Below are 225,230 nucleotides of genomic sequence, written 5' to 3' on the forward strand. Positions count from 1 at the left end.
CACTGGCGGTGGTCCAGGCCCGCGCCGCGGCAGCCACCACCGCCCCGCCCGGCGCGGCAGGCACCCCCGACGCATGGGCGGACCCGGCAAGGGTGGCGCAGGCGCGCCGTCCGTCCCCGGGCCCCACGAGCTGGGCGCGCACGTACTGGCCTGCCTAGTCCGCAGGTGGGGGTGCGCCTGAGTACGCGTACTCAGGCGCACCGCGCAGCGGGGCAGCAGTATCGAATCCATGCTGTGGTCAGACCCCGAGAACGAGCCCCCCGAGGAGCTGCGCGAAACCCAGGCGATGCTCCGCCGGGCGGGCTTCGTGCTCGCGGTGGCGATGGTCATTGCGATGCTGGTTCTGGGAATCGTGTAGTCGCCCCGGACCGAGCACGCCCACCTGCCCACATGTGGAACCCTGACCGCATGAGTGATCCCCACGTGAGCACCCCCGTGAGCACCCGCCGTCTCGTCCTCGCCTCCCAGTCCCCGGCCAGGCTGGCCCTGCTGCGCCAGGCGGGCCTGGCCCCCGAGGTGCTGGTCAGCGGGGTCGACGAGGACGCCGTGTCCGCCCCCACCCCGGCCGAACTGGCCCTGGCGCTTGCGGAGGCGAAGGCGTCCGTGGTCGCGGCGAAGCCTGAGGTCCACGGCGCGCTGGTGATCGGCTGCGACTCGGTCCTGGACATCGACGGCCAGGCGCTCGGCAAGCCCGCGGACGCCGAGGAGGCCACGGCGCGCTGGAAGTCGATGCGGGGCCGCGCGGGCACCCTGCAGACGGGCCACTGCGTGTACGACACGGCGACGGGCCGCTACGTGTCGGCGGTGGCCTCGACGGTGGTCCGGTTCGGCGAGCCGAGCGACGCGGAGATCGCCGCGTACGTGGCCTCGGGCGAGCCGCTCCACGTGGCGGGCGCGTTCACGCTGGACGGCCGCTCGGCCCCGTTCATCGACGGCATCGACGGCGACCACGGGAACGTGATCGGCCTGTCGATGCCGCTGCTGCGCCGCCTGCTGGCCCAACTGGGCGTGAACATCACGGACTTGTGGGCGGACTGACCGCCCACGCCCACCCGGTTCAGACGGGCTGAGGTGCCCCGCCCCCATCGGCCGGACCCGCAGGGGCGTCGCCCGCGCCCGCACCCGCTCCCGCGCCCTCCCCCTGCTCCTTGCGGTCATAAGCGACCAGCGTGAGCACGATGAGCCCGAGCACGACCATCATGAAGACGAACGCGAGCCAGCCGACCAGGCCGATGCTGAACGCCCCGAGCAGCCCGTGCACGACAGCCGCGCTGATCAGCAGGATGCGGCCGAAGCCGGCCGGCCCGCGGTCGCGCACGGCGATGCGTACGAGGACGACCGCGCACAGCGCGAGATAGAGCCCGAAGAGCGCGCCGGCTATCCAGGCGGAGACGGACATGGCGCGGGGGTCGAGCCCGGCCAGGGACATGTCCTGGCGGTCGACGACCAGCCCCAGGAACCAGTTGAGCAGGGCGATGCCGATCGCCTCCGCGAAGAGCACGATCGCGGCCACCCATGCCACCGGTCTGCGTGCCACCGGAACCCCACCCACTTTCGACTGCTGTTACCCCTAGTACGTTCGAGACAACGCGAACGCTACTAACGGGTAAAGCGCGGGACAAGGGGTCTGCCCAAGGCAAAGAATCATTGGGCCATTCGTAGGGACTCCACAAAGAATCCTGGAGTGCCGCAGCGCCGTCTCACAGAGACCTAGCCCACTCTGGCGGGCTAGGGTTCGAAGAGGGAAGGCTGCGTACCCGGGCGCAACAAGGGGTTTCACCACTTGAGCGCGCCTCGAATAGCACTCCGTGTGGGCAAGCTCACTCATGGGGACGGGTCGAAAGCCCGTGTCGGCAGTCCCTAAACTCGGCTTGTTTCAAGGAGGGAGCCATCGTGCGCAAGGTGCTCATCGCCAACCGTGGCGAAATCGCTGTCCGCGTGGCCCGGGCGTGCCGGGATGCCGGTATCGCGAGCGTTGCCGTTTACGCGGAACCGGACCGGGACGCTTCGCATGTCCGGGCCGCGGACGAGGCGTTCGCGTTGGGCGGTGACACCCCGGCCACCAGCTATCTCGACATGGCGAAGGTGCTGCAGGCCGCCAAGGACTCCGGCGCGGACGCCATCCACCCCGGCTACGGATTCCTGTCGGAGAACGCGGAGTTCGCCCAGGCCGTCCTGGACGCCGGACTGATCTGGATCGGCCCGCCCCCGCAGGCCATCCGCGACCTCGGCGACAAGGTCGCCGCCCGGCACATCGCCCAGCGCGCCGGCGCCCCCCTGGTCGCCGGCACCCCGGACCCCGTATCCGGCTCCGACGAGGTCGTCGCGTTCGCCCGCGAACACGGCCTGCCCATCGCCATCAAGGCCGCCTTCGGCGGCGGCGGCCGCGGCCTCAAGGTCGCCCGCACCCTCGAAGAGGTCCCCGAGCTCTACGACTCCGCCGTACGCGAAGCCGTCGCAGCCTTCGGCCGCGGCGAATGCTTCGTCGAGCGCTACCTCGACAAGCCCCGCCACGTCGAAACGCAGTGCCTCGCCGACCAGCACGGCAACGTGGTCGTCGTGTCCACCCGTGACTGCTCGCTGCAGCGCCGCCACCAAAAACTCGTCGAGGAAGCCCCCGCCCCCTTCCTGACACCGGCGCAGAACGAACAGCTCTACACCGCCTCCAAGGCCATCCTCAAGGAAGCCGGCTACGTCGGCGCCGGCACCGTCGAATTCCTCGTCGGCATGGACGGCACCATCTCCTTCCTCGAGGTCAACACCCGCCTCCAGGTCGAACACCCCGTCACCGAAGAAGTCGCCGGCATCGACCTCGTACGCGAGATGTTCCGCATCGCCGACGGCGAAGAACTCGGCTACGACGACCCCGCCCTGCGCGGCCACTCCTTCGAGTTCCGCATCAACGGCGAAGACCCCGGCCGCGGCTTCCTCCCCGCCCCCGGCACCGTCACCCGCTTCGCACCCCCCACCGGCCCCGGCATCCGCCTCGACGCCGGCGTCGAGACCGGCAGCGTCATCGGCCCCGCCTGGGACTCCCTCCTCGCCAAACTCATCGTCACCGGCGCCACCCGCGAACAAGCCCTGCAACGCGCCGCCCGCGCCCTGGCCGAGTTCGAGGTCGAAGGCATGGCCACCGCCATCCCCTTCCACCGCGCCGTCGTCACCGACCCCGCCTTCACCAGCGACCCCTTCACCATCCACACCCGCTGGATCGAGACCGAGTTCGTCAACGAGATCAAGCCCTTCGCCGCCACCCCCGACACGGACAGCGACGAGGAAACCGGCCGCGAGACCGTCGTCGTCGAGGTCGGCGGCAAACGCCTCGAGGTCTCCCTGCCCTCCTCACTCGGCATGTCACTGGCCCGCACCGGCCTCGCCGCCGGCGCCAAGCCCAAACGCCGCGCCGCGAAGAAGTCCGGCCCCGCCGCCTCCGGCGACACCCTCGCCTCCCCCATGCAGGGCACCATCGTCAAGGTCGCCGTCGAAGAGGGCCAGGAAGTCAAGGAAGGCGACCTCGTCGTCGTCCTGGAAGCCATGAAAATGGAACAACCCCTCAACGCCCACCGCACCGGCACCATCAAGGGCCTCAGCGCCGAGATCGGCGCCTCCATCACCTCCGGCGCCACCATCTGCGAGATCAAGGACTGAGCGCCGCCCCTGCCCCGACGACCCGAACCCGAGAGCCCGGGAGGACGACATCCTGGGCTCTCGGGCTGCTCCTGGCCTGCGTGGCCACTCCTGGGCTTCCGCGCTGTCAGTCGTAGGTGCTCAGGCCGGATTCTCGAACATCGGAGTGATCACGGCCCGCGCCACGGCGTGGGTGAAGAGCTGGAAGCCCAGCCAGGCCGGGGAAGCCGCCGCCGGCACATCCAGCTCGGGCGTGTCCACCGCATGGACGGCGTACATGTAACGGTGGGGGCCGTGCCCGGGAGGAGGCACCGCGCCGAGGAAGCTGTGCCCGCCCGCGTCGTTGGCCAGCATCTTCGCGCCGATGGGCAGGTACTTCCCGCCCGGCGCCCCGGCACCGGCCTCCAGTTCGTGCACCGACGCGGGGATGTCGTACACCGCCCAGTGCCAGAAGCCACTCGCCGTCGGCGCGTCCGGGTCGAAGCAGGTCACCGCGAAGCTCTGCGTGTCGGCGGGGAAGCCCTCCCAGGACAGCTGTGGTGAGCGATCCTCGCCCGGGCCTCCGAAGAGACTGCTGCACTGTGCGACATCGAGGGGCTTCCCGTCCGCGATGTCCGTGCTGTGCAAGCCGAACTCCGGCACTGAGGGCAGGACGCTGTACGGATCGAAGGAGTGGGGCATGTGCTTCTCCTCTGGTCAGGCGGTCAGGTGTGCGCGGAAGCGGTCGGTGACCGACCCGCCCTGATCGACCACACCCCCGACACTCGCACGACACCCACAGGCGCCGCACGCCGCAAATGGGCGACTTCTGTCCGGACGACGTCCGTCCATGTCGATATACGTCCCTCAAAAGCGCGGCCACCAGACACACGGCACCCCGGCCACGCGGTATTGATTCATGCTACAAGCAGATGCATAATGCGCTTATGGATAAGCGGGTTATGGAAGTCGATCCCCGGGCCGAAGGCCTGATGATCGCCGTGGAGCAGATGGTCCGCTACGTGCGACAGAGCGCCGTCGCCGGCGGCCTGAGCACGGCGGCCTCGTCCGCGATCGGCCGGCTGGGCCGCGAAGGTCCGTATCGACTGAGCGAGCTGGCCAGGGCCGAAGGTGTCTCCCAGCCGAACATGACCCAGCTCGTCACCCGCATGGAACGTGCGGGCCTGGTACGCCGAGTGGCTGACCACAACGACGGCCGGGCCGTCCTCGTAGAAGCCACCGAGAGCGGCCTCGAGGTGTTCCGGCAGCGGCGCGCCGAGCGGACCCAGGCCCTCGATCTGCTCATCGGGGAGCTGACCGAGCCGGAGCAGCAGGCGGTGCGGACCGCGTTGCCCGCCCTGGCCCGCGCCATCCAGGACCGCCAGACCCGTACGGCCCACGACTGACTCATCCCGCCGCAGCCTGTCCGCTCCCCCGCACCCCCTCCACCCCACCCCTCTTCTCGACACTTTGGAGAGAACCGCGCATGAGTGCACCGCATGGAAAGGCCGCCAGTCCCTTCAAGCAGCCGAAAGCCGTCTGGGCCGTGGCGTTCGCCTGCGTGATCTCGTTCATGGGCATCGGCCTGGTCGACCCGATCCTCCCCGCCCTGGCCGAGAACCTGCACGCCTCACCGAGCCAGGTCTCCCTGCTCTTCAGCAGCTACCTGATCGTGACCGCGGTCGCCATGCTCTTCGTCGGCTGGATATCCAGCCGTATCGGCGCCAAGCGCACCCTGGTCGTGGGCCTGGTCGTCATCGTCGTCTTCGCCGCACTCGCCGGCACGGCCGGTTCCGTCAACGGCATCGTCGGCATGCGCGCCGGCTGGGGCCTGGGCAACGCGATGTTCATCGCCACCTCCCTCGCCGTCATCGTCGCCTCCGCGAGCGGCGGTTTCGGCGGCGCGATCATCCTGTACGAGGCCGCGCTCGGCCTCGGGATCGCCGTCGGCCCGCTGCTGGGCGGGGAGTTGGGCGGCATCAGCTGGCGCGGCCCGTTCTTCGGCGTCGCCGTGCTGATGGCCATCGCACTGGTCGCGACCCTCGCCTTCGTGCCCTCGCTGCCCAAGCCCAAGCGCCCCACCTCGCCGATCGCGCCGCTCAAGGCGCTGCGCCACCGCGGTCTGCTGACCATGGGCATCATGGCCCTGCTGTACAACTGGGGCTTCTTCACGATGCTCGGCTACGCCCCGTACCCGATGAAGCTGAGCGCGCACGAGCTCGGTCTGGTCTTCACGGGCTGGGGACTGCTGGTGGCCGCCTTCAGCGTCTTCTTCGCCCCGCGTCTTCAGGCCCGCTTCGGCACGGCTCCCGTCCTGTACGCCAACCTGCTCGGCCTCGGCATCGTGATGGCGCTCATCGCCGCCGGCGTCGACAACCCCACGGTCGTCATCGTGGCCGTCATCGTCAGCGGCGCCTTCATCGGCATCAACAACACCCTGACCACCCAGGCCGTCATGCTCGTCTCCCCCGTCGAGCGCCCCGTGGCCTCATCCGCCTACGGGTTCCTGCGCTTCATCGGCGGTGGCCTCGCCCCCTTCGTCGCGGGCAAGCTCGCCGACGCCACGGACCTGAGTGTGCCCTTCTATCTGGGCGCCGCCACCTTCCTCCTGGCCATCCCCGTACTGGCCAGCGGCCATGGTCTGCTGCGCAAGGCCGAGGCGGACCCGGTCGAGAGTGAACCCGTCAGTCCGTCGCTCACGCCTGTCGGCAAGACAGCCGCCTCGGCCGACGCGCCGCCCGTCATCGTCGCCGTGGGCGCCCACGACAAGGCCGCCTGCATCGTCGACGCCGCGGCGCGGCTCGCTCGCGACACGGGCAGTCCGCTGGAGGTCGTCCACGTCCAGCAGACCGCGGTCGTCGAGGAACAGGCCGTCGACACCGAGACGGACGAACAGGCCCGCGCCGCCGTGACCGCCCACCTCGACCGCCTCAGCGCCGACGGCATCGCCGCCACCGGCCAGATCCTGACGAGCGTCGGCGACCACGCCGCCGCAGGCCGCGCCCTCGCCCACCACGCGGCGGACGTACACGCCCGCGCCGTGGCCATCGGACACTCACCGCGCGGCCCCCTCGCCCAGTTCGCCGACGGCAGTCTCACCACCGCGCTCACCCACTCCGCCACGTGCACGGTCGTCCTCGTCGACACCGACAGCACGCCCCGGCACCTGACCAAGGACAGCCTCGCGGAGCTGCGCGACAGCGTGGCCTGAGCGATTCCCCTCCGGGCTGTGGTGCCTTTCTGCACCGCAGCCCGGAGCCGTCTCCACGCACGGAGGCCGCACAGACGTCATCAGGCGCGTCTGAACGTGCGGTTCGCGAGCATCACCTGCGCGGCACTCGCGGCCGGCGTCGTTCATCTGGGATCAGGCGGCCGCCACCACATCCCCCGCCGAAGGCGCCCGCTCAGTCCATGACGCAGGACCGACCGACACCAATTTCGGACCTGGTGTATCAAGCGGCGAGCGATATCGGCAGACTTCATGCATTGCACTCCACCATCACGAGGAATTCACATGATCACGCTCACCAAGGAAGACGGACCGGCAGATCTCGACGGTGTGACCCACCTGTCGATAGGCGTGTCCTGGGACCCCACCGCCGGAAGCAGCGGCGGGCTGATGGGCAAGCTCCGCCGGAACGTCGGCACGGACCTCGACCTCATCGCCGTCGCACTGCAAGGCGCGGACCCGGTACGGCTCGCAGGCCTCGACTCCCTGGACCCGCTGGGCAACGGCTCCTTGGTGCACAGCGGCGACAACCAGACGGGGCGCGGCGACGGGGACGACGAGACAGTGACCGTCGAGTTCGGCCGCGTCCCCGCCAACATCACGTCGATCGTCTTCGTGGCCGCCGCCTACAAGAAGTCCAGCTCCTTCACGAAGGCGCGGAACATCAGCTTCAAGGTGTACGACGCAACCGGCGGCACCTCCCAGCAGGTCGCCGACATCTGGCCGAGCCTGCTCACCAACGACAACGGCTGCCGTGTCGCCAAGGCGATCCGGGTCAACGGCAGTTGGAAGCTCGAGGTGCTGAACGAGACGGGGAAGATCAAGCAGGGCGACGAGCGGGCGCTGATGCGTTTCGCGGTGAGCAACCGGTAGGCCCTCCGGCGCCCGGCCCCGAACCGGTCAGTGATGTGGCTCCCGGCGCGCCGACGTTGAAGGGTCGCTGCCTGCCGTCAGGTGCGTGGTGAACCACGACCTCGCGAGGGCGGCGGCCCGGTCGAGCGCTCCGGGTTCCTCGAAGAGATGCGTCGCTCCGGGCACGATCTCCAGCCGGTTCTCGCAACGGAGTTGAGCCTGGGCGGCACGGTTGAGGTCGAGCACCATCGTGTCGGCCCCGCCGACGATGAGCAGGGTCGGCGCTCGTACGTCGCCGAGGCGGGGTCCGGCCAGGTCCGGCCGTCCGCCGCGGGACACCACCGCGCCGATGTCCGGGTCGTCGGCGGCCGCCCGGAGCGCCGCCGCGGCCCCGGTGCTGGCACCGAAGTATCCGATCGGCGCCGACTCGCGGTCGCGCAGCCAGCGGGTGGCTCCGGCCAGCCTGCCGGCAAGCGTGCCGATGTCGAAGACGTTGTCCCGGTCGGCTTCCTCGGCGGGCGTGAGCAGGTCGAACAGCAGCGTGCCGAGGCCCGCTTCCTGCAACACCTCCGCCACCGCACGATTACGCGGGCTGTGCCGGCTGCTGCCGGAGCCATGGGCGAACATCACCAGCCCCGCGGCACCTTCCGGCCGTGCGAGGTCTCCGGCCAGCCGGACTCCGGCGGCCTCCACCTCCACGCCGGCCGTGACCGGTGCCTGCCGGACGCGTGCGGGGTCCGCCAAGGCCCGTGCCAGACACCCGGCCACTTCCTCGTCCGTGGTCTGCGTGAAGTCGCCGTACCACTCACCGACGGAACCGAACAGGGGCTGTACGGAGAGGCACACCACGTCGTCGGCCACCACGCTCAGTCTGCGCACCGCGTCCGGCGGCGCGACCGGCACGGCGAGGACCACGCGGGCCGCGCCCTGCGCCCGTACGACCTGGCACGCCGCCGCCGCCGTGGCGCCGGTGGCAATCCCGTCGTCCACGACGATCACGGTGCGGGCCTCGCCGGTCCTCGTGCGGGCCTCCTCGGTTGCCGGAGGCCGCCCGCCGCGGTACCTCCGTGCCCGCCGTTCCAGCTCCTGTCGCTCCGCGCGCTCGACGGCCGCGATGCGGTCCGGTTCGATCCCGCAGTGGCGCACGACGTCGTCGTTGAGGACCCGTACGCCGCCCTCGCCGATCGCGCCGAACGCCAGTTCCGGCTGGTAGGGGACGCCGAGCTTGCGGACCACGATCACATCGAGCGGGGCGCCGAGCGCACGCGCCACTTCGAAAGCCACCGGAACCCCGCCACGGGGCAGCCCGAGGACGACCGGCTCCTCGTCACGCAGGTGTTGGACCGCTGCGGCCAGCCGCCGCCCGGCATCAGTACGATCCGTGAACCGCACAGCGCTCGCCCCTCTCGGAGGCCCTCGCAGGTGACGGCAGGCACCTCCTGCCCTTACCTCTGGGCTAACCCCGTTCGCGGCGCCGCGCAACTCGGGGCGCGCGCACCGCGCGACCCGGGCCGCTCTCCGGCGCGACAATGGTGGTGCGGATGATGCGCTCCTTCGCGGAAGGGCGGCACCCCCTATGCCGTACATATCGGTCACCGCGCTGAGCCACCCCGGACTCAGGCGCGAGCACAACGAGGACAGCCTGGTCGTCGGCCCATGGACGCTGTGCGGATCGGTGACGGAGAATCCGCAGACGATGGCGTTTCCGCTCGGCCATCCACTCGTGGTCGCTGTCGCCGACGGCATCGGCGGGCAGCCGGCCGGCGAGGTCGCCAGCAGCCTCGTCGTCCGCCGGCTCGCCTTGTTCGGGCCGGCGCTGGACGGCGAGGAAGCGGTTCGTGACGCGCTGGGGATGTGCAATCACGCCGTGTACGCGGCGGCCGACCGCGCCCCGGAGCTGTCCACGATGGGGACGACCGTCGCAGGTGTCGTGATCCTCGAACAGGAACTGCTCGTATTCAACGTCGGCGACAGCAGGGTGATCGAAGTGGGCCCGGCTGGGGACGGCATCGAGACGAGTGCCGACGGCGGCCTCACCGGTGACCGGGCCGCCACGGACGACACCCTCCACCAGGTGAGCGTGGACGACAGCCCGCCGCTCGCGCACGGCCGGCGCACCACGTCGATCGTCACGCAGGCGCTCGGTGGCGCACCGACGTTCAGCGCGATCACGCCGCATGTCAGCACGTCCACGCTCACCCCAGGTACGCGCATGCTGGTGTGCAGTGACGGCTTGACCGATCCCGTACTCGAGAGCGAGATCGACGATGTGCTTCGGGAGCACGACGGCGGACGGGCCGTCTTCGAGCTGTGGAAAGCCGCCATGGCCGCGGGCGGTCCCGACAACGTCACGATCGCGCTGGTCTCCCTGGCCGGCTGACCCGGCAACGGCCGATCAGCCGACCGCTCCCGGCCATCGGCGGCCGCCTTGCCCGTCAGGCCGGGACATAGCGCAGCAGCACGATCCCGCTCCGGAAGGACTTCGAGTCCACGAGCCGCAGTCGCGGTACCTCGTACCCACCGGGGAAGAGGCGCCTGCCGCGGCCCTGGACGACGGGGTACACGAAGAGGCGGTACTCGTCGACGAGGCCCGCCTCGATCAACGTGTGGGCCAAGCTGATACTGCCGGTGAGCACGATGTCCTTGCCGCCCTCCAGCGCCTTCAGGGCAGTGACCTCCTTGACCGCGTCGCCGGACAGAACGATCGAGTTCTCCCACTGCGGGTCCTCGATCGAGCCGGACACGACGTACTTCCGCACCTGGTTGAGGTAGTCGGAGATGCCCGTGGTGTCGTCGGTCAGCCCGGGCCAGTAGCCGCGGAAGTCCTCGAAGGTTCGCCGGCCCACGAGCAGCGCATCTGCCTCGCTGTCCTGACGGTGGCCCTCCGCCAGCACATCGGCCATGTCCGCGTTGCCCTGGGCCTGTGGTTCGAACCAGTCGGTGAGCATCTCGACGCAACCGTCGACGGTGATGTTCTGAGTGATCGCCAGAGTGCGCATCCCGCGCCTCCTCCTGAGCCGTGGCTGGTCCACCCTTCATGACCGCGCCCGCCCCGGAAAATCATCGGCGGCCCTCATCTGGCCTGCGCCGTTATGAGGTCGGGGTGCTGGAGGGCGGAGGCGGTGGGCCCGGCGGTCGGGATGGTGGGGGCGGAAACAGCGGTGGGGGTGGTGGGGGCGCCGGGAGAGGGCGGCTGCGCTGCCGGGGCGGGGCTTGTGAGGGGGCCGGGGGCGGCGGAGTGGGTGGCGGGGGCGGGGGCGGCTCGATCGCCGGCAGCAGGGGGCCGCCCTCGCGCAGCCGGGCGATGGTCAGCTCGGCGCGGCGGCGCGCCTGGGGGCCGTCGTCGCGTCCGTAGACGAGCCGGAGCCCCGCGCGGCCGAGGTTCTCGATGGAGTGCTGCTGGTAGCCGAGCGCGTGGGCGATCTCTTCGATCCGTCCCAGCCTGGCGGTTGTGGGGCGTCCGGGGATCAGCTCCACGCGGCCTCGGCCGTCGAAGCGCGCACGTACTTCGTCGTCCTTCACCTGACTCCACTCCCGGGAAGGGCGGCAGCCACCTGGCTGCGCCACGCCACGATCCGTCTCTCCCCGACCGTAGAGCACCTGGGGTGCCGACAGCGTCACAAGTCGGCACCCGGGGCATGGCGTGACCGGTCCAACACCGGTGTCGTCCTCAGGTGTTGAGGGTCTCGAGCAGTGCGGCGAGGCCGTCCGCGTAGATGCCGTGGAAGAGCTCCTCAACGTCGGCCTCGCTGACGCCGACGGGCGTGAACGAGCCCGTCCATTCCACCTGCGACGTTCCGGGTGCGCCGGGTATGTCGCGCACCGTCAGCGTGGAGAGGTAGTCGGTGACAGGGAAGGGCGCCTGCTCGATGGCGTAGGAGTAGGTGCGCTTGTCGTGGTCGAAGGCCTTGAGGCGTTCGACGATGACGCCGCCGTCCTGGTTGGTCAGGCGACGCACGCGGCCGCCTTCGCTCAGCTCGCTCTTGGGGATGTACGGGAGCCAGTCGGGCAGGGAGTCGAAGCCGCCGATGAGCTGCCAGACGTCTTCGGCGGATCGGGGGAGGTCGATGGTGGCGGTGGCGGTGGTGGCCATGTGCTGCTCCTTGCGTGTGCCGTGGAGTCGGGGTCAGGCAGTGGGGGTGGGGGCGTCGGCGGCGATGAGGTGCTCGTCGCGAAGGGCGGTCCAGAAGGCGGCCGGGACGTTCTCGTTGAGGGCGGCGACGTCTTCGGCGATGCGGCTGGGCCGGGTCGCGCCGGGGACGACGGCGGCCGTCGCCGGGTGCGCCAGGGCGAACTGCAGGGCGGCGGCCTTGATGCTGACACCGTGCGCGGCGGCGAGCGCCTTGATCCGCTCGACCTTGGCGATGATGTCGGCCGGCGCCTTCTGGTACTCGAAGTGCTGGCCGCCGGCGAGGATGCCGGAGCTGTAGGGTCCGCCGACGACCATGTCGACGTTCTGCTCGGTGGCGGCGGGCAGGAGGCGCTGCAGGGACCGGTTGTGGTCGAGCAGGGTGTAGCGGCCGGCCAGGAGGAACGCGTCGGGCTTGGGCTCGTCCAGGTCGAGGGTGAGCTCGATCGGCTCCACGCGGTTGACGCCCAGGCCCCAGGCCTTGATGACGCCCTCGTCGCGGAGGTTCTGCAGGACGCGGAAAGCACCGGTGCGCGCCGTCTCGTAGACGGCGAGCCAGTCGTCGCCGTGGAAGTCCTGGGCGACGTCGTGCACCCAGACGATGTCGAGACGGTCCGTCTTCAGGCGCTCGAGGCTGTCCTCGATGGAGCGCAGGGTGGCGTCCGCGGTGTAGAGGTCGACCATCTTGTTCGCGCGGCCGTGCTCGAACAGGCCGCCCTTCTCGCCCAGGTCGCGGTCGGCGGGGTCCTCCAGCTCGTCGAGGATGACGCGGCCGACTTTGGTGCTGAGCACGTACTCGTCGCGCGGCCGGCCTGCCAGCACCTCGCCCAGGCGCAGCTCGGACAGGCCCGCGCCGTAGAAGGGCGCGGTGTCGAAGTAGCGAATGCCCTGGTCCCAGGCGGCTTCGACGGTGGCCGCGGCTTCCTCGTCCGGGATGCTGCGGAACATGTTGCCGAGCGGGGCGGTACCGAAGCCGAGGGATCCCGGCAGGAGGGACTTGATACCCATGGTGGGAAACTTTCTGTTCGCGGCGTAATGCGGGGATCAGGATGCTTTTATCCTGCTCCGCGGCTCTTGCTCTGTCGAGGTTAGGATCGAGGAGTCAGACTGTCCAAGACTTGCTTGGACACACTTGAGTCCCCCGAGGTCTTACATGCTTGACCTGCGACAACTTCGCTATTTCGTGGCCGTGGCCGAGGAGGAACACGTCGGCCGCGCCGCCGATCGCCTGCACATTTCCCAGTCACCGCTGAGCCGGCAGATCGCCCAGCTGGAGAAGAACCTGGGCCTGACCCTGTTCGAGCGCAGCCAGCAGCGCCTCCGCCTCACCTCCGACGGCCGCGTCTTCCTCACGGAGGCCACGGCCCTGCTGCGGCACGCGGACCGGCTCGAGAATCTCGGCCGCCGCCTGGGCCGCGGCGAGGAAGGCGGCCTGTGCGTGGGATACGTCGGCGATGCCATGCACACCGGGATCCTGCCCCAGGCGCTGCGCGCCCTGCACGACGAGCGCCCGGGCATCCACGTCGCCCTCTACGACCTCACCGCGGCCCAGCAGTTCGAGGGCCTGCGCCAACGCAGTCTGGACATCGCCCTCGTGCCGGAGGCACCCCCCGAGACGGACCCCGACCTGCGCAGCGCCCTCCTCCTCGAAGACCCCCTGCTCCTGGCCATGCCGAGCAGCCACGCACTTGCGGGGCGGGCGGAAATCCTGCCCGAAGACCTCGACGATCAGCCGTGGATCGCCATCGAGAACAGCCAACAGCCCGCCTGGCGCGACGACTTCGTCGCCTCCTGCGCGGCGGCCGGGTTCACGCCCGACATCCGGCTCGAAGCCCCCGAGCCTCTCACCGCTCTCGGCCTGGCCGCGTCCGGCCTCGGCATGACGCTCGTCCAGGAGAGCATGCTGCGAGGCGACACCCCAGGGGTCACCGTCCGTGAACTCCCCTGGTTCCAAAGGTCAGTACGCCTCTGGGCAGCATGGCACCAGATCGATCTGCGCCCGGTCGTCACGTCCTTCCGCGCGACCGTGCTCACCACCAAGGACACCGCGGACGACCCCGTCAGGTGAGGCTGGCGGCGGCCTGCTCCCCCGTGCTCCGGGGCGCCTTCTCGCGGCGCGGGAGCAGCAGCGGGGTGGCCAGGAGCACGACTCCGGCGAGCGCGATCGCGATGCGCGGGCCGGTGATGGCGGCGACGACACCCCACACGGCGGTCAGAGCCGCGATCGAGAGGCTGCTGCTGACCGACCACGCGGACAGCGTGCGGGCGACCCGGTCGGGGTCGGCGTGTTCGAGCCGGTAGGTGGCAAGCACCGGATTGAACAGGCCGCAGCAGGTCACCAGGCCGAGCTGGACGGCGACGACGAGCACGATTCCGGGGACTCCGGGCTGGACGAACGCCAGTCCGATGGGCCAGCACGCACGCAGCGCCCCGACGACGAGCATCACCTTGTGCTGCCCGAACCGTGCCACGAGCGGGTGCGCGACGCGTGAGCCGATGAGTCCACCGATACATGGGGCCGCGAACGCGAGACCGTACTGCCAGGGTGCGAAGCCGAGTCGGCTCAGCATGAGCACGGCGATCAGCGGCTCGGAGGCCATGATGAGGCCGTTGACAACGATCGAGTTGAGGAACAGCGGGCGCAGCGTGCGGTGGCTGAGGATGTAGCGCCAGCCTTCGAGCAGATCACCGGCGCGCAGCCGCGGTGCGGCGGCCCGCGCGGGGCGCGTTTCCGTCCCTCCGATGGCGCGGATGCCGAGCGCCGAGAGCAGGTAACTGACCGCGTCGGCGACCACGGTCGTCACGGGGCCGAACATCCCGATCGCGGCCCCGCCGAGCGGCGGCCCGACCACGATCGAGGTCCATGTCGTGGACTCGAACCGGCCGTTCGCTACGAGCAGGTCCTCCGGCGCCACGAGCGATTTCAGATACGCGCCGCCGGCCGCCCGGAAGGCGATGTCGGCCGCGGCGACGACGACGGAGACGACGAGGAGCTGGGCGAAGCTGAGCCGGCCGAACGCGAACGCGGCGGGGACACTCATCAGTGCCGCGAACCGGATCAGGTCCATCGCGATCATGACGGGCCGCTTACGCCGGAACTCCATCCACGGCCCGAGCGGCACCGCGACCACGGCCCCCACGGCCCGCCCCGCGGCGGCCAGCGCCGCCACCTGGGTCGGTCCGGAGTGCAGCACGAGGATCGCGATCAAGGGGAACGCGCCGAACCCGAACCCGGTGCCGTACGAGCTGACCGCGAACGCAGCCCACAACCACCCGAACCGCCGCCCCAGCGCCCTCCTGCCCTTCACGCCCACCGCACCTCTCGCCGCCCCGAACAACCACACGCTGACCACCGACATCAAAGCGAGGAGCAGACGACGAGATCAAACAACCGACCCGCCATGAGAACACAACCCATCGTTGTACCGAGACGCCGGTCGGCGTGGACGTCCCTGATCCGGGCCTCAGGCCTGCGCGATTCCCGGTTCGTCGCTATGCACGATGGCGCCCAGGACGTCGTTGAACGCCTCGGTGGAGCTGGGGTGGGTGTAGATCGCGTCGCGCAGATCGGTGGCGGTGATGCCGTGCCGCATGGCCAGCGCGACGGTGTTGATCAGTTCCTGCGCGTCGACGCTGAGGAGTGCGGCGCCCAGGATCCGGTCGCTCTCCGCGTCGATGACGAACTTCATCAGGCCGCGGGTCTCCTCCACGGCGTAGGCCCGGGGCATGGCGACGATCTCTGCGACGGGCTGGCGTGTGATCTTGACCCGGTGTCCGGCGGCGCGGGCCTGCTTCTCGGTCAGGCCGACGGTTGCCAGCGGCGGGGTCATGAAGAGGGTGTGGGGTACGGCGACGCGGTCCGTGGTGGTGCGCTTGCCGCTCCCGACGAGCTGGTCCAGGACGATGCGGCTGTCGTCCAGGGAGACGTACGTGAACTGCGGCCCGCCGTTGACATCGCCCAGGGCGAAGATGTGCGGCTGGCTGGTACGCAGATACTCGTCCACCGCCACCGCTCCCCGCTCGGTGGTGAGCACTCCCGCGGCTGCCAGCCCCAACCCCTTCGTGACGGGAGCGCGCCCGGCGGCGGCCAGCACGGCGTCCACCTCGATGCTCGCGCCGACTCCGTCGCGTTCGTAGACCACGGTCGCAGCCGACCCGCCGTCGCGGATCTCCGTGACGCTGGAGCCGGACAGGACCTGGACGCCCTCGTCGACCAGAATCGCCTCGGCCGCCGCGGCGACGTCGTCGTCCTCCCGCCCGAAGATCTTCGGCGCCGCCTCGAAGACGGTGACCTGGGAGCCGAACCGACGATAGATCGCGGCGAACTCGATCCCGAGATAGCCGCCACCGATGATCGCCAGCCGCTCCGGCAGCCAGGTCTGTTCGATGAGCTGGGTGCTCGTCACAGTGCGCGAGTTGTCCCGCAGCCCGGGGATGTCCGGGATGACCGGTTCTGAGCCGGTGTTGATCAGGATGATGTCTCCGGTGACGGTGATCCGGTCCGCGCCCTCCCCGACGACCACGGTGTGCGCGTCGGTGAACGACGCCCGTCCGGTGATCACCGTGACCGTGTCCGCCCCGTTCAGTGCCTCGTAGTTCCCGGCTCGGAACAGGGCCGTCAGCTCCTGAACCTGGTTGACCGCGTGTGCGTAGAACTCCTGAGGCGGGTCGTCCGGCCGGCGCTTGCCCGAGTGGTGCACCAGTGCCTTCGTCGGCACGCACCCGACGTTCGGGCAGGTCCCGCCGTACATCCGGTCGGACGCCTCGATCATCACAACTCGCTTGCCCAGTGCGCCCATCCGCCCGGCGACCGTCTTACCGCCCTTCCCGAATCCGATCACCACGAGATCGGCGTGCATCGTCTTCTCCCCGTCCGAGTCCGTGTCCGGGTACGTGTCCATGTCCCTGTACGTGTCCTTGGTCATGTCGATCCCACTGTCCGATTCCGTTCTTCCGTGTCGGTGGCGGTGTGTGAGGGGTCTAGAACCCCGGGAACAGTGAGCGCAGGTCCGCCGGAGTCACCGAGCCGGTCACGCTGACGTCGTCCTGGTCACGGTTGCGCCCGTATACGAGCCGAAGCACGGCCTCGGCCGTCCCGGACACCTCTCCGACCGGGTCGGCCGGCTCGCAGGGGTACAGGTGCAACTCGGCGCCCAGGTCCAGAAGCAGCGTCCTGGCCGTATCGGTCAGAGTGACCGTGAGCTGCCGGGTCCCGAGGCGGGCGAGGGTGGCGGCGTCCCGGAAGCGCGTGGCGACCAGGTCCAGCCGCTCCCACAGCAGATGGACCTCCGGCATCGGGATCTCGGCCAGGGGGTCCAGGGCCGCCTCGATGTCCCAGGCATGCACCGACTGCTCCGACAGCCGGTATCCGGCGTAGGCGGTGACGTCCAGCAGCCCGGCGAAGTACGGCACCCGCACCGAGTCGCGCTGTTCGGCGTCGAGCGAGTCGAGGAGCTGGAGGTGGCGAGCGTCAGCGGCCTTCCACTCCTCGCGCTGCGCGGGGCCGGAAAGGGCGTCCCAACGTTGCCATACCGGCGTGACTGCCTCCCTCCGCGGTCCGGTGTCGTCTCCCGCGATGCCGCGTCCGAGCAGGCCGGTCGAGATCTCCGCGGCGCCGCCCAGATGGGACAGGACCTGCGCGATGCTCCATCCGTCGGCCATGGACGGCCGGTCCATTTCCTTCCGCGACAACCCGTCCACCACGTCGGCGAGGCGCCGTGAACTGGTGTGGAGGGCCGAGTGCCAACGGTCATCGCTCTCCGTGGCGTCGGGTGTGCGTGTCTGCGTGGTGGTCATCGAGAGCTCCTCAGCTGGCGTGGGCTACGCGACCGCCCTCTCGCCCTACACAACCTCAACTGCCTTACAAGGCCTACCCGCTGGCCAGACGGCTGGCCGTGAGCCGCCATAACCGATTCGAATGGCGTAGTCGTCGCCCCGGCGACGTGGTGGGCCGGCCGGACGCGGGCGGTCGCTCGGGGCCGAGACCGACACATGCCGGACCCGTTGACATCGTGGCCGGCGACCGTGGTCCGATGGGCGCATGGAGATCAGGACCATGCGCGCGTTCGTGACGGTCGTCGAAGAGGGCGGGCTGTCCGCCGCTGCGCGCAGGCTGCACATCAGCCAGCCCGCGCTGTCCCAGACGATGAACGCGCTGGAACGCGAACTCGGCGTCCAGCTGCTGGTCCGCAGCACCACCGGCGTCGAGGCCACGGACGCCGGGATGACCTTGCTCGGCGAGGCCCGCGGCGTACTGGCCCGCCATGACCAGGCTCTGGCCGCCATGGCTGTTCACACCGCCCCCGGTGCCGCGCCCCTGCGGCTCGGCATCCCCTTGGAGCTGCCGTCCGACCTGCTGTCCCAGGCACTGGCCGACCTCGCCGAGGCCTATCCGGCCACCCGGGTCCAGGCCCGGCATCTGTCGACCTCGGCCCAGCTGGCGGAGCTGAAAAGCCATGATCTTGATCTCGGGCTCCTGCGCGAGCGCCCGATCGGACAGGACCTCGACGCGATGCTGGTCGTCGAGGAACGCCTGGGGGTGCTGCTCGCGGCCGAACGGGCTGCGGGCCTCGTCGGCCCTCAGGGAATTCGCCTTGACGCTCTGGCCGGTCTGGAATGGATCGGTTTCCCGCGCTCGGGAAGCCCCGCGTGGTACGACGAACTCACCGCCACCCTGCGCAGTCACGGGATTGCCGTGGGCCCGACTCCACCGGACGGCCAGACCTTGATCGCCGAGGTCAAACTCGCCGCCGTCAGCGCCGGACGCGCCTTCACGCTGGCGCCCCCCGGCTGGTCCCAGCCACTGCCGGACACGGTCACGTGGCTCCCCTTGGTGGGCCACCCGCTGGTGCGGCGCACGTGGGCGGTGTGGGACGCCGGCTCCCACCGCCGCGACCTGGGACACCTCCTCGCGGCGCTGGACTTCCGCCGACCGAACTGATTCGGGAGCCAGGACGCCACTACTGGCTTGGTCGCTTCCCCCACACCAAGGAGCGAGGGAAGCGACCTGACCTGTTGTGAGGAGGGCTCAGCGCTTGAGCGTGAAGGTGAAGTCGCCGGAGAGCTTGCCGCTCAGCCGGACTGCCGAGACGAGCTTCCCCTCCTCGATCAGTCTCTCGACCTCGGTCCGCGACAGACCGCAGCCGTCAGCGATCAGTCGCACCGGCCGGACAGGGATGCGCGCCGCAAAGCGGACCAGGACGTCGATCACCTCGCGGTCCAGGTGATCCGATCCGCCGGTGTCGAGGCGCCAGGCGTCGTCCCAGTCGAGGGCGATGCGATTGCGGCGCCGCACGACCGGATCCTGGAGCAACTCAGCTGCCAGGCCAAGGTCGTTGTCATGCATCCGGTCCAGCAGCTCGGGCCGTACGGAGCGCACATTCATCCGCTCCAGGACCGTGAGCTTCGTGGTTTCCCCGCAAGCGGTACAGAGAGCGAGGAGCCAGGCGTCGATGAGCTTGTGGTTGGCGTTGACGCGGAATTTACCGTTTGCCCGGAAGCGGTGGGACGCGCACGCGTGGCAACGGCGGAGGACGAGCGGCAGGCAGGTGGGCATGACCAACCAGCTATTGAGCACAGAAGTACACCGGTTTCAGTGAGAAGTCCGCAGCAAAAAGGAGCGCGGCGCGTATGCGCGACGCGCGACAAATCAGCGCTCGGGAGGTCTCACAGGGTGTACAACGGCACGTCCTTGCCTGGGCGACTTGGTTCGGCAGCACGGTAATGGCCCGCAGCGGCGCCGTTCCACTGGTTTTCGGATCCTGTCCGGCGCACTCTGGTCCGCCGGACAGGCCCTGGATCCCTAGACGGCCGTACGGCCGCCGTCCACAGGCACGACGGCACCGTGCATGAAGCTGGCACTGTCGGTGGCGAGGAAGACGATGGCGGAGGCGATCTCCTCGGCCGTGCCGGGGCGGCCCGCGGGACCGGCCGCGGCCAGAGCGTTGAGGTCATCCTCCGCACCCGGAGTGCCCGAGGTGCCCTCGGTGCGGGTCGGGCCGGGGCTGACCGCGTTGACCCGCACGCCGCGCGGCCCGTACTCGGCGGCCCAGGCCTTCGTGAGCAGGGTCAGCGCGGCCTTGCTGGAGCCGTACAGACTCATGCCGGCGGCCCCGAGTTCGGCGGCCATGGTGGTGACGTTGATGATCGCGCCACGGCCTCGCGCGGCCATGTCCGGCGCGAGTTCGGCCACCAGGAAGTAGGGCGCCTTGACGTTGAGGGAGTAGACCGCCTCGAACTCTTCCTCACTGGTCTCCTCCGTGGGCCCGAAAGGGAAGATGCCTGCGTTGTTCACCAGTACATCCACTTGGCCGGCCTCCTGCTTGGCGCGGCGGGCGAGGGCACGTGCGGAGGCCGCGTCCTTCAGTTCGCCGGCCAGGAACAGCGCCTGGCCACCGGCCGCACGGATCTCTTTCACGACCCGCTCGCCCCGGGTCTCGTCACGCCCCGAGACCAGGACGTTCGCGCCGAGACGGGCCAGCGCGATCGCCGTGGCACGGCCGATGCCGCTGGTCGCACCGGTCACCAGTGCCGTGGTGCCGGACAGTTCTGAAGTCATGTTGGCTCACCGTTCCGCTGTGTCGATATCCGATCGGCCGACGCATCAGCCCGAAGGCCCGCCGGCCGCAGATGTAAGCCACGCCGACCGGTTGACGCTTCCTGACCGCCGCATGGCTTCGCCTATGGCCGCCATAAGTAGCGCATTCATCCCCGCTGACCGCGCATTTCCTGCCGCATCTGTGTGCCCGCCCGTTGGGCGAGGAGTGATGATGTGGCCATGGCGTTCTCGACGGCGTTCACAGAGATGTTCGACGTGCGGTACCCGATCGCGCTGGCGCCGATGGGTGGGTCGGCCGGCGGCGCGCTGGCCGCGGCAGTCTCGCGCGGCGGTGGATTCGGGATCCTGGGCGGCGCGTTCGGGGACCCGGAGTGGCTAGCACGCGAGGTGCCGATCGTCGCGGGCACCGACAGTCCGTGGGGCGTCGGATTCCTGACCTGGGCAATCGACGTCGCCGCCGTGGAGCGGGCTCTGGAGTACGGGCCGAGGGCCGTGATGCTGTCGTTCGGCGACCCCGGCCCTTACGCGGAGCGTGTCCGCCGAGCAGGGGCGCTGTTGATCCTCCAGGTCACGGATCTGGAGGAGGCCGAGCAGGCCGCGGACCTGGGCGCCGACGTGATCGTGGCCCAGGGAACCGAGAGCGGCGGTCACGGAGCCCGGCACGGGCGCTCCACCTTGCCGTTCGTGCCGGCGGTCGTGGATCTCGTGGACCCGGTGCCCGTACTGGCGGCCGGCGGGATCGCCGACGGCCGCGGCGTGGCGGCCGCACTCGTGCTGGGCGCTGCCGGAGCGCTCATCGGCACCCGCTTCCAGGCCACCACAGAGGCCCTGGTGGACCCCTCGATCACCAAGGCGATCGTCGAAGGGCGCGGCCGGGACACCGAGCGCAGCTCGGTACTGGACATTGCCCGCGGCTCCCGATGGCCGGCGAAGTACCCCGCCCGCACCCTCGGCCACCCCTACCTCGACCAATGGCGCGGCCGCGAGGCGGAACTCGCCGCCGACCCCCAGGCCCGTCAGAACTACCAGGACGACGTGGCGCGCGGCGCGGTGCCCCCACTGCCGGTCTGGGCCGGCGAAGCCGTCGACCTCATCACCGACCTCCCCTCGGCAGCCGATCTCGTCCCCACCCTGGCCGCCCAGACGGAGGAAGCACTGAACCGCGCGGGCCGCCGCTGAGACGCCAACTGCCCACGCGACCAGAGCTCATAGGCCGCGCGCCCACGGCTTGGCCGGCCCGCATCTACAGCGAGGGGCTACTTCCACGCGCCTTGAGCCACTCCTCCAGCAGGGGGATCACGACTCGGATGTCCTCACCATCCACACAGACTCCGGCTGTCTCACGTGCCTGCTGGTCGGCATTGAACGCGATGCTCAGTCCCGCCTCCCTGAAGAGCGGCAGGTCTGAGCGGCTGTCGCCGATGGCAGCGCAGTCTTGAGGGGAAAGGCCGAGCGACCCGGCGTAGCGGACGGCGAAGTCACGCTTGCCGCACTCGTCGAGCTCTGCCAGGACGCGGCCGGTGAATCGTCCTTCCGCCGTCTCCAACTCGGGTCCGCAGTACGCGTCGAACCCGAACCGCTGACAGAGGTGTTTGCCTATGGACTGCCAGGCGAGCGTGGCCAGAACGGGGATGAGCCCCTGTCCTCGGCACCACGCGACGGTCTCCTCGATACCGTCCACGAGTGGAACGCCCGCCAGCCAGTCGTCGATCTCCCGCTCCGTGTAGCCGGACCAGGTTTTCGCGTCGGCAGCGGCAACCTGAGGGTTGGTCAGCCTTCCGGCCGCATAGTCGGCCTCGGCTTCGGCCATGGCCGCCTCCGTCCCCAAGTAGCGGGCGACGTGGACGGCCGAGCCCGGAGCCGGCACGAGCGTGCCGTCTATGTCGATGAAGACGACACCTGACGCATCCGAAGGCCTCGAGATCAGCAGCACGGTATTTTCCCCTACCTCTTCCGCCCGACCCCACCGAACATCGCCACTTCATCGGGCACCGCGGCGGTGGCACCCTCGGGACGCCAGCGCGAGCAGGAGACGACGCCGGGGTCCAGCAGTTCCAGGCCGTCGAAGAACCGGGCGACCTGCTCCGGTGTGCGCTGGTTCAGCTTCGGCGTGCCGTGTTCGTTCCAGAACGCCACGGCCGCGTCCACGTCCGGCATGGCCGGGCTGGTGATGGTGTGGGACAGGACGAGATGGCTACCGGAGGGCAGGGCGTCGAGCAGGCGCCGGACGATGCCGTACGGGTCCTCGTCATCGCCTACGAAGGCGACCACGCCCAGCAGCATGAGTGTCACGGGCCGGGTGAGGTCGAGGGTCTTGGCGGCGGACTCCAGGATCTGCTCGACGTTGCGCAGGTCGGCGTCGAGGTAGTCGGTTCTGCCCTCCGGCGTGCTGGTGAGGAGGGTCTGGGCGTGGCTCAGGACGAGAGGGTCGTTGTCGACGTAGACGATCTCCGCGTCCGGGGCTGTGCGCTGGGCGACCTCATGGGTGCCATGCGCGATCCGCGTCAAGAGGTCGCCTTGAGTTCCTTGGCGCGCTCTTTCATCGCGCCTCGCTCCTCCTCGGTGAACCCGTCGTACGTCTTGTCGACCGTGACGGTGCCGGTGGTGCTCTTCACGCTCTTCGTGGTGCTCTTCGCGGTCCTCTGCGTGTTCGTCATGGCAGGTTCCTCTCGGGCAACGCGTGGTCAGAGCGAGCGGGACGGGGGTGGCTTCGGGTCAGGCCGCGGAAGCGACCGTGGTGGCCTGCCAGGCGAAGTCGTCCGGGTCGGTGAAGGTCCCGGCGTCGCCGCCGAGTACGAGCCGGTGCGATCCGCTGCCGTCGACGGGGACGCCGACATCCTTGGCCAGCGCGCGGCGCCCGTAGAGAGCCAGCTTGACCGGGCTCGATGGTGTTTCGAACTCGACGTACTTGCGGCCGAAGCTCTTCGCCACGGTGAGACCGCGGTCGACGTAGAACTGCCTGCTCGCGGCCACGTCCGCCACTCCCAGCAGGAGCACGATGCTGTCGATCTGCCGGGTCGCCGGGCCCTTGTCCTTCCGCGCGGACGTGGCGACCTTCCAGATCGTCCCGTCCGGTGCCTGGACGACGCCGCCGTATCCCCACAGGGACTTCGTGACGGGCTTGAGCGGTGTGGCGCCGGCGTCGAGGGCCGTGCCGATGAGCGCCTTGACGTCGGCCGGCTGGGACACCGTGAGCGACAGCGAGAAGCCGCGGAAGCCGGTCGTCGGCGCCTCCGAGGCGCTCAGTCCGACCTGAGTGTCCAGGCCGAAGGCGGCGGTGTAGAAGCGCTGGGCGGCCGTGGGGTCGGCCACCTCGAGGGTGATGGACTCGATGGAGGTCATGGACATCACGCTAGTTGTGGCTCGGTGAGGAATGCTTCTCCATTCCTGACCGGTATCGGCGGCGTCCTTGTCGCGGCCGCCACCACCCCGCACCGGTATGCGCCGGGCGTCACGCCGGCCAGCTCGGTGAAGCGCGAACGGAAGACGCCTTGCGACGCGTAACCGACCAGGAAGCCGACCTCGGTGACCGTGAGATCGCCACCGCGCAGCAACGCCTTCGCCCGCTCGACACGGCGCGTCATCAAGAAGGCGTACGGTGACAGGCCGTACGCGAGCCGGAACTGCCGGCTGAGATGCCCGGCCGGCCAGTCGACTCCGCGGGCGAGCGCCTCCACGTTCAGCGGCTGCGCGTACGCCCGGTCGATCCGGTCACGAACACGGCGCAGTCGCACCAGGTCCTTCAGCCGTTGATCCTGGGCGAGCGCGCGCCCCCAGGCCGGATGACACATACGACACCTGCCTTCATGGGTATCCGCGCGCGCCAGGGGACCCCGGGGCCACCTGGCGCTGCGGAGCTCAGCGAAGCTCCTGGATGCGGACCATGTTGCCCGCGGGGTCACGGAAGGCGCAGTCGCGGATGCCGTACGGCTGCTCGGTCGGCTCCTGGACGACCTCGGCGTCGGCCGCCTGCACCTTCTCGAACGTGCCGTCCAGGTCCCGGGTGGCCAGCAGGATCCAGCCGTAGGTGCCCTTGGCCATCATTTCGGCGATGGTGCGGCGCTCGTCCTCGCTGATGCTGGGGTCCGCGGCCGGCGGCGCGAGGAGGATGGACGTGCCGGGCTGGCCGACGGGGCCGACCGTGATCCAGCGCATCTTGCCCTGGCCCACGTCACTGCGGACCTCGAAACCGAGGACGTCGCGGTAGAAGGCCAGGGAGGCGTCCGGGTCGTCGTGCGGGAGCGCGGTGGTGTGAATGGTGATGTCCATGGCACCACGTTAGTAGCGGCCCGGCGGACTGCGCTTCTCCAATCCTGACCGGCCGGGCCGGATCTCACCCCAGTGGGGTGAAGGGGGGCATTCCCACGACTCGGTGCGGCTACCGGGATTCAGCAGTGCATCGGGCTTCAGCCCGGCGGTGAAGCGAATCTTCAACTGCGGCGCGGAGCGTCGCTGTGTCTTGCCGTGTGGAGAGGGGTGGTGCTGTTTTCAGGGCTGGTGACGCGGAGCGTTACGGTGGCGTGACGGTTCAGGTCGGCCGGTTTTGTTGCTCAATGTATTGCTTGACGATGGTCAGGGGTTCGCCGCCCACGGTGGCGGCGAAGTAGGACCCGGACCAGAGCGTGTTGGCCAGCCAGTAGTGCCGGACGAGATCAGGGAATTCCTGGCGCAGGCGTTGGGAGGAGCCGGCCTTGAGGGAGTTGACGAGTCTGGTCACAGCCACTGCGGTGGGAAGTTCACCAGGAGGTGGACGTGGTTGTCCTCTCCGTTGAACTCCACCAGCTCGCATTCCAAGTCCGCGCACACCACCCGCACTTCCTCCATGCGTCACAGATGCTCATCACTGAACACCTTGTGCCGGAATTTGGTCACGAAGACCAAGTGGACACCCGTGGCGAAGGCACAGTGGCAGCCTGTACGAATGTTCGACGTCTCGCTCATAACCCACGTATGAGACAGACGGACTGGAGCGGGGTTAGAGTCCGATCATGCAGCTTCGGTACAGCTTTCGCCTGTATCCGGAGCCCGGTCAACAGCAGGCATTGGCACGGGCGTTCGGATGCGCCCGAGTCGTGTTCAACGACACGGTGCGCGCCCGCCGTGACGCCCAAGCCGCCAACAAGCCCTACCCCACATCAAGGATTCTTTCGGCATCGCTGATCACCGGGGCGAAGCAGCGCCCGGAGCGGTCCTTCCGGGGCGAGGTGTCCGCGGTCGTCCTCCAACAGGCGCTGCGGGACGCGGATACGGCCTACGCAAACTTTTTCGCCTCTCTCAAAGGAGAGCGCAAGGGACCGAAGATGGGTGAGCCGTCCTTTCGGTCCCGTAAGGATGCCCGACAGTCGATCCGGTTCACCGCGAACGCCCGCTGAAAGATCACCAAAGGTGGGCGGCTGTCCCTGCCGAAGATCGGCGGCCTGAAGGTCAAGTGGTCCCGCTCTCTGCCCTGTATGCCGTCCTCGGTCACCGTCATCAAAGATGCCGCAGGCCGGTACTTCGCCAGTTTCGTCATCGACACCGACCCGGCCGCCGATGCTGCCGCGATGCCCGACCCCGACCCCGACAGCTGCGTCGGCATCGACCTCGGCCTGACCCATTTCGCGGTGCTCGACAACGGAACGAAGATCGACTCTCCGCGGTTTTTGCGCCGTGCGGAGAAGAAGCTGAAGAAGGCCCAGCGGGAGCTGTCCCGCAAACAGAAGGGATCGAAGAACCGTGAAAAAGCCCGGCTGAGAGTCGCCCGCGCCCACGCTCAAGTCGCCGACGCACGCAAGGAGTTTGGCCACCAGCTCTCCACCCGGATCATCCGTGAGAACCAAACGGTGGTCGTGGAGAACCTGGCAGTCTCCGGACTCGCGCGCACCAGGCTGGCCAAGAGCGTGAACGATGCAGGCTGGTCCCAGTTCGTCGACATGCTCGAGTACAAGGCCAAACGGTACGGCCGCGTGTTCGTACAGATCGGCCGGTTCACCCCGACCACCCGTACCCGCTCCGCCTGCGGACATGTCGACGGACCCAAACCCCTCCATGTGCGGGAGTGGACCTGCCCCGCCTGCAACACCCTGCACGACCGCGATGTGAACGCCGCGAAGAACGTCAAAGCCGCCGGACAAGGCGGTTCGAGCCTGCGGAGCGTCGGTAAGACCAAACCCCCAGCAGCATCGGGGGCGCGGCACGACGTGAAGAATCAGGAAGCCACGTAATCCCGTACCGGAAGCCGTGCCGCATAGCTGCACCGCGACCAGCACGGGACGGCCAGAATCCTCGGGCATCAGCCCGAGGAGCATGTCAATGCTCCAGACCCTTCACGTTGTCGCCGAACGTCCACCCCTTCGACCCGTCCCAGTTGATCGACCAGGTCATCAGCCCTTTGAGGCCGTCGCCGTACGTGTTCCATGCCTGCGAAACCAGACTCGGAGCCATATAGCCCCCGCCCGCGCCGGGCTGGGCCGGCAGGCCGGGGACCTGCTTGTCGTAGGGGACCTTGATCGTGGTTCCCTGGACGACGAGGCCCTTGTTCAGGCAGTCGGTCTGGGCGGTGAAGCCCTGGACGGTGCCGGCCTCGTAGGAGTCGCCGGAGCAGCCGTACATGCTGCCGTTGTAGTACTGCATGTTGAGCCACCACAGGCTGCCGTTGTCGGCGTACTTCTTGATGATGGGGAGGTACGCGCCCCAGATCGAGCCGTACGTGACGCTGCCGCCGGTGACGTACGCCGTCTCGGGGGCCATCGTCAGGCCGAACCCGGCGGGCATCTGGGCAAGGATGCCGTCGATGATGCGGATCAAGTTGGCCTGGGACGTGGAGAGTTGGCTGATGTTGCCGCTTCCGGTGAGGCCCGTCTCGATGTCGATGTCGATGCCGTCGAAGTTGTACTTCTTCAGGATCGGGACGATCGTCTCGACGAAGTGGTCCGCGACGGCCGTCGAGTTGAGGTCGATGCCCGCTGCCGCGCCGCCGATGGACATCAGGACGGTCTGACCCGAGGCCTTGGCCTGACACATCTCGGCCGGGGTCGCGACCTTCACGTTCGTGTCCATGCCGTCCTCCCACAGTGCGGTGCCGTCGGAGCGGATCACCGGGAAGGCCGCGTTGATGACGTTGTAGCCGTGCTGCGCCATCTCGGGGTTGGTGATGGGGGTCCAGCCGAACGGCGGGTGCACGCCGTTGGACGCACCGTCCCAGTTCTCCCAGTAGCCCTGGAGGACCTTGCCGGCCGGTCGCGGTTTGGTCGCGCAGGTGTCGGCGGCGGGGGCGTCGGGTGCCGCGACCAGGACGGTGGAGAGGGACGCGGCAGCCGCGAGGGCTGCGCCGAGGAGACGGGAGGTACGACTGCGACGGGACATGGGGGGCCTCCGCAGGATCGCCGGGCGAGTGGGGGTTGGCGTGAGCACGACGCACGGTAGAGAGGTCCAGACCTTTCGTCAATGGGTATGGACCAATGGGGAGTTGGGGTCGAGTCGCGATCGGGGCTAGTACGTCGCGCGTCGCCGCTGCGGCCGGGCCGCGCTCCCGTCGGCGGTCTCGGGGCGGTCGTCCGGCGCCGAGCGCTCGGCCTGCGCACGCAGCGCGGCGAGCCCCGCGACGACCTCACTGCGGTTGGCGGCCGAGGTCATCCAGCCGGGCAGCCTCGGGATCATCGCCAGAGACGACGACGGACTCCCCCGCTCCCTCAGACGCGCACCGATGTACGCCGCGAGCGCGTCGACGTGCGCGATGTCGTACGCCCACAGCAGCCGGCCCGCGCAGCGCGTCTGCAGCCACAGCGGCCTGCCGAAGAACGGCTCGGCCGGACCGCCGAGCGTCGCGCCGATCCGGGCGCCGCCGCGCCGCTCCGGCTCCCACTCGGCCGTGACCCCGCAGCGCGCGCACGCCAGCCGCCTGGACAGGAACAACAGGTCTACGGAGTAACGGAGTTCGGGCCCTCCAGGTCGGGGTACAACCACGGCGCGCCCGGAACAGCGGGGGCACACCACGAGGATGCGGGCCGCGAAGCGGGCCAGCATGGCGCCCTTGTCGGCGTGCCGGTGCCCGGCGCCCATGGGGCCTCCCCTGCGTACCTCGACACTCGAATCCGCTTACCTCGACGCGCCGAATCGTACGCAACGACCGACCACGCCGCGCGGTCCGCGCCAGGTCACCGACCACCCTCCATACCGGTCAGCGCATCGAGATCGAGCACAGCGCCCAACGCCCCCTTCAATGCACCGACGCACATCCCGTGCAGTTCGGCGCGGGTGAACGACTCATTGGTCAGCCGGTCCACGCAGAGCACGCGGACGAAGACCGGCCAGCTCGTGAGCGCGGCCGACACGAGGTGCGTCGGCCCGTCGCCGAGCACCGTCGCCTCCAGCAACCGCCGCCGCAGCTCCGCCAGTTCGCCCGTGATGATCGCCTGGATGACCGGGTCGCCGGCGAGCACCCGGTTCGCAGCGCTCGCAATGGCGATGGGCATCGCCTGCGTGGCGATCGGCCTCTACCACCTCGTCCTCGGCATCGCCTCCGTACCCGGCGAGGGCTCGACGGGAGCGACTGTCGACAGCCGGGAGCGGTTCTACAACGCGATCATCTTCGGATACGGGCTCGCGTGGATCTGGGCCGCACCCCAGTCTCCGATCCCCTCAACGGCGGTACGGTGGCTCTCCGGCGTCTTCCTGCTCAGAGGCGTCGGGCGCGTGCTGTCCCTCGCCGTCCACGGCTGGCCGCACTGGCTCCAAGTGCCGCTCAGCGCCCTCGAACTCGCCCTTCCCCCGCTCTCGCCTGGACGGCGAGCATGGTCACCCGATGGGTGTGCACATGGTCCGGATGCCCGGTCAGCCCGCCGTAGGCGTCATGGGTGACCACGATCTGCGGGCGGCACTCCCTGAGTTGCGCCACGAGTCGGCCCACGGCTTCGTCGATCGGCGCGTCGCAGCATCGCGTCGCGCCGGGAGCCGACTGCGGCGCACGAGCGTCGGCGTAGCCGAGCAGCCGTGGCGCGCCAGCGCCGACGATCCGTAGCGCCTCGGCCAACTCCTCGGCGCGTGGCGTGTCTTCGGCCCACAGAGACTCGTCGTCCGGGTGGGCGAAGACCGCGAGCAGGCTCGGCACAGTCATGCGGAATCACCCTCCAGCGCAGGGAATTCGCATCCTAGGCCGCCGGGATCCGTCAGGCGTCGCGTCAAAGCGGTATGCGTGTGCCACGCCCAACTGCCGGGGCCGGGCCGCGTTCGCCGATCAAGGCCGGTTCCAGCCGTAGCACGTCGACAATCACGGGACCGGTCTTGCTGCCTCACGCGGCCTGTGTCTCAATGGGCGACGATTTCAGCACGTCACTCCCGCAACTGCACCCGCACCTGCACCGGGACCCGCACCTGCACTTTCCCCCCACTCACATAGTGAAGGCAGGCTCCCCCATGAGGTATGGCAGAAGGCTCGGTATCGGTTCGGCACTGGGTGTCGGTGTGGTCGCCGTGAGCGCGCTCGCGCTCGCACCCGTGGCGACCGCGGTGACCCCCGACACCGCCACCATCTCGTTCGACTGCGGAATCTACGGGTCTGGCACGGCGACCCTCACGGCCACCCAGGACGGGACCGCCGCGACGATCAGTGTGTCCACCTCAGCCATCTCGGCACCCATCGACGTCGCGGCGGGCTCGGTCAACTCGACGCTGACGCTCACCGACAACGGCACCGGGACGTCCACGTTCACCGGCAACTCCAACCCGGCGATCCCCGCCGGCGGCCCCGTGTCCACCGGGCCGCTGAACGGGACCGTCGCCGCCGGGGACAGCCTGGAGGCCAAGTCCCTGAAGGTCGTGGTCATGGGCATCACCGTGACCTGTAACGCCACATCCGCGCAGACACCTGGTCCGTTCGTCTTCTGACGCACAGGGCGGGCTTCGCCGGGCGGTGCCACTCCCCTTCTGGGGGCGGTGCCGCCCGGCTCCCCACGAGGTGGCTCCGGCGCGTCGCCGACGCCGGCGGTGTGCCGCGGTCCGCCAGAATCTGCGCATGCTGAGAATCGGATCGGTTGTGCTGGGTGTCTCGGATGTGCCGCGTGCGGCCGCGTTCTGGACGGAGGCCCTGGGATACGTCCCGCGCGAGGCGATGGAGGACGACTGGGTGGTGTTGGTGCCGGCAAAAGGCGCCGGGGTCCAGCTGTCGCTCGGCCTTAGCGAGACGCCGGTCCAGGAGCGTCCGCGGATCCATCTGGATCTGTATGCCCGGGACGCGCCCGACCAGGCTGCCGAGGTCGAGCGGTTGGTGTCCCTGGGCGCACAGCGGGTCGACTGGGACCTCTATCCGGACGACGCCGACTTCATCGTGCTCGCCGATCCGGACGGCAACCGCTTCTGCGTCATCGACACCCGGCACAACTGACGGGAGTCGTGTGGACGTCGTAGCGCTGTCGTCGGCGAACGGCAGCGGACAAGGCCATGAGCGGCTCCCCCGCAGCTCTTCCGCTGTCACCGGGAGGAGCCGCCTGGCCTGCACGTTCTATGCGTCTACAGGAAGACGCATCTCCGTGCCCGTGGCTACTTCCTGACCGGGCACATCCCCTCGGAGAGTGTGTTGTACGTGGGAGAGGTCTGCGTCGTCGCGGCGGTGCCGCCGAGCTGGATGAGGATCTCGTCGGACAGCAGGTCCTCCTTGCCCTTCAGCGCGTCGGCGACCTTCGTGTCCTTCGGGAACACCATCTCCGCGGCGATGTTGTCCTGCACGATCCGGGCGAGATTGTCGAGCGCGGTGAAGATCGGGTCCTTCGGCGTCTCGAGGCCGGGCAGGTCGATCAGGTGGGTGGCGACCTTCGCCGCGTTCATGCAGTCCTTGATGATGATGGTGTTCTGGTTGAGCACGCTGGTGGTCCACTGCGAGAGCACCACGCAGTACAGGTCCGCCCATGCGGCCTCGCCGACCTTCGCGCGCCAGGTCTTCATGGTGTCCTGCACACCCTTGATCTGGGCCTGCGCGGCGTGCTCCATGTTGACGCGGATGTCGGGGTAGACGCTGCCGGAGAAGTCCTCGAACGACTTCATGTCGAACACCTTCGCCGTGACCGAGGCGTTGATGAACTTCAGGGCGGCGTCGAGGATGTTGCCGCACGACGTGGTCAGCGCGGCCGGCAGACCGGCGGCGGGAAGGTTCTTGCGCGCCGTGGTGAGGGTGACGGCGTAGGCCTGAAGGGGTTCGATCCACGCGGTGGACTTGTCGTCGTTGAACGCCACCAGCAGGAGGTCATGCGGGTCGATGCGGTTGGCGTTCGGCAGGTTCGGGATCTTGTCCGCGAGGTACGAGGCGATCACGGAGAAGCAGCCGAGCGGAACGTGAGCGATGGACTTCGCCAGCTCGAACGTCTCCGCCACGGGGTTGACGGACTCCTGGCCGTTCGCCGTAACGAGGGTGAACCTGCCGCCCTTCGCGTCGTTCTGCACCACGATCACCGGGGAGAGGTGCTTGACCAACTCCGCCTTGAGAGTGGCGTAGTTGGAGCGCATACCGGCGTTGACAGCGAAGATCGAGTCTTTCGCCTGCTGCTGGGTCACGGCCGACGTTGCGAGCGTGCCCGTCGAGTTGGTCAGTGGAGTGTCCGCGGCACTCGGGGACGCCGAGTAGCCCAACAGCGCCGCGGTGCTGATACCGGAAGCGCTGCCTATAAATCCTCTGCGCGTAGCCATCTTCGTTGTCTCCGTAGCGGTTCGGTGCACGAATGTTGAGTGAGTGGGGGGACCATCTGCATGTGGGACATGGGGGGAAGTCCATCGGTTGGGTGAGTCATTTGTGGGGGGCCTTACGTGGGGGGTTCTTCTTCTTTGGGGGATCAGAGGGGGCGGAGGGGGAAGGAATGCGCATGCCTTCCCCCTCCGAATGCGGCGAGTACCGGACGACTACCTGACCAGTACTGGCTACTTGAGCGAGCTCTGCTTGGGGACCACGACTCCGTAGAGGTCCTGGACCGTGGCGAGCGCGGCCTCGTGAACCTGCTTCGCGGGGATGCCGTTCGGATTGCCCTTCAGCGGCAACGGCCGGGTCGCGGAGGCGTCGCCGACCACGGTCGGGTTGTTGCCGTTGAGGAACGCGCCCTGCGTCGTGAACAGGGTGCACATGTTGGTCATGAATCCGGCGATGATGACGTTCTTGTGCCCGGCCTTCTTGACCTGTTCGGCGAGATCGGTGCGGTAGAAGCCGTTGGGGACGGTCTTCTCGACGACGGGCTCGCCCTTCGCCGGCTTCAGTGCCGGAATGATCTGACCCGCCTTCGACTTCAGGTCGTAGCCCTTGTCGACGATGTGGATGACCGGCGTGCCCGCCTCACGGGCGCGCTTCAGCAGAGCTTCGGCGTTGTTCACCGCGGAGTGCCAGCCGTCGAGTTCCATCACACCCTGGGTGTAGGTGTTCTGGTAGTCGACGAGGATCAGTGTCGCGTCGGAGAGCTTCGCCGGGGTCTCGTCGAGCTTGTTGAGCTGCCGCAGCGTCGTCGTGTCCTTCGCGACGTTCTTCTCCCCGGCGTTCCCCCCGGCGTTCTTCTCCGCGGCGGGCGACGGCTTGCGGTCGGTGCGTGCGGCGGCTTCGGAGCTTCCGCCGCACGCCGTCGCGGTGGCCGCGAGAACGGTGGCGAGACTCAGCGCGGCGGCTGAACGCAGCAGCTTCATCAGACGATCTCCTTCTGGGTCGGTACGACGACGCCGTACAGGTCGGCGATGGTGGCGAGGGCGCTGTAGTGCACCTGGCAGGCGTCGAGGTCGGTGCCGGCGACCGGCAGCGAGCGGGTGGCGGTGGCGTCGGCGACGACCGTGGGGCGGTTGCCGCGCAGGAACGCGCCCTGCGCGGTGAACGCCACGCACATGTGCGTCATCCAGCCGGCGATGATGACGTCCTGCCCGTCCGGGACGTGTGTGCCCAGGTCGGTGTCGACGAACGCGTTCGGGACCTGCTTGACGACGACGGCCTCACCGTCGACCGGCGCGACACGGGGGTGGATCCGACCGATCTCGGCCCGGATGTCGTACGGGGTGCCCTCGCCGCCGTCGTTGATGACGTGCACGATCTTCGTGCCCTCCTGGCGGGCCCGTGCCAGCAGCTGCGCGGCGGCGTCGAGCGAGGCCTCCCACCCGTCGAGTTCCATCACGCCCTGGGTGTAGGTGTTCTGGAAGTCGATCAGGATCAGCGTCGATTCGGCCAGCTTCGCGGGCGTCTCGTCGAAGCCGTTGAGCTCGCGCAGCGTAGTTCTGGACATGGGTGTACCGCCTTCGGTCTTCGCGTGAGGTTGGCAGCCCGAGCGATGCGGTGGGCTGCGACTAGAACGCTATGACCCAGCAGGCGTGTCGACAATGACGTCTAACATGCAGATACCGACATGCCACTCGCGCACCATCGATGGCACGGCAGACCGACCAGGGGGACTCATGCAGGACATCGCCAGACGGCTCATCGTCATCGTCCTCTTCGAAGGCGTCGACCTGCTCGACGTCACCGGGCCACCGGAAGTGTTCTCCCTGGCCCGGCGCGAGACCGAGGACGCGGCGGGCTATCACGTCGTCCTCGCCGCCGAGAGCATGGACCCGGTGACCACCTCCGCCGGAGTCCGCATCCTCCCCGACATCACCTTCCGGGAGGCCGCCGAGGGAAGCATCGACACCCTGATCGTGCCCGGCTCGGTGGAGGTCGACAGCGAGCGCCGGGTACGCGCGCTCGTCGACCCCGAGCTGGTCAGCTGGGTGAAGACCCTCGCCGACCGCACCCACCGGGTCACGTCCGTATGCGTCGGAGCGCACCTCCTCGCCGCGGCCGGCCTCCTCGACGGCAAGCGGGCGACCACGCACTGGTCGACGGCGCCCCAACTGGCCGCGGATCACCCGGCCGTGGAGGTCGACGCCGACCCGATCTTCATCCGCGAGGGGAATGTGTGGACCGGGGCAGGCATCAGCGCCTGCCTCGATCTGTCGCTCGCCCTGATCGCCGATGACCTGGGCGAAGCCATCGCGCTGCGCGTCGCCCGGCAGCTCGTCATGTACTTGAAGCGGCCAAGCGGACAGAGCCAGTTCAGCGTTCCTCTGGAGCAGCTCTCCACAACACGACGCATCGAGGATCTCCGCCACCACATCATGCGCAACATCAGCCGGCCGCTGACCGTCGTGGACCTCGCCGAGTACGCGCACGTCAGCGACCGGCACCTCACCCGGCTCTTCAAGACCGAACTGGGCATGACCCCGCACGCCTACATCGAGTCCGTCCGCGTCGAGAAGGCACGCCACGACCTCGAATCCTCCGACGCCACCCTCGAACGCATCGCGTCCGCCTGCGGATTCGGCACGACGGACACCCTGGTCCGGGCGTTCCGACGACGGCTGAACACAACACCGACGGAGTACCGCCGCAGATTCCGGGTGCCCCAGACCCGCTGATGCCAGAGACCCGCCACCCCTCTCTCACCGAATAGACACTGTCTACGCCTCAATGGTAGACAGTGTCTATGAACGATGAGAACTCTCTTCGCGAGCGGCTGATCGACGTCGGTGTGGACCTGGTCCTCACCGAGGGTTCCGCGTCGGTGGGGCTGCGGGAGATCGCCCGGCGGGCCGGGGTCTCGCACGGGGCCCCGCGCAGGTACTTCGCCACGCACCACGCCCTGCTCGCGGCCATTGCCCAGCGCGGCTTCGAGGACCTCGCGGCCCGGTTCGAAGGCGCCGACGACCGCGAGGCACCACCACGCGTTCAACTGGAGCGAATTGCCGGGGCGTACGTCGGGTACGCGCTGGAGCGCCGCGGCATGTTCGAGCTGATGTTCCGTCACGACCTGCTCGACGGGGCACAACAGGAGGCAGGCCGGCCTCAGTTGCGCACCTCCACGCTTCCGCTGTTCATGCGGATGGTCGAGCTGGTCGGCCTGTGCAGGAAGGATCCGGACGCCGTACATCGGCCCGACTCGCCCGGCAGTTCGGCCGTATCACCCGCGGTGACCGCCGCCGCCCTGTGGTCCGGGCTGCACGGCATCGCCCAATTGTGGACCTGGGGAAGCCTGCAACTGGCCCTCGGCACTCCCCCGCCGGGTGATCAGGAGCGCGACCGGCTCGTCACGGCAGTCCTGGACGCCCACCTGGCGCCGGTGACGGCATGAGCACTGCCGCGAGGCGGCCCTTCGCTCTCCTGGCCTCCGCGTCCGGAGCGATGATCGTCGCACTGGACGGGACCATCCTGCTCGTGGCGCAGCCAAGCCTGCGGCATGATCTCGACGCGAGCGTGGCTCAGGTCCAATGGACGAGCACCGGCTACCTGATCGCCGTCGCCACGCTCCTCGTCGTCGCCGGCCGCCTCGGCGACCGGTACGGACACACGCGGCTGCTCCTGGTGGGCGTCCTCGGGTTCGGGGCCGCATCGACCGGCATCGCGCTCGCACCCTCCATCGGCTGGGTGATCGCGCTGCGCGTCGCTCAGGGCGTTTTCGGTGCGCTGCTCCAGCCTGCGACGCTCGCCTTGCTGCGGCTGGCGTATCCGCCGGACCGGCTCGGCACGCCCATCGCCATCCGTACCAGCGCGATCGCGGTGGCGGCCGGGATCGGTCCGGTCCTCGGCGGGATTCTGGTGCAACATTTCGGATGGCGTGCGGTGTTCTGGGTCAACGCACCCGTCGCGCTCGTGATCGCCGCGCTCACCCTCGCTGTCCGTACGCCGATGCCTGAACGCGCAGGTTCGCAACGGCTGGACCTCACCGGCACGGCCCTGCTCACGGCGGCACTTGCGATCCTCGTCCACGCTCTGACCGACGTGCCGGGGAGCGGGTGGACCGCTGGATCGACTCTGCTTGAACTCGCCGGCGGCCTGACCTTGTCGGCGGTACTCGTTCTGCACGAGCGCCGTGCCGCACACCCGATCGTGCCGCATGCCGTGGCCCGGTCCGTCCCGGTGACCGCGGCCATGGCGCTCCTCCTGGTCATGAGCGCAGGTCTGTTCGGCGCCCTGTTCAAAGCCACGTTCTACCTCCAGGACGCCTTGCGGCTCGCCCCGCTCGCCACAGGACTGCGCGTCCTGCCACTGACCGCGCTGATGGTCCTGGGCGCGCCCGTTGCCGGCGCCGCACTGCGACGGTACGGCCCACGCCACACCGCCGTCGCAGGCACGGTTCTCGTCGTGGCCGGCATCGCGCAGCTGTCCTCGCTCGGTCCGACCAGCCCGTGGCCGTCCATGACAGCCGCCTTCGCCGCACTCGGAGCCGGGTTCGCGACGGTGATGGTCACCGCCACCGGCACAGTCGTCGGCGACGCGCCACCGGGCTACGCCGGAGTCGTCGGGGGGCTCAAACAGACGGCGATGAACATCGGTCCGTCGCTCGGCATCGCCGTCGCAGCCGGCGCGACCAGCGCCTCCGCCGCACCGATGAGCCGCAGCCTGGTACCCCTGGCCTTCCTCGCCCTCCTCGGCCTGATTCCCGCCTTCCTGCTGCCTCGGCACGCGGACGGCGACGCCGATGCCACTCCCGCACCACGACAGCTGGCCCCGAGCAAAAGGCCTGTTGCAGATGTCGGCGAACGCCCGTAGCACCACGAAGCGCCGCACGCGCCCCCACCCCCAGGGGTCACGTGCGGCGCGTATTCGGGAGTGGTCAGAGTTTCAGACGGTGCACGCCTCCCTGAACCGTGCCGACGTACAGCCAGCCGCCGTTGGCCGCGAGAGTGGTCGCGTCGAGGTTCTGGAGGCCGGTGGAGATGTTCTGCCAGGTCCGGCCGCCGTCCGTGGAGCGCAGGACTCCGCGGCCGCCGCGCGGCAGGGCCGTCTCCCAGTAGCTGGTGGTCGCCGCGTACAGCGTGCCGCCCACCTGGAGCAGATCGCTGACCCGCGCCGGCAGCTTGCCGGTGTCGCCGGTGCGGAAGGTCTCCCCGCCGTCCGTCGAGACCTTGATGGCGTCGCCGCCGGTCAGCATCCGCGAGCCGGTGAACTCGATGGTGTCGACGCGTCCGTCGGCGACCCTGGTGATGTCGTCACCGCCGTTGTCCGAGCGGTAGAGGCCGTCGGGGGCGCCGAGCCACAGCCGGTCCGGGTTCTTCGGGTCACCCGCGACCGCGGTGAAGTACGTCTGCTCGTTGAGCACGTTCTTCCAGGTGGCCCCGCCGTCCTCGGTGGAGAACAGGCCCATGCCCTGCAGATTGCCGTACGAGACATAGACGCGCTCGGGGTCGGCGGGGTGGACGGCGAGGGCGAACACGGTGCCGTTGCTGGCGCCCTTCTCCTCCCAGGTGGCGCCGGAGTCTCCGCTGCGCTCCAGGTGGAAGCCGCCGAACGCGTCATTGCGCACCCGCCAGACGATCCGTGAGTCCTTGGCGGAGGTCTGGAGCAGCCGGGTCGAGAGGCCGATGGTGCCCTCGCCGCCGGTGGTGCCCCACTCGGATCCCGACACCGGGAGCTGTGCGCGGTGCGTGCCCTGGTCACCGGCCGCGAGGAGCTGGTTGCCGCTCACCGCAAGGGAGTTGACGGTGCCGCCCTGGACGCCGAGGCGGTGGTAGTCCTTGCCTTCGGCCGTGCCCCGGTAGACGCCGGCAGAGCTTGCGGAGACGGTCAGCGAGCCGTCGGCCCAGCGGTCGAAGTCCGAGGCCACTGAGGAGTCGTTGACGCTCGGGATGGTGCTCCACTGCCGGCCGTGGTCGCGGCCGACACGGATGTCGCCGCCGTAGCTGACGTACACGTCGCCGCCGGTGAGGGTCATCCCCGTACCGCCGACGCCATGGTCGTCCAGCGTCGACCAGGTCTTCCCGCCGTCGAAGGAGCCGACGACGCCCGAGCCGATCTCGTAGATCGCCACGACCTGGCTGTCCGCGGCGACGGTGACGGAGACCTTCCCGTCCGTCGATTCATGGACCTTGGTGGCCGGGCCGAGATTGCCGGTGGAGAGACCGTCACGCTTCCAGAGGGAGTTGCCCGCCGTGAAGTAGAGGCTGTCGCCGCCGATCGCCACGTCGTAGACCTCGTCGACGGGGATGCCGATGGGTTCCTTCGCCCAGGTGTCGCCGCCGTCCTTGCTGATCAGGAGGTCGGTGGGGGTGACGGCGACGAGGATCTTCGCCGCCTCGTCGGAGAGGAACTTGGTGAGGGGGACGTCGGGCGTGTCCAGGGTCTTCCAGGTGCGGCCGCCGTCCTCGGTGCGCAGGATCGAGCTCGTACGGGGGATGCCGGACGCGGAGTTGGAGGCGTACCACCAGCGCTTCGCGTTCTTCGGGTCGACGACGGTGAAGGCCTGGCCGCTCACGTCGCCGATCGGCAGCCTGGGGTGCTGCTTCCAGGTCTCGCCCTTGTCGTCGGTCGACCAGGGGCCGAGCTTGTTGTACTGGGTGAGGAGGGCGGCCCCGGAGTCGCTCTTCGCAGTGGTGATGTTGCCACTCTCCGAGTTCGGTCCGACCGGCTGCCAGCGGGAGTCGCGGCTGTCCTCGGGGGTGACCTCGAAGCCGTCCCGGTTGCTCGTCAGGGTCTTGCCGTCGGTCGTCCGTCCGGTCACCGAGACCAGATGGGCGCCGATGCCGCGGCCGGTGATCTCCGCCTGGTAGACGTTCCCGGAGCGGAGTCCGGTGGTGACCGTGTAGGGCCTGCCGTGCGGCGGTGTCACGGTGAGCACCGGCGGCTTCGCCAGCGGGGCCGGTGTGAAGACGACCGCGGTGGACTTGCCGTCGCTCGGGTCGGGACCCGCCTGGACGAACAGCTGCCGTACGACCAGGAGGTACGGGATGCGCAGGGCCGCGCCGTGCTCGGGGGTGACCGTGACCGTGCCGCTGATCTCGGCCTCGCCCTCGGGGCGGTCGGCGCTGAGGGCGACGGTCGCGGTGGCGCTGCCGCCGGCCGGGATGCGCAGGATGCGAGGGCTGACCCGGGCCTCGCCGCTCACCTTCAGCCGGACGGTGCGGGTCCGTGTGCCGGAGTTGTTGACCCTGAGCTTCTTGCTGCCGCCCACGGTGTGCCGGGAGAGGTCGGCGAGCCCGTACGAGAGGGTGGCCGGCGTCGTGGTGACGGCGGCGTCCGCCCGGTCCGCGGCCGCGGCGACGTCGAGCCGTCCGGAACCGGTGGTCGTCGTCCCGTAGTCCTTCAACTCCTTTGCACTGCCCACGAGTTCGGAGGTGACCTGCGCCGGGGTCTCACCGGGACGGAGCTGGCGCAGCAGGGCCGCGGCGCCCGCGACGTGCGGTCCCGCCATCGACGTACCCGACATGCGGTAATAGCCGGGCGCGTAAAGGGACTTGGGGACCGTCGAGCGGATGTCGTAACCCGGTGCGACGAGGTCCGGCTTGAGGTTCCGGTTCAGGTCGGGGCCGCGCGAGGAGAAGGACGCGATCTTGTCGGTGACGTCCGTGCCGCTGATCGTCACCTCGACCTTGCCGTCCGCCAGGCGGCGGCCGAGCTCGGCGAACTGAGTGGCGTCGACACCCAGCATGACCATGGAGTCCATGCGCAGCGAGTCGCCCGACTCCTTGACGGACGTCGCCGGGCCGAGCGGCACGGTCCCGTCCGCGCCGGGCGGCGGCTGACCCGAGCCACGCGCCTGACCCGAGCCGCCCGGCTGACCGGCCGTGTCCGGCCCCCCGGCGAGCACCGGTCCGCCGCCCGAGTTCTGCCCGCCGATGACGGCGAGCGCACCGCGGCGCTCCGCCTCGCGAGCCGTCTCGATCTCCGAGGCGTACAGGTCGTCACGGACGGCCGCGACCGTCATTTCGACGCGGACGACCTTGCCCTTGACGTCTCCGGCCCGCTCCCAGTCCTCCGGGGTGCCCTGGCCGAGGTCGACGAGTTCGGTGGTGACGGGCTTGGCGGGCGGGTTCGCCGAGATCATGCCGCGGTACGTCTGGATCTTCTTGCCGCCCTTGTAGGCGGCGCCGGGTATGCGCAGCCCGCTGATCGAGGCCCCGACCGCGATGACGCCGTCGGCGGCGGCCGGGGAGCCGACGGTGCCGCTGTCCGGGCCCTCGTTGCCGGCCGAGGCGACGACGACAACTCCCGCCTTGGTGGCGGCGGTTGCGGCCAGGCCGAGCGGATCGTGCCCGTCTCCGTAGCCGCCGATGCTCATGTTGATGACATCGGCGCGGTGCGGATCGGCCGGGTCGATCGCGGCCTCGATGCCGGCGACGATGTCGGAGGTGTAGCCCTCCCCCGCGGCGTCCATGACCTTGTACGCGAGGAGGTCCGCGCCCGGCGCCACACCGGTGACGCCGCCCTTCTCGGCCGCCTTGCCCGCGATGATTCCGGCGACATGGGTGCCGTGGCCGTTGTCGTCCATCGGGTCGGCGTCGCCGTTGACGAAGTCGTAACCGCCGACGACCTTGTGGCCCTTGCCGAAGGCGCCGCCCAGGTCCGGGTGGCTGTAGTCGACGCCGCTGTCGAGGATGGCGACGGTGACGCCCTTGCCGTCGGCGCCGTTGCCCGCCGGGTCCTTGCGCTGCCAGACCTGCGGCGCGTTGATCAGCGGCACGCTGTCGTCGGTGAGGATGTGCACCTTGCTGTCGGGGACGACGGAGACCACCCCGGGCAGCTGCTTCAGCTCGGCAACCTCGGAGGCCTTCACGGTCACGGCGACCGCGTCGAGCAGCAGGTTCAGACGGCGCGGGGCACCGGTGCTCAGCCCGGCGTCCTTCGCGTCACCGAGGAACTTCTTCTGCCGGGCGGCGAGGGAGGCGCGGTCGGCGCCGATCTCCTTGGCGTCGGCGGACCGCAGCGTGCCCTTGCCCGTCGCGGCGGCATCCCCGGACAGCGTGACGATGACACGCCGCTCGGGGTCCTGGTGTGGGTCCGCACCGGCGGACTGGGGCACCGCGGACAGCAGGCCGCTGATGACGGCGGCCGTGAGCCCGGGAGTGAAGGTTCTTCGAGGGGTCATGCCAGACGAATTAATCGGACGCGAGTGGTCCAGACAACGATTTGGCCTGGCCCATTGCTGCCGCTGGCACACACAGGCCAAGATCCGCCCATGCCTCAGCTGACCGCCGCGGGAATCGAAGCCTTCGACGAGAGCGTCTACCGGGCGATCCTCGTCCGGCACACCGCCGCGCCCGCCGACCTCGCGGGTGATCTGTCCTGCTCCACCGAGCGAGTGGCCCGCGCCCTCGACCGACTGCGCGAGAACGGCCTGGTCGGACGGCTCGCCGGAACCCGCCGCCGGTACGCGGCCATTGAGCCGGGCGCGGCCCTGGAGTCGCTGGTCCGTTCCCGAACCGCCGATCTCGACGGCGTCCGGGCGGCGGCCGGCGAGCTGTCGCGGCTGTTCGCCGCGGCCCGGCAGGGCGGCTCCGAACAGGTCGAAGTCATCACCGGCGGCGAGGCGTTGGGCCGCTGGTTCGTGCAGCTTCAGCAGGAAGCACGCGACGAGGTCATCACCCTGGACCGCCCCCCGTACGCGCTGACCACCTCCAACCCGGTCGAGGCGACAGCCCTCACCCGGGGTGTCCGCTATCGCGCCGTCTACGCACCAGAGGCGCTGGAGTGGCCCGGCGTCCTGGGCGACATCCGTGAGCTGGTGGCGCACGGCGAGCAGGCCCGCGTACTGCCGGGCCTGCGCATCAAGCTGGCGATCTCCGACCGCCGCCTCGCCCTGATGCCGCTCTCCCTGGACTTCACCACCGAGGTGCGCGCCGCCGTCATCCGCCCGTCAGCCCTGCTCGACGGCCTGATCGACTACTGGGAACTGTGCTGGCGCACCGCGACCCCACTGGGTGCCCCCGCCGAGGAAGACCCCCTCGGCGAGGAGGACCGCCAGATGCTGACCCTCCTCGTCGGCGGCCTCAAGGACGAGGCGATAGCCCGCCAGTTGGGCTGGTCGGTACGGACGATGCGGCGCCGGATCAGCCGCCTCCACGAGGAGCTGGGCGCCGCGAACCGCTTCCAGGCGGGGGTGATCGCAGCGCGCCGGGGGTGGATCTGAATTCCCGTCAGCCGTAAGCGGGGTGAGCGACTAGCTCCCGGCGGCTTCCAGGTCGTCGGAGCGTCCGGCGTCCAGGCAGGGCCACTGGGCGGTGGGGCGTCCGTCGGTGCGCATGTAGTTACCGCCGATCTGCGGCCAGCCGGCGGGCGAGTCCTCCCACGGCTCCTGCCGCCCGTACGCCGTCCGGTCCAGCAGGCTGTACGTCTGATCCATGGCCTCGACGCCGCGGCCTGTGGTCCAGTACGTCTCGAACACGCGGTCTCCCTGGCGCAGATAACACGCCAGCATGAACGGACCACGCCCCGCCATCAGCGTGTCGATCGACTCCTCGGCCGAGTACCAGGGCACGTCCCAGCCCATGAAGTCGCGGTAGCGGACGCTCACCTCGTACGGGCCCTGGCACAGCGTCGCGTAAGTGACGTCACGGGAGTGCAGGTAGGACAGCTCGCGGACCTGACTGTTGAAGAACGTGCAGCCCTCGCACTGGTCGGCGGCGGGGTGGTCGGCGTGCCACATCTGGAAGTACGCGATGAGCTGCGTGCGGCCCTCGAACGCGTCCAGCAGCGTGACCTGACCGGAGGGGCCGGTCAGCGGGGCGCCGGCGTCCACTTCCACCATGGGCAGCCCGCGGCGGGCCGCCGCGATCGCGTCGCCTTCACGGGTATGCGCCTTCTCCCGGATCCGCAGCGCGTCCAGTTCCGCCTGGTAGGCGGCTCGGTCTGCGGCCTTGGGTGCGGGTGCGCTCGTTTCGGTGCTCATGAGAACTCATTCCCTTCATGTCCTTGTCCGGAGGGCCTTCTCTGCCTCGCTCCAGAGCGACTGTCACCCCACCGACGAAGACGAACCCCCCGGATCGACACCGGGCAGCGAAAAAGTTCGCCGGATGTGCACGACGTCCGTCACAGCTCGTCGTTTCCGCTGGTCAGATCCCGGATCCGGCTTGTCAGATAGCGGCGCTCGGCCTCCGTCGGCGCCAGTTTCACCGCTTCCTCGTACGCGTGCCTGGCCTCGGCCCTCCGGCCGGAACGGCGAAGCAGGTCGGCCCGGGTCGCGGGCAGCAGGTGGTAGCCGTCGAGCCGCCCTGACGCGGCCAGCTCGTCGACCAGCGCCAGGCCGGCCGGGATGCCGTCCGCCATCGCGACCGCCACCGCCCGGTTCAGCTCGACCACCGGGGACGGGGCCAACCGGGCCAGCTCCGCGTACAGGACCGCGATCTGCGGCCAGTCCGTGCTCTCCGCGTCGGGCGCGGTGGCATGACAGGCGGCGATCGCGGCCTGCACCTGGTACGGCCCAGTGCGCCTCGTGGCCAGCGCCTCGTCAAGGGTCTCCACCCCCTCGGCGATCAGCCCCTGATCCCACCGGCGCCGGTCCTGCTTCTCCAGTGTGACGAGCACGCCGTCGGACGTACGGGTCATGCGCCGCGCCTCGTGCAGCAGCATCAGGGCGAGCAGCCCGCGTGGCTCGGGTTCGCCGGGCATCAGCCGGATCAGGACCCGGGACAGCCGGATCGCTTCGGCGGTCAGCGCCCGCCGGTCGTCCGCGCCCTCGTCGTCGTACCCCTCGTTGAAGATCAGGTAGAGCACCGCGAGGACGGCGGCGAGTCGCTGCGGGAGCAGGTCGGCGGGTGGCACGCGGTACGGGATGCCGGCCTCGGCGATCTTGCGTTTGGCGCGGACCAGGCGCTGCGCCATCGTCGGCTCGGCCGTCAGGAAGGCGCGGGCGATCTCGGCGGTGCTCAGCCCGGCCAGCGTGCGGAGGGTGAGCGCGACCCGGGCGGGGAAGGCCAGCGCCGGATGGCAGCAGGTGAAGATCAGCCGCAACCGCTCGTCCGGGATGTCCTCCACCGGCGGTTCGTCCGGGTCGCGGGTGATCACGGCGAGCTGGCGCAGCTTGGCCGCGCCGGCGGCGTCGCGCCGCAGCCGGTCGGTGGCGCGGTTGCGGGCGGTGGTGGTGAGCCATGCGCCGGGGCGGCGCGGCACGCCGTCGCGCGCCCAGGTCGTCAGCGCTGCGGCGAACGCGTCCTGCGCGCAGTCCTCGGCCAGGTCCCAGTCGCCCGTCGTCCCGATCAGGGTCGCGACCACCTGGCCCCACTCGTCCCGGAACGCCTCGTCGACGGCCGTCCGGACCCGGTCGTCCGGCGCGGTCATTCCCAGACCGGGCGGATCTCGACGCCACCCCAGCGCGCGTACGGATGGCCCTCGGCGATCGCGATCGCCTCGTCCAGGTCCGCGCACTCGACGATGACGAAGCCGCCGACGAAGTCCTTGGTCTCCGCGAACGGGCCGTCCGACACCAGGGTTTCGCCGTCCCGGACCCGGACCGTGGTCGCGTCCACCACCGGACGCAGCCGCGCGCCGACGAGCATGCCGCCCCGCCGGTCGAGATCCGCGAGCCAGGCCCGGTGTACGGGATCCGCCTCGAGTTCCTCGTTGCTGGGCGAAACCTTCTCGTCGTCGCAGATGAGCAGCACGTACTTCACCCTGTTCATTCTGCCCCCGATGCGGCCGGCGTGAGAGCCGCGCAGCGCGGCGGACGTACGGAGAATCAGCCTGGGCGCAGGGCGTCTGCACAGTCGGAACGGCGGGAGATGCAGTGGATGTCGACCTGCGCAAGCTGCGTTATTTCGTGGTCGTGGCCGAAGAGGCACCCGTCGTGCTCACCGGCGTCGTGCACCACGGTGATACCGGGGTGCTGCGGCATGGCGAGGGTGGACGCCTCCCGCTGGAAGCGCCGTACAGCGCCCGAGCCCATCAGGGGCGGCAGCACCTTCACCGCCACATCGCGCCGCAGCAACGAGGAGTCGCGCCCCAGCCACACCTCTCCCATGCCGCCGCGGCCGAGCAGTTCCTTCAGCTCATAGCGCCCGGCGAACGTCACACCGGAAAGCTCCATCCGCACCCCCGTCCGGACCGGTCACGCGGCCTTCGCGGCGTCCGTCCGAAGTACTGAACCTACGCCAGGAGCACACCGCGTGAGGGGCTGTGAGTTTGATCGGAGACACGTCAGTGAGGGCAGCCGACGCCGGCCCGGGCACCGGCAGTTCCCGGGCCGGCGAAGGGGACGTCAGTCCTGGTGGACGACGTTCGTGCCGGGTCCGCCCGAGAGGGTGTCCGTGCCGGCTCCCCCGTACAGCTTGTCGTTACCGCTGTTCCCGTAGATCGTGTCGTCGCCGGCTTCGCCGTACAGAACGTCGTCGCCCTTGCCGCCGTACAGGTAGTCGCTCCCGTCGCCGCCGCGGATCGTGTCGTTGTCGTCGCCGCCGGACAGGCTCTGCCTGTCCGCACCCCCGTAGATCAAGTCGCGGCCGGCACCGCCGTCGACGGCGCTGTCCTCGCCCCTGGAGTGGATGGTGTCGTTGCCGATGCCGCCCTGCGCGACGGTCCCGTCGGCGGCGTCGATCGTGTCGTTGCCGTCACCGCCGAGCACCACCGTGACCGGACCCACGGAGAGGTTGTCGTCGCCCGCTCCACCAGTGACGCCATTGCCCTGGACGCCGCCGGTCTCGGTCAGGGTGTCCTTGCCGTCGCCCATGTCGATCGAGGCGAAGTTGTACGTCTCGTCGGTCTGGTTGTCGTAGGTGAGGACATCGTTGCCATCACCGAGGGACAACTCGAGGGAGGCGTACGGGTCCTGGCTGTCCACCGTGGTGATCGTGCAGGTGATCTGGGTCTGGTCCGTGCTGCTCGGGTACGAGCAGCCGTCGCCCGCGCCGATCGTGACCACGTCGTCGATGACGTACGTGATGTCAGCTCCGTCCTTCGACGCTGTGACGGTCACGTCGTTGGTCTGACCGGGGGCGGCGGTGTAGGCGACCGCACGGCCGTCGATCGCGGCGGTGGCCGGCGACGTCGCGGCACCGGCCGTACCGGCCAGCAGGACGGGACCGGTGAGCCCCGCACCGACAACCAACATCACCGCCGACGCGGCGCGCAGCGTACGGCGGCTTATGGGACGAGAGTGCATTGCATTGCCTCCATGAGGAGTATGTGCCTCTAACAGCTACATGTGACTCCCGTGCTATTCGCTTGGTTGCGTTGCCGGTTGGCAGGAAATGCGCCTCACAGGTTCATCAAAGACGTCGGAGACGGCCATGAACTGCGGCTACCAGTAAGGCGATCAATAATTGGCCAATTCTTTCTTCAGTGGCGGTCCAACTCGGGTTCACTCATTGGCCTCATCATGTCTCTGAGCCGTCATACTTCAGCGCGACGTCTGCAGTTCCGGACGACGGACCTCCGTAAGGCTCCTCGCTCCGACGATTGTTGGGGGTGCGCGGCGTGCGGTAGGCGCGGAGGGAGGCGTTGGTCGCTGCCACCGTCGCGACCGCCAGCGTGGCGGACAGGCCACCGGCGACCAGGGCGAAGGGGGCGGAGGTCGCCGACGCCATCAACCCGCCCCGGAAATTGCCGAGTTCGGGGCCCGCGACACCGATGACGTGTTCCACGGAGGAGACTCTCCCCCGGTACGCGTCCGGGGTCTCCAACTGAACCAGCGCACTGCGGGTGACCACGGAGACGGTGTCGGCGGCACCCGCCACGGCCAGGCAGCCGAGGGCCGGCCACAGCGGCCCGGAGAGGCCGAAGCCGGCCAGCGCCAGGCCCCAGACGGCAGCCGCACCCAGCTGGACCAGGCCGCCGCGGCGCCAGCGTGTCACCGTGCCGGAGAGGAGGCCGGCCGTGATCCCGCCTACCGCGATGGCCGAGAGGAACAGGCCGAGGGTCTGCGGGTTGCCGCCGAAGCGGATCTCGTTCACCAGCGGGAACAGCGCGATCGGCATGGCGAGGAGCGTCGCGGACAGGTCGGTGACCATCGAGCCCCACAGTGTCGGGCGACGCAGGACGATCCGCCGACCGCCGCGCTCCGGGCGCCGCTTGGCGACAGCCGCATCCACACTCTCGGGCCTCATGGCCGGAAGGCTGATCACGGCGAGGATCGAGACCACCGTGGCCACCGCCTGGGCGGCGTACGCGGCAGGGAGGTCCCAGCGGGCGATGATCAGCCCGGCCAGCAGCGCGGGCCCGGCCAGCATCGCCACCTGGAAGGAGATGTTGGTCAGCGCGAGACCGGCCGCGACCTGGTCGGCCGGCAGCAGCCGGACCGGGAACGTGCGCCGGGCCGGGGCGCCGAGCGCGCCGCAGGCGGTCCCGGCGGCGACCAGGGCGAGCAGCAGGAACACGTTCCGGTTGCCCGCCAGGGCCTGAGCCGACAGCCCTGCGGCGACCAGCAGTTGGCCTGCCGTAGTGGCCCGCACCAGCGCCCGGCGGTCGACACTGTCGGCCAGCGTGCCGCCGATCAGCCCGAACAGCACCATCGGCAGGCCGGTGGCGAGCCCGATGGCGCCGGTGCCCACTGTGCTGCCGGTCAGCTCCCAGACCTGGGCGAGCACCGCCACGGTCGTTATCTGGCCGCCGAGTTGGGAGGCTGAGGTGCCGATGCACAGGTGCCGGAACGGTCGGCTGCCACGCAGCGGGCGGGTGTCGAGGAACCGCGCCCGCGCTTTCACTGCGGCGGCTCGGCCAGGTGGTGGCGGATGCGCTCGCGCATCGACCGTTGCTCCAGCGCCCGCCGCACCTCCTCGACGACAGCGGTCATCGCGTGCGGGGTCTCACCGTCCAGTTCGGCGACCGTCGCGTGCGTGGCCCGCCACTCGGCCTCCAGGAACGGCACCAGCGACCGTCCGCGCTCGGTCAGGTTGATCCGCCGGGTGCGGGCGTCGGGCCCCGGTTCGGAGGTGACCAGATCCTCCTTGCGCATGGCGGCGATCGTCTGGCTGATCGCGGAGTGCGAGCGGTTCAGGGACTCCGCGAGCTCGCGGATGGTGAGCGGTCCGGTGTGGGCGAGCCGGATCAGCGGGTACGCGAACCGCGGCCGCACCCCCTTGATGCCGCGCTCGACGTAGACCTGCTCGATCTCGGCATCCATAGCGGCCAGCAGCTCGTGCAGCGAGTGCCAGGGGTCGGGCAGCGCAGTGGGGTCGGAAAATGTCACAGCGCTAATATAACAGCGCTGATGCAACAACGCGGAACACGGCGGAACTCGCCGCCTCGGGCGCTTCGACTTGATAGGCAAGCGAGGAGTTGCCTACCATTCGGCCATGGCCGACGATCTCTTCAAAGCCTTGGCCGACCCCACCCGCCGCACCATCCTCGACGAGCTCACGGAGAAGTCCGGACAGACACTGTTCGAGATCTGCGGGCGGCTGAGCATGAAGCACCAGCTCGGTATCTCGCGCCAGGGGGTCTCCCAGCACCTTGCCGTGCTGGAGGCAGCCGGGCTCGTCGAGACCAGGCGTGAAGGCCGCTACAAGTTCCACGAGCTGAACACGGAGCCACTGCGGCACATCGCCGAGCGATGGCCCGTGCCCGCGCCCCACACATCCGGACCGGAGGAGAGCACCCCATGAAGATCCACCTGACCAGCGTCCTCGTCGACGACCAGGCCAAGGCCGAGCGCTTCTACACCGAGATCCTCGGCTTCGTGAAGAAGCACGACGTCCCGGTGGGCGAGAAGCACCGGTGGCTGACCGTCGTCTCACCGGACGAGCTCGGCGGCACCGAACTCCTCCTGGAGCCCGCCGGCCACCCGGCCGTCAAGCCCTTCCGCGACGCGCTCGTCGCGGACGGCATCCCGCTCGCCCAGTTCGCGGTCGACGACGTGCAGGCGGAGTACGAGCGCCTGAGCAACCTCGGCGTCACCTTCACCCAGGACCCGCTGGAGATGGGCCCCGTCACCACCGCTGTCTTCGACGACACCTGCGGCAACCTGATCCAGATCGCGACGGAGCCGCAGTAGACGCCCGACCCGCCGTGTGCGGGGCCACAAGATGGGGCTACGTCTCGTCGGGCTCCGCGGTCGGTGCATGGAAACCTGCGAGCAGACCAAGCACCTCGCCGAGTCGCCCGCGCGCCGCCGGGTCCGTGATCACTCCGTCCGTGCCGATCATCCGGCGCTCCACCGGGATCCTCGAGCAGGCCGATTCCACGATGTCGGCGCCGGTGTAGCCGAGCACCGTGCGCAGCGTCGCCGCCGCGCCCTCGCCCCGGCCGGGGGCGGCCGCGTTCACGAAGGCCACGGGCTTGTCGCAGATCTCGGTGCCACCCACTGTCCAGTCCAGCAGGTTCTTGAACGAACCCGGCAGCGTGCCCGCGTACTCCGGCGTGCAGATCAAGATCGCGGTCGCCTCCGCGATCGCCGCGCGCAAGCCGGCCACGGGAGTCGGCAACGGATCCGCGTCGTCATCCGGGTTGAAGTGCGGAAGGGCCGCCAACCCGTCGTACATCACCGTGCGCACCGGCGGGGTGGCCAGGACCTGCACGGTGCGTAGCACAGCCTCGTTGGAGGAGTCGGTCCGCAGGCTTCCGGACAGCAAAAGGATCGATCGCGGCTCAGACATCAGCCCAACCTATCGGCCCGTTCACCAACCCCGTCGAAGGTACTGCCTAGTTCGGCCGCGAAGGCATCTGGCCGACCAGCTCGACGAGAACCGCCCTGCCCGCCCGGGTTGACCCGGACCGTTCGACGCGGCCGGCCGGCGCTGCCCGACGGTCACATGACTCTCGAGCGCGGGCTCACGACCGAGTCCGGATCTCCCGAAGTCCATACCGTGTCGCAGGAAGTGCAGGCGAATCTGTTGGAGAGGCCGTCGGTGTGGCAGCCGCAGCTCGGGCACTGTTCCGTCGTGAAGTATGCGTTCACGACATACGAGCGTAGTCGCGCACGCCCTTGATGCTGACGGCAGTTCGTCCGTTTCGTGGCGTCCGACGTCTCCGTCGCCGGGCGGATGAGAGTCCGCGGCGGGGCACTTGACGGGCTCGGTCAGTCGAAGGTGAACGGGTCCTTCGCCGGTGGCCGCGTGAGGTGATCGAACACCCCGTCCGGCACCGGGTCGATCGGCAGCGGCTCGTCCATCTGGTGGCCTTGTGCGCACGGGGCGAACGGCCCCGTGACCGGGTCCAGCAGGGCGCTCAGATGCGGATCGACGTGATGGACCCACCAGTTCGACATGCCGAGGGCACCGTCGCAGCGCAGCGTCTCTCAGGCCCGCCACAGGGAGTCCAGCCGGGGCAGCACCTGCGGCCACCGCGGCGCTCCGGGTCCAGACGCAGGATCACGCGCTGGGCGGACCGAGTCGACCGCTCCTGGCGGCCGTTGGCCTCCACGACGGGTGGACGCCGATCCGCCCTGCCGGCGAACCGGCTTCTCCTGCCCTGCTCCTCAGGAGTCCGATTCCTCCCGGGCCTGAAGGCCGGGGCATCCTCGGAGGAATCCGGTGATCCTGGGCCACTCCCACCGCTACGATCCGTCATCGCGCACGAAACGCAGATACCGATCCGCGGAGCGCCGGACCGCGGCCGCCCCGTCGCTGCTGACCACACGGCCCCAGAACGCCCCGTAGATACGCTCGAAAGCGAAAGGTTCGACCAGCGCGAGCGCGCGGCGGATCGTACTCGGGCGCTCCGGAATGAAGTTGGGGATGCTGTACATGAAGCTGACCCAGCGCCGGTCCATCACGACCATGAAGATGTCACCGCTGAACAGCGCGCCGTCGCCCTCCGGATCGTCGGCCCAGTGCAGCACCGTGCCTCCGGCGAAGTGTGTGCCCGCATTGACCAGCGTCATGCCGGGCGCGATTTCGTGGGTGTCGCCGGTCCAGTACTCGATCACCGGATCGGGCCGCCCCACCCACTCACGGTCCGCGGCATGGACGTACACCGGCGCGTCGAAGACCTTTCCCCACTCGGTCATCACACCGTAGAAGTGCGGATGGCTGACGGCGATCGCGTTGACCCCGCCCAAATCCTCGATCTTGGCGGCGAGTTCGTCGTCGAGGTAGCCCACGCAGTCCCACAACACGTTCCCGTGCGGCGATCGGATCAGCAGGGCACGCTGGCCGACAGCCACCGACGGCTCCGCGCCCACTCCGATGACACCGGGCCCTTCCTCAACGAGCCGCCCGCGTCGGCCACCGGCGCGCAACTCACCGAGTGATGTCCACCGCTGGCCCTCCCAGCCCACGTACTGCCGCTCGTCCAGACAGACCGGGCAGTCAGCGCGCTGTGCCCCGTACTGCACACCGCACGTGCAACAGATCGGGAGGCGCAGTCCCGAAACCGCCGCGACCTTCTTCGACGAGGACACCACAACTCCCCTCTCCGCACGGGCCATTGGAGCGATACGAGCTAGACGATTTGGACGAGGTCAAGAACCGCCCGCAGTGCGTTCGGGCGTCGGTCGACGGGCAGGTGGTCGACCAGATGGACCGGGCATCCGAGCGCGGCGGCCCCGGCGTCCGCGACGCGATCGTCGCCGACCATGAGGACCTCGCCGGGCGGCAGTCCGAGCTTGTCGCAGGCCGCTTGGAAAAGCCCCGGATCCGGCTTCTGCACACCGTGCTCGAAGGAGAGGACGTACGCGTCGACGAGGCTGTCGACACCGTGGTCGCGGAAGACGGGCCGCAGGTCCCAGCCGATATTGCTCACCACGGCGACCGAAACGCCCCGCCCCCGCAGAGCACGAAGTGTCGCCTCGGTGTCGGGATAGGGGCGCCATGCGGCCGAGGTGCGATGCCGGTCATACAGCGCCTCGGCCAGCTCCGCCGACGGGAGGGACGCCTCGCGGGCAAGAGCGGTGTACGCAGCACGGTGTTGCTCGGCACTGAGGTCCCGTGCCCGCCACAGCCCATCGAGATGCGACGGCAGCGCGCGAGGTGGAGCTCCGCCGGGCAGAGCCCCCGCCTCGGTCAACCGGCCGGTACACGCGGCGAGTTCGTCCTCACCGATATCGAGTCCGGCTTCGGCGACAACCGCTCCCAGCCATTCCGAAACCGACTCGATACGGAAGAGGGTCCCGGAAAAGTCGAACATCACACCTTTGATCATGCCGGCGATCCTCGCCTCCCCTGTCACCGGTACGCAAGCCCGGCAGTGGGCCAGGAAACGGACGACACCGTTGGCCCCGTCGTCAGGACTTCCGGTACGTCACCAGTGGCGTGGCGTCACCGAGGTTCCTGAGCTCCATCGGCCCGTCTGCAGTCGCCACCACGTACTCGGAACTGAACTCCTCGGGTGGGCAGTACGTGGTTTTCTCGCCCTCCAGGACCTTGGCTCCCCTCGGCTGTACCCGGTCCTCCCAGATGTTGATCAGGTCCATGCGGACCCTGCACGTGGGGCCCTTGAGCATCTCGACGGTGGCCGACGCCGGCACGTTGAGCTTGCTCTGCCGGAAGGTCACTTGGTGGCTGCCGTCCTCGGAGCGCCAGATGCCGAGGAACCGTTCGCCGAGCTTCTTGTACGTGGTCGTGGCCTCGCCGAAGCCCTTGCCCGCTCGCCAGTCGAGCGTCGTCGTGCTGGCCCACGACTTGGAGGAGAACGTCGCCGACTTCCCGTTCCGGGCGATGTCGACCCGGTCCCAGCCGTCCCAGTCCTTGGCGATGTGGGTGTCCCACTTCCCCAGTCCACCGGTGCCGACGGCGGCGACGCTCTCCGTCGGAGGCTCGCCGTCCCGGCAGTACTGTCCGAAGTTGGCGCGCACGGTGACGGTGGCACGGTATGCCTTCAGGTCGATGCCCCGGCAGGGGCCGGTCTTGGTGGCGTAGACGGTCTTCGACGTGGACCAGGGCTTGCCGACCGCGCTCCGGTGCCGTTCGAGCAGGCCCGTACCGGCCTGGTAGCGCAGGGAGACCCGGCGTCCGTCGGACAGTTCGATGACCGCCTCGTCATCGGTGTCCTTGACGACCCGCGCCGCGCCGGACGGCGCGGCCGAGGCGTCGCCCTGGCAGGCGGTGATGCCGGCTGTGGCCACCAGCACGGCCCCGGCGATCCCGAAGACACATTCGCGTTGCATTTACGTCCCTCGAGTATCGAAGTGAACTCTCGGATAACTGACGCACGGCGGGCCGGAATCGTTGCACGGCTCGCTCATCTTCCGCCCTTATGGCGGGGTGACGGCCGTCATCACCGCCTGCCGCCGAACTGCCAGTCGTGGACCTCGATCTCGGCGTAGAGACCCACGGTCAGAACGGCACATGCCGTGTCCGGGTCCGGCGCCCGGACCAGCGCCGCCGTGCCCAGCCAGGTGGCGCCGTCGTCGGACAGCAGAGGCCCGTACGCGATCAAGTCGTCCTGATCGGAGGGCACGTCGAGGTCGGCAGTGTGCCCCGCGCCGAGGCCGAGCACCAGGTATCGGTTCCCTTCGGCGGCGCCACCGGGGTACTCCCACATGGTGCGCCCGAGCTTGTTGTGCCAACGGCGCAGCATCACGTCCCGGTACACGCCGGCCTGATAGCCGGGTTCGTCGAACGCGAACGCGCGTGCCGCGGCGGTGTCCGGCAGGTCGACGATGTGCACACTCCCCGTCGGCTCCTCACCGTCGCTGCTGAACGTCGGGCCGCGAGCGATCAGCTCTTTGCCGTACTGGTCCATGTAGGACCAGTGGTCCTCCAGCAACTCATGGCGCAGCGCCAGAGAGTCGAGACGATCGCGGTGGTAGCAGAAGAACTCCATGCGCACACTCTCTACCACCCTGTCCTGCGTCATCTCGCAGATGTCCTCATTCGGCCTGCGAGCATGGCCATCTGAACGGACAGGTCAGCCGTGGCCCGGCGGTGCCGTCCGGACGGCACCGCCGGGCCAGGCACAGCTCATCGTCCGTCCGGTACGAGTTATCCGAACTGGCCGGGCTGGTAGTCGCCGGCCGGCGTCTGGATGATGACGTTCCCGCGGTTGAACGCGTTGATGAGTGCGATCTGTGAGACCAGGGCCGCGAGCTGATCCTCGTCGTAGTACTTGGCGGCATTCGCCCAGACCTCGTCCGAGACACCACCGGCCGCGTCGGCAAGACGGGTACCCTGCTCCGTCAGCTCCAGCGCCGCGCGCTCGGCCTCGGTGTAGACCGTGGCCTCCCTCCACGCCGCGACGAGGTTGAGGCGCGTAGAGGTCTCACCGGCGGCAGCGGCGTCCTTGGTGTGCATGTCGAGGCAGCCGCCGCACCCGTTGATCTGGCTGGCGCGGATCTTCACCAGCTCCAGCGTCGCGTGCGGCACCGACGACTCGGCGAGCACCTGGTTCGCCGCGATGATGTGCTTCCAGACCTTCATGGCCGTCGGGTTGCCGAACATGTTCAAGCGGGCGTTCATCGTGAACTCCTCCGTCGTTGCCGATGCCTACACACCTATGACGAAACGGCTCGGCGCGCTGTGACATGGCCCCATGTGACGTGCGTCTCCACGTCCGGCATTGCGGGAGCGGTCACCGACGACGAGGTTTCACGGGATGAGCGTCGCGATACCGGCGCAGACGAGGTCCAGGCTGCGGATGAACTTCTCGTCCGGGTGGTGGGCGGCCGCGGCGGCAAACGTCCGGGGAAAGCGCTGGGTGAGGGCAGCGATGTCCTCACTGGTGACCGGCATCGCGGGCGGCTCGCTCTGCTCCTGGAGCACGTAGCCGGTGACATGGCTGAGCACGGCGTCGGCAGCGGTTCCGCGGTCCTCGCCAGGGACGCCGGCCTCGGCGAGGGTGTCGAGCAGCCGCTCCATCAGGGACAGCGCTCCGGGGCTGAGCGTCTTGGGGCTGCCGGCGAGCATGATCGCCCCGCCGGGTTGCTGCTGGATGCTCTGCCGTACGGCGACGGCTTGCGCGGTGACCCGCCTCTGCCAGCTTGCCTGCCCCGGCAGTTGGGCCAGGGCCGCGGTGCCTGTGTCGTACGCCTGCCGGGCCACGCGGTCGGCCATCAGCTGGAGCAGCGCGGCCTTGTTCGGCACGTGGTAGTAGAGGCTGCCGGCGTGCACATGGAGCCGTTCCGCGACCTGCCGGATGGAGAAGCCGTGGTAGCCGGTCTCGGCGAATACGGTCATCCCCGCGTCGATGATTCGGTCTGCGGTCAGCTTCACGGCCGCAGTCTAGCGAGCACGAGCAGCTTTTCAAACACTGTTTGAAAATGGCCGCCGCCGCGCTACAGTCACGATCGATCAGCAAATCGGCGGGGGACGAAGGGGAGGTGGTGACAATGGGCAGCGTGCTGTTCAACGTGACCACGGCGGCACCGATGGTGCTCATGTTCAAAGGTGGTCTGGCTCTGGTCGGTGAGACCACACTGGGCGGGCGGCGGATTCCCTGGGCGGCATTGGGCCTGACCGGGATAGCGCTCGCCGGGGTCGTCCTCCAGCTCTGCTGGTCGGGGGCGATGGGGGCGCTCGACGCGGACCCGGCGAAGTCCGGCTGGTGGCGCGTGGTCACCTCGGTCTTCATGCAGAACGGGGGCTTCGGCGGGGCGGCATGGAACATCGCGACCCTCGCCGCCGTCGCGGGCTTCGCCGAGTGGTTCTGGGGAGCGCCACTGACGCTCTGCCTGTTCGCCGCGGGCATCCTGCTGCCCGAGCGGATCGACGCGCTGTGGGGCCAGACCTCCCACAGCACCGATCCGCGCAATTTCGCGGGCAGTTCGGGCGCGACCTACTTTCTGGGGGCGACCCTGGCCGCGGCGCTGCTTCTGCACGGCAGGGCTGGTCAGGCGCCCGACAAGGATTCCCGAGGCGTGGCCTCCGACGGCGCCGAGGCCTCAGCCGACGAGAGCTCACCCAGTGACACCGTCCGCAGGAACCGCCTGCTCGCGCTCGCGGTACCCGTACTCGGCCTGGCGATGTGGTTCACCCAGGAGAACGGCCACGGGCTCGTCGCCTGCTACGGGTTCGTCCTCGGAGCACTCGCCTGGGTCGCGTTCCGCACGGTCCTGCGCCCGGACCGCGACCTGCGGCAGCCGCCGCGCACGACGATGTCCTCGCTGACCGGGCCAGTCGGTCGCCGGCCCCGAAGCGCCGCGTAGCAGGAGTTCCCGATTCCCCGCGCAGCGGGAAGGTCCCGACTCGCCGCCTCAGCGCCGGCCCGTGACAAGCTCGGCCAGGTGGTGCAGCGAGTTGGCGAGGTGCTCAGGGCCGAACGGCGGGAACTGGATGTACTCCCGGATGGACTGTGGCACCGCCGACCAGTCGTAGGTGAGCGTGACCTCGGTCGCGGACGGACCGAGCGGCGCCAGGTCGTAACGCCAGATCCAGCCGCCGAACTCCAGTTGACCGTCGTCCTTGCGATACCCCGTCAGCCAGCCGATGGCTAGCGGCGGGTCCAGCACCTGGACCCTGTTGACCACCTGGTAGTCACCGTCGCCAGGCCACAGCCTCGGACACGGCGTCATATCCGGGCTCCGCCCGCAGCGGTCAGTACCCTGCACGCATGATTAACGGCGCTCACGTCATCATCTACAGCCACGACGCGGAGGCGGATCGCGCCTTCTTCAGGGACGTTCTGAAGTATCCGCACATCGATGCCGGCGACGGCTGGCTCATCTTCAAGCTTCCTCCGGCCGAGGTAGCGGTCCACCCCGCCGCCGCACCGTCACACGAGTTGTACCTGATGTGCGACGACGTCGACGCGACGGTCGACGAACTCTCGGCGAAGGGGGTCGAGTGCGCCCCTGTCACGAACGCCGGGTGGGGTCTCAAGACCGGGATCCGGCTGCCGGGCGGTGGCGAGCTGGGGCTCTACCAACCACGCCACGAAACGGCGCACAACCTCTGACAGCCTCCTCAGGCGCCGGGTGCCCAGCTCTCAGGCCTGCGGAATCGCGCGTCCTGTGGGCCGGTACTCGATCATCAGCACCCTGTTGTCCAGATCGTGATGGGCGACCAGCTCCAGTTCTGTCGAGTCGACACCGGCGAAGAACGGCTCGCGGCCCGACTCCCCCACGAGCAGCGGAAAGGTCATCAGCCTGAGCCGGTCCACGAGGCCCGCGTCGAGGAGCTGCCGGGCCAGGGACAGACTGCCCATGGTCCGCAGCGGCACATGACCTTCGCTCTTGAGCCGGGTGACCTCGGCGATCAGGTCCTCCTGGCACACGCGCGTGTTCTGCCAGGCGACCGTCTTCAGCGTCGACGAGAAGACGACCTTGTCCACACCCGGCATCGGGTCCGCACCGGGGCCACCCGACTCCCGGGGGAGACCCGCGAGGGCCTCGTAGGTGCGCCGCCCCACGAGCACCAGCTGCGGCCCTGCCATCTCCTCGTGGATCCACTCCTCGATCATGGGGCCGAAGTAGCCGAAGTAGGCGGGCGATGTCGCGCTGCCGGCATACCCGTCAACCGAGACGAACACATCGACGGTGAGTGTCTGCATGGCAATTCCTCCGAATGTCTCGCACCTGCCCAGCCAGGTCCGCTCCCATGGGACATGGCGCCTTCCAGTAGAGACGTCGAAGCGGCATCGCGTGAATCGACACCCTCAACCAACCATCGCGTCAGCCCCTCGGCCGGTCGCTCCTCGGCCGGTCGCTACGAGCCGCTGTCCGCGGGCCGGCGTGCGATCCAGAGCTGGCGCGTGGAGCGGACCGCCAGGTCGTCACGGTGGCGTACGTCCGCCGGGCCGCCGTTCACGAGCGTGTCGAGCGCTTCCAGGTCGGCCGGGTCGATGCGGCCGACCAGGGCGCCGCGGATGCGGCTGAGCGTGCCGTGCGCGTAGAGCCCGGCGCTGCCGCCCGCCGGCGGGCGCAATTCGAGATTCTCTGTGCGTTCATCCTCAAGGGTGAAGCCGGCCGATGCCAGCAGCGCGCCCCAGTCGGCGCCCATGTGGGGCACCTCTTCGGCGTGCAGTGTCGTGAGTGCCTCGCGGAAGCGGCCTTCCAGCCCGGGGCGCTCCGGCACCGCGTCCTCGGCGAGGAATCGTGGCATCCCGTCCAGTTCGGCGACGGCCAGGAGCCCGCCCGGGCGCAGGGCCTTGAAGATGATGTCGAGGGTCGCGGCGGGGTCGTCCATGTGGTGCATGGAGGCCGAGGCCCAGACGAGGTCCGCGTCAGTGACGCCCGGCAGACCCGTACCGGCGTCCGCTTCCAGCAGGTGGACGCGCGCGTCCAGGTTCTTGGCGGCAGCGGTCCGGTTCAGCTGCTCCAGCATGTGAGAGGAGCTGTCCACGGCCGTCACCTGCGCGGAGGGGAACTGCTTGAGCAGGGCGAACGTTCCGGTGCCGCTTCCGGCACCAAGGTCCACGATCCGCTCGACGTCGCCCCCGGCCAGCTCCGCGATGGAACGCATCGCGGCGGCGAGTTGGGGCGCGAACAGGTGGGCATCGAGGTCGAGCAGCTCCGCCAGGCCGTCCTGCTCATGCGTATGTGTGCCGTGGCTGTGGGCGCCGTGGCGGGCATCATGGGACCCGTGTCCGTGCAGCTGGGAGTGTGCGGGAGAACCGTGCGGTGCAGGCGTCTGGTGCGTGGGGTGCGTCATGACATGGACCGTACGTGCCATTTCGTTCAGCGCATAAGCTCTTGCCTATGACGCAAGAAGATCCCTCACTCCACGGCCTCGTGCGCAAGGGACCACGGCCTCGCGCACCGCGCACGCCGGGTCACCCGACGACCTGGCCTCCCCCAGCCACCTGACACACCGCACCGCACGACACCCCAGGCTCAGACCTGGTACCGATCCGTCGCGAACAGCGCGATGTTCTCGGCCACCCACTGCGACGTCCGCTTCAGCCCGTCCTCCAGGGACACCTCAGGCTGCCACCCCGCCCACTCCCTTGCCCGCGCGTTGTCGGACAGGAGCCGCTCCACCTCGCTGCCGGACGGCCGCAGGCGTGCCGGGTCCACGACCACCTTCGCGTCCCGGCCCGACGCGGCGATCAGCGCGGTCGCCAGGTCCCCGACGGAGATCTCCCGCCCGGTGCCGAGGTTGACCGACTCGCCGAGCGCCCGGTCGCAGTCCGCGAGTGCCAGGAAGCCGGCCGCGGTGTCGGTGACGTAGGTGAAGTCGCGGGTCGGGGTGAGCGATCCGAGCCTGATCTCCGTTGCACCCGCGTGCAGTTGGGACAGGATCGTCGGTATCACGGCGCGCGCGGACTGCCGCGGACCGTAGGTGTTGAACGGCCGCACCACCGTCACCGGCAGTTCGAACGCGTGCCAGTGCGACAGCGCCATCATGTCCGCGCCGATCTTCGAGGCGGAGTACGGGGACTGCGGCTGGAGCGGGTGCGTCTCACTGATGGGGGCGGTCAGCGCGGTCCCGTACACCTCGCTGGTGGAGGTGTGCAGCAGGCGGCGTACGGAGTGGCGGCGGCAGGCCTCGGCGATGTTCTCGGTACCGACGACGTTCGTCTGGACGTAGGCGCCGGGCGAGTCGTAGCTGTACGGGATGCCGATGAGCGCGGCCAGGTGGAACACGGTGTCACAGCCGGCCACGGCGTCCATCACGCGACCCGCGTCACGCACGTCGCCGGCGATCATCTCGACGGGGCTGTGCGAGTCGCTCAGGTAGCGCGCCAGATAGCCCTTCTCCGCGTACGGCTTGTAGTGCACCATCGCGCGCACCTTCGCCCCTCGCTCCACGAGCATGTCGACGAGTGTCGAGCCGATGAAGCCCTCGGCGCCCGTGACGAGGACGGTGCGGTCGGTCCAGTTGCTGTGATCGGTCATGAGGTGAACTCCATTTCGTGGACAGGTGAGTTGGGGGTCCTGGCGAGACTGATCACCTTCGCGGCGAGCAGGTCCGCCGCGCGGGCGTGGTCTCCGGGGTTCGCGGCGCGGCTCATCGCCGCGAGCCGGGACGGGTCGGCGAGCAGCGGCTCGACGAGGGTGGCGAGCCGCTCGGCGGTCGTTTCGCCGTCGGGTACGAGGTGGGCGGCGCCCGCGTCGGACAGCACGCGGGCGTTGTGCGTCTGGTGATCGCCGGGGGCGTGCGGATACGGCACGAGGACGGCGGGCACGCCGGTGGTGGCGAGTTCGGCGACCGTCGCCGAGCCGGCCCGGCAGACGACGAGGTCGGCGACGGCGTACGCCAGGTCCATCCGGTCGAGGTACGGCACGGCCTGAGCGAGCGGGGAGTCCCCGAGCCGCCGCCGCGTCTCGTCGAGCGCGGCGGGCCCGGTCTTGATCAGCAGATGGACGTCGGGGCGATGCCGCCAGCGCGCGGCGAGCCCGACGGCCGCCTCGGTGAGCCGAGCCGCGCCGAGACTGCCCCCGTTGAAGAGCACGACGCGCGCGCCGTCGGATATGCCGAAGGCGCGCCGCGCCTCGGCTCGCAGGGCGGTCCGGTCGAGGGCGGCGAGCTGTGGGGCGATCGGCATGCCGACGGTGTCGGCGTCCTTGCCGCCGGACAGGTGCGCGCGGCTGCGGTCGAAGGCGACCGTGATGTGCGGGGTGAGCCGCGCGGCGAACTGGTTGGCGCGGCCCGGCACCGCGTTGGACTCGTGGATCACGCTCGGCAGCCCGGCCATGCGTGCGCCAACGATGACGGGGGCGCTCGGATAGCCGCCCATGCCGACGGCGACCTGAGCACCTTGAGCCCGCAGAATGCTGCGGCATTGGGCACCGGACCTGATCAGCGCCGCGGGCAGCAGGTAGCGCTTGGCGCCGAGGGCCGGGTCGAAGGGGATCATGTCGACGGTGTGCAGGCGGAATCCGGCGCCCGGGATCAGCCTGGTCTCCAGGCCACGCTCGGTGCCGACGAAGGAGATCACCGCGTCCGGGGCGGCCCGGCGCAGCGCTTCGGCGAGCGCGAGCCCTGGGTAGATGTGGCCGCCGGTGCCGCCCGCACCGATCACGACGGAGAGTGGTGTGCGCATGGCGGCCACACTCGTGGAGCGGTTTAAGAGGGTTCTAAGAGTCCCGTTTGGCACTCTTTACGGCATGACCAAGATCCTCGTAGTCGATGACGAGCCGGAAGTGCGGGCGGCCGTCGAGGACGGACTGACCGTCGAGGGATACGAGGTGCGCGGCGCGCGCGACGGCCTCGAAGCGCTCTCGGCAGTGTCGTCCTGGCAGCCCGACGCGCTCGTCCTCGACGTGATGATGCCGGTGCTTGACGGGCTCGGGGTGTGCCGTCAGCTGCGGGCGATGGGCGACCGTACGCCCGTACTCGTCCTCACGGCGCTCGACTCGGTGAGCGAGCGCGTCGACGGCCTGGACGCGGGCGCCGACGACTATCTGGTGAAACCGTTCGCGCTCGACGAACTGGTGGCGCGTGTACGGGCGCTGCTGCGGCGGGCCGCGCCGACCCCTACCGAGGGCGGGCTGGCGTACGCGGATCTGGTCCTCGACCCTGATACCCGTACGGGGCGGCGAGGCGGGCGCCCGCTGGAGTTCAGCCGCACCGAGTCCGCGCTTCTCGAACTGCTGATGCGGCACCCGGGACAGGTCCTGCCGCGCGAGCTGATCCTGGAGCTCGTATGGGGCCGCGACTTCGGTCCTGACTCCAACTCCCTTGCGGTATACGTTGGTTATCTCCGTCGGAAGCTGGAGGCGGGCGGCGAGACGCGCCTCGTGCACACGGTCCACGGCATCGGCTACCGGCTGGACGTGGCATGAGCGGAGTCCGCAGGCTCGGGCGCCGCTGGCGACGGCAGCGGCCGCTGCGCACCCGACTCGCCGTGGCCGCCTCGGCGGCGGTGGCGCTGGTCGCCGTCGGCGTGTGCACGGCGGCGTTCTTCGTGATCCGGTACGAGATGTTCCACCAGCTCGACCTGAATCTGACGCAGTCGGCGACACGGGTGATCCAGGAGAACCGCGACGCCGGACCGCAGGTCGTGGCAGGCGAGTGCCGATACCTGTCGGCGCCGGCGTGCGCGCAGATCGTGCCGGCCCTCCCGGCCGAGGACCCTCCCCATACCTATCTCCTGCCCGTCTCGGCGCCGGTGCGCGAAGTGGCCACCGGCGATCGCGCCCCCTACTTCAGCAACATCACGCTCTCCGGCAATCCCATGCGGATGCTGACGACCCGCCTCGGAGATGACAAGGCCCTTCAGGTCGCGCTCCGTTCGGACAGCGTCGAGAAGGGGGTGCGTCAGGCCGCCGGGCTGCTGACCGTGATCGGCGCTGCGGGCGTTCTGCTGGCGGCCGGGCTCGGCTACTGGGTGTCCAGGACCGGTCTCGCGCCGGTGGCCCGGCTGACCGCGACCGCGGAACGCATCGCGTCGACCCGCGACCCGCGCCACCGCATCGAACTGCCGCCGGGCCCGCCGGGGCGTGAGGACGAGGTGACCCGGCTCGCCGCGAGCTTCAACACGATGCTGGGCGAGCTGGAGCAGTCTGTGACGGCACAACGCCGCCTCGTCGCGGACGCGTCGCACGAGCTGCGCACACCGCTCACCGCGCTGCGCACGAACGCGGAACTCCTGGCCCGCGCCGACCGGTTGACCGATGCCCAGCGCGACCGGGCGGCGGGGGCGCTGGCACGGCAGCTGCGCGAAGTGACGGGCCTGGTGAACGACTTGATCGAACTGGCCAGGGACGAGGAACCCACGCCGCTGCTCGAAGACGTACGGATCGCGGCGCTTGCCGAACACGCGGTGGGTGCGGCCCGCGCACACTGGCCCGCCACCCCCTTCACCCTGCACATCGCCCCGGATGCTGCCGAGACCGTACGGCCGGGGGTTCCTGCCCGGCTGACCCGGCTGCTGACGAACTTGCTGGACAACGCGGCGAAGTTCAGCCCGGAGGGGCTGCCGGTGGAGGTGGAACTCAGCTCGTCCCGGCGGTCGGGGTCGGGGTCGGGTGAGCGTCTCGAACTGACGGTCCGCGACCACGGTCCCGGCATCACGGCCGCGGACCTGCCGTACGTCTTCGACCGCTTCTACCGCGCGGAAACGGCCCGCGCCCTGCCCGGCTCAGGCCTCGGCCTGGCCATGGCCCGCCAGATCGCCCGGGCCCACGGCGCGGAACTCACGGCGGAGCAGGCGCAGGGGGGCGGGGCGGTGTTCCGGCTGACGTTCGGGTGAAGACGGTGGCCGCTGCGGCCCTGTGCGGCGTGGCGACGGTGGCAACGGGGGAGACTGGCCGCCGAACACCGAACCGTGCAGTACGGATAACAGGGGACATCATGGCCGCGACTGAATCGGCACGGAGGCTGCTGCCAGGGCATTCGCAGCGTCGGCGGGCAGCGGGCATCGTGCTCGCCGCGCTGGTCACGTTGACGATGGGTGGCTGCGGCAGCACCGACAAAGCCGAACAGGAGTCTTCACCCAGTCGTCAGACCTCGAAAGCCCCTTCCTCGAAAGCTCCGTCCTCGAAAGCTCCGTCCTCGAAAGCCCCATCCCCGCGGCCCTCGTCCGCGCAGCCGTCCGTGTCGGCGGCGGACGGGCGTGATGTCGGCGCCTGTGCGGACGGCAACTGCGAGATCGCGGTGACCGGGCCGGTGACCTTCCGCTTCAAGGGCCCGACCGGTCCGGCAACCCTGTCCGTCACCGAGGTCGGCCCGAACAAGGTGGAGTACACGATCAAGTCGGGCAACAGCCAGTCCCAGGGCGGAGCGAGCGGTCCGGGCCAAAGTTGCATCACGGTCCTCCGCAGCAACGGCAGCGGCAACTCCTGCGGTGGTCAGGGTGACGCCGCCCGGCCGAGCCCTCAGCCCGATGCGGTGCTGATCCAGGCGGTCACCAATGAGAACGGCACGGCAATCCTCCGCATCGTGTCCGACTGACGGCACGAAGTCGACGTACTGGGCGTCGAGGAACCGGCGACAAGTGGCGCCGGTGTACCTCTTGCACAGACTCACACCGGCGCCGCCGTACTGGCTGTTGACGACCCAGTGGTCGCCCGCTCATCGCCACGACGACAACCGCCGCGGTCACGAGCGCGGCGGCACCACATCCCGGCTCCCCGCCACCCCCGTGGGCGGGGAGCCGGACACGACTCCGGCGGCGCCCCCGCCCCGGTCGGACCGCCAAGCCCCATGACGTACGGCACAGCACGGCACGCTTCGCGCGCCCGCTCTTCCCCTGCCGTACGCCCCTCTGCCTCCAGGCTCTCCTACGGGTCATGTAGCGACCTTGATATTTTCTTGCAATCGCAAGGGGAGCAGCACCGCATCCCGAGTCGGCGGTCCGACACCGGTCGGCAAGGGGGCATGGCACAAGGGGACCTTATGAGCATTGGCTTCGAGCTCTTGGGCGACGTGGTCATCCGCTCCGGCAAATGTGAGATCGTCCCCGGCTCCCCTCGGCAAAGGTGTGTCCTCGCTCTCTTGCTCGTCGATGTCAACCGGCCCCTGCCCATGGACACGCTCATCGAGCGGGTCTGGGGGGCCAGGCCCCCGCGTCAGGCCTCCGCCGCGCTGTACAGCTACATCTCCCGGCTACGCGCACTGCGGGTGACGCCCACCGAGCAGGAGGCATGGGACATCGTCCGCAGCCCGGCCGGATATCTGCTGCGGACGGCGACACAAACGTGGACCTTGTCCGGTTCAGGTCCGAGGTCGACCAGGCGCGAACCGGGACGCCCGAGGAGGCGAAGGGGCGGTACGAGCAGGCTCTGGCGCTGTGGCGGGGCCGGCCGTTCGCCGGGCTCAAGTTCGACTGGCTGGACGGATACCGCCTCGCCCTGTACGCCGAAGGCGAGGATCACTGCCTTCAAGCCCTGCCCCTGCTGCAACACCACGGTGACGGTGAGGGCCAGGCCGCCACCTGGGACACCCTGGGCCACATCGCTCGGCACACCGGAAGGACCGAACGCGCCCTCCACTCCTACGGTGAGTCCCTCACGCACTTCCAGTCCATCGGCAACGCCAATCGAGAAGCCGACACCTGGTCCAAACTCGGAGACATCCACGCCGAGCGCGGCGAAGATGCTCGTGCCCGCGAGGCCTGGACCGCGGCACTGGCCCTCTACCGCGAGCAAGGCCGTTCCGCCGCGGCGCACCGCATGACGACGAACCTCGCAACCGGCGGTCCCGGCTGACTCCCGACCGACTCGCTGACGGCGCTATGGGCCAACACCTCACGAAGGCAGGGCAGATGACCACGCAGACCGATCACGTCGACCACGAACTCGTCGAGGCCGCGGCCCATGTCGCGCGCACCCGCTGCCGGGGCGACAACCACACCATGGCGGCCGCGGCCCGCGACCGGGACGGCCGGATCGTCACCGCGGTGAACGCCTACCACTTCACCGGAGGGCCCTGTGCCGAGCTGGTCGTCATCGGCACGGCAGCCGGCCAGGGCGCCTACGAGCTGGTCACGATCGTCGCCGTGGGCGACGGCGACCGCGGAGTCGTCCCCCCGTGCGGCCGGTGCCGCCAGGTCCTCCTCGACTACTTCCCGGACCTCAAGGTCATCGTCGGTGCGGGCGACCGCCTCCGGACCGTCCCCGTCGCCGACCTGCTGCCCGAAACCTACGTGTGGGCCGACCACCAGCTCGATACGGAAGGCTAGTAGAACTGGGACAGGCAGAACTCGTGCCCCTCGGGGTCGGCCATCACGACGACCACGCCCTCGTCGTAGTCGTGCCGCTCGCCGGTGAACCGGCCGCCAAGGCCCATGACTTGGGCGATGCCCTGATCGATGTCGTCTACCGAGACGTCCAGGTGCAGGCGCACCTTTCCGGCCCTCGGCTCGGCCACGGGCTGGAAGACCAGGCGCGGCTGCGGGTCGTCGCGATGGCCGAGATAGACCCAGCCGGGCTCGGACGGTCCCCGTGGGCGGTCCAGCAGCACGCTCCAGAACGCTGACACCCGCTCGACGTCGATGCAGTCCACGGTCACTCCGACCCAACGGTTCGTCATGTAGTGAGCATGCCTCCGTCGTGGGTCCTGCGTCCGGTGGGCCGAAAAATTCCCCCGGCCACCGCGCCACTCGGCCTCGAACGCGTCCTACGAGCGAGTCACCTCGTATTCGGGGACAGCGGCGGCAGGGGCGGCCAGGGGTGCCGCCCGCATGCTTCTGGCCCGTGGACTTGGGGATCCGCCTCCGGGACCAACATCCCGACGAGGGCCTTCAGTTCGGCCCAGTCGCCGAGTGGCCCACACCCCCAAGGACTCAGCCGCCCATACGGATGACACCATCACCCGTGCACCGAGCCCCTTGACCTTGTCGCAACGTCAACGTTTCTACTGGTGCCATGCGAATCGGAGAGCTCGCCGGCATGGCCGGCATCACCACCCGTGCCGTGCGGCACTACCACCGCATCGGGCTCCTGCCCGAGCCTCCCCGGCAGCCCAACGGGTACCGCGAGTACTCCCTGCGCGACGCCGTGGAGCTGGCGCGTATCCGTCGGCTGACCGAGCTGGGCCTGAGCCTCGACGAGGTCAAGGACGTGCTGGCGGACGATGTGGGCAAGGATCTCGTCGAGATCCTGACCGAGCTGGACGCCGACCTGGCCCGCCAGGAGGAGGCCATCCGCCAACGCCGCGCCCGTCTGCGGCTGCTGCTCGGACAGGCCGAGCACACCGGGGAGCTACCCGCCGAGGCCCCCGTATCGCCCGAACTGGCCGCGCTCTTCGCCGACATGGCCCGCGCCTCGGCACGGCTGCCCGGCCCCGAGCCCGCGATGGCCGCCAAGGAACGGGAACTGCTCGCCCTGCTGGAGACCGGTTCGCCGGGCGGCGACCGCGGCTGGCTCGATGCGCTGATGCACACCCTCAACGCCGACTCGGACGCCATGCGACGCGCCTACGACGTCTACGCCCAGCTGGACGAGCTGGCCGAGGCCACCGAGGACGACGTGCGCGTGGAGGCGGCGGCCCGCGCCATCGTCGACAGCATCCCGGAGGCGGCTGCTCGGGCGATGAACATCCCTGCCGACGGCGATGTGGGTGAGGACGGCGGTTTCGCGGACGCCCTCTTCTCGGACTTCGCCCCCGCCCAGGCCGCGGCGGTGCGTCGCGCCATCGCACTGCTTCAGGAGCGTGCCCGGTGAAGGCAATGAGAAGAGCCGTGCGCTGGTCCTTCGCCGCACTCGTACCCGGCGAGCTCGCGCTCGTCCTGTGCCTGGCAAGCGGGGTGCGGCCGCCTCCAGCCGCCCGATCGGCAGTGGAGCTTGCTGCGCTCGCACTCATGACAGCGTCGGCCGTCCTCCTCGGCCTCGACCACCGCCGGCACCACCGCACCGGTCTCGATCACCGCGGTGCCTTCCTCGCCGCGGTCGCCGACACCGTACCGGCGCCCGTGCGCAAGCTGACCGCGCACGAGATCTCCCTCTCCACCAGCTTCGTGCGCTGGGTCGCCCGCCGCGGCCCGCACGGCGTGGGCGACGGCGACGTGCCCGTCCCCTACGCCTCGGGGCAGACGTCCTTCATGTACGGCTTCTTCTTCGTCAGTGTCGTCGAGACCGTCGCCCTCGCATTCCTCATCCCCTGGCCGCTGGTGCATGCCGTCACGCTCGTACTCGACGTCTGGGGCTGCTACTTCGTCATCGCCCTGCACGCCTCGTGCGCCGTGCGCCCGCACGTGATCGGATCCGACGGCTCCCTGCACCTGCGCTACGGCGCGCTGTTGGGCATCCGCATCCCGGCCGACCGCATAGCCTCCGTCCGCCAGGACCGTAAGTTCCCTACGAGCAGGCTGGCCGCCGTGGACGAGAACGGCGTCGCCGACCTGGCCGTCGGCGGCCAGACGACCATCACCGTCGAACTCACCGAACCGGTTCGGTACGTACGCGCCCTGGGCAAGCCCGCCGAAGCGCACACCTTCCGCTTCTACGCCGAAGACGCCACTTCCGCGGTCACCGCGCTGAGGGCGGCCGACGGCATCCACAGCCGGTAAACAAGGTGCGCTTCGGGTACCGCGCCTCGTAGTGTCCCCTGCGCACGTTCGACATTCGGCTTGCCCAGGAGGGCTCCGTGCCCCGGAACACCACGTCTGACGAAGCTGACACACGCACGGCCCGGGCGGTCCTGCGCGAGGCAAACCACGCGCATGACAAACAGTTCCAACTGCTTCACCGGTTCGACGACGGAGTCCAGTCAGGAGCCTGGCTCCTCACCGACGGCACCGGCCGGCAAGCCGTATTGAAGTGGAGCCCGGACCTCTCCTGGGCCCCTCAGATCGAACGGGCTGCCGCGGGCGTCGCCAAGATCCGCGCTGCCGGATATCCGACCCCCGCCTGGCTCGCCGTAGGCACCAGCACAGACGGCTTCGGATACCAGATCCAGGAACTCGCACCTGGTCGGACAAGACAGCAAGTGACCGCGAGCGAGGCCCGGTTGCTCATCGGCGTCCTGGAGCTGCACGCCGGTCTCGACCCCGACCCGCAGCGATGCTGGTCGGAGTTCGTGACCACCCGCATGACGAGTGAGGACCTCTGGCGGCAGACGGCGCAGACCGGTGCGACCGGACGGGACCTCGTCAACGCCTGCGAGCGGCTTCTCGCCGCTCACGGACCCGTCACCTTGCCCACCGAGGACCTTGTCCACGGCGACTTCCGGCCCGGCAACCTCCTGTTCGACGCGGACCGCGTCAGTGGCGTCATCGACATCGAGGCACTGGGCAGCGGGACCAGAGTCTTCGACTACGCGACGCTTCTGAGCGCCCACGACTTCACCCCCGAGGCCCTTGAGATGCTCTGCGACGCCGGCGAGCAAGTGGCCGGACCCGGTGTTCTGGCCTACTGCTTCGCCCAGGTCGCCCTCGACCTCACCGTCTTCGTCCACCAGCGGAACCTTCGGCTGGGCATTCAGAACGTGGACAAGCTCCTCGAGCGCACGCTGATCCTTCTGAGCCGCGCGGACGGGGAAGGCTGACGCCCCTACCGCGTGGGGCACCGCTTCCCTGGGGGAAACCCCCAGCTCAAGACGGAGGTCAGCCTCGTTCCGGGGCAGCGGGGGCGCGCCTAGCGTCGGGGGCATGAACGCAGCCACCTGGGAGCAGCCATGATCGAGGTCCGCGGTCTCACCAAACGTTACGGCCCCACCGTCGCCGTCGACGGCCTCGGATTCGAGGTCCGCCCAGGCGCGGTGACCGGTTTCCTCGGCCCGAACGGGTCCGGGAAGTCCACCACCATGCGCATGATCACAGGCCTGGACCGCCCGGACGCGGGCACCGCCCGTATCCACTGCACGCCGTACAACGAACTGCGCTGGCCGTTGCGCGAGGTCGGCGCGCTGCTTGACGCCCGTACGTACCACCCGGGCCGCAGCGCGGCGAACCACCTGGCCGCCCTGGCCGCCGCCAACGGCATTCCCCGCGCCCGGGTCCGCGTCGTCCTGGACACCGTCGGTCTCGCCGACGTGGCGGACAAGCGCGCGGGCGGCTTCTCGCTGGGCATGTCGCAGCGGCTCGGCATCGCCGCCGCCCTGCTCGGTGATCCGGGGGTCCTGCTCTTCGACGAGCCCGTCAACGGGCTCGACCCGCAGGGCGTGCGCTGGATCCGCAACCTGATGAAGTCCCTCGCCGCCGAGGGCCGCACCGTGCTGCTGTCCAGTCACCTGATCAGCGAAATGGCCCTCACCGCCGACCACTTGATCGTGATCGGCCAGGGCCGGCTGCTCGCCGACACCAGCGTCGCCGAGCTGACGGCCGACGGGCGTTCGCTCGAGGAGGCGTTCTTCGCCCTCACCGGGGACGGCGCCGAGTACCGGGGCACCGCCCCCGCACAGCCGAGGAGGCGGTCGTGACCGCCCTGCAGACGACACCGGCACTGCCCGCGGGGCGCTACGGGTTCGCCCACGCCGCGTGGATGGAGTGGATCAAACTGCGCAGCCTGCGCTCCACCCTGTGGGCGCTCGTGGCCACCGTCGTCGGGATGCTCGTCATCGGCGTCGTGACCATGGCCAACACCCATGCCCCCAGCCCGGACAAGGCCGACACGTTCGACCCGGTGAACAACGTGCTCGCCGGGATCGCCCTCGGCCAGCTCATCGTCGGCGTACTCGGCGTGCTCGTGGTCACCGGCGAGTACTCCTCCGGCGCGATTCGCTCCACGCTCGCCGCGATCCCCAACCGGCCGCTGCTGCTCGCCGCCAAGGCGGGCGTCTTCGGCGCGGTGACGTCGGCCGTCGGTGAAGTGGTCGCGTTCGCGACGTTCTTCGCCGGGCGGCTCGCGCTCGGAGAAGGAGTGCCGGTGCCCGCCATCGGCGACCCGGGTGTGCTCCGCGCGGTGGTCCTTTCGGGCACGTATCTCGCCATGGTCGGGCTGCTCGGCATCGCGCTGGGCGCCGTCGTCCGGCACACGGCCGCGGCCATCGGGGCACTGGTCGGGCTGCTGTACGTGCTGCCCGCGGCACTGTCCGGGCTCACCGGGGTCACGGTGGCAAAGTACTTCCCGACCATGATCGCCGGGAACTCGCTCGCCGTCTCCAAGCCGGTGGCCGACGTGCTCTCACCGTGGGTCGGCTTCGGGATGCTGTGCCTGTACGTGGTGGCGGCGCTCGGCGCGGGCGGCTGGCTGCTGACGCGCCGGGACGCCTGATCGCCGCACGGCAGAACACAGACCCCTACAGCAGATGCGTACCTACAAGGAGACTTGAGCCATGCACGAGTCAGCCGGGGACCGGCCACCGGAAGGCGCGCGGGCCGAGCCCTCACGTCAGGTCTCCCCGGGCGCCGTCCTGCGTGCCCCGTTCACGGCTCGTGCCTGGGCCGAGGCCACGTACTGCCTGGTCGGCTTCCCCCTGGCCGTCGTCGGGGCTGTTCTCCTCCTCGTCCTGCTCGCACTCGGCACCGGTCTCACCGCCTCCCTCGTCGGCGCTGTCCTCGGCCTTGCGCTGGTCGTCGGGGCGGTCGGCCTCGCGCGCGGCTGCGCCGCCGTGCATCGCCGGCTCGCCCAGGTGTTGCTGGACGAGCGGGTGGACGCGCCGCCGCGGCTGCGGCCGACGGGCAAGGCGTTCGCGCGGCTGGACGCTCGCCTGCGCGATGCGGCGGGGTGGCGTGCGGTGGCATACGTCCTGGTGAAGCTGCCCGTCGCCGCCTTCGGCCTGTACGCCGTCGGCTGGTGGCTGACCGCCCTCCTCAATCTCTCCGCACCACTGCGCTGGGCCGCGTTCCACCAGCGCCCCGCGGCGGGCGAGGCGGGAATGCCGACGATCACGCCGATCCCCGTCGGCGGTGGCGCCCCGCACAGCACGAGTTTCGCCGGGACCTTCGTGGCGGCGGCGATCGGCGCGGTGACGCTGCTGGCGGCGCCCTGGTTCACACGTGGCGTCGTCGCCGTGGACCGCTGGCTCATCCGGGCACTGCTCGGCCCGGGCCAACTCGCCGAACGCGTAAGGAGTTTGGAGGAGAGCCGCGCTCTCGCCGTCGACGACTCGGCTGCCCTGCTGCGCCGCCTGGAGCGCGATCTGCACGACGGGGCGCAGGTTCGGCTCGTCGCGCTGGCCATGAGCCTCGACATGGCGAAGGAGCGGCTCGGCCCGGAGGGCGAACCGATCGCTGACCCGGCGCGTGTACGGCAACTCGTGGACACCGCGCACCGCAACGCCACCGAGGCCCTCGCCGAGTTGCGTGACCTGGCACGCGGCATCCATCCCCCGGCCCTGGACGACGGCCTGGCCGACGCGCTGTCGACGCTGGCCGCGCGGAGCACCGTGCCGGTGGAGCTCTCGGTGGACGTGCCGCAGCGGCCGACGCCCGCGATCGAGGCGATCGCGTACTTCTGCGCGGCGGAGCTCCTCACCAACGTCATCAAGCACAGCGGCGCGCGTCGGGCGGTGTTGTGGGTCGCGCAGGTGGACGACGTCCTGCGGCTGCGGGTCACTGACGACGGCCGCGGCGGGGCGGCGCTCGGCGCTGGAAGCGGGCTGACGGGCCTTCAGCAGCGGGTGCGGACGGTGGACGGACGCCTTGACCTGTCGAGCCCGAGCGGTGGGCCGACCGCGGTGACGGTGGAACTGCCGCTCCACGCATGACCGACGCCGCAAGCTATGCGCTGAGGGACACGGCGGACGGCCCGCACGCAGCGCAGCTGCCCCCGCCCTCCCCCGCTCGAACCCGTGAGAGCATGCCCCCATGCGCATCGTGATCGCCGAAGATGCCGCCGTGTTGCGGGAGTTGCTTGCCCAGATGCTCACCGAGCGTGGCCACGACGTGTGCGCGGCCGTGCCCGACGCCGACGCCCTTGTCGCCGCCGTCGCCGAGCACCGGCCCGACGTCACCGTCGTCGACATCCGGATGCCGCCGACACACACCGACGAGGGCCTGCGAGCCGCGATCGACATCCGCCGCGAGCACCCGGGCACGGGCGTGCTGCTGTTCTCCCAGTACATCGAGACCAAGTACGCGACCAGGCTGCTCGCGGCGGGCTCGGCCGGGGTCGGCTACCTGCTCAAGGACCGCGTCGCGAACGTCGCCGAGTTCACCGACGCCCTGTCCCGCGTCGCCGCCGGCGGCACCGCTCTCGACGCCGAAGTAGTCACGCAGTTGGCCGGAGCGAGCCGCCGTGGCGGCGACCTGGAGTCGCTGACGGCACGCGAGCGGGAGGTTCTGGCGCTGATGGCCGAGGGCAGGACGAACGCCGCGATCGCGCAGGCGCTGGTGGTGTCGGCGGGCACGGTCGAGAAGCACGTCGCGGCCATCTTCGGCAAGCTGGGCCTGCCCGCGTCGGAGGACGCGAACCGGCGCGTGCTGGCCGTACTGCGCTACTTGGGGTCTTGAATGGCGCCGGTCCGCTGGAGTTCAGGCCGGATCTGTGGGACGTAAGTGACGCCGTCCGGCCAGGAGTTCAGCGATCCGTCGGGTCGAGCAGCCACAGCCCCAGGACCACCAGGAAGGACAGGCACAGGAATCCCGCGCCCCACCAAGCCGTACCGGTTGCGCCCATCATCCACTCGTTGACCACCACGCTGAGGCCCCAGAGCTGGCCGATGACCACCGTCATCGCCAGGACGAGGCGGGCCGTGAGTTTCGAGGAGCGTTCCGGCTCCTGGTCGGTGCCGGCGCCGGGACCCGGACCCGTGTGCTGGATCCGGGGGTCGCCGTAGCCGCTGGTCGGGCGGATCTGCGGGTAGCGCTCCTGGACCGGGCGGTTGAGGCGCGGCTGGGCGCTGCCGGGGGTGTACTGGGGCCTCTGGGGGACGGCTTGGGGCTCTTCGGTGCTCATGTCCGCTGGCTCCTTTCCCCGTTGGCGTCGTTCGCGACGGGGCAGCCGAGCTGGGCCCGTACCTCGGGCCGCGCGTCGGCGAACTCCCTGCACACCGCGTCCTGGGCGTTCTCGCCGGAGCGGGCCGTGGCGACCGCCCAGACGCTGCCGTCGCCCTGCTCGACGAGCAGCACCTTGGGCAGGCCGCGCGGTGGCGGGCCCGCGGTGACCTCGCCGGTGCGGGCGTCGAAGATGCCTTCGTGGCAGGGGCAGTACAACTCGCCCTCGCTGCCGCGGTCCTTGCGCCACAGCACGCCGCACGCCAGGTGCGTACAGACGGCGGAGTAGCCGACGAGGCTGCCGTCCGTGAGGCGGACGGCGACCGCGCGGTCGTCCTCGCCGGGGAAGCGGAAGGCAATGGACTCGCCGGGCGCGAGGCGGCCGGTGACCCGCTTGGGTTCCGGCGCGCTGTCGGTGTCGCCGTGCCGGTGCAGCACTCCCCCGGCGACGGCGATGCCTCCGACGGCCAGGCCGCCGGAGACGGTGGCGACGATACGGAGGTAGTCGCGGCGCGTGGTGAGGGAGTCGGCGGAGATACGGTCCTCGAGCGCCGCCTGCGCCGCGTCGTCGTCGGTTCCGGGCTCGGGGACCGGGGGCTGCTCGGTGACGCTCATCGGGTCACGTCCTTCCCGTTGACCTGGACGATCGGCAGCCCTCCGGGCACCGGCCACTGGACCTTGTCGGCGGGGACGACCATCGCCACGCCGGTGTTGACAACGACGTCGCCGAACGTGAAGGAGTCCGCGACCTGGACGCCGGGGCGCTCGGCCTGGAGATCCTCGAGCGTTCCGTAGAAGAGGGCCCCGGTGGGGCAGACCGTGGCGCACATGGGGGCGAGTCCGTAGGCGGTGCGGTCGTAGCAGAGGTTGCACTTCATCTGCAGCTTGGCCTGGAGGTCGATCTTCGGTACGCCGAAGGGGCAGGCGTTGACGCAGTTGGCGCAGCCGATGCAGCGGGTCGTGTCGGCCTGCTGCACGACACCGTCGGCGGTCACCAGGATCGCGTCGGCGGGACACACCTCGGCGCACGGGGCGACCGGGTCCTCGCAGTGCATGCAGACCGTGGGCAGGGACGCGACGGAGTGGCCCTCGTCGGGGTAGTCGAGGTGAATCATGGACTTGCCCCGGTGCGAGTCGCACTCCCGGCAGGCGGACACGCACGCCTGGCAGCCGATGCACCGGCCCGGATCGATGAAGATCGTTCTGCCCATCATGGTGTGACCTCAGCTCCTCTCGGCGGTGCCACGGCCCTGCGGGGCCGTGGGCGGCAGGGGGTCGGTACGGGACACCTGGGCTTCCGGGTACGCGACCTGGCCGGGCGCGGTCGGGGGCGCCGGCACCTCGTCGATCTGCTCGGCGTGCTCGATGCGGCAGGCGCAGACCTTGTACTCGGGGATCTTGGAACGGGGGTCGAGGGCGTCGATGGTGAGCGCGTTGGCGGCCGTGGGGACCGGCCAGTGGTACGGCACGAAGACGGTGTCGGGGCGGATCGCCTCGGTGACCAGAGCGGGGAAGACCTCGCTGCCCCGGCGCGTCACGACGCGTACCGGATCGCCGTTCTTGAAGCCGTGCGAGGGGTGGACCTCCGCCCATGGGCGCGGGGTCTGCTCGACCAGGGCGCCGAGCCGGCGCGTCTGGTTGCCGGACAGGAAGTGGGCGACGGTGCGGCCGGTGGTGAGCGACATGGGGTGGTCGTCGTCGTACGGGTCCATCGGCGGGTGCCACTCCACGACCTGGAGGTGGATCTTGCCGTCGGGGTGGTACGACTTGCCGTCCTCGAACAGGCGCGGGGTGCCGGGGTGGTCGGTGGAGGGGCACGGCCAGGCGATGCCGCCGGTCTCCTCGAGACGGTCGTAGGTGATTCCGTAGTAGTCGATGACCGTTCCGGCCGACGCGATGCGCAACTCCTCGAAGACTTCGCGGGAGCCCGGATAGTCGAACTTGTCTCCCACGCCGAGGCGTCGGGCCAGCTCGCACATCACCCAGGTGTCGGTACGTACGCCCTCCGGCGGCTCCTGGGCCTTGTTGTGCTTGACCACCCGGGCCTCGGCGTTGGCCATCACGCCCTCGTCCTCGGCCCAGGTGGTGACGGGGAAGACGACGTGGGCGTTGTCCGCCGTCTCGGAGAGGAAGAAGTCGAACTGGGCGTGGAACTCGAGGGTGTCGTAACCCTCCTTGACCGTCGCGTAGTTGGGGAGGGAGACGAACGGGTTGTTGCAGATGCCGATCAGGCCGCGGATCTCCTGGCGCTGCATCTGCCAGACCATTTCCATCATCGACGTGCCGGCGGCGGGGAGTTCGGACTCCTCGATGCCCCAGATCTCGCAGATCTGCCGTCGGTGGTCGGGGTTCAGGATGGAGCGCCCGCCGGGCAGCAGGTCGGCCTTCTGGCCGTGCTCGCGGCCGCCCTGGCCGTTGCCCTGACCGGTGATGGTGCCGTAGCCGGCGCCGGGCTTGCCGATGTTGCCGGTGGCCACGCAGAGGTTGATGACGGTGAGGCAGTTCTCGACGCCCTGGGAGTGGTGCTCGATGCCTCGGGCGTGCCAGGCCATGGCGTTGTTGGCGGCCGCGAAGGCCCTGGCGACCTGGACGACCTGTGCGGCGGGGATTCCGCAGATCTCGGCGGCCCGTTGCGGGGTGTACGTCGCGACGGTGGCCTTGACCTCGTCCCAGCCGGTGGTGTGCTCGGCCACGTACTCCTCGTCGACGAGGTTCTCGCGGATGACGACGTTCAGTACGGCGTTGAAGAACGCGGAGTCGGTGCCCGGCTTGAGGGCGACGTGGATGTCGGCCGTGCGGGCGATGGACGTCTCGCGCGGGTCGACGACGATGAGGACGGCGCCCCGGTCTCGGGCGCCCCACACGTACTGGGTCATCACCGGGAAGCACTCCCCCACGTTCGACCCGGCGATCAGCAGGCAGTCGGAGAGGAGGATGTCGGAGAAGGGATTGCCGGCCCGGTCGATGCCGAAGGACAGCTTGTTGGCTCCGGCGGCGGAGACCATGCACAGGCGGCCGTTGTAGTCGACGTGCTTCGTCTTGAGGGCGACGCGCGCGAACTTGCCGACCAGGTATGTCTTTTCGGAGAACAGGCTCGCTCCGCCGAGCACTCCGAAGGCGTCGTTGCCGTGGGCGGACTGGATGCGGCGGATCTCGGAGACCGTGAAGTCGAGGGCCTCCTCCCAGGTCGCCTCTCGGAAGGGTTCGTCGCGGGTGCGGCGCATGAGGGGGGCGGTCAGCCGGTCCGGGTGGTTGATCTGCTGGTAGGCGTTGATGCCCTTGGGGCAGAGCCGCATGCGGTTGATGTCGTGGTTGCGGGGCTCGACGCCGAACACCTTGCCGCCCTTGTCGACGCGCAGATACATCCCGCACTGCACGCCGCAGAAGCAGCAGTGGGTGGGGACGAGCGTCTCGCCGTTCTGGTCGGCGTGCCACTGGTCGGCCGGGATGCCGCCCGCGTCACGGAAGTTGCGGGTGCCGGGTGGTGCGATGGAGGGGTCAAGCGGGATGTACTGCTGGGTCACTTGAAGCCCTTCTTCACGTCGCTGAGGTAAGCGGCACCGCGCAGCACCCGCTTGCAGCGGGGGCAGTACTCGGTCCAGGTGTCGAAGTCGAGCTTGAGGTCACGCATGGTGCCCTGGAGGTTCTCGACGTACGGGGCGGTGTCGATCAGCTGTCCGCAGCGCTTGCAGTGGAAGAGCTGTTCGTCCTTGCGGGCCGTGTACTTGAACAGCTGCATGCCGACGGCGGCCGGCCGCTGGACGATGTGGAAGAACTTGCCGAAGGGGATGTAGATGAGGGTGAAGACCACCGACACCATGTGCAGGATCGCCAGGAACTCGTAGCCGCCGCCGTGCAGGAAGATCGACGAGAAGGTGAGGAGCAGGCCGGTCACCGAGATGACGATCAGGGCGATCAGCGGGACCAGGTCGTAGGCGAAGCGCTGGCCGGTCATGGCGCCGCGGTCCTTCATGCGCCGCCACAGGAAGTACGAGGCGCCGGGGATCACCAGGACGGCGGCGATGTCCAGGCCGTGGAACATCAGCCAGCCGAGGATGTTCAGCGAGTCGAAGCCGATGACCTTGATGCCCCAGATCCGCATCGCGTAGCCGGGGCCCGCACCGGACGGGGAGGTGAACGTGAACCACCCCCAGGTCAGCGGGAAGGTGATCAGGGCGGCCAGGATGCAGCCCCAGAAGATCAGCTGGTGGGCGGCCCAGCGGGCCTGCGAGCGGGCCCCGAGGAACTTCTGGAAGCCGAGGTAGGTGGCGATCATCTGCGGCAGCGCGGTGGGCGCCTTGCGGAAGTTGTCGGACGAGAACAGGCTGCGCCAGCCCTGCTTGAACAGACGGCGTGCGCCCGGGGCGGAGATCCACACGGTGTAGCGGTAGGCGACACCGAAGGCGAGGAACACGGTCGCGACGGCGTACGGGAGGAGAGCCGAATCGAAGTCCTTGAGCATCCGGCTGCCGAACACGATGGCCAGGATCAGCAGTAGGGACACGATGGTGCCGGCGAGCGTGGCCCGCCCTGCGACCGAACGCGGTCGGGGCCCGCCGACCGCGCCGGTGGGCGGTGGCGCGTCCGGAGCGGTGGCCACGTCCGAGGCGGCGGCGGGGGGTGCGGGTGGCTCAGTCACCCGACCCACGATAGGGAGTTTTGTATGTGTTTCGCCCGTTGTTGAAGGCGCACGAGTGACGTGTCGGTCGGCAGCGGCACTCAACGGGGCACGCCCGGCCGATGATGAGGCCGCAAACACGCCCTATGGCCGCTCCGCCCCGATGTTCCGCATGCGGCCGTACGCATAGACGCAGCCGGCGAGAGCCAGGTCGGACAGGAGCATGAAGCCGATGGAGTACGAGCTCTTGGCGCTGTAGACCGCGCCCATGACGAGCGGTGGCACGAAGCCACCGAGGCCGCCCATCGCGCCGACGATGCCGGTGACGGAGCCGACCTGCGGCTGTGGAGTGACCTGGGAGACGAGCGCGAAGACGCTGCCGCTGGCCGTGCCGAGTCCGGCGGCCATCAGCAGGAAGCAGATCGTGCCCACGGGGTTCAGCGTCGGGTCGAAAGCCTGGACGATCGCGAAGAGCGCGACGACACCCAAGGCGCAGGCAGTGACGGTCGCCGGGTGGATCCGGTCGGACAGCCAGCCGCCGATGGGCCGGAAGATGACGGTGACCAGGGCGAACCCGGCCGCCTTGGTGCCGGCGTCGGTGGGGTCGAGCTCGTACCAGGTCTTCAGATACGTGGGCAGGTAGACGCCGAACGCGACGATGCCGCCGAACCCGATCGCGTACAGCCCGGACAGCTCCCATGTCACCCTCAGCCGTCCCGCCTGCCCGAGCCGGGTGGCGAGCGGGCTGGTGGGGATCGGCCGGTCGGGGCGGTCGGTGATGAGGAGCAGAGCGAGCAGCGCGTAGGCGGCCAGCGCGATGGCCACCACGAAGAAGGGGAGGTTCTCACTGTGCTTGGCCATGCGTGGCGTGAAGTAGCCGGACAGGGCCACACCACCCATGCCCATGCCGAAGATTCCGAGCGCGAACCCGCGGTGGGCGGGCGGGAACCAGGAGTTCACGAGCGGGATACCGATGGCGAACGTCGTGCCGCCGATACCGAGCAGGAAGCCGACGCCGAGCATGGCGATGAAGGAGCCCCTGGCGGGGATGACCAGGAGCACCGGGATGATCGTCAGGGCGGAGATCAGCGGGAACATCAGCTTGGCGCCGTAGCGGTCGGTCAGCGCGCCGACGGGGACACGGCCGAGGGAGCCCACGATGACGGGCACCGCGACGAGGAACGACTGGTTGAACGAGCTCAGGTTCAGGCGTTCCCCGAAGTCGCTGCCGAGCGGCGCGATGAGGGCCCAGGCCCAGAACGTGAGAGCGAACCCGATGGTGGCCACGGCAAGGTTGCGGTAGGCCGCGGCGGGCGGCCTGGCGGTCGTCGGTTCCGGTGCAGGGTGTTCCACATCCCGATGCTAGGAAGGCCTGCGGCATCCCGGCCTGATCTGGTGCTCCGATCGGTTCTCGGACCCCGGGATCGCGTCAGCATATGTTGACACCCTTCCGGCCGTCAGCATATGCTGACGGCCATGGAGAGCACACTCGAAATCGCCGAGGGCGCCGCCAGCAGCGACCCGGACACCGGGCTCCGCGCGGTGGCCGCCCTACGAGAACTCACCGAACGCCTGGAGATCCTCCAGGTCGAGAACGCCCGGAAGCTGGGATGGTCCTGGCAGGACATCGCGGAGCGGCTCGGCGTCACCAAGCAGACCGTGCACCGCAAGTACGGCCGCCTGATAGGGAGTCGATGATGTTCGAACGCTTCACACCGGACACCCGCACCGTGGTGGTCCACACCCAGGACCACGCCCGCCGGCTCGGCCACAACTACATCGGCCCCGAGCATCTCCTGCTCGCCCTCGCCTCCACCGATCAGCCCGCGGGCGCCGTACTGCGTGAGCACGGAGTGACGCCGGAGGGGGTGGAGGAGGAGATCGTCCGTCTGGTCGGACTCGGGGGCGCGTCCCACCTGTTCGGCACCCTCAACCGGGACGCGCTCGCGTCCGTGGGCATCGACATCGACGCCGTACGCGCCAGGATCGAGGAGTCCTTCGGGCCGGAGGCCCTCGCGCGTGCCGAAAGCGCCGTCCACCACGGACCTCGCTCGCCGAGGCGCGGCCCGCGTCGCGTGGTGCCCACGGTCCTCGCCCGCCGCTGGCGCCGGAGGCGAGTCGCCCGACGCCCCGCCCGCACGGCACAGGCCCCCGCTCCCACCGGCCTGTACCAAGCCGCCGGCGCTCGCTCCGGCGGGCACATCCGGTTCTCCCCTCGCGCCAAGGAGAGCCTCGCGAACACGGTCCGCGAGGCACAGGCCCGGCACGACAGTTACATCGGCCTCGAACACCTCAGCCTCAGCCTCATCACCATGACCACCGGCCTCGTGCCCTCAGTACTGTCGGCACTCGGCGCCTCGGCCCCGGCGTTGCGCACCGCAATCAGTGAGCGGTATGGGCAGGTGAGCTGATTCCCTCCCTCCCCCGGTCATGCGGCTACGGCGCCGTCGCCGTGGTCCGGTCCGGGGCGGGCGGGGCCGCCGGGTCGACGGCGACGACGAGGAACGTGGCGACGAGGGCGCTGGCCCCCGCGAGCCCGGCGGCAAGACGGCGCCGGGCCGTGAGGGTGGGGAGCGGCGTGGGGCCTGCGGGCTTGCGGTGGCGTCCCATGGGGGTCTCTCTGTCAGTGGTCTACGGCATCTGCGCCGGCTCAGAACGTGAAGCACTCTGCGTGGATGTGGTTTTCGGGCACCCCTGCCCGCACCAGCGCCGCGGTGGCCGCGGCCGTCATGCCGGGCGGCCCGCACACGTACACGTCGTGCTCGGCGAGTTCGGGTACGAGATTGCGCAGGGCCTGCGGTGCGAGCGGGTCGAACGAGGCGTCCGACGGGCCGAGCAGATAGTGCAGGGCCGCCTGCCTGCTGCGGGCGATGGCCTCCAACTCCCCGCTCAGGACGAGTTGTTCTGCTGTGCCCGCGCGGTAGAGGAGAGTGAGGTCGCCCGGCGCTCCGGGCATCGTCTCGAACAGGGCCCGCAGGGGCGTGATGCCGACGCCGCCCGCCAGGAGCAGCACCTTGCGCCGTGTGCGGCGGTGTGCAGTGAGCGCGCCGAAGGGCCCCGTGGCCAGGACGCGCGTGCCCGGCGCGAGCCTGCGGACACGGCGCGTGTGCCGGCCGAGTGCCTTGACGGTGATACGCAGTTCATCGCCGCGCACCGGCGCCGAGAGGGAGAACGGGAGCGACGTGTGCCAGAGCCCTCCTCTGAGGAATCGCCAGCGGAAGAACTGGCCGGGCTCGGCCCGCAGTCCGTCGAGCCCGATGCCCTGCATGACGACGGAGAAGACGCCGGGCCCCTCGCCATGGACCGCGACCACGCGCAGGCTGTGCCGCAGCGCCTGATGGACGGGCACGACCAGCCGATACCAGACGAGCAGTACGGCGACGGTCGCGTGCAGGAGGGCCCAGAGCCACCGCGTGACGACGCCGCTTGCCACATCCGGGCCCGCGAGTTGATGCACGAAGCCCAGCGCAGCGCCCAGATAGGTCAGCAGATGCAGGGCCCGCCACGTCTCGTGGGTGACCCGGCGGCGTACCGCACGAGCGCTGCTCACACCGACGGCGACGAGCAGGGCCGTACCGGCGAACGCGGCCACGACGGCCCGGTATCCGAGGAGGGCCACGACGGTGGAGACGAGGTCGGTGCCGGCGTGGGTGGCGTATCCGCACACGGCGAGGACCAGATGGGCAGCGCACAGCACCAGGACGTGACGTCCACCGGCGGCGTGACGGCGGGCGAGCCGGTCGGCGCCGACTCCGTGCTCGACCGCGGGGATGCGCGCCATGAGGAAGAGCATGACGAGAATGCCATATCCGGCGAGCAGTCCGGTGAGGTGTGCGCCGGTCGCGAAGAGCACGTCGAGCCGCGCCGACGGTTCGGCCTGTACGGCCCAGAGGGCGCCGACGCCGATGCCGCCCACGACGGTGCCTGCACGCAGGGCGCCCGGCGAGATGCGCAGGGGAGCGGCGGGACGGCCGATGCGGGGGCGGCGGGTGGGCCGCGGAGGTATGGGTGGGTACTCCGCGCCCGGGCCCTCGACGTGGCGGAGATACGCGTTCAGGGCGGGGTACCTGGAGAGTTCGGATTCGCTGGCGGCCTCGGTCGTCACGCGGCCACAGTAGGGGTCGAGAGGGGTGAAAAAAGCCAGGTCAGAGGCCCATGACTGATCCTTAAGGCAGGCTTGAGGATCGCCTCAAGGGTGGTTAAGCCACGGGGCCCCTCGACCCGGAACGGTTGGGGAGCACCACGAGGCCGGAAACGACCGCGCCGCGTTTCCGGCCTCGTCGCCAGGAGGTCACCGTCGCGGGCAACAGTGACTCCCATACCGCACAGGGGACTTCGCCTTCTTGTACACAATGTCGGACAGGCCGGGGATCCGACGCCCCCATGGAGCCTGATACAAACCGCCGGCACCCTGGTACAAAGAACACGTCTTCGGCTCCTCCCGACCGTGCCTCACTCATCGGACACGGCGTACGAGACAGACGTGCCGGCCAGACCGGCCCGCGCCGAAGCCCCCGCACCGAGCCTCGACCAGGCATGCCGGGCGCACTGATCAAAGGGCGGCTGAGAGCAGCCCCCACCCGTGCAGAAAGGCCGACGGTTTGAACCCGCAGACATTTCAGGATCAGGCACCTCCCCACATACCCGCCTCGGGTCAGCGCATTGTGATCATCGAGGACGACGAGGCCCTGGGGCGCTCCGCAGCGGCTCACATCGGCCGCTGGTACGGCACGGTGCAACGCCTGCCGCGGCCCGACGACGACACGCTGCGCGAGCACCTGGAGCAGTCCGTCGACGCCGTCGCCGTCGTCTCCCGCGATGACATCGTCGCCCTGCGCTATGCCTTGCTGGCCGAACATCTCAAGCCGGGCATCCGGTTGGTCGTGACCCTCTTCGACCGCACGGTCGCCGACGAGGTCTCCCGTACGGTCCCCAACTGCACCGTCCTGAGCATGACCGATGCCATCGTGCCCAGCCTCCTGGCCGAATGCCTCGCCCCGAGCTACGCGATGCTCCAGCCCGACGGCGGGGGCGTCATCGCGGTCCGGCGGGAGGACGGGACCACGTCCGTCGAGCATCTGAACGGACGTGCCCTCGCGGCCCACGCGCATGTTCACCCCCGCGCGTCCTTCCCTGCCTGGCTGCGTTCCCTCGGGACGTCCGCGAAGGCGCTCATCGCGAGTCTGGCCGCCCTGTCGGTGGCCTTCTCGGTGGACATCGCGCTCGGCGTCCTCGTCCTGCACGAGCACTGGACCGACTCCGTGTGGAACGCCGCCCGCGCGCTCACCACGATCGGCTCCTCGCCGGCGGCCGAGCACGGACCCGGCTGGTACAAGGTCCTGTCCGCCGTCTCGATGCTCGCCGTCCTGGTGCTGGCGGCCATCTTCACCGCGAGCGTCGTCGACCGGTTCACGGGACACCGCATGACGAGCATCCTGGGCGCCCGGTCCATCCCGCGCCGCGGCCACGTCATCGTCGTCGGCCTCGGGCAGGTGGGCCTGCGGCTGTCCGCGCGGCTGAAGGACCTCGGCATCAAGGTCGTCGCCGTGGAGCGCAACCCCCAGGCGGCGTGCCTCCCTCTGGCCCGCTCCCTGAACATCCCCGTCGTCCTCGGCCGGGGCGGTGACCGCTTCCTGCTCGAACGCCTCTCCGTCTTGCGGGCCCGTGGTCTTGCCGCGGTCGGCTCGGACAGTCTGGCGAACATGGCTGTCGCGGTCGCGGCCCGGGCCGTCGCCCCCGACCAGCGGATCATCCTGCGCGCCGGAAGCGACGAGGTCACGACGGACTCGCAGTCCCTGTTCCGGATCGGCGCGGTGTGCGACTTCCCGCGCATCGTTGGCGCCTTCGTCGCCGCATCGGTACTGGGCGCCGAACCGTCCAGCGTCTTCGTCGCCGAGGACCGCACCTGCGCCCTGTTCCCGGACGGACAGGTGGTGGATCTCGCCACGTGGGACACACGCCCCGAGCCATCCGAGGACGAGACCGCACCTGGCCGTACTGCGCCAGACGTTGAAGCGTCAGCGGCCACGAACTGAGTGCGGACTCACCGCGCTCGCACCACTGGCCCGTTGGGCTGCCGTCCGCTCCACCCGGCATGCCGTGACCACGGCCGAGGAAAAGGAGGGGACACCCGATCGAGCGTGACCGACGCGCCGGCGTGCTCACCCGCGGCGGGACCATCTCACTGCCGGCTGGCGCCAGTTCCTTGACGCCGGATATTCCGTGTATCGCGGGCGTATCGAAAATCGCATACGCCACCGCAACGGCCCGCCGTCTCCAATGGGGCCATGAACCACGACGCATCCCTGCCGGCACCGCCCGGCCGCACACGCAGGATCGTGTTCCTCGGCCTGGCGATCGTCGCCTTGGCGAGCGGCGCGTTCGTTGTGCGCGGGCCGCTCATGATGTCCGCTCCGAGGTGCATGGCCGGGCGGTGGCACGGCTGCTTCGACACGTTCAACGGTGTGGTGCTCATGACGTTGGTCGCGCTGCCGTTGGCCGCGCTGGTGGCGTGGGCTCTGACGCTCCGTCGGCGTGCCGCCGGCGTCACATCGGCGTGGCGGATGTCGCTGGCCGAGGTGGGCATGGTCCACGGGACGGTGCCGTTCCTGTGGCTGACCATGATGCCGGGCGCCGGGGCCGGCATCGTCCCCGCCCGGGTGAGCCTGGTACCCCTGCGGGACCTGGTCACGATGGGGACGCTCGGGATCGTGGGCAACCTGCTGGTCTTCGCTTCGTTGGGGTTCTTCGCCCCGATGCGGTTCGCGGCACTGGCATCCGTGCCGCGGAACCTGGCGCTCGGGGCGGGCTGCTCGGTCCTGGTCGAAACCGCACAGTACGTCCTGCGCCTTGACCGGGTGTCCTCAGTGGACGACGTACTGGTCAACGCCGCCGGCGCCGTACTGGCCGCGCTGGCGTCGCGCCACTGGTGGCGCACTGCGGCGCAAGCGCCGTCGGACCAGCCCCGCCCCGCGCCGGCACCGACAGGGTGAGTGGCGTGTCCGGTGTGCACACTTCTTTGCGCCCGGCCTTGCATAGGCCTTTGCACACGCCCTTGCATACGTCGGCGATATGTTCTGCTGCTTAGGCTTCGCACATGCGCGTACTGATCGTGGAGGACGAGCCCTACCTGGCCGAAGCCGTCCGTGACGGTCTACGCCTTGAGGCGATCGCCGCCGACATCGCCGGCGACGGCGACTCCGCCCTGGAACTCCTCAGCGTCAACTCCTACGACCTCGCGGTCCTCGACCGCGACATCCCCGGCCCCTCCGGCGACGAGGTGGCCCGACGCATCGTCGCCTCCGGCAGCGGCATCCCGATCCTCATGCTCACCGCCGCCGACCGGATCGACGACAAGGCTTCCGGGTTCGGGCTCGGCGCCGACGACTACCTCACCAAACCGTTCGCGCTGCGGGAGCTCGTCCTGCGGCTGAGGGCGCTCGACCGCAGACGCGCGTACGCCCGGCCTCCGGTCCACGAGATCGCGGGCCTGCGGTTCGACCCCTTCCGCCGGGAGGTCTTCCGCGACGGACGCTATGTGGCGCTCACCCGCAAACAGTTCGCCGTCCTTGAAGTCCTCGTCGGCGCCGAGGGCGGGGTCGTCAGCGCCGAAGAACTCCTTGAACGGGCGTGGGACGAGAATGCCGACCCCCTCACCAACGCCGTGCGCATCACCGTCTCGGCGCTGCGCAAACGGCTCGGCGAACCATGGATCATCGCCACGGTGCCCGGCGTCGGCTACCGGATCGACACCGGTCCGGACATCACCGCCCCCGGCAGTACGCCGCATGGATAGGCGTCCAGGGCTCAGCGCCCGACTGAAACTCACCCTCAGCTACGCCGGATTCCTCGCCGTCGCCGGCGCTCTCCTGCTGGCCGTGGTGTGGGTGTTCCTGCTGCGCTACGTACCTGACAACCCCAAGGGCCTTCTCGGGATCTCGCCCAACCGCTACCTCCTTGTGCACACCTTCGCGCCCGCCGCGGCCGTGGCGATGGTCTTCCTGCTCGTGTTCGGCCTCGTCGGGGGATGGATCCTCGCCGGCCGTATGCTCGCACCGCTCACACAGATCACGGATGCGGCACGGAAGGCCGGGAGCGGGTCGCTGTCCCACCGGATCCATATGAAGGGCCGCCAGGACGAATTCCGTGAACTCTCCGACGCGTTCGACTCGATGCTCCAACAACTCGAGTCCCACGTCGCCGAGCAGCAGAGGTTCGCCGCGAACGCCTCCCACGAACTGCGCACCCCGCTGGCGATCTCGCGGACGCTCCTCGACGTCGCCCGCAAGGACCCCACGCGGGACCGGGACGAAGTCATCGAGCGCCTGCACGCCGTCAATACGCGGGCGATCGACCTCACCGAGGCCCTCCTGCTGCTCAGCCGTGGCGAGCGCGGAAGCTTCATCCGCGAGAGCGTCGACCTCTCCCTCATCGCCGAAGAAGCCGCCGAAACGCTGCTCCCCCTCGCCGAAAAGCGCCGCATCACGCTCGACGTCACCGGCGGGGCGGCCCGGACCAGCGGCTCCGCGGAGCTCCTGCTGCGGATGGTGACGAACCTCGTCCAGAACGCCATCGTCCACAACCTCCCCGCCGGCGGCACCGTGACGGTCCACACCGAGAGGCACGGCGACACGAGCGTGCTGCGGGTCGAGAACACAGGTCCTCGGCTCCCACCGGAACTGGTGCCGACCCTCACCGAACCCTTCCGGCGCGGAACGGAACGCGTACGCACCGACGAGCACGCCGGCGTCGGGCTCGGCCTGGCCATCGTCCACAGCATCGTCCGCGCCCACGACGGGACCCTCGACCTCGTCCCCGGCCCCACCGGCGGTCTCCTCGTCACGGTCCGGCTTCCCGGCACGCCGTCGGCATGGTTCCCGAGCATGGTTGGCGGTCCTGAATAGCGTCGTGGCACCGGAGCCGACCCGACCAGGCTCGCCCGGGCCGCCGTCGCACCCACGGGCCGGACGGCGAAGTTCTCCCGGAGTCCCTCCACGTGCGCGCACGCACGTGGCCGGATGGCGGATCGGCTGCGATGCTGCCCCTATGGGGACAAGACTGCGGCGCAGCCAGGCCGAGCGGGACGAGGTCACCGTCGAGATCGGCTATGCGCTGTTCAGCGCGTGCTTCCTCGGAGGCATCGTCTTCGCGACGATCGCCGGCCCCGCCTTCGTCTGGCGCCTCCCTCCCTCGGTCGAGCGCTCATTGGTGGCTACGGGGACTGTGGTCGGCGGCGTCCTGGCAGTGATGCGCGTCGTCCACGTCCTGTGGAAATTCGACTCTCAACACCGCTGACGGACAACCAGGCGCGGGCGGTCGCCGCATCAGCTCGGCCGGCGGTAGGGAACGTCAGGGATGTGAGCCTTCCATTCCTGTTCCATGAGAGGGCCCGACCCGGCGCAGAGGCCCCGGATCAGCCGCGCCGGGGCGAGGGCTCGGGTGAAGAACCTGCCGTTCTCGTCCACCGCGGTAGACGCTGAGCCGTCGGGGCTGCAGGCCGAACTCATTGCCCGCCGAGTCGGAGCGCGCCGATCACGTACAGGCTCCCGGATACCGTCGTGAGCAGAAAGGCGAGAGCCGTGTGTACGACGAGCCCTCCTCCCGGGGCAAGGCCCAGGTATGCCCGTGCCGCACGGCTCACCCGGGGTCGGGGGACTCCTCGCGCGGCGTTCGCGTCGGCCTTCTCGATCGCTCGGCGAAGCTTCCCGCGGGATCTCTTCGTCGTGATGCCCAGGCGCACACCATGGGCGTCGCACACCACCAGGGTGCGGTGCGCGCCGCCGTACGAAAAGGTCGTGAGCAGGCGGACGGTGGCGATCCGGTTCAGGTCGACGGACCGTTCGCCGGTCAGGGTGCGCGCGGTCAGGTGCGACGACGAGTGCCGGAACGGGGCTCGTTCCTCGCACAGCTCGGTGAGGAGGAGGAAGCCGATCATCGCGCACAGCAGGCCGAGCACGATCGGTGTGCCTTCGGGGACTGCCCCGGTCCGGGCCAGTTCGTAGCCGGCGAGGGGCAGGAGAAGAACAGCCAGCGCCAGTCCCGATCCCACGCGCGCACGCGCCACACTGCTGGTTGTACTCGCTTCCACTGACGCCCCCCGTTTCAGCCGACGGGCACCAGCATGCATGAGCGGTGGGTTGTGCCGCACTGCCGATGTCCGGCAATCTTCGGCACGGGATCCGCCAGGAGCAGGAGCGGGACGCAGGACCGCACGCGTCCCCGGAACACCCTTGCGCCTGATCATCCATCAAGTCGAGCTGGTTCCAAGCCAGTTGGACCGGACCGACTGTGTACGCGAGCCTCTGCGGGGGGCTTCGGCCGGTCACGTGGGAGCGTTGCGTGGCACGTCGCCGCCGCTTGAAGGATGTGCTCGTACGAGAGAGCACGATGTGCCCGTCCCCAGAGAGCAAGAAAGGCAAGGAGGACTTCCCACTCCTTGCCACTCTTAATTTATAGCGCACTGGGGGGCTTGCGGCAAGGCCCCCACCTTGCCGCACAATCGCTGGCCGAGGCCCGAACCCTGCGGAAATGGGAGATCAACGAAGTGCACTTGCTGTTGTCGGTTTATGGGTCGTGCGGTGGTGTCGCGCCGGTGCGGGCGCTCGGCGCCGAGGTGCCGGTGGGCGCCGCGTCGGACTTCGCACGCGTGACCTCGGATCGGAGCTGATGACATTGACCTCCACGACCACCAGTGCGTTCGACCTTCCCGAGCGTCTTTCCTCCAAGGCCGATGCGACGCTGATCGCCGGCGATGAGCAGCACTTCGCGGCAATCGCGAGCAGCCTCGACCAGACGATCACCGAGCTCTCCGACCGTCTCGACGTCCTGCGCAAGGCCCCCGGCGGCATCGGCCGCGAGGCGATGGACCGGGACTCGGAGATCCACCGGCTGACCGGCCGCCTGCGCGCCCTGCGCCGCTTCGGCCTGGACCTGTGCCTGGGCCGTGTCGTCGGCGCGGACGACGCCGAGCCCCTGTACATCGGGCGGCTCGGCCTCACCGACAGCGAGGGCCGTCGGCTGCTTGTCGACTGGCGCTCCCCCGCCGCCGAGCCGTTCTTCGCGGCGACGCACGCCAACCCGATGCGCCTGGCGAGCCGCCGCCGGTACCGCTGGACCGGTGGCCGGATCAGTGACTACTGGGACGAGGTGTTCACCGCCGACGGCCTGGAACAGCGGGCCGCGCTCGACGACCAGTCCGCGTTCATCGCCAGCCTGGGCAGCAACCGTTCGGCCCGTATGCGTGACGTCCTCGGCACCATCCAGGCCGACCAGGACGCCATCATCCGCGCCGGTTCGCGCGGAGCGCTCGTCGTCGACGGCGGGCCCGGCACGGGCAAGACCGTCGTCGCCCTGCACCGTTCCGCGTACCTCCTCTACTCCGACCCGCGCCTCAGCCACCGTCGGGGCGGTGTGCTGTTCGTCGGTCCGCACCGGCCCTACCTGGACTACGTAGCCGATGTCCTGCCGAGCCTCGGGGAGGAAGGCGTGCAGACCTGCATCCTGCAGGACCTCGTCGCCGAGGGCGTGACGGCGGAGGTCGAGACCGACCCGGACGTGGCCCGCCTGAAGTCGTCGGCGGCCATGGTGCAGGCGATCGAGAAGGCCGTCAGGTTCTACGAGGAGCCGCCCACCAAGGGCATGACCGCCACGACTGCGTGGTCCGACATCTGGGTGAGCGCCGACGACTGGGCCGAAGCGTTCAAGGCTCCGGGTCCGGGCGCTGCGCACAACGAGGCGCGCGAGCAGGTCTGGGAGGAACTGGCCACGATCCTCATGGACAAGCAGGGTATGGACGAGGACGAGGACGAGGACGAGGACGGCGTCTCGCCCGATCTGTTCCTGCGGTCGCTGCGGCAGGACAGGGATCTGGTCGCGGCCCTCAACAGCGCGTGGCCGCTGCTCGAGGCCGCCGACCTGGTCTCCGACCTCTGGACGGTCCCCGCCTACCTGCGAATGTGTGCCCCCTGGCTCGACCGCGACGACGTGGCGAAGCTGCAGCGCAAGGATGCCCCCCAGGCCTGGACGGTGTCCGACCTGCCACTCCTCGACGCGGCTCGGCAGCGCCTCGGTGACCCGGAGGCGGCGCGGCGCAAGCGGCGGCACGACGCCGCCGTCGCCGCCGAGCGCGAGCGCATGGCCCTCGTCATCGACGACATCATCTCGGCAGCCGACTTCAACTCGGCCGGCGACGACAGCGAGGGCGCGGTGCGGATGCTGCGTGGGAAGGACCTCCAGGACAGCCTGATCGACGAGAGCGCGCTGCCCACGGCCGACCCGGACCGGCTCGCGGGACCGTTCGCCCACATCGTCGTGGACGAGGCACAGGAACTGACCGACGCGGAGTGGCAGATGCTGCTGCTTCGCTGTCCGTCGCGGAGTTTCACCATCGTCGGGGACCGTGCTCAGGCGAGGCACGGGTTCACGGAGTCGTGGGAGGAGCGCCTGGAGCGGGCCGGGCTCGACCGGATCAAGCTGGCCTCCCTGAGCATCAACTACCGCACGCCGGAAGAGGTCATGACGGAAGCCGAGCCGGTTATCCGGGCCGAGCTCCCCGACGCCAACGTGCCGACATCCATCCGCAGCAGCGGCGTCCCCGTCGTCCACGGACCGGTCACGGACCTGGACTCGATCCTCGACACCTGGCTCGCCGCGCACGACGACGGGATCGCCTGCGTCATCGGCGACCCCACGTTCCGGGCGACGTCACGCGTCCGGTCCCTGACCCCGGAACTGTCGAAGGGCCTCGAATTCGATCTGGTCGTGCTCATCGATCCGGAGGAGTTCGGCGACGGCATCGAAGGAGCGGTCGACCGCTATGTAGCGATGACCCGGACGACGCAGCAGCTCGTCATCCTGACGAGTTCCTTCCTGACGAGTTCCTGACCCGGGAGGGACAGGCCGGCGTGATCGCCGCTCGGTGATCGTGCGGATCGCCGCTGAAGGTTCACGGGTGTGCCCGGGCCCGCCGCGTACGTGGCGGGCCCGGCCACACGGGAGTACAGGCGTGCGCCTCTCAGATGCGGTCGTCCACAAGACGGACCGGCTCCTCCTGCCCCGCCAGGGCGCGCGGCATCGGCAGTCCGCCGTCGGACTCCAGAGTCATCAGGTGCGCGTCGACGGCCGCCCGGCCTTCGTGGAAGCCGAGGTCCATCAGACCGTCCACCGGCCCGCTGCTGCTCCACTCGTGTTCCTGTCCGTCGCACCGGGCCTCGGTGCTGCCGAAGCCGAGCCGCTTGTTGTCCTGGACCAGGTTGCTGGAGACGAAGACGGCGCGGGCGGATGACGACGTCTCGCACCGGTAGGTGCCGGAGAGGGTGAGGGTTCCGTCCGGCGCGATCCGGGCCAGCTGGTGCGCGGAAATGCTGCCGCTGAAGGAGTCGGCTGACGCGCTCGGGCTGAGCACGACAACCGCGGTCAGGGCGGCCAGGGCCAGTGCGGGAAGGCGCATGAATTTCCTCCGTTGGGAAGCTGGTCGGCGGTGAAACCGTCGAACCGCATTCTGCTGATCACGCGCGCCGAACTCACTCACAGTCACCCCGATGTTGGGGTCATTGCCCCGGACGGCGGCGTGGGCATGACCCGACAGCCAGATGGCGTCCGTCGACGCCATGGACACAGGCCAGTCCCTGTTCCTCGACCACCGCGACCCGGAGGTCGTCAGCCGGATCGGCAAGCTCCGGCCGACCACCTGACGCTCGCGCTTCGACCGGGCCGACGCGGCTGCCGATCGCCTGCGCACACATCCGGCCGCAGCTCTCCCCCTCGGCAGCACAATGTCTCGGTGCTCACACTCACCGACATCGCCGAGGACCCGCTCGTTCTGACGCGCCGCCTGCGCCTGCGCGACGGTTCGCGAGCCGTGCTGCGCCCTCTCGTCCACGCCGACGTGAAGCGCCTGGCCGACTTCCTTGCGGGGCTGTCCCCGGAGTCGAGGCGGCTGAGCACATTCGACGGATACGACCTCACGGCGGCCCACGAACTGTGTGACGCGATCGCCCGTTACGACAAGCTGCGGCTGGTACTCGAGGACGAGTCCTCGGAGCGGATCGTGGGCCTGTTCGAGCTGAGCCTCGCGCTCACCGCCTCCGACATCGCGCGCTACCGGGTCGCCGGAATCCCCCTCACCGAGCGGACCGACTGCCGCTTCGGCCCCACTCTGGCCGACGCGTATCAGGGCAGCGGGGTGGGCTCGCTCGTCATCCCGCTCGTCATGGAGGCCGTACGACGGCTCGGGCGGACGCGGGTCATCCTGTGGGGCGGCGTCCTCGCCGACAACGCGCGAGCACTGCGCTTCTACGAGAAGAACGGGTTCCAGCTCGTCGGCCCCTTCACCGGACCGGACGGCACGCCGTCGCTGGACATGATCCTTACCCTCCCCCTCCACCTACCGCCACGGCTCGCGTGACCTGCGCAAACACCTGAGCCCGGCCCGGGTCCGGCGCCGGATGCGGACTCGTCCCCAGGTCCCCGCCTCCACCTCCCGTCTGCACCCACGGCTCTACAAAAGAGGTCCCGCGGTCATACCGGGGGATGACCGGCCACCGAGTCCGACTACCGCAGGCGTGGGCCGGAGTCCGGCCCGGAGGCTGACATCCGGGCTCCGGAATGCGGCGACGATAGAGGGAGAAATCCTGCTGACTTCCCTGACGTGCCATGGCACCGCCGGGCGGTCGCCCCTGCCTCCGCCTCCACCCGACGGGAGTCTCTTTCGCCGTGGCTACCTTCCTTTACAAACTAGGGCGCCTCTCCTTCAGGCGGCGCCGCTATGTGGCACTCCTGTGGGTGCTGCTCCTGGGCGGCATCGGATACGCGTCCTCGGCCGCGCCCGCGCCGCCCGCCGACTCGTTCTCCATGCCGGGCACGGACTCCCAGAAGGCCTTCGACCTGCTCGACGAGCGCTTCCCCGCCGCCAGCGCGGAGGGCGCGACCGCCCGCGTCGTCATCCGGGCGCCGGAGGGCGAGAAGATCACCGACCCCGCCGCGAAGGCCGAGGTCCGCCGGCTCGTCACAGCGCTCGGCAAGGGTCCGCAGGTCGCCGGCGTGGCCGACCCGTACAAGGCGAACGCCGTCAGCAAGGACGGCACCACCGCGTACGCGTCCGTCACCTACAAGGTGATCTCGACGGAGCTCACGGACAAGACGCACGACGCGCTGACCGACGCCACCGACAAGACCCGCGCCGAGGGCTTCGCCGTCGAGACGGGCGGTGACGCGGTCCAGGCCGAGCAGGAGATGGGCGGCTCCGCCGAGCTCATCGGGATCGCCGTCTCCGCGGTCGTCCTCGTCATCACCTTCGGCTCGCTGATCGCCGCCGGCCTTCCGCTGCTGACCGCCATCATCGGCGTCGGAATCGGTGTCTCCGGCATCGCCGCCCTGGGCAGCGTCCTCAACCTCTCGGGCACGACCTCGACGCTGGCGATGATGATCGGGCTCGCGGTCGGGATCGACTACGCCCTCTTCATCGTCTCCCGCTACCGCGCCGAGATAGCCGAGGGCCGGGAACCGGAGGAAGCGGCGGGCCGGGCCACCGGCACCGCGGGCTCCGCCGTGGTCTTCGCCGGACTGACCGTCATCGTGGCTCTCGCGGGTCTGTCGGTCGTCAACATCCCCATGCTCACCAAGATGGGCCTCGCAGCGGCGGCCACGGTGGCCATCGCCGTGCTCATCGCGCTGACCATGATCCCCGCGCTGCTCGGTTTCGCGGGCAAGCGCGCCCTGCGCCGCAGGGACCGTAAGAACCTCGCGAAGCCGGTCGCCGCGCACAGTGCCAGGGATGCCAAGGACGCCAAGCCCAACCTCGGCACCCGCTGGGCGCGCCTCGTGCTGCGCCGCCCCGTCACCGTGCTGCTGATCGGTGTACTCGGCCTGGGCGCGGTCGCCGTCCCGGCGACGAGCCTGGAGCTCGGGCTGCCCGACGAGGGGACATCGGCGCCGGACACCACGCAGCGCAAGGCGTACGACATGCTGTCCGAGTCGTTCGGGGCGGGCTTCAACGGCCCGCTGATGGTCACCGTCGACACGGGCGGAGCCAAGGACGCTGCCGCCGCCGCCAAGACGGTGGGCACGTCCCTCGCCAAGGTCGACGGCGTCGCGGCGGTCACCCCCGCCTCGGTGAACCCGGCCGGTGACACGGCGATCATCACGGTCGTCCCGACCACGGGACCGAGCGACCACAAGACCGAGGAACTCGTCAAGACGATCAGGTCCACCGCGAGTGGCCTGGAGGCGGACACCAACTCCGACGTCCTGGTCAGCGGGCAGACGGCGATGACCATCGACTTCTCCCAGACCCTCAACGACGCGCTGCTGCCCTACCTCGGTCTCGTCGTCGGGCTCGCCTTCCTGCTCCTGATGCTGGTCTTCCGCTCGGTTCTCGTCCCGCTGAAGGCGGCCCTCGGCTTCCTGCTGTCGGTCGCCGCGGCCCTCGGCGCAGTCGTCGCCGTGTTCCAGTGGGGCTGGCTCGCGGACATCGTCGGCGTCGACCAGCCGGGCCCCATCATGTCGATGATGCCGATCTTCATGATCGGCGTGGTGTTCGGCCTGGCGATGGACTACGAGGTGTTCCTCGTGACGCGGATGCGCGAGGCGTACGTCCATGGGGCGCGCCCCGGCGAGGCGGTCGTGACCGGCTTCAAGCACGGCGGCCGGGTCGTCGGCGCGGCGGCGATCATCATGATCAGCGTCTTCTCCGGGTTCATCATGGAGAACAACGACATGATCAAGATGATGGGCTTCGGGCTCGCCATCGCGGTGTTCTTCGACGCCTTCGTCGTCCGCATGGCGATCGTCCCGGCGGTCCTCGCCCTGCTCGGCAAGTCTGCCTGGTGGCTGCCCCGCTGGCTCGACAAGATCCTGCCCAACGTGGATGTCGAGGGCGAGAAACTGCACAAGACCCTCGCCCCGTCGTCGTCACCGGCGGCCGAGGAGGAGCGGGAGCTGGAGCCCGTACGCGGCTGAGCCCACGGTCCCGCCCGATCCGGGGCCACCTCCCCACCGCAAGCCCGCCGCCCCGGTGATCACAGTCACCGGGGCGGCGGGCTTGCGGCCGTGCACACAACCGCCCCGGCGCAGGCGGGCGGCGGTCGCCGCGGCACCTTCAGCCGCGGATCATCGACATCAGCTCCCCATGCGTCTCGGTGTCGGCGGCCACCACAAGTCCGCGCCCGGCAGGCCCAGTTGGGGCACCGTCGATCCCGGTGACTACGCAGCCGGCGGCCCGGCACAGTGCGATACCCGCGGCGAAATGCACACTCCCGGTGAGGTCACCGCCATCAGTGACGTACGCGGCGCGCTTGCCGGCCGCGACCCAGGCCAGCGCCAGCGTCGTCGACACGACCCGCGGCCGGAACCGCTCGACGAACGCCGGATGGGCCAGCAGATCAACGGCCCGGAAGCCGGGCCGGCCGATGAACGGCGGGTCCAGGTTGACATCCACGAGCGAGGTGGCGGAGGTCGGGGCCAGCGGCTCGTCCACCCCGTCGCGCCGCACCCACGCGCTCGTCCCGTCCGTGAAGAACACCTCGCCGCTGAACGGGTCGGCCACCGCCGCCGCTCCATCGCGCAGCGCCACGTTGACTGCGACGAGCATGCTGCCGACGGCGTAGTTCAGCGTGCCGCACAACGGATCCACCAGCCATTGGCGCGCGGCATCGGCCGTGCCTTGCTGCCCGCCTTCCTCACCGACCACCGCGTCGTCGGGGCGGGCGGCTCGGATGACGTCGACAATGGCCTTCTCGGCCTCCACGTCGGCGGCGGTGGCAAAGTCCCCCGCACCCTTGTCGATGCGGGTGAGGCGTCGCCCGTACAGGCTGCGCACCACGTCGGCACCGGCACTCGCCGCGGCCGTCGCGACCACGGAATCGTCAGAACTCGCAGATGAGTTGATCACGCGGTGCAGGGTATCGGGCGGCGCCGGACCCGGCGGCGGGGAGCTCACCGCCGGGTCCGACCAGGGTGCACAGCGCGTGGCGGACAGGTCGTTACGACGCCGCTCGCCGGGTCCCGGCTTCCACGGCGGTCGGTTCGCTCAGGCCCAAGTGGTCGCGCAGGGTGGTGCCCTCGTACTCCGTGCGGTACACCCCGCGCTCCTGGAGCAGCGGGACGACGGTGTCGGCGAAGGCGTCGAGGCCGCCGGGGGTGATGTGCGGGACGAGGATGAAGCCGTCGGCCGCGTCCGCCTGGACGAAGTCGTTGATCGTCTCGGCGACCGTGGCCGGGGAGCCCACGAACGACTGGCGGTTGCCGGTCTCGATGACGAGATCCCGGATCGACCACTTGTTGGCGGCGGCGCGCTCCCGCCACTCGCGGGCGGTGGCGAGCGGGTCGCGGTACATGCGGACCTGGGCGCGGCCGCGCGCGATGGTGTGCTCGCCGAGGTCGGGGTCGATCTCGGGGAGCGGGCCGTCCGGGTCGTAGCCGGACAGGTCACGGTTCCAGACGAACTCCAGGTGCTTGATCGCGGTGGCGCCGCTGACCTGCTGCCGGCGTACCTCTCGGGCCAGTTCCGCCGCCTCGGCGTCACTCTCACCGAGCACGAACGTCGCGGCGGGCAGGATCAGGAGCTGGTCGGACGTACGGCCGTGGCGGGCCAGTCTGCCCTTGACGTCCGTGTAGAACGCCTGACCCTCCTTGAGGGTGCTGTACCGGCTGAAGATCGCGTCGGCGCTCGACGCGGCGAACTCCCGCCCCTCGTCGGAGTCGCCTGCCTGGAAGATCACCGGGCGGCCCTGGGGGCTGCGGGGGACGTTGAACTGCCCGCTGATGTCGAAGTGCTGTCCCTGGTGGACGAAGGCTCCGGCCTGGGCGTCGCGCAGGAAGGTGCCGCTCGCCTGGTCGGCGACGATCTCGTCGCCGTGCCACGAGTCGAACAGCTCGCTCGCGGTGGTCAGGAACTCCTTGGCCCGCGAGTACCGCTCGTCCTGCGGCAGGAACCCGCCGCGCCGGAAGTTCTCGCCGGTGAACGCGTCCCAGGAGGTGACGACGTTCCACGCGGCACGCCCGTCCGAGAGGTGGTCGAGGCTGGCGAACTGGCGGGCGACCTCGTAGGGCTCGTTGAAGGTGGAGTTGATGGTGCCGGTCAGGCCGAGGCGCTCGGTGACCGCGGCGAGCGCGGTGAGGATCGTGAAGGTGTCGGGCCGCCCCACGACGTCCAAGTCGTAGATTTCGCCGGCCTGTTCACGCAGGCGCAGCCCTTCGGCCAGGAACAGGAAGTCGAACTTGGCCCGCTCGGCCGTCTGCGCGAAGTGGGCGAAGGAGCTGAACTCGACGTGGCTGCCGGCCTTGGGGTCGCTCCACACGGTGGTGTTGTTGACGCCCGGGAAGTGGGCCGCGAGGTGGATCTGCTTGCGGGGCATGGTCTGTGTTCCCTCCGGCTCAGGCGGTGGTGGCGGCGGCGTAGCGGTTGGCGGGGCGCGTGAGCCCGAGGAGTCCGCGCAGGGTGTCGGCCTCGTACGCGCTCCGGAACGCTCCGCGCCGCTGCAGCTCGGGGACGAGTCCCTGGGTGATCGCGGGGAGATCGTGGCCGACGACGGCGGGACGAAGCCGGAAGCCGGTGAGGCCCGACTGCTGCAACTCCTGGAGCAGATCGGCGAGTTGAGCGGGGGTGCCCGTGAAGATCCGTGCGTCGCCGGCGTACGCGTAGCCCGCCAGGCCGTCGAGGCGTTCGCGCCGTGCCGCCGCCGCGGCCGGGTCGTCGTCCAGGAAGACCACGAGGTCTCCGAAGACATGGACGGGCTCGTCCGAGCGTCCGGCCGCGGCCTGTGCCGTACGGATCTCGTCGACGATGGCACGCGCCTGGTCCGCGTCGTGCGGGGTCACGTATCCGATGTCGGTGGAGCGTGCGACGAGTTGGAACGGCACGCTCCGGTGGGCCAGGGCGCTGACGACCGGCTGCCCCTGGGGCGGACGTGGCGTGATCGAGGGGCCCTTGACGCTGAAGTGCCTGCCCTCGAAGTCGATGTAGTGCAGCTTGTCGCGGTCGATGAAGCGGCCGGTGGCGACGTCCCTGATCTCGGCGTCGTCCTCCCAGCTGTCCCACAGCCGGCGCACCGCTTCGACGTAGTCGGAGGCCTCGTCGAACAGGTCGCCGGTCAGCTCTTTCGCCTCCGGGCTGTCCAGGTCCTCGATGCGCAGGGCGGGGAACGTACGGCGTCCGAAGTGCGCGGCCTCGTTCCGGCGTGCCGACACCTGTACGCGTAGACCGGCGCGGCCGGAGCTCACATAGTCGAGCGTGGCGATCGCCTTGGATATGTGGAACGGCTCCGTGTGGGTGGCGACCACGGTCGGCACGAGGCCTATGTGCCGGGTCAGCGGGGCGACACGGGCGGCGATGAGCACGGCGTCGAGGCGCCCGCGGACCTGGTCGGTGCGGGCGTCGGGTTCCGTGAAGTGCGAGGACTGGGGCCCGAGTCCGTCCTCGATCGTCACGAAGTCGAGCAGCCCACGCTCGGCCTCCTGGACGAGGTCGGTCCAGTAGCGGGCGGTGAACAGCTCCCGAGGCCGGGACACCTGCTCGCGCCAGGCGGCCGGGTGCCAGCCTGCGCCGTCAAGGGCAACGGCGAGGTGCAGTGCGGAGCTTGAAGAGGGCAGCAAAGAAGACGAGGACACGAAAGGGTGCCTTCCTGATCGACCGTACGAGATGAGCGACCCTCAGGCGGAGGGTGCGACGGCGAAGAATCCGGTCAGGAACAACAGAGCGCGCCGGCCACGCGCTGGAGGTCGATATGGGCCCGGGTGTACAGGTGCACCTGGCGGTACGGGGCGAGGACCAGGGCGCACAGGCGGGACACCTGGGTCATGAACGCCCCTCCCCTCATCGCCAGTGCACACGGCATTGTCAGCAAGAACGGTCGGCCCCCGCCGTCTGTTCCCATTTCGGGCCCGGATCTCATACGGAACCCTGCGTGTTGATACCAGGGAGGCCTACGACATCCCGCGCCAGGTCAGTCCTCGGCCCGGTGAAGCCGGATCTCACGGTTCACGAAGAGGTGCACGTATCCGCACTTCCAGCAGATCAGACCCGTCGCCGTCTCGTCCGCCCACGCCAGCTTCATGAACTCCATGCCGGTGCTGTTGAGCTTGATGCCGCGCTCACGGAAAAGTTCGCTGCGGCAGACCTGGCAGGTGATCCACATCTCCCCCAGCGACGCGCGTACCGGCTTGGCCATTGTCGTACTCCCCCGAGTCGTCACCCCGCACCCGAACCGAGTGGGGTGATCACCTTACATTCGGGTGTTCGTGGCCGATGAGGAAGGTGACGGGCGCCCGTCACCGAGCGAGGGAACCGACCCAGTCCTCGACGGTGACGACCTCCGCCCACTGCGGGAACAGATTCCCGATGAGGGTCCGGTGGACCTCCGGGTCGAGGTCGAGGCAGGCGTCCGACAGGACGGTGAGGCCGAAGTCCAGGTCGTTGGCCTGGCACAGAGTGTGCAGCACCACGCCGCTGGTCGCGATGCCCGCCAGGACAAGGCTGTTGATGTCGCGAGCCCTGAGCACCAAGTCGAGGTCGCTGCCCGAGAACGCGCTCGCCCGTCTCTTGGTGACCACGATGTCGCCCGGCCGGGGCGCCACATCGTCGTGGATCTCGGTGCCGGGAGCCCCGTCCGTGAACAGGCCCGCCTGCAGAACGGTGGCGAGCGTCCTGTTGCGCGGGCCGACTTCAGGCTGACCCGGCCGTAGCCGCATGACCACGTAGATCACGGGGACACCCGCCGCGCGGGCGCCCGCGATCGCCCCTTTCAGGCGGGCCAGATAACCGGATCCGTCGTCGGCGATGCGGACGACGTCCCGCTGGACGTCCATCACGAGCAGAGCGCTGTTCGCCTTCGCCATGCTTGCTGTCCCTTCCCTCACAGAGGCCCTCGCGTGGGGCCTCCATGGAATCAGAAGACGTTGAGAAGCAGGGTCCGGTGCTGTGAAGAGTTCACCGCGTACCGGATCCGGCATCCGAGCCACGCCGTGCCGCGAGGTGGCGCCAGGGCCGCGAAGCGGCGTCTGCCGGTGTGCCGTCCAGGATGCGCGCCGTGCTCGTGGCCGGTTCGAGGACGACCGTCGCCAGGCCGGCCCACCGCTGTCCCTCAGGAAGGCTCATGTCGGGCAGGCAGGTGAGGGCCGCTTCGCCCTCCCCCGATACGAGAAGGGCGACGAGTTCGTCCGGTGACTGCGGCAGCGCGGTGGGCGTCAGGCGCTTGCGGATGAGGTCGTAGCGCTCGCCGGAATCCGGCTGGTAGAGCCAGGTCTTCTCGCCGGCCGCAGGAGCCGGCGAGAGGAAGTGGTTGGTGCGCACGAGCGTGCCCTGGTCGGTCTCCACCGCGAACACGCCCTCGGGACTCAGGTCGAGGAGTACGGCCTCGGTGGTGTCGAAGAGGGCGAACGATCCCGACGAGGCGATCGGGGCGCCGCGCACGATCTCCACCGCCTCCGCCACGCTCCCGGCTTCCTCCAGGACGACGGAGGCAAGGACGTGCATGGGGACGCCTCCGACGCCGTCTCGGCGGTGTCCCAGGATGTTGAAGTGCAGTGCGAGGCCTGCGCTGTTGATGCCGATCTTGCCGAGGATGCCGTGTTCGGTGAGGCCGACCACGTCGTGGGTGCCGCCGCGGGATTCCAGGGTGTGCCAGTACGGGGTCAGCTCGACATGCCAGTCCCAGGTCTGGATTCCGAAGGTGTCGACGGTGCCGGCGGCGCCACCCGTGCGGCGGACGATCGTCGAGCATTCGCCGGGTGGGACGGTGGCACTGCGGGCGAGTATCTCGGTGCGGGCGTTGAGCGCGGCAATGTGCCAGACGTCGACGCCGGCGCCATGTGCGATTCCTTCGATCTCGGCCCGCGCACGGGGGCGGAACGCGTCGATGATGGCGAGAGCACGCTCGGCGTCGTCGCGGACCTGCTGCGGGCCGATGCCGCCGAGACGAAAGAAGCGGTCGTACCCGGCGATCCCTCCGGGGAGGGTGTCGCGCAGCCGCTCACCGCGGGCGGCTCCGCGCGCGAAGGGGTCGGACGAGGCGACCGCGACGTGGAGGCGTTCGGCGGGACGGGCGATCATGACTGCCTTCTCCTCGGAGGGTGTGGGGATTTGGCGGGTGTGGGGATGTCGGGGCGTTGCGTGGGGAGGTGGCTGCGGCGCGTCGGTCACGCGCCCGGTTCACGGGTCACAGCGCGGCGCCGGGTGCGCCCCAACCCTCCGTACACGACCGCGGAGACCACGAGTCCCGCGACGAGGGACAGGTTCGCGCCGCCGAGCGAGGACGAGACGGGGCCGGTCCAGAAGCTCGTACTCACGCACAGGACTCCGGCGAGAGCACCGGCGAGGAATCCCGCCACTCCCGCCCGGTGCACGCCCGCGTCGTACCAGAACGGGCTGCCGCGCCGCTCGTCGAGGAGCTGGGGGCCGTCGTAGCGGTTGCGGCAGATCCAGATGTCGGCGACGTACACGCCGACGGCCGGTCCCGTGACCACCACGACGAGTTCGAGCATGGTGTTCACGCTGGTCAGGAAGTCGAAGACGAGGAGGGCGTACAGCGTCATCGCCGTGGCCAGGATGCCGATGATCAGGACGGCCCAGATCCGGCCGAGCCGCACGCCGATGGACTGGAAGGTCAGACCCGCGCTGTACGCGGTGAGGCCGTTGTTGGCGACAGTGTTGAGGACGACGGCGATGACGAACACCGGGACGAACCAGCCCGGGAGGATCCCCTCGAGCGCCGCCTCCGGGTCGCTCATGTCGAGCGTGGTGGCGGCCAGGGCGCCGACGCCGGTGAAGAGCACGCTCGGCAGGAAGGCCCCGAGCGCGGTCCACCCGGCCACCGCCATCGGCTTGCTGTCGCGCGGCAGGTATCGCGCCAGGTCGGGGCTGTTGCTGTACGAGAGCGGGGTGGACGCGATGATCGCGAAGCCGCCGGCCAGCGTCACCCAGAGCTGGGCGCCGTGCAGTGACTCGGCGGGACGATAGGTCCAGTCGGTGTGCGCCAGCACGTAGCCGCTCACCACGACGAACACGACGGTGAGGGCGACGCTCAGCACGGAGTAGAGCCGCACGATCGTGGCGTGGCCGTACACGCTGACCACGAGGGTGACCGCGGCGATCCCGCAGATGATGACGGCGTCGAGCACCGGGCTGTCGGGTGCGCCGAGCCGTCGGGCGAGCCCGAACGCGGCGACCGAGGCGGCGGACCAGTTCAGCGCCAGATAGGCGGCGGAGATCAGCCAGCCGGTGAGCGCGATGACGGCCTTGTTCCCGAGGATTCCGTACATGGCACGGGAGATGACCGAGCCCGTGGTGCCCGCGGCCGGTCCGCTGACGGCGAGGACTCCGGTGAGCGCCCACAGCAGGTTGCCGGCGACGATCACCGCAAGCGCCTGCCCGAGGGTGAGGCCCATCAGGACCAGCGCCGCACCCACGACGAGGCTCAGGTAGCTCACATTGGGCGCCGCCCAAACCGCGAACAGCTCCCGCGGCCGGCCGTGCCGCTCCCCCTCGGGGATGTAGTCGATCCCGTGCGCTTCCAGCTGTCCCGCCTGTTCCACGGCCTTGGCCGCGTCACTGCCGACGGTGGCTGTCAGGTCTCTGGTCGCCATCGCGTCCTCCCATGAAGCGTCACGGCATGACCGCGACCTTATTGGCCGCATGCCCAATAAGGGAGATCTAATAGCGGAGGGTCGCGAGACGTCAAGAGTTCACCGGCAATACGTTCGCGGCACAACGGAAGCCGCAGCGTCGATGCGCCATGTTCAGGAAGACAGCCGGACCTCCGACGGGCGCCTCCGCCCTGCGCCTGCCAGGAGGCCGGCCACCACGGACCGCGACGACGGAGGCGCGCGAGAGCTGCCAGACCTGCCCGAGCTACCAGAGCCGCCAGATCAGGGAACGAGCCGACGTCTGCCCGCTCGGCATGCGACGGCTCGTTCCCTGACCTGGCGGCCCCTTGCGTGGCCTGGGGTTACGCGGCCGGCTTGCCCGGCTGGTCGTGGGTCGAGCAGTGGATTCCGCCGCCGCCACCCGCGATGGTGTCGATCTCCACGGGCACGATGTCACGCGTCGGGAAGTGGTCCTGGAGGATCCCCTTCGCGCGGTCGTCGGCCCGGGCGTCGCCGAAGCGCGGCATGAACACGGCGCCGTTGGCGACGTAGAAGTTCGCATACGTCGATACGAAGTCGTCGCCGCGGCCGGTGATCTTGTCGAGGTCCGGCTGAGGCAGGCCGACGACTTCCAGGCGCTTGCCGCAGGCGTCCGTGGCTTCCCTGAGGACCGACCTGGCCTGGTCCGCCGAGCGCGACCACACGTCCGGCGGGCTGCCGGGGTACGCCTGGTCCACGAGGACGACGCCCGGCGCGGTGAACCTGACGAGACTGTCGACGTGGGCGTCCGTGATGTCCTGGCCCCGCACTCCGGCCAGCCAGAGCACCTTTTCGACGCCCAGAGTGCTCTTGAGCTCGACCTCGATCTGGTCGCGGCTCTTGCCGGGGTTGCGGTTCTTGTTGACCACCGAACTCTCGGTGAGCAGGAGCGTGCCCTCGCCGTCGGTCTCGAAGGAGCCGCCCTCGGCGACGAGCGGGGCCTTCGAGCGTGCGATGTCGTACTTGGCCAGCAGGAGTCGGCCGACCTGGGCGTCATTGCGGTGTTCCTGCTTGTTGCCCCAGCCGTTGAAGTTGAAATCGACGCCCAGCAGACGGCCGTCCGACTCCTCCACGAACACGGGGACGATGTCGCGCGCCCACAGGTCGTCCACTTCGAGTGGGATGACCTCGACCTGGGAGCCGCAAGCACGCTGGGCGGCGTCGACCTGTTCCGGCCGGGCCATGAGCACCACTGCCTCGTACTCCGCCACGGCCCGCGCCACGCGAGCGATGTCGTCGCGCACGGCGGGCAGATCCTCGAACCACACCGATTCCAGCGCGGGCCAGGACATGAACGTACGAGTGTGGATGTCCCACTCCGCTCCGAACCTGCGGCCCGACGCCTTCACCCCGCTCGCGGTGGACGAGGACGCGGAGGAGGTCGGTTCGTCCCCGGGGCCGCAGGCCGCTGCTCCGAGGGCGAGCGCGCCGATGCCGGCGAAGGAACGCAGCGCACTGCGACGGGACATGGGGGGATGGGGCACTGAGAACTCCGGAATTCAGCTGACGGGCTACTTTCAGGATTCCTGGATCCTGAATCGTGGAGCCCTGGGACAGAAATATCCGACGGCTGTTGCCTTTTCGGTCATCGGGGCGCGTTTTGTGTCTATCAGGTGGCTGGATTCGTTTTCGATCATCTCCGTGCATGTGGGGGTCTATGGCAGCGCACGAGGGTCTACGGCACGGGTTCGTGCATGGTGGAGCAGTGAATGCCGCCGCCTCCGCCCATCAGGCGGTCGACATCGAGCTGGATCACCTCGCGCCCGGGGAACGCGTCGGAGAGGGCCTGGCGGGCGGCGTGGTCCTTCGTCCGGTCCCCGAACTGTGCCGTGATGACGGCGCCGTTGACGACATGGAAATTGAGGTACGAGTCGACGAACTGCGAGCTGCGTGAGCGGACGGTCTCGGGGCCGTCGACCTGGATGACCTGGAGTCTTCTCCCCCTGGCGTCGGTCTCGCCGGACAGGATCGCGAACTGCTCACGCGCGTCGCGGGCCCAGACGTCTCCCCTGTCGCCGGGCGGAATCTGCACCATGACGACGCCGGGGCTGATGAAGCGGGACGTGACGTCGATGTGGTTGTCGGTGATGTCCCGGCCGCGGACGCCGGGAACCCAGATCATCTTTTCGGCGCCGTATGCGTGCAGTACGGCCTCCTCGATTTCCGTCCGGCTCATTCCGCGATTGCGGTTCTTGTTGACGAGGCTGCTCTCGGTGGCCATCACCGTCCCGTCACCGTCGGTCTCGATCGATCCACCTTCTCCGACGAAGTCCACCCATTCGAATTCGAGTTCATTGAATTCGGCGACCCACTCGGCCACGGCGGCGTCATCTCGGTGCGTCTGCTTGTGGCCCCACCCGTTGAAGTTGAGGCCTACGGCGTCACGGTTTCCCCGGCCGTCGCGCCGGAAGACGGCGCACGTGTCGCGCATCCAGAGGTCGTCCGTGGGGATGGACGTGATGACGGTGACGTCCCGGCCGCAGGCTGCCCTGGCGTCATCGGCGGTGTCCTCGTCCGGGGCACACATGATGACGGCCTCGTAGGCGGCGACCGTGCGGGCGATGAGGGCGATGTCCTGCTGGACTCCGGACAGCCGGCGGCCCCAGATGGATCTGCTCGCCGGCCAGGACATCCATGTCCGCACGTGCGGGACGTCGTCCGCCGGTACGTGCCATCCGTCATCGGCTGCACTGTCGTAGCCGGCCTGACGCGAGGGGCTCGCCCCGAAGAGCGTGTCGAGCAGACGCCTGCCCAGGGGAGGTTCGTTCATGGGGGGCTCCACATCAAGTGCTGTGTATTGAGCGGCTGTTGAGGCCACGGGATCGCCAGGGAGCGGTCGTCGGCGACAGGGACACTGCCGGGCCTCGCGTGGGACGGGCCGGACGCCCTCTACAGCCTTCACCGTTCGCCCCACACCGTGACGGGAGCCGTCGGCCTGCGGAGCCTGCGCGGCTGCCGCACTCACCCGTATGCCCTGGGCCGCAGGGCGCGACCCGGGCAGGGAGCGAGCCTGGCGGCTCGGTGTCACCACGCCCTCATTGTGACACTGACTGGATTTTCAGTCAAAGAGCCGCACCGGGCTCCGGGCGTCCAGCGAGCCTGTGGGGCTCGGCCCACCCGGCCCATGGGCCCTACAACTCAGCTCCGCAGATCAGCCCTGCGGATCGGGAAGAAGCTCGCGCTCCAGAGCGGCGGCCACATGGGCCCGGGCCTCGGCGGTGGTGAGCAGGCCGGCGAGCCAGCGCCCGCTCAGCCCTTCCACCAGCGAGGTCAGCCGGACCGCGGCGGCGCGGGAGTCCACCGAGGCCGGGATGTCACCCTCGTCCTGACCGTCCTCGATCACCTCCGCCAGCTCGACGAGCCAGCGTTCGGTCAGTGTCGCCAGGACCGGCCGCAGCCCATCGTCGAAGGTGGCCGCGGCTCGCACCTCACCCCACACCGCGGAGTTCTCCCGCACGGACCGGTCGTCCTGGAACTCCCCGACCAGCAGCCGGAGCAGCACGTCACGGACTGGGGCGTCATCGTCGTCGGAGACGCCCGCATACCCTTCGGCACGGTCGTTGACGTACTCCAGCGCGCTCGTCACCAGGCCCGACCGGTCGCGGAAGTGGTAGTAGATCAGGGTCTTGGACACACCCGCCTCGGCGGCGACCTCCTCGACCCGCAGTCCTCTCACTCCCCGCAGGGCGATCACTCGGCAGGTGGCTTCCAGTAGTTTGGCGCGTCGAGTACTCACGTCCGTACTGTAACCAGCAGGTCAGGGCGCCGGCGCGACGCACACCGCCGGGGCGGGCAGCACCTACCTGCGCTCCAGCCGCCCCAGTTCGGCGTCGATGGCGTCCAGCATCAGCTCGCGGGCGTGCTCCAGCGGCAGGATGCCGCTGAGCCAGCGCATGCTGATGCCCTCCACCAGAAGCGTCAGCCGCTCCGCGGAGGTCGCGAGGGCGGTGACGGTGGCCATCGGCCGTACCTGGCCGAGCAGTTCGGAGATTTCCTGCACCCAGACCAGCGTCGCCCTTGCCAGGTCCTCCCGCAGATCGGGGTCGAAGATGGCACTGGCGCGCAGCTCGCCCCACGCGGTGCTGTTCTCGCGGACGACCGGATCGTCCTGGAGCTCCAGGAGAAGGGTGCGCTCCAGCTCCTGACGTGAAGTCAGGGGCTCGGCGTCGGCGTCGCGCTCCGTGGTGTAGCGCTCGGCGCGGTCATTAATGAACTCCAGCGTCCGGCGCAGGATCCCCGCGCGGTCCTTGAAGTGGTAATAGATGAGCGCGGTGGACACCCCGGCCTCGGCGGCCAGCTCCTCCACCCGCAGCCCGCGCACTCCGCGGCGGGCGATGACCCGCGCGGCTGCCTCCATGATCGCTGTTCTACGGTCGCCCACGATTCCTACCCTAACCGCTTTCGCCGGCTGAACCTCACCTCATATTGACTGAAACTTCAGTCACGGGCACCATGCAGTCCAATCCCCTCCCCTGTCCCGCGCGTGCCGCACGCAGCCCCTTTGTCCGTCGCACCCTGAGAGAGCCACCGCATGACCTCCGACCGGCGCGGAGCGCCACCCTCATTCGAGGCCCTGTCCGCGGACGATCCGCACGAGATCGGCGGCTACCGGCTGAGCGCCCGGCTCGGTTCGGGCGGCATGGGCCATGTCTATCTGGCCTTCACGCCCGGGGGCCGGCCGGTCGCCCTCAAGGCGGTGCGCCCGGAGCTCGCCGGGGACGCCGCCTTCCGCCACCGGTTCGCCCAGGAAGTGACGAACACGCAGCGAGTCCACGGCCTGTACACGGCCCCGGTCATCGATTCCGGCACGGACGCCGCGACGCCGTGGCTGGCCACCGCGTACGTGCCGGGGCCCTCACTGCACGAGGTGGTCCAGCGGCACGGCCCGCTGCCCGTTCCGACGGTGCTGCTGCTGATGGCCGGCATCGCCGAAGCGCTCCAGGCGATCCATGCCGCCGGCGTGGTTCATCGCGACCTCAAGCCGGCCAACGTACTGCTGGCCCCCGACGGCCCGCGGGTGATCGACTTCGGTATCGCCCGGGCCGCCGACGCCGTCGCGCTGACCAGCGCGGGCCTGCAGATCGGCACACCCGCTTTCATGGCCCCCGAGCAGGCCCTGGGCAGACCCGCCACGGACGCCACGGACGTCTTCGCGCTCGGCGCCCTCGCGGTGTACGCGGTATGCGGCGCGCCGCCCTTCGGCAGCGGCCCCGAGTCCGCGGCCCTGTACCGGGTCGTGCACGAACAGCCCGACCTCACACACGTACCACCCGAGCTGCAGAACCTGCTGTGGCAGTGCCTCGCGAAGAGCCCCGAGGAGCGGCCCACCGCCGGCGCCCTGATCGAAGCCGTGCGCCACCATCCGGCCACGGGGGCCCAGCTGCGGTTCACCGACGGCTGGCTGCCGCACTCGATCCGTGCCGACATAGCCCGCCGCAGCGATCTGCCCGGACCCCTCCAACCGCCGCACGCCCAGCCGACGATGACGGCTACCCCCACGGCCCCGGCCCGCACGGAGACCGCCGTCACCGCATCACCCGCACCACCATCCGCGCCACGGGGACGCAGGAGGCGCCGGCGCTGGATCGTGCCGACGGCGACAGTGGCCGTCCTGGTCGCCGGAGCGACGGCCTACCGTCTCAGCGACTCCAACGGGGACCCGTCGAAGGCGAACGGCCCCAGCGGGCGCGACCGGAGCTCGGCCCCACCGTCGCGGCCGCACTCTTCGCCGCCCTCGAAGTCGACCGCGTCGCCAGGTGCCGGATACCAGCAGGTGTACGCCGACACCGAGCTGACCTCCCCCGACCCGAGCTACGAGTTCGACCTGCGCAACGGCACGGTCGCCCCCGAGTCCACCGCCGCCTGGTATCTGGCACGTACCGCCGACGAATTCGACTTCCCCGACGACAGCGATGCGTACATCGCATACGACGACACGTTGTCCCCAGGTGGCTGCGAGGAAGGGATCGACAGCGAGCCGGTGACCACGCTGAAGTTCGATGACCTGGAGGAATGGCGTCCGTTCTGCATCCGCAGCGCGAACGGCAAGGACATCGCGATCGTGCATCTCATCGACGCCCCCACGGCAAGCGAGTCCGTAACGGTCTCCGTCCGCCACTACCGCAGGACCACCTGACGGACGGCCGCCAGAGACACCCTGGCGGCCCCGCCCGGCGGATGCTCGGAGAAGTCCCGTCACGCATCTTGACTGAATTTTCAGTCAGTGACATCTTCAGGTCAGCACCAGATGAACCGCCACAGAGAGCGACTCACCACCATGCACCTCGACGCCGCCACCACCCACGAGCCCGTCCGGGGCAGATCCGCGGAGCCGCCGGTATGCGGCTGACCCCGACGGAACGCGACCGGCTGCTGCTGTTCGGGGCCGCCGAACTGGCCCGCGCCCGACGCGCCCGCGGTCTCCGTCTCAACGTGCCCGAGGCGACCGCCCTCATCGCCGACACGGTGTGCGAGGCGGCCCGTGACGGCGCCCGGCTCGCGGAGGCCGTCGCCGTCGCACGCAAGACCCTGGGGCCCGATGACGTCCTGCCCGGCGTGCCCGATGTGGTCACCGAGATCCACGTCGAGGCGGTCTTCGACGACGGAACCCGGCTGGCCGTGGTCAGCGATCCGTTCGGGGGCGGCAGCCTCGGGGCTCAGGCGCCGGGGGCGGTCCTGCCCGCGGCGGAGGAACCGGCCGGGCAGGCCGCTCCGGTCCGGACGGTCACCGTCCACAACACCGCCTCCGTTCCGATCAGCGTCACCTCGCACTTCCACTTCTTCGAAGCCAACCCCCGCCTGGACTTCGACCGGGCCGCCGCCTTCGGCATGCGTCTGGCCATGCCGGCCGGTGCGTCCACCCGGTTCGCGCCGGGCACGGAGAGCGAGGTCGGGCTTCTCCCCATCGGCGGCGCCCGCGTCGTGATCGGGTTCGCCGGCCTGGTCGACGGTCCGCTCGACGCGCCGGGCGCCCGCCGGGACGCGCTGCGCCGCGCGGCCGCCTGCGGCTATCTCGGCGCCAGGCCGGACGACGACCAGGAGGCTTCGCTGTGAGCACCACCATCGATCCGCAGGAGTACGCCGCCGTGCACGGCCCGCGCGCCGGCGACCGGGTCCGCCTCGGCGACACCGGACTCGTCGTACGGGTCGAGTCCGACTCGCAGGCCCCGGGGGACGAGTTCCTGGCCGGCTTCGGCAAGACCGCCCGCGACGGACTGCATCTGAAGGCCGCCGCCGTCCGTGAGACCTGCGATGTCGTCATCAGCAACGTGCTGGTGATCGACGCGGCGCAGGGCATCCGCAAGACGTCGATCGGCATCCGGGAGGGGCGCATCGCCTCCGTCGGCCGCGCGGGCAACCCGGACACCCTGGCCGGCGTGGACGTCGTGGTCGGCACCGGGACGACGATCGTCTCCGGAGAGGGCATGATCGCCACGGCGGGTGCCGTCGACACGCACGTACACCTGCTGTCGCCGCGCATCATGGAGGCCTCGCTCGCCTCCGGCGTCACCACGATCATCGGCCAGGAGATCGGGCCCAGTTGGGGTGTCGGGGTCAACTCGCCCTGGGCGTTGCGGCACGCGTTCAACGCCTTCGACGCCTGGCCGGTCAACATCGGCTTCCTGGGACGGGGTTCGTCCTCCGACCCGGCGCCCCTGGTCGAGGCCCTCGCCGAGGGCGGCGCGTCCGGCTTCAAGGTGCACGAGGACCTCGGCGCGCACACCAGGGCGCTCGACACCGCGCTGCGCGTCGCCGAGGAACACGACGTGCAGGTCGCCCTGCACACCGACGGCCTGAACGAGTGTCTCTCGGTCGAGGACACGCTCGCCGTCCTCGAAGGGCGCACCATTCACGCCTTCCACATCGAGGGATGCGGCGGCGGGCACGTGCCCAACGTGCTGAAGATGGCGGGCGTACGCAATGTCATCGGCTCCTCGACCAATCCGACCCTCCCCTTCGGCAGGGACGCGGTCGCCGAGCACTACGGGATGATCTTCAGCGCGCACGCCCTGCAGCCCGACCTCCCGGGCGACGCGGCCATGGCGCGGGACCGTATCCGGGCCGGAACCATGGGCGCCGAGGACGTGCTGCACGACCTCGGGGTCATCGGCATCACCTCGTCCGACGCCCAGGGCATGGGCCGGGCCGGGGAGACCGTGCGCCGCACCTTCGCCGTGGCCGGGAAGATGAAGGCCGAGCTCGGCCCGATGGAGGGCGACGGACACGACGACGACAACGCGCGCGTGCTGCGCTACATCGCCAAGCTGACCATCAATCCGGCGATCGCCCACGGTCTGTCCCATGAGGTCGGCTCGATCGAGAGCGGAAAGCTGGCGGACATCGTGCTGTGGTGGCCCGACTCGTTCGGCGCCAAGCCGCAGATGGTCCTGAAGGCAGGCTTCCCCGCCTACGGTGTGACCGGCGACCCCAATGCCGCCGACGACCGCTGCGAACCGCTCGTGCTCGGCCCGCTGTTCGGCGCGCACGGAGCGACCGCGGCGGATCTGTCGGTGGCGTTCGTCAGCCGGGCCGCCGCAGAGTCCGGCTCCTTCGGCCGGCCGTACGACGCGCTGGCGACCCGGCGCCGGCGGGTGGCCGTGCACGGCACCCGCGGGATCGGCCCGGCGGACATGGTGAACAACGCCCGCCTGGGCGAGGTCCAGGTCGAGGCCGACAGCGGGCTCGTCACGCTCGACGGATCGCCGGTCCGCTCGGAGCCCGCGTCCGAAGTGCCCCTCAACCGCCTGTACTTCCTGTAAAGCACCGAGACTCCACGAGTACGGAAGCCGCCGAGATCCCTTCAGCCAATCAGCCTGACTGAATTTTCAGTCATAACTGAACCCCATGAACCGACCCCGGATGAATCCGGAGAGGGAGAACCCCGATGACCTACCGCATGCCCGCCGAATGGACCGAGCACGAGCGCTGCCTGATGGCCTGGCCGACCCGCCCCGACCTGTGGGGCGACGTCCTCGAGACCGTCAAGGGCGAGTACGCCGAAGTGGCCCGCGCCATCGCCGAGTTCGAGCCCGTGACCATGGTCGCGCCGCCCGGCCACGCAGCCGAGGCCCGTGACCTGTGCGGCGAAGACGTCGAGGTGATCGAACTGCCCACGGACGACTCGTGGTTCCGCGACTCCGCGCCGCTGTTCGTGCTCGGCCCCGACGGCCGCCGGGCCGGCGTGGACTTCCGCTTCAACGCCTGGGGCGGCAAGCACCACCCGTACGACGCCGACGACCGCATCAGTGCTCTGCTGCTCGAACGGCTCGGTGTCCCGGCCGACCGCTCCGAGATGATCCTGGAGGGCGGGGCGATCACCGTGGACGGTGAGGGCACGCTGATCACCACTGAGCAGTGCCTGCTCCACGCCAACCGCAATCCGGGCCTGACCAGGGCGGAGATCGAGGCGGAGCTGAAGGCCCGGCTCGGTGTCACCAAGGTGATCTGGCTGCCGTACGGCGGGCTTCTGGACACGGAGACGGACGGTCACGTGGACGGCGTCTGCGCGTTCGTCGCCCCCGGCAAGGTCGTCGTACAGCTGCCGGATGATCCCGAGCACCCCGACTACGCGCGGATGCGCGCCAACAGGGCGGTCCTTGAGGCCACGCCCGACGCGACGGGGCGGACGCTGGAGATCGTCGATCTGCCGCAGAGCGCGTTCGTCGAGGTCGAGGGAGAGCCGGTCGAGGTCGGATACCTCAACTTCTATGTGGCCAACGGCGGCGTGGTCGTACCCGTCGCCGGGCTGCCTCAGGACGCGCAGGCCCTGGAGGTCATCGCGCAGGCCTGTCCCGGGCGCAAGGTCGTCGGCGTGACCGCCCGCGTGATCGCCCACGGCGGCGGCGGTGTCCACTGCATCACCCAGCAGGTCCCCGCCGCGCGTCCGCGCGCCTGAGCAGTTCCTCACCCTCGGCGACGTACGTACGGAGAGGAACCGCGCCGATGCACACCACACCACCCCGGCCGGGAAGACGCGGGGCCGGCCGTCCCGCCCTGCTGGCCGCTGCCCTGTCCGCCATCCTCCTGGTCCCCGCGTGTGCGGGACCGCCGGGCACCGGCGCCTCGGGCGCGGGCACCGACTTCCGGCTGTCCGCGAGCACGCCACGGGCGAAGGGCCGGATCGACTCGTTCACGTGGGCGCTGTACGCGGAGCCCCCGACGCTCGACTACATCTCGGCGTTCGACTACCCGCAGAACATGATCCTCTCCAATGTGTGCGAGAGCCTGATGCGGTGGACGCCCGACCTGAAACTGGCGCCGGGTCTGGCCAGGAAGGCGTCCAATCCCGACCCGCTGACCTGGGTGTACGACCTGCGCGACGGCGTGCGCTTCCACGACGGGCACGTCCTGACCGCCGACGACGTCCTCTTCAGCCTCGGGCGGCAGATGAACCCGCACAACGGGGCGGCGTGGGCGCAGGTCTTCGAGAACGTCGCCTCGCTCGACAAGACCGGCCCGCTCCAGGTCACCGTCAAACTGAAGCGGCCCGACTCGCAGTTCCCCCAGTACATGGCGACCGCCGCCGGAGTGGTGGCAAGCCGGTCCGGGGTCAGGGCCGCGGGCCGGGACTACGGCACCTCCGGTGGACTCGCCTGCTCGGGACCGTACGAGCTGGGCAAGTGGGACAAGGGCCAGTCGATCGAGCTGCGGCGCTTCGACCGCTACCGGGGAACGAAGGCCAAGTCCGCCAAAGCGGTGTTCCGCTTCCTCAGTGACTCCTCCGCGCGCACCAAGGCCATGCTCAGCGGCGAGGTGGACGGCGGATACCTCATCCCCACCGAGAGCTACGGCGCACTGCGCTCCTCAGGTGTCGGGACCCTCTACTTCGGTGAGGGGCTCAGCACGGTCAACGTCAATGTCACCAACATGCGCGGACCGCTCGGTGACGTCCGGGTCCGGCGCGCGCTGTCGCTGGCTCTGGACCGCCGGGGCTTCCTCAAGACCGGCCTGAGCGGTGCGGGAACCGTCACCAACTCCCTTACGACGAAAGCTGCTTGGGCCGCCGCCCCGGAGTCGGTACGCAAGGCCGCCTTCGACGGACTCCCGTCCGCCGAGCCGAACCTGAGCAAGGCGAAGAAGCTGATCAAGGAAGCCGGCGCCACCGGCAATACGCTCACCGTCGCCACCAGCTCGATCGGTCAGGACGTGTCGCTGCTCGCCACCGCCGTCCAGGCCGCGGGCAGCGAGATCGGGCTCGACATCAAGCTCAGGACCGTCGCTCCCAACGCCTTCACCGCGCTGTTCACGGACCCGCAGGCGCGCAAGGGCATCGACATGTTCCCCGAGACGTACTACGACTCGATCACCGATCCACTGGACCTGCTCAGCAACTTCCGGACGGGCGCTTACCAGAACTTCGCCGGCTACAGCGACCGCTCGTACGACCGCCTGGTCGACCGGGCCCGCGCCACGTACGACCCGGTCGAGCGCCTGACGACAGAGGCCGAGCTCCAGCGGAAGGCGGCCGGTCAGGTGCTGTGGATCCCGGTCGCCGAGTGGCCCACCGCCCTGTTCCTCAACAAGCGGATCACCGGCGCCCCCACCACCATCTCCTACTTGTACTCCCCGTGGGCCGCCGGCATCGGGGCCGCGCAATGAACTTCCTCAAATTCACGGTGCGGAGGCTGGCCGAGATGGCCGCCACCCTGCTCGGCGCCTCGTTCGTGATCTTCGGCGCGATGTATCTGGCGCCCGGCAGCCCGGCGAGCTTCCTCCTGTCCGGGCGGTCCGCCTCGCCGGACGCGCTGCGCGCGGTCAATGAGCAGTACCACCTCGACGACCCGTTCGCCGTGCGGTACTTCCGCTGGCTCGGCCAGCTGCTGCACGGCGACTTCGGCCGCTCGATCACCTACCGCACCGACGTGTCCCGGCTCCTGGCCGACCGGCTGCCGAGCACCCTGCTCCTGGTCACGATGGCCCTGGTCCTCGTCGTGGTCGTCGGCCTCGCTCTCGGCCGGCTCGGCGCGGTCCGCGGCGGCGCCACCGACGCCACGATCCTGGTCACCACCACCCTCGCCGTCGGCACTCCGTCGTTCGTCGCCGCGGTCGTGCTCCAGGGTGTGTTCGCGGTGCGGCTTCACTGGTTTCCCGCCGGCGGCACCGGCGAGGGGTTCGGCCAGTTGCTCTGGCATCTGACCCTCCCGGCCGTGGCCCTCTCGCTGTATCTGATCGGCATGCTGGCCCGCGTCACGCGCAGCGCCATGCTCGACGTCCTCGGCCAGGAGCACGTCACCGTGGCCCTCAGCCGTGGGGTCCCGAAGCGTCACGTCATCAGCAGGCATGTGTTCCGTAATGCGCTCGGCACCGTACTCACCACCGGCGGGCTGATCGTCTCCACCCTGCTGGTGTGCACCGTCCTCGTGGAGTCCGCGTTCGGTGTCGGAGGCATCGGCCAGCTCCTCGAACTGTCCATCACCACCAAGGACTTCCCCACCGTGCAGGCCATCTCCCTGACCATGGTCGGGCTGTTCATGGCGGTCAACCTCGTCGTCGACCTCGTCCACCCCCTGGTCGATCCGCGCATTTCCCTCGGCCCGGGGAGGTCCGCCGCATGAGTGTCGCCGTTCTGCGCCGCCCCGGCCTCGTCCGGCTCCGCGCCAACCGTCCGCTCCTCCACGTGCTCTGCCTCGGGTTCGTCTGCGTGGTCGTCCTGACGGCCCTGCTCGCCCCTTGGCTGGCCCCGGCCGACCCCAACGCGGCGGACCTCGGCAACGCGCTGGCGGGCACGTCCACCGCCCACCCCTTCGGCGTCGACGCCTCCGGCCGCGACACGCTGTCCCGCCTGGTCGTCGGCGCGCGGACCTCCCTGCTCGGCCCGCTCGGCGTGGTCGCCTTCTCGACCGTCGCCGGTGTCGCCGTCGGGATCGCCGCCGCCTGGCGGGGCGGCTGGCTCGACTCCGTGCTGTCGCGCGGCACCGAGCTGGTCTTCGCGTTCCCCGGAATGCTCCTGGCGATCCTGATCGTCTCCGTGTACGGCGAGGGCCTCTTCGCCCCGGTCGTCGCGCTCGCCGTCGCCTACCTCCCGTATGTCAGCCGGCTCACCCGTTCCCTGGCGCTGACCGAGCGTGCACGCCCGTACATCAGCGCCTGTTCGGTGCAGGGGCACTCCGGCCTCCAGGTCTGTCTGCGGCACGTCCTGCCCAACATCGCGCCCGTCGTCCTCGCCCAGTCCGCCATCAACTTCGGTTACGCGCTGATCGATCTGGCGGGTCTGTCCTTCCTCGGACTCGGGGTGCCCGCGCTGACGCCCGACTGGGGCCGGATGGTCTTCGACGGCCAGACCGCCGTCCAGCGGGGCTACCCCCTGTCGGCGTTCCTGCCGTGTGCCGCGATCGTGCTGACCGTCGTCGCGTTCAACGTGGTCGGCGAGCGCTGGGCCGACCAGGTCGCCAGGAGGGACCGATGAACGACACCCCACCCGTGCTCGACATCCAAGGGCTGCGGCTCCAGCTCCCGGACACCGCACGGCCGGTACTCGACGGCGTCGACCTCACCGTCGCCGCCGGGGAGACGGTCGCCCTCGTCGGCGAGTCCGGCTCCGGGAAGTCCCTCACCTCCCGCAGCGTCCTGGGCCTGCTGCCGCCAGGGGCCACGGCCGAAGGGACCGTACGGGTCTCGGGCGACGACGTCCTCACGATGACGCCCGCGCGGCTGCGCGAGCTGCGCACCGGCACGGCCGCCATGATCTTCCAGGACCCCCGCGCCGCCATCAACCCGCTGCGCCGGATCGGGGACTTCCTCACCGAGAGCCTGCGCCTCAACGCCGGAATGCGCGCCGAGGACGCAGCCCGGCGCGCCGTGGAGATGCTCGCCGCGGTCGGCCTCTCCTCCGACGCCCTGCGCCGCTATCCGGGCCAGCTCTCCGGCGGCATGCTCCAACGCGTCATGATCGCGGCCGCGTTGATGGGCGACCCGGCGCTCCTCCTCGCCGACGAGGCCACCACGGCACTCGATGTCACCACTCAGGCCGAGGTCGTCGGCCTCCTCGGTGACCTGCGCGAACGATTCGGCACCGGCCTGCTCTTCGTCACCCACGACCTCGGTCTCGCCGCGACCATCAGCGACCGGGTCTACGTGATGTACGCGGGACGGATCGCCGAGACCGGCCCCGCCGAAGCCCTCTTCGACAGGCCGAGGCACCCGTACACGGCCGCCCTCCTGGAGGCCACACCGCGCCTCGACGCACCCCAGGGGCGACTGGCCGCGATCGACGGTCAACCACCCGATCTGCGACAGGAGTTGACCGGCTGCCCGTTCGCGCCCCGGTGCGCGTACGCCACCGGCATCTGCCGGGACGAGGCTCCCGTCGACCGGCCGGCCGGCGACGACGACGGGCTGCTGCGGCATCGCGTCGCGTGCCACCACAGTGAACGGCTCGAAGGGAAGTCCGGCCATGAGTGAGACCGTCCTCCAGGTCACCGGAGTGAGCCGCTCCTACCGCAGCGTCCGGGCGGCGGACGACGTCTCGTTCACGCTCGGCGTGGGCGGATCGCTCGGCATCGTCGGCGAGTCCGGCTCGGGCAAGACGACGACCGCCCGCATCGTCGTGGGCCTGGAGCGCGCCGACGCGGGCGAGGTCCTGGTGCGCGGCGTTTCGCGAACGGTTCGGGCGCGGGGCCGGGCGGCCCGGCTTGCTCGGGCCCGCGAGGTCCAGATGGTGTTCCAGGACCCGTTCCTATCCCTCGATCCGAGAATCACCGTCGACGCGACGCTGCGCGAAACGCTGCGGCTCCACTTTCCCGACGGGGACCACTCGCACCGTCTCGGCGAACTCCTCGACCAGGTAGGGCTCGGCAGCCGGGCGGCCGGCGCCCTGCCCCGGCAGCTCTCCGGTGGACAGCGCCAGAGGGTGGCCATCGCGCGGGCACTCGCGGTCGAACCGGCCGTACTCGTACTCGACGAGGCCGTAGCAGCCCTGGACGTGTCGGTTCAGGCGCAGATCCTCAACCTGCTCGCCGACATCCGCGAACAGACCGGCATCGCCTACCTCTTCATCACGCACGACCTCGGCGTGGTGCGCTGCGTGACCGATGACGTGATCGTCATGCGCCAGGGCCGGATCGTCGAGTCGGGACCCACCCCCCAAGTCCTCGACGCTCCCCAACACGCCTACACGCGCCTGCTGTTGGAGTCGATTCCCCGCCCCGGATGGAACCCACAGGCCATCGCCCTGGCCCGCCGCGCTCTGTAGCCCGGGCCCCGAGACCACCGCCCAGAGATCCGTACACAACAGATCGGAGACCACAGATGAACGACCACCGCGCGCCTCAGAGCCTGTCCCACCGCCTGCTCGGCAGGAGGAACTTCCTCGCCGCGACAGGGCTGGCGGCGGCCGGCGCCGCCTGGACCGCGACCGGCGGCGGCAAGGCCCTCGCCACTCCGGTTCCGGCCTCCGGCACGGGCTTCGCCGTGCCGCTCGACACCGTCCCGCACACCCGGACGTGGATGGCGTGGCCCGACAGCACCGTCATCTGGGGCCGCAAGCTGGCCGGCGTCCAGGCGAACATCGCCCTTGTCGCGAAGACGATCGCCAAGTACGAACCGGTCACCATGTGCGCCAACTCCGCCGGCGTCTCGCAGGCCCGGAGCGCCTGCGGATCGGCCGTCACCGTGATCGGTTCCATCCCGGTCGACGACTGCTGGATACGTGACAGCGGGCCGGTCTTCCGCACCGACGGGGCCGGTGGCCTCGACGCCGTGGACCTGAACTTCAACGGCTGGGGCAACAAGCAGACCCACGCGAAGGACTCGCTGGTCGCCGGGCGCATCGCGGCCGAGGTCGGGGTGCAGCTCACCAGCGCCGACTTCGTCGGCGAGGGCGGCGCGGTGGAGACGGACGGCAACGGCACACTCATGGCCACCAAGAGCAGCCTCGTCAACAAGAACCGCAACCCGGGCATGACAACCGCGCAGATCGAGGCCGCGATGTGCGACGCCTTCGGGGCGTCGAAGGTGATCTGGTTCAACGGAGTGACCGGGCGGGACATCACCGACGACCACGTGGACGCCACCTCCCGCTTCCTCGCCGCGGGTGACGGCCTCGTCCAGATACCTCTGGCCACCGACACCGACCCGTGGTCGAAGGACGCCCGTCAGCAGTACCAGCTCCTCTCCACGTCCACCGACGCCGACGGCACGCCGATCGCGGTCACCAAGCTGCAGGGCCCGGACTACTCCCGCATCCGGTCGAGCGACCCCAACTTCGTTGCGGCGTACGCCAATTACTACGTGTGTAACGGTGCGGTGATCTCGGCCCAGTTCGGTGACACCCGTGCGGACGCAGGGGCCAAGGCGCTCCTCCAGCGGCTGTTCCCGGGCCGTACCGTCGAGCAGCTCAACATCGACAGCCTCGGCGCGGGCGGCGGCGGCATCCACTGCGTCACACAGCAGCAGCCACGCCCGTAGCGACCTGGTTCCGGTGCCGGGCTACCCCCGGCACCGGGCCCTTGAGGCACCCGACCCCGCCTGCTCACGGTTTAAGATCAGCGACGCCGAGGCGGCAACCATGCCATCGGCCGACTCGACGCGGTGAAGGTGGAGCACCGCGTCAGGTACCGCGGAAGGGGCAGGGAGCACATCGTGAGCAAGGGTGGGGCGTCCATATCGGACGAGGAGTGGGAGCGTTTCCAGAGGGAGGCCGAGGCCGGGACCCAGGGCGCGCCCGAGGAACCGTCGGCCCGGGCCCGGATGGTGACGCGACGGCTGCGGGAGGAGACCCACCGGCCCGCGGGATGGCGGACGCACGAACCGGCCCGGCAGCGGCGGGGCAAGGGCTGGTACGTGGTCGGTCTGCTCGTCGCCGCGGGCATGCTGTTCGTGGCGCTGGATCCCGGGCGCGTGACCGATTGGTTCGGCGGTGTCGGCGGCGGCGACACCCCGCTCGCCGCGGAGTCGGAACGTCCCGGCCAGCCGCCCGCGACGGAGTCGGCTGCCCAACAGCCCACCCTCCAGCAGCCGTTCAGGGGATCGCCCGCGGCGCAGTGGGGTGACGGAACGGCGGGGATCACCGTCCCCGAGGCCCGGGCGACCGGCTGGATGAGCAAGGCGCAGGTCTCGCAGGCGCTCGACAAGTCCCGCGACTTTCTTGCCGCGTCCAATCTGGATTCCGGTGTGCTTCTCGGACGGCCGCCCGAGAAGGCGATCGCGTTGATCAATCCGGACCAGAGGGACGTCCAGGACTACCTGGCGACCGCGTTCCGCGCGCCGAGCCAGGACGACGATCCTCTGCTGCTGTTCAGTCGTTTCGCGACGGAGAAGGTGCGTCTCGTCGGGGACGTGGTCAAGACGCGCGGGCGGATCACCTACCGGGAGGGCGAGCGCGGTGCGGTCGAGGTGACCACCGACGTCACGTACGTCTATCCGGTCGCGCACGCCGCGGAGGGAAGGGACGAGGTCGCGCGCACGATCGTGCGCCGCGAGGTGGTGATGAGCTGGGACGACCCGGCGAAGGTGATCACCGAGCCGGGGACGTTCTCCCTCGTCTCCTACAAGTCGGACACCGCCAACGGCGGCTGTGACAACGACACCGGTTTCTACGTCCCGGAGTTCCCCTCCGCGCGCGCGGTATCCGGCCCGGGATCCGGCCCCGAGGTCGACCCGTACGACCGGAGCACGTCGATGGAGGCGCGCATGCAGGGCGCCGACGATGCGGAGTGCGGGACCGCGACACGGTCGTGAGTGGTGCGGGGGAACAGGGTGAGCGGTGCGGGGAAGCAGTTGGGACGCCCAGGGTGAAGTGGGATCGTTCCGCCTGGGCACGGGGGCGTGTGCTCGCTGCGCTTGCCGTGGTGACGGCCGGACCGTTGGCGTTCCACCGGGCCGTGCCCAACTCCGTGGGGCACCTGGGCAGTCTGCTGGAGCAGTTCCTGCCCTGGCTCGGCCTGGTGGTCGTGGTGCTGCTCCTCCTGGCGCTGGTGCGCCGTTCGGCCGCCGCGCTGGTGGCCCTGCTCCTGCCCGTGGCGGCATGGACGTACCTCTGCGGCGGGCTGCTGTTGCCGGGGAAGACACCTGGCGCACACGACCTGGTCGTGGCGCAGCACAACGTCAGTGACGTGAACACCGACCCGGCGGGAACAGCCCGCGCCCTGGCCGACGCCGGGCCCGACCTCATCGCGCTGGAGGAGCTGCTCCCGGTGGCCCGGCCGGTCTATGACAAGACGCTGGCCCCGCGGTACCCGTACCACGCGGTCCGGGGCACGGTCGGACTCTGGTCGAAGCATCCACTGACCGACGTTTGGATGGTGGACATCAAACCCCTTGGGATTACGCGGAGTTGGGAGCGTGGGCTGCGCGCCGTGGTCCACGCGCCGCGCGGCGAGATCGCCGTGTACGTCGCGCATCTGCCCTCGGTCCGCGTCGGGGCGGGCGGCCTCGGCTCCACGTGGCGCGACGAAAGTGCCCGCATGCTGGGACAGGCCGTCGCTGCCGAGAAGGTGAAGCCGGTGATCCTGCTGGGCGACCTCAACAGCACGGTCGACGACCGCGGGTTGGCCCCGCTGACCTCACGCATGAACACGGCGGAGCGCGGATTCGCGTTCAGCTTCCCCGCCGCCTTCCCGGTGGCACGGATCGACCAGGTGATGGCCCGCTCGGCGACGGTCACCCAGATCCGTACGCTGCCCGAAACCGGCAGCGACCATCTGCCCGTGGCCGCCCGGATCGCACTGGGCCCGGGAGTGTCGCCCAGCCGCCACCCCAGGTCGATGGCGGCCACGCACGACGTCAGGACAGCTGGTCGGCGAGCGGTCCGAGTACCGGCTTCCACTCCTGGACCGAGACATCGCTGACGAGTCCCTGCACGCGGAACGGGTCCTTGCCCGTGGCCGCCAGCGCCGCCTGCTTGTCGGCGGCGCGGAACAGGAGCAGCGCGCCGGGCACCTCCCCGGCGACGATGGGGCCCGAGGCGAGGTTGATCCCCTGCTCGACGAGCGTGCCGAGGAACTCCCGGTGGGCGGGGTGGAGCTCGCCGCGGGCCGCGGAGTCGTCGGTGTAGGTGTAGGTCACAGCGTAGATGGGCATCGGGGCGTTCTCTCCTGTGATTCTGGGGTGAGCCGGGGTCAGTACGGGTCCGAGGTAGGTCTGAGGTCTGAGCCCTCAGGTCAGGTCTGAGTCCGAGGTAGGTCGGGGCGATCGCTGTGCGATTATGCTGCCCGGTCTGTCGAAGAGATCAGTATCCCGTCCGTGGAGCCCGCATCCAGGGCGAGCCACGCCGGTGGGACGGCTTGGGGGGATTGCGGTGCGGGGACGGCTGGGTGGATCTCATTCCGGACGGGTGGCGGCTGTGACAGCGGCAGCCATGGTGGCGCTCTGCTTGGGCCTGTCCGGCGGATGCTCGTTCGGCGACAGCACGGATCCCAAAAAGGCGGCGGCCCAACAGCAGCGATTCTGCGCCCAGTTCGGCCAGTGGCAGCAGGACGACGCCACGCATGACGTCGACTCCGTATCGGCTCAGATGGTTGTCGACTCGGCGAAGGTACTGGATCGGGAGCACCTGGACACGGAGGGCAGTCACATCCTGCGTGACACCGAGGAGGCCGTGGTCCACCACATTCACTACAGCGCAGTCAGGGTGACCGCCTACTGCGACCGGGCTGGTTTCGAAATGCTGGTGGCCTCGCCCTAGGGCCGCTGACACGTCGGGGGGGGACCGCTTCCTCCGCCCGGGTCACGCGAGGCTCTCCCGGAAGCCCCGAGCGCGTTCCGCTTCGCCGCCGAACCACTCGACATCGCCGGAGCGCGCATCCCCGCGGGCGTGCGTGCACGGGTGAGTTGTAGCGGAGCGATTCATCGATGGCCGCACCCGTCAGCTCAGGTTCGGCTCTGAGGAGGTCGAGCTGGTCCGGGTGGGTGAGCAGGGCGTGGAGCGTGCCGGAGATGAGATTGACGGTGCTCTCGTGGCCCGCGACAAGGAGCAGGAAGGCCATGCCGAGCAGTTCTTCGGTGGCCGGCGGGGCGTCAACGGCCGCGGCGTCGGTGGCGGCGAGGACGCTGAGCAGACCGGAGTCCGGTGTACGGCGCTTGTGGTCGATCAACTCGGCCAGATACACGGTCAGTTCGGTGGCGGCTGTGACCGCCTGCTCGGGGTTCGCCGGCATGACCAGCGCGTTGGACCAGGCGTGGAACACGGTGCGGTCGGACGCCGGGATGCCCAGGAGGTCGCAGATCACGGTGACCGGCAGCGGCAGTGCGTAGGCGCTGACCAGGTCGGCGGTCCCGTGGCGCGGGAGTTCGGCCAGCAGGTCGGTGGCCATGGCTTCGATCCGCGGGCGCAGGGCGGTGATGCGACCCGGAGTGAAGTGGCCCGCGACCAGGCGGCGGAGGCGGGTGTGCTGGGGTGGATCGGTCTGGAGCATGTTGCGCCCGATGGAGTGTCCCCCGTCGTCGCGCCAGGAGGCCGAGTGCCGGATGTCGTTGCGCAGGCGCGGATCGGTCAACGCGGCGCGCGCCGCGTCACGCGTGACGACCAGCCACGCCTCGCCGCTCCCCGGGACGAGGACACGGTGCACGGGACCCTTGGCCCGTAGGGCCGCGTATACGGGGAAGGGGTCTGCGGCCGTGTCGTGGCCTTCCGGGGCATGGTCGGCGAGGGTAGGCGGCTGCTGCATCCTCGTCATCCCTTCCACAGACGGGCCACCGTTTCCGCGAGCACCGTGGCCTGGGCATGGCCGGCGCGGGCGGCGGCGGGCCTGCGCGTATCGGCGGTCATGTCGCGTCCCATGGCGCGACGGGCGGCACGGTCCGGGGACACCAACACGATGTCGGCTCCCGCGGCCGCGAGTTCGGCCGCCTGCTGCTTGGCGCTCGGGTGCGGGCCCGGCGCGGTGGCCAACGGAGCGACGACCAGGACCCGCCGGTAGCCACTCGCCAGATGGATGTTGGCCGTGGCGCGGCTGCCACCGTCGATCCAGCGGCGCCCGGCCGCCGACGCCGGTGGCCAGACAACGGGGACAGCACAACTCGCCGCGACCGCTTCCGCGAGCGTGACCTGTCCGGTGGCATCGAACGTCCCAAGTGAACCGGTGTGCGCGTCGATTGCCGTGATCCGCAGGTCGGTGTTCGCGGGCCAGTCGGTGGCATCCCGCAGCAGGGCCGCGATGGTGCGGCGGACGTCTGATTCGGGTGCTGTCCGAGCGGCGAGCGCGGCTCGCCCAAGCCGCCGTACGGACCGCTGCGAGTCACGGGAGCCCAGTGCCGCCCAGAGAAATCGCAGGGTCTGGGTGGTGGTGACCGGCAGGTCGATCTGATCGGCTCGGGCCAACTGCCGCTCGTACAACTCTCGAGCGGATTCGCCACAGGCCATACGGGCACCGAAGATCGCGCCCGCCGACGTGCCGATGACCAGGTCGGCACGCAGGAGGTCGATCCCCGCGTCGGCGAGCCCGGCCAGCACGCCTGCCGTCCAGGCGCCGCCCACGGGTCCGCCACCGCCGAGGACCAGCGCCGTGCCGCCCCCGTCGCTCTTGTCGCCCCTGTCGCTCATGCCGCAACCCCCTCGATGCCGCAAATGGGGAGTGCTCCCCATTTCTCGCTTCGACGATAGCATCGGTACCGGGGAGCACTCCCCGGTACCGTGAAGGGCGATGAGAATGACAGACAGAACGGACCACCCGAACGGGACCGCGGACACCGGCAGCGGCAGCGGCAGCGGTGCGGGCGCAGGCGCACCCGTCCGCCGCCGAGACGCCCGGCGCAACAGGGACCTTCTGATCGATGCCGCCCACGAGGTGTTCACCGAACAGGGCCTGAGCGCGCCGCTGGACGTGATCGCCCGTCGCGCGGGCGTGGGAAACGCCACCCTGTACCGGCACTTTCCCCACCGCGCCGCACTCGTCGACGCGGTCTTCCGCGACCAGCTGACCGGCACGATGGACGCCGGCGAACGCGCCCGGTCCACCGACGACGCCTGGACGGGGCTGACCGGCTACCTCCAGGCCGTCTTCACCGTCCTGGCCACCGACCGCGGCACGAACGACCTCATGACGACCCACCTGGAGGGCGTCGAGTCGCTGGAGGCCGTACACGCCCACAACCACCGCACCGTGGAACTCCTCCTCGAACGCGGTCGCGACCAGGGCACCGTCCGTCCCGATGTCACCACCGAGGACGTCCTGTTCGCCCTCGCCGCGCTCGGCCGCGCGGTCCCCGTGCTCACCACAGCGACCACTGCCGACGCCTGGCACCGCCCCCTCGCGCTCCTCTGCGACAGCCTCCGCGCCGCACCGCCGTCGCCTCCACTCCCCTCCCCCGCACTCACTCCCGCGCAACTCAACGACACGTTGCGCCACTTCAACCGCTGACGGCTGGAGCCGTCCGCCGAGGGTGTCCGCGAAGGCGCCGCGCGTCCGCCGCCGCCGCGAGTCCAAAAGGGGGCACACGGACAGCGCGGCACAGTTACGGTCACCATGTGGAACAGAACGAACGGCTCCTGCACAGCTCGTCGTTCGGTGCGGCGGCACCCGCATACGCCGAGCACCGCCCGGACTACGCGCAGGCCGCGGTGCGTTGGGCGCTCGAGCCCGCGCCGGGCCTCCGAGTGCTCGACCTCGGCGCCGGAACGGGCAAGCTGACCGCCGCGCTGGTCGCGCTGGGCGCCGAGGTCATCGCGGTCGAACCCGACCCGGCGATGCTGACCGAGTTGGGCCGCGCGCTGCCGGCTGTCCGCGCCTTGCCGGGTAGTGCTGAGGCGGTACCGCTGCCTGACGCGTCCGTCGATGCCGTCGTGGCCGGCAACGCCATGCACTGGTTCGACATGGACGTCGCGGGACCCGAGATTGCCAGAGTCCTCGCACCCGGTGGCGTGCTGGCCGGCTTGTGGAACGTATTCGACAACCAGGTCGACTGGGTTGCCCAACTTGAGCGCGTCAGTGGGAGCGCGGCCATCGGGCCGCGGGACACACGCAGCAGTTGGCGCGCCGAGACGGCCGGCGCACACCTTCCAAGGGCCGGCCTGGTCGCCCGGTTCGGCTCCCCTGAGCAGACCGAGTTCCCGCACGGGCAGCGCCGGACCGCCGACTCCCTCGTCGCGACGTTCGCGACCAAGGCGGGAGTGCTCGTCATGCCGGAACGGGAACGGGAGGCCACGCTCGACCCGATCCGCGCATTCCTTACGAGCAGACAGGAGACCGCCCACGGCGAGTTCACCCTCCCGATGCTGACCGGCGTGCTGCGCGTCCGGCGACTGTGAGTGTCATCAGCTCTCGTGACCGATCGCGTGAACTGGTGTGCGTGCCACGATTGTTGGGACGTAAGTTATGCCGTGGAAGCAGTTCACGCCTCGGTTGGAAGACGGACGGTACCCATGACGGACGACGCGACGACGCCCGGAGCTGCGGCTCACCAGAAGATCGACACGTCGGTTCCGCATTCGGCCCGGATCTGGAACTACTGGCTGGGCGGAAAGGACAACTACCCGGTCGACGAGGAGGCGGGCGACGCGTACAGCGCCGTGTTCCCCGGGATCTCCACCATCGCCCGAAGCAGCCGCGCGTTCCTCCGCCGCAACATCTCGTACCTGGTCACCGAGGCCGGCATCCGCCAGTTCCTGGACGTCGGGACCGGCCTGCCGACCGGGGACAACACCCACGAAGTCGCCCAGCGGCTCGCCCCCGAGACCAAGATCGTGTACGTCGACCACGACCCGATGGTCCTCGCGCACGCCCGCGCGCTCCTCACCTCGACCCCCGAGGGTGCGACCGCCTACGTCGACGCGAACCTGTCCGACCCCGACCGCATCCTCGCTGCGGCCGCCGAAACGCTGGACTTCACCCGCCCGACGGCCCTGATCCTCAGTAACATCCTCGGCCACATGGGCGACTACGAGCAGGCGCGGACCATCGTCAAGCGGCTGATGGACGGACTGCCGTCGGGCAGCTACCTCTCCATCAACGACGGGTCGCGCGGCTTCGACGCCGGCTTCGAGGCGGCCCAGGACGGTTACAACAGCTCCGGCGCCGTCCCTTACTTCCTGCGCCCGGTCGACGAGATCACGGCGTTCTTCGACGGCCTCGAACTCCTGGAACCCGGCGTGGTCTCGGTGCCGTTCTGGCGCCCCGAGTCGACCTCTCCGGCCCCTGACCTCGTCGCCGAACACGGCGGCCTCGCCCGCAAGCCGTAAGCACGTCCGGGAGCCGAGGCAGATCGGTCTACGCGTCCGGGTGGTCCTGCCGCGACCACGGGCCGGCGCCGAGTCGGCGCCGGCCGGAGTCCGTGAGGTCCGCGTCGTCGGCGAGGTCCGGGTCGGGGAAGGGATCGAGTGGTGGCGGGGCAGCGCCTGCTCGCTCCGCAGCCGTGCGGCCTCGTGCGGCGCGCGCAGGCTCGGAGGCCTGGTCGCGGCTCGGTCCGGTGCCCAAAGGGCGGCGGGAATGACTCACGTGGGAAAGTCTCGCAGGTCGCCGAGGCATGTTGCACAACACCCTCGGGACTGCGCTCTCATGACACGCCGACGGTCTCCGTGCTGGGAGGCCGAGGCGGGAACCACTCGATGTCACATGGAGCCTTCCGGCCCCCGCCGGATGGCGTAAGTGCGATGGCAGCAGGGGAGCAACGATCCTAAGTTGCCGCCATGGCACGATTCGTAGGCTTTTACCCCTGTATTACCAAGTCAGTTGTCGCCTCCGTCGCCTGTGCGGCGATCGTGGTCGGCCCGGTCGGCGGCGTTGCGACCGCGGTGCCACGCTCCGATGGCGTGAGCAGTCAGATCCAGACCGCGCCGGGAACGCCGGACGCGCCGGAGCTGTCGGCCCTGTCCTGGACGGTGACCGACGTCGGTACCGGCAAGCTGCTGGCCGCCAAGGCGCCGCACCTTCGCCTGCCGCCGGCCAGCACCCTCAAGACGCTGTTCGCGTTGGCTCTGTTGCCGAAGTTGCCCGCTGCCACCGAGCACACGGCCGTCACCGCCGACATCGCCGACGTGGCTCCCGGCAGCAGTCTCGTCGGCGTGCACGAAGGAACCAGCTACACCGTCGGCGACCTCTGGCGCGGTGTGTTCCTCAGCTCCGGCAACGACGCGGTGCACACGCTCGCCAGACTGAACGGCGGACTGGATCTCACACTCGCTCAGATGCAGGCCACCGCGAACCGGCTCGGCGCGCACGACACCTCGGTGCGCACGCCCGACGGCTTCGACACCCCGGGGCAGTACTCATCCGCGTACGACCTGTCGCTGTTCGCGAAGGCGGGGTTGCAGAACCCGGACTTCCGTCGTTACTGCTCCACGAAGTCGGCCCAGTTCCCGGCCGTGGGCGGCCCCGACTCCTTCGGCATCCAGAACACCAACCGTCTCCTGGTGGGATCCCACGGCGTGGAGCCCTATCCGGGGCTGATCGGCGTGAAGAACGGATACACGTCCGAGGCCGGCAACACGCTTGTCGCCGCCGCGACCCAAGACAACCGCACGATCCTGGTCACCGTCATGAACCCGCAGGACACGTCTTCCAACGCCGTCTATGAAGAGAGCCGCGAACTCCTGGACTGGGGTTTCGAGGCCGCTCCAGGCGCCGTGAGGGCGAGTCTGGAGCGAGGGCCGGCCTCGCACACTCCTTCACATCGCCCGGAGCCGGCCCATCACGGTGCCGTCGCCGCGCAGGCTTCCACCACGTCCAAGGCCGCGTCGTCCGGCCTCACCCGTCACCTGGGAGCGGCCGTCGCCCTCCTCGGTCTGGCCTGCGTGCCCTTCGTCCTCAAGGCTGTCCGGCGCAGGCGCAGGCGCTCCACCAGGTGACGGCCCGCGCGCACCGGGGCCCGGCGCCGGACAGGCGCCCCTCCGCGATTCCGCGCAGAATGAGAACGTGGCCACGCCCAGCGCAGCCGTGAATCGGCGCGCCCACGGTTACCGAGGGTGTACGGGCCAGGAGGTTTCATGGATCACTCCTTCGAACCGAGGGGCGTGCCCGACACGCAGAGTGATCCCGAGGCCGACGCCCACCTCGCCCTGGCGGTCAACGGCATGGGCACGTTCTCGTGGGACGTGGCCTCCGGGCTGATGCAGTATGACGACGGGGGCCTGGCCGTCATCGGGTTCCGGCCCGGCGAGTTCGACGGCCGGCTGGCCACGCTGGGTGAGCGGATCGTGCCCAGTGAGCTGCCTGCCATCGAGGAGCTGGTGGACAGGGCTCTGCGGGAGCGCTCCGGATTCAGCCTCTACTTCCGGGTGCGGCACCCCGACGGGCGGCTGCAGTGGACACATACGCAGGGCCACATCGTCCGGGACGAGCACAACCGTCCGGTGCGGGTCATCGGGATCATCCGCGACGCGAGCCAGGAGCTGCGGGCGGTGGACCAGACCGAGCTGCTGCGGCAGGCCCGGGAGGACCAGCGACGGCCGTCCGACGCCGTCGTCCACGTCAGTGACGCGCTCGTGCCGACCGTCACCGTGGAGGACGTCGCGGAGGCCCTCACCGACTCGCGCCTGATGGAGCAGATAGGCGCCTCCAGCATCATCCTCGGCCTGATCGACAACGGCCGCATGGAGCTGGTGGGCTCCAACGGCGTCCACGAGGGCCTCATCCAGGACTTTCACCTGGCCCGTCTCAGTGAGCCGCTGCCGCTGACGGAGGCGGTGCGCAAACGCGAGGCGGTGTTCGTGACGAACAGGCTGGACTTCATCGCCCGCTTTCCGGCGCTGACGCCGTACCTGTCGCAGTTCCCGGACGCCGCGGCAGCGGTGTATCTGCCGCTGATCGCGCAGGACACCCCGATAGGTGCCGTCGGGCTCACATACGAGGGGCGGGCGAGTTTCCCGCCGGACGAGCGGACCGTGCTGACGGCGCTCGGCAAGGTCATCGCGCAGTCGCTCCAGCGGGCGCTGCTCTACGACCAGGAGCACGAGCTCGCCGCGGGACTGCAGACGGCGATGCTCCCCGGGATCCTGCCGCACGTGCCCGGCGTGGACCTCGCGACCCGTTACCGGCCCACGCGCGCCCGGGGCGGCATCGGTGGCGACTGGTACGACGCGCTGACGCTGCCCGACGGGCGGATCGCCGTCGTCGTCGGCGATGTGCAGGGCCACGATGTGACGGCCGCCGCCGTGATGGGGCAGCTGCGCATCGCTCTGCGCGCGTACGCCGCCGAGGGGCATCCGCCGTCCACGGCCATGGCGCGCGCCTCCGCCTTCCTCGCCGAACTCGACACAGACCGGTTCGCCACCTGTCTCATGGCCCTCGTCGATCCGCTCACCGGGATGACCTCGGTGGTGCGCGCGGGCCATCCGGAGCCCGTTCTGCGTGCCCCCGACGGAAGCTGTGCCTGGCTCGACATCCCCGGCGGCCTGCCCCTCGGTCTCAACACGCCCGGTGGCCAGCCCGCGTACCCGGTCTTCGAGACGGTCGTCGAACCCGGCTCGACTCTGGTGCTGTGCACGGACGGGCTCATCGAGTCGCGCGCCGAGGACATCGACCAGGGGCGTGGGCGGCTCCTCGCCGCGCTGAAGGCGGGGCCGGGGCCACCCGACGCACTCGCCGACCATCTGCTGGACGCCATGGCCCCCTTCACGGGCGAGGAGGACGACGTGGCTCTCCTGGTGCTGCACCGGTCCCGGGGGAAGGCGACCCCGGCACCACGTATGGAGGCGGTCATCTCCCCCACCGATCCCGACGCTCTGCGCAACGCGCGGATCGCGTTGCGCGAGGCGCTGCACAGCTGGTCGCTGGAGGCTCTCAGTGACACGGCGGAACTCCTCGCCTGCGAACTCGCCACCAACGCCCTGGTGCACACCGACGGCAGTGCCACGCTGACGGCCAGACCGGTACTGCACAGTGGCCGGGGCCTGCGTCTGGCCGTCAGCGACACGTCGACCGCGTCGCCCCGCCGCCGGGCCGCGCCCGAACGTGCCACCTCCGGCCGCGGCATCATGCTCATCGAGGAACTCGCCACCGCCTGGGGCGTCGAACCCCGCGGCAACGGCAAGACGGTGTGGTGCGAGCTGTCCCTCGATCTGGTCTAGACAGGGACCTTACGAGGCTGCCACGCGGGCCCACATCGACCAGCTCAGATCTGTCAGCCAGAAGGCTCTCCACGACACCGCGGTGGAGGCGGTCGTCGCCGCGAACGAGCGGGCCGCCGACGGCAGTTGAGGACATGAGGCCCAGGGTGCGGGCGGTGCGTCAACTACCCTCGGCGCAGGGTGATGTACGGCTCGAAGGCATCCAGCAACAGCTCGCGCATCCGCGCCGCGTCCATGTCGCCCGTCCCCGCGAGGACCTGGATGGCCATGCCGTCGACCATGCTGGTGAAGCGGCTGGCCATGGCCCCCGCGTCCGCGCCCTGCGCCATCCCCTCCCGCTGGCAGGTCCGCAGCAGGTCGAGGACGATCTCGCGCCACCGGACGTGGACGCCCTTCTGTCCTTCCCTGAGCGTCGGGTCGAGGATGGCCTCGTTCCACGACTGCACCCACACCGACCATTCGTCGGCGTCCTCTTCGGTGGTCGTCAGCTGCACCTCGATCAGCCGGCGCAGCTTCTCCACGGTGGTGTCGGCCGTCCTGAACTCCTCTTCGAGACGCGCGTGGAAGCGGTCGGCGTAGAAGACGAGCGCGGCCCGCAGGGCGTGATCCTTCGTCGGGAAGTGGTAGTGGACCGTGCCGGTGCTGGTGCCGCACGCGCGGGCGATGTCGGCGACCCGAACCTTGTGGAACCCGCGGCGGGCGATGAGGCGGGCGGTGGCTTCCAGGATCTGGGCGCGGCGCAGGTCGGCGTCCACGGCGTCGGCGCGGCGGCGCACGGCCTGCCCGCCACCCGTGGCGGGCGGCCTTCCCGCGCCGGTGCGCAGATACCGCTGCGACACCTTGCCGACCTGCGCGATCGCGGCGACCTCATGGTCCTGGAGGCGGCGGTTGCCGCGCAGGGCCTTGGACAGGGCGGTGGGATCCATGCCCACGCGGTCGGCGAACTCCCGCTGGCTGATGGGTGCCGAGAGCACCACGAGCCGCGCCCGGTCCGCCAGGGTCGCGGTTCCGTCCGCGATGTCCCCCGCCCCGCCTTGGATCGACGTCATTGCGCTGGGCCCGTTCAGCCTTCCGCTTGCGATGAGAGTGCCGACACGACCTCGTCGGCCGCCCGCAGGCCCGACGAAATGGCACCGTCGATGTAGCCGTTCCACAGACTAGCCGTCTCGGTTCCGGCCCAGTGCACGGTCCCGGTGGGTTCCCGCCAGCCGCGCCGCCCATATCCCGTCCAGCCGCCGGGAGTCACGTACGCCTCGTAGCCGCCCTTCGCGAAGGTGTCCCGCGACCAGATCTTCTCCGTGTAGTCGAGCGGACGTGCCGCCTCCTCCCCGACGACGGTGGTGAAGCTCTCCAGTACGGCCTCACGGCGGCCGGTGTCGTCGAGGTCGCTCCAGTCGGTGACCCGGTCGCCGTACACGAATCCGACGAGGACGCCCCGGGAGGCGTCGTGGGGGGAGTTGTCGAACACGACGCCCACCGGTCCGTCGTCGTAGAACGTGGCGACGCCCGAGAGTCCGGCGGCCCGCCAGAACGGGGAGTCGTACACCGCGTGGACCTTGGCGACGCGCCCCATCGGGCTGTGGGACAGCCAGCCGTCCCTGCTGACGGGGAGCCCCGGGGCGAAGCGGATGGTGCGGACCGCCTGTGGCGGCAGCGCGACGATGACCCTGCGGGCCTCGAACACGGTGGACGTGGTCCGGACGCGGACGCCTGCCTCGTCGTACTCGATCGACTGGACCTGCTCACCCAGCCGGACGCGCCGGCCGAGGAGGTCGGCGACGGCGCGGGCCGGGCCGGCGGCTCCGGTGACGAAGCGGCTGTCCTGGGCGCAGCCCCGCGTCTCCATGAGCTGCTCGTACCCGCCGGCGGCGGCCATGTAGAACAGCACATGGAACAGGGAGATCTCGTACGGCTCCGCGCACCACAGGCCCTGCACGGCGAGTGCCAGGCGGCGCCGGGCGTCCGCGTCGTCGGTCTGCGCGCGGAAGAACGACTCGGCCGTCTGGGCGTCCCACTCGGCGAACCCGGGTGTGCGCCAGGGCTGTCGGGTGTCCACGGTCCCGGCGAGTTCGTCGAGCACTTCGCTGACGCGGGTGTACTCCGCGATGCCGGGGCCGTCGGCCGGTGCCGCGCCGATGTAGGGGACGGTGCCGCCGTCGTGCCACACCTCGACGTGCTTGCCGGTCTCCCAGGTCGGGAAGGTGGCGCAGCCGAAGCGGTCCGCGAGGGCGAGCAGGTGTGTCTGGGTCGGGCCGACCCACTGGCCGCCGTGATCGAGCGTCACGCCGGCGGGCCGGGTCTCGGTGAGCACGCGGCCGCCCACGCGGTCGGCGGCCTCGACGAGGGTGAAGTCGACGCCCTCGTCGTGGAGTTGAAGAGCTGCGGCCAGTCCCGCGTAGCCGCCGCCCACGACGACCACCTCGGATTCGACCAGGTCCATTTCGGTCTGTTCCCACATGGCCGCAGAGCATGTCGCAAGACTGATCCATCAGTCAATCGTTGCGATGAATCTGTCCGGAAGCCTTGACACGCCCTGCACCGCCAGCATCATTGACCCACGCATCAATCTTGCGATTCGCCACCCACCCCGGACAGGGGGTCCGCCCATGGCAACGTCACCTGACACCACTTCGGATGCCGCACCCGACAGCTCGCAGGAAAAGGGCCTGCGCACCGGTGCGCTCGGCATGACCACGAGCCTGATCCTCTCGGTGGCGTCCGCCGCCCCCGCCTACAGCCTCGCCGCGACCCTCGCGTTCATCGTCGCCTTCGTCGGCTTCCAGGCGCCGTCGATCGTCGTGCTCGCGTTCGTCCCGATCCTCTTCGTCTCCTTCGGCTACGCCGCTCTCAACCGCCAGGAGCCGGACTGCGGAACCATCTTCACCTGGGCCACCCGTGTCCTCGGCCCGCGCGTCGGCTTCATGGGCGGCTGGGCCATCATCACCTCGTTCACCCTGGTGATGGCGAGCCTGGCCCAGGTCGCCGGCCAGTACGTCTTCATCCTCTTCGGCGCGAAAGGCATCGGCTCCGACCCGTCCAGCCCCTGGGTCCTCCTGGCGGGCCTCGGCTGGATCGCCCTGATGACGGCCGTCTGCTACCGCGGCATCGAAGTGGCCGCCGCCGTCCAACGCGCCCTGCTCTTCCTCGAGTTCGCGATGCTCGCGGTCTTCTCGGTGGTGGCCCTCGTACGCGTCTACACGGGGAACGCCGGTGCCGGCGCACGGCATCCGCACTGGTCCTGGCTCAACCCGTTCGAGATCTCCTCACCCAGCGCATTCGTCAGCGGCCTCGTCCTGATGCTGTTCATCTACTGGGGCTGGGAGACCGCGCTCACCGTCAACGAAGAGACCACCGATCGGCACCGGACACCCGGCGTCGCCGCCGTCTCCTCCACGGTCATGCTGCTCGTGCTCTACCTCGTCTCGACCGTGGCGACCCTGGCCTTCGCCGGCACCGGCACGACCGGCACGGGGCTCGGCAACCCCGACAACTTCGGTGACGTCTTCTCCGCCATCGGCAAGGCCGTCTTCGGCGACAGCGGCTTCGGGTCCTTCCTGTGGCATCTGCTCGTCCTGATGGTGCTGTCCTCCGCAGCCGCGTCCACCGAGACGACCGTGCTCTCCCTGGGGCGCACGCTCCTGGCGATGGGCGGCCGCGGAGCCGCGCCGCGCGTCTTCGCCAAAGTCCACCCGCGTTACTCCATCCCGCAGTTCAGCACCATCGCCACCGGAGTCGCGGGAGCGGTCTGCTACGTCGTCATGAACTTCCTGAGCCACGGCCAGGTCATCGGCGACGCCGTGTCCTCCTGCGGGCTCATGATCGCGTTCTACTACGGCCTCACGGGCCTCACCTCGGCCTGGGCCCACCGCACCCAATGGCGGCGCAGCGCCGCCGACTTCTGGCTGCGCCTCACCCTGCCCGCGATCGGCGGCCTGACCCTCGTCGCGGCCGGGCTGTGGAGCCTGAAGAACGACTGGGACCCGGTGAACAGCTACACGTCCTGGACCCTCCCCTTCGCGCCCCACCGGCGCGTCGGCGGAGTCTTCATCATCGGCGTCGGGACGCTCCTCCTCGGCTACCTGCTGATGCTGGCCTACGGGCGCATCTCACCGCGGTTCTTCACCGGGGCGCCGAAGGAGACCGCGGCCGTCGCCGAGCACCGGCCCCCACACGAGCGCATCTCCCGCTGAACGTCACAGCCCCTCAGCAACCCTCCCACCACGGAGTTCGCCATGCCCTACCCCGTACGCGACGCGCTCGGCCTCTCCGCCGAGCAGCACGACTTCATCCGGCTCGCCCGCGACTTCGCCGCCGCCGAGATCCGCCCCCGCGCCCGCGCCGTCGACGACGCCCAAACCGAGTCACCGCTGGACCTGTGGGACAAGGCCGCAAGGACAGGCCTGGCCGCTTTCATGATCCCGGCGGAGTTCGGCGGCGGCGGAGTGACCGACATGGTCACGCAGGTGCTCGTACAGCAGGAGCTGTGCCACGGCGACATCGCCATCGGCAATCTGCTGACCTCCAGTGGCTTCTTCGCCGATCCCATTCTCGAACTCGGCACGCAGGCACAGAAGGAGCGGTGGCTGCGGCCGCTCACCACCGACACTCCCCCGTTGACCGCCCTCGCCGTCACCGAACCCGACCACGGTTCGGACGCCGCCGGCATCCGCACGCGCGCGGTGCGCGACGGCGATCACTATGTGCTCAGCGGCCAGAAGGCCTGGATCTCCAACGCCCCCTACGCACAGCGGTTCGTCGTGTTCGCCACGGTCGACCCGTCGCTCCGGGCGCGCGGCGTGACCGCGTTCGTCATCGACCGGGACACGCCCGGACTGACCGTGGGCAAGCCGATGCGCAAGATGGGGCAGCGCGCCATCGTCAACGCCGAGGTGTTCCTCGACAACGTACGGGTCCCCGCGGCCGACCGGCTCGGCGCCGAGGGACAGGGCTTCCAGGGCCTGATGCGCACCTTCGACGCCTCACGCATCCTGATCGGTGCGTCCTGCGCGGGCCTGTGCCGGGCCGCGCTGGATCTGGCCGTGGAGTACGCCCAGGAGCGCGTGCAGTTCGGCGTGCCCATCATCGAGCACCAGGCGGTCGCGTTCCGGCTCGCCGACATGGCGACCCGCGCCGACACCGCCCACCTGGTGACGATGCGCGCGGCACGCCTCTTCGACCAGGGCGAGAAGGTCACCGCCGAGTCGGCGATGGCGAAGCTGACCGGCTCGGAGAACGCCATGTTCAACACCTGGGCCGCCGTGCAGACGCTGGGCGGCTGGGGCTACTCGCAGGAGTTCCTGGCCGAGAAGTGGATGCGCGACGCGAAACTTGAGGAGATCGAGGAAGGCACCTCCGACATCCAGCGGCTGGTCATCTCCAGGGCGCTCGCGAAGTCATGACCACTCTCGACGTCTTCCGCGCCCCGGAGTCGGTCGCCGTCGTCGGCGCCACCGACAACCCGGCCAAGTGGGGCCACTGGCTCGCCCGCGGCGCCGTCGCGGGCGCGCACCGGCGCCGCGTGCACCTGGTCAACACGCGCGGCGGCGAGGTCCTCCGCCGCCGCAGCCGCCCGAGCCTCGACGCGCTGCCCGAGGTCCCCGATCTGGTCGCCTTCGCCGTCCCCGCCTCCGCCCTCGCCTCCGGAGTCCGAGATGCCGTCGCTCTCGGCGTGCCCGGTCTGCTCGCGATCACAGCGGGCGTCGAGGACGAGGCCGCGATCGGTGACGTGATAGCGCCGAGCGCGACCCGGCTGCTCGGCCCGAACTGCCTCGGTCTCTACGACGCGTCGGGCGAACTGGAGCTGGCCTGGGGCCGGTTCACGCCCGGCAGCCTCGCGATCGTGTCGCAGAGCGGACAGCTGGGCCTGGAGATCGCGGGGATGGCTGCGAGCGCCGGCATCGGCGTCTCCAGATTCGTCTCCGTCGGCAGCCAGCTCGACGTGGGCGCCGCCGAACTGCTCGCCGACCTGGCCCACCATGAAGTCACCCGCGTAGTCGCCGTCTATCTGGAGAGCTTCGGCGACGGCGAGCGGCTCCTGGACGCCCTTGACCGCCTGCGCGAGGCGGGCAAGCCGGTGCTCCTGCTGACGGTCGGCGCCAGCAAGGCCGCTCAGCAGGCGGCCCGTTCGCACACCGGCTCCATGACATCGGGCCTCGACGTCGTGGATGCCGCCTGCCGGACGGTCGGTGCGGTACGCGTCGAATCACCGGTCCAACTCGTCGACACAGCGAAGCTGTTGCTCCGGTCCGCGCCTGTGCGAGGGCGCCGGGTCGCGATCGTGGCCGACAGTGGCGGGCAAGGGGCCGTCGCCGCGGACACCGCGTCCCGGCTCGGCCTGACCGTCGTCGAGTTCTCCCCGGAGGTCCAGGAGCGCCTGGCGGCCCAGCTGCCGCCGCACGCCGCGGTCGCGAACCCTGTGGACCTCGCCGGTGCGGGTGAGGAGGACATCTCCACGTACGCGTCGACTCCGGCGGCACTCGCCGACACCTCGGTCACCGACGCCGTGGTCCTGAGCGGCTACTTCGGCAGCTACGGCCGCGACATCCCCGAACATCAGGCGGCCGAGTCGGAGGTCGCGCGGGCCATCGGCTCACTGGCCGCCGAGCGGGCGATGCCGGTCGTGGTCCACTCGATGGCGGAACGCACCGAGACCGTACGGGAGTTGCACGCGGCCGGGGTGCCGACCTTCGCCGACGTCGAGGCGGCGTTGAGAGCGGTGGCGACAGCGCACCGCTTCACTCGGGCATCTCGTCCGCGCGAGCTTCGTTCACCCGGGCGAGAGAGTCAAGTGCCACTGGGAGCTGGGTACTTGGCAGCTCGGCGGCTTCTGGCCGATGCCGGCGTCCCGTTCCCGCCCGCGGTCGGGATCGTGCCGGGCACGCCGGATCCCCGCCCCGCGATGCGCCCCCTCTCGGCACCGGTCGTACTCAAAGCCGACTGGCTGGAGCACAAGACCGAGTACGGCGGTGTCGCGACCGGGCTGCACGATGCCCCCGCGCTCGGGGCCGCGTACGGCGACATGGTGGCGCGGCTGGGTCCTCACGGGTACGTGGTCGAGGAGATGGACCGGCGCACCGATGTGGTCGAGGTGATCGTCGCCGCGCGGCGCGACCCGTCGTTCGGGCCGGTCGTCGTGGTCGGCGCCGGCGGAGTGCAGGCCGAGCTCACCCAGGATCTCGCCCTTGAGCTGGCCCCCTGCTCCCACGGCACCGCGCGCGAGATGATCCGCCGCCTCCGGTCATGGCCACTCCTGTCCGGCTGGCGCGGCAAACGGCCGGTCGATGTCGACGCGCTGGCGGCGGTCGTCGTCGCCGTCTCCGAGCTGATCGCCGACCGTGGCGACATCGGCGAGATCGAGCTCAACCCGGTCCGCGTCTCACCGGAAGGAGCCCTCGCGGTCGACGCCCTCGTCATAGCGGCACCGGCGCCCGACAGCCCCTCCACTCCATGACCGCGTCCGGCCGGCGACCACCGGCCGGAACCCGGTGTTCACAAACTCGACCATGTAGAGGTCTAGCCCCAGACCATTGAGTGTCGGCACGCTTGCGCCCGTTGTGTCAGGACGTAGGCGTGAGACAAGGGTGAACCGATGACACCGATCAGCCGCAGGGGTTTTGTCGCGCTGGGCGCCGGGATCGCAGCCGGCGCCGCGCTGCCCGCCACCAGGGCGGGCGCAGCCGCCACGGGCACCGTCAAGGACGTCAAGCACGTGGTGATCCTCATGCAGGAGAACCGCAGCTTCGACCACTACTTCGGCCGCCTCAAGGGCGTCCGCGGGTTCGGCGACCGCAGCGGCATCACGCTCTCCGGCGGGCAGCCCGTGTTCAACCAGCCGAGCGGGCTGGGCCGCCAGTACCCGTGGAAGCTCAGCTCCACCCCGGCCGCGGGCGGCGTGGACGGCGAGACGCTCGCCCAGTGCAACGGCGACCTGCCGCACAGCTGGTCCTCCCAGCACTCCGCGTGGAACAAGGGCCGGCTCGACCACTGGGTCGCCGGTGTCGGCAACGTCCGCAGCCTCGGCTACCTGGACCGCGACGACATACCGTTCCACTACGCGCTGGCCGACAACTACACCATCTGTGACGCCTACTTCAGCTCCACTCTCAGCGCCACCGGGCCCAACCGCACCTACCTGTGGAGCGGCAAGGTCGACGACTCCAGCCACGACGGCGGCGACGAGTCGGGGCTGACCTGGGAGACGTACGCCGAGGCCCTCCAGCGGGCCGGCGTGAGCTGGAAGGTCTACCAGAATGCCAATGACAACTACGGCGACAACGGTCTCGCGTATTTCTCGAAGTTCGCCGCCGCCAAGCCCGGCGACCCGTTGCACGATCGCGGCATGGGCTCCGTCCCGGCCGTGACCGGTTCCACACCCGACGACATCGCCGCCGCGATCAAGGCGGACGCGCTGGCCGGCAAGCTTCCCCAGGTCTCCTGGGTCGTCGCCAACCAGGCGTTCTCCGAGCACCCCTACGCCCCGCCCGGCGACGGTGCCCACTTCGTGGACCTGGTCCACCGCGCCCTGGCGGCCTCCCCCGAGGTCTTCGACTCGACCGTCCTCTTCCTCAACTACGACGAGAACGACGGCTTCTTCGACCACGTACCGCCGCCGTCGCCGCCCGCCGGGACGGCCGGCGAGTTCCTCGACGGAACCCCCTTCGGTCTCGGCTTCCGCGTGCCGATGGTCATCATGTCTCCCTGGACCAGGGGCGGTTGGGTCTCGTCGGAGGTTTTCGACCACACGTCCGTCCTGCGGTTCATGGAGACCTGGACGACCGCCCTCGGCACCCCGGCGACCTGTCCCCACATCAGCGCGTGGCGCCGCAAGGTCACCGGCGACCTGACCGGCGTGTTCGACTTCGCCAGTCCCGTGTACGGCATGCCGTCCGGCCTGCCCGCCACCAAGGTCATCGGGTACAACACCTGCGGCCCGCTGCCCAACCCCGCGCCGCAGACGAACGCCCTGCCCACGCAGGAGGCCGGCACCCGCCCCGCGCGCGCCCTGCCCTACCAGCCGAACGGAAACCTCGACCACTTCGAGTTCGGCGCCGGCGGCAAGATCCTCGCCTGGTTCTCCATGGCGAACCAGGGCTCCCCGGCACGCAGCGCCGCCCACCTCTCCATCCACCCGAACGCCTACCGCGACACGACGCCGTGGCAGTACACGGTCGACGCGGGCGGCACGGCCACGGACTTCTTCAACATCGGCGCGGGCTCCGGGTCGGGCGCGTACGACATCACGATGGCCGGGCCGAACCGCTTCCTGCGCCGCTTCAAGGGCGACGCCACGAAGGCGGGCAAGGCGATCGAGGTCGCCGCCCGGTACGCCGTCGAGTCCGGCACCGGCAAGACGGCCATCTGGTTCAAGATGACCAACTCGAGCTCCGCATCGGCCCAGTTCACCATCACGTCGAACAACTACCGCTCGGACGGCCCGTGGACCTACACGGTCCCCGCCGGTGGCTCGACGGAGGACTTCTTCAACGCCGTGGCGAACCAGAAGGGCTGGTACGACTTCACGATCACGTCCAGCACGGACACGACGTGGTCCCGCCGCTACACAGGCCACATCGAGACCGGCTCGGCGTCCGTCAGCGGCTGATCCCCGGCCGCGCCCGCGGCGACCGGTCGGCCTGGAGCGCCAGGCGCGGCCCCGTCACAGGCCCGGGGCCCGGCCCGGGCTCCGGCCGACCGGTCAGCGACTGAAACTGATCGTTCTTGACCGTTTCTCGCGAGGGGGTACGGCCGGGAGCAGCCGCACGGGAGGATGGGCCCGTGGTAGGCAACCTTCCCGTCATGACGACCAGTTTCGTCGGCCGCGACAGCGAACTGGCCGCTGTCGGACGGGCATTGAAAGAACACCGGCTGGTCACCCTCACCGGCAGCGGCGGTGTCGGAAAGAGCCGCCTCGCGCTGCGCGCCGCCGAGGAGGTACGGGGCGCGTACGCGGACGGGGCCTGGTGGGCCGACGTCTCCCATCTCTACGACGACCGTCTGTTCACCGCCACGGTCTGCGACGCCGTCGGTCTCCTGGACCACAATCCGCGCGCACCCATCGACGCGCTGAGCGAATGGCTGGCCGGGCGGCGCGTCCTCCTCGTCCTCGACTGCTGCGAGCGCGTCCTCGACGCCTGCTGGGAGCTGGTGACCGAACTCCTCACCGCCGCCCCGAACCTGACCGTCCTCGCCACGAGCAGGCAGCCTCTCGCCGTCCGGGAAGAGCACTGCATCGAGGTGGCCCCCCTCTCCACGGGCGACGACGAGGGCGGCTGCGACGAGGCGGAGCTCCTGTTCCGCGAGCGGTGCGCCACGGCCGCGCCCGACGTCCCGCTCGACTCCCCCGGCGCCGCCGAGACGATCTCCCGTATCTGCCGCCGCCTCGAAGGCATCCCCCTGGCCGTCGAGCTGGCCTGCGCGCGGCTGCGCGAGAACAGCCTCGACGAAATCGCCGGGCGGCTGACCTCACGCCTGGACACCCTCGTCGACGACACGATCTGGCCCAAGCGCCACCGCGCCCTGCGCACCGCGATCGGCTGGAGCCACGAGCTGTGCGCCCCTCTCGAACGCCTCGTCTGGGCCAGGCTCTCCGTCTTCCACGGCCCCGTCGACGAGACGGACGCCCGGTCCGTCTGCGCCGGCGGCCCCCTCGGCACGGACGAGATCCCCAAGATCCTTGAACGGCTCGCCGACCAGTCGGTCCTGCAACGGGACGGCACCCGCTTCCGGATGCTCGACACAGTGCGCGAGTACGGCGCCCTGTGGCTCGACGAACTCGGCGAGCAGCGCACCCTGGCCGGGCGCCACGCCGCGCATTTCGCCGGGATCGTCGAGCAGGCCGAGGCCGGCTGGCTCAGCGACCGGCAGGTCGCCTGGTACACCCGGATCTCCGACAGTCACGCCGACGTACGCGCCGCGCTCGACCACCTGTTCACCACGAACGCCGACACGGCCGTCGAAATGGCGGGGCGCACGGGCCTGTTCTGGCCCTGCTGCGGACACCTGCACGAGTCGCGTGACTATCTGGAACGCGCCCTGAGGCTGGACACGCCCCGGGGTCCGTCCCGCACCCGCGCCCTGTGGGCGCTCGGCATCACCCTCACCCTGCAGGGCGACCACCGGACCGCCCTGCGGGTCGGCGAGCAGTGCGCCCTCGCCGCGCAGGAGGACGACACGCCTGAGTCCGTACTCTTCGCCGCCCACACCCTCGGCCTCACGCATCTCATGACGGGGCACCCGCAGGACGCGTACGACGTGAGTGAGCACGCCCTGAACACCCACGCCAGCACCCCGCCGACCGGCGCCCCGCAGCTCTGCTGCCTGGTGATCAGGGCCTTCGCCCTCTCCGCGCTCGGCCGGCTCGACGAGGCGCACGAGAAGGCCACCAGCCTGCGCCGGCTCAGCCACGAGTACGGCGAACACTGGGCGCGGTCCTACGCGGACCACCAACTCGCCTTCATCAACCTCCTCCAGGGCCGCCCGCACGAGGCCGAGATCCACGCCCGAGCCATGCTCACCAGCAAGCACAACCTCAACGACAACCTCGGGATCGCCCTCGGCCTCGACCTGCTCACCGGCGCGAACGCGGCCCAGGGCAACGGAGTCGAAGCCGCCCGCACCTCCGGCACAGGCCACGCCTACTGGCGCATGCTCGGCCACCCGAATCGCGGCACCCCGGAGCTGTCCGAGATCCGCGACCAGTGGGAGCAGCAGGCCCGCAAGGCGGCCGGCGACAGCGCGTACGACACCGCGTACCACCGCGCCCTGACCGACGACGCCGAGCACGGCCTCGCACACGCGCTCCAGGGGCACGCCGGCCCCTGACAGCGCCTTGCCGCCCGTGGCGGACCACTCGTTGTACGGCACCTTGGCGATGGTCACACGCGCGCGGCGCCGCTCGCGGATGTGCAGGAGGACCGTCGACCTCGACTCCTACGGCTACGCGGCGCTCGCCGCCGGAGCCGGCGGATTCCTCCCCCTCAACCCCCGCCGTCCACCGCGACCTTGCCGTCCTCGGACCACGCGAGCGCGAAGCTGACGCTCAGCAGGGCGACGGTGAACACCCACGCCTAAGAGACCGGCTGGTCTCCCCCGGACCGTAGGACCATTTGTGTACCCCGGCCCGCCGACACGTCCGCAGGCTCGAACGGCGGCACGGTCCGCCATACGCTCACGCAGTGTTCAACGTGCCCGCTCTGGTCAAACGCCTGGTGATCGGCCGCGCCATGCGCAGCGAGGAGCTGGGCGGGACTCTGCTCCCCAAGCGCCTCGCCCTGCCGATCTTCGCCTCCGACCCGCTCTCGTCGGTGGCGTACGCGACCCAGGAGATCCTGCTCGTCCTCACCCTGGGCGGACTCGCCTATCTGCATTTCACGCCTTGGATCGCCGGGGCGGTGGTGGCACTGATGACGGTGGTCGTGCTCTCGTACCGCCAGGTCGTGTACGCGTATCCGAGCGGCGGCGGCTCCTACGAGGTCGCGTCCACCAACCTGGGGCCGTCGGCCGGCCTTGTGGTCGCCGCCTCACTGCTGGTCGACTACGTGATGACGGTGGCGGTGTCCGTCGCCTCCGGCGTGGACAACATCATCTCGGCGCTCCCGGCGCTGAACGACTACCGCGTCCTGCTGGCCGTCGGCTTCGTCGCCCTTCTCACCGCGATGAATCTGCGCGGCGTCCGCGAGTCCGGCCACGCCTTCGCCGCACCCACGTACCTCTTCATCGGCGGCGTACTGATCATGGTGATCACCGGGCTGATCCGGTACGCCCTGGGGGACGCGCCGGTCGCCGAGACCGCCGCGTACGGCATCGCTCCCCAGAAGTCCGACGCACATCTCGCGGGCCTGGCCCTGGTGATGCTCGTCCTGCGCGCCTTCTCCTCGGGGTGTACGGCACTGACCGGTGTGGAGGCGATCTCCAACGGCGTACCGGCCTTCCGCAAACCCAAGTCGAAGAACGCCGCCGCCACGTTGGTGGCCATGGGGGGCATCGCCATCGCCATGTTCGTCGGTGTCACGACGCTCGCGCTGATCTCCAAGGTGCACGTCACGGACGACGCATGCCGGCTGACGGGACTCGACGGGGACTGCGGGAGCTACACGCAGCGCACGGTCATCGCGCAGGTGGCGGCAGCCGTGTTCGGCGGTGAGCACAGCGTCGGCTTCTTCTTCATCCAGGCCGCGACCGCTCTGGTCCTGATCCTGGCCGCGAACACCGCGTTCAACGGCTTCCCGATGCTGGCCTCGATCCTCGCCAAGGACCGTTACCTGCCGCACCAGTTGCACAACCGGGGCGACCGGCTGGCCTTCTCCAACGGCATCCTCGCGCTGGCCGTCGTCGCCGCAGCGCTGCTCTGGGGCTTCAAGGCCAGCGTCACCAGCCTCATCCACCTCTACATCCTGGGTGTGTTCACCTCGTTCACCCTCTCCCAGCTGGGCATGGTCCGGCACTGGAACCAGGAGCTGGCCACCGAGCACGACCCCGTGGTGCGCCGCCGCCACCATTCGACCCGGGCCATCAACGCCCTCGGCGCGTGCGTCACCGGCCTCGTCCTGGTGATCGTGCTCGTCACGAAGTTCACCGAGGGCGCCTGGCTGGCCGTTCTCGCCGCTACGGTGCTGTGGCTGATGATGCGCGGCATCCGCCGCCACTACGACGCGACGTCCGCCGAGCTGGCCGTCGAGGACCCGCACGCCGAACTCGCCTCACCCTCAAGGGTGTTGGCGATCGTCCTGGTCTCCAGGCTGCACAAGCCCACCATGCGCGCCCTGGCCTACGCGCGAGCCTCCCACCCCGACCGGTTGGAGGCGTTGACCGTGTCGGTCGACCGCGACGAAGTCGCCGCCCTGCGCGAGAGCTGGGACGAGTACGACATCGACGTACCGCTGAAGGTCATCGACTCCCCGTACCGCGAGGTGACGCGGCCCGTCGTCGAGTACGTGCGCGCCATCCGCCGGGACAGCCCTCGCGACATCGTCGCCGTCTTCATCCCCGAGTACGTGGTCGGCCACTGGTGGGAGAACCTGCTCCACAACCAGTCCGCGCTCTGGCTCAAAAGCCGCCTTCTGTTCACGCCCGGGGTGATGGTGACGAGCGTGCCCTGGCAGCTCACCTCGTCCGCGCACGCCAACCATCCGGCCCGTCGGGCGCCCGGTTCCGTGCGCCGGGGCGAACCACAGCGTCCGCGGGCCGGAGCGGACCGTTCGCGCGGCACCGGGCACGGCTGACGAACCGGGTACGCCATCGATTCGGTGTCGCATGGAGCCCCAGAGACGGCATCCCGCCAAATCTGACGTAAATGAGCGTTGGGCCGGCACGGATGAGCAGGTAGGCAGGGGACATGTACCTTCTGCCGATGAAATTTGGACCACTCAACGCAAAAATCGAAGTCCTAGCAGTGGCCCTCGTCCTCTTCGCCGTCGTCTTCCTCTGGTTCAAGCGCTTCCTGCCCCGCATCAACCAGGTGCTGGCCGAGCGCGCCGACCGTACGGAAGGGGCCCTGGAGCGCGCCGAGGCGATCCATGCGGAAGCCTCGGCCGAGCACGCCGGCGCCCAGGCCCTGCTCGCCGAGGCCCGTCGCGACGCCGCCAGGGTCACGCAGGCGGCGCGCGAGGAGGGTGCGGCGCTGATAGCCGCCGCCCGCGAGGACGGACTGCGCGAACGCGAGGCGCTCCTCGCCGACGGCCAGGCCGTGATCGAGGCCGAACGGGCCGCGGCGGAGGCCGAACTGCGTCTCACCGTCCCCGAACTGGCCGCCGAACTGGCGAGCCGCATCATCGGGGAGCCCGTCCCGGCGGCGGCGCCCTCGAACCCCTGACCCCCGCTCGCCGCGGCGGCGCCACAGGGTGCCGCAGATACGAACCAGGGCCCGGATCCAATGGATCCGGGCCCTGGTCGGCAGTAGCGGGGACAGGATTTGAACCTGCGACCTCTGGGTTATGAGCCCAGCGAGCTACCGAGCTGCTCCACCCCGCGTCGGTAGACACCACCCTACGCCATTGGAGCAGCTACTCCTGACCACCACCTGCCAGGACGGCAGGCACCGCTGCCGCCAGGGGCTACGCGCCGCTCGCCTTGAGCATGTCCTCACGCTCGACGATCTTCACGCGCTCACGGCCTTCCGGCTCGCCCAGCGCCTTCTCCGCGGCGTCAAGGCGGTACCACCCGTCCCACGTCGTGTAGCGCACGTTCCGCTCGTCGAGGAACGCGTCCACGGCCTCCGGGTCGGGCGAGGAAGGAGTACTCAGACGGCCGTTCTCTCGGTCGTCCAGGAGGCTGGCGACCGTCTCGTTGGCGTCGCCCTTGGTGTGGCCGATCAGGCCCACGGGACCGCGCCGGATCCAGCCCGTGACGTACGTCGACTGAAGGTGCTCGCCGGACTCCTCGATCACCCGGCCACCCTTGTCCGGAACGGTGCCCGAGGCCAAGTCCCAAGGCAGCTTGGGGAGTTCGTCGGACAGGTAGCCCACGGCGCGGTAGACGGACCTGACGTCCCAGTCCTTGAACTCGCCGGTTCCCTTGACGTTGCCGGTGCCGTCGAGCGCGGTCCGCTCGGTGCGCAGGCCCGTGACCTCGCCGTTCTCACCGAGGATCTCGGTCGGGGACTCGAAGAAGTGCAGGAACAGCTTGTGCGGCCGGGTGCCGACGTCGCGGATGGCCCAGTTCTCGAGCGTCTTGGCCACCATGTCGGCCTGCTTGTTGCCGCGCCGGGTCGCGATCGAGCCGTCGTCGTAGTCGATGTCCTCGGGGTCGACGATGACCTCGATGTTCGGGGAGTGGTCGAGCTCCCGCAGCTCCATCGGGCTGAACTTCGCCTGCGCCGGACCACGGCGGCCGAAGACGTGGACCTCCAGCGCCTTGTTCGCCTTCAGGCCGTCGTAGACGTTCGGCGGGATCTCGGTCGGCAGCAGCTCGTCCGCCGTCTTGGCCAGGATGCGGGCCACGTCGAGCGCGACGTTGCCGACACCCAGGACCGCGACCTTCTCCGCCTCGAGCGGCCAGGTCCGCGGGACGTCCGGGTGACCGTCGTACCAGGAGACGAAGTCGGCAGCGCCGTACGAACCGTCGAGGTCGATGCCCGGTATGTCGAGCGCGCGGTCGGCCGTCGCGCCCGTGGAGAAGATCACCGCGTCGTAGAACGAGCGCAGGTCGTCGAGGCTGATGTCGCCCGGGTAGTCGACGTTGCCGAACAGGCGGATCTGCGGCTTGTCGAGGACCTGGTGCAGGGCCGTGATGATGCCCTTGATCCGCGGGTGGTCCGGTGCGACGCCGTACCGGATCAGACCGAACGGCGCAGGCATCCGCTCGAAGAGGTCGATGGACACACCGGGGTCTTCGGCCACCGCGGATTTCAGCAGCGCGTCAGCGGCGTAGATACCGGCAGGACCGGCTCCCACAACGGCTACCCGCAGAGGGCGAGGCATGATCAGGTTCCCTTCGTGGCATGGGCACTCGACAGGAAGCCTAAACTAAGGCAAACCTTAGTTAGTAGTCGGGTTGGACCTATGGACCCATAAGGCTGCCTTATGGGTCTCTGAGGGTGACCCTTATGGGTCGCCGCCGGTAGCTGCCCACTGATAGCGTCGCACGCACGTTTTCGACCGAGGAGGTGAGTCCCGTCAACGCTGTTTCAGGCTGGGTGCTCTCCTCCCGCACGGTGATGCGGTTCACCTGACACAGGTGGCTCCGGGAGTGCCCGCAGGCATCCCGAAAGGCTATGAACCCATGCGACTCCCCCACCTCGACGACGTCACCACCTTCACCGCGCCCGACGGCACCCGGCTCGCGTACCGCGCTCTCGGTGACGGAACTCCCTTGATCTGCCTGCCGGGTGGGCCGACGGACTCCGAATACCTCGGCGATCTCGGGGGCCTGAGCGCGCACCGGCAGTTGATCAGGCTCGACCTTCGGGGCACAGGCCTGTCGGCCGTACCGGAGGATCCGACGTCGTACCGCTGCGACCGCCTCGTCGACGACGTCGAGGCCCTGCGCGAGCATCTCGGCCTGGAGCGGATGGACCTGCTCGCGCACTGCGGTGGCGCGAATCTTGCCGTCCTGTACGCGGGGCGCCATCCGGAACGGGTCGGCAAGCTCGCGCTGATCACGCCGAGTGTCCGGGCGGTGGGCCTCACGATCACGGGCGACCTGCGGACCGAGACCGCGCAACTGCGCCGGGGCGAACCGTGGTTCTTGTCGGCGTTCCAGGCCTTGGAGAGGGTCGCCACCGGCAACGCGACCGACGAGCACTGGAAGGCCATCGCCCCCTTCTCGTACGGCCGTTGGGACGAGACGGCGCAGACGCATCAGGCCGCCGGGGACGAGCGGATGAACATGGAGGTCGTGGCCGCCTACGGCGCGCCCGGCGCATTCGACCCGGATGTGACCCGCGCCGCGCTGGCACGGTTCACGTCTGCGGTGTTCCTGCTTGCCGGCGAGGTCGACCTCGGGGCGCCTCCGCGCACCATGGCCGAGCTCGCCCGCCTGTTCCCGGACGCCGAGCTCGTCGTCCAGCCCGGAGCCGGGCACTACCCGTGGCTCGACGACGCGGACCGGTTCGTCACTGCCACAGCGGGCTTCTTGGGGTAGGTGGAACGGTGCGTGCGGGGCGTTCTCGGCACTGCGGGCAGCTGACCGTCAGTGGTCGGAGTAGCTGAAGTCGCCCACCGTCCAGGCACTCACGTCCTGGATCGCGACGCGGTACATGCCGCCCGTCTCGGGGATGCCGACGCTGCCCTGGAGGATCCGGGCCACATGGAAGTGCAGATGAGTGGGTGCGGGGCCGTCATCGGCCTCGCCCCGCTTACGTACATCGGGCTTCCCGTCGGCGGTGAAGATCTCCGAGAAGGAGCCGAGGTGGTCCGAGTCCGTCAGGACCTCCGAGACGCGTTGCCTCCACACGGCCTCGGGGGCGAGGCGTCCGGTGATCACAGCGCCGCTGGTGACCACAGTCAGGGACATCTGATTGCTCTGCCCGGACTCCACCATGACGGCGATGTCGACGAGCAGTTCGTCAGGGTTCGACATGAGAGCGGATTCTAACGGCAGACGTCTCCCGGGACGCCCCCGACGCCCCACTTTCCCAGGGAGCCCGAACTCAGTGGCCCGAACTCAGCGGCTCGAGCTCACCCGCTCGGCCCCACGCGCGCCGGCTCAGCTTCTCCGGCTCGCCGGCGCACATCTCACGGCCGGGGCCACGGCCGGCCGCCCAGTCGCTCGATGTCCATGTTGAAGCGCCTCAGGTAGGTGGTGAAGGCCGCGATGTCCTCGTCCGCCCAGTCGGTCATGACGCGGTCCAGGCTGCCCACGATGTGATCGCGCTCCTCGTCGAGGACGGCCGCACCCTTGTCCGTGATGCGGAACTTGCGGGCCATGCCGCCGTCGGGATCAGGGATGCGCTCCACCAGCCCGGCGCGCATCGCGGCGGCTGTCTGCCGGTTCAGGGTGGAGGCGTCGAGCCCGAAGGCGTCGCTGAGCTCACCGATGGACATGGGCCCCTGCACGCGAATGCGGCTCAGCAGGATGTAGGCGCTGCGTTCAAGGGTGCCGTTCTCGGGGCGCCCGCCTTTGTGGTGCACGAGTCCGTGCCGACTGAGGAGCATCTGCTCGTACTCGAGCTCGTACGTGGGCCTGGCCATGCGTCTGCCGCCTCCTGCTGTCGTTCCCCGCGGCGTCGCACCGCGCGTCCGTGCACACCCCCGCGCCAATCGTCGCACAGCCAGATGTAGTCACCACACAATGTGCGTCATACATTGGATGTGTACGCTGCACATCGATCCCTTCCGTATCCCGGTCGAAGCCCCGCACGTTCCCGAACCCCGCAGACACACAAGGAGTCCCCTGATGGACGCCCCCCAGCCGACGGCCCGCGCCGGCGGCGTGGTCGCCACTCTGGCTTTCGCCGGCACCACCGCCGCGATCATGCAGACCCTGGTCACGCCGCTCATCGCGGAGCTGCCCAAGATCCTTCACACCACCTCGTCGAACGCCGCCTGGGTCATCACCGTGACGCTGCTGGTGGGAGCCGTATGCGTGCCGGTCACCGGCCGTCTCGGCGACCTGGTCGGCAAGCGCCGCATGCTGCTCGCATGCTCGGTCCCGCTCATGGCGGGGTCTGTGGTGTGTGCGCTGTCGTCGTCCGTGGTGCCGATGATCGTCGGCCGCGGCCTGCAGGGCATGGGGATGGGCATGGTGCCGCTGGGCATCGCCCTCCTGCGGGACGTGGTGGCGAAGGAGAAGCTCAGCTCCTCGATCGCCCTGGTCAGCGCGTCCATGGGCATCGGCGGCGGCCTCGGCCTGCCCATCGCCGCCGCGGTGGCCCAGTACGCCAACTGGCGTGTCCTGTTCTGGGGTTCGGCCGTGCTTGCCGTACTGATCGCCGCGCTGATCTGGTTCCTCATCCCCGACGTCCCGGCGAGCGCCAAGGGTCAGCGCTTCGACGCACCGGGCGCGCTCGGCCTCGGCGTCGGCCTGGTCTGCCTCCTCCTCGCGGTGTCCAAGGGCGCGGAGTGGGGCTGGGGCTCGGCGACGACGCTCGTGCTCTTCGCCGCGGCCGTCCTCGTACTGCTGGGCTGGGGCTGGTGGGAGACGCGTACCCGGGACCCGCTGATCGACCTGCGCACCACCGCCCGGCCTCGCGTGCTGTTCACGAACGTCGCCTCGGTCTTCGTCGGCTTCGGTATGTACGCGAGCATGCTCGTGATCCCGCAGCTGCTGCAGTTCCCCGAGGCCACCGGCTATGGCCTGGGACAGTCGATGCTCGCGGCGGGCCTGTGGATGGCGCCCGGCGGCATCATGATGATGATCGTCTCCCCGCTCGGCGGGAAGCTCACCGATGCCCGCGGCCCGAAGTTCACGCTCATCTGCGGTGTCCTGGTGATCGCTGCCGGATACGGTCTGTCGCTCGTGCTGATGGGGTCCGGTCTGGGGCTCATGGTGGTGTGCATGGTCATCAACAGCGGCGTCGGTCTCGCCTACGGTTCCATGCCCGCGCTCATCATGAGCTCGGTGCCGCTCGCGGAGACGGCTGCCGCCAACGGTTTCAACACGCTCATGCGCTCCCTCGGCACCTCGGTCGGCGCCGCGGTGATCGGCGTGATCCTTTCCCAGATGACGACCACCATGGGTGGCTACAGCTTCAGCTCCGAGGCCGGTTTCCGTACGGCGCTGATGGTCGGTGGAGGCGTCGCCCTCGTGGCCGCGCTGATCGCGTCGGTCATCCCGGCCGTACGCGCCACGCCCGTCGAAGCAGGCACGGAACCGGCTGCCGCCCCCGCGGAGGTCAAGGCGTAGGCCGGGCCCCCTGCGAAAACTGGACTTGCAGGTCCAATTTCATCGGCGCACAGTCGGTCTTGCGGTCCGGATCAACGGACCGCCGGGCCGGGTCGCGGCGGTGTTCCCGACCGGCTCGGTGAGCGGGAGTACCGAGACTGAGGAGAGCCGGCCATGAGTGGACGACTGCAGGACAAGACCGCACTCGTCACTGGGTCAACCAGCAACATCGGAAAGGCGATCGCCGAGGCGTTCGCCGCCGAGGGGGCCCATGTCGTCGTATCGGGGCGCAATCGGGAGCGCGGCCGGCACGTGGTCGAGGACATCCGTGCGGCCGGCGGGCGGGCCGACTTCGTCGAGGCCGACCTCGACGGCAGCGCGGATGCCTCCCGCCGCCTCGCCGGGCAGGCCCGTGCGGTGCTGGGCGGGCGCCTCGACATCCTGGTCAACAACGCGGGCATCTACCCGCCCGGGACCACCACCACGACGGACGAGAAGACCTTCGACCAGGTCTACGCGGTGAACGTGAAGGCGCCGTTCTTCCTGACCGCGACGGTCGCCCCCGACATGGCGCGCGACGGTGGCGGAGTCATCATCAATCTCGGCTCGTGGATCGCGCGCCTGGGTATTCCTGTGGGGTCGCTGTACAGCTCCACCAAGGGAGCCGTGGAGACGCTCACGCGCGCGTGGGCGGCGGAGTTCGGTCCGCGGGGGGTGCGGGTGAACGCGATCTCGCCCGGCGTGATCGTCCCCCGGGCGACCGAGGGCGGCGAGCCGCATCCGGGCGAAATCATGATGAAGGGCACGCCCTTCGGCGCGGTCGGAACGCCCGATGCCATCGCGCACGCCGCGGTCTGGCTGGCCTCGGACGAGTCGGCGTTCGTCCACGGCACGGTCGTGGACGTCGACGGAGGCCGGGTCGGCGCCGCCGTGATCGCCGCATAGCCCCGCCGTCGCCTGTTCCTGGCGGAACCGTCGCGTCCGGGAATCGTCAATGGCCTAGCGTGGCCCCACAGTTCGAGTGGGCGCCACGCTCGCTCGTTGCCCACCCCCGGCGATTGCGACGTGATCACTCCATGCACCTCCGCCCCAGCACCCCCCACCCCGCGCCTTCCCAGGGAGAACGCGCCCTGCAGGCCCACATGGGTACGAGCGAGCGCGCCGACGACTTCTACGACCGTCAGGTCCGGCCGCGTCTGACACCGGCCATGAATGAGTTCATCGCCCGGCAGACCATGGTGTTCCTGTCCACGGCGGACGCACGTGGCCACTGCGATACCAGCTTCCGGGCGGGCCCACCAGGGTTCGTCGCCGTTCTGGACGACCTCCACCTGGCCTACCCGGAGTACCGGGGCAACGGCGTCATGGCCAGCGCGGGCAACATCACCGAGAACCCCCATATGGGCCTGCTCTTCATCGACTTCACCCATGACCACATAGGGCTGCATGTGAACGGATCGGCCCAACTGATGGGCGATCGTGAGCTACGGGCCATCTGCCCCACACTGCCGAGGGATTCGGCCCCGGGGCGGCAGGCCGAGATGTGGATATACATCACCGTCCAAGAGGCCTACGTCCACTGCTCCAAGCACATTCCCCACCTGGAACCCGCGCACCAGCCGAATCGAAGGGCCCCTGGGCGACCCAAGGACGGCGACTACTTCACCGAGCAGATGACCCACGCCTGTCTGGGACAGGGATAGGCCAAGTCCCGGCAGGTCCCTGCCGCTTCCCGCGGCGAGAGGCATGAATGGAGCGGACAGGGGCACACGCTCTGGACGGGGCCGACACGAAAGGCAGGGACATGACGGCAACTTCGGTGCACGCTCATGAAGAGGCGCGGGCGCAGGCCACGACGGCGCACATCGCCGACGCGACCATCGGCACGGGTGAGCTTCCGTGGGTCGAAGACGCCGGCAAGGTCGCGCCCAAGGACGCGCGTGAACTCTCCATGGTGTTCTTCGAACAGCTCCAGGTACTCGAGGAGGGGACGGCGGACTACCAGTACGCCCGGAACACGCTCATCGAGATGAACCTGTCCCTGGTCCAGTTCGCGGCGTCCCGCTTCCGCCACCGTGGCAGTGGCGAGATGGAGGACATCGTGCAGGTCGGGACCATCGGCCTGATCAAGGCGATCGACCGGTTCGACCTGTCGCGCGAGGTCCAGTTCACCTCCTTCGCCGTCCCCTACATCGTCGGCGAGATCAAGCGCTTCTTCCGTGACACCAGCTGGGCCGTCCATGTGCCGCGCCGCCTCCAGGAGTTGCGCGTCGACCTGGCCAAGGGCAAGGACGAGCTGTCCACGGTCCTGGACCACGAGCCGTCGCCCAAGGAGCTCGCCGAGCACCTGGAGCTCAGCGAGGACGAGGTCATCGAGGGGATGGTCGCCTCGAACGGTTACACCGCGGGGTCCATCGACATGCCGAGCGATCCCGGCGAGCACCCGACCGACGCCTCGAGGACGTTCGCCGACGTGCTCGGCGAGCCGGATCCGGCCATGGAGACCGTGGAGGACCTCCACACGCTGGCGCCGCTCCTGGAACAGCTCGACGGCCGTGAGCGCCGCATCCTCGAGATGCGGTTCGGCCAGGAGATGACCCAGTCGGAGATCGGCGCCGAGATCGGCGTGTCCCAGATGCACGTCTCCCGGCTCCTGACGCGCACCCTCACCAAGCTCAAGACAGGCATGTTCGCCTGACGCAGAGGGGCCCCACCATGATTCGGGCCGCGGATGTCCGTGAGTGGCGCTCCCACGGCGTCGTCGACCAGGACGGCCGCAAGATCGGCGCGCTCGAGGACGTCGATCGGCGCGGACGACGTGCTGCCCGCCGAGGAGGAGGACCCCTGTTCCGGCTCTACGGCCTGCCGTACAAGCCCGGGGAGAACGGGGAACGCCGGCTCGCCCGCCGCTGACAAGCGCCCCCTCGCACCCATCCGTTCGGGCCGCGGCTACGGATTCGTCATGATGGCCTCGCAGCGCCGAGCCGCGTGGCCGGAGCACGAGAAAGAGGAGACGACGTGCTCGTATGGGACGACGATCCGCGATCGGCACTCGTGGCGCCTCGCGCCGTCGAACCGCCGCAGGCCGCGGTGCTCCTCTTGCACGGTGGCCGCTCGGAGGGCACGGAAGCGGTGTCGAGGTTGAGTCTCGCGGGTGCGCGCATGCGCCCGTTCGCCCGTGCCGTCGAGCGGGCATGCGAGGGCCAGGGGCTCTTGGTGGGAAGCGTCCGCTATCGCTGCCGGGGCTGGAACGGTGACCGCGAGGACCCGCTCCGGGACGCGCTGCGGGCGCTGGACGAACTGGCCGTACGCGCCGGGGACGTGCCGACCGTGCTGGTCGGTCATTCCATGGGCGGACGTGCCGCGTTGCGCGCTGCCGGGCATCGGCTCGTCCAAGACGTGGTGGGACTCGCTCCGTGGTGTCCCGAGGGTGAGCCGGTGACGCAGCTCCGCGGCCGGCGCGTGGTGCTGCTCCACGGCGACCGGGACCGCACGACGGACCCCGCGGCCTCCGTCGACTACGCCGACCGGGCCTCGGCCGCGGGCGCGGAGGCCTGCACCCTGCTGATGCCGGGCGGCGATCACGCGATGCTGCGGCGGGCCGGTTCCTGGCACCGGCAGACCGGCCGGATCGTGAGCGGTCTGCTGGGGTTCGCGCCGCTCCCCACCGACGTCGCCGACCGTCTCGCCGTCAACGGCCGTACGCCGTAAGCGTGCTGAACCGCACGTCCGGAAGCGCACGTTCCGCCGAACGGGCGACAGTGAATCCTTTCGGCTTCTGTCGACGGCGTGACGGGCGGGCCCATGGGCGAAGCTGCCATGGACCGTCCCCAAGCACCGAATGATGAGGCTGTCCATGCGCCGTCGCTCCACCGTTGCCGCTTCCCTCGCCGCCTTCGCCCTCGCGCTGACCCTGCCGGCCTCCGCCCAGGCCGCCACCGGCGACTTCTCCTACAAGATCGTCGGGCTCGACGGCCAGACGCAGTCGGTCACCCTCCACGATCTGCCGAGCCGCCAGTGCGTCACCCTCCCCGAGGTCGCGGACCCCAGCTCCTCCGAGCCCGCGTTCGCCCCGCACAACGACACGGACGAGTGGGCCCTGGTCTTCACCGGGCCCGACTGCGAAGGGGACTCCTGGACGCTGCGTCCGCACGGCCGGCCGGCCACCGACTACCTCAAGCTGCGCTCGGTGTTCCTCACCCCGGCACGCGACTGACCGGTGGGGCGGGGGAGAGGGCGCGTCCCCTCTCCCCCGGCAGGTCTACGCCGACTGCCTGAGCACCAGTTCGGGCTCGAAGATCAGTGACGTGGGTTCGGTCCGTGTGCCCTCGATGTGCTCCTGGAGGAGGCGGGCCATCGCCCTCGCCATTTCCTCCACCGGCTGGCGAACAGTGGTCAGTTGCGGCTTGCAGGTGACGGCCACGCTCGAGTCGTCGAACCCGACGACGGCGACGTCCTCGGGCACACGCCTCCCCTGTTCCCGCAGGACCTGGCAGACGCCTTGGGCCATCAGGTCGTTCGCCGCGAACACCCCATCGACATCCGGATGTTGACCGAGCAGCCGCTCCATCGCGGCCGCCCCGCTGTCGAGAGTGAAGCCGCCTTCGGCGACCGGCACACAGGGGACGCCGCCGCGCTCCATCCCGTCGCGGAACCCCGCCAGCCGCTCCTGGCCCGCCGGTACGTCCAGCGGCCCCGACACGGTCGCCACCCGGCGTCGCCCCCGCGCCAGCAGGTGTTCGGCAGCGAGCCGGCCCCCGTCCCGATGGGCGAGATCGACATAGCTGACCGGGGCCGTGAGGGCCGGGCGGGCGAAGAACACAGCGGGCAGCCGCTCGGCGGCGAGGAGCTCCGGCAGTGGGTCCTCGGCGTGGGTGGACACCACGAGCGCACCGTCCGCGCTGCCCTGCCGCAGATAGGCGGTGACCTGCTTCCTGGCGGTGTCCGACTCGGCGAACATCAGGACCGGGTGCATCGAGCGCGGCCGCAGGAAGCCGACGACTCCGCTGACGATACGTCCGAAGAACGGGTCCGCGAACACGCTTGCCGCGAAGGCGTTCTGCTCGCTGTCGGCCTCGTCCCCCGCGCCGGAGACCACCAGCGCGATCGTCTCGGCCCGCCGGGTCACGAGGGAGCGCGCGGCCCGGTTGGGCGCGTATCCCGTCCGGTCGATCGCCTGCCGCACCTGGTCCTGGATGCCCGGATCGACGTTGCGTACGCCGTTGATGACGCGGGAGACCGTCGCGCGCGAGACGCCCGCCTCACGTGCGACGTCCTCAAGAGTCGGCGCCTGTCTGTTCATGTCGGCACCCTAACTTCCCGCCAGGGGACGGGATAGAGCGCTCTCCCTCCCATGGGTCCCGTGCGGCCGGCTCAGTTGTAGACGCCGAACTCGTAGAGCGAGTACCCGTATCCGGTGCCCCGCGCCGTGCCGTTGACACGGACGTAGCGGCCGGTGCCGTCGACGTCGAAGTCGTCGATCCCGCCGTTTCCCGCCGTCTCCTCGTGGACGGTCCGCCAGCTCTGGCCGTCGTCGGAGGTCTGGATGGTGTACGCCTTCGCGTACGAGGTCTCCCAGTTGAGTTGCACGTGCCTGAAGGACTGGCGGGAGCCGAGGTCGACCTGGAGCCACTGCGGGTCGCTCCAGTCGCTCGCCCAGCGCGTGTCGTTCTTGCCGTCGAACGCGTTCGCCGCGGTGCAGGGGCAGTCGCCGCTCCCGGGCTGGAACGAAGACGCGGTGGCGGGCTTGCCGAGGGCGATGTCGGTGCCGTCGACGGGCGGCGGCACGACGCGGACCGAGCGGGTCTCGACGCCCACGTTGCCCTTGCCGTCGGTCGCCTTCACATAGATCTTCCAGACCCCCGGCCTGTCCGGCGCGGTGACCTTGAACCTGCCGCCGCCCAGGTCCGTGAACGGCACCGGCGTGAGCTGCTTGCTCGCGTCGATGTAGTTGCTGTTGGTCAGAACCTCGTACGAGATTCGGTCGCCCTCGGGGTCCGTGGCCCTGGTCGCCAGCGTCAGATTCCCGCCCGCGGGGACCTTGGCGGCGTCGCCCTCGACGTTCATCTCGGAGATGACGGGCGGGGTGTTGTCGTGCGACGTGTCCGCACCGTAGGCCTTCTTCACGGTGTAGTAGGAGAGCCTCTTCTGGCCTGCGGGCAGCAGGTTGAACCAGATGCCTCCGAAGTCGTACTCCGTGCCGTAGTGGAACATGGTGGCGCCCAGGGCGACGCCCTTGTGGCCGGTGATGCAGCCCCACGCCTTGGTGTAGCCGTCGGCCTTGGCCTGGTCGGCCGGCTCGGCGGGGACGCCGTTGGCATCGTCGGGGACCTCCCACTCACCCGCGGGGCCGGTCTCGGTCACGATGTACGGCTTGGTGTAACCGCCTTGCTCCCAGGCCGACTTGACGTCGCACACGGCGTTGTAGGAGTTGACCGCGTAGAGATCGAGGTCGGGGGCGTTCTTCTTGTAGTAGGGCCAGGCGCCGACCCAGGCGTCGGTCGAGGTGACGGGGTGGTCGGGGTCGACCGCGTGGATCTTCTTGGTGATGTCGTTGACGAGGGTGGTGTAGGCGTCGCGCTGCTTCTCCAGTTCGTCGCCGCTGTAGCAGTTCTGCAGGCCGAGCACGGACTCGTTGCCGACGTTCCACATGAGGACGCCCGGGTTGTCCTTGTAGGTGTCGACCCACTTGGGGAACTCGTCGAGCATCTTGTTCTTGTAGTCGGTGTCCGTGAGGTAGTTGACACAGCCGCCGCTGCCCGGGCCACCGCCGGGCTGGAGCCAGAAGCCCGCGATCACCTTGATGCCGTGGGCCGCCGCCGAGTCGAACAGCGGCTTGCTGGAGGCGTCCGTCCCCCAGGTGCGGATGGTGTTGACGCCCATGGACCGCAGATCCGGCATGTATGTGTCGGCGTCGGCCACGGACGGCCCCCAGGTCAGCCCCTTGATCTGGTACGGAGAGCCGTCGACGGTCAGCTGCCAGTCGCCCTGCGAACCGGTGACCTTCACGACGCTGCCGGCTGCCTGCGCCTGCTGGGCCGGGAGCGACAGCGCACCGGCGGCGAGCAGCCCCGCGGTGAGGGGAGCCATGAGACGACGGCGGGATGTGCGGGATCTCTGCATGGTCGTTCTCTCCCTGGATGTGGGGGGGAAGGGGGTGAGACACGTGTGTACGGTTCCCCGGGCCGGGACGGCCGGCAGCGGTCGGCCCGGCCCGGGGAGCACCTGGGTCAGGGCAGTTCGTAGTTCTCGTCGAGGGCGGCCCCGGCCTCGGGGTGGCTCTGGTCGTAGCCGCGGGGATCGCACTGGAGTCCGCCGACGACGCAGTGGTCCACCAGCGCCTTCAGCGTCGGGGCGTCCCACGCGTTGAAGAAGTCGTAGTGGAAGGAGTAGCTCGGGCCGCTGGCGAGTCTGAGCTGCGAGAGGTCACCGTTGACCGGGAAGGCCATCTTGAACTCGATCATCGGCAGGGCGACGGGGTGGTCGGCCGGGCAGGCGTTGTTGTTGGTGCCGGGGACGACGACCGGGTAGGCCATGTGGCTCTTGTGGTCCGGTGTGTCGAGATACTTGCCGTCCCAGCAACTCGGCGCCTGGAAGCGGATGTTGAGCTGGGTGTCTGCGGTGGTGGGGCAGTCCTTGGGGAAGTCCACGTTGAAGTAGCTGGTGCCGCACTCCCATCCCTCGACGAAGCCGCGGTGGTCGCGGAACTCCTGGGCGGTCTGCATGGGGCTGCCGACCACGAACCGCAGTCCCTTCGGGAAGGGGCGGACGCTCGTGTAGTCGGTGACTCCGGCCTTGTAGTAGATGGTCTGCTCGCCGACCGGGAGCACGGGCTTGTCCCCGTCGAACATCGTGGGCATCCAGTACCCGGACTTGTCGCCGGGGGCCAGACACGTGGTGGACCCCGCGTCGAGGGAGGCCGTGGTGCTGTTGGCGTCGGTCGTCGTGTTGCCCATGAAGGTGTGGTCGTGGGACTTGCCGGGCTGCCCCGGATAGACGATGGGGTCGTCCGGCCGGGTGTGGGTCACCGTGCAATGGGCCTGGAACTCGTGGAAGTAGCGGTGCGGCGGCTCCTTCGTGGAGGGTTCCACGCCCGTCACCGGTGGATCGGCGGGGATGTATCCGTCGCCGTCCGGGTCCTCCGTCGAGGCGACGGTGGACGCGGCCATCACATGACCCGCGCGCACCGTGGACGATGACGCCGAACTCGGCTTCTCCTGGGCCGCGTTGGCGTTCATCGCCATGCCGCCGACACCTAGCGACGTCACCATCAGCGCGCCGGTCATCAGTAACCCTGAAACGATCTTCGATCTCCGTGCCATGGAGACCTCCTGCCACATCGGCATGGATGGGTGGGGGGTGGGCGGCCGGCGCAGGTCCTGCGTCACACGGCCACCCGCAGAGCGGGGCGCCCTCATGGAGCGGGGCGCTGGGAGAGCGCTCTCCGAGTCGGAGTGTTGCGGCAGTGGCGCGAGACTGTCAAGAGACTGTCAATGTCTCTTCTTTCAGGGGGTGTTGGGCCACCAAGGGCGCCGAGGCGTCACGACTCCGGCCCCAACTGACGCATGTCCGCCTCTAATTTCAACGATTCTGGATTTAAGTCTTGACGCAACGTTCACACAGATGAAGCATTCGACCGCAAGAGAGCGCTCCCACCCCCCTCATTCGTTCAATTTCTGAACCAGGAGAGTCGCCCCTATGCTCACGCCCCCCACGGACCCCTCAACGACGTCCAGTTCGCCCGCCGCCGGTTCCGTCTCCCCCTCACGTCGGACCGTTCTCGGCGTCATGGCGGCGACCGCGGCCACGGTTCCCGGCCTCCTCGCAGTCGGGTCGCCCGCCTCCGCGAAGCCCGCCGCCGACCCCCTGCCCGGCGGCGGCGACCTGGGCCCCAACGTGATCGTGTTCGACCCTTCCACACCCGGCATCCAGGCCAAGCTGGACGAGATCTTCAAACAGCAGGAGTCCGCACAGTTCGGCTCCGGCCGCTACGCGTTCCTGTTCAAGCCCGGTACCTACAACGGCCTCAACGCCCAGCTCGGCTTCTACACCTCGATCGCCGGACTCGGCCTGTCCCCCGACGACACCTCGATCAACGGCGATGTCACGGTCGACGCCGGCTGGTTCAACGGCAACGCCACCCAGAATTTCTGGCGCTCCGCCGAGAACCTCGCCCTCACCCCCGTCAACGGCACCAATCGCTGGGCCGTCGCACAGGCCGCGCCGTTCCGCCGCATGCACGTGAGGGGCGGCCTCAATCTCGCCCCCGACGGCTACGGCTGGGCCAGCGGCGGCTACATCGCCGACAGCCGCATCGACGGCACCGTCGGGCCGTACTCGCAGCAGCAGTGGTACACCCGCGACAGTTCCGTCGGCGGCTGGACCAACGCCGTCTGGAACATGGTGTTCTCCGGCGTCGAGGGCGCCCCCGCGCAGAGCTTCCCGGACCCGCCCTACACCACGCTCAACACGACCCCGGTCTCCCGCGAGAAGCCCTTCCTCTACCTCGACGGCGCCGACTACAAGGTCTTCCTGCCCGAGAAGCGCACCGACGCGCGCGGCACCACCTGGGGCAGCGGCACGCCCCGCGGCACCTCTCTCGCACTCACCCAGTTCTACGTGGCGAAGCCGGGCGTCACCGCCGCCACCCTCAACGCGGCGCTGGACCAGGGCCTCAACCTCCTTCTCACGCCAGGCATCTACCACCTCGACGCGGCCATAGAGGTGAACCGCGCGAACGCCGTCGTGCTCGGACTCGGGTACGCCACCCTCATCCCGGACAACGGTGTCACCGCGGTGAAGACCGCCGATGTCGACGGCGTGCGCCTGGCCGGATTCCTGATCGACGCGGGTGCGGTCAACTCGCAGACCCTGCTGGAAGTCGGGCCTTCCGGAGCGTCCGCCGACCACTCCGCCAACCCCGTCACCGTCCAGGACGTCTTCGTACGGATCGGCGGCGCGGGCCCCGGCAAGGCCACCACCAGCATCGTGGTCAACAGCCGGCACACGATCATCGACCACACGTGGGTCTGGCGCGCCGACCACGGTGACGGCGTCGGCTGGGAGACCAACCGCGCCGACTACGGCGTGCGCGTCAACGGCGACGACGTCCTGGCCACCGGCCTGTTCGTCGAGCACTTCAACAAGTACGACGTGTACTGGGCCGGCCAGCGCGGCCGCACGATCTTCTTCCAGAACGAGAAGGCGTACGACGCCCCGAACCAGGCCGCCGTCCAGGACGGCAACGTCAAGGGCTTCGCCGCCTACAAGGTCGCCGACTCCGTGACCACGCACGAGGGTTGGGGCCTGGGGAGCTACTGCAACTACACGTCGGACAACACCATCCGCCAGGACCACGGCTTCGCGGCGCCCAACACGTCGGGGGTGAAGTTCCACGACCTGCTCGTCGTGTCCCTGGGTGGCCAGGGACAGTACGAGCACGTCATCAACGACATCGGCGGCGCCACGTCCGGCACGTCCACGGTGCCCTCGACCGTGGTCTCGTACCCCTGACTCTGACCCCACCGGTGAAGGGCGACGGACCACGGCCCGTCGCCCTTCACCGCCGTCAGCCGATCTCCACCTGAATCGAGTGGTATCCGCTTGCCCCGTCCGGTACGGGGTCGGCGCGCTGCGCCGTCTGTGTCCGGCCCGTGCCATCGGTCGCGCGGACCGTCAGGCGGTGCCCTCCCGAGGTCGCCTGCCAGGGATAGGACCACTGGCGCCAGGTGTCGCGGGTGTCCTCCGCCGCGAGCGTGGCCCGCTCCCACGGCCCGTCGTCGACGCGGACCTCGACCTTTTCGATCCCGCGACGCTGCGCCCAGGCCACCCCCGCGACCATGACCGTGCCGGCCTTGCGGTTCACGAAGGGCTTGGGGGTGTCGATACGGGACTCCGTCTTGATGGGCGCCTGCTGGGCCCAGCTCCGCTTCACCCAGTACGCGTCGTAGTCGGCGAAGGTGGTGAGCTCGATGTCCTCGATCCACTTGCAGGCCGACACGTAGCCGTACAGACCCGGGACGAGCATGCGCACGGGGAACCCGTGGGCGAACGGCAGGGGCTGACCGTTCATCCCCAGAGCCAGCATCGCGTCGCGCCCGTCCATGATGTCCTCGACCGGACTGCCGATCGTCATGCCGTCGACGGAGCGGGCGACCAGCTGGTCCGCGGGGCCGCCCTTCGACGGGGGCCTGACGCCGTTCTCGGCGAGCACGTCGGCGAGGCGTACGCCGATCCAGCGGGCGTTGCCGATCAGGGCGCCGCCGACCTCGTTCGAAACGCAGGTGAGGGTGATGGCGCGCTCGATGAGCGGCCGTCGCAGCAGGTCGTCGAAGGTCAGGGTGACGGGACGGGTGACACCCTTGCCGTGGATCCGCAGCCGCCATTTCGTGGCGTCCACCATGGGGACCACCAGCGCGGTGTCGACCCGGTAGAAGTCCTTGTTCGGTGTGGTGAACGCGCCGATGCCGGGGATCGCCAACTGGGCGCCCGCCGGGGTGGGTTTGCCCGGTGACGCCGGAACGGGAAGCTTGACGCCGTTGCGTGAGCCCACGGCGTTCTCGTCCTGCGTGCCGCGCGAGGCCCGGGCCAGCAGTCCGGCGGCGGTGGAGACGACGGCGGCGGTCGTCGCGAGTGTGATGAACCCTCGCCGGTCCCATCCGGGGTCGGTGCTGCCCTCGGGTGGCTCCTCGGTCAGCGTGGTCCGCGCCCGGCCGGTGAGCACGTACAGGAGCCAGGCACCCACCAGGGCGCCGACGACGGACGGCACGGCGTCGGCCATGCTCGTCGAGTCGGGGCGAGTGGTGGCCGCGAGTGCGCCGATCACGCCGAAGATCAGGACGCCGGCCGATCCGGCGCGGCGGTGGCGGGTGGCGACGAGGCCCAGGGCCACCGCGAGGAGGGCCAGCACGGCGACGATGCCGAGCTGCAGAACGAGCTTGTCACTCGTGCCGAAATTCCGGATCGCCCAGTCCTTGACCGCGGTCGGCGTGCGGTCGATCGCCGCGCCTCCCACCGCCACCACAGGGCTCGCCTGGGGACGGGTGACGGCCGCCGCCAGTTCGGCGGTGGCCAGGGCCGCGTAACAGGCCAGCAGTCCGCTCAGCGCGCCGAGGAGTGCGCGCCGCCGTGCAGCGCGCCGCCCCCAGAAATTCCGGTTCTCGCCCGCTCCAGAAATGGGGAAACCTTCCTCGCGGCCTGTGCGCCGCACCCTCGAGCTTCGTCAGCCCGACCATGCTGTAGGCGATACCGCACGCATTCAAGCGGACATGCGTGAGCGTACGGGCGCAAAAGCCGCGGGAACGCGTCAGGCCGCGTTGCCCCTGAGTCCCCTCCCCTGCCGGTGCCTGCGGACGATGTCCGCGTAGCGGTGGCCGCTGCCCTTGATGGTGCGTCGCTGCGTCTTGTAGTCGACGTGGACGAGGCCGAAGCGCTTGTCGTAGCCGTAGGCCCACTCGAAGTTGTCCAGGAGGGACCAGGCGTAGTAACCCGCGAGCGGTGCCCCCTTGCGGGCGGCGGAGGCGCAGGCCGCGAGGTGGCCCTCCAGGTACTCGGTGCGTCCGGGGTCGTCGACGGATCCGTCGGGCCGTACGACATCGGGGAAGGCGGAGCCGTTCTCGGTGACGTAGAGCTTGCGGGCGCCGTACTCGTGGGTGAGGCGCAGGAGCAGGGTCTCGATGCCGCTCGCGTCGATCTCCCAGTCCATGCCGGTGCGCGGGACGCCTAGGCGGCGCACCTCGCGGGCGTGCGGGGCGGGTCCTGTGGGGTCGTCGGCGACGACGGCCGGCATGTAGTAGTTCAGGCCGAGCCAGTCGAGCGGGGCGGCGATTGTCTCCAAGTCCCCCGCTTGTTCGGGGAGTTCGACCCGGTAGACGTCGCGCATGTCGGCGGGGAAGCCGCGGCCGTGGACGGGGTCGAGCCACCAGCGGTTGGTGTGGCCGTCCATGCGGTGGGCCGCTGCGGCGTCCTCGGGGCGGTCGGTGGCGGCCTGGACGGTGGAGAGGTTGTTGACGATGCCGATGCGCGCGTCGGGTGCCGCGGCGCGGATCGCCTGGGTGGCGAGGCCGTGGCCGAGCAGCAGGTGGTAGGAGGCGCGGACGGCGGCGGTGAGGTCGGTGACGCCGGGGGCCATGCGGCCTTCGAGGTGGCCGATCCAGGCCGAGCACAGAGGTTCGTTGAGGGTGGCCCACTGGGTGACGCGGTCGCCGAATCGTTCGGCGACGACGGTGGCGTAGTCGGCGAAGTGCTTCGCCGTGTCGCGCTCGGGCCAGCCGCCCCGGTCCTGGAGGGTCTGCGGGAGGTCCCAGTGGTAGAGGGTGACGGACGGCTCGATGCCGGCTTCGAGGAGGCCGTCGATCAACTGGTCGTAGAAGTCGAGGCCCTTGGCGTTGACGGGGCCGTCGCCGCCGGGCACGATCCGCGGCCACGCCAGCGAGAGCCGGTAGGCGTTGGTGCCGAGCTGCTTCATCAGCGCGATGTCCTCGCGCCAGCGGTGGTAGTGGTCGCACGCCACGTCCCCGTGGTCGTCGTTGTCGACCTTGCCGGGGGTGTGCGAGAAGGTGTCCCAGATCGAGGGGGCGCGGCCGTCCTCGGCGACGGCTCCCTCGATCTGGTAGGCGGAGGTGGCCGTGCCCCAGGCGAAGTCCTTCGGGAGAGCGGCGAAGTCGATGGGCTTGGACACTGACGTCCTTTCGGGCGAGGGGTCGGCGGCACGGTCCGGTGTACTGCTCACTTCACGGCCCCGGCGGTCAGACCGGCGACGAGGTAGCGCTGGAGCAGCAGGAATCCGGCGACCACGGGGATGCTCACGACGAGTGAGGCGGCCATGATCTGGTTCCAGTACACGTCGTTCTGGGTGGAGTAGTTCTGGAGGCCGACCGCGAGGGTGCGGGTGGTGTCCGTCGTCAGGACGGAGGCGAAGAGCACTTCTCCCCAGGCGGTCATGAACGCGTACACGGCGACCGCGACGATGCCGGGGATCGCCGCCGGGACGACGACGCGGAACAGCGCCTTGAGCGGTCCGCAGCCGTCCACCATCGCGGCCTCGTCCAGGTCCCTGGGAACCGATTCGAAGTACCCGATGAGCATCCAGATCGAGAAGGGCAGGGAGAAGGTGAGATAGGTGAGGATCAGTCCGCCGCGTGAGCCGAACAGGGCGATCCCGGTGGACTGGCCGATGTTGACGTAGATGAGGAACAGCGGCAGCAGGAAGAGGATGCCGGGGAACATCTGCGTCGACAGGACCGTCACCGTGAAGACGCGCTTGCCGCGGAACTGGTAGCGGCTGACCGCGTAGGCGGCGAAGACGGCGATCACGACCGAGCAGACCGTGGCGGCACCGGCCACGATCAGCGAGTTCAGGAAGTACTTCGCCAGCGGGACGGTCTTCCAGATGTCGAAGTAGGGCCGGATGGTGAGCCCGCTGGGCATCCAGCGGAACTTGCCCGACACGTCCTCCAGCGGTTTGAGCGAGCTGGAGATCATGACGTAGACGGGCAGCAGGACGAAGCCCGTGAGCAGGGTCAGGAAGATCCGGCGGGACCAGATGAAGGAGCGCGGGGACGCCATGGGCGAGCGCGGAGCGCCGCGGGAGACGGTGGGGCTAGCCACGGGAGACCTTCCTCCCTCGTGAGGTGAGCACCAGGTAGATCCCCGTCACCAGGAGCAGGAACAGCAGCAGGAGTACGGACATGGCCGCGCCGGTGCCGAAGTTCCAGGTGGCGAAGGACGACTGGTAGATGTGCACGGAGATGAGGTCGGCCGCCTCGGGCGCCGCCCTGCCGAACAGCACGAAGGGTGTGTTGAAGTCGTTGAACGTCCACAGGAACAGGACGAGTACGAGCACCTGGTTGACCGGGCGCAGCGAGGGAATCGTGATGCGCCGGATCTGCTGCCAGATGCCCGCGCCGTCCATAGCTGCGGCCTCGTAGAGCTCCTTGGGGATGTTCTGGAGCCCGGCCATCACGATCAGGAAGGCGAACGGCCAGCCCTTCCAGACCGAGACGGTCAGCAGCGCGAAGAAGCTGTTGTCTCCGATGAGCCAGAAGGGATGCCCGCCGGTGAGGCCGAGCTGGTCGTGGAGCACATGGTTGACCAGGCCGTTGTCCCTTTGGAACATGAACGCCCAGGTGATCACGGCCGCGTAGACGGGCAGTGCGTACGGCACCAGGAACAGGGTGCGCAGGAAGCCGCGGCCGGTGAACGTCTCCTGCATGAAGACGGCCGCCGCCGTGCCGAGGAGCCAGCACAGGCCGACCGACATGAGCGTGAAGACACAGGTGATCCAGAACGAGTGGAGCAGGGCCTTTCCGACTGGTGCGTTGAAGTCGACGGCCACGTCGAAGTTGCCGAGGCCGGCCCAGGGAGCCGCGCCCCAGTCCCGCAGATAGAACTGGGTCAGTTCCTTGAACGCCATGAAGAAGCCGATGGCGATCGGCAGCAGGTGGACGAGGATCTCGAGCAGCAGCGCGGGGAGCAACAGCAGGTACGGAAGTCCCAGGCGGCGGATGCGCCCGGGGCGGCGCGGCTTGCGCGTCGCCCCGGGGGTGTCCTCACGCACCGCCGGATCCCCCTTCGGGGAGTTCACGATGGTGGTCATGGGCACATCGCTCACTGACTGGCCATCTGCTGCTGAGCCTTGGTCAGCTCGGCCTTGACGTCAGCCGTGGAGAGCTTCTTGCCGTTCGCCGCCTGGGCGAAGAGGTTCTTGACGGCGGTGCCGACCGAGGTCTCGAACTGGGACTCGTCCGACACCTGGGGCAGCGCGGTGGCGCTGGTCGCGAGGGTCTCGCGCAGCACCTTGAGCTCGGGCCGGTCGAACGCCGGGTCGCTCTGGGCGGCCTTGACCGGCGGGATGGAGCCGTAGGTCTTGCAGAGCAGCTTCTGCTCGGCGTCGCTGGTCATGAACTTCACGAACTTCATGGAGCCGTCGATGTTCTTCGTGTTCTTGAAGACGGCGAGGTTGATGCCCGCCACCATCGAGTTGGTGGCCTTGCCCGCGCCGGGCGCACCCGACTGGACCGGCACCGGGGCGACGCCCCACTCGTCGTCCTGCATCCCCTGCGACTTGAACGTGGTGGCCGCGGCCTGCCACAGGACCATGGCGGTCTTGCCCTTGGAGAAGTCGCTGAGGGACTGGTTCTTCGCGTACTCGGCGTTGCCAGGAGCGATGATCTTGTTCGTGGCCATCATGTCGACGTACTGCTTGACGGCCGCGACCGCTGCGTCGTTGGTGAAGTCGGCCTTGCCGTCCGCGGTGAAGAAGTCGCCGCCGTGCTGCTTGGCGAGGACGAACACCTGGTGGATGTTGTTGGAGAGGTTGGAGCCCTCGGCCCCGAGTCCCCACTTGCCGCCCTTGGATATCTTCGCGCCGTCCGCGGTGAGTTCGTCCCAGGTCTTCGGCGGCTCGGTGATGCCGGCTTCCTTGAACATCGCCTTGTTGTAGTACAGGGCGTACGCCATCGAGTAGAGCGGTACGGCGGCCGGGTCCTTGCCCTGCGCGCCGGTCGAGCCGAGCGCCGACTCCACGAAGCGGTCCTTGCCGCCGATCTTGTCGAAGTTCTTCTGGTCCCACGGGACGAGAGCGCCGGTCGCCTGGAGCGAGGACGACCAGGTGTTGCCGATGTTGAGGACGTCGGGGCCCTCACCCGAGGTGGTCGCCGTGAGGATGCGGGTGAGCAGGTCGGACCAGGGGACGACCTCCAGCTTGACCTTGATGCCGGTCTGCTTCTCGAACTTGTCGAGTTCGGGCTGGAGGATCTTCTTGTCCGCCTCGACGTTCGGCCCCTGGTTGGACGCCCAGTAGGTGAGGGTCTTGGGCGACTCGTTCGATCCCTCGTCGGATGAACCCCCGCCGCAGGCGGTCGCAGCGGCCAGCAGGGAGACGACGACCGCGCTACTGGCGAGTGCTCGAATTCTTTGCATGGCTCCAGGTGTCCCTTCCTCAGGAGCGTCCAAGCCGGGGCGCGAGTCTGCAGGCCGAAGCGCTCGGCGTTCAGTTCCTGAAGTCACCCACGACTTAATTTAGGCTGTGAGTTAAACCGCGCGGAAAGGTCGCGTCAAGGGTTTGGGCAGGGGTACCTTGCGTCTGTCGCAGGTCAGGAAGGAGCCCAGATGGATCGGCGGAGCAGACGCACGGTGAGTGACCTGCGCAGAGCCAACCGAGCAGTGATACTGCAACAGTTGTATTTCGACGGCCCGACGAGCCGCCAGGCGCTCGGCCCGCTCACGGGACTGAGTTCAGGATCCGTCAGCAACGTGGTGGCCGAACTCGCCGCCGACGGGCTCGTGGAGGAGGCCGGCAGCCTGGACTCCGACGGCGGCCGGCCGCGCATCCTGCTCCGCGTCAGCCCGCACAGCGGCAATCTGATCGGCATCGACGTCGGCGAGACCCGCGTCCGCGTGGAGGTCTTCGACGTGACCCTCACCGAACTCGCCCGCGCCGACATCCCCTTGACGGGCGACGGGTACGACGTCGCCGTCGTCGTGGAACACATCCGCAGCGGCATCGAGCAGGTACTCGCCGAGGCCGGCGTACCGGCGGACGACCTTCTCGGGATCGGGATCGGCGTTCCCGGTGTCGTCGAGCGGGTCCCCGAGTCCGGGGCCGTCGTCCACTGCCAGACGATCGGCTGGGACGCGGTCCCGTTGGAGGCGCTGCTACGGGCTTCCTCCCAACTTCCGTCCACAGTGCCGTACTTCATCGACAACGGCGCCAAGACGCTCGGGCAGGCGGAGATGTGGTTCGGCGCCGGGCGCGGTGCGCGCAGCGCCGCGATCGTCCTCTTCGGCACCGGGGTCGGCGCCTGCCTTTTCGCCGACGGGAGGGGGCGGGCGCTGGAGTGGGGCCATTTGACGGTGCAGGCCGGCGGGCGGACGTGCCGGTGCGGCGCGCCGGGCTGCCTGGAGGCGTATGCGGGGGCCGAGTCCGTACTGGAACGGTGGCGCGAGGCCGGCGGGCAGCCGCCCCAAGGAGCCGACGAGGAGACCCAGTTGACGGCGCTGCTCGCCGCCGCGTGCCCGACGGACGGGACCGATCCCGACCCGGTGGCCTACGAGGTGATGGCGAAGACGGCCGAGTACCTGGGCGCCGGACTGTCCGACCTGATCAACCTCTTCCAGCCGGAGCGCATCCTGATCGGCGGCTGGGCCGGGCTGCAGTTCGGCTCCCGCTTCCTCGACGACGTCCGGAAGCACAGCACGAAGTACGCCCTGTCCTACCCGGCCGGAAAGGCCACCATCGAGCTGGGCAAGCTGGGCCCCGACGCGGTCACGGTCGGCGCGGCGACCCTTCCCCTGGAGGACTTCTTCGCCCGCGGCGGCCGCCGCGACGCCCCGGCCCGGGAACCGACACCGCCCGCCTGGCGCACGGCACTTGAGGGCCGCGTTCTCGGGTGACCCGTGTCCGGCCTCGTCACGTAGTGGCCGACCGGTGCGCGAGGTCTTGCAGCAGCGCCACCGCCTCACCCGCCCGCTCGTGCGGGACGAAGAGGTGGTCATGGTGGAACCCCGCCACGACGTTGCAGCTCAGGCCCGCGATGGCGAGCTCCTGGGCGACGGCCGCGGTCAGGCCCACGGCCTCCAGCGCCGAGTGGACACGCAGGGTGATCCACCCCGCCACGTAGTCGTGGGCGAGACCTGCCGCGTCGGCCTCCTCCAGCGGGACCACCAGCGTCAGGGCCTCCCGCTCGGCGACGGTCACCACGGGGGTGACGCCGGCCGGAATCGCGCCGTCGACGGTGGTGAAGACGTAGCGCCCGGGGTTCAGCTCCGGCCGCATGCCGCTCAACAGGGTCCGCAGATCCCTCTCACCACTCATGATCACCAGGGTAGGCGGACCGCCCCCTGGCGCGCACCCTGAGGTCACGCCCCCTCATAGAATCCTCTCGCGCCTTCTTACCAGGTGATGTCGTGGATTTTCACGTCCATATCAAAATCTTGCGCACACTTATGGCGATCAGCCCATCGGGCGCCCTAGCCTCTGAGCGTTCGCAGTGTTCCCACGAGCGACAAGGACCCCTTCCGTGGTGCACCCCCCGAGAAGTCATCTGCTCAGATATGGCATGGTCACGACATTAGTCATGGCGCTGACGGTGTCAGGAACGGCCACCGCCGTCGCGCTCTCCACCTCCGCCCCCGCGGCCAGGGCCGCAGCGGTCCAGGCCCCCTCCCCGCTCGACGTCAAGGACCGTGGCGCGGCCGTCCCCTTCAAGGAGCAGGAGGCCGAATACGCCGCCACCAACGGCTCGTTGACCGGCCCGGACCGCATCTACGGCAAGCTGCCCTCGGAGGCGTCCGGCCGTCAGGCGGTCACGCTGGACGCCGTCGGCGAGTACGTCGAGTTCACCCTCACCGCCCCGGCGAACGCGATGTCGTTCCGCTACTCGCTCCCGGACAACGCGGCGGGCACCGGCCGGGACGCGTCGATCGACCTCAAGGTCAACGGCAACCAGCTCAAGAGCGTCCCCGTCACCTCCAAGTACGGCTGGTACTACGGGGGCTACCCGTTCAACAACAACCCGGGCGACACCAACCCGCACCACTTCTACGACGAGACCCGGACCCTGCTCGGCTCGACGCTGCCCGTCGGCACGAAGATCAGGCTCCAGGTCGCCTCGGTCTCGGACTCGCCCTCGTTCACCGTCGACCTCGCGGACTTCGAGCAGGTCGCGGCTCCGACCGGCAAACCGGCCGGAGCGCTGGACGTCGTCGGCGACTTCGGCGCCGACCCCACCGGCGCCGCGGACTCGACCGCCAAGATCCAGGCAGCCGTCGACGCGGGAAAGGCGCAGAACAAGGAGGTCTACATCCCCGAAGGCACCTTCCAGGTCCGCGACCACATCGTGGTGGACAAGGTGACCCTGCGAGGCGCGGGCCCCTGGTACAGCGTCCTCACCGGGCGTGACCCCTCGGACCGCAGCAAGGCGGTCGGTGTCTACGGCAAGTACGCGGCGCAGGGCGGCAGCAGCGGCGTCACCCTCAAGGACTTCGCCATCATCGGCGACATCCGCGAGCGCGTCGACAACGACCAGGTCAACGCCATAGGCGGCGCGCTGTCCGACTCCACCGTCGACAACGTCTGGATGCAGCACACCAAGTGCGGCGCCTGGATGGACGGCCCCATGGACCACCTCACCATCAAGAACAGCCGCATCCTCGACCAGACGGCCGACGGTGTGAACTTCCACCAAGGGGTCACGAACTCGACCGTCACCAACACCTTCGTCCGCAACACAGGCGACGACGGCCTGGCGATGTGGGCGGAGGCGAAGCCCAACGTCGCCGACAAGTTCACGTTCAACACCGTGATCCTGCCGATCCTGGCGAACAACATCGTCACGTACGGCGGCAAGGACATCGTCCTGTCGGACAACGTCATGTCCGACACCGTCACCAATGGCGGCGGCCTGCACATCGCCAACCGCTATCCGGGTGTCAACTCCGGTCAGGGTACGGCGGTTTCGGGCACGATCACCGCGGCGCGCAACACGCTGATCCGCGCGGGCAACAACGACTTCAACTGGCGCTTCGGCGTCGGCGCGATCTGGTTCAGCGGCCTCAACGAACCCGTCGACGCGACGCTGAACATCACCGACAGCGAAGTCCTCGACAGCTCCTACGCGGCGATCCACCTCATCGAGGGCGCTACCAACGGCCTGCACTTCAAGAACATCCGCATCGACGGGGCGGGCACGTACGCCCTGCAGATCCAGGCGCCGGGCACCGCCACCTTCGAGAACGTGACGGCCACCCACATCGCCCAGAACAACCCCATCCACAACTGCGTGGGCAGCGGCTTCCAGATGACCCGCACCGGCACCAACTCCGGCTGGTACGCGGACCCGCCCGCCTGCACCGGCACGTGGCCCGACCCCGTGTGGACCAACGGTGGCGTGCCGCAGGGCGGCGGCGACCCGACCGATCCGCCCACCGATCCGCCGTCCGACCCGGGCAACCTCGCCAAGGGCCGCCCGGTCGCGGAATCCGGGCACGCCGACGTGTACAAGGCCACGAACGCGGTGGACGGTGACGCGGGCTCGTACTGGGAGAGCACGAACAACGCTTTCCCGCAGACGATCACCGTCGATCTGGGATCCGCCAAGGCGGTCAAGCGCCTCGTCCTGAAGCTGCCGCCCGCGGCGGCGTGGGCCACCCGCACGCAGACGCTGAGCGTGTCGGGCAGCACGGACAACTCCACGTTCACGACGCTCAGGACGTCCGCCGGCTACACCTTCAACCCGAACAGCGGCAACACGACGGAGGTCGCCCTGACCGGAACGCCGACCCGCTACCTACGGCTCACCTTCACCGACAACACCGGGTGGCCCGCCGCCCAGCTCTCCGAACTGGAGGCGTACACGGACCAATAGTGCGGGACGCCCAGGACCGGCCCCACCGACACCAAGTCAGCCCGCCGGTGGGGCCGGTAGGGGACGGTTGGGGGCCATGGCCCAGCGCACCAGCGAAGTGACGCCGCGGCCGAGCGGCCGTACGGCCACGGTGTCGACCAACGGCAGCCGCGGCAGCCGCAGTTCCGCCGCCGCCCAACTGGGCAGCAGGGAAACGGCGTTCGCGGCCAGAACGCCGTAGGGAAGGCGGGCGACCAGCGGCACCGGTGGGTTCAGGAGGAGGAAGCGGGCGGCGCCGCGCGCCTCGGGAGTCGCACGCAACTCACCCCGGTACACCGTGAACCGCTCGGCGAGCTCCGCCCGGTTCGTCGGCGGGTCCAGTACGCCGAGCGCGGTCGCGACCCGCGCCGCGTCGGCGACATAGCCGTCGTACTCGTCGCCCGTCAGCGGCTGGGCACCGTACCGCTGATGAGCCCGCAGGAAGCTGTCGACCTCCGCGATGTGGACCCAGCCCAGCAGGTCAGGATCCCCCGCGTGGTACGCCTCGCCCTCCGCGGTCACCCCGCGCACCCGCGCGTGGACAACCCGCACCTGGTCGCAGGCTTCCTGCGCGCCGTCGGCTGGGCCGTACGTCGTCATCGCCAGGAAGGTGCTCGTGCGCTGGAGCCTGCCCCATGGGTCGCCGCGGAAGCCCGAGTGGGCGGACACGGCGGCCATGGCGAGCGGGTGGAGCGACTGCAGCAGCAGGGCGGAGAGCCCGCCGATGAACATGGACGCGTCCCCGTGCACCGCGCGGATGGGGCGGTCAGGGCCGAACCAGCGGGGTCCGGGGGTTTCGTGGATACGGACGCGGTTCTTGGGCCCCTCCGGGCCCGCGACACGGGCGAAGAGGTTCTTTCCCAGCCGCTCCTGCACCCCGCGGCTGTCCGGTCCGGTCAGTCTCATGGTGACGTGACGTCCCTTCGGATTCGCGTATCCAGCCTACTTTGTCCGGTCCGGGAGGTCGCTCGTATCCATCCCGGCCACCCGGGGAGACTTCGCGGCGGTGGTGCGGCAAGGATGGGGTCATGATGCAGCATTCCGGCGGCCCGGAGGAACGGCCTTGAGCGCAACGATCCGCACCGTGACCTATCCCACCGGCAGGGAGCAGAAGCCTCTCGACATCCACAACTCGCCCCAGGCCGGGGGTCCTTGCGTCCTTCTGTGGCACGGCATCGGGTCCGACGAGCGCGACGTGATGATCCCGCTGGCCCAGGGCATGGCCGAGCGGGGCCTCACCGTCCTCGTCCCCGACTGGCGTGCGGACACCCCCGACGAGGGCCGCGCGCACCTCACCGATTCGTTGCGGTTCGCCCACGACTTCGCCGGCCCGTCCCGGCAGCTGGTCGTCGCCGGCTGGTCGGCGGGTGCGGGCGCCGCGTTGGGGGTGGCCCTGGACCCGGACCACTTCGGCGGCCCGAGCAGCAGGCCGCCCGCCGCGGTCGTCGGCATCGCGGGCGGCTACCGGCGCCCGGCGCGCACCACGGGAGCCGTGCCCCTCCAGGCGCTCGGGCGCGCCACGGCACGTGTGCCCGTACGGCTCGTGCACGGCACGGAGGACCCCGCCGTCCCCGTCGAGTCCTCTCGGGAAATGCACGAAGCGCTGCGCGCGCACGGCTGGGACTGCGCACTCAGCGAACAGGCCACCGATCACGCCGGGGTGCTCGGCTGCGTGTACAACCCGGTGGCGGGCCGCTGCGTGGGCGATGCCTCCGTCAGCGCCTTCTGCGAGGCGACCGCCGAGGTGGTGGCCGCGGTCGCACGGTCGCTCTAGGGCCATTCGTCCGGATCCGGGGACGGGGGCCATCGGACACCGCTCCCCTACGGGGGCACCGTCACTGGTCGCGGCGCAGCAGGTCCTCGTACGTCTCGCGGCGGACCACGGCGCGGGCCTCCCCGTCGCGGCAGAAGACGACCGGGGGGCGGCGGGCGCCGTTGTAGTTGTTGGAGATCGAGTAGCAGTACGCGCCGGTGACCGGTACCGCGATCAGGTCGCCGACGGCCGGGGCGCGCAGCGGTACATCGCGGATGAGGGTGTCGCCCGACTCGCAGTGCCGGCCGACCAGGTCGCAGGGCTCCCCGCCGCCTACGCGGGAGGTGACCGTCGCCTCGAAACGCTGGCCGTACAGCATGGGTTCGAGGTTGTCGCCCATGCCGCCGTCGACGGCGACGAGGGCGCGCGGGCGGCCCCGCTTGACGGTGACCGTGCGGTAGAGGGTGAGCGCCGACTCGGCGACCAGGGACCGTCCGGGCTCGATGATCAGCCGGGCGCTCGCGGGGAGGTGGGCGCGGGCCGCTTCGGTCAGGGTCCGTACATACTCGTCGACCGTCGGCGCCTGGTCCGCGTAGGTGTACCGGACGCCCAGGCCGCCGCCCAGGTCGTACACCGCGTGCTCGCCCAGCTCGCCGAGGGAGGCGATGGCCTCGACGGCGCGGGCGAACGGGGCGGTGTCGAGGAGCTGCGAGCCGACGTGGACGTGCACGCCGTCGAGGCGGAGCCGGTCACTGGCGCGCAGCCGGGCCGCGGCGCGCACCGCGTCGGGCACGGAGAGGCCGAACTTGGAACCGGCGTGGCCGGTGGCCATCGCCTCGTGGGTGTCGGCCTCGACGTCCGGGATGACGCGGATCAGGACGCGCTGCTCGTCCGTGACGATCTTCTCCAGGCGGTCGATGTCGTCGAAGTTGTCGATGACGATCGTGCCGGCTCCGGCGCCGACCGCCATGGCGAGTTCCTCGTCGGTCTTGGCGTTGCCGTGGACGACGAGCCGGGCCGGGTCGGCGCCCGCGGCGAGTGCGGCCACGAGTTCTCCGCCTCCGGCGACGTCCACGCCGAGCCCTTCCTCGACCATCACCCGGACGACGGCGGTGCACGGGAAGGACTTCGACGCGAAGACCACTTGTCCGTTCGGCCAATGACGCTTCAGGGCGTCCACGTACTCGCGTGCGCGGGCCCTGAGAGCACCCTCTTCGACGATGACGGCGGGGGTGCCGAAGCGCTCGGCGAGGTCGTCGAGGCGGCATCCGCCGACGACCATCTCGCCGTCCGGGGCGAGATTTGTCCCCTTCGGGAAGAGTCCGACGATATCTGAGATGGCGGTCGTGGCGCTCATGGGCGATGGCTCCTGTCCCTGGTCGATGGGCCTATCCTGGCGGCTTCCCCCGTCGCCTTCACCGGCGTCCCGCCCCAGGAATCGAGGCCCCCGTTGTCTGATCGGACAATCCCCGACGGCCGGGCCGCGGGCTCCTTGCGCCTGCTCGTCGGCTCCACCGGTCCCCTCCGCGCGCTCGCCACACCCGCCGGACTCGACGTCCCGGTGCGCGGCACGGTCATCCACGACCCGGGCGACCCGCTGCCCGCGGCCCCCTCGGCGCTGCTGCTGCTCGTCGGCGCGGACGTGGCCGATCCGCGTACGGGTACCGTGCTGCGGCGCGCGGCGGCGGAGGGGTACGCGGGGGTGGTCGTCAAGTGCCGTGGGCAGGAGGCGGATCGGCTGACGGCCGAGGCCGAGCGGTGTTCCGTGGCGGTCCTTGCCGCCGGCGACGCGGTCCCGTGGCGGTACGTGGACGCGGAGATCGGCTGCGCCCTCGCGGCGTACGGAGTGGGCGACCTGTCCCCGTCGGCCCCTGCCGGAACCGAGGAACTCTTCGCGCTGGCCGACGCGGTGGCCGCCGTGGTGGGCGGCTCGGTCGCGGTGGAGGACCTGGACCAGCATGTCGTCGCCTACTCGAACGTCCCCGGCCAGCGCATCGACAGCCTGCGCGAACGCGGCATCCTGGAGCGGCGGGTCCCTGACGACCCGGGCCAGCGGCAGCAGTACCGCGATGTGCTGGCGGCGCAGGGCGTGGTGCGGTTCCCCCGGGCGCGCGACGAGCTGGCGCGTGCGGCGGTCGCGGTGCGGGCGGGGACCCTGCCGCTGGGGACTCTGTGGGCCATCGAGCCGGAGGGCGGCCTGTCGGAGCAGGCCGAGTCGGCGTTGCGGGACGCGGCGCGGCTGGCAGCCCCGCATCTGCTGCGCGCGCTGAACGCGACCGAGGCCGAGCAGCGCGTGCGCCGGGACACTCTGCGGGCGCTCCTCGAGGGGTACGGGCCGCCGGCCGACGAGGCAGCGGGCCGGCTCGGGCTCGGCCAGGGGGAGAAGGTGTGCCTGGCCGCGTTCGCCCCGGACGAGGGCAGCGCCCTCGTCGCCCACCTGGAGTCGTCCCTGGTCCGGTACTGCGCGGCGCACCTGCCGTCGGCGACGGTGACGGCGTCGGCGCGTGCGGTGTACGTGTTGCTGACCTCGCTCTCGCCCGCCGCCGCACGGAGGTTCGCGGACGGTGCGCTGGGGACCGTGCGGGCCGCGCTGGGCACTCCGGTGCGGGCCGTGGTGACGCGGGCGTACCCGGACCTGCTGCGGGCCGGTGCGCTGCGGCGCGAGGCGGACGACATTCTCCGGGCCACCGGCGGCGGCCCGGGCGACGCGCCCACGGCCACCGCCGAGGACGTACGGCATGTGGTCCTGCTGAACCGGCTCGGAGACGAGCTGCGCCGGGAGCCGTGGCTGCGGCTGCCCGGGGTCGCCGCGCTGCTGGCGCACGACGGGGAGCAGGGCACCGACTACGCGGCGACGGTCACGGCCTGGCTGGACGCGACCGGGGATGTCGCGAGCGCCGCCGCCGGTCTGCGGGTGCATCCCAACACCCTGCGCTACCGGCTGCGGCGGGTACGCGAACTCTTCGGTCTCGACCTCGACGACCGCGAGGTACGGCTTGCCGCGTGGCTCGAACTCAGGCTTGCGCAGAGGTAGTTGTCACGATGGCCTCCTCTGCTGGAGCGCCCCGCCCACGCAGGGCGGAGTGGCGGCGGCCGAACGTCAGGTAGAGCACCGCCGCGAGCACCAGCCACACACCGAAGAGCACCCACGTGACGCCCGGCAGCAGCCACGCGAGGTAGAGGCAGGACGCCGCGGACACGATCGGCACGACCGGATACAGCGGCACCTTGTAGGGCCGCGGCGCGTCGGGGGCGATGCGGCGCAGGACGATGACGGCCGCCGCCACGGCCACGAACGCGACGAGGGTTCCCATGCTGGTCAGGTCGGCCAGGTACTGCAGTGGTACGAACGCGGCCAGCGCTCCGACGCCGGCCCCCACGATCCATGTGTTACCGACCGGGGTGTGCCGCTTGCGGTCGACGCGGCGGAAGACCTCGGGGACGAGCCCGTCGCGGGCCATCGAGAAGAGGATGCGCGTCTGCCCGTACAGGGTCACCAGCACCACGCTGAAGATGGACACCACGGCACCGGCCGACAGCAGCACGACGGGCCACCCGGCGCCCGTGACGTCGCGCAGGATCTCGGCGAGGACCGCTTCGCCCGCGTCGGCCTGCGCGCCGAACCGGCCGGCGGGCTGTGCGCCGACCGCCGCGAGGGACACCAGGATGTACAGCACCGTGACCGCGCCGAGCGTCAGGAGCAGTGCGAGCGGGATGGTGCGCCGCGGGTTGCGGACCTCCTCGCTCGCCGTGGCGACGGTGTCGAAGCCGACGTAGGAGAAGAAGACGGCGGAGGCGGCGACCCCGATGCCGGACGCGCCGTGCGGTGCGAAGTCGGCGAAGTGACCGGCGCGGAACGCGGTGAACGCCACGGCGACGAACAGCACGAGGACGCTCAGCTTGACACACACCATGACGGCGTTGAGGCGTGCGGACTCGCGCGTGCCACGTGCCAGCAGCAGGGAACAGAGCAGCACCACGACGAGCGCCGGGACGTTCACCACTCCCCCGGCGCCGGGCGGCTGACTGATCGCGTCGGGCAGCGTGAACCCGAAGAGCGCGTCGGTGAGTTCGTTGAGGTACTGCCCCCAGCTCACCGCCACGGTGGAGACCGCGACCCCGTACTCGAGAATCAGACACCAGGCGACCAGATACGCCACTCCCTCGCCGAGGGACGCGTAGGTGTACGAGTACGTGCTGCCGGCCACCGGGATCGCACCGGCCAGTTCGACGTAACACAGCGCGGCGAGCCCCGCGACCACCGCCGCGACGACGAAGGAGAGCACCACGCCCGGTCCCGCCTTGGGGACCGCCGTGCCGAGCACGAAGAAGATGCCGGTGCCGACGACGGAGCTGATCCCCAGCAGGGTCAGCTGCGTCAGCCCCATACTGCGCCGCAGACCGCCCGGCCCCGAGGCCTCGCCCTCCGCCTCGCCGATCATGCTCTCCAGCGGCTTGCGGCGGCACAGTTGACGGGCCGTCACGCGCATGAGTCCTCCTGGATGTCCCACGCCCCGCGGTGGATCGCGAGGGGCTGCGGGGGATGCTGCGGCACGCGGACCGCGCACTCAACGTCGGATCCGTTCAAGAGCGGCAGGACGTTTTGGCCGATACGACAGGCGTGCGAACTGCACGTCGTGTCGCCGGGGCGCAGGTGAGAGAGCAGATGAAGACGCGAGTGAAGACGCAAGTGAAAGCGTCTTCTCCGATTGGCAGTTGATGTCCGTCCATGTGCTGTGATTAGGGCGTTCGGGTGTTGTGGCGGGCAGGGCGGAACCAACCGGCGGCCCGGCAGCCTCCTGTCCGGCACAGACCGACACCGTCCGACCGTCGTGAGGAAGTGCCGTGAACTCTTCTGCCACCGTCCTGCCGACCCCCGACCGGGATGCCGACGCCGACTTCCTGCTCCCGCTGCCCGACCCGGAGCAGCGCCTGGACATCGTTCCGCCGGCCCCCTCGCTCCTGACGCCCCGCGACCGGCACCGCCTCAGCCTGAACGCCACGCTCACCACCGCCGGGATCCCGCCCCACCCCGACGACATGGAGGCCATCGACGCGCTCAGCGCCCTCGACGACACCGTCGCGCTCGCCGTCCAGAGGTGGCTCATCTCCCGCCCCGCCGCCCTGCTCGGGTGATGTGAGGCACCGGTCCTCTCCCCGCAGCGGGCGCCCTACGGCGACTGGTCCATCCGCACCTGCATCGGACGCAACCCGATGGCCTGGCAGAACGGCCGTGCCGCGGCGTTGAACTCCCACACGCTCGCGACCAGCCGCCGGCATCCGGCTCGGCGGCCACATCACGGACGGCTTCCACCAGCGCCGCGCCGACCCCGATCCGAGCGCTGCCGGAGGTCCACGGCCAGGTGCTCCATGGAGACCACCGCGGCGGGCAGGGTGATCAGGGCCGCCTCCCGCCTTTCGACGCGGCAGAACGTTTGACATGCTCCTCGGGCTGAAGCTCGAGGATTCTGGCCGTCCCGCGGGTTGCTGTGCCGCTACGCGGCACGGCTTCCTGCAGGGATTCCGTGGCTTCCTGTTTCTTCGCGTTGGGCCAGAACGGGTTCTGGACTTACCTTCGCTCCGCAGGCCGATGCCGCCAGTCCGGCGGCCTGTTTCACATTCTTGGCGGCGTTCACATCCCGGTCATGCCGTGTGCCGCAGACAGGGCAGGTCCACTCCCGGACGTGCAGGGGTTTGGGCCCGTCGTGGTGTCCGCAGGCCGAGCACACCTGGCTGGTGGGCTCGAACCGACCGATCTTGATAAAGGTCCACCCGTACCGAGCCGCCTTGCAGGCGAGCATGGTCACGAACTGTGACCAGCCCGCGTCATGGACGGACTTGGCCAGTTTGGTGCGCGCGAGGCCCTTGACCGACAGGTCTTCCACGGCGATCGCTTGGTTCTCGCGGATCAACCGGGTGGAGAGCTGATGGTGGAACTCCTTGCGCGCATCAGCGACCTGCGCATGCGCGCGGGCAACCTTGAGTCGGGCCTTGGCCCGGTTCTTCGAGCCGTTCTGTTTGCGGGACAGCTCCCGCCCGGCCTTCTTGAGTTTCTTCTCCGCCCGGCGCAGAAACCACGGGGAGTCGATTTTCGTGCCGTCGGACAGCACCGCGAAGTGGGTCAGGCCCAGGTCGATACCGATGGCCTGCTCGGTGGCGGGCATCCGGCCGGCGTCGGCGGCCGGGTCGGTGCCGATGACAAAGCTCGCGAAGTACCGGCCCGCACTGTCTTTGATCACCGTGACCGAGGACGGCACCACGGGCAGGGTGCGCGACCACTTCACCCGCACCTCACCGATCTTCGGCAGATTCAGCCGGCCGGTTGGGGTGATCGACCAGCGGGCGTTGGCCGTGAACCGGATCGACTGCCTCGGATCCTTGCGTGACTTGAACCGCGGTGCCCCCACCCTCGCGCCGTTACGCTCACCCTTGAGGGAGGCGAAGAACGCCCGGTAGGCGGCCTCCACATCGCGCAAAGACTGCTGGAGCACCACCGAGGACGCCTCGCCCAGCCAAGACCGCTCCACCGTCCGCTTCGCCTGGGTGATCAGGGTCTGGGACAGCTCGGCGGCCTTCGGATACGGCAGACCCGCCGCGTGAGCGTCCTTCCGGGCCCGCACCGCGTCGTTGAACACGACCCGCGCGCACCCGAACGCCCGGCCCAACGCGGAGCGTTGACCCGGTTCCGGGTACAACCTGAAGGCGTACCGGAGCTGCATGAACGTCACCCTAGGCGCGCCCTCCCAGGCGCCGCCCCAGAAGACCGGAACTGATCACGATCAGTCCTCCTGTTTGACGCTCGCGCTCAAGTTCGATCTATAGCACCCGCCAATGATCGTTGGACGCGTGGGGCGGAGGCCGGGCGGGCGGCGAAGTCACCACACCTCCCTGCTCCGCAGGGAGGCACGCCGCGACGCTCCGCGTCGCGATCTCCAGATTCACTTCACCACCGGGCTGAAGCCCGATGCACTGCGAATGAATCCCGGTGGCCCACCACTTCGCCCCCGTCGGACTCGGCGACCAGGAGGGTCGAGGCCTCGTCCCTCAGCCAGCTCCGGAAGAGCTCCGTCATCCCTGCCTGCGACGGCTCGTCGACGAACAGGTCCGGCCGGTGCTGCCCGTGCAGCCGCTGAACCATGCCGCTCAGACGGACCATGGCGTCGATGTCACCGGGGGGAGCCTCACGGATCGTCGTCATCACCCCATGGTCGTGAGGGCCCCCACGGCCACCAGCCGGATTCCGGCCTGGCGCGGCTCCCCGCGCGCGGAGAACTGCCGGTCGCATCCTGCGCCGGACGGCGCACCGCAAAGTCGGGGGCCGTGGGGACATCTGATGCTGGGTGAGAACTTCGTCTGGCGCCCTGCTCCGGCGCTGAACGCGCACGTGCCTGTATATGCCCCACGTGCCCCCGCCGGGTACGCCGCAACGCCCTCCGCCGAAGGCGAATTCCATGGGGCGTTGCGACGTCGATGTGTCAGCGCTTCAGGCTCGACTCGGCGACGCGGGCGGCGATGGCGTTCACCTCGTTCTGGGGCAGTCCCGCCTCGCACACGATGGTCACCACGCGACCGTCGTCGAGCGTGGCCCGCCGCACCCCGACACCCAACGGCACGGACGGTTCCCGCCGCTGCTCCACTTCAAGTTCCTGCTCGGGCATGCGCGCTCCAACCCTCGACGAGAGGCCACGGTAAGCACAGCCGGGAACGCGGATCACGCCAGCCACACAGGCGCATCACACAAACGAGCCCACACGTTCCACGCAGACGGAGCACCCCGCCCGCCGGTCGTCACGACGCCCGGCGCACGCCTGCGAAGACGGTGGTGGCCGAGAGCACGAACGCGTCGGGGCGTCGCAGGATGCTCTCCGGCGCCGAGTCGTCGAGCAGGACGTCGAGCGTCTTGCGGTCGTCGGCTTCCAGGGTCTCGCTCATCACGTCGCGCAGCCGCGTCAGTTGGTTGTGCAAAAACGTGCGGGCCGTCTCGCCCAGGGGCGCCGGCAGGTCGAGCAGGTACGTGAAGCTGCCGACGTCCGTGAGTCCTGCCCTGCCGAGCATCGCGGGCCAGTCCTCGACCGTGCGGGTGCTGCCTGGCAGCTCGGAGCGCATCCGCTCGAACCAGTACTCCTGCAGGGCGTCGAGCCGCGCCTGGAACCCCGGCTTGCCGATGCCGATGTCGCGGGGAAGGCAGCGCATGGGCAGTCCGCCCTCGGCGACCGCGAGCATGCCACCTGGCCGCAGCGCCTCGGTGAGCGCGGCCAGGACACCCTGCTGATCACCGATGTGGTGAACAGCCTTGCTGCTCCAGATCAGATCGGCCTCACCGAGGCCACCGCCCGTCTGCCCGTCGGCGCCTTCCAGGTCGCCCGGCAGCTCCGCGTGCCGGATCGTCACCCTGTCGCCGAGTCCGAGCCGTTCGGCGCGGGCCAGAGCGCGGTCGAGCAGTGCGGGCGAGCCGTCCACCGCGACGACTTCGGCGTCCGGGAAGGCCTCGGCGAGCGCGCAGGTCATCACGCCCGGGCCGCTGCCGATGTCGAGGATGCGGCGGACCTGCTTGTCCGTGCCCAGCAGTTCCGCGAGCCGGCTCGCCGTCCGCCTCAGGACCGGGAGGTGCAGGTCGCCGTTGTTCTCCAGTGTGTCGGTCATGGCCTCCCAGTCGATGTCGGTGCTGTCGGAACCGTGGTCATGCCCGTGACCGTGCGCGTGGTCGTGTCCGTGGCTCTGCGCGGGATTGCTGTGGGTGCTCATGGCCAGGAGAGTGCACCCGTCGCCCATGAACGGCAATCTGTGTTGCCATTTCCGGGACAGCCGGATGAAATGCCCGCATGGACGATGTGGATGACGTTGGTGACGTTGGTGACATTGATGACGTTGATGACGTTGACGATGTGGACAAGCCAGCGCCCTATCAAGCGGTACTCGACGAGGTCGCCCCGCGGTTGAGACGACTGCGCGACCGGCGTGGGCTCACCCTGGCGGCCCTCTCGGAGGTCACCGGCATCTCCAAGAGCACCCTTTCGCGCCTCGAGTCCGGGCACCGCCGCCCCAGCCTTGAGCTGCTGCTGCCGCTGGCCGGTGCGTATGGCGTGCCACTGGACGAGCTGGTCGGCGCTCCCGAGGTGGGCGATCCCCGGGTCCGGCTGACGCCCCGCCCGATGCCGAGCGGCGGCACGTTCGTCCCCCTGACCCGGTCGCCCGGCCCGCTTCAGGCATACAAGATGGTCATCGCCGACCGGGGCTGCGAGCCGGATCTCCGTACGCACGAGGGCTACGAGTGGCTGTATGTGCTGGATGGCCGGCTGCGGCTCGTGCTCGCCGAGCACGATCTGGTCCTAGGCCCGGGCGAGGCCGCCGAGTTCGACACCCGGGTCCCGCACTGGTTCAGCAGCGCGGACGGGCGGCCCGTCGAACTCCTCAGCCTCTTCGGGAGGCAGGGGGAACGCATGCACGTCCGCGCCAAGCCTCACGGATGAGCCGCCTCCCCCAGAAGAGCCCGGTGCCCGGCACGGCTAAGGTTCCGATGTGTCGTCGTACAGCATTGGCCAGGCCGCGCGCCTGCTCGGGGTGAGTGGGGAGACCGTGCGTCGGTGGGCCGACAGCGGGCGGCTGACGATGGGGCGGGACGGTACGGGGAACCGTGTCATCGACGGTGTCGGTCTCGCGCGGTTCGCCAAGAGCCGGGCCGCGGAAGCCGATCGGGGGGCGAACGGAGCTCCGCGCACGTCGGTACGCAACTCGTTCACGGGGATCGTGACGGCGCTCAAGGCCGACGACGTCGTGGCGCAGGTGGAGATCCAGGCCGGCCCGCACCGGATGGTGTCCATGGTGACGCGGGAGGCCGTCGAGGAGCTGGGCCTCGCCGTCGGGGTCACCGTCACCGCGCGCGTGAAGTCGACGAGCGTGCACGTCGACCGTTCGTAGCCGGCTCCTCGCGGCTCAGCAGCGCGGCCCAGAGGTCCGCGCGGTCGTAGAGCCGGGAGAGGTCACGGCCGGTGAAGTGCTCGATGCGCTGGATGCGGTAGTGGACGGTGTTGACGTGCAGGTGGAGCGCCTCCGCGGTGCGCGCCCATGAGCCGTCGCAGGCGAGGAAGGTCTCCAGGGTCTGGAGCAGAGCGGTCGCGGACGCGTTGGTCTCGTCGAGCAGGGGGCCGAGGACGGTGCGGCTGAACGCGGCGCGCACCTCGGCGGGTACGCCTGTGAGCAGCGTTTCGAGGCCGGTGAGCGAGGCCGCGTCGGTCAGGCGTGAGGCGGCGGGCGCGGTCGTACGGGCCGAGGTCAGGGCGTAACGGGCCTCGGACAGCGCCCCGTTCAGGTTCCGGGGCGCGGCGGCCGGGGAGGCGATGCCCGCGTGCAGCGGGTCGGACGGCTCGCAGGTCGCGAGCAACGGCCATACGTCGGCGAGTGCTTCGCTCACGGCGTCCGCCCCGGCGATGACGGCGAAGGCGGTGCCGTCAGGGAGTTGGCCCGCGGCGGTGCCGGTGTGCGGAACGTGTGCGGCCGCCTCGGTCAGCGCGCCCTGCGCCGAGTCCTCACGTCCTGAGCCGGCTTCGGCGACGACCACGTGGTACGGGCCCTCGTCAGGGAGCCCGCAGCCGCGCAGCGCGGCTTCGAGGACGGCCTTGTCGGTGTCGGGCGCGGTGAGCAGCGTGCCGAGTTCGCGCACCGCGCGGTCCTCGTCGGCCCGGCGGCGGGCCCGGATTTCCTGGCACCGTCCCAGGATCTCCACAATTTCGTGCAGCATGCGCGGCGGGGCGTCGTCGGGGTCGGGGACGTGCAGATGCCAGCGTTCGTAGGGCGAGACCGCGTCGGTGTCGGCCTGCACGGGCAGAGTGACCGATGCCCGGCCGAACGGCGGACGGGCCCCGGTGCCGGAGCTGTTGTGGCCGCTCCTCTGCGCGGGGAACGTGCCCGTCGCGATCAGGGCGGCGGCGTCACGCGTCGCGAGATCGGCCGAGGCGGTGGTGGCGGCCACGGTGCGTCCGGTCGGCGTGAGGACGTAGGCGACCGGCCGGTCGAGGTGGGCGAACGCGGCGTCGACGAGCGCGGCCGGGTCCGCCTCCTGCGCCAGGAGCCGGCTGAGCGTGGCACGCACGTTCTCGGGCAGGGCATGGTGGCGGCTGAGCTCACCCCACTGCTGGAGGTACACCGTGTCCGTGATGGCGCGGAACATGATGTGCGCCGGGACCGCCGCGACCGGGAGCCCGTGGCGGCGGCAGGCTTCGACAAGGTCGTCCGGGACCGCGCCGTGCGTCTCCTCCCCCGCGAGGAGCACGGCAGCGCCCGCCGTGCGCAGCGCGGAGACGAACCGGTCCGCCTTGGCCCGTCCGCTCCGCTGGGTCCACCACACCAGGCCGCTGAGCACGACCTCGGCCGGCCGCACGAAGCGGGCCGGGTCCTCGAGGTCGGTGACGGTCACGCCGCTGATCTCCTGCCGCAGCTGCGGTTCGTCGGCCCAGAGCAGGCGCAGGCCGAGTGACTCGTCCCTCAGGAGATGTTCGATGTGCATGTGCGCTGGCTCCCTGTGTACCCGGGGACGCAGGAAAGCGGCACCCCGTTTCTCACATTCGCCAGGCGAGTGCGAGTCATCACATCGTAAATGCAAGAGCGTGTGAGCGATATAGGTCTTGGTTGAACATCCAAGGACCCGACCCTCAGAGGTGGAGATTCCGTGCTGCGAGCCAGCCGTCCGGACAGCGGTACTTGGACGCACGTCCCTCCCGTCAGCGCCATCAGAAAGCGGGGCCCCCGCGTCCGCTCGTAAAGAAACGACCCTCAAACGACCCCGGGCATGTAGTGAAAACCGGCCGCTAGATCGTCACCGTAGAGACAGGTCCTCCTCTGAGGTGCAGCGACGCACTCAGGAGCGGGACCGTCCGACTGTTTCCGGCAGCGGTCACAGCCTGTGGCCCATCGAACGTACCGGCCCGAGGCGCCGGCCACCCTCGACGCCGCCCGCGGCGCTACCGCGCCCGCGGCCGACAGCGCGAGCCGTTGCGGGGATCGGTCGAACAGCGCCGCCCTCACCTCGCGCTCCAGTCCTACATGGGCATGGGCCTGCCCGCGATCCTGCTCGGCGTGATCATCCGGCATTCGAGCGTCGTGGCGACGATGACGGGGTTCGCCGTCGCCCTGTCCGTCGGCGCGGTCACGGCGCTACGCGTCGCGATGCGCCTGACGGACCAGAGGCTCGGCACGGCGCGCAGGGGGCGACACACGCGGCCCCTGGCAGGGGCGAGCCTCAGGGACGCTCGGTCACCGCGAACGCGAACGGACCGTCCACGCCGAAGGCCAGGGTGTGGAAGCGGTCGCCCATGCGCCGGTGGGTGGCGGCGTCCGGGTGGAGCTGGTCGGGCAGCGGCAGCTCGGCGAAGTCCGCCTCGCCGTACAGGTCGCGGCCGTCGAGGTAGTACAGGTTCGGGTCCTCCGCGATCCGCTGCTTCACGACGCGCGCCAGCTCGTCCCGGATGACGTTGAGCGTGAGCTTCCCCGCCGCTCGCTCCGCCGGGTCGCCGGCGGCCATGAACTGCAGCCTGCCCGCACTGAGGTTGCTGAAGTCCGGGGCGCTGGGACCCGGAGTGTCCTCGTGGATGGCGCAGTAGATCGGCGACACGACCAGCAGCGGCACGGTCGGGTGTCCCTCACGGATCGTGTCGAGGAAACCGTGCACCGCCGGGGCGAACGCGCGCAGGCGCATCAGGTCGGCATTGACAATGTTGATGCCGATCTTGAGGCTGATCAAGTCCGCGGGGGCGTCCCGCAGGGCACGCGCGGTGAACGGGTCGAGCAGGGCACTGCCCCCCAGACCGAGGTTCATCAACTCCACGCCGCCGAGGGCGGCAGCCAGCGCCGGCCACGTCGCGCTGGAGCTTGCGGCGTCCGAGCCGTGGCTGATCGAACTGCCGTGATGCAGCCACACCTTGCGCCCGCTGTCCGGCATGCGCTCGACCGGGGCATCGGCACGCAGGGCGACCAGCTCGGTGATCTCGTTGTACGGCAGCCAGATCTCGACGTCCTTCATGCGGTCGGGCAGCCCGGTGAACCGCACGGTGCCGATGGGTCCGGGCTGGGTCTCCCTGGTGCCTGTGGTCATGTCCACCGTCTGTACGTTGCCGCCGGTGACACCGGCCTGCGCGGCCAGACGGCCGTCGACCAGCAGGTCGTACACACCGTCCGGACGGGGCGGAGCACCCTTGAAGGCCATCTTGGTCCGGAGCGCGTCCAGCTCGATGACGGTGGCCCGGGTGCGGAACACCAGCCGTACGCCGGAGGGTTGGGCCTCGGCCATGGCCAGTTGTGCGTCGGAGCACTGTGCGCGGGCCCGTGCGGGCAGCCGGTGCGGGAGCACGCCGTGCTCGGAGCGCTCCACCTCGTACGCGCCACGTACGAGGTCCGCGGTGACGGGAGTAGTGGTCCAGTTGTCGTTCATGTGCATTGCCTCAACCTGTTGATCAATATGCCTGTGGGGCTGCTCGGGCGCACCGATAGGGGTCGGCGCGGGACCGCGGTCAGGCTGCGGGCCAGTTCCGCAGCGTGGCGTCGAGGGAGTCGAGGATCCGCGACCAGCTTTCCTGCGAGTCGGGTGCGCTGTGGCTGAAGCCCCCCTGCATCTCCAGGCTGACGTAGCCGTGGAAGACGCTGCCCAGGAGTCGGACCGCGTGGGTCTGGTCCGGCTCCGTGAGGTCGTAGCCGCGCAGGATCGCCCTCATCATCCGTGCGTGCCGGACGCCGGCGCTGGCGGCGGCCGTCTCCGGGTCGAGCCGCAGCTGGGCCGCCGCGTAGCGACCGGGGTGTTCCCGGGCGTAGTCGCGGTAGACGTTCGCGAAGGCGGCGAGGGCGTCCTTGCCCGCACGCCCGGCGAGCGCCGCGGCGCCCCGGTCGGCGAGCTCCTCCAGAGCGAGCAGCGCGATCCCGGTCTTGAGTTCCTGGGAGTTCTTCAGGTGCGAGTACAGGCTCGCGACCTTGACGTCGAACTGTCTCGCGAGCGCAGAGACGGTCACGTTGTCGAACCCGACCTCGTCGGCCAGCTCGGCGCCGGCTCGGATCAGGCGTTCCCTGGTCAGCCCTACACGCACCATAACCTTCACCCCAATCAACGAAATCGATTATGCAGTTACCTAAGACCTTTAGGCAAATCCACATCCAACTTAGGTGACGCACGCGAGGAAGTGGGCGGCCCGCAGGGCGGATCGCCACAGCGGCGCGTCGCCCGGCCGATCGGGGGGCGGGAGTGGTGGCATGGGCCACGTCATTACCGGTCGCGTCCTTGGGTAGGCGGCCGGATGATCGTCTGGGTGGGCCCGCTCATCCAGGCAGGACCGAAGAACAGCGACACCTGGGAGGTAGCAATGTCCTCGAAGCGACGGCGCAAGAAGAAGGCTCGCCGCAAGCACGCCGCGAACCACGGCAAGCGCCCCCAGTCCTGAGGGAACTCGCCAAACGGGTCAGGGGCGGCGCCGTCCGGCGCCGCCCCTGACCCGTTTCGCTCACACCCCTCCGGCATTCGTGTAACCCGCGCGAGCGCTGACCGGGATCGCCTCGACGGCGACCTAGGATCCGCTGCGTGGCACACACCTTCGACGAACTCGTCGAGAGACAGCAGGCCGCGAACGCGGCACACCACGAGGTCCTGAGACTGCGGGACGGCTACGGACCACCGGGGCTCGAGCCGCCGAGCGAGTCCCAGACCCAGACGTACGAGACGGCCTGGCGCGCGTGGCGGGACCTGGCCCGCGATGTGCAGCAGGCCGTCACCGAGTACGCCAAGGAGGAGGGCCTCGCCAGGACTGACGTCGAGGCGGACGTGAAGGCGAAGGCGGGTGGCGGCGAAGGCGCATAGCGCTCTCAGGTGGCGAAGACCTGCGAGTCGTCGGCGAACGCCTTGAACTCCAGGGCGTTGCCCGCCGGGTCGAGGAGGAACATCGTCCACTGCTCGCCGGGCTCGCCCGCGAAGCGTACGTAGGGCTCGATGACGAACTTCGTGTCCGCGGCGCGGAGCCGGTCCGCGAGCTCCTGGAACGCGGGGATCGTGAGGATCAGGCCGAAGTGCGGTACGGGCACGTCGTGTCCGTCGACGGGGTTGCGGATGTGCTCGGCGCGGGTGGGGGCGAGGTGGGTGACGAACTGGTGGCCGTGGAGATTCCAGTCCACCCATGTGTCGGCGCTGCGGCCCTGCTCGAGGCCGAGCACCTCACCGTAGAAGTGCCGGGCGGCGGGCAGATCGTCCACGGGCATGGCCAGGTGGAACCGCGGGATCGGCCAGTCGAGTTCGGTCATGGGGGCCGGTCTCCTTTCGGAAGACTGCTCGGGAGACTGCTCGGGAGACAGGTCGGGAGACTGCTCGGCGACGGAGCGTCAGCAACACTTGCCGCTCAGGACGCTGTGGGCCTACCCGTCCGCGGCGTCGAGATCACACCGTCGAAGCCGCAACCCGTACGGGTGCTGGATCCTGGCGCGTTTTCGCCGCCCACCGCGCCACCGGCTCCAGCGCGTACGACGCCGCCAGGACCAGGCCGCCGAGCAGCAGCCAGCCCGGCGTGCCCATCCCGAGCAGCAGCGCGGTGAGCAGCAGCGGGCCGAGCGTGCGGGCGACCGTGACGCCCGTACCGAAGAAGCCCTGGTACTCGCCGATGCGCCCGGCCGGGGCCAGGTCGAAGCCGAGCTGCCAGGATCCGGCCGACTGGAGCATCTCTGCGGCGACCAGGAGCACCGATCCTCCGACCAGGGCGGCGCCCGCGACCCAGACCGAGCCGGTGGCCGAGGCGGCGAAGATGCCGCAGGCCAGGAGCATGAGCACGCCTGACCGGCGGATGGCTCGGGTCGCCGTGGGAAGGCCGGCGACGGAGCGGGCCGTGCGGACCTGGAAGAGCATCACGGCGCCGGTGTTGAGGATGAAGAGCGCGGAGACGAGCCACGTGGGGGCCTCGGTGCGCTCGTTGATCCACAGCGGGAGCCCGAGGCTGAGCAGCGGCATCCGCAGGAGAAGAACGGTGTTGAGGAGGGTCACGGCGGCGTAGGGCCGGTCGCGCAGGACTTCGAGTTTCGCTCCACGGACGGCGGGCGCCGGCGCGACGGCCGGGAGCCGCAGCAGGACGAGCGCGCAGAGGACGAAACTGACGGCGTCGATCGCGAACACCGCCAGATACGCCGACTTCGTCCCGGCGGACAGTGCGAGCCCGCCGAGCGCCGCGCCCACCGCGAGACCCGCGTTGAGCGTCGACTGCAGGTGGGCGAGCGCACCCGTACGGTCCTCCTTGGCCACCAGACCGGCGAGCAGTGCCTGGCGCGCGGCCGCGAGTCCCGACTGCGCGCTCGCGTAGAGGCAGGCGGCCACGAGGAAGGGAAGGAAACCGCGTACGACCAGGAAGGAGGCGACCGCGGCGCCGGTCGCGAGGGCGAGCAGGACCGCCGTTCCACGCGGGCCGCGGCGGTCCGCGATCCGGCCGAGCGGTACCCCGACGACTGAACCGATCGCCCAGGCGACCGTGAGGCCGAGGCCGATGCTGGCGGGCGCGAGGCCGACGACGTGAGTGAAGTAGAGCGCCGAGGTGACGTAGTACGCGCCGTCGCCCAGCGAGTTGCTCAACTGGGCCAGGGAGAGGGTGCGTTGAGAGCCGGCGGGCGGCAGCAGGTTCGGCATGGCAATGACGGTACGCGCGCATCGGCCCATCCATGTGGGGCAATTCTGGGCTCTGCTCTTGGGCCATTCAACGGGCGTACTGCCTGGCCGGAAACCGTCGTAGACTCGAACACATGTCCGAACTGCCACCCGACCTGCCACGGCTCCGCACGCTGGAGACGTGGCTCGTGCTGTCTCTGGACAGGGTGCGCCGCAAGATCGCGGAGGCGGAGCGGCAGGAAGCCGAGAAACAGCGCGGCGAACGGGACCGGCCGCTGGCCCCCGACTGGCTGATCGAGATGGGGCTCGGCGGGCGCGCACCTGTGTACGTGCACGTCGGCGGCTGCCACATGGCGGGCAAACGGTCGCGAGGCGTCACGGACGACCAAGCGCGCCGCGCGCTGTGGGAGCAGGTGCCGGCCTGTCCGCACTGCAACCCCGACGGGGTGCTCGGAGTGCTGGACTGAACCCGGTGGCGGTAGCCGTCAGAGTGCTGGACTGAACCCCGTGGCGGTAGCCGTCAGAGTGCTGGTTCCGAGGCAGCCTCCCGATGGTCCGCCGCCCACGACTCGCGCATGCGCAGCCCGTCGCGGGTGGGCGTGCACCGGCCGATCGGACGGACACTCTCGGAGCTGCTCGGCCGACCGGGATTACTCGGTCTCCCTTCAGACCTGAGAAACGGGCCGCCCCGCTTCGAGGGGCAAGTCCCGTGCGGGCACGGGCCGTTGAGCCCAGCGGACGACGAAGGGGGCCGCCAGGCCGGTGACGGTGAACAGGGCGCCTACGACGTACCAGCCGGGCCGGCCCCAGGTGATGCAGAGCGCGATCAGCAGGCTGGGACCGAGCGCGTCGGCCAGGCCCGCGCCGAGGCCGAACACACCGAGGTACTGGCCGGTGGCGCGTTCGGGGGCGAGGGCGAAGGAGACCTCGAACCCCGCGGCGGAGTGCCACAGTTCGCCGACCGCGTGGACCACGACCGCGACCAGGAGCAGTGCCGCGGCGGCCCATGCCGGGTCCCCCGCGGACAGCGAGATCAGCGAGCAGGAGACGAGGAAGACCACGCCCGCCCGCCGGTACGCCCCGCCACCCGCCGCCGGGGAGCTGACGGTGCGGCTGGCCCGCACCTGAAGGGCGATCACGATGACGGTGTTGACGAGCATCGTGCCCGAGATGAGCCAGTGGGGTGCGCTGGTGGCGACGACCAGCCACAGCGGGATGGCCACGGTGAGCACCTTGAACTGGATGGCCATGATGCCGTCCAGCGCCGTGAGGAGGAGGTAGGGCCGGTCCCGCAGTGCGATCCAGCGGGGGCCGGCGGCCGCGGGCTCCGGAGCGACCGGCGGCAGGAAGAGCAGGATGGCGGCGGAGGCGCCGAAGGCGATCGCGTTGCCGATGACCAGGAGCTGATACGCGGTGTGGGTGCCCACCTGGAGGGCCCAGCCCGCCAGCAGTGCGCCGAGTGAGATGCCGATGTTGGTGACGGCCCGGAGGTAGGCGCGGTACTCCTGCGGCCGGTCCCCGCCGAAGTACCTGATGAGCGGGCTGCGCGCGGCCCGTCCCGCCGCTTGCGCCCCGGTCGCGGCGCAGACGGCCAGGACGAACGGCCAGAAGCTGTCCACCAGGGCGAACCCTGCTGTCGCCAGCGCCTGTACGACGATGGTCGCCGCGTAGACGCCGCGCGCGCCGCGCCTGTCCGCGAGGTGGCCGGCGGCTATGCCCGTGACGAGCGAGGCGAAGCCGGCGACACCGAGTCCGAGTCCCACCTGCGTCGCGGGGAGGCGGACGTCCTGGGTGAAGTACAGGACGCCGGCGGTCAGGTAGAGGCCGCTGCCGACGGTGTTGACGAAGTTCGACGCGGCGATGACGCGTTGGGGTCCCGCTTCGGGCATCAGCTGGGGCATGACGGGCATGTTGTGGCTCCGCGTCCTGGGGCAGGCGGTAAGGACCGGGCCAGCTTGTTGCATATTACTTGCAAGAGCAAGAGGGTTGCGAGAGGCCTCCGGCGGACAACCACGGCGAGAGCCGCGCGCACAAGGCGAGCCCCGCCCGGCCGGGGGGGGTGGGCCGAGCGGGGCTCTGTCTCCATCTTCCAGCAAAAACGCCCGGCCAGAGGATGCACGCGCCCGGCATTCGAATGACCCTGTACTTATGGACGTCGTGCCGATAGTCGTGCACCGCCCCTCGGGTACGGGTGGGCGCAGGGTGACGGCGCACGGTCAGATACTTGGCCTCGCGCACTCCGACTTGGAAGTCGTCGAGTTCCTGCGCCGGGCCGGACTGCCGGACGCGGAGACGCTGCTCGACGATCCGGCCTGGGTGAAGTGGCGCGGCGGTCGGGCCCACCACTACGAAGCGGCGTAGGCGGGCCCACCGAGAGACCCTGGCTTTCGCGGCTTCCGGCCCGGTTCAGCAGGTCGGAAAGGACATCGCCACGGACGATCTCGAACGGGTCCCCCAGCAGCTCGCCGAGCTCCGCGACACCGCTGGGCGTCCAGCTCCAGGCGTTGACCGCCCCCGCGATGAACAGCGGTGAGCCGCCGTCCCAGGCTTTGGTGCGCTTGAGCAGCCCGTCCCGGTACTCCGCCGCCTTTCCCTGCGGGAAGAAAACGCCGATCACCGGCGCGCCCGCGGGCCTGATCCGGAGATCCCCCGTCTCCCAAGACTGGATGATGCCGCGCACCTGCGTGTGGTCCCGGCAGGGGCGGACGACGCACTCGCCGAAGGGAACCCATCCGTCGCCGGGCGCGTTGCGGGGGTTGCCCGCGTAGACCGAATCCAGTCCGGTACGGCACAGAAGGCGTCCGGTGAGCGCCGCGTACGCGTCCAGCGCCCGCTCGGGTCGGGAGCCGGCGTACGTGTGTCCCGCGCCCGAGGGGGCCCGCGATCAGCAGGTCATTTCCGGTGGCGGCCTTCTGGCAGCTTCGCCGGCACGCCGTGCTGCGACGCCCGGTCGACGCCGCCCCGCTCCCCCGCCACGTCGCGGGAGAAGCAGCCGGTGAACGGCGCGCCCGGGAAGAGAGTAGGTACCTGGCGAAGCGGCACGACCGCCGGGGCAGCCGCTGTACTACGTTGAAGATTCTGCGCCGTCCAGCATGAGAGTCACGGGCGCGGAACCCTGTCCACCCATCCGTCGGCCCCCGCACTGAACGACCCCGACGACCACGCCGGAAACGGCCCAACACCATTGCAAACGAGCCGACATCGGCAAGCGCCCGGCACGGGAGCGCGACCTCCACCCGATTCGGCTCACGCGCGGACCTGCGACATCCACCCGATTCGACACAGCCGCACGCTCACTCCCGTGCGGCCGGAACCCTGCGCAGGAGTTCCCCAGCCGTGCACCCCTGATCCATATCCAGAACCAGGCACAGATTGAAGCCCCGGTAGTCCCTCTGAACGGCGGCCTGGAGGTCGCACCACTGCGAGTCGGGGTCACCGGCGTCCACAGTCACCACGAGCGAGTCCCCCTCGGTCACCGAGTCGGAGGCGGTGGCGAACCCGGACGAGTCGGCCTGCGTGAAGAACTGCCATCTGGCGGCCTTAACCGTCGTCGGGCACGTGTAGTCGGGCACGGCATGGTCGACCCCACTCGCCGTAACGGTGTGATCGCCCGCCATGTGCACGTGAGCTCCGGCCGAGTTGGCCCAGTCCCCGACCAGATCGGCCTGCTGGATCACGGCCGCCTCACCGCCCGCGTCGGCGCACGACGCACAGGCCAGGACCAGGCATCCGAGCAGCACCGCCATCCTCGACTTCATGCCCCACCCACCGCCCCGACCTTGTCCACCGCACGCCTCAGCAGGCCACCGCGGGCAGCGTCCGCCCGTTCGAGCCGGGGTCAGCCTGGCAGAAGTTTTGAACGCGTTCAACCGAGTCCATGAAGTCGCACTCGCCTTCTTGTCAGCAAACTTTGCAGCCCGTCGGATCGCCCGCGCGGAGTTACCGAGGGGTCGTCTTGTCGTGACCCTGGACAGCGCACCTGAGGGCGTGCTGTCATGCCAACTGCCCGCTCCTTCCAACGTTGTACAGACGCAAGCGACGAGCCGCCCCCCTCTTCCTCAGTCAAGGAGGATTCGTGCGCACCAAACGACTCAGAGGCCGACTGGCCATGCTGCTGGCCGCGGGACTGGGCCTCGCGGCACTCACCGGGTCGCCGTCGGCGACAGCGGCCGACGACCCGGTCGAACCCCACGGCCTGAAGGGCGAGTACTACACCCAGTCCGCCCCCGGAGCCTTCGACTTCAACGAGCTCAAGGCCACCGGCTTCGACCCGAAGCTCGACTTCGACACCCTCGAGCCGCGGCTGCGGACCGCCACCGGCCAGGCCGACGACGCCAGTGTGCGCTGGACGGGCAAGGTCGTGCCGGAGAAGACCGGCGCGACAACGTTTTCCATCACCGGCGACAACGGCTTCCGGCTCTGGGTCGACGGCAAGCTCGCCATCGACCACTGGGTCGACGACTGGGACAAGGAACAGACCTCCCAGCCCGTCGAGTTGACGGCCGGCAAGGCGTACGACATCAAGGTCGAGTACTTCGAGCACTTCGGCGGCTCGAACCTCCATCTGCGCTGGACCGAGCCCGGCGAGACCAAGGAAGCGATCCCCTCCTCCGCCTTCCGGCTGCCCGACGGCTGGGACTACGACGGAGCGATATCGACGACCGTCCTCAAGGACGGCCGAACTCTCAAGCTCGACTTCGCTCAGTCCCTCGCGGCCCCGCCGGCCGGCCTCGCGGATCACCTCCAGGCCGTGATCGGCGGCGCCCAGTGGCCGCTGTCCACGATCAAGGCCGACCCGGCCGACCCCCGCACCCTGCTCGTCGGGCTCAAGGAGCCGGTCGTGGGCAAGAAGGGCGGCGGCGCGTCCGGCCAGGCCGATGTCACATACGACGGCAAGGGTGGGCTGACCAGCACCGGCGACAAGGCCGTCGGCCAGTTCTGGAGCAGCGGCCCGAACGACTCCGAGTACGAGCTGCGCACCAAGTGGGCCGACGAGGTGGGGCCGAAGAACGCCCACCCCGAGTACCCGCGCCCGCAGCTCACCCGGGACGCCTGGCAGAACCTCAACGGCGAGTGGCAGTTCGCCGCGGCGAAGTCCGGCGACAAGCCGCCGGTCGGCAAGCAGCTCGGCGAGAAGATCCTTGTGCCCTACCCGGTCGAGTCGCAGCTCTCCGGCATCGAGCGCCACGAGGACCGCATGTGGTACCGCCGCACCTTCACGGTCCCCGCGGGCTGGAAGGTCGGTGACGGCAAGCGCCTCCAGCTGAACTTCGGCGCCGTCGACTGGCAGTCCGAGGTGTACGTCAACGGCAAGAAGGTCGCCGAACACAAGGGCGGCTACGACAAGTTCAGCGCCGACATCACGGACGCGCTGAAGCCGGGGCGCACCCAGGAGCTGATCGTCGGCGTCTACGACCCGACGGACGCGCAGGGCGGCGAGAACCCGCCGGTCGGCAAGCAGCGCCTGGACCCGAGCGGTATCTGGTACACCCCCTCCTCCGGTATCTGGCAGACCGTGTGGATGGAGCCGGTCGCGGCCGATCACGCCGCCGACCTCAAGATCACCCCGGACGTCACGGCGGGCAAGGCCACCGTCGAGGCCAAGGGCGTGCGGGACGGAGTGCCGTTCACGGCGACGGCGTACGACGGCAAGCGCAGGGTCGCCACGGCGAGCGGGGTCACCGGCACGCCGCTGACCCTGAAGATCGACAAGGCGCATCTGTGGTCGCCCGACGACCCGTTCCTCTACAACCTCAAGGTGAACGTCGGCAAGGACAGCGTCGGCAGCTACTTCGGGATGCGCTCCATCTCCGTCGAGAAGGTGAACGGCACGCCGCGCACCCTGCTCAACGGCAAGCCCGCCTTCATGATGGCCACGCTCGACCAGGGCTTCTGGCCCGACGGGCTGCACACCGCGCCGACGGACGAGGCACTGGCCTACGACCTGAAGATGCACAAGCAGATGGGCTTCAACTCGGTCCGCAAGCACATCAAGGTCGAGCCCGACCGGTGGTTCTACTGGGCGGACAAGCTGGGTCTGATGGTGTGGCAGGACATGCCGGCCATGAGCGCGGCGCCGGACACGGCCGCGCGCGCCGAGTACGAGCGCGAGATGAAGACGATGATCGACCAGCACAGCAGCCACCCCTCGGTGGTCATGTGGGTCACCTTCAACGAGGGCTGGGGCCAGTACGACGTGGGCCGCATCGCCGAGCAGGCCAAGGCCTGGGACCCGACGCGGCTGGTCAACAACATGTCGGGTCTCAACCTCGGGGCGGACGGCGGGACCGGCGACATCATGGACGAGCACGGCTACCCGAGCCCGGCCCTGCCGCCGCATCCCGACGGCAAGCGCGCCCTGGTCAGCGGCGAGTACGGCGGCCTCGGCCTCGCGGTGCCCGGTCACGCCTGGGCGGTGCAGCAGTCGTACGTGGACGTCGACCCGGCGAAGTACACGGACGACTACCTCGCACGGCTCGCCGAGGTGCACAAGCTGGCCTGCCAGGGCAGCAACGGCGCCGTGTACACGCAGATCTCGGACGTCGAGGGTGAGCTCAACGGCCTGGTGACGTACGACCGCAAGATCGTCAAGCCGGATGTGAAGCGGGTGAAGGCGGCGCAGGACGCGCTGATCCGCGACGCCTCGCAGGCGACCGTGGCCGGCTGCTCCGGCAGCTGAGCGCGGTCGGTCCGACATGTGCCCGGTCCCCCTTTCGCGCCTCTCGGGGCGGAAGGGGGGCCGGGCGCGGCGCGCCCGCTTCTTGCGCGAGCGCGACCCCTTCGTACCCTCTCCCCGTACCCCCCCGAACAGGAGCACCCGCATGCCTGTCAGCAGACGCGCTCTTCTCGGTGCCGGCGCCCTGGGCCTGGGCGCCGCGGCGCTCGGCGGCCCGTTCGCCCCGTCCGCGGCGGCGGCTTCACGGCCGTCCGCCGGCACGCTGCTCCCGGACGCGTTCCGGAAGCTGCCCTCCGGCAGTGTCACCGCCCGTGGCTGGCTCGCCGGACAGCTGAAGCTCCAGCTCGACGGGCTGTGCGGCCGGTACGAGGACCTCTCCCACTTCCTGGACTTCGACAACACCGGCTGGGTGCACCCGGAGCGCGGGGCGTGGGAGGAACTGCCGTACTGGCTGCGCGGCTATGTGCCCCTCGCGGTCGCCACCGGTGACGAGCACGCCCTGGCCCGTTCGCGCGAGTGGATCGACGCGATCCTCGCCACGCAGGAGAGCGACGGCTTCTTCGGCCCGCGCGCGCTGCGCACCTCGCTCAACGGCGGTCCGGACTTCTGGCCGTTCCTGCCGCTCCTGATGGCGCTGCGGACCTACGAGGAGTACTCGCGCGACCGGCGCGTCGTCCCGTTCGTCACGCGCTTCCTGCGTTTCATGAACGCCCAGGGGGCCGGAGCCTTCAACTCCAGCTGGGTTTCCTTCCGTTGGGGCGACGGACTCGACATCGTGGTGTGGCTGTACCGCCGTACCGGGGAGAAGTTCCTCCTCGATCTGGCGGGCAAGATGCACACCCTCGGGGCGGACTGGACAGGCGGTACGCCCTCGCGGCACAACGTGAACATCGCCCAGGGATTCCGTGAGCCGGCCCAGTACGCGCAGCTCACCGGCTCTGCCGAGCTGACCCGGGCCACGTATCGCGGATACGACGCCGTGATGGGTGCGTACGGCCGGTTCCCCGGCGGAGGCATGGCGGGGGACGAGAACTACCGGCCCGGCTTCGGGGACCCTCGTCAGGGCTTCGAGACCTGCGGCATCGTCGAGTTCATGGCCAGCCATGAACTGCTCACGCGCATCACCGGTGACCCGGTGTGGGCGGACCGCTGCGAGGAACTCGCGTTCAACATGCTGCCCGCCGCACTCGACCCGCAGGGCAAGTCCCTGCACTACGTCACCAGCGCCAACAGCATCGACCTGGACAACACCCCGAAGACACAGGGGCAGTTCCAGAACGGCTTCGCCATGCAGTCCCTGCAGCCCGGCGTCGACCAGTACCGCTGCTGCCCGCACAACTACGGTATGGGCTGGCCCTACTTCAACGAGGAGCTGTGGCTCGCGACGCCCGGCGACGGCCTCGCCGCCGCCATGTACGCCCCCTGCACGGTCCGTACGCGGGTCGCCGGCGGCACCGAGGTGACCATCGTCGAGGAGACCGGCTACCCCTTCACCGAGACGGTCGAGTTCAGGCTCTCCATCCCGAAGCCGGTGCGTTTCCCGCTCCAGCTCCGCATCCCGGGGTGGTGCCGCGGGCCCGAACTCCTCGTCAACGGCAAGCGTCTGGCGGCCGAGGACGGACCGGTCTGGGCCAAGGTGGAGCGCACCTGGCACGACGGTGACGTGGTGACGCTGCGCCTGCCTCAGCACACTTCCGTACGCCACTGGCCCGACAACCACGACGCCGTCAGCGTCGACCACGGACCGCTCACCTACTCCTTGAAGATCGGCGAGCGGTACGAGCGCTACGCGGGCGACGACACGTTCCCGCACTACGAGGTGCATGCGACCTCCGCCTGGAACTACGGCCTGTCCCCCGCCCCCGGCCTCGCCTTCCGGCGCGACAACGGGCCGGTCGGGGAGAACCCGTTCACCCACGAGACGACACCGGTGCACATCACCGCGCAGGCCCGTCGCATCGAGGAGTGGGTCGCGGACGACGAGCACGTCGTCGCACCCCTGCAGAGCGGACCGGCCCGCAGCGACGCATCCGTCGAGACCGTGACACTCGTCCCGATGGGCGCGGCCCGACTGCGGATCACGGCGTTTCCCCAGGCCTCGCCCGACGGCAGGACGTGGATGCCGGAGCCCGCGTTCCGGCGGATCGCCAACAAGCACAGCGGGAAGGTCCTGGCCGTCGACGGCATGTCGACCGAGAACAGTGCCCGCGTCGTCCAGTTCGCCAACTCCGGTACGGGCGACCACGCGTGGCAGCTCGTCGACAAGGGTGACGGCTGGCATCTGATCCGCAACGGCCAGAGCGGCAAGGTCCTCGGGGTCGACGGGATGTCGACGGACAACAGCGCACACGTCGTCCAGTACGAGGACAACGGCACCGCCGACCATCTGTGGGCGCTGGTCGACAGCGGGGACGGGTGGTACCGGATCCGCAACAAGAACAGCGGCAAGGTCCTTGGCGTGGACGGGATGTCGACAGCGGACAGCGCGCAGGTCGTCCAGTTCGACGACAACGGGACGGACGACCATCTGTGGCGGCTGCTCTGAGGTGGTGACCGATCGTGGCGCGCCGGGCGGATCCCGGCGCGCCACGGCGTCGGTGTGCGGGGGTCCGCATCCTCGACGGTCGAGCCGCTGGTCCAGCAGCCGGTGCCGGGTATATCCGTCCCCCTGCCGTCCCCTTGCCACCTTTCGCCATACGGACGTATAACGTTGCAAGCCCGGCTCCACAGCCTTTGCGCCGGGGCCATGGCTCCGGCGCCGTGCGGGCACGCACCGGTCCCGGCGCCCGGCAGTTCACCGGAAGGAATGTTGTGCGGGTCAGCCTCAAGGACGTCGCCGCGCGTGCGGGCGTGTCGATCAAGACCGTCTCGAATGTGGTGAACAACTACCAGCACGTCACCCCCGCGATGCGCGAGCGGGTGCAGCAGGCCATCGACGAACTCGGCTACCGGCCCAACCTCACCGCCCGCCACCTGCGACAGGGGCGTACGGGCATCATCGCCCTCGCCCTGCCCGAGCTCGGCAACCCGTACTTCGCCGAGCTCGCGGCGGCGGTGATCGACGCCGCCGCCCTGCACGACTACATCGTGCTCCTGGACCACACGGGAGGCCGGCGCGAGCAAGAGGTCCTGGTCAGCCAGGGGTTCCGCGCACGCGTCATCGACGGCCTGATCCTGAGCCCCATCGAGCTGGAGGCGGAGGACCTTCGTGAGCGCACGGAGAACGTGCCGCTGGTCCTGCTCGGCGAGCGCCACTACGACCTGCCCTACGACCACATCGCGGTGGACAACGTCGCGGCGGCCCGCACGGCCGTCCGTCATCTGATCGACATGGGGCGCCGCGAGGTGGCGTTCATCGGTGCCCGCCGTGGCCACAGCCAACCCGCCCATCTGCGTGTTCAGGGGTGGCGCGAGGAACTCCTGTCGGCGGGCCTCTCCGTGGACGACGGGCTGATCGCGACGACCGAGGGGTGGGGGCACGCGGACGGCGCGGCGGCGATGACCCGGATCCTGGAGACCGGGCGCCGGCCCGACGCCGTGTTCGCGTACAACGACCCCATCGCCATCGGAGCGATGCGGGTGCTGTCGGAGCGCGGTCTGCGCGTGCCCGAGGACGTCGCCGTGGTGGGCTTCGACGACGTCGTGGAGGGGCGCTTCGGGGCGGTCACGCTCACCTCCGTGTCGCCGGACAAGGAGGCCATCGCGCGGATGGCGGTCGAGTCGGTCCTGGCCCGGCTCGGCGGCCAGGCGGACGAGCCCCGCCGCGTCTGGGCGGACTACCGGCTCGTCGCGCGCGAGAGCACGCTGGGGCGGCACACGTAGGCCGAGCGGCGGGACCGCGTGATCGTTCCCGCCGACAAGCCCGTGAAGGACTTCCCGCCGAAATCCCCGGCCCGTCGGCCACCGGACAACCGCTCGACCGCCGGATAGCCGAAAGACCCGAGCAGATACCTGTACCGACCTCTTACAACGACGCCTTACAACGTTGTAATGTCCAGGCGTCCGCAGCTGCCGGTCTCCGGCTCCGTCCGCGCCCCGCCGGTATCGCCCGCGCCCGGCGCCGGACAGTGCCCGGCCCTCACTCCCCGCGAGGAGCCCATGTCCTTCGCCGCCCCCTTCTCGGCACCCTTCGGCGCCACCCCCTCGGGCCTCCCGGTCGAGCGCTGGACTCTGCGCAGTGCGAGCGGAGTCGAGGCCGCCGTTCTGACGTACGGCGCCGTACTGCACTCCCTGCGTGTCCCAGGTCCGTCCGGGAGCCGGACGCCCGCCGAGGTGGTCCTCAGCCTCCCGGACGTGAAGCACTACGCCACCCATGGCGCGTATCTCGGCGCTGTGGTGGGGCGGTACGCCAACCGCATCGCCGCGGGCACCTTCGCCCTGGACGGAACGCGACACCACATCCCGGGCAACGACCGGGGCAACTCGCTGCACGGCGGGGCCGACGGGTTCGACCGCCGGGTGTGGCGTGCCGAGTCCCGCGAGCGGCCCGACGGCGCCGCGAGTGTGCGCCTGAGTCTGGACAGTCCGCACGGCGACCAGGGCTTTCCCGGTTCGCTCCAGGTGTCCGTCACCTACACCCTCGCGTCCGACGGATCCCTGACGCTCGACTATCGCGGCGTCACCGACCGTCCCACGCCGGTCAATCTCACGAACCACGCCTACTTCAACCTCTCCGGGAACCCGGACCGAGGGGTACTCGACCACCTTCTGACCGTGGACGCCACCACGTATCTGCCCATCGACGAGACGGGCCTCCCGCTGCCTGGCGCGCCCGCACCGGTGGCCGGTTCGCCGTTCGACTTCACCCGGCCACGGCGGATCGGTGCGCGGATCGCCGACCCCGACGAGCAGTTGAGGCGCGCCGACGGATACGACCACTGCTGGGTACTCGGCGACCGTGAACGACCGTCCGAGGAGCGGCAGTTGGTCCTGCGGCGTGCGGCCCGTCTCGAGGACCCCGGCAGCGGGCGCGTGCTCGAGGTGCACACCAGCGAGCCCGGGCTCCAGGTGTACGCGGGGCAGCAACTCGACGGCGGTTTCGGCGACTTCCTGGGTCGCCGGCTTGGCGCCCACTCGGGTCTGTGCCTGGAGTCGCAGCACTTCCCCGACTCCCCCAACCGGCCCGAGTATCCGAGCACCGTCCTGCGCCCGGACCAGGTCATGCGCAGCCGGACCGTGCTCGGCTTCCCGCACCTCACCGCGGTCGCACGTTGACCACGACCGGACCGCCCGCCCGAATCACAGGGCGGTCACGTCCCGCACAAAGGCTTTACACCCTCCTTTCAACGATGTAAAAACTCCTGCGGGCGGACCAGTCGAGGCTCTCACCTCGTCGAGCCGCACACGCGCCGCCCTCGCTGCTCCCTGCCAACCCTCCGTCGCCGCGTCACCCGGATCGGGGTCACCATGAAGCACTTCGCCCACCGCCGTCACCTCACCGCCCGCCCTGTGATCGTGGCCCTGGCCGCCGCCATGGCCCTCACCGCCTCCGGCTGCGCCAAGTCCGAGGACGACGCCTCGAACAAGTCCGACTCCTCCGCGTCCGCCGCCGACGCGGGCCAGAAGGTCGTCACGCCGAAGCCCGGCAGCAAGGGCTGCACGATCGACGCGTACGGCGGGAAGAAGCTCGACCTCAAGAACGCCACGGTCGGCTTCTCGCAGTCCGAGAAGGAGGCCAACCCCTTCCGGATCGCCGAGACGGCCTCGATCAAGGCCGAGGCGAACAAGCGCGGTCTGAAGCTGCTCACCGCCAACGCCCAGTCCCAGTTCTCCAAGCAGATCAGCGATGTGCAGGACCTCCTCGCCAAGGGCGCCGACCTGCTGGTGATCGCTCCGCTCAACTCGGACGGCTGGGAGCCGGTGCTGAAGGCCGCCGCGGCCAAGAAGGTGCCGATCGTCACCATCGACCGCAAGATCAACGCCACGGCGTGCAAGGACTACGTCAGCTTCATCGCCTCGGACTTCGTCGACCAGGGCAAGCGCGCCGCCGACCAGATGATCGAGGCGACCGGCGGCAAGGGCGAGGTCGCGATCCTGCTCGGCGCCGCGGGCAACAACGTCACCACCGAGCGCACCAAGGGCTTCAAGGACCGCATCAAGGAGAAGGCACCCGACCTCAAGGTGGTCTTCCAGCAGACCGGCGACTTCGCCCGTGAGAAGGGCCAGCAGGTCACCGAGCAGCTGATCCAGTCCAAGCCCGGTATCAAGGGGATCTACGCCGAGAACGACGAGATGGGTCTCGGCGCGGTCGCCGCGCTCAAGGGCGCCGGCAAGAAGGCCGGTGACGTGAAGATCGTGACGGTCGACGGGACGCGCAACGCGGTCCAGGGCATTGTCGACGGCTGGATCAGCGGTGTCATCGAGTCCAACCCGCGCTTCGGCCCGCTCGCCTTCCAGACCCTCGACACGTTCACCCAGGGCAAGGAAGTCCGCCAGGACGTCATCATCCAGGACGGGGCCTACGACGCGAAGAACGCCAAGTCCGAGATCGGCAAGGCATTCTGACGCAGCTTCAGGCGGGCGGGGTGGGGCAGGCCCGAGCGGCGGCCCACCCCGCCCCTGATCCGTACTCCTCTCCCCCGTCCCAGCCCTTCACCCCACCCTGGAGGCACAGGTGACTCCCTCCGCCGAAGTCCTCACAGTCCGCGGACTCAGCAAGTCGTTCCCCGGTGTCCGGGCCCTCGACGGTGTGGACCTCACGCTGCACGCCGGTGAGGTCCACGCCCTGATCGGCGAGAACGGCGCCGGCAAGTCGACGCTCATCAAGGTGCTCACCGGTGTGTACCGGCCCGACGCGGGAGACATCACCTTCCAAGGCCGCCCGGTCTCCTTCGCCACACCGCTGGAGGCCCAGAGCGCGGGCATCTCCACGATCTACCAAGAGGTCAACCTCATCCCGCTGCTGAGCGTGGCCCGCAACCTCTTCCTGGGGCGCGAGCCGCGCAACCGGTTCGGGCTGCTCGACTTCGGCCGTATGCACCGCGACGCCGCCCAGACGCTGCGCGCGTACGGGGTGCGGGTGGACGTGCGGCAGCCGCTGCGCACGCTGGGCGTCGGTGCCCAGCAGATGGTGGCCCTGGCCCGGGCCGTCGCCACCGACGCACGCGTCGTCATCATGGACGAGCCGACCTCCTCCCTCGAACCACGCGAGGTGGAGACGCTGTTCGAGGTGATCCGCCGGCTGCGCGCCGACGGGATCGCCGTCATCTACGTCAGCCACCGGCTCGACGAGCTGTACGCCGTGTGCGACGCCGTGACAGTGCTGCGGGACGGCTGCCGCGTGCACACCGGACGGCTCGCGGACCTGGACCGGCTCACGCTGGTGTCCACGATGCTGGGGCGTGACATGGGTGAGGTACGCAGTGAGGGCGTCACCAAGTTCACCGGCGACCACCACGCCGCGAGTTCCGAACCTGTGCTCAGTGCCCGAGATCTGACGGTTCCTCACAAGCTGCTCGGAGTCTCGCTGGACATACGTCCCGGGGAGGTCGTCGGTCTGGGCGGGCTGCTCGGGTCGGGGCGCACGGAGACCGCCAAGGCCATCTCCGGGGCTCTGCCGTCGAAGGCGGGCAGCGTCACCGTGGCCGGTGTCCCGCTGCGCTCGGGGTCCACGCCCGCCGCCATCCGCGCCGGCATCAGCCTGCTGCCCGAGGACCGCAAGAGCGAGGGCATCGTCCCCGGGCTCTCCGTCCGCGAGAACATCGCGCTTGCCGCGCTGCCGAGGCTCTCCCGCTTCGGTCTGGTCTCCGAGGCCCAGGTCGACAAGATCGTGGACACCTTCGTCAAGAGGCTCCGGATCAAGGCGTCCTCGCCGAACCAGAAGGTCGGTGAGCTGTCCGGCGGCAATCAGCAGAAGGTGCTCCTGGCCCGCTGGCTGGCGATGAACCCGAAGGTGCTGCTCCTGGACGAGCCCACGCGCGGCATCGACGTGGGTGCCAAGGCCGAGGTGCAGAAGCTCGTCGACGAACTGGCCGACGACGGCCTCGGTGTCCTGCTCATCTCCTCCGACCTGGAGGAACTCATCGAAGGATCCGACCGCGTGGTCGTGCTGAAGGACGGCGCGGTCGTCGGCGAACTGACCGGCGACGACGTCACGGAGGACAAGCTGATGCAGACCATCGCGGCGGGCAGCCCCGCCGCCGGGGAGGTGACCCGCCATGGCTGAGGCCGCGATACGCCCGGCCGCCCTCGACCGCGCGCGAGTCCTGCAGTGGATGCAGACGTACGGCGTGTACGCGGGCGTGGCCGTCCTGGTCGTCGTCAACATCGCCGTGACGCCGCACTTCCTGTCCGCGGAGAACTTCCGGACGCAGGCCGTGCAGGTCGCGCCCGTGATCATCGTCGCCCTCGGCATGGCCCTGGCCATCGGCACCGAGGGCATCGACCTGTCCGTGGGCGCGGTCATGGCGCTCGCCGCCTCGGTCACTGCCCTCTATCTGGGGTACGGGCTGGTGCCGGCCCTGCTCACGGTGGCCGTGTTCGCGGCCGTGGTGGGCCTGGCCAACGGGGCGCTGGTCGCCTGGGTCGGTGTGCAGCCGATCGTGGCCACCCTCGCCCTCATGGTCGGCGGCCGAGGCATCGCCCTGGTGCTGCTGCCGCAGCTCAAGGACCTGCACAACCCGGGGCTCGCGTCGCTCGGTTCGGGTGACGTGCTCGGCATCCCCTACCTCATCATCATCGCCGCCGCGCTCGCTCTGCTGGTCGCCTTCGTCATCCGGCGCACCACCTTCGGGCGGCAGTTGCTCGCCATCGGCGACAACCGGGCGGCCGCGAAGCTCGCGGGGCTCCCGGTGCGCCGCGTCCTGATGCTCGTCTACGTGGCGTGCGCGCTCCTCGCCGCGGTCGCCGGTGTGCTCGCGACGGCGCGGCTGCAGGCCAGCGACCCCACGTCGCTGGGCAACCTCATGGAGCTGTCCGCGATCACCGCGGTGGTGGTCGGCGGCACCCCCCTGAGCGGCGGCAGGGTCAACATCGCCGGAACGGTGGCGGGCGCCGTCCTCATCCAGCTGCTCACCGCCACCCTCATCAAGCACGATCTGCCGCCTTCGTGGACGCAGATCGCCCAGGCCATCGTGATCGTGCTGGCGGTGTACGCGGCGCGCGGACGGGGGAAGCGATGACGGCGACCAGGACGGAAACGGAAGAGGCCGTGGCCCGTACCGAGAAGGAGCTGCTCGACGCCGCCGAGCCCGTGGGCAGCAGCCGCTCCGAGCGGCTGAGCGCCCTGGTCCAGCAGCACGGCGCGCTCGCGGTCCTCGTGATCGTGTCGGCGGTGGCGTCGCTGAGCTTCGACTCGTTCGCCACCGGGGACAACCTGTCCAACATGGCGACGAGTTCGGCGTTCCTGGCGGTCGTCGCGCTCGGCATGACCTTCGTCATCATCACCGGCGGCATCGACCTGTCGGTCGGTTCGCTCTTCGCTCTCGGCGGTGTTCTTGCCGCGTGGGGTTCGCAGTACGGCACTTTGGTGGCGCTCCTGCTGCCGATGGTCGTCTGCGGTCTCATCGGTGTGGTCAACGGCCTGCTGATCGCCCGCTCGCGGCTCGCTCCCTTCATCGTCACGCTGGCCGCGATGCTGGGCGCGCGCGGCCTGATGCTGTCCCTGACCAACGAGGGCGCCGACACCTACCTCGTCAAGAAGGGGTCGTTCCTCGCCGAGCTCGGCCAGGGCACGACCCTGGGCGTCGGCAACCCCGTGTGGATCACTCTGGTCCTGTTCGTGGCGGGCGCGGTGGTCCTGCGCCGCAGCCGCTTCGGCCAGCATGTGTACGCGGTCGGCGGCAACGAGGATGCGGCCGCCCTCATGGGTGCGCCCGTGGCCCGTACCAAGATCATCGTCTATACGCTGTCCGGCGTCCTCGCGGGCCTGGCCGGCGCGCTCAACGCCGCCTGGCTCGCCTCCGGCGTCACGATTCTGGGCAACGGCATGGAGCTGGAGGCCATTTCCGCGGTCGTCATCGGCGGCACCCTGCTGACCGGCGGTCTGGGTTACGTCAGCGGCTCTCTGGTGGGTGTGCTGCTCCTGAAGGTGATCCAGAACGTGATCAACCAGATCGGCTCCCTCGACTCCTCCTACCAGCAGGTCGTCAGCGGCGCGTTCCTCGCGGTCGTGGTCGTCGCGCAGACGTGGCTCGGCCGCAGGCGGCAGTTGTTGTAGGCGACCGGATCGCGCCGAGGCTCTACGACGTGGACCCCAGCGGGCGGGCCCGGGCGATCAGGAGGGCCACGTCGTCGCGGTCCCCCTCGTCCCGCAGTGCCACGAGGAGGTGGTCGCAGACCTCGTCCAGAGACCCCTGCGGCTCGGAGAGCAGATCGAGCAGTGTGTTGATACGGGCATCTATGGCGTCGGAACGCGTCTCGATCAACCCATCGGTGTAGAGCACGAGTTGGTCGCCGCTCTCCATCTTCACGATCGTCTCCTGGAAGGCGACGTCGCCCACACCGAGGGGTGTCCCCGTGGGCAGGTCGAGGAGTTCGGGGCGCCGGCCGGGCCTGACCAGGATGGGCGGCAGGTGGCCCGCGACGGCGATCCGGCACTCGCCGCGGTGCGGGTCGTACACCGTGTATATGCACGTGGCGAACGCGGGGTCGAGTTCGGCGGCGGTGTGGTCGAGGTGGCGGAGCACCTCGGCCGGCGCGAGGTCCAGGTCCGCCAACGTGCGGGTGGCCGTGCGCAGTTGGCCCATGGTGGCGGCGGCGTTGATGCCGCTGCCCATGACGTCACCGATCACGAGGGCGGTCTTGTTCCCGGCCACCGGGATGGTGTCGAACCAGTCGCCGCCGATCTCGCTGGCCGACTGGGCGGGCTGGTAGCGGTAAGCGATCTCCAGGCCGGGTCTGCGGGGCGGCCTGGGCGGGAGCAGGTGGCGCTGGAGGGTGAGGGCGGTGCGGCGTTCACTCTGGTAGGAGCGGGCGTTGTCGATGCAGACCGCCGCGCGGGCGGCCAGTTCGCCGGCCAGGACGACGTCGTCCTCGTCGAACGGCAGCTCGTTCCTCGCGCGGCCCAGGTCCAGCGCGCCGAGCACCTCTCCGCGCGCGATGAGCGGCACCGCCAGATAGGAGTGCAGCCCCGCCCGGGACAGGACCCGGGCGGACTTCGGGTCGGGGGCGATGCGCTCCAGGTCCGCTTCGCTCACGTGCTCCACCAGCACCGGGCGCCCTGAGGTCACGCACTGGGTGATGTACCGGTCGGCCGCGTAGCTGGCGATCTGCCCGGGGGTGTCGGCGGCGTGGAGCGCGTTGGTGGAGTAGGCCGCCGTCACCGCCAGTGCCCGGAACAGAGCGGGTCCTCCGGCGGCCGGGGTGGTCTGGCGCAGGCCCTGGAGCACGGCGTCGAGTATGTCGACCGCCGCCAGGTCGGCCAGCTCGGGGACGACCACCGACGCCAGCTCGTGCGCGGTCTGCTCGACGTCCAGAGTGGTGCCCACGGTCCTGGACGCGTCGGCGATGAAAGCCAGGCGCCGGCGGGCCCGGGCGGCTTCCTGCGAGGCCCGGTGCTGTTCGCTCACGTCCACCACGGAGATGGCCAGGCCGAGCACCCGGCCGGCCGGGTCGTCCAGCCGGTAATAGGACGCCGACCAGGCGTGTTCCACGTCGGAGGCGCCGCCGGGTCGGCCGATGGTGAACTCGTTGAGGACCGGCGTACCCGTGGCCATGACCTGGCGCATCGTGGCCGTGATGGCTTCGGTGTCCAGGAACGGCAGGGCCTCGCCGACGCCGCGGCCGATGTGCTGCTCGGCGGGCAGGGCGTTGATGCGTTCCAGCGCGGGGTTGACCATCACGTAGCGCAGGTTCGTGTCCAGGACCGCGAGCCCGATGGGCGACTGGGCCACTAGCTGCACGGACAACGCGAGATCCCTCTCGACGCGGCGCAGGAGGGCCTGATCGCTGGCGATGCCGAGGGCGTAGACGTCTCCGAGTTCGTCGTGGAGCCGCATGTTGCGGAACTCCACCAGGCGGGTGCTGCCGTCCTTGTGGCGTACCGGGAAGACGCCCGCCCAGCTCCGGCCGCTCTCCATGACCTCGGCGAACAGGCCGAGTACGAGATCCTGGTTTTCCGGGGCGACCAGGAGCGGCGCGGCGTACTGCCCCAGCGCCTCCTCGGCGGCGAAGCCGAACAGCTCCTCTGCCTGAGGGCTCCACAGGCAGATTCGGCCCTGGGCGTCGATCATCACCGCGGCCACGGCCAGGGCGTCCAGAAGGCCGCCGGGCTCGGAAACCGTGCCCGCCGTTGTCAGGCCCGTCCGCGACGAACCGATCGCATCCATCCAGTCACCTCCCCAGAATCGCCGGGGTCCGAGGGACTGCTGAAAGGGATCAGCCCGGTTCGGGATGTCATCGACTCCATCGAGGACGAGTATTTTGTCAGCCGGAGCCCCGGCGTGTACCGCGGTCCAGATTCTCGGCCATATTGCCTCCAGACTCCCCACGGCATTTTATGCCCCTTTCCAGGCGAAGGTCATGTTCGCTTCCTCCGCTACTGGTGGGCCGCGGCCACACGGGGCCGGTGGTTCCAGCGCACACCGGTCATCGCCAAGCCGTCGACCGCCGCGGGGGACAGCTCGGACTCCCGCAAGCCGGACAGGGGCATCCAGGTGACGGCGCTGGTGGAGTCGTCCCCCTTGGTCACCACGGGAAGGCCGGGCTTGAGGACGACACGGTAGAAGAGCCCCACCAGATGCCAGTCGATGCCGAGCCGGTGAGCGGTGTACGTCCTCGCGTCGACCAGCCGGGCGTCGAGGAGCTCCAGGCCGGTCTCCTCGTACAGTTCGCGCCCCAGCGTCTCGCGCGGCTGCTCCCCCGGGTCGATCCCGCCACCGGGCAGGTGCCACAGGCCGGGCTCGAACACCGGCGAACTGTCCGCGAGTTGGGTGAGCAGCAACTGCTCGTCCATGACAGCGACCGCATACGCCGAGACTCGCGAACGCATCTGACCTCCCACGTTGCACCGCTGCGGCCATCGCCGTCCGGATGACCGCCGATGTAGGGGAACAACCTATCGATCACAGGCGCCGCACGGTCGGGAATCACGGTGAACGCATGGAGCCCGCACAGCGCGTCAACGTGCCACGCCGATCAGCTCCGTGCGGGTGTCCCGTACGGGTATGGCAGAACATGGCACATGTCCGCTCGTTGAGATACCTGAGGACGTCTTCAGGTTCCTGTCGTGGCGACGGCAACCGGTGCACACCCTGAGGGCGAGCCTCCGTCAAGGCCCCCTCCGCGCCCCCACCGGGTGGGGAGGGGGCCTTCCTCGTCGTACCGCCCCTCGGGCCGCCCGCGTCGGCATCAGCCGATCGGTTGACCCCGGTGTCGTCCGTCGGGCTCCCGCACCGCAGACGGCAGGCCGACCGGTGAGCGCGGGACGCGGCCGGAGAATGGACTCCGGAACGGAAATCGGAGGCGCCCCCCGTTCCTTCCCTACGGATCCTTCCCTACGGACATGGAGCACCGAGATGCACGACCGCGACCGCCGACTCCTGGAGGCCGCCCGGCGCGGTGACGCCGCCGAGGTGCGCGCCGCCCTCGACGCCGGGGCCTCGGCAGAGACCTGCGACGAGGAACTGCGCTCCCCGCTGTTGCTCGCCGCCCTCAACGATCACGTCCAGGCCGCGCGGGTCCTGGTCTCGGCCGGCGCCGACCCGGACGCCCAGGACCGGCGCCACGACAGCCCGTGGCTCGTGACCGGCGTGACCGGCAGCGTCGCGATGATGCGCGTCCTGCTCGCGGCGGGCCCGGATCTCACTCTGCGTAACCGCTATGGGGGTGTTTCGGTGATCCCCGCCAGCGAGCGCGGCCACGTCGCGTACGTACGGGCGGTGCTCCGGGAGACGGACATCGACGTCAACCACGTCAACGATCTCGGATGGACCGCTCTGCTCGAAGCCGTGATCCTCGGTGACGGGGGCCGGGCGCACCAGGAGATCGTGGAGCTGCTGCTCGCGGCGGGCGCCCGTCCGGATCTCGCGGACGCGGAAGGCGTCACGGCCTTGGAACACGCACAACGCCGCGGCTTCGATGCGCTCGCGGCGCTGCTCAGGGCCGCGTCATGACGGCCCGCGCGCGCGGTGTGCTCGGGGCAATGGCCGTCGTCCTCCTCGCGGCGGGGTGCACCGCGACCGGCACCGCCGACTCCACCGCGTCCTCACCCCGGGCAGCCACCGTGACCCCTTCAGCGCCGGCGCCCGCGCGAACCGCTCACGGCACGTTGCTGGTGGCGGACTTCGGCAGCGACACGGTCACGTTCGTGGACCCGGAGCGCGGCACCCTCGACGCGGTGAAGGTGGGCACCGCACCGTACGGGCTCGTCGTCGGCAAGGACGGCCGGGCGTGGGTTGCGACGGCCGAAGGGGTGGCCGTCGTCGACACCGAGACGCGCGAGAACGTCGGCCGCATCCCGTACACGACGGAGACGGGCCCCGCCACGACCGGCGAGTACCGCGGCGGCGGCATGGGCATCGCCCTCGCACCCGACGGAAAGCATGTTTACGTGGGCGTCAACGTGCCGGACGGGAATGGGGTGTTGGAGGTCGTCGACACGGCGACGCGGAAGGTCACGGACACCGTCCCGGTCGGCCGCCGTCCCTTCGATGTGGATGTGGCCCGCGACGGCAGCGAGGTGTACGCCACCGGCCACGACTCGTTCGACGTGACCGCCGTACGCACGGACACGCTCACTCCGCGCCGGTTCGAGGTCGCCCCGTACGGCACGGAGGGCGGACTCGGCTCGTGGCTGAAGCCGCACTACGCCGCCGTGCGCGACGACGGAAAGCTCCTGCTGCCCTTCGAGGGCGAGAAGCTGGCCGTGCTCGACCCGCGCACCGGCAAGGTCGCCGTCGAACCGATGACCGCCGACACACACCAGCACGGCGCCCGGCTCACCCCCGACGGCACGCTGCTCGCCGTCGGCACAGGCCCGATCAGCGCAGGCGACAACGACGCCTCGCTGACCATCCGTACCGCCGAGGGGAAGGAGCGCGTCGTCCCGCTCGACGGCCCGCACGAGGATGTCGCCGCGTCGCGCGACGGCCGCACCGCCTACGTCACCGGGGGCTTCACCCGAGACGGATTCTGGGACGGGATCACCGTCGTGGACCTGGAGAGCGGGAAGACCCACCGGCTGCCCGCAGGCCATCGGCCGCTGGGCATTGCCGTTCTGTGACAATGCCCAGCCCCGCACGGGCCCGGCTCCGACTCAGATGCGAACCGGCAGCGCGATCGGATAGGTGCCGTCCCCCGCGAACCCGACGCGCTCGACCGCCTCCCGCTCGACGGCCAGCTCGAGGCTGTCCCGGCGCAGGAACAGCTCGTCGAGGATCACCTCGGTCTGGAGGTTGGCGAGCGCGGCGCCGATGCAGCGGTGCGCGCCGTGTCCGTACGCGATGTGCCCGGCCCCGCGTGCCACCTCGCGTGTGAGGTCGAGCCGCGTGGCGTCGTCAAAGCTTCCCGGGTCGCGGTTGGCGGCCAGCAGACCGCTCGTCACACCCTCGCCCTGGCGCACGAGGACGCCGCCGAGTTCCACGTCCTCGGTGGCGTACAGGGTGGCGCCGACCCGTACCGCCGACACATGGCGGAGCAACTCCTGGACGGCGCGCGGCAGCAGGTCGCGCTCCGCCCGCAGCCGGACCGTCTCCTGCGGGTGGTCGAGGAGGGTGAGGACCGCGTCGGTGATGAAGAAGGCGGGCGGCGCGATCCCCGTGTTGATCAGCAGGAAGACGAGCGCGATCATCTCCTGGCGCGTCAGGCGCTGCCCCTCGGCCGCCGTGGCGCTGGAGCGCAGCAGATCGGAGACCAGGTCCTCCTTGGGCGCCGGGCCACGGAGGTCGAGCAGCCCGCCGATGTACTCGGCGAGGTGGTCGATGCCAGGCAGGAACCGGTCCGGTTCACCGGACTCGTAGTCCCTGATCCAGCCGCTCACCTTCGGCCGGTCGGCCGCGTCCACGCCGATGATCTCGCAGATGACGTCCGTCATGACCGGGTAGGCGAAGGCGCTCAGGAGGTCGAACTGGTCTCCCTTCGCGACGAGTTCACCGGTCACGTCCTGGACGATGCGCTCGATGCGCGGACGCAGCGCGGCGATCCGGCGCGGCGCGAAGGCCCGCATCACGTGCGTGCGCAGGCGGGTGTGCTCGGGCCCGTCGACCATGACGAGGATCTCCAGGTACTGCCGGTACTCCGGCGGCAGCCCCGCGTCGTCGAGCAGTTCCGCGCCGACACCCCCGCCCCGCTCACCGGGAACCTTCGCCAGGTCCCGTACGAAGCGGGTGTCCCCGAGAGCCGCCTTCACCACGTCGTAGCGCGTGGCCAGCCATACGGGGGTCGTGGTCCCCGGGAGTGTCACCCGCACCAGCGGGACGTCGTGGCCGTGCGACGCCTCGTCGATCTGAGTGTGGGTCAGTTGCAGTGGCGCGGCGGTCGGATCGGTCATGTCCTCACTCCGTTTCGCGAGCACGTATCCCCTGACGTGATCTCGGTCGCCAGCATCCAATGGAACACGGATACGGGTGGGTGGCGTGACCAGTTCGTGATGCAAGGGTGAACCTCGCGCTCAGCGGCCGGAATCGCCTCCGGAGAGCCGCTCAACGGCCCGGGACGTACTCGCTGCTCTCCGCTGGGCGGCCTTCTGTTCGCGTGCGGTGTCCCGGACCCGCACAGACGCCTCGTCCGCCGCCTCGGCAGCAATGCGCCGCTCCTCCTCGGCCTCGCCGAGCTGAACCCTCAGGAGGGCGACGCGTTCGTCCGCCGCGGACCGCCGGGCGGTGGCCCGCTCGTGCTCCTCCTCGGCACGGCGCACATCGTCGTCGCGACGGCCCGCTTCGGCCGCGGCCTCGGTGGCTGCCTTCATCGCCTCCTTCAGGCGGGCGCGGCGCTTCTCCTCAGCGGGGTCGGGGGCCTTGCTTGCGGGGGCGGGAGTGGGCTTTTCGTCCTTCTTCGACACCTGCGCCAGAGGCGCCGTACCGGGGAAGTCGGTGGACACGGTGGGCACCTTCGTGAGCCTGCCGGTGGCCCACTGCTCGGCGACCTCCGCGTCGGCCAGCGCCGCGTGGAGGATCTGTTCGACCTCGTGCAGGACGCTCAGGCCCACCGGTTGGCCCGCCCGTCTGGCGAGCCCACCAGCCTGTCGCGCGAGGCCCGCGATCAGCACGTGCTGCTGGTGGCTGAGAGTCCGGAACTGCTCCGGGTCGAGCGTACGGTGCGCTTCCCGCAGTGCCTCCGCGAGCTCGAGGAGCTGCCCCGCCTCCTCCGTCTCACGCGCCAGGAGGTTCGACACCCAGGCGGCGAGAGTCGGCTTGCGGAAGGCGGCGATCCGGCGCGCGGCGGCCGTGTCCCCGGCCCGTTTCGCCTCGGTGACCTGCGCGTTCCGCGCGGCCATGAACTGTACGGGCGGCAGGCGGTAGAGATCCTCGGCGACATCATCTGCATCCACACGCCCACTCTGCCGTGCGGGCGGCGCGCGCGGCTGAGACGCGCCGGTCGCCGTGCTTCAGCAGGGCTGGGGCGCTGCGCTCGGCTTCGACGTGGCTGCGCTGTGGAGCGCCTGGGCCGAGGACCTGCGGCACACCCTGGTCGCGTCCGGCCACTTCATGGCGGAGGAGGCGCCCGCCGAGGTCACGAAGGCACTTCGGGACCTGCTGGGGAGCGCCTGACGCACCCCGCCCCGCGGTCAGCGCGAGGCCAGCACGCGGTCGAGGGTCAGTCGGCCCGCCCGCCCCCACGTGGGCTTGCCGCCGGGCAGGCCCTGGTCCCCCGCCCGGCCGATCGCGACGAGGGACAGAGCCTGCAGGACGGCCCACCCGCGGGCACGTCGGATCATGGCCTCGTCCGCCCGTTCATAGGCGTCCAGGAAGCCCGCGGCAGAAGGCAGCAGGAGCCACCCGGCCGCGAGGTCCATCGCCGGATCACCGGCGCAGAGTTCGCCGAAGTCGACAACGCCGGAGAGTGTGCCGTCCGATACGACGACGTTCGCAGGGTGCAGGTCCCCGTGGAGCCACACCGGCGGCCCCTCCCACGCGGGAGCCGCTACAGCCTCGTCCAACACGTCCCGGACGCCTTCGGGCACGTGGGCGGCGACGGATCGGACGGCCTCGTCGAAGTGATGTGAGATCGCGGCGAGGGGAACTCCGCGGCCGGTGTTGGCCGGTGCGTCCGCGGGCGCCTCCTGGTGGAGCGCCGTCAGGAAGCGCGCCAGCGTGTCGGCGGACTCCCCGCCCTCGCTGATCGGCGAACGGTCCGCCGGCTCGCCGGGGACCCATTCCGCGATGGTCCAAGGGTGTGGGAAGAGGGCGGACGGTTCGGCGAGCCGGAGGGGCGTGGGGACCGGGAGGGGGAGCCTCTGGGCGAGGAGCGGCAGCCAGCGGTGCTCTTTGCGCAGCAGGTCCGGGGCACGTGGTGTACGCGGCAGACGTACGACCAACTCGTCGCCCAGCCGCCAGAGTTGATTGTCCCAGCCCCTCACCGACTGATGGAGTTCCAGCGCCGCCAGGTCCGGATACCGCTCCTCGAGCAGCGATCGCACCAACTGTTCGCCGATGGCTTCGTCGGATGCTTCTCCGATGGCTTGGTCGATTGCTTCGCCGACTGCTTCGTCGACTGCTTCGCCGAGCGGCTCGTCGATCTCGTGGTCAGTCATCCGGAGAGTCTGCACGACCGGCGAGGCGATCGCCCGCCTCCGTGCGCCGGTACACCACGCGTCGCCCCACTCTCGTACCAACGACCATGTTCGCCTCGCGCAAAACGGCCAGGTGGCCGCCGACCGTGCCGAGGGACTGCCCCAGCTGCGAAGCGAGTTCACTGCTGGTCGCGGGGCGTTCCAGCTCCTGGAGGAGGGCGGCGCGGCCGGTGCCGATCAGCCGTTCCAGAGCCTGCACCGCTCGCGGCCGCCCGGTCTGCTCGGCTGTGCCGCGGGCCGGGTACACCAGGGCGTACCGGTCGGGAGGCGCCTCGGCGAGCCAGGTGCCGCTCGTCACGCAGACCGGGACGAACAGCATTCCGCCCTCGCCGACGATGCAGTCAGGGCCCGGCTGGTCGCTGAAGCGGATCGCGTCGGCGCCGACCCACGCACTGCGCCGGTTCATCTGCTGGAGCGCCCTGGGCCAGCCGTACGCGGCGAGCAGCCCCGCCCGGTACGTGACGTCCCGTTCCAACAGGGCGCGGCGGCGCGGCCAGTCCGGCGACACATGCGTCTCCCACACGTGCCGGAAGAGGTCGGCGGTCCGGGCTCCCCACCCGTGCCCGGTCAGCCACTCCAGGTCGTGGCGCTTCCAACTACGGACCACCGCCGCGTCGAGGTCCGCGCGTATGTCGTCGTCACGGGCCGCGGCGACGGCCTTCAGTTCGTCGGCGAGCGTGGTGCGCATTCCGCCGGACGGTGGGCGGCTCAGGTAGCCGGGGAGGTACTTGGTCGAGCAGATCAGCTCGACCAGGCCTCTGGCGAACGGGTCCGCGTCGAGCGCGGCGTGGAAGGCACCGTGGTGGCGGGTGTACCAGGAGGTGAGCCACGGGTCGGAGCAGGGCTTCATCAGGACACTCATCGACCCCAGCGTCTCGGCGCTCGGCGACAGCGCGAACCGGGACTGTGACAGGGCCATCGAGCTCAACCGCAGCAGCACCATCTTTCGCCTCCTGCCGAAACGTTAGCTTGCGTGCCCGCGGCTCCCCACACTCGGGCCGATGCGTTCCTCCCTCCTCCAACAGGCCGCGTTCCGCTCGTTCTTCGCCGGACGTCTGGTGTCCCTGCTCGGAAGCTCGATGGCTCCGGTCGCGCTTGCCTTCGCCGTCCTCGACGCCTCGGGCAGCGGCCACGACCTCGGCGTCGTACTCGCCGCCCACATGCTGCCAATGCTCGCGTTCCTGCTCGTGGGCGGCGCGGTCGCCGACCGGTTCCCGCGCCGGACCGTCCTGGTGGCCGCCCATCTGGGGGCGGCACTCACGCAGGGCGCCGTCGCCGCGCTCCTGCTGACCGGGCACTACTCGCTGCCGCTGGTGACCGCCCTCGAGTTCGCCAACGGCGTGCTCGGCGCCTTCACGACACCGGCGCTGCGCGGCGTCGTTCCTCAGCTCGTCGCCAAGTCCCTTCTGCGGCAGGCGAATTCACTCCTCGGTTCGGCCCGCAACGCCACGAAGATCCTCGGTCCGAGTCTGTCAGGTGTGCTGGTGGTGACGGTCGGGAGCGGGCCCGCCATCGCGTTCGACGCGCTCACCTACCTCGTCGCGGCCGGTTTCCTCGCACGGCTCTCCCTCACCGGCACCCCTGAGGCGTCACAGCGAGACACGGTGCTGGGCGACATCCGCGACGGCTGGAGCGCGTTCCGTGCGATCCGGTGGGTGTTGGTCGGAACCCTGTCCTTCTGCCTGTTGAACCTCGTCCAGACCGGTACGTGGCAGATCCTCGGCCCTCAGCTCACCCGGCAGCTCAGCGGCGAGACGACCTGGGGTTTCGTGCTCAGTGTGCGCGGGGCCGGCATGCTGGCGTCGAGCCTGCTGATGTACCGGATGACGGTGCGGCATCTGCTGCGGTTCGGGCAGCTGGCGGGTGCGCTGGGCGCGCTGCCGCTGCTCGCACTGGGGGCACAGGGGCACGCTCCATGGCTGATCCTGGCGGCGTTCGTCGCAGGGCTCGGCTCCTCCGTCACCGCGGTCGCGTGGGACACCTCGCTCCAGGAGCACGTCCCCGCGCACGTGCTGTCGCGCGTCGCGTCCTACGACGACCTGCTGTCCTATCTCGCGATTCCGGTCGGGCAGCTGTGCGTGGGCCCACTGGCGGAGACGTTCGGCGCGTTCCGGGTGACCGCTGCAGCGGGGGCCGTCTCCGCCGCGGCCAGCCTGATCCCCCTGGCCTCCAGAGCCGTACGCCGACTGCCCCACGCCCAGCCCGACACGTCTGCACCGACCACACCCACCGCGCCTGGCGCACCTGTCACACCCGCTACGCAGAAGTCGCCCGAGTCAACACACCGCGCGCCGTCCTGAGCGTCCTGCGCGCGCCAATCGTCGCCCTGCTGATCGCCACCGCGCTGTCCGCGTACTTCCTCGGCGTCCGCCGCGGCTGGTCCCGCCGACACATCGGGCAGGTCATGGCTTCGGCGCTGCCCGGCGTCACCAGGGTCATCCTGGTCGCGGGAGCCGACGGAGCCTTCGGAAAGGTTCTGATCAAGACCGGCACCGGCAACGCGGTCGCCGACCTGCCCGACCCCATCGGCGTCCCGTGACCGTTCAGATCCCGCGCCCGTGAGCCCTCGACGGCGGCGCTCCGTCGGGGTACGCGTCGGCGGCGTGGTCCGCCATGGGCCGGCCGTTGAGAAGCGGGCGGAGCAGGTGCCGCGTGGGTACGCGTTCGATGACGAGGAGCGCGATGTCGTCGTTGAGCTGCCCGCCGGTGTGGGCGAGCAGGTCGCGGTGAATGTGGTTCAGCAGGGAGTCCGGGCCGCCGGCGGGAAGGGACGGGAATGAGGCGACCCGCTCGGCGAGCGGGTAGAAGGCGCCGGTGGGCGAGCGGGCCTCGATGACTCCGTCGGTGTAGAGCACGAGGAAGTCACCGGCCGTGAAGGCGAAGCGGTCACTTCGGAGCGGGAGAACGGACAGTTCGCCCATGCCCAGGGGCGGTGCGGACTGACGTGGCGCAAGCTCGGTGACCTGGTGTTCGCGCACCAGCAGCGGCGGCGGATGGCCGCAGGTCACCATCTCCGCGTGCGGACCGTCGTCCGGGATGTCGAGCACGAGGGCGGTGACGAAGTGCTCTCCGGCGTCGTGCTCGGTATCGGCGACCTCCTCCAGGTTCCGGGCGACGCTGTCGTCCATGGCCGCCACCAAGTCGGGCAGCAGAGCGTAGCGGTGCGCGCCCTCGCGGAACGCCCCGAGCACGACCGACGCCTCACCGATGGAGGCGAGGCCCTTGCCCCGTACGTCACCGATGAGTGCGCGGGTGCTGGGGTGGGCGGCGCGGGCGACCGCGAACAGGTCGCCCCCGATCTTGGCCTCGTCCCCCGCGGCCAGGTAGAGCCAGGCCACGCGCAGCGGACCGACCCTGCGGGGCGGCGGCCTCAGCAGCACCCGCTGCGCCGCCTCGGACACCGACCGCACCCGGTTCAGCTCATGGCGGCGCCGTTCCCCCGCTCGGCAGAAGATCACGATCAGTGCGGAGAGCAAGGTGATGGCGATGATCTGCGAGATGTGGTTGGCCGTGCCCAGACCGCCGTGCAACGCCCCTATGAGGATCTGAGCGCCCACGGCAAGGAGCCCGACCAGGGCGGTGAGCCGGGGGCCCGCGATGGAGGCGGTCAGGGCCGGTGCGATGACGAGCAGCGGGCCGAGGTGGACGTCGGTCGGGGAGTGGACGTCCACCAGGGTGATCACCACGATCAGAACGAGCGGAACAACCACCAGACCCTGGCCCGATGGCCGCTCCAGCAGGCGATCCATCGACCATCGCCGGAATCTCACATGGGAAATTTTATACCCGCGTGACTCCGGCGCCCTGTCGCACGGACGGCGCACCAACGCCCTCACATTCCCTGCGACCTGCGCGAATACCGTGCGCACCCGGTGCGCCGCTCCTCCGGTGCGGGTGCGCCACTCGGGCGTTCCCAGGCCCCCGCCCGCAGGACGCGGGCCGCCACCGGGACCGCCGGACCACCACACAAAAGGGAAGTAAAACTGCTCAGTCAAACTGGACAGGCATACCTGTCAAATCTACGGTGGAGGCATGAGCAAGAACGCCGTGACCCCGCCACGTACCCGCCAGGGGCTGACCCGCCCATGAGCAACCCCGACATACCCGCACCGGCGGCAGAGGGCCCCTCGGCGGAGTCCGAACCCGGGCCGCACGGTGCCCCGGCGGGTCAGTTCGACCGCAGGCTGATCCCGCCGATGATCCTCGGCTCGGTCCTGAACCCGATCAACTCCACGATCATCGCCGTGGCCCTCGTCCCCATCGGGGTGGCGTTCGGGGCGCCTCCCGCGCAGACCGCGTGGCTCATCTCGGCGCTCTATCTGGCCACCGCGCTCGGGCAGCCCGTCGTCGGACGGCTCATCGACCTCTTCGGACCGCGACGCCTCTTCCTGATCAGCACGTCTCTGGTCGGCATCGCGGGCATCGCCGGCACGCTGGCCCCCAACCTGGGCTGTCTGATCGCGGCACGCGTGCTCCTCGGCTTCGGGACCTGCGCCGGCTATCCGGCCTCGATGTCCCTGCTGCGCAGCGAGGCGGAGCGGACCGGCCGGGACAGTCCCGGCGGCATCCTCACCACGCTCGCGGTGTCCAGCCAGACGATCGCCGTCATCGGCCCCTCGCTCGGCGGGCTCCTCATCGACGTGGGCGGCTGGCGCGCCACGTCCGCCCTCAACATCCCCCTCGCGGCGGCCGCCCTGATCCTCGGCGCGCGCCGGCTGCCCGTGCAGGCCCGCCCGCGCCGCACGGGCGGCAGGAGCATCGCGTCCGAACTCGACCTCCCCGGCATGGCGCTGTTCGCCGCGCTGCTGTTCTCGCTCCTGCTGTTCCTGATGAACCTGCACGCCGACACGTGGTACCTGCTCGCCATCGCCGCAGCCGCGGCCGCCGCGTTCGCGGTACGTGAACTGCGCGCCCCCGTACCGTTCATCGACCTCAGAGTGCTCGCCGGCAACACCCCGCTGCTCGCCACCTACGGCCGTGCCCTGGTCGCCTACGTGGTCTCGTACGCCTTTCTCTACGGCTTCACGCAGTGGGCGGAGGAGGGCCGTGGGCTCTCGCCGTCACAGGCCGGCCTCGTACAGCTGCCGATCTTCCTCACCGGCATCGCCGTCTCCACCCTCACCGGCCGCCACAAGTCGATCCGCGGCAAGCTGCTCATCGGTGCGGTCTTCCAACTCGCCGCCTGCACACTGCTGTTGAGACTCGGCGGCACGAGTCCCATCTGGATGCTGCTCGCCGTCGCCCTGATCTTCGGCGTGCCCCAGGGACTCAACAGCCTCGCTCTGCAGAACTCGGTGTACTACCAGGCCGATCCGGCGCGCGTGGGCACCTCGTCCGGGCTGCTCCGCACGTTCATCTACCTCGGCTCGATGGTCGCCTCCGCGGCGAGCGCGACCGCGTTCGGGCAGCACGCCGACACCGGTGGCATGCACCATCTGGCCTGGTTCATGCTGGGCGCCGGAGCGCTCTTCCTGCTCCTGACGGTGTTCGACCGGGGACTGCGCAGCGTCGCCACCCCGGGCTCTCCCGTCTGATCCAGGAGGTCGGCTACCGTGCCTCGGATGACTACTACAGCGATCGGCAGGGACTTCAACACCCCTGTCGGAGAACGCTACTTCGAGGACTACGTTCCCGGGTCCAGCTACGTGTACGGGAGCGTCACGGTGACCGAGGAGGAGATCCTCCGGTTCGCCGGCGAGTTCGATCCGCAGGACATCCACACGGATCCCGAGGCGGCGGAGCAGGGCCCCTTCAAGGGGCTGATCGCGAGCGGCTGGCACACCGCCTCGCTGATGATGCGCATGTACGCGGACCACTACGTGAGCAAGGTCGCGAGCCTCGCCTCCCCGGGCGTCGACGCGTTGCGCTGGACCCGCCCCGTGCGCCCCGGTGACAGCCTGTCGATCCGTACGACGGTGGTGTCCGCGCGCCCCTCGCAGTCCAAGCCCGACCGCGGGATCGTGCACACCGACATCGAGGTGTTCAACCAGCGCGGCGAGACCGTGCTCACGCTGTCCGCGATGAACTTCCTGCGGCGCCGGACGCAGTGACGGCGGGACCGGGTCCGACGCGGACGCCACGGCCCTGCTCCGAACGCGAGCCCTCGGTCACGGACCGTCGTCGGGCTCCTCCGGTCGCAGTCGGGGTGCGAAGAGCGTGAACTGGGCGCCCTCGGGGTCGAGCAGGGTCACGCAGTCGCCCGTCGTGTCCGCCTCGCAGCCCGTCACCGTTCCGCCGTGCTCCACAGCGGCCTGCGTACACGTGGCGACATCTCCGACGGTGAAGCGGACCTGCCAGTGCGGCCGCAACTGCGGGTCGGGGGCCGATCCCGGCGTCCCGCCGATGAGCGCGGCCACCGGCTGTCCAGCACAGACGAGGACGACCTCCTCGTCCTCGTACCGCACGTCGCAGCAGCCCGGGCACGTCCACTCGAGGACTTCCCCGTAGAAGATCGCGGCGTCGAACGTATCGCGGGTGACCAGGCGCAGCCACAGGGGCGCGTCCCGGCGCCACGCGCCGAAGTTGCGGACGAGCGCGCCGGCCCAGATCCCGAAGACCGCGCCGGCGCGGTCGGACACCAGCGCCGCCCGACCGGTCGCGAAGCCGATCGGACCGACCCCCACCGTTCCGCCGCGCTCCTGTACACGGCCGACCGTCTCGTCCGCGTCGGCCACCGCGAAATAGGGCGTCCACGCGACGGGAACCTGCAGAGCCGGAGCGACCGCTCCGATCCCCGCCACGGCCCGCCCCTGCGAGAGCGCCACCACGAACCGCTCACCCAGCGAACCCGCGCGGAACGTCCAGCCCAGGACGGCGCCGTAGAACGACTGGGCGGCCGACAGGTCGCGCGCCGCCAGGCTCACCCAGCAGGGAGATCCGAGGATCGCGTGGTGCGACGTGGCGTCGTCCGGTCCGGTCCTGGAGATCAGCTTGCTGTTCATGAAGGGCCGCCCCCTCTCGGTGCCCGGGGGACTCGGTCAGGGCTCTGCCGGCGACCGGGTACCCCTGACACCAGGTCCGACACACCAGAACTCGACGGAAACCGTCCGCCGAGCGTCCATGACCCGCCGTGACGCGACGCCCGCCGAGTCGCATATGGGGACGTGCGGCCGGAGAATCGAAGTGCAGTCGCATGTCGATGCTTCGGACCGGAGGCATTTCTGGGCCTCGTATGGACCGTTCCCGCGGCCCGCGCCGGCACACCGTTGAGGAGCGAATCCCGATGCTCACTGACATCACTGCGGGCCCCACCCACCGCCGTCGCACCTCCCGCCACGCCCATGACGACTCCCCCGACACGACGGCGGCTTTCGCGCGCATGGCCGGTCTCGCCGAGGGCCCCGAGCGGGACCTGCTGTGCGAGGAGCTCGTCGAGGCATGGTTGCCCATGGCGCACCGCATCGCCCGCCGCTATCGCAACAAGGGCGAGAGCACGGAGGACCTGGAGCAGGTCGCGGCCATGGGACTGGTCAAGGCGATCAACCACTACCGGCCCGAGCGCGGCCCCTTCCAGTGCTACGCCGTGCCCACCATCACCGGCGAACTGCGCCGGCACTTCCGCGACCGGATGTGGGACGTGCACGTGCCCCGCCGCGTGCAGGACCTGCGCAACAAGGTCCGCGCGGCCCGCCGCGACCTCACCGACCGGCCCGGCAGCCCAGAACCCGGCGTCGGCGCCATCGCCGCGCACGCGGGGCTGACCGAGGCGGAGGTCCTCGACGGGCTCAAGGCGATCGAGAGCTACAGCGCGCTGTCCCTCGACGCAGAGCTCTCCCCGTCCGGCCACGACGGACAGAGCCTCGCCGACGCGCTCGGCGCACCCGACACCGCGTACGACCTCATCACCGACCGCGAAGCCGCCAAGACGGGGCTGAGCCACCTTCCCGAGCGCGAGCGCGCCATCCTCTACCTGCGCTTCTTCGAGGGCATGACGCAGGCCCGCATCGCCGAGAAGTTCGGCATCTCGCAGATGCACGTCTCCCGCCTCATCCACCTCAGCTGCGCTCGGGTACGCGCGGAGGCGGGCCGGGAGTACGGGGCGGCCGACGGCGTGACGGCCGCCTGACACCAGCCGCTCTGCCCGGCCGGCGGGAGGACACTGGGATCAGGGGCTGAACTCCGCCCCCTGCCCCCGGCCCCTTCGGGAGCAAGGGTGGCAGCCGGCGGGGAGCGGCCGCCGCCGGGATGACTTGGGCGACGGCCGTAGGGCGCGAGGACACAGCGCCTCCCCTCCGCGAGTCCTCGCGCCCGCCTTCCGAAGACCTCCCCCCTCGACGAGCGCCTCACCGGTATCGCGGTCACCATGTCTGAGGGCGGGGGTTTACGGGGCACGGCGCGGGACCCCGATCGCGGGTGACGGGAAGGAGGCCTGACCGTGGCGCCGAGACTGGAACTGCCGGGGCGGGGCGAGTCGTACTGGATGCACACCAGCGGCACGACCGCCTACCCGTCTCTCAACGAGGACGTCGAGGTCGATGTCGCGGTGGTCGGCGGCGGAATCGCCGGGCTCAGCACCGCCTGGGAGCTGACGCGCGCGGGCCGGACCGTCGCCGTCCTCGAGGCCGACCGCATCGCCGCCGGAGTCACCGGCTACACCACGGCCAAGGTGTCCGCGCTGCACACCCTCGTGTACGACCGCCTGAGCCGCACGCACGGCGAGGAGGCCGCTCGGCTGTACGCCATGTCGCAGCAGGGCGCGGTGGAGCGCGTCGCCGAGATCTGTGCCGGTGTGGCCATCGACTGCGATCTGGAGCGCGCCCCGGCCTTCACCTACTCGGTCCGCCAGGAGGGCACGGGGGTGCTGCGCGCCGAGGCCGAGGCAGCCCGCGAGGCCGGTCTCCCCGCGCGGTACACCGAGGACACCGGTCTGCCCTTCGCCGTCGCGGGCGCGGTCCGGGTGGACGACCAGGCGCAGTTCCACCCCCGCAAGTACCTGCTGGGCCTGGCCGAGGATCTGGTCGCCCAGGGCTGCGTGATCTTCGAGCGGTCCCGGGTGACCGAGATGCTCGGCGGCATCCCGTGCACGGTGACCACCGAGGCGCAGCACACGGTGACCGCGCACGCCGTCGTCGTCGCCACCCATTACCCGATCTTCGACCGCGCGTTCCTGTTCGCCCGACTCCAGCCACGCCGGGAACTCGTCGTCGCCGCGCCGCTCGCCTCCTACCCCGGCCCGCTCGGCATGTTCATCACCGAGGACGAGGGCAGGCGTTCGGTGCGCACCGCTCCGTACGGCGCCGACGGGCGGCGGCTGCTCATCGTGACCGGGGAGAGCTTCACACCGGGTACGGGCGACGCGGCGGCGTCCTTCGCCCGGCTCGACTCGTGGATGCGCGAGCACTTCGCCGTGGAGGACACCGCGTACCACTGGGCAGCCCAGGACAACGACCCGGGCGACGGGATTCCCATGATCGGCCCGCTGCATCCCGGGGCCCGGCACGCGTATGTGGCGACGGGCTTCGGCGGGTGGGGCATGAGCAGCGGCGTCCTCGCCGGGCAGCTGCTGAGCGGGCTGATCACCGGCGACGAGCCGCCCTGGGCCGGGCTGTACGACCCCCGCCGCCTGTGGAGCGCGGTGCGGGAAGCGCCCGCTCTGCTGCGGCAACAGGCCGATGTCGCCCGGCACTTCGTCCGCGACCGGCTGCACACCGCCCATGTCG

General features: G+C 70.1%; 212 protein-coding genes, 1 tRNA gene and 6 pseudogenes (1 of these 219 running past the window's edge). 107 read left to right on the forward strand and 112 right to left on the reverse strand.

The window, feature by feature from the left end; genetic code table 11:
• Positions 1-229 precede the first annotated feature (229 nt).
• Together mmpB and CG723_RS17345 are read left to right on the forward strand one after the other, a co-directional pair.
• Entirely contained in the window at positions 230-358 is a 129-nt protein-coding gene (gene mmpB / locus CG723_RS48665; RefSeq protein WP_264484688.1) for a morphogenic membrane protein MmpB, read from the forward strand.
• Positions 359-408: 50 nt separating this feature from the next.
• On the forward strand, positions 409-1,038 hold the full coding sequence (locus CG723_RS17345; protein WP_100594344.1) for a Maf family protein: 630 nt from the start codon (positions 409-411) through the stop codon (positions 1,036-1,038).
• A 19-nt stretch (positions 1,039-1,057) separates the two neighbouring features.
• Here CG723_RS17345 and CG723_RS17350 read toward each other — a convergent pair whose 3' ends face one another.
• Positions 1,058-1,537, reverse strand: a complete 480-nt coding sequence (locus CG723_RS17350) for a hypothetical protein (RefSeq protein WP_234374354.1) — start codon at positions 1,535-1,537, stop codon at positions 1,058-1,060.
• A gap of 356 nt (positions 1,538-1,893) precedes the next feature.
• On the opposite strand from CG723_RS17350, the gene CG723_RS17355 reads away from it, so the two are divergent.
• On the forward strand, positions 1,894-3,648 hold the full coding sequence (locus CG723_RS17355) for an acetyl/propionyl/methylcrotonyl-CoA carboxylase subunit alpha (protein ID WP_100594346.1): 1,755 nt from the start codon (positions 1,894-1,896) through the stop codon (positions 3,646-3,648).
• 120 nt (positions 3,649-3,768) lie between these two features.
• On the opposite strand, the gene CG723_RS17360 is transcribed toward CG723_RS17355, so the two are convergent.
• Positions 3,769-4,308: a YbhB/YbcL family Raf kinase inhibitor-like protein gene (locus CG723_RS17360; RefSeq protein WP_100594347.1), complete on the reverse strand. Its 540-nt coding sequence runs from the start codon at positions 4,306-4,308 to the stop codon at positions 3,769-3,771.
• Positions 4,309-4,538: 230 nt separating this feature from the next.
• Here CG723_RS17360 and CG723_RS17365 point away from each other — a divergent pair, with 230 nt between their 5' ends.
• The 3 genes from CG723_RS17365 (at position 4,539) to CG723_RS17375 (ending at position 7,708) form a co-directional block, all read left to right on the forward strand.
• The gene (locus tag CG723_RS17365) at positions 4,539-5,012 is read left to right on the forward strand and encodes a MarR family winged helix-turn-helix transcriptional regulator (RefSeq protein ID WP_100594348.1); all 474 of its coding nucleotides are present in this window, start codon (positions 4,539-4,541) and stop codon (positions 5,010-5,012) included.
• An 80-nt stretch (positions 5,013-5,092) separates the two neighbouring features.
• Entirely contained in the window at positions 5,093-6,817 is a 1,725-nt protein-coding gene (locus CG723_RS17370; protein ID WP_100594349.1) for an MFS transporter, read from the forward strand.
• Positions 6,818-7,120: 303 nt separating this feature from the next.
• On the forward strand, positions 7,121-7,708 hold the full coding sequence (locus tag CG723_RS17375; protein WP_100594350.1) for a TerD family protein: 588 nt from the start codon (positions 7,121-7,123) through the stop codon (positions 7,706-7,708).
• Positions 7,709-7,735: 27 nt separating this feature from the next.
• On the opposite strand, the gene CG723_RS17380 is transcribed toward CG723_RS17375, so the two are convergent.
• Positions 7,736-9,079, reverse strand: a complete 1,344-nt coding sequence (locus CG723_RS17380; RefSeq protein ID WP_100594351.1) for a phosphoribosyltransferase family protein — start codon at positions 9,077-9,079, stop codon at positions 7,736-7,738.
• Between the two features lie 184 nt (positions 9,080-9,263).
• Here CG723_RS17380 and CG723_RS17385 point away from each other — a divergent pair, with 184 nt between their 5' ends.
• On the forward strand, positions 9,264-10,067 hold the full coding sequence (locus CG723_RS17385) for a PP2C family protein-serine/threonine phosphatase (protein ID WP_100594352.1): 804 nt from the start codon (positions 9,264-9,266) through the stop codon (positions 10,065-10,067).
• Positions 10,068-10,122: 55 nt separating this feature from the next.
• Here the strand turns inward: CG723_RS17385 and CG723_RS17390 are convergent, their stop codons facing one another.
• From CG723_RS17390 to CG723_RS17405, 4 genes are all read right to left on the reverse strand, one after another.
• Positions 10,123-10,686, reverse strand: coding sequence for a dihydrofolate reductase family protein (locus tag CG723_RS17390; RefSeq protein ID WP_100594353.1), 564 nt, complete (start codon positions 10,684-10,686; stop codon positions 10,123-10,125).
• A gap of 91 nt (positions 10,687-10,777) precedes the next feature.
• Entirely contained in the window at positions 10,778-11,209 is a 432-nt protein-coding gene (locus tag CG723_RS46220; protein ID WP_159032467.1) for a hypothetical protein, read from the reverse strand.
• A gap of 148 nt (positions 11,210-11,357) precedes the next feature.
• Positions 11,358-11,780, reverse strand: coding sequence for an SRPBCC family protein (locus CG723_RS17400; RefSeq protein WP_100594355.1), 423 nt, complete (start codon positions 11,778-11,780; stop codon positions 11,358-11,360).
• A gap of 33 nt (positions 11,781-11,813) precedes the next feature.
• Positions 11,814-12,824, reverse strand: a complete 1,011-nt coding sequence (locus CG723_RS17405; RefSeq protein WP_100594356.1) for an aldo/keto reductase — start codon at positions 12,822-12,824, stop codon at positions 11,814-11,816.
• Positions 12,825-12,969: 145 nt separating this feature from the next.
• On the opposite strand from CG723_RS17405, the gene CG723_RS17410 reads away from it, so the two are divergent.
• Positions 12,970-13,884, forward strand: a complete 915-nt coding sequence (locus tag CG723_RS17410; RefSeq protein ID WP_100594357.1) for a LysR substrate-binding domain-containing protein — start codon at positions 12,970-12,972, stop codon at positions 13,882-13,884.
• On the opposite strand, the gene CG723_RS17415 is transcribed toward CG723_RS17410, so the two are convergent.
• The 3 genes from CG723_RS17415 to CG723_RS17425 all read right to left on the reverse strand — a co-directional run bounded on the left by CG723_RS17415 (position 13,877) and on the right by CG723_RS17425 (position 17,612).
• The gene (locus CG723_RS17415; RefSeq protein ID WP_100594358.1) at positions 13,877-15,124 is read right to left on the reverse strand and encodes an MFS transporter; all 1,248 of its coding nucleotides are present in this window, start codon (positions 15,122-15,124) and stop codon (positions 13,877-13,879) included. The two genes, CG723_RS17410 and CG723_RS17415, sit on opposite strands and share 8 nt — an antisense overlap.
• 156 nt (positions 15,125-15,280) lie before the next feature.
• On the reverse strand, positions 15,281-16,741 hold the full coding sequence (locus CG723_RS17420) for an FAD-dependent oxidoreductase (RefSeq protein ID WP_234374355.1): 1,461 nt from the start codon (positions 16,739-16,741) through the stop codon (positions 15,281-15,283).
• A 55-nt stretch (positions 16,742-16,796) separates the two neighbouring features.
• Positions 16,797-17,612, reverse strand: a complete 816-nt coding sequence (locus CG723_RS17425) for a maleylpyruvate isomerase family mycothiol-dependent enzyme (protein WP_100594359.1) — start codon at positions 17,610-17,612, stop codon at positions 16,797-16,799.
• A gap of 244 nt (positions 17,613-17,856) precedes the next feature.
• On the opposite strand from CG723_RS17425, the gene CG723_RS17430 reads away from it, so the two are divergent.
• Positions 17,857-18,756, forward strand: coding sequence for a LysR family transcriptional regulator (locus tag CG723_RS17430; protein ID WP_100594360.1), 900 nt, complete (start codon positions 17,857-17,859; stop codon positions 18,754-18,756).
• 87 nt (positions 18,757-18,843) lie between these two features.
• On the opposite strand, the gene CG723_RS17435 is transcribed toward CG723_RS17430, so the two are convergent.
• Positions 18,844-19,392, reverse strand: a complete 549-nt coding sequence (locus CG723_RS17435; protein ID WP_100594361.1) for a DUF1062 domain-containing protein — start codon at positions 19,390-19,392, stop codon at positions 18,844-18,846.
• Positions 19,393-19,617: 225 nt separating this feature from the next.
• Entirely contained in the window at positions 19,618-20,373 is a 756-nt protein-coding gene (locus CG723_RS17440) for an SDR family NAD(P)-dependent oxidoreductase (RefSeq protein ID WP_100594362.1), read from the reverse strand.
• Between the two features lie 219 nt (positions 20,374-20,592).
• Here CG723_RS17440 and CG723_RS17445 point away from each other — a divergent pair, with 219 nt between their 5' ends.
• Positions 20,593-21,552: an NAD(P)H-dependent flavin oxidoreductase gene (locus tag CG723_RS17445; RefSeq protein WP_100594654.1), complete on the forward strand. Its 960-nt coding sequence runs from the start codon at positions 20,593-20,595 to the stop codon at positions 21,550-21,552.
• A gap of 64 nt (positions 21,553-21,616) precedes the next feature.
• On the opposite strand, the gene CG723_RS17450 is transcribed toward CG723_RS17445, so the two are convergent.
• The 7 genes and pseudogenes from CG723_RS17450 to tnpA all read right to left on the reverse strand — a co-directional run bounded on the left by CG723_RS17450 (position 21,617) and on the right by tnpA (position 25,314).
• Entirely contained in the window at positions 21,617-22,306 is a 690-nt protein-coding gene (locus CG723_RS17450; protein ID WP_234374356.1) for an HAD family hydrolase, read from the reverse strand.
• An 11-nt stretch (positions 22,307-22,317) separates the two neighbouring features.
• A pseudogene (locus CG723_RS17455) lies at positions 22,318-22,869 on the reverse strand (SAM-dependent methyltransferase); the annotation flags it as partial.
• A gap of 8 nt (positions 22,870-22,877) precedes the next feature.
• On the reverse strand, positions 22,878-23,030 hold the full coding sequence (locus CG723_RS46225) for a hypothetical protein (RefSeq protein ID WP_159032468.1): 153 nt from the start codon (positions 23,028-23,030) through the stop codon (positions 22,878-22,880).
• Between the two features lie 58 nt (positions 23,031-23,088).
• The gene (locus CG723_RS17460; RefSeq protein ID WP_100594656.1) at positions 23,089-23,715 is read right to left on the reverse strand and encodes a glyoxalase; all 627 of its coding nucleotides are present in this window, start codon (positions 23,713-23,715) and stop codon (positions 23,089-23,091) included.
• A gap of 5 nt (positions 23,716-23,720) precedes the next feature.
• Complete coding sequence (locus CG723_RS17465) at positions 23,721-24,164, reverse strand: helix-turn-helix transcriptional regulator (protein WP_100594363.1); 444 nt, start codon at positions 24,162-24,164, stop codon at positions 23,721-23,723.
• 67 nt (positions 24,165-24,231) lie between these two features.
• Positions 24,232-24,642: a VOC family protein gene (locus tag CG723_RS17470; RefSeq protein ID WP_100594364.1), complete on the reverse strand. Its 411-nt coding sequence runs from the start codon at positions 24,640-24,642 to the stop codon at positions 24,232-24,234.
• A gap of 259 nt (positions 24,643-24,901) precedes the next feature.
• Positions 24,902-25,314 (reverse strand): annotated as a pseudogene (tnpA, locus tag CG723_RS17475) (IS200/IS605 family transposase).
• 47 nt (positions 25,315-25,361) lie between these two features.
• Between tnpA and CG723_RS49240 the strand changes: the two are divergent.
• Together CG723_RS49240 and CG723_RS49245 are read left to right on the forward strand one after the other, a co-directional pair.
• Entirely contained in the window at positions 25,362-25,745 is a 384-nt protein-coding gene (locus tag CG723_RS49240; RefSeq protein WP_442802563.1) for a helix-turn-helix domain-containing protein, read from the forward strand.
• Between the two features lie 69 nt (positions 25,746-25,814).
• The gene (locus tag CG723_RS49245; protein WP_442802571.1) at positions 25,815-26,576 is read left to right on the forward strand and encodes an RNA-guided endonuclease InsQ/TnpB family protein; all 762 of its coding nucleotides are present in this window, start codon (positions 25,815-25,817) and stop codon (positions 26,574-26,576) included.
• An 85-nt stretch (positions 26,577-26,661) separates the two neighbouring features.
• Here CG723_RS49245 and CG723_RS17485 read toward each other — a convergent pair whose 3' ends face one another.
• From CG723_RS17485 to CG723_RS17495, 3 genes are all read right to left on the reverse strand, one after another.
• Positions 26,662-27,717, reverse strand: coding sequence for a chitinase (locus CG723_RS17485; RefSeq protein ID WP_100594365.1), 1,056 nt, complete (start codon positions 27,715-27,717; stop codon positions 26,662-26,664).
• A gap of 126 nt (positions 27,718-27,843) precedes the next feature.
• Positions 27,844-28,413 carry a hypothetical protein gene (locus CG723_RS46930; protein WP_199841804.1) on the reverse strand — a complete coding sequence of 190 codons (570 nt, stop codon included), beginning with the start codon at positions 28,411-28,413 and terminating at the stop codon, positions 27,844-27,846.
• 95 nt (positions 28,414-28,508) lie between these two features.
• Positions 28,509-28,826, reverse strand: coding sequence for a hypothetical protein (locus CG723_RS17495; protein ID WP_199841819.1), 318 nt, complete (start codon positions 28,824-28,826; stop codon positions 28,509-28,511).
• Between CG723_RS17495 and CG723_RS17500 the strand changes: the two genes are divergently transcribed.
• Positions 28,819-29,211: a DUF4345 domain-containing protein gene (locus tag CG723_RS17500; RefSeq protein WP_442802564.1), complete on the forward strand. Its 393-nt coding sequence runs from the start codon at positions 28,819-28,821 to the stop codon at positions 29,209-29,211. The genes CG723_RS17495 and CG723_RS17500 overlap by 8 nt on opposite strands.
• On the opposite strand, the pseudogene CG723_RS17505 reads toward CG723_RS17500, so the two are convergent.
• Positions 29,129-29,467, reverse strand: a pseudogene (locus CG723_RS17505) (PIG-L deacetylase family protein); the annotation flags it as partial. The gene CG723_RS17500 and the pseudogene CG723_RS17505 overlap by 83 nt on opposite strands.
• Before the next feature lie 299 nt (positions 29,468-29,766).
• Here CG723_RS17505 and CG723_RS17510 point away from each other — a divergent pair.
• Complete coding sequence (locus CG723_RS17510) at positions 29,767-30,237, forward strand: hypothetical protein (RefSeq protein WP_100594368.1); 471 nt, start codon at positions 29,767-29,769, stop codon at positions 30,235-30,237.
• A gap of 127 nt (positions 30,238-30,364) precedes the next feature.
• Positions 30,365-30,733 carry a VOC family protein gene (locus CG723_RS17515; protein ID WP_100594369.1) on the forward strand — a complete coding sequence of 123 codons (369 nt, stop codon included), beginning with the start codon at positions 30,365-30,367 and terminating at the stop codon, positions 30,731-30,733.
• A 155-nt stretch (positions 30,734-30,888) separates the two neighbouring features.
• Here CG723_RS17515 and CG723_RS17520 read toward each other — a convergent pair whose 3' ends face one another.
• The 3 genes from CG723_RS17520 to CG723_RS17530 form a co-directional block, all read right to left on the reverse strand.
• Positions 30,889-32,028 carry a hypothetical protein gene (locus CG723_RS17520; RefSeq protein WP_234374357.1) on the reverse strand — a complete coding sequence of 380 codons (1,140 nt, stop codon included), beginning with the start codon at positions 32,026-32,028 and terminating at the stop codon, positions 30,889-30,891.
• Positions 32,029-32,256: 228 nt separating this feature from the next.
• Positions 32,257-33,003, reverse strand: a complete 747-nt coding sequence (locus CG723_RS17525) for a cysteine hydrolase family protein (RefSeq protein WP_100594370.1) — start codon at positions 33,001-33,003, stop codon at positions 32,257-32,259.
• On the reverse strand, positions 33,003-33,587 hold the full coding sequence (locus CG723_RS17530) for an isochorismatase family protein (protein ID WP_100594371.1): 585 nt from the start codon (positions 33,585-33,587) through the stop codon (positions 33,003-33,005). The genes CG723_RS17525 and CG723_RS17530 overlap by 1 nt, the downstream gene beginning before the upstream one ends.
• Before the next feature lie 169 nt (positions 33,588-33,756).
• Here CG723_RS17530 and CG723_RS17535 point away from each other — a divergent pair, with 169 nt between their 5' ends.
• The 3 genes from CG723_RS17535 to CG723_RS17545 all read left to right on the forward strand — a co-directional run bounded on the left by CG723_RS17535 (position 33,757) and on the right by CG723_RS17545 (position 36,886).
• Complete coding sequence (locus CG723_RS17535; RefSeq protein ID WP_100594372.1) at positions 33,757-34,755, forward strand: GlxA family transcriptional regulator; 999 nt, start codon at positions 33,757-33,759, stop codon at positions 34,753-34,755.
• Between the two features lie 68 nt (positions 34,756-34,823).
• Complete coding sequence (locus tag CG723_RS17540; protein ID WP_100594373.1) at positions 34,824-35,468, forward strand: TetR/AcrR family transcriptional regulator; 645 nt, start codon at positions 34,824-34,826, stop codon at positions 35,466-35,468.
• Positions 35,465-36,886, forward strand: a complete 1,422-nt coding sequence (locus tag CG723_RS17545; RefSeq protein ID WP_100594374.1) for an MFS transporter — start codon at positions 35,465-35,467, stop codon at positions 36,884-36,886. The genes CG723_RS17540 and CG723_RS17545 overlap by 4 nt, the downstream gene beginning before the upstream one ends.
• Before the next feature lie 64 nt (positions 36,887-36,950).
• Here CG723_RS17545 and CG723_RS48670 read toward each other — a convergent pair whose 3' ends face one another.
• Positions 36,951-41,198, reverse strand: a complete 4,248-nt coding sequence (locus CG723_RS48670) for a S8 family serine peptidase (protein WP_100594375.1) — start codon at positions 41,196-41,198, stop codon at positions 36,951-36,953.
• Positions 41,199-41,288: 90 nt separating this feature from the next.
• On the opposite strand from CG723_RS48670, the gene CG723_RS17555 reads away from it, so the two are divergent.
• Complete coding sequence (locus CG723_RS17555) at positions 41,289-42,239, forward strand: helix-turn-helix domain-containing protein (RefSeq protein WP_100594376.1); 951 nt, start codon at positions 41,289-41,291, stop codon at positions 42,237-42,239.
• A gap of 30 nt (positions 42,240-42,269) precedes the next feature.
• On the opposite strand, the gene CG723_RS17560 is transcribed toward CG723_RS17555, so the two are convergent.
• From CG723_RS17560 to CG723_RS17590, 7 genes are all read right to left on the reverse strand, one after another.
• The gene (locus tag CG723_RS17560; protein WP_100594377.1) at positions 42,270-42,998 is read right to left on the reverse strand and encodes a DUF899 family protein; all 729 of its coding nucleotides are present in this window, start codon (positions 42,996-42,998) and stop codon (positions 42,270-42,272) included.
• A gap of 140 nt (positions 42,999-43,138) precedes the next feature.
• The gene (locus tag CG723_RS17565; RefSeq protein WP_100594378.1) at positions 43,139-44,386 is read right to left on the reverse strand and encodes an RNA polymerase sigma factor; all 1,248 of its coding nucleotides are present in this window, start codon (positions 44,384-44,386) and stop codon (positions 43,139-43,141) included.
• On the reverse strand, positions 44,383-44,718 hold the full coding sequence (locus CG723_RS17570; protein ID WP_100594379.1) for a YciI family protein: 336 nt from the start codon (positions 44,716-44,718) through the stop codon (positions 44,383-44,385). The genes CG723_RS17565 and CG723_RS17570 overlap by 4 nt, the downstream gene beginning before the upstream one ends.
• A gap of 65 nt (positions 44,719-44,783) precedes the next feature.
• Complete coding sequence (locus tag CG723_RS48955; protein WP_100594380.1) at positions 44,784-45,116, reverse strand: hypothetical protein; 333 nt, start codon at positions 45,114-45,116, stop codon at positions 44,784-44,786.
• A 186-nt stretch (positions 45,117-45,302) separates the two neighbouring features.
• On the reverse strand, positions 45,303-46,202 hold the full coding sequence (locus tag CG723_RS17580) for a calcium-binding protein (RefSeq protein WP_100594381.1): 900 nt from the start codon (positions 46,200-46,202) through the stop codon (positions 45,303-45,305).
• A 214-nt stretch (positions 46,203-46,416) separates the two neighbouring features.
• Positions 46,417-47,742 carry an MFS transporter gene (locus CG723_RS17585; protein WP_100594382.1) on the reverse strand — a complete coding sequence of 442 codons (1,326 nt, stop codon included), beginning with the start codon at positions 47,740-47,742 and terminating at the stop codon, positions 46,417-46,419.
• The gene (locus tag CG723_RS17590) at positions 47,739-48,227 is read right to left on the reverse strand and encodes a MarR family winged helix-turn-helix transcriptional regulator (RefSeq protein ID WP_100594383.1); all 489 of its coding nucleotides are present in this window, start codon (positions 48,225-48,227) and stop codon (positions 47,739-47,741) included. The genes CG723_RS17585 and CG723_RS17590 overlap by 4 nt, the downstream gene beginning before the upstream one ends.
• A 106-nt stretch (positions 48,228-48,333) precedes the next feature.
• Here CG723_RS17590 and CG723_RS17595 point away from each other — a divergent pair, with 106 nt between their 5' ends.
• Both CG723_RS17595 and CG723_RS17600 read left to right on the forward strand, forming a co-directional pair.
• Entirely contained in the window at positions 48,334-48,642 is a 309-nt protein-coding gene (locus CG723_RS17595) for an ArsR/SmtB family transcription factor (RefSeq protein WP_100594384.1), read from the forward strand.
• Positions 48,639-49,031, forward strand: a complete 393-nt coding sequence (locus tag CG723_RS17600; protein ID WP_100594385.1) for a VOC family protein — start codon at positions 48,639-48,641, stop codon at positions 49,029-49,031. The genes CG723_RS17595 and CG723_RS17600 overlap by 4 nt, the downstream gene beginning before the upstream one ends.
• Before the next feature lie 37 nt (positions 49,032-49,068).
• Here CG723_RS17600 and CG723_RS17605 read toward each other — a convergent pair whose 3' ends face one another.
• The 8 genes from CG723_RS17605 to CG723_RS17640 form a co-directional block, all read right to left on the reverse strand.
• The gene (locus CG723_RS17605; protein ID WP_100594386.1) at positions 49,069-49,632 is read right to left on the reverse strand and encodes an NADPH-dependent FMN reductase; all 564 of its coding nucleotides are present in this window, start codon (positions 49,630-49,632) and stop codon (positions 49,069-49,071) included.
• A 422-nt stretch (positions 49,633-50,054) separates the two neighbouring features.
• A complete protein-coding gene (locus CG723_RS17610; RefSeq protein ID WP_267893706.1) occupies positions 50,055-50,267 on the reverse strand; it encodes a DUF4913 domain-containing protein in 213 nt (70 codons plus the stop codon).
• Positions 50,268-50,531: 264 nt separating this feature from the next.
• Positions 50,532-51,140: an MBL fold metallo-hydrolase gene (locus CG723_RS17615; protein ID WP_234374358.1), complete on the reverse strand. Its 609-nt coding sequence runs from the start codon at positions 51,138-51,140 to the stop codon at positions 50,532-50,534.
• A 278-nt stretch (positions 51,141-51,418) separates the two neighbouring features.
• A complete protein-coding gene (locus CG723_RS17620) occupies positions 51,419-52,117 on the reverse strand; it encodes an HAD family hydrolase (RefSeq protein WP_100594387.1) in 699 nt (232 codons plus the stop codon).
• Between the two features lie 82 nt (positions 52,118-52,199).
• On the reverse strand, positions 52,200-53,081 hold the full coding sequence (locus CG723_RS17625) for a hypothetical protein (RefSeq protein WP_100594388.1): 882 nt from the start codon (positions 53,079-53,081) through the stop codon (positions 52,200-52,202).
• 110 nt (positions 53,082-53,191) lie between these two features.
• Positions 53,192-53,740: a YciI family protein gene (locus tag CG723_RS17630; protein WP_100594660.1), complete on the reverse strand. Its 549-nt coding sequence runs from the start codon at positions 53,738-53,740 to the stop codon at positions 53,192-53,194.
• 158 nt (positions 53,741-53,898) lie between these two features.
• On the reverse strand, positions 53,899-54,372 hold the full coding sequence (locus CG723_RS17635; RefSeq protein WP_100594389.1) for a carboxymuconolactone decarboxylase family protein: 474 nt from the start codon (positions 54,370-54,372) through the stop codon (positions 53,899-53,901).
• 129 nt (positions 54,373-54,501) lie between these two features.
• Entirely contained in the window at positions 54,502-55,125 is a 624-nt protein-coding gene (locus CG723_RS17640) for a TetR/AcrR family transcriptional regulator (RefSeq protein ID WP_100594390.1), read from the reverse strand.
• Between the two features lie 116 nt (positions 55,126-55,241).
• Between CG723_RS17640 and CG723_RS17645 the strand changes: the two genes are divergently transcribed.
• Complete coding sequence (locus CG723_RS17645) at positions 55,242-56,057, forward strand: hypothetical protein (protein ID WP_100594391.1); 816 nt, start codon at positions 55,242-55,244, stop codon at positions 56,055-56,057.
• A 48-nt stretch (positions 56,058-56,105) separates the two neighbouring features.
• Here CG723_RS17645 and CG723_RS17650 read toward each other — a convergent pair whose 3' ends face one another.
• The gene (locus CG723_RS17650; protein WP_234374359.1) at positions 56,106-56,378 is read right to left on the reverse strand and encodes a hypothetical protein; all 273 of its coding nucleotides are present in this window, start codon (positions 56,376-56,378) and stop codon (positions 56,106-56,108) included.
• An 83-nt stretch (positions 56,379-56,461) separates the two neighbouring features.
• Between CG723_RS17650 and CG723_RS17655 the strand changes: the two genes are divergently transcribed.
• Positions 56,462-56,806: a VOC family protein gene (locus CG723_RS17655; protein WP_100594392.1), complete on the forward strand. Its 345-nt coding sequence runs from the start codon at positions 56,462-56,464 to the stop codon at positions 56,804-56,806.
• Positions 56,807-56,836: 30 nt separating this feature from the next.
• Here CG723_RS17655 and CG723_RS17660 read toward each other — a convergent pair whose 3' ends face one another.
• The 4 genes from CG723_RS17660 to CG723_RS17675 form a co-directional block, all read right to left on the reverse strand.
• Positions 56,837-57,400: a dihydrofolate reductase family protein gene (locus CG723_RS17660; protein WP_100594393.1), complete on the reverse strand. Its 564-nt coding sequence runs from the start codon at positions 57,398-57,400 to the stop codon at positions 56,837-56,839.
• Between the two features lie 155 nt (positions 57,401-57,555).
• On the reverse strand, positions 57,556-58,500 hold the full coding sequence (locus CG723_RS17665) for a class I SAM-dependent methyltransferase (protein WP_100594661.1): 945 nt from the start codon (positions 58,498-58,500) through the stop codon (positions 57,556-57,558).
• A 182-nt stretch (positions 58,501-58,682) separates the two neighbouring features.
• Positions 58,683-59,687 carry a GDP-mannose 4,6-dehydratase gene (locus CG723_RS17670; protein WP_100594394.1) on the reverse strand — a complete coding sequence of 335 codons (1,005 nt, stop codon included), beginning with the start codon at positions 59,685-59,687 and terminating at the stop codon, positions 58,683-58,685.
• The gene (locus CG723_RS17675; protein WP_100594395.1) at positions 59,684-60,835 is read right to left on the reverse strand and encodes a UDP-N-acetylglucosamine--N-acetylmuramyl-(pentapeptide) pyrophosphoryl-undecaprenol N-acetylglucosamine transferase; all 1,152 of its coding nucleotides are present in this window, start codon (positions 60,833-60,835) and stop codon (positions 59,684-59,686) included. The genes CG723_RS17670 and CG723_RS17675 overlap by 4 nt, the downstream gene beginning before the upstream one ends.
• 64 nt (positions 60,836-60,899) lie before the next feature.
• Between CG723_RS17675 and CG723_RS17680 the strand changes: the two genes are divergently transcribed.
• From CG723_RS17680 to CG723_RS17700, 5 genes are all read left to right on the forward strand, one after another.
• Positions 60,900-61,577 carry a response regulator transcription factor gene (locus CG723_RS17680; protein WP_100594396.1) on the forward strand — a complete coding sequence of 226 codons (678 nt, stop codon included), beginning with the start codon at positions 60,900-60,902 and terminating at the stop codon, positions 61,575-61,577.
• A complete protein-coding gene (locus CG723_RS17685; RefSeq protein WP_100594397.1) occupies positions 61,574-62,986 on the forward strand; it encodes a HAMP domain-containing sensor histidine kinase in 1,413 nt (470 codons plus the stop codon). Before CG723_RS17680 ends, CG723_RS17685 begins: the two co-directional genes overlap by 4 nt.
• 101 nt (positions 62,987-63,087) lie before the next feature.
• Positions 63,088-63,687, forward strand: a complete 600-nt coding sequence (locus CG723_RS17690) for a hypothetical protein (RefSeq protein WP_100594398.1) — start codon at positions 63,088-63,090, stop codon at positions 63,685-63,687.
• A gap of 692 nt (positions 63,688-64,379) precedes the next feature.
• Positions 64,380-64,943, forward strand: a complete 564-nt coding sequence (locus CG723_RS47590; protein WP_234374360.1) for a tetratricopeptide repeat protein — start codon at positions 64,380-64,382, stop codon at positions 64,941-64,943.
• Positions 64,944-64,999: 56 nt separating this feature from the next.
• Positions 65,000-65,416, forward strand: a complete 417-nt coding sequence (locus CG723_RS17700; protein ID WP_100594662.1) for a cytidine deaminase family protein — start codon at positions 65,000-65,002, stop codon at positions 65,414-65,416.
• On the opposite strand, the gene CG723_RS17705 is transcribed toward CG723_RS17700, so the two are convergent.
• A complete protein-coding gene (locus CG723_RS17705) occupies positions 65,413-65,766 on the reverse strand; it encodes a VOC family protein (RefSeq protein ID WP_100594399.1) in 354 nt (117 codons plus the stop codon). The two genes, CG723_RS17700 and CG723_RS17705, sit on opposite strands and share 4 nt — an antisense overlap.
• Before the next feature lie 335 nt (positions 65,767-66,101).
• Between CG723_RS17705 and CG723_RS17710 the strand changes: the two genes are divergently transcribed.
• The 7 genes from CG723_RS17710 to CG723_RS17740 all read left to right on the forward strand — a co-directional run bounded on the left by CG723_RS17710 (position 66,102) and on the right by CG723_RS17740 (position 72,568).
• A complete protein-coding gene (locus CG723_RS17710) occupies positions 66,102-66,899 on the forward strand; it encodes a MerR family transcriptional regulator (RefSeq protein ID WP_100594400.1) in 798 nt (265 codons plus the stop codon).
• Positions 66,900-66,904: 5 nt separating this feature from the next.
• A complete protein-coding gene (locus tag CG723_RS17715; protein WP_100594401.1) occupies positions 66,905-67,744 on the forward strand; it encodes a hypothetical protein in 840 nt (279 codons plus the stop codon).
• A 77-nt stretch (positions 67,745-67,821) separates the two neighbouring features.
• The gene (locus tag CG723_RS17720) at positions 67,822-68,721 is read left to right on the forward strand and encodes a phosphotransferase family protein (RefSeq protein ID WP_159032470.1); all 900 of its coding nucleotides are present in this window, start codon (positions 67,822-67,824) and stop codon (positions 68,719-68,721) included.
• Positions 68,722-68,850: 129 nt separating this feature from the next.
• Complete coding sequence (locus tag CG723_RS17725) at positions 68,851-69,594, forward strand: ABC transporter ATP-binding protein (protein ID WP_100594403.1); 744 nt, start codon at positions 68,851-68,853, stop codon at positions 69,592-69,594.
• The gene (locus CG723_RS17730) at positions 69,591-70,388 is read left to right on the forward strand and encodes an ABC transporter permease (protein WP_234374361.1); all 798 of its coding nucleotides are present in this window, start codon (positions 69,591-69,593) and stop codon (positions 70,386-70,388) included. The genes CG723_RS17725 and CG723_RS17730 overlap by 4 nt, the downstream gene beginning before the upstream one ends.
• A gap of 61 nt (positions 70,389-70,449) precedes the next feature.
• Positions 70,450-71,823, forward strand: coding sequence for a sensor histidine kinase (locus CG723_RS17735; RefSeq protein ID WP_100594404.1), 1,374 nt, complete (start codon positions 70,450-70,452; stop codon positions 71,821-71,823).
• Positions 71,824-71,923: 100 nt separating this feature from the next.
• Positions 71,924-72,568 carry a response regulator transcription factor gene (locus CG723_RS17740; RefSeq protein ID WP_100594405.1) on the forward strand — a complete coding sequence of 215 codons (645 nt, stop codon included), beginning with the start codon at positions 71,924-71,926 and terminating at the stop codon, positions 72,566-72,568.
• Positions 72,569-72,635: 67 nt separating this feature from the next.
• On the opposite strand, the gene CG723_RS17745 is transcribed toward CG723_RS17740, so the two are convergent.
• From CG723_RS17745 to CG723_RS17770, 6 genes are all read right to left on the reverse strand, one after another.
• Positions 72,636-73,013 (reverse strand): hypothetical protein, encoded by a 378-nt coding sequence (locus CG723_RS17745; RefSeq protein ID WP_234374362.1) that lies wholly within the window; start codon positions 73,011-73,013, stop codon positions 72,636-72,638.
• On the reverse strand, positions 73,010-73,666 hold the full coding sequence (locus CG723_RS17750) for a QcrA and Rieske domain-containing protein (protein WP_100594406.1): 657 nt from the start codon (positions 73,664-73,666) through the stop codon (positions 73,010-73,012). The genes CG723_RS17745 and CG723_RS17750 overlap by 4 nt, the downstream gene beginning before the upstream one ends.
• Complete coding sequence (locus tag CG723_RS17755; protein WP_100594407.1) at positions 73,663-74,265, reverse strand: 4Fe-4S dicluster domain-containing protein; 603 nt, start codon at positions 74,263-74,265, stop codon at positions 73,663-73,665. The genes CG723_RS17750 and CG723_RS17755 overlap by 4 nt, the downstream gene beginning before the upstream one ends.
• Before the next feature lie 9 nt (positions 74,266-74,274).
• Positions 74,275-76,575, reverse strand: a complete 2,301-nt coding sequence (locus tag CG723_RS17760; RefSeq protein WP_100594408.1) for a molybdopterin oxidoreductase family protein — start codon at positions 76,573-76,575, stop codon at positions 74,275-74,277.
• Positions 76,572-77,690, reverse strand: coding sequence for an MFS transporter (locus CG723_RS17765; RefSeq protein ID WP_234374363.1), 1,119 nt, complete (start codon positions 77,688-77,690; stop codon positions 76,572-76,574). Before CG723_RS17765 ends, CG723_RS17760 begins: the two co-directional genes overlap by 4 nt.
• A gap of 123 nt (positions 77,691-77,813) precedes the next feature.
• Positions 77,814-79,022, reverse strand: coding sequence for a nitrate/nitrite transporter (locus tag CG723_RS17770; protein ID WP_100594410.1), 1,209 nt, complete (start codon positions 79,020-79,022; stop codon positions 77,814-77,816).
• A 123-nt stretch (positions 79,023-79,145) separates the two neighbouring features.
• Between CG723_RS17770 and CG723_RS17775 the strand changes: the two genes are divergently transcribed.
• Together CG723_RS17775 and CG723_RS17780 are read left to right on the forward strand one after the other, a co-directional pair.
• The gene (locus tag CG723_RS17775; protein WP_100594665.1) at positions 79,146-79,367 is read left to right on the forward strand and encodes a helix-turn-helix domain-containing protein; all 222 of its coding nucleotides are present in this window, start codon (positions 79,146-79,148) and stop codon (positions 79,365-79,367) included.
• Positions 79,364-80,080 (forward strand): Clp protease N-terminal domain-containing protein, encoded by a 717-nt coding sequence (locus CG723_RS17780; RefSeq protein WP_234374364.1) that lies wholly within the window; start codon positions 79,364-79,366, stop codon positions 80,078-80,080. Before CG723_RS17775 ends, CG723_RS17780 begins: the two co-directional genes overlap by 4 nt.
• Positions 80,081-80,105: 25 nt before the next feature.
• Here CG723_RS17780 and CG723_RS46230 read toward each other — a convergent pair whose 3' ends face one another.
• Positions 80,106-80,279, reverse strand: coding sequence for a hypothetical protein (locus CG723_RS46230; protein ID WP_159032472.1), 174 nt, complete (start codon positions 80,277-80,279; stop codon positions 80,106-80,108).
• Positions 80,280-80,319: 40 nt separating this feature from the next.
• Positions 80,320-81,774 carry a ferredoxin reductase family protein gene (locus CG723_RS17785; RefSeq protein WP_100594412.1) on the reverse strand — a complete coding sequence of 485 codons (1,455 nt, stop codon included), beginning with the start codon at positions 81,772-81,774 and terminating at the stop codon, positions 80,320-80,322.
• A 559-nt stretch (positions 81,775-82,333) separates the two neighbouring features.
• On the opposite strand from CG723_RS17785, the gene CG723_RS17790 reads away from it, so the two are divergent.
• The 5 genes from CG723_RS17790 (at position 82,334) to CG723_RS17810 (ending at position 86,963) form a co-directional block, all read left to right on the forward strand.
• Entirely contained in the window at positions 82,334-83,704 is a 1,371-nt protein-coding gene (locus CG723_RS17790) for an NAD-binding protein (protein WP_234374365.1), read from the forward strand.
• Between the two features lie 252 nt (positions 83,705-83,956).
• Entirely contained in the window at positions 83,957-84,661 is a 705-nt protein-coding gene (locus CG723_RS17795; RefSeq protein ID WP_100594414.1) for a VanZ family protein, read from the forward strand.
• Positions 84,662-84,765: 104 nt separating this feature from the next.
• Positions 84,766-85,464 carry a response regulator transcription factor gene (locus tag CG723_RS17800; protein WP_100594415.1) on the forward strand — a complete coding sequence of 233 codons (699 nt, stop codon included), beginning with the start codon at positions 84,766-84,768 and terminating at the stop codon, positions 85,462-85,464.
• On the forward strand, positions 85,457-86,572 hold the full coding sequence (locus CG723_RS17805; RefSeq protein ID WP_100594416.1) for a sensor histidine kinase: 1,116 nt from the start codon (positions 85,457-85,459) through the stop codon (positions 86,570-86,572). Before CG723_RS17800 ends, CG723_RS17805 begins: the two co-directional genes overlap by 8 nt.
• Before the next feature lie 142 nt (positions 86,573-86,714).
• Positions 86,715-86,963 (forward strand): DUF6332 family protein, encoded by a 249-nt coding sequence (locus tag CG723_RS17810; protein ID WP_100594417.1) that lies wholly within the window; start codon positions 86,715-86,717, stop codon positions 86,961-86,963.
• Between the two features lie 208 nt (positions 86,964-87,171).
• On the opposite strand, the gene CG723_RS17815 is transcribed toward CG723_RS17810, so the two are convergent.
• A complete protein-coding gene (locus CG723_RS17815) occupies positions 87,172-87,717 on the reverse strand; it encodes a hypothetical protein (protein ID WP_234374366.1) in 546 nt (181 codons plus the stop codon).
• A gap of 623 nt (positions 87,718-88,340) precedes the next feature.
• On the opposite strand from CG723_RS17815, the gene helR reads away from it, so the two are divergent.
• Positions 88,341-90,551 carry an RNA polymerase recycling motor ATPase HelR gene (gene helR, locus CG723_RS17820; protein WP_100594666.1) on the forward strand — a complete coding sequence of 737 codons (2,211 nt, stop codon included), beginning with the start codon at positions 88,341-88,343 and terminating at the stop codon, positions 90,549-90,551.
• A gap of 130 nt (positions 90,552-90,681) precedes the next feature.
• On the opposite strand, the gene CG723_RS17825 is transcribed toward helR, so the two are convergent.
• The gene (locus CG723_RS17825; protein ID WP_100594419.1) at positions 90,682-91,116 is read right to left on the reverse strand and encodes a DUF6299 family protein; all 435 of its coding nucleotides are present in this window, start codon (positions 91,114-91,116) and stop codon (positions 90,682-90,684) included.
• Between the two features lie 333 nt (positions 91,117-91,449).
• On the opposite strand from CG723_RS17825, the gene CG723_RS17830 reads away from it, so the two are divergent.
• Both CG723_RS17830 and CG723_RS17835 read left to right on the forward strand, forming a co-directional pair.
• Entirely contained in the window at positions 91,450-92,073 is a 624-nt protein-coding gene (locus tag CG723_RS17830; RefSeq protein WP_100594420.1) for a GNAT family N-acetyltransferase, read from the forward strand.
• A gap of 308 nt (positions 92,074-92,381) precedes the next feature.
• Positions 92,382-94,625, forward strand: a complete 2,244-nt coding sequence (locus tag CG723_RS17835; RefSeq protein ID WP_100594421.1) for an MMPL family transporter — start codon at positions 92,382-92,384, stop codon at positions 94,623-94,625.
• 139 nt (positions 94,626-94,764) lie between these two features.
• Here CG723_RS17835 and CG723_RS17840 read toward each other — a convergent pair whose 3' ends face one another.
• From CG723_RS17840 to CG723_RS17890, 12 genes are all read right to left on the reverse strand, one after another.
• The gene (locus CG723_RS17840; RefSeq protein WP_100594422.1) at positions 94,765-95,556 is read right to left on the reverse strand and encodes an inositol monophosphatase family protein; all 792 of its coding nucleotides are present in this window, start codon (positions 95,554-95,556) and stop codon (positions 94,765-94,767) included.
• Positions 95,557-95,647: 91 nt separating this feature from the next.
• Positions 95,648-97,021 carry an NtaA/DmoA family FMN-dependent monooxygenase gene (locus CG723_RS17845; RefSeq protein ID WP_100594423.1) on the reverse strand — a complete coding sequence of 458 codons (1,374 nt, stop codon included), beginning with the start codon at positions 97,019-97,021 and terminating at the stop codon, positions 95,648-95,650.
• 19 nt (positions 97,022-97,040) lie between these two features.
• A complete protein-coding gene (locus tag CG723_RS17850; RefSeq protein WP_442802565.1) occupies positions 97,041-98,273 on the reverse strand; it encodes an LLM class flavin-dependent oxidoreductase in 1,233 nt (410 codons plus the stop codon).
• Between the two features lie 74 nt (positions 98,274-98,347).
• Positions 98,348-98,464, reverse strand: a complete 117-nt coding sequence (locus tag CG723_RS48960) for a putative leader peptide (protein WP_324903494.1) — start codon at positions 98,462-98,464, stop codon at positions 98,348-98,350.
• A 144-nt stretch (positions 98,465-98,608) separates the two neighbouring features.
• Positions 98,609-98,833, reverse strand: a complete 225-nt coding sequence (locus CG723_RS17855) for a hypothetical protein (RefSeq protein ID WP_100594425.1) — start codon at positions 98,831-98,833, stop codon at positions 98,609-98,611.
• 100 nt (positions 98,834-98,933) lie between these two features.
• Positions 98,934-99,500 (reverse strand): cysteine hydrolase, encoded by a 567-nt coding sequence (locus CG723_RS17860; RefSeq protein ID WP_100594426.1) that lies wholly within the window; start codon positions 99,498-99,500, stop codon positions 98,934-98,936.
• Positions 99,501-99,591: 91 nt separating this feature from the next.
• Entirely contained in the window at positions 99,592-100,713 is a 1,122-nt protein-coding gene (locus CG723_RS17865) for a C45 family autoproteolytic acyltransferase/hydolase (protein WP_100594427.1), read from the reverse strand.
• Between the two features lie 86 nt (positions 100,714-100,799).
• Positions 100,800-102,245, reverse strand: a complete 1,446-nt coding sequence (locus CG723_RS17870) for a purine-cytosine permease family protein (protein ID WP_100594428.1) — start codon at positions 102,243-102,245, stop codon at positions 100,800-100,802.
• 362 nt (positions 102,246-102,607) lie between these two features.
• Positions 102,608-103,753: an agmatine deiminase family protein gene (locus tag CG723_RS17875; protein ID WP_100594429.1), complete on the reverse strand. Its 1,146-nt coding sequence runs from the start codon at positions 103,751-103,753 to the stop codon at positions 102,608-102,610.
• Between the two features lie 206 nt (positions 103,754-103,959).
• Positions 103,960-105,054, reverse strand: a complete 1,095-nt coding sequence (locus CG723_RS17880) for an agmatine deiminase family protein (RefSeq protein WP_100594430.1) — start codon at positions 105,052-105,054, stop codon at positions 103,960-103,962.
• Between the two features lie 381 nt (positions 105,055-105,435).
• Entirely contained in the window at positions 105,436-106,020 is a 585-nt protein-coding gene (locus tag CG723_RS17885; RefSeq protein WP_100594431.1) for a TetR/AcrR family transcriptional regulator, read from the reverse strand.
• A 63-nt stretch (positions 106,021-106,083) separates the two neighbouring features.
• Positions 106,084-106,641, reverse strand: coding sequence for a TetR/AcrR family transcriptional regulator (locus CG723_RS17890; protein WP_100594432.1), 558 nt, complete (start codon positions 106,639-106,641; stop codon positions 106,084-106,086).
• Positions 106,642-106,815: 174 nt separating this feature from the next.
• Between CG723_RS17890 and CG723_RS17895 the strand changes: the two genes are divergently transcribed.
• The 12 genes and pseudogenes from CG723_RS17895 to CG723_RS17950 form a co-directional block, all read left to right on the forward strand.
• Entirely contained in the window at positions 106,816-108,420 is a 1,605-nt protein-coding gene (locus tag CG723_RS17895; RefSeq protein ID WP_100594433.1) for a serine/threonine-protein kinase, read from the forward strand.
• Between the two features lie 203 nt (positions 108,421-108,623).
• Positions 108,624-109,337, forward strand: coding sequence for an urease subunit gamma (gene ureA / locus CG723_RS17900; protein WP_100594434.1), 714 nt, complete (start codon positions 108,624-108,626; stop codon positions 109,335-109,337).
• Positions 109,334-111,043 carry an urease subunit alpha gene (locus CG723_RS17905; protein WP_100594435.1) on the forward strand — a complete coding sequence of 570 codons (1,710 nt, stop codon included), beginning with the start codon at positions 109,334-109,336 and terminating at the stop codon, positions 111,041-111,043. The genes ureA and CG723_RS17905 overlap by 4 nt, the downstream gene beginning before the upstream one ends.
• Positions 111,044-111,168: 125 nt before the next feature.
• Positions 111,169-112,179 (forward strand): agmatine deiminase family protein, encoded by a 1,011-nt coding sequence (locus CG723_RS17910; RefSeq protein ID WP_100594436.1) that lies wholly within the window; start codon positions 111,169-111,171, stop codon positions 112,177-112,179.
• 47 nt (positions 112,180-112,226) lie between these two features.
• Entirely contained in the window at positions 112,227-113,882 is a 1,656-nt protein-coding gene (locus CG723_RS17915; protein ID WP_100594437.1) for an ABC transporter substrate-binding protein, read from the forward strand.
• Positions 113,879-114,838: an ABC transporter permease gene (locus CG723_RS17920; RefSeq protein ID WP_100594438.1), complete on the forward strand. Its 960-nt coding sequence runs from the start codon at positions 113,879-113,881 to the stop codon at positions 114,836-114,838. The genes CG723_RS17915 and CG723_RS17920 overlap by 4 nt, the downstream gene beginning before the upstream one ends.
• Positions 114,835-115,689: an ABC transporter permease gene (locus CG723_RS17925; protein WP_100594439.1), complete on the forward strand. Its 855-nt coding sequence runs from the start codon at positions 114,835-114,837 to the stop codon at positions 115,687-115,689. Before CG723_RS17920 ends, CG723_RS17925 begins: the two co-directional genes overlap by 4 nt.
• Positions 115,686-116,684 (forward strand): ABC transporter ATP-binding protein, encoded by a 999-nt coding sequence (locus tag CG723_RS17930; protein ID WP_100594440.1) that lies wholly within the window; start codon positions 115,686-115,688, stop codon positions 116,682-116,684. Before CG723_RS17925 ends, CG723_RS17930 begins: the two co-directional genes overlap by 4 nt.
• On the forward strand, positions 116,677-117,474 hold the full coding sequence (locus tag CG723_RS17935; RefSeq protein WP_100594441.1) for an ABC transporter ATP-binding protein: 798 nt from the start codon (positions 116,677-116,679) through the stop codon (positions 117,472-117,474). Before CG723_RS17930 ends, CG723_RS17935 begins: the two co-directional genes overlap by 8 nt.
• A 56-nt stretch (positions 117,475-117,530) precedes the next feature.
• A complete protein-coding gene (locus CG723_RS17940; RefSeq protein ID WP_100594442.1) occupies positions 117,531-118,688 on the forward strand; it encodes an agmatine deiminase family protein in 1,158 nt (385 codons plus the stop codon).
• 174 nt (positions 118,689-118,862) lie between these two features.
• Positions 118,863-119,960 carry a hypothetical protein gene (locus CG723_RS17945; RefSeq protein WP_100594443.1) on the forward strand — a complete coding sequence of 366 codons (1,098 nt, stop codon included), beginning with the start codon at positions 118,863-118,865 and terminating at the stop codon, positions 119,958-119,960.
• A 53-nt stretch (positions 119,961-120,013) separates the two neighbouring features.
• Positions 120,014-120,946, forward strand: a pseudogene (locus CG723_RS17950) (endonuclease/exonuclease/phosphatase family protein); the annotation flags it as partial.
• 58 nt (positions 120,947-121,004) lie between these two features.
• On the opposite strand, the gene CG723_RS17955 reads toward CG723_RS17950, so the two are convergent.
• Positions 121,005-121,301 (reverse strand): YciI family protein, encoded by a 297-nt coding sequence (locus CG723_RS17955; RefSeq protein ID WP_100594445.1) that lies wholly within the window; start codon positions 121,299-121,301, stop codon positions 121,005-121,007.
• Positions 121,302-121,563: 262 nt separating this feature from the next.
• Between CG723_RS17955 and CG723_RS17960 the strand changes: the two genes are divergently transcribed.
• A complete protein-coding gene (locus CG723_RS17960) occupies positions 121,564-121,905 on the forward strand; it encodes a hypothetical protein (RefSeq protein WP_159032473.1) in 342 nt (113 codons plus the stop codon).
• Here the strand turns inward: CG723_RS17960 and CG723_RS17965 are convergent.
• Both CG723_RS17965 and CG723_RS17970 read right to left on the reverse strand, forming a co-directional pair.
• Complete coding sequence (locus tag CG723_RS17965; protein WP_234374367.1) at positions 121,847-122,887, reverse strand: cytochrome P450; 1,041 nt, start codon at positions 122,885-122,887, stop codon at positions 121,847-121,849. The two genes, CG723_RS17960 and CG723_RS17965, sit on opposite strands and share 59 nt — an antisense overlap.
• Positions 122,888-122,892: 5 nt before the next feature.
• Positions 122,893-123,762, reverse strand: a complete 870-nt coding sequence (locus CG723_RS17970) for a patatin-like phospholipase family protein (RefSeq protein ID WP_100594447.1) — start codon at positions 123,760-123,762, stop codon at positions 122,893-122,895.
• Positions 123,763-123,868: 106 nt separating this feature from the next.
• Between CG723_RS17970 and CG723_RS17975 the strand changes: the two genes are divergently transcribed.
• From CG723_RS17975 to CG723_RS17985, 3 genes are all read left to right on the forward strand, one after another.
• On the forward strand, positions 123,869-124,579 hold the full coding sequence (locus CG723_RS17975; protein WP_100594448.1) for a TetR/AcrR family transcriptional regulator: 711 nt from the start codon (positions 123,869-123,871) through the stop codon (positions 124,577-124,579).
• A gap of 107 nt (positions 124,580-124,686) precedes the next feature.
• Entirely contained in the window at positions 124,687-125,466 is a 780-nt protein-coding gene (locus CG723_RS17980; protein WP_100594449.1) for a class I SAM-dependent methyltransferase, read from the forward strand.
• A 114-nt stretch (positions 125,467-125,580) separates the two neighbouring features.
• A complete protein-coding gene (locus CG723_RS17985; RefSeq protein ID WP_100594450.1) occupies positions 125,581-126,396 on the forward strand; it encodes an SAM-dependent methyltransferase in 816 nt (271 codons plus the stop codon).
• 28 nt (positions 126,397-126,424) lie between these two features.
• Here CG723_RS17985 and CG723_RS46235 read toward each other — a convergent pair whose 3' ends face one another.
• Complete coding sequence (locus CG723_RS46235) at positions 126,425-126,652, reverse strand: hypothetical protein (RefSeq protein WP_159032474.1); 228 nt, start codon at positions 126,650-126,652, stop codon at positions 126,425-126,427.
• A gap of 314 nt (positions 126,653-126,966) precedes the next feature.
• Between CG723_RS46235 and CG723_RS17990 the strand changes: the two genes are divergently transcribed.
• Both CG723_RS17990 and CG723_RS17995 read left to right on the forward strand, forming a co-directional pair.
• Positions 126,967-128,001 (forward strand): D-alanyl-D-alanine carboxypeptidase family protein, encoded by a 1,035-nt coding sequence (locus CG723_RS17990; protein WP_324903508.1) that lies wholly within the window; start codon positions 126,967-126,969, stop codon positions 127,999-128,001.
• A 138-nt stretch (positions 128,002-128,139) separates the two neighbouring features.
• Positions 128,140-130,221 (forward strand): SpoIIE family protein phosphatase, encoded by a 2,082-nt coding sequence (locus CG723_RS17995; protein WP_100594452.1) that lies wholly within the window; start codon positions 128,140-128,142, stop codon positions 130,219-130,221.
• Between the two features lie 164 nt (positions 130,222-130,385).
• On the opposite strand, the gene CG723_RS18000 is transcribed toward CG723_RS17995, so the two are convergent.
• Entirely contained in the window at positions 130,386-131,270 is an 885-nt protein-coding gene (locus tag CG723_RS18000) for a TetR/AcrR family transcriptional regulator (protein WP_100594453.1), read from the reverse strand.
• Positions 131,271-131,284: 14 nt separating this feature from the next.
• Entirely contained in the window at positions 131,285-132,679 is a 1,395-nt protein-coding gene (locus CG723_RS18005; RefSeq protein ID WP_100594454.1) for a flavin monoamine oxidase family protein, read from the reverse strand.
• A 148-nt stretch (positions 132,680-132,827) separates the two neighbouring features.
• On the opposite strand from CG723_RS18005, the gene CG723_RS18010 reads away from it, so the two are divergent.
• From CG723_RS18010 to CG723_RS18040, 7 genes are all read left to right on the forward strand, one after another.
• Positions 132,828-134,411, forward strand: a complete 1,584-nt coding sequence (locus CG723_RS18010; protein ID WP_100594455.1) for an APC family permease — start codon at positions 132,828-132,830, stop codon at positions 134,409-134,411.
• A gap of 42 nt (positions 134,412-134,453) precedes the next feature.
• Positions 134,454-135,620 (forward strand): acyl-CoA dehydrogenase family protein, encoded by a 1,167-nt coding sequence (locus tag CG723_RS18015; RefSeq protein ID WP_100594456.1) that lies wholly within the window; start codon positions 134,454-134,456, stop codon positions 135,618-135,620.
• On the forward strand, positions 135,617-137,671 hold the full coding sequence (locus tag CG723_RS18020) for an acetate--CoA ligase family protein (RefSeq protein ID WP_100594457.1): 2,055 nt from the start codon (positions 135,617-135,619) through the stop codon (positions 137,669-137,671). The genes CG723_RS18015 and CG723_RS18020 overlap by 4 nt, the downstream gene beginning before the upstream one ends.
• Before the next feature lie 138 nt (positions 137,672-137,809).
• On the forward strand, positions 137,810-139,822 hold the full coding sequence (locus tag CG723_RS18025) for a phosphocholine-specific phospholipase C (protein ID WP_100594458.1): 2,013 nt from the start codon (positions 137,810-137,812) through the stop codon (positions 139,820-139,822).
• Positions 139,823-140,016: 194 nt separating this feature from the next.
• Positions 140,017-142,041, forward strand: a complete 2,025-nt coding sequence (locus tag CG723_RS18030) for an ATP-binding protein (protein ID WP_100594667.1) — start codon at positions 140,017-140,019, stop codon at positions 142,039-142,041.
• Between the two features lie 401 nt (positions 142,042-142,442).
• Entirely contained in the window at positions 142,443-144,440 is a 1,998-nt protein-coding gene (locus tag CG723_RS18035) for an APC family permease (RefSeq protein WP_199841813.1), read from the forward strand.
• Between the two features lie 128 nt (positions 144,441-144,568).
• Complete coding sequence (locus tag CG723_RS18040; protein ID WP_234374368.1) at positions 144,569-145,030, forward strand: F0F1 ATP synthase subunit B family protein; 462 nt, start codon at positions 144,569-144,571, stop codon at positions 145,028-145,030.
• 84 nt (positions 145,031-145,114) lie between these two features.
• Here the strand turns inward: CG723_RS18040 and CG723_RS18045 are convergent.
• Positions 145,115-145,188, reverse strand: a tRNA-Met gene (locus tag CG723_RS18045).
• A gap of 83 nt (positions 145,189-145,271) precedes the next feature.
• The gene (locus tag CG723_RS18050; RefSeq protein ID WP_100594461.1) at positions 145,272-146,636 is read right to left on the reverse strand and encodes an FAD-dependent oxidoreductase; all 1,365 of its coding nucleotides are present in this window, start codon (positions 146,634-146,636) and stop codon (positions 145,272-145,274) included.
• A gap of 301 nt (positions 146,637-146,937) precedes the next feature.
• On the opposite strand from CG723_RS18050, the gene CG723_RS18055 reads away from it, so the two are divergent.
• Positions 146,938-147,798, forward strand: coding sequence for an alpha/beta fold hydrolase (locus CG723_RS18055; RefSeq protein WP_100594462.1), 861 nt, complete (start codon positions 146,938-146,940; stop codon positions 147,796-147,798).
• Positions 147,799-147,846: 48 nt separating this feature from the next.
• Here the strand turns inward: CG723_RS18055 and CG723_RS18060 are convergent, their stop codons facing one another.
• Together CG723_RS18060 and CG723_RS18065 are read right to left on the reverse strand one after the other, a co-directional pair.
• Positions 147,847-148,236 (reverse strand): hypothetical protein, encoded by a 390-nt coding sequence (locus CG723_RS18060; RefSeq protein ID WP_100594463.1) that lies wholly within the window; start codon positions 148,234-148,236, stop codon positions 147,847-147,849.
• Positions 148,237-148,391: 155 nt separating this feature from the next.
• The gene (locus CG723_RS18065) at positions 148,392-148,847 is read right to left on the reverse strand and encodes a MarR family winged helix-turn-helix transcriptional regulator (protein ID WP_100594464.1); all 456 of its coding nucleotides are present in this window, start codon (positions 148,845-148,847) and stop codon (positions 148,392-148,394) included.
• A gap of 205 nt (positions 148,848-149,052) precedes the next feature.
• Here CG723_RS18065 and CG723_RS18070 point away from each other — a divergent pair, with 205 nt between their 5' ends.
• From CG723_RS18070 to CG723_RS18100, 7 genes are all read left to right on the forward strand, one after another.
• Positions 149,053-150,501 (forward strand): MFS transporter, encoded by a 1,449-nt coding sequence (locus CG723_RS18070; RefSeq protein WP_100594465.1) that lies wholly within the window; start codon positions 149,053-149,055, stop codon positions 150,499-150,501.
• Positions 150,502-150,654: 153 nt separating this feature from the next.
• Positions 150,655-151,425, forward strand: coding sequence for an SDR family NAD(P)-dependent oxidoreductase (locus tag CG723_RS18075; RefSeq protein WP_100594466.1), 771 nt, complete (start codon positions 150,655-150,657; stop codon positions 151,423-151,425).
• A gap of 197 nt (positions 151,426-151,622) precedes the next feature.
• Entirely contained in the window at positions 151,623-152,183 is a 561-nt protein-coding gene (locus CG723_RS18080; protein WP_234374369.1) for a pyridoxamine 5'-phosphate oxidase family protein, read from the forward strand.
• Positions 152,184-152,284: 101 nt separating this feature from the next.
• A complete protein-coding gene (locus CG723_RS18085) occupies positions 152,285-153,178 on the forward strand; it encodes an RNA polymerase sigma factor SigF (protein WP_100594468.1) in 894 nt (297 codons plus the stop codon).
• Positions 153,179-153,195: 17 nt separating this feature from the next.
• Positions 153,196-153,393, forward strand: coding sequence for a hypothetical protein (locus CG723_RS18090; RefSeq protein WP_100594469.1), 198 nt, complete (start codon positions 153,196-153,198; stop codon positions 153,391-153,393).
• A gap of 105 nt (positions 153,394-153,498) precedes the next feature.
• Positions 153,499-154,191, forward strand: a complete 693-nt coding sequence (locus CG723_RS18095) for an alpha/beta hydrolase (RefSeq protein ID WP_100594470.1) — start codon at positions 153,499-153,501, stop codon at positions 154,189-154,191.
• A 145-nt stretch (positions 154,192-154,336) separates the two neighbouring features.
• Positions 154,337-154,696 carry a hypothetical protein gene (locus CG723_RS18100; protein ID WP_100594668.1) on the forward strand — a complete coding sequence of 120 codons (360 nt, stop codon included), beginning with the start codon at positions 154,337-154,339 and terminating at the stop codon, positions 154,694-154,696.
• Between the two features lie 45 nt (positions 154,697-154,741).
• On the opposite strand, the gene CG723_RS18105 is transcribed toward CG723_RS18100, so the two are convergent.
• From CG723_RS18105 to CG723_RS18115, 3 genes are all read right to left on the reverse strand, one after another.
• Entirely contained in the window at positions 154,742-155,782 is a 1,041-nt protein-coding gene (locus CG723_RS18105) for a LacI family DNA-binding transcriptional regulator (protein WP_100594471.1), read from the reverse strand.
• 71 nt (positions 155,783-155,853) lie between these two features.
• A complete protein-coding gene (locus CG723_RS18110) occupies positions 155,854-157,602 on the reverse strand; it encodes a discoidin domain-containing protein (protein ID WP_100594472.1) in 1,749 nt (582 codons plus the stop codon).
• A 107-nt stretch (positions 157,603-157,709) separates the two neighbouring features.
• A complete protein-coding gene (locus tag CG723_RS18115; RefSeq protein ID WP_100594669.1) occupies positions 157,710-158,801 on the reverse strand; it encodes a DUF1996 domain-containing protein in 1,092 nt (363 codons plus the stop codon).
• A 376-nt stretch (positions 158,802-159,177) separates the two neighbouring features.
• On the opposite strand from CG723_RS18115, the gene CG723_RS18120 reads away from it, so the two are divergent.
• Entirely contained in the window at positions 159,178-160,992 is a 1,815-nt protein-coding gene (locus CG723_RS18120; RefSeq protein ID WP_100594473.1) for a coagulation factor 5/8 type domain-containing protein, read from the forward strand.
• A gap of 55 nt (positions 160,993-161,047) precedes the next feature.
• Here the strand turns inward: CG723_RS18120 and CG723_RS18125 are convergent, their stop codons facing one another.
• From CG723_RS18125 to CG723_RS18145, 5 genes are all read right to left on the reverse strand, one after another.
• Positions 161,048-162,655: a molybdopterin-dependent oxidoreductase gene (locus CG723_RS18125; protein WP_100594670.1), complete on the reverse strand. Its 1,608-nt coding sequence runs from the start codon at positions 162,653-162,655 to the stop codon at positions 161,048-161,050.
• Positions 162,656-162,784: 129 nt separating this feature from the next.
• The gene (locus CG723_RS18130) at positions 162,785-164,158 is read right to left on the reverse strand and encodes a GH1 family beta-glucosidase (RefSeq protein ID WP_199841806.1); all 1,374 of its coding nucleotides are present in this window, start codon (positions 164,156-164,158) and stop codon (positions 162,785-162,787) included.
• A 47-nt stretch (positions 164,159-164,205) separates the two neighbouring features.
• Complete coding sequence (locus tag CG723_RS18135; RefSeq protein WP_100594671.1) at positions 164,206-165,045, reverse strand: carbohydrate ABC transporter permease; 840 nt, start codon at positions 165,043-165,045, stop codon at positions 164,206-164,208.
• A 34-nt stretch (positions 165,046-165,079) separates the two neighbouring features.
• Positions 165,080-166,075, reverse strand: coding sequence for a carbohydrate ABC transporter permease (locus CG723_RS18140; protein WP_100594475.1), 996 nt, complete (start codon positions 166,073-166,075; stop codon positions 165,080-165,082).
• Positions 166,076-166,086: 11 nt separating this feature from the next.
• Positions 166,087-167,400 carry an ABC transporter substrate-binding protein gene (locus CG723_RS18145; RefSeq protein ID WP_100594476.1) on the reverse strand — a complete coding sequence of 438 codons (1,314 nt, stop codon included), beginning with the start codon at positions 167,398-167,400 and terminating at the stop codon, positions 166,087-166,089.
• 189 nt (positions 167,401-167,589) lie between these two features.
• Between CG723_RS18145 and CG723_RS18150 the strand changes: the two genes are divergently transcribed.
• The gene (locus CG723_RS18150) at positions 167,590-168,873 is read left to right on the forward strand and encodes an ROK family transcriptional regulator (RefSeq protein WP_100594477.1); all 1,284 of its coding nucleotides are present in this window, start codon (positions 167,590-167,592) and stop codon (positions 168,871-168,873) included.
• A gap of 16 nt (positions 168,874-168,889) precedes the next feature.
• On the opposite strand, the gene CG723_RS18155 is transcribed toward CG723_RS18150, so the two are convergent.
• A complete protein-coding gene (locus tag CG723_RS18155; protein ID WP_100594672.1) occupies positions 168,890-169,294 on the reverse strand; it encodes an ACT domain-containing protein in 405 nt (134 codons plus the stop codon).
• A 262-nt stretch (positions 169,295-169,556) separates the two neighbouring features.
• On the opposite strand from CG723_RS18155, the gene CG723_RS18160 reads away from it, so the two are divergent.
• The gene (locus CG723_RS18160; protein WP_234374370.1) at positions 169,557-171,845 is read left to right on the forward strand and encodes a discoidin domain-containing protein; all 2,289 of its coding nucleotides are present in this window, start codon (positions 169,557-169,559) and stop codon (positions 171,843-171,845) included.
• A gap of 36 nt (positions 171,846-171,881) precedes the next feature.
• Here the strand turns inward: CG723_RS18160 and CG723_RS18165 are convergent, their stop codons facing one another.
• Complete coding sequence (locus CG723_RS18165; protein ID WP_100594479.1) at positions 171,882-172,769, reverse strand: oxygenase MpaB family protein; 888 nt, start codon at positions 172,767-172,769, stop codon at positions 171,882-171,884.
• A gap of 157 nt (positions 172,770-172,926) precedes the next feature.
• On the opposite strand from CG723_RS18165, the gene CG723_RS18170 reads away from it, so the two are divergent.
• Complete coding sequence (locus tag CG723_RS18170) at positions 172,927-173,637, forward strand: alpha/beta hydrolase (protein WP_100594480.1); 711 nt, start codon at positions 172,927-172,929, stop codon at positions 173,635-173,637.
• A gap of 61 nt (positions 173,638-173,698) precedes the next feature.
• Here CG723_RS18170 and lysA read toward each other — a convergent pair whose 3' ends face one another.
• The gene (lysA, locus tag CG723_RS18175) at positions 173,699-174,973 is read right to left on the reverse strand and encodes a diaminopimelate decarboxylase (RefSeq protein ID WP_100594481.1); all 1,275 of its coding nucleotides are present in this window, start codon (positions 174,971-174,973) and stop codon (positions 173,699-173,701) included.
• Positions 174,974-175,066: 93 nt separating this feature from the next.
• Between lysA and CG723_RS18180 the strand changes: the two genes are divergently transcribed.
• On the forward strand, positions 175,067-176,650 hold the full coding sequence (locus CG723_RS18180; protein ID WP_159032475.1) for a PucR family transcriptional regulator: 1,584 nt from the start codon (positions 175,067-175,069) through the stop codon (positions 176,648-176,650).
• Here CG723_RS18180 and CG723_RS18185 read toward each other — a convergent pair.
• Positions 176,631-178,106: an APC family permease gene (locus CG723_RS18185; RefSeq protein ID WP_100594483.1), complete on the reverse strand. Its 1,476-nt coding sequence runs from the start codon at positions 178,104-178,106 to the stop codon at positions 176,631-176,633. The genes CG723_RS18180 and CG723_RS18185 overlap by 20 nt on opposite strands.
• A gap of 355 nt (positions 178,107-178,461) precedes the next feature.
• Between CG723_RS18185 and CG723_RS18190 the strand changes: the two genes are divergently transcribed.
• Complete coding sequence (locus CG723_RS18190; protein ID WP_100594484.1) at positions 178,462-178,752, forward strand: hypothetical protein; 291 nt, start codon at positions 178,462-178,464, stop codon at positions 178,750-178,752.
• A 359-nt stretch (positions 178,753-179,111) separates the two neighbouring features.
• Here CG723_RS18190 and CG723_RS18195 read toward each other — a convergent pair whose 3' ends face one another.
• From CG723_RS18195 to CG723_RS18210, 4 genes are all read right to left on the reverse strand, one after another.
• A complete protein-coding gene (locus CG723_RS18195; RefSeq protein WP_100594673.1) occupies positions 179,112-180,335 on the reverse strand; it encodes an RNA-guided endonuclease InsQ/TnpB family protein in 1,224 nt (407 codons plus the stop codon).
• Positions 180,336-180,559: 224 nt separating this feature from the next.
• Positions 180,560-180,814 (reverse strand): hypothetical protein, encoded by a 255-nt coding sequence (locus tag CG723_RS18200; protein ID WP_159032476.1) that lies wholly within the window; start codon positions 180,812-180,814, stop codon positions 180,560-180,562.
• Between the two features lie 277 nt (positions 180,815-181,091).
• The gene (locus tag CG723_RS18205; protein WP_100594486.1) at positions 181,092-181,274 is read right to left on the reverse strand and encodes a hypothetical protein; all 183 of its coding nucleotides are present in this window, start codon (positions 181,272-181,274) and stop codon (positions 181,092-181,094) included.
• Positions 181,275-181,404: 130 nt separating this feature from the next.
• Positions 181,405-182,361, reverse strand: coding sequence for a class I SAM-dependent methyltransferase (locus CG723_RS18210; RefSeq protein ID WP_100594674.1), 957 nt, complete (start codon positions 182,359-182,361; stop codon positions 181,405-181,407).
• A 140-nt stretch (positions 182,362-182,501) separates the two neighbouring features.
• Here CG723_RS18210 and CG723_RS18215 point away from each other — a divergent pair, with 140 nt between their 5' ends.
• Both CG723_RS18215 and CG723_RS18220 read left to right on the forward strand, forming a co-directional pair.
• Positions 182,502-183,086: a helix-turn-helix domain-containing protein gene (locus CG723_RS18215; RefSeq protein ID WP_234374371.1), complete on the forward strand. Its 585-nt coding sequence runs from the start codon at positions 182,502-182,504 to the stop codon at positions 183,084-183,086.
• Positions 183,087-183,135: 49 nt separating this feature from the next.
• The gene (locus CG723_RS18220; RefSeq protein WP_100594488.1) at positions 183,136-183,534 is read left to right on the forward strand and encodes a TOBE domain-containing protein; all 399 of its coding nucleotides are present in this window, start codon (positions 183,136-183,138) and stop codon (positions 183,532-183,534) included.
• Here CG723_RS18220 and CG723_RS18225 read toward each other — a convergent pair.
• The 3 genes from CG723_RS18225 to CG723_RS18235 form a co-directional block, all read right to left on the reverse strand.
• Positions 183,488-185,119: a PucR family transcriptional regulator gene (locus CG723_RS18225; RefSeq protein ID WP_100594489.1), complete on the reverse strand. Its 1,632-nt coding sequence runs from the start codon at positions 185,117-185,119 to the stop codon at positions 183,488-183,490. The genes CG723_RS18220 and CG723_RS18225 overlap by 47 nt on opposite strands.
• A 732-nt stretch (positions 185,120-185,851) precedes the next feature.
• Positions 185,852-187,045 carry a GDSL-type esterase/lipase family protein gene (locus CG723_RS18230; RefSeq protein WP_100594490.1) on the reverse strand — a complete coding sequence of 398 codons (1,194 nt, stop codon included), beginning with the start codon at positions 187,043-187,045 and terminating at the stop codon, positions 185,852-185,854.
• A gap of 73 nt (positions 187,046-187,118) precedes the next feature.
• Complete coding sequence (locus CG723_RS18235; protein WP_100594491.1) at positions 187,119-187,688, reverse strand: TetR/AcrR family transcriptional regulator; 570 nt, start codon at positions 187,686-187,688, stop codon at positions 187,119-187,121.
• 204 nt (positions 187,689-187,892) lie between these two features.
• Here CG723_RS18235 and CG723_RS46240 point away from each other — a divergent pair, with 204 nt between their 5' ends.
• Both CG723_RS46240 and CG723_RS18240 read left to right on the forward strand, forming a co-directional pair.
• Positions 187,893-188,036: a 50S ribosomal protein bL37 gene (locus tag CG723_RS46240; protein WP_159032477.1), complete on the forward strand. Its 144-nt coding sequence runs from the start codon at positions 187,893-187,895 to the stop codon at positions 188,034-188,036.
• Positions 188,037-188,173: 137 nt separating this feature from the next.
• Positions 188,174-188,449 (forward strand): hypothetical protein, encoded by a 276-nt coding sequence (locus CG723_RS18240; RefSeq protein WP_100594492.1) that lies wholly within the window; start codon positions 188,174-188,176, stop codon positions 188,447-188,449.
• Between the two features lie 5 nt (positions 188,450-188,454).
• Here the strand turns inward: CG723_RS18240 and CG723_RS18245 are convergent, their stop codons facing one another.
• Both CG723_RS18245 and CG723_RS18250 read right to left on the reverse strand, forming a co-directional pair.
• A complete protein-coding gene (locus CG723_RS18245; RefSeq protein ID WP_100594493.1) occupies positions 188,455-188,886 on the reverse strand; it encodes a VOC family protein in 432 nt (143 codons plus the stop codon).
• Between the two features lie 133 nt (positions 188,887-189,019).
• Entirely contained in the window at positions 189,020-190,249 is a 1,230-nt protein-coding gene (locus tag CG723_RS18250; RefSeq protein ID WP_100594494.1) for an MFS transporter, read from the reverse strand.
• 113 nt (positions 190,250-190,362) lie between these two features.
• Here CG723_RS18250 and CG723_RS18255 point away from each other — a divergent pair, with 113 nt between their 5' ends.
• On the forward strand, positions 190,363-190,695 hold the full coding sequence (locus CG723_RS18255; protein WP_100594495.1) for a DUF6233 domain-containing protein: 333 nt from the start codon (positions 190,363-190,365) through the stop codon (positions 190,693-190,695).
• A gap of 198 nt (positions 190,696-190,893) precedes the next feature.
• On the opposite strand, the gene CG723_RS18260 is transcribed toward CG723_RS18255, so the two are convergent.
• Positions 190,894-192,129: an MFS transporter gene (locus CG723_RS18260; RefSeq protein ID WP_100594675.1), complete on the reverse strand. Its 1,236-nt coding sequence runs from the start codon at positions 192,127-192,129 to the stop codon at positions 190,894-190,896.
• A 247-nt stretch (positions 192,130-192,376) separates the two neighbouring features.
• Here CG723_RS18260 and CG723_RS18265 point away from each other — a divergent pair, with 247 nt between their 5' ends.
• Complete coding sequence (locus CG723_RS18265) at positions 192,377-192,589, forward strand: hypothetical protein (protein WP_100594496.1); 213 nt, start codon at positions 192,377-192,379, stop codon at positions 192,587-192,589.
• A 106-nt stretch (positions 192,590-192,695) separates the two neighbouring features.
• On the opposite strand, the pseudogene CG723_RS18270 reads toward CG723_RS18265, so the two are convergent.
• Positions 192,696-193,055 (reverse strand): annotated as a pseudogene (locus CG723_RS18270) (GxGYxYP domain-containing protein); the annotation flags it as partial.
• Positions 193,056-193,521: 466 nt separating this feature from the next.
• Complete coding sequence (locus tag CG723_RS18275; protein WP_159032478.1) at positions 193,522-193,986, reverse strand: hypothetical protein; 465 nt, start codon at positions 193,984-193,986, stop codon at positions 193,522-193,524.
• 317 nt (positions 193,987-194,303) lie between these two features.
• Between CG723_RS18275 and CG723_RS18280 the strand changes: the two genes are divergently transcribed.
• From CG723_RS18280 to CG723_RS18315, 8 genes are all read left to right on the forward strand, one after another.
• A complete protein-coding gene (locus CG723_RS18280; RefSeq protein ID WP_100594498.1) occupies positions 194,304-196,907 on the forward strand; it encodes a PA14 domain-containing protein in 2,604 nt (867 codons plus the stop codon).
• A 142-nt stretch (positions 196,908-197,049) separates the two neighbouring features.
• Complete coding sequence (locus CG723_RS18285) at positions 197,050-199,449, forward strand: beta-L-arabinofuranosidase domain-containing protein (RefSeq protein ID WP_100594499.1); 2,400 nt, start codon at positions 197,050-197,052, stop codon at positions 199,447-199,449.
• A gap of 266 nt (positions 199,450-199,715) precedes the next feature.
• Positions 199,716-200,726 (forward strand): LacI family DNA-binding transcriptional regulator, encoded by a 1,011-nt coding sequence (locus CG723_RS18290; protein ID WP_100594500.1) that lies wholly within the window; start codon positions 199,716-199,718, stop codon positions 200,724-200,726.
• A 276-nt stretch (positions 200,727-201,002) separates the two neighbouring features.
• Entirely contained in the window at positions 201,003-202,118 is a 1,116-nt protein-coding gene (locus CG723_RS18295) for an aldose epimerase family protein (RefSeq protein WP_100594501.1), read from the forward strand.
• Between the two features lie 192 nt (positions 202,119-202,310).
• Positions 202,311-203,408, forward strand: a complete 1,098-nt coding sequence (locus CG723_RS18300) for an ABC transporter substrate-binding protein (protein WP_100594502.1) — start codon at positions 202,311-202,313, stop codon at positions 203,406-203,408.
• Between the two features lie 109 nt (positions 203,409-203,517).
• Complete coding sequence (locus tag CG723_RS18305) at positions 203,518-205,068, forward strand: sugar ABC transporter ATP-binding protein (protein ID WP_100594503.1); 1,551 nt, start codon at positions 203,518-203,520, stop codon at positions 205,066-205,068.
• Complete coding sequence (locus CG723_RS18310) at positions 205,061-206,023, forward strand: ABC transporter permease (protein WP_100594504.1); 963 nt, start codon at positions 205,061-205,063, stop codon at positions 206,021-206,023. The genes CG723_RS18305 and CG723_RS18310 overlap by 8 nt, the downstream gene beginning before the upstream one ends.
• Positions 206,020-207,060, forward strand: coding sequence for an ABC transporter permease (locus CG723_RS18315; protein WP_100594505.1), 1,041 nt, complete (start codon positions 206,020-206,022; stop codon positions 207,058-207,060). The genes CG723_RS18310 and CG723_RS18315 overlap by 4 nt, the downstream gene beginning before the upstream one ends.
• Positions 207,061-207,082: 22 nt before the next feature.
• On the opposite strand, the gene CG723_RS18320 is transcribed toward CG723_RS18315, so the two are convergent.
• Positions 207,083-209,170, reverse strand: a complete 2,088-nt coding sequence (locus CG723_RS18320; protein ID WP_100594506.1) for a SpoIIE family protein phosphatase — start codon at positions 209,168-209,170, stop codon at positions 207,083-207,085.
• Positions 209,171-209,379: 209 nt separating this feature from the next.
• Positions 209,380-209,832 (reverse strand): NUDIX domain-containing protein, encoded by a 453-nt coding sequence (locus CG723_RS18325; RefSeq protein WP_234374372.1) that lies wholly within the window; start codon positions 209,830-209,832, stop codon positions 209,380-209,382.
• A gap of 526 nt (positions 209,833-210,358) precedes the next feature.
• On the opposite strand from CG723_RS18325, the gene CG723_RS18330 reads away from it, so the two are divergent.
• Both CG723_RS18330 and CG723_RS18335 read left to right on the forward strand, forming a co-directional pair.
• On the forward strand, positions 210,359-210,955 hold the full coding sequence (locus tag CG723_RS18330; protein ID WP_100594508.1) for an ankyrin repeat domain-containing protein: 597 nt from the start codon (positions 210,359-210,361) through the stop codon (positions 210,953-210,955).
• The gene (locus tag CG723_RS18335) at positions 210,952-212,064 is read left to right on the forward strand and encodes a YncE family protein (protein ID WP_100594509.1); all 1,113 of its coding nucleotides are present in this window, start codon (positions 210,952-210,954) and stop codon (positions 212,062-212,064) included. The genes CG723_RS18330 and CG723_RS18335 overlap by 4 nt, the downstream gene beginning before the upstream one ends.
• A gap of 33 nt (positions 212,065-212,097) precedes the next feature.
• On the opposite strand, the gene CG723_RS18340 is transcribed toward CG723_RS18335, so the two are convergent.
• Both CG723_RS18340 and CG723_RS18345 read right to left on the reverse strand, forming a co-directional pair.
• Positions 212,098-213,330: a cytochrome P450 gene (locus CG723_RS18340; protein WP_100594510.1), complete on the reverse strand. Its 1,233-nt coding sequence runs from the start codon at positions 213,328-213,330 to the stop codon at positions 212,098-212,100.
• 120 nt (positions 213,331-213,450) lie between these two features.
• Positions 213,451-214,329 carry a hypothetical protein gene (locus tag CG723_RS18345; RefSeq protein ID WP_100594511.1) on the reverse strand — a complete coding sequence of 293 codons (879 nt, stop codon included), beginning with the start codon at positions 214,327-214,329 and terminating at the stop codon, positions 213,451-213,453.
• 43 nt (positions 214,330-214,372) lie between these two features.
• Here CG723_RS18345 and CG723_RS18350 point away from each other — a divergent pair.
• A pseudogene (locus tag CG723_RS18350) lies at positions 214,373-214,549 on the forward strand (alpha/beta hydrolase); the annotation flags it as partial.
• 17 nt (positions 214,550-214,566) lie between these two features.
• Here CG723_RS18350 and CG723_RS18355 read toward each other — a convergent pair.
• Together CG723_RS18355 and CG723_RS18360 are read right to left on the reverse strand one after the other, a co-directional pair.
• Entirely contained in the window at positions 214,567-215,532 is a 966-nt protein-coding gene (locus CG723_RS18355) for an aminoglycoside phosphotransferase family protein (protein ID WP_100594676.1), read from the reverse strand.
• The gene (locus CG723_RS18360; protein WP_100594512.1) at positions 215,525-216,514 is read right to left on the reverse strand and encodes a winged helix-turn-helix domain-containing protein; all 990 of its coding nucleotides are present in this window, start codon (positions 216,512-216,514) and stop codon (positions 215,525-215,527) included. Before CG723_RS18360 ends, CG723_RS18355 begins: the two co-directional genes overlap by 8 nt.
• A gap of 58 nt (positions 216,515-216,572) precedes the next feature.
• Between CG723_RS18360 and CG723_RS18365 the strand changes: the two genes are divergently transcribed.
• Positions 216,573-217,871 carry an MFS transporter gene (locus CG723_RS18365; RefSeq protein ID WP_100594513.1) on the forward strand — a complete coding sequence of 433 codons (1,299 nt, stop codon included), beginning with the start codon at positions 216,573-216,575 and terminating at the stop codon, positions 217,869-217,871.
• 29 nt (positions 217,872-217,900) lie between these two features.
• Entirely contained in the window at positions 217,901-218,110 is a 210-nt protein-coding gene (locus CG723_RS18370; protein WP_234374391.1) for a GntT/GntP/DsdX family permease, read from the forward strand.
• 4 nt (positions 218,111-218,114) lie between these two features.
• Here the strand turns inward: CG723_RS18370 and CG723_RS18375 are convergent, their stop codons facing one another.
• Entirely contained in the window at positions 218,115-219,320 is a 1,206-nt protein-coding gene (locus CG723_RS18375; protein WP_100594514.1) for a PP2C family protein-serine/threonine phosphatase, read from the reverse strand.
• A 447-nt stretch (positions 219,321-219,767) separates the two neighbouring features.
• Between CG723_RS18375 and CG723_RS18380 the strand changes: the two genes are divergently transcribed.
• Positions 219,768-221,105, forward strand: a complete 1,338-nt coding sequence (locus CG723_RS18380; RefSeq protein WP_100594678.1) for an MFS transporter — start codon at positions 219,768-219,770, stop codon at positions 221,103-221,105.
• Between the two features lie 27 nt (positions 221,106-221,132).
• Positions 221,133-221,621 carry a MaoC family dehydratase gene (locus CG723_RS18385; protein ID WP_100594515.1) on the forward strand — a complete coding sequence of 163 codons (489 nt, stop codon included), beginning with the start codon at positions 221,133-221,135 and terminating at the stop codon, positions 221,619-221,621.
• A gap of 57 nt (positions 221,622-221,678) precedes the next feature.
• Here the strand turns inward: CG723_RS18385 and CG723_RS18390 are convergent, their stop codons facing one another.
• Positions 221,679-222,512: a VOC family protein gene (locus CG723_RS18390; RefSeq protein ID WP_100594516.1), complete on the reverse strand. Its 834-nt coding sequence runs from the start codon at positions 222,510-222,512 to the stop codon at positions 221,679-221,681.
• A gap of 281 nt (positions 222,513-222,793) precedes the next feature.
• Between CG723_RS18390 and CG723_RS18395 the strand changes: the two genes are divergently transcribed.
• Positions 222,794-223,636 (forward strand): SigB/SigF/SigG family RNA polymerase sigma factor, encoded by an 843-nt coding sequence (locus CG723_RS18395; protein ID WP_100594517.1) that lies wholly within the window; start codon positions 222,794-222,796, stop codon positions 223,634-223,636.
• A gap of 354 nt (positions 223,637-223,990) precedes the next feature.
• Positions 223,991-225,230: the 5' portion of an FAD-dependent oxidoreductase gene (locus CG723_RS18400; RefSeq protein ID WP_100594679.1), read on the forward strand. Its footprint extends 302 nt past the window's final position; 1,240 of the gene's 1,542 nt are visible here — the first part of the coding sequence; it begins with the start codon at positions 223,991-223,993; its stop codon lies beyond the right edge, outside the window.

Source organism: Streptomyces sp. CB01635, assembly GCF_002803065.1.
Taxonomy (GTDB): Bacteria; Actinomycetota; Actinomycetes; order Streptomycetales; family Streptomycetaceae; genus Streptomyces.

What these genes read in the sequence shown, in the direction of transcription:
- CG723_RS17510 (WP_100594368.1), top strand. Translation starts at nt 29,767, where the DNA reads ATGAGGTATGGCAGAAGGCTCGGTATCGGTTCGGCACTGGGTGTCGGT.
- CG723_RS46225 (WP_159032468.1), bottom strand. Translation starts at nt 23,030, where the DNA reads ATGACGAACACGCAGAGGACCGCGAAGAGCACCACGAAGAGCGTGAAG.
- CG723_RS18005 (WP_100594454.1), bottom strand. Translation starts at nt 132,679, where the DNA reads ATGTGGGAACAGACCGAAATGGACCTGGTCGAATCCGAGGTGGTCGTC.
- CG723_RS17530 (WP_100594371.1), bottom strand. Translation starts at nt 33,587, where the DNA reads ATGTCCAGAACTACGCTGCGCGAGCTCAACGGCTTCGACGAGACGCCC.
- CG723_RS17540 (WP_100594373.1), top strand. Translation starts at nt 34,824, where the DNA reads ATGAACGATGAGAACTCTCTTCGCGAGCGGCTGATCGACGTCGGTGTG.
- CG723_RS17915 (WP_100594437.1), top strand. Translation starts at nt 112,227, where the DNA reads ATGCACACCACACCACCCCGGCCGGGAAGACGCGGGGCCGGCCGTCCC.
- CG723_RS17875 (WP_100594429.1), bottom strand. Translation starts at nt 103,753, where the DNA reads ATGTCCCGTCGCAGTGCGCTGCGTTCCTTCGCCGGCATCGGCGCGCTC.
- CG723_RS18245 (WP_100594493.1), bottom strand. Translation starts at nt 188,886, where the DNA reads ATGACCGAACTCGACTGGCCGATCCCGCGGTTCCACCTGGCCATGCCC.
- CG723_RS17855 (WP_100594425.1), bottom strand. Translation starts at nt 98,833, where the DNA reads ATGGCCAAGCCGGTACGCGCGTCGCTGGGGGAGATGTGGATCACCTGC.
- CG723_RS18115 (WP_100594669.1), bottom strand. Translation starts at nt 158,801, where the DNA reads ATGGCACGGAGATCGAAGATCGTTTCAGGGTTACTGATGACCGGCGCG.
- CG723_RS17795 (WP_100594414.1), top strand. Translation starts at nt 83,957, where the DNA reads ATGAACCACGACGCATCCCTGCCGGCACCGCCCGGCCGCACACGCAGG.
- CG723_RS18310 (WP_100594504.1), top strand. Translation starts at nt 205,061, where the DNA reads ATGGCTGAGGCCGCGATACGCCCGGCCGCCCTCGACCGCGCGCGAGTC.
- CG723_RS17940 (WP_100594442.1), top strand. Translation starts at nt 117,531, where the DNA reads ATGAACGACCACCGCGCGCCTCAGAGCCTGTCCCACCGCCTGCTCGGC.
- CG723_RS17935 (WP_100594441.1), top strand. Translation starts at nt 116,677, where the DNA reads ATGAGTGAGACCGTCCTCCAGGTCACCGGAGTGAGCCGCTCCTACCGC.
- CG723_RS17715 (WP_100594401.1), top strand. Translation starts at nt 66,905, where the DNA reads ATGAGAAGAGCCGTGCGCTGGTCCTTCGCCGCACTCGTACCCGGCGAG.
- CG723_RS18395 (WP_100594517.1), top strand. Translation starts at nt 222,794, where the DNA reads ATGCTCACTGACATCACTGCGGGCCCCACCCACCGCCGTCGCACCTCC.
- CG723_RS17500 (WP_442802564.1), top strand. Translation starts at nt 28,819, where the DNA reads ATGGGCATCGCCTGCGTGGCGATCGGCCTCTACCACCTCGTCCTCGGC.
- CG723_RS17965 (WP_234374367.1), bottom strand. Translation starts at nt 122,887, where the DNA reads ATGCAGCAGCCGCCTACCCTCGCCGACCATGCCCCGGAAGGCCACGAC.
- CG723_RS18050 (WP_100594461.1), bottom strand. Translation starts at nt 146,636, where the DNA reads ATGCCTCGCCCTCTGCGGGTAGCCGTTGTGGGAGCCGGTCCTGCCGGT.
- CG723_RS18380 (WP_100594678.1), top strand. Translation starts at nt 219,768, where the DNA reads ATGATCCTCGGCTCGGTCCTGAACCCGATCAACTCCACGATCATCGCC.
- CG723_RS17495 (WP_199841819.1), bottom strand. Translation starts at nt 28,826, where the DNA reads ATGCCCATCGCCATTGCGAGCGCTGCGAACCGGGTGCTCGCCGGCGAC.
- CG723_RS18185 (WP_100594483.1), bottom strand. Translation starts at nt 178,106, where the DNA reads ATGCGCGTGACGGCCCGTCAACTGTGCCGCCGCAAGCCGCTGGAGAGC.
- CG723_RS18135 (WP_100594671.1), bottom strand. Translation starts at nt 165,045, where the DNA reads ATGGCGTCCCCGCGCTCCTTCATCTGGTCCCGCCGGATCTTCCTGACC.
- CG723_RS17625 (WP_100594388.1), bottom strand. Translation starts at nt 53,081, where the DNA reads ATGCAACGCGAATGTGTCTTCGGGATCGCCGGGGCCGTGCTGGTGGCC.
- CG723_RS18250 (WP_100594494.1), bottom strand. Translation starts at nt 190,249, where the DNA reads ATGCCGAACCTGCTGCCGCCCGCCGGCTCTCAACGCACCCTCTCCCTG.
- CG723_RS18120 (WP_100594473.1), top strand. Translation starts at nt 159,178, where the DNA reads ATGCTCACGCCCCCCACGGACCCCTCAACGACGTCCAGTTCGCCCGCC.
- CG723_RS18065 (WP_100594464.1), bottom strand. Translation starts at nt 148,847, where the DNA reads ATGGCCAGGCCCACGTACGAGCTCGAGTACGAGCAGATGCTCCTCAGT.
- CG723_RS18145 (WP_100594476.1), bottom strand. Translation starts at nt 167,400, where the DNA reads ATGCAAAGAATTCGAGCACTCGCCAGTAGCGCGGTCGTCGTCTCCCTG.
- CG723_RS17375 (WP_100594350.1), top strand. Translation starts at nt 7,121, where the DNA reads ATGATCACGCTCACCAAGGAAGACGGACCGGCAGATCTCGACGGTGTG.
- CG723_RS18200 (WP_159032476.1), bottom strand. Translation starts at nt 180,814, where the DNA reads ATGACGACGATCCGTGAGGCTCCCCCCGGTGACATCGACGCCATGGTC.
- CG723_RS17460 (WP_100594656.1), bottom strand. Translation starts at nt 23,715, where the DNA reads ATGACCTCCATCGAGTCCATCACCCTCGAGGTGGCCGACCCCACGGCC.
- CG723_RS17860 (WP_100594426.1), bottom strand. Translation starts at nt 99,500, where the DNA reads ATGGCGAAGGCGAACAGCGCTCTGCTCGTGATGGACGTCCAGCGGGAC.
- CG723_RS17555 (WP_100594376.1), top strand. Translation starts at nt 41,289, where the DNA reads ATGCCTCAGCTGACCGCCGCGGGAATCGAAGCCTTCGACGAGAGCGTC.
- CG723_RS17635 (WP_100594389.1), bottom strand. Translation starts at nt 54,372, where the DNA reads ATGAACGCCCGCTTGAACATGTTCGGCAACCCGACGGCCATGAAGGTC.
- CG723_RS17580 (WP_100594381.1), bottom strand. Translation starts at nt 46,202, where the DNA reads ATGCACTCTCGTCCCATAAGCCGCCGTACGCTGCGCGCCGCGTCGGCG.
- CG723_RS17710 (WP_100594400.1), top strand. Translation starts at nt 66,102, where the DNA reads ATGCGAATCGGAGAGCTCGCCGGCATGGCCGGCATCACCACCCGTGCC.
- CG723_RS17365 (WP_100594348.1), top strand. Translation starts at nt 4,539, where the DNA reads ATGCATAATGCGCTTATGGATAAGCGGGTTATGGAAGTCGATCCCCGG.
- CG723_RS18285 (WP_100594499.1), top strand. Translation starts at nt 197,050, where the DNA reads ATGCCTGTCAGCAGACGCGCTCTTCTCGGTGCCGGCGCCCTGGGCCTG.
- CG723_RS18230 (WP_100594490.1), bottom strand. Translation starts at nt 187,045, where the DNA reads ATGCACATGAACGACAACTGGACCACTACTCCCGTCACCGCGGACCTC.
- CG723_RS17600 (WP_100594385.1), top strand. Translation starts at nt 48,639, where the DNA reads ATGAAGATCCACCTGACCAGCGTCCTCGTCGACGACCAGGCCAAGGCC.
- CG723_RS17605 (WP_100594386.1), bottom strand. Translation starts at nt 49,632, where the DNA reads ATGTCTGAGCCGCGATCGATCCTTTTGCTGTCCGGAAGCCTGCGGACC.
- CG723_RS17420 (WP_234374355.1), bottom strand. Translation starts at nt 16,741, where the DNA reads ATGACCAAGGACACGTACAGGGACATGGACACGTACCCGGACACGGAC.
- CG723_RS17805 (WP_100594416.1), top strand. Translation starts at nt 85,457, where the DNA reads ATGGATAGGCGTCCAGGGCTCAGCGCCCGACTGAAACTCACCCTCAGC.
- CG723_RS17665 (WP_100594661.1), bottom strand. Translation starts at nt 58,500, where the DNA reads ATGACGCACCCCACGCACCAGACGCCTGCACCGCACGGTTCTCCCGCA.
- lysA (WP_100594481.1), bottom strand. Translation starts at nt 174,973, where the DNA reads ATGAGCGCCACGACCGCCATCTCAGATATCGTCGGACTCTTCCCGAAG.
- CG723_RS18090 (WP_100594469.1), top strand. Translation starts at nt 153,196, where the DNA reads ATGATTCGGGCCGCGGATGTCCGTGAGTGGCGCTCCCACGGCGTCGTC.
- CG723_RS17440 (WP_100594362.1), bottom strand. Translation starts at nt 20,373, where the DNA reads ATGACTTCAGAACTGTCCGGCACCACGGCACTGGTGACCGGTGCGACC.
- CG723_RS18080 (WP_234374369.1), top strand. Translation starts at nt 151,623, where the DNA reads ATGGGTACGAGCGAGCGCGCCGACGACTTCTACGACCGTCAGGTCCGG.
- CG723_RS17560 (WP_100594377.1), bottom strand. Translation starts at nt 42,998, where the DNA reads ATGAGCACCGAAACGAGCGCACCCGCACCCAAGGCCGCAGACCGAGCC.
- CG723_RS18300 (WP_100594502.1), top strand. Translation starts at nt 202,311, where the DNA reads ATGAAGCACTTCGCCCACCGCCGTCACCTCACCGCCCGCCCTGTGATC.
- CG723_RS17955 (WP_100594445.1), bottom strand. Translation starts at nt 121,301, where the DNA reads ATGCCCATCTACGCTGTGACCTACACCTACACCGACGACTCCGCGGCC.
- CG723_RS17430 (WP_100594360.1), top strand. Translation starts at nt 17,857, where the DNA reads ATGGAGATCAGGACCATGCGCGCGTTCGTGACGGTCGTCGAAGAGGGC.
- CG723_RS17565 (WP_100594378.1), bottom strand. Translation starts at nt 44,386, where the DNA reads ATGACCGCGCCGGACGACCGGGTCCGGACGGCCGTCGACGAGGCGTTC.
- CG723_RS18000 (WP_100594453.1), bottom strand. Translation starts at nt 131,270, where the DNA reads ATGACGTCGATCCAAGGCGGGGCGGGGGACATCGCGGACGGAACCGCG.
- CG723_RS17470 (WP_100594364.1), bottom strand. Translation starts at nt 24,642, where the DNA reads ATGGACATCACCATTCACACCACCGCGCTCCCGCACGACGACCCGGAC.
- CG723_RS48960 (WP_324903494.1), bottom strand. Translation starts at nt 98,464, where the DNA reads ATGACCCAGGTGTCCCGCCTGTGCGCCCTGGTCCTCGCCCCGTACCGC.
- CG723_RS46230 (WP_159032472.1), bottom strand. Translation starts at nt 80,279, where the DNA reads ATGGGACGCCACCGCAAGCCCGCAGGCCCCACGCCGCTCCCCACCCTC.
- CG723_RS18320 (WP_100594506.1), bottom strand. Translation starts at nt 209,170, where the DNA reads ATGGATGCGATCGGTTCGTCGCGGACGGGCCTGACAACGGCGGGCACG.
- CG723_RS17725 (WP_100594403.1), top strand. Translation starts at nt 68,851, where the DNA reads ATGATCGAGGTCCGCGGTCTCACCAAACGTTACGGCCCCACCGTCGCC.
- CG723_RS17740 (WP_100594405.1), top strand. Translation starts at nt 71,924, where the DNA reads ATGCGCATCGTGATCGCCGAAGATGCCGCCGTGTTGCGGGAGTTGCTT.
- CG723_RS17485 (WP_100594365.1), bottom strand. Translation starts at nt 27,717, where the DNA reads ATGTCCCGTCGCAGTCGTACCTCCCGTCTCCTCGGCGCAGCCCTCGCG.
- CG723_RS17655 (WP_100594392.1), top strand. Translation starts at nt 56,462, where the DNA reads ATGATTAACGGCGCTCACGTCATCATCTACAGCCACGACGCGGAGGCG.
- CG723_RS18335 (WP_100594509.1), top strand. Translation starts at nt 210,952, where the DNA reads ATGACGGCCCGCGCGCGCGGTGTGCTCGGGGCAATGGCCGTCGTCCTC.
- CG723_RS18295 (WP_100594501.1), top strand. Translation starts at nt 201,003, where the DNA reads ATGTCCTTCGCCGCCCCCTTCTCGGCACCCTTCGGCGCCACCCCCTCG.
- CG723_RS17465 (WP_100594363.1), bottom strand. Translation starts at nt 24,164, where the DNA reads ATGTGTCATCCGGCCTGGGGGCGCGCGCTCGCCCAGGATCAACGGCTG.
- CG723_RS17680 (WP_100594396.1), top strand. Translation starts at nt 60,900, where the DNA reads ATGACCAAGATCCTCGTAGTCGATGACGAGCCGGAAGTGCGGGCGGCC.
- CG723_RS17400 (WP_100594355.1), bottom strand. Translation starts at nt 11,780, where the DNA reads ATGGCCACCACCGCCACCGCCACCATCGACCTCCCCCGATCCGCCGAA.
- CG723_RS18315 (WP_100594505.1), top strand. Translation starts at nt 206,020, where the DNA reads ATGACGGCGACCAGGACGGAAACGGAAGAGGCCGTGGCCCGTACCGAG.
- CG723_RS17360 (WP_100594347.1), bottom strand. Translation starts at nt 4,308, where the DNA reads ATGCCCCACTCCTTCGATCCGTACAGCGTCCTGCCCTCAGTGCCGGAG.
- CG723_RS17620 (WP_100594387.1), bottom strand. Translation starts at nt 52,117, where the DNA reads ATGATCAAAGGTGTGATGTTCGACTTTTCCGGGACCCTCTTCCGTATC.
- CG723_RS18055 (WP_100594462.1), top strand. Translation starts at nt 146,938, where the DNA reads ATGCGACTCCCCCACCTCGACGACGTCACCACCTTCACCGCGCCCGAC.
- CG723_RS17825 (WP_100594419.1), bottom strand. Translation starts at nt 91,116, where the DNA reads ATGCGCCTTCCCGCACTGGCCCTGGCCGCCCTGACCGCGGTTGTCGTG.
- CG723_RS17870 (WP_100594428.1), bottom strand. Translation starts at nt 102,245, where the DNA reads ATGGCGACCAGAGACCTGACAGCCACCGTCGGCAGTGACGCGGCCAAG.
- CG723_RS17630 (WP_100594660.1), bottom strand. Translation starts at nt 53,740, where the DNA reads ATGGAGTTCTTCTGCTACCACCGCGATCGTCTCGACTCTCTGGCGCTG.
- CG723_RS17645 (WP_100594391.1), top strand. Translation starts at nt 55,242, where the DNA reads ATGGGCAGCGTGCTGTTCAACGTGACCACGGCGGCACCGATGGTGCTC.
- CG723_RS17515 (WP_100594369.1), top strand. Translation starts at nt 30,365, where the DNA reads ATGCTGAGAATCGGATCGGTTGTGCTGGGTGTCTCGGATGTGCCGCGT.
- CG723_RS18085 (WP_100594468.1), top strand. Translation starts at nt 152,285, where the DNA reads ATGACGGCAACTTCGGTGCACGCTCATGAAGAGGCGCGGGCGCAGGCC.
- CG723_RS18390 (WP_100594516.1), bottom strand. Translation starts at nt 222,512, where the DNA reads ATGAACAGCAAGCTGATCTCCAGGACCGGACCGGACGACGCCACGTCG.
- CG723_RS17925 (WP_100594439.1), top strand. Translation starts at nt 114,835, where the DNA reads ATGAGTGTCGCCGTTCTGCGCCGCCCCGGCCTCGTCCGGCTCCGCGCC.
- CG723_RS17890 (WP_100594432.1), bottom strand. Translation starts at nt 106,641, where the DNA reads ATGGAGGCAGCCGCGCGGGTCATCGCCCGCCGCGGAGTGCGCGGGCTG.
- CG723_RS18165 (WP_100594479.1), bottom strand. Translation starts at nt 172,769, where the DNA reads ATGAGACTGACCGGACCGGACAGCCGCGGGGTGCAGGAGCGGCTGGGA.
- CG723_RS17775 (WP_100594665.1), top strand. Translation starts at nt 79,146, where the DNA reads ATGGAGAGCACACTCGAAATCGCCGAGGGCGCCGCCAGCAGCGACCCG.
- CG723_RS18365 (WP_100594513.1), top strand. Translation starts at nt 216,573, where the DNA reads ATGCGTTCCTCCCTCCTCCAACAGGCCGCGTTCCGCTCGTTCTTCGCC.
- CG723_RS18260 (WP_100594675.1), bottom strand. Translation starts at nt 192,129, where the DNA reads ATGCCCCAGCTGATGCCCGAAGCGGGACCCCAACGCGTCATCGCCGCG.
- CG723_RS49240 (WP_442802563.1), top strand. Translation starts at nt 25,362, where the DNA reads ATGCAGCTTCGGTACAGCTTTCGCCTGTATCCGGAGCCCGGTCAACAG.
- CG723_RS17660 (WP_100594393.1), bottom strand. Translation starts at nt 57,400, where the DNA reads ATGCAGACACTCACCGTCGATGTGTTCGTCTCGGTTGACGGGTATGCC.
- CG723_RS18075 (WP_100594466.1), top strand. Translation starts at nt 150,655, where the DNA reads ATGAGTGGACGACTGCAGGACAAGACCGCACTCGTCACTGGGTCAACC.
- CG723_RS17390 (WP_100594353.1), bottom strand. Translation starts at nt 10,686, where the DNA reads ATGCGCACTCTGGCGATCACTCAGAACATCACCGTCGACGGTTGCGTC.
- CG723_RS17705 (WP_100594399.1), bottom strand. Translation starts at nt 65,766, where the DNA reads ATGACGAACCGTTGGGTCGGAGTGACCGTGGACTGCATCGACGTCGAG.
- CG723_RS17910 (WP_100594436.1), top strand. Translation starts at nt 111,169, where the DNA reads ATGACCTACCGCATGCCCGCCGAATGGACCGAGCACGAGCGCTGCCTG.
- CG723_RS18150 (WP_100594477.1), top strand. Translation starts at nt 167,590, where the DNA reads ATGGATCGGCGGAGCAGACGCACGGTGAGTGACCTGCGCAGAGCCAAC.
- CG723_RS17385 (WP_100594352.1), top strand. Translation starts at nt 9,264, where the DNA reads ATGCCGTACATATCGGTCACCGCGCTGAGCCACCCCGGACTCAGGCGC.
- CG723_RS17445 (WP_100594654.1), top strand. Translation starts at nt 20,593, where the DNA reads ATGGCGTTCTCGACGGCGTTCACAGAGATGTTCGACGTGCGGTACCCG.
- CG723_RS48670 (WP_100594375.1), bottom strand. Translation starts at nt 41,198, where the DNA reads ATGACCCCTCGAAGAACCTTCACTCCCGGGCTCACGGCCGCCGTCATC.
- CG723_RS18195 (WP_100594673.1), bottom strand. Translation starts at nt 180,335, where the DNA reads ATGCAGCTCCGGTACGCCTTCAGGTTGTACCCGGAACCGGGTCAACGC.
- CG723_RS17425 (WP_100594359.1), bottom strand. Translation starts at nt 17,612, where the DNA reads ATGACCACCACGCAGACACGCACACCCGACGCCACGGAGAGCGATGAC.
- CG723_RS17995 (WP_100594452.1), top strand. Translation starts at nt 128,140, where the DNA reads ATGGATCACTCCTTCGAACCGAGGGGCGTGCCCGACACGCAGAGTGAT.
- CG723_RS18010 (WP_100594455.1), top strand. Translation starts at nt 132,828, where the DNA reads ATGGCAACGTCACCTGACACCACTTCGGATGCCGCACCCGACAGCTCG.
- CG723_RS18375 (WP_100594514.1), bottom strand. Translation starts at nt 219,320, where the DNA reads ATGGATCGCCTGCTGGAGCGGCCATCGGGCCAGGGTCTGGTGGTTGTT.
- CG723_RS17845 (WP_100594423.1), bottom strand. Translation starts at nt 97,021, where the DNA reads ATGCCCCGCAAGCAGATCCACCTCGCGGCCCACTTCCCGGGCGTCAAC.
- CG723_RS18265 (WP_100594496.1), top strand. Translation starts at nt 192,377, where the DNA reads ATGGACGTCGTGCCGATAGTCGTGCACCGCCCCTCGGGTACGGGTGGG.
- CG723_RS17690 (WP_100594398.1), top strand. Translation starts at nt 63,088, where the DNA reads ATGGCCGCGACTGAATCGGCACGGAGGCTGCTGCCAGGGCATTCGCAG.
- CG723_RS17970 (WP_100594447.1), bottom strand. Translation starts at nt 123,762, where the DNA reads ATGAGCGACAGGGGCGACAAGAGCGACGGGGGCGGCACGGCGCTGGTC.
- CG723_RS17405 (WP_100594356.1), bottom strand. Translation starts at nt 12,824, where the DNA reads ATGGGTATCAAGTCCCTCCTGCCGGGATCCCTCGGCTTCGGTACCGCC.
- CG723_RS18225 (WP_100594489.1), bottom strand. Translation starts at nt 185,119, where the DNA reads ATGCACATCGAACATCTCCTGAGGGACGAGTCACTCGGCCTGCGCCTG.
- CG723_RS17810 (WP_100594417.1), top strand. Translation starts at nt 86,715, where the DNA reads ATGGGGACAAGACTGCGGCGCAGCCAGGCCGAGCGGGACGAGGTCACC.
- CG723_RS17750 (WP_100594406.1), bottom strand. Translation starts at nt 73,666, where the DNA reads ATGAGCGTCACCGAGCAGCCCCCGGTCCCCGAGCCCGGAACCGACGAC.
- CG723_RS17545 (WP_100594374.1), top strand. Translation starts at nt 35,465, where the DNA reads ATGAGCACTGCCGCGAGGCGGCCCTTCGCTCTCCTGGCCTCCGCGTCC.
- CG723_RS18340 (WP_100594510.1), bottom strand. Translation starts at nt 213,330, where the DNA reads ATGACCGATCCGACCGCCGCGCCACTGCAACTGACCCACACTCAGATC.
- CG723_RS18070 (WP_100594465.1), top strand. Translation starts at nt 149,053, where the DNA reads ATGGACGCCCCCCAGCCGACGGCCCGCGCCGGCGGCGTGGTCGCCACT.
- CG723_RS17535 (WP_100594372.1), top strand. Translation starts at nt 33,757, where the DNA reads ATGCAGGACATCGCCAGACGGCTCATCGTCATCGTCCTCTTCGAAGGC.
- CG723_RS17920 (WP_100594438.1), top strand. Translation starts at nt 113,879, where the DNA reads ATGAACTTCCTCAAATTCACGGTGCGGAGGCTGGCCGAGATGGCCGCC.
- CG723_RS18155 (WP_100594672.1), bottom strand. Translation starts at nt 169,294, where the DNA reads ATGAGTGGTGAGAGGGATCTGCGGACCCTGTTGAGCGGCATGCGGCCG.
- CG723_RS17410 (WP_100594357.1), top strand. Translation starts at nt 12,970, where the DNA reads ATGCTTGACCTGCGACAACTTCGCTATTTCGTGGCCGTGGCCGAGGAG.
- CG723_RS18160 (WP_234374370.1), top strand. Translation starts at nt 169,557, where the DNA reads ATGGCGCTGACGGTGTCAGGAACGGCCACCGCCGTCGCGCTCTCCACC.
- CG723_RS17880 (WP_100594430.1), bottom strand. Translation starts at nt 105,054, where the DNA reads ATGAACGAACCTCCCCTGGGCAGGCGTCTGCTCGACACGCTCTTCGGG.
- mmpB (WP_264484688.1), top strand. Translation starts at nt 230, where the DNA reads ATGCTGTGGTCAGACCCCGAGAACGAGCCCCCCGAGGAGCTGCGCGAA.
- CG723_RS18385 (WP_100594515.1), top strand. Translation starts at nt 221,133, where the DNA reads ATGACTACTACAGCGATCGGCAGGGACTTCAACACCCCTGTCGGAGAA.
- CG723_RS47590 (WP_234374360.1), top strand. Translation starts at nt 64,380, where the DNA reads ATGGGACATCGTCCGCAGCCCGGCCGGATATCTGCTGCGGACGGCGAC.
- CG723_RS18210 (WP_100594674.1), bottom strand. Translation starts at nt 182,361, where the DNA reads ATGAGCACCCACAGCAATCCCGCGCAGAGCCACGGACACGACCACGCG.
- CG723_RS18325 (WP_234374372.1), bottom strand. Translation starts at nt 209,832, where the DNA reads ATGCGTTCGCGAGTCTCGGCGTATGCGGTCGCTGTCATGGACGAGCAG.
- CG723_RS17520 (WP_234374357.1), bottom strand. Translation starts at nt 32,028, where the DNA reads ATGGCTACGCGCAGAGGATTTATAGGCAGCGCTTCCGGTATCAGCACC.
- CG723_RS17700 (WP_100594662.1), top strand. Translation starts at nt 65,000, where the DNA reads ATGACCACGCAGACCGATCACGTCGACCACGAACTCGTCGAGGCCGCG.
- CG723_RS17685 (WP_100594397.1), top strand. Translation starts at nt 61,574, where the DNA reads ATGAGCGGAGTCCGCAGGCTCGGGCGCCGCTGGCGACGGCAGCGGCCG.
- CG723_RS18030 (WP_100594667.1), top strand. Translation starts at nt 140,017, where the DNA reads ATGACGACCAGTTTCGTCGGCCGCGACAGCGAACTGGCCGCTGTCGGA.
- CG723_RS18255 (WP_100594495.1), top strand. Translation starts at nt 190,363, where the DNA reads ATGTCCGAACTGCCACCCGACCTGCCACGGCTCCGCACGCTGGAGACG.
- CG723_RS17985 (WP_100594450.1), top strand. Translation starts at nt 125,581, where the DNA reads ATGACGGACGACGCGACGACGCCCGGAGCTGCGGCTCACCAGAAGATC.
- CG723_RS17865 (WP_100594427.1), bottom strand. Translation starts at nt 100,713, where the DNA reads ATGATCGCCCGTCCCGCCGAACGCCTCCACGTCGCGGTCGCCTCGTCC.
- CG723_RS18060 (WP_100594463.1), bottom strand. Translation starts at nt 148,236, where the DNA reads ATGTCGAACCCTGACGAACTGCTCGTCGACATCGCCGTCATGGTGGAG.
- CG723_RS17675 (WP_100594395.1), bottom strand. Translation starts at nt 60,835, where the DNA reads ATGCGCACACCACTCTCCGTCGTGATCGGTGCGGGCGGCACCGGCGGC.
- CG723_RS17525 (WP_100594370.1), bottom strand. Translation starts at nt 33,003, where the DNA reads ATGAAGCTGCTGCGTTCAGCCGCCGCGCTGAGTCTCGCCACCGTTCTC.
- CG723_RS18110 (WP_100594472.1), bottom strand. Translation starts at nt 157,602, where the DNA reads ATGCAGAGATCCCGCACATCCCGCCGTCGTCTCATGGCTCCCCTCACC.
- CG723_RS18205 (WP_100594486.1), bottom strand. Translation starts at nt 181,274, where the DNA reads ATGCCCGAGCAGGAACTTGAAGTGGAGCAGCGGCGGGAACCGTCCGTG.
- CG723_RS17895 (WP_100594433.1), top strand. Translation starts at nt 106,816, where the DNA reads ATGACCTCCGACCGGCGCGGAGCGCCACCCTCATTCGAGGCCCTGTCC.
- CG723_RS18035 (WP_199841813.1), top strand. Translation starts at nt 142,443, where the DNA reads ATGCGCAGCGAGGAGCTGGGCGGGACTCTGCTCCCCAAGCGCCTCGCC.
- CG723_RS17755 (WP_100594407.1), bottom strand. Translation starts at nt 74,265, where the DNA reads ATGATGGGCAGAACGATCTTCATCGATCCGGGCCGGTGCATCGGCTGC.
- CG723_RS17975 (WP_100594448.1), top strand. Translation starts at nt 123,869, where the DNA reads ATGACAGACAGAACGGACCACCCGAACGGGACCGCGGACACCGGCAGC.
- CG723_RS18140 (WP_100594475.1), bottom strand. Translation starts at nt 166,075, where the DNA reads ATGACCACCATCGTGAACTCCCCGAAGGGGGATCCGGCGGTGCGTGAG.
- CG723_RS17370 (WP_100594349.1), top strand. Translation starts at nt 5,093, where the DNA reads ATGAGTGCACCGCATGGAAAGGCCGCCAGTCCCTTCAAGCAGCCGAAA.
- CG723_RS18355 (WP_100594676.1), bottom strand. Translation starts at nt 215,532, where the DNA reads ATGACTGACCACGAGATCGACGAGCCGCTCGGCGAAGCAGTCGACGAA.
- ureA (WP_100594434.1), top strand. Translation starts at nt 108,624, where the DNA reads ATGCGGCTGACCCCGACGGAACGCGACCGGCTGCTGCTGTTCGGGGCC.
- CG723_RS18275 (WP_159032478.1), bottom strand. Translation starts at nt 193,986, where the DNA reads ATGAAGTCGAGGATGGCGGTGCTGCTCGGATGCCTGGTCCTGGCCTGT.
- CG723_RS18020 (WP_100594457.1), top strand. Translation starts at nt 135,617, where the DNA reads ATGACCACTCTCGACGTCTTCCGCGCCCCGGAGTCGGTCGCCGTCGTC.
- CG723_RS18360 (WP_100594512.1), bottom strand. Translation starts at nt 216,514, where the DNA reads ATGGTGCTGCTGCGGTTGAGCTCGATGGCCCTGTCACAGTCCCGGTTC.
- CG723_RS18015 (WP_100594456.1), top strand. Translation starts at nt 134,454, where the DNA reads ATGCCCTACCCCGTACGCGACGCGCTCGGCCTCTCCGCCGAGCAGCAC.
- CG723_RS18105 (WP_100594471.1), bottom strand. Translation starts at nt 155,782, where the DNA reads ATGAACAGACAGGCGCCGACTCTTGAGGACGTCGCACGTGAGGCGGGC.
- CG723_RS18100 (WP_100594668.1), top strand. Translation starts at nt 154,337, where the DNA reads ATGCGCCGTCGCTCCACCGTTGCCGCTTCCCTCGCCGCCTTCGCCCTC.
- CG723_RS17670 (WP_100594394.1), bottom strand. Translation starts at nt 59,687, where the DNA reads ATGACCGATCACAGCAACTGGACCGACCGCACCGTCCTCGTCACGGGC.
- CG723_RS17345 (WP_100594344.1), top strand. Translation starts at nt 409, where the DNA reads ATGAGTGATCCCCACGTGAGCACCCCCGTGAGCACCCGCCGTCTCGTC.
- CG723_RS17595 (WP_100594384.1), top strand. Translation starts at nt 48,334, where the DNA reads ATGGCCGACGATCTCTTCAAAGCCTTGGCCGACCCCACCCGCCGCACC.
- CG723_RS17745 (WP_234374362.1), bottom strand. Translation starts at nt 73,013, where the DNA reads ATGAGCACCGAAGAGCCCCAAGCCGTCCCCCAGAGGCCCCAGTACACC.
- CG723_RS17780 (WP_234374364.1), top strand. Translation starts at nt 79,364, where the DNA reads ATGATGTTCGAACGCTTCACACCGGACACCCGCACCGTGGTGGTCCAC.
- CG723_RS18040 (WP_234374368.1), top strand. Translation starts at nt 144,569, where the DNA reads ATGAAATTTGGACCACTCAACGCAAAAATCGAAGTCCTAGCAGTGGCC.
- CG723_RS46930 (WP_199841804.1), bottom strand. Translation starts at nt 28,413, where the DNA reads ATGGGCGCCGGGCACCGGCACGCCGACAAGGGCGCCATGCTGGCCCGC.
- CG723_RS18025 (WP_100594458.1), top strand. Translation starts at nt 137,810, where the DNA reads ATGACACCGATCAGCCGCAGGGGTTTTGTCGCGCTGGGCGCCGGGATC.
- CG723_RS46240 (WP_159032477.1), top strand. Translation starts at nt 187,893, where the DNA reads ATGATCGTCTGGGTGGGCCCGCTCATCCAGGCAGGACCGAAGAACAGC.
- CG723_RS18330 (WP_100594508.1), top strand. Translation starts at nt 210,359, where the DNA reads ATGCACGACCGCGACCGCCGACTCCTGGAGGCCGCCCGGCGCGGTGAC.
- CG723_RS17930 (WP_100594440.1), top strand. Translation starts at nt 115,686, where the DNA reads ATGAACGACACCCCACCCGTGCTCGACATCCAAGGGCTGCGGCTCCAG.
- CG723_RS18235 (WP_100594491.1), bottom strand. Translation starts at nt 187,688, where the DNA reads ATGGTGCGTGTAGGGCTGACCAGGGAACGCCTGATCCGAGCCGGCGCC.
- CG723_RS17735 (WP_100594404.1), top strand. Translation starts at nt 70,450, where the DNA reads ATGCACGAGTCAGCCGGGGACCGGCCACCGGAAGGCGCGCGGGCCGAG.
- CG723_RS17800 (WP_100594415.1), top strand. Translation starts at nt 84,766, where the DNA reads ATGCGCGTACTGATCGTGGAGGACGAGCCCTACCTGGCCGAAGCCGTC.